This window comes from Rhodococcus sp. 06-1474-1B (genome assembly GCF_002258885.1).
GTDB lineage: Bacteria > Actinomycetota > Actinomycetes > Mycobacteriales > Mycobacteriaceae > Rhodococcoides > Rhodococcoides fascians.
Genome location: NZ_NOYR01000021.1, coordinates 1 through 230686, shown reverse-complemented (window position 1 = coordinate 230686; position 230686 = coordinate 1). Strand labels below are relative to the sequence as shown.

Annotated in this window: 215 protein-coding genes and 4 tRNA genes (1 of these 219 cut by a window edge); 138 read left to right on the top strand and 81 right to left on the bottom strand. The window is 64.9% G+C overall.

The features are described from left to right. A protein-coding gene (locus CH266_RS07995) for an inorganic phosphate transporter (protein ID WP_027498304.1) crosses the window boundary here: on the bottom strand, positions 1 to 967 show its 5' portion. Its footprint begins 206 nt before the window's first position; only the first 967 of its 1173 coding nucleotides appear in the window; it begins with the start codon at positions 965 to 967; the stop codon falls past the left edge of the window. Positions 968 to 1144: 177 nt separating this feature from the next. Between CH266_RS07995 and CH266_RS07990 the strand changes: the two genes are divergently transcribed. Together CH266_RS07990 and CH266_RS07985 are read left to right on the top strand one after the other, a co-directional pair. Further along, positions 1145 to 2473, top strand: a complete 1329-nt coding sequence (locus tag CH266_RS07990; RefSeq protein WP_255175867.1) for a hypothetical protein — start codon at positions 1145 to 1147, stop codon at positions 2471 to 2473. A 105-nt stretch (positions 2474 to 2578) separates the two neighbouring features. Then, complete coding sequence (locus CH266_RS07985) at positions 2579 to 3850, top strand: sensor domain-containing phosphodiesterase (protein ID WP_027498302.1); 1272 nt, start codon at positions 2579 to 2581, stop codon at positions 3848 to 3850. Here the strand turns inward: CH266_RS07985 and CH266_RS07980 are convergent. The 3 genes from CH266_RS07980 to CH266_RS07970 all read right to left on the bottom strand — a co-directional run bounded on the left by CH266_RS07980 (position 3847) and on the right by CH266_RS07970 (position 6350). Continuing rightward, positions 3847 to 4227 carry a VOC family protein gene (locus CH266_RS07980; RefSeq protein ID WP_094715061.1) on the bottom strand — a complete coding sequence of 127 codons (381 nt, stop codon included), beginning with the start codon at positions 4225 to 4227 and terminating at the stop codon, positions 3847 to 3849. The genes CH266_RS07985 and CH266_RS07980 overlap by 4 nt on opposite strands. Before the next feature lie 101 nt (positions 4228 to 4328). Further along, the gene (locus CH266_RS07975) at positions 4329 to 5450 is read right to left on the bottom strand and encodes a GGDEF domain-containing protein (protein ID WP_255175866.1); all 1122 of its coding nucleotides are present in this window, start codon (positions 5448 to 5450) and stop codon (positions 4329 to 4331) included. Between the two features lie 6 nt (positions 5451 to 5456). After that, a complete protein-coding gene (locus CH266_RS07970) occupies positions 5457 to 6350 on the bottom strand; it encodes a 1,4-dihydroxy-2-naphthoyl-CoA synthase (RefSeq protein WP_032390594.1) in 894 nt (297 codons plus the stop codon). A gap of 68 nt (positions 6351 to 6418) precedes the next feature. Here CH266_RS07970 and CH266_RS07965 point away from each other — a divergent pair, with 68 nt between their 5' ends. The 3 genes from CH266_RS07965 to CH266_RS07955 are packed head-to-tail and all read left to right on the top strand — an operon-like array spanning position 6419 to position 8527. Continuing rightward, positions 6419 to 7063, top strand: a complete 645-nt coding sequence (locus tag CH266_RS07965; RefSeq protein WP_027498298.1) for a PaaI family thioesterase — start codon at positions 6419 to 6421, stop codon at positions 7061 to 7063. After that, positions 7060 to 8031, top strand: coding sequence for an o-succinylbenzoate synthase (locus CH266_RS07960; RefSeq protein ID WP_032375579.1), 972 nt, complete (start codon positions 7060 to 7062; stop codon positions 8029 to 8031). The genes CH266_RS07965 and CH266_RS07960 overlap by 4 nt, the downstream gene beginning before the upstream one ends. 52 nt (positions 8032 to 8083) lie before the next feature. Next, entirely contained in the window at positions 8084 to 8527 is a 444-nt protein-coding gene (locus CH266_RS07955; protein ID WP_027498296.1) for a DUF6918 family protein, read from the top strand. 84 nt (positions 8528 to 8611) lie between these two features. Here the strand turns inward: CH266_RS07955 and CH266_RS07950 are convergent, their stop codons facing one another. From CH266_RS07950 to CH266_RS07935, 4 genes are read right to left on the bottom strand one after another with little or no spacing between them, the layout of a single operon-like run. Next, a complete protein-coding gene (locus CH266_RS07950) occupies positions 8612 to 10009 on the bottom strand; it encodes a DUF2252 domain-containing protein (protein WP_176457036.1) in 1398 nt (465 codons plus the stop codon). 22 nt (positions 10010 to 10031) lie between these two features. Beyond that, positions 10032 to 10880, bottom strand: a complete 849-nt coding sequence (locus CH266_RS07945; protein WP_094715060.1) for a siderophore-interacting protein — start codon at positions 10878 to 10880, stop codon at positions 10032 to 10034. Between the two features lie 48 nt (positions 10881 to 10928). Further along, positions 10929 to 11993, bottom strand: coding sequence for an AbrB family transcriptional regulator (locus tag CH266_RS07940; protein ID WP_032381386.1), 1065 nt, complete (start codon positions 11991 to 11993; stop codon positions 10929 to 10931). Continuing rightward, complete coding sequence (locus CH266_RS07935) at positions 11990 to 12577, bottom strand: flavin reductase family protein (protein WP_032365245.1); 588 nt, start codon at positions 12575 to 12577, stop codon at positions 11990 to 11992. The genes CH266_RS07940 and CH266_RS07935 overlap by 4 nt, the downstream gene beginning before the upstream one ends. 62 nt (positions 12578 to 12639) lie before the next feature. Between CH266_RS07935 and menD the strand changes: the two genes are divergently transcribed. Continuing rightward, positions 12640 to 14250, top strand: coding sequence for a 2-succinyl-5-enolpyruvyl-6-hydroxy-3-cyclohexene-1-carboxylic-acid synthase (gene menD, locus CH266_RS07930; RefSeq protein WP_094715059.1), 1611 nt, complete (start codon positions 12640 to 12642; stop codon positions 14248 to 14250). Here the strand turns inward: menD and CH266_RS07925 are convergent. After that, the gene (locus CH266_RS07925) at positions 14247 to 14750 is read right to left on the bottom strand and encodes a DUF2505 domain-containing protein (protein WP_027498290.1); all 504 of its coding nucleotides are present in this window, start codon (positions 14748 to 14750) and stop codon (positions 14247 to 14249) included. The two genes, menD and CH266_RS07925, sit on opposite strands and share 4 nt — an antisense overlap. A 55-nt stretch (positions 14751 to 14805) precedes the next feature. Between CH266_RS07925 and CH266_RS07920 the strand changes: the two genes are divergently transcribed. The 4 genes from CH266_RS07920 (at position 14806) to CH266_RS07905 (ending at position 17625) form a co-directional block, all read left to right on the top strand. Continuing rightward, on the top strand, positions 14806 to 15294 hold the full coding sequence (locus CH266_RS07920) for a hypothetical protein (RefSeq protein ID WP_052073687.1): 489 nt from the start codon (positions 14806 to 14808) through the stop codon (positions 15292 to 15294). Beyond that, on the top strand, positions 15287 to 15712 hold the full coding sequence (locus CH266_RS07915; RefSeq protein ID WP_094715058.1) for a glutaredoxin domain-containing protein: 426 nt from the start codon (positions 15287 to 15289) through the stop codon (positions 15710 to 15712). Before CH266_RS07920 ends, CH266_RS07915 begins: the two co-directional genes overlap by 8 nt. A gap of 63 nt (positions 15713 to 15775) precedes the next feature. Beyond that, on the top strand, positions 15776 to 16915 hold the full coding sequence (locus CH266_RS07910) for a glycosyltransferase family 4 protein (RefSeq protein WP_176457035.1): 1140 nt from the start codon (positions 15776 to 15778) through the stop codon (positions 16913 to 16915). Positions 16916 to 16929: 14 nt separating this feature from the next. Continuing rightward, positions 16930 to 17625, top strand: a complete 696-nt coding sequence (locus tag CH266_RS07905) for a demethylmenaquinone methyltransferase (RefSeq protein ID WP_027498286.1) — start codon at positions 16930 to 16932, stop codon at positions 17623 to 17625. A 12-nt stretch (positions 17626 to 17637) separates the two neighbouring features. On the opposite strand, the gene CH266_RS07900 is transcribed toward CH266_RS07905, so the two are convergent. Continuing rightward, positions 17638 to 18885, bottom strand: a complete 1248-nt coding sequence (locus CH266_RS07900; protein WP_094715056.1) for a geranylgeranyl reductase family protein — start codon at positions 18883 to 18885, stop codon at positions 17638 to 17640. A 294-nt stretch (positions 18886 to 19179) separates the two neighbouring features. Between CH266_RS07900 and CH266_RS07895 the strand changes: the two genes are divergently transcribed. Beyond that, positions 19180 to 20199, top strand: coding sequence for a polyprenyl synthetase family protein (locus CH266_RS07895; RefSeq protein WP_032365250.1), 1020 nt, complete (start codon positions 19180 to 19182; stop codon positions 20197 to 20199). Positions 20200 to 20286: 87 nt separating this feature from the next. Continuing rightward, a complete protein-coding gene (gene htpX / locus CH266_RS07890; RefSeq protein ID WP_027498283.1) occupies positions 20287 to 21156 on the top strand; it encodes a zinc metalloprotease HtpX in 870 nt (289 codons plus the stop codon). Between the two features lie 66 nt (positions 21157 to 21222). Here htpX and CH266_RS07885 read toward each other — a convergent pair whose 3' ends face one another. Next, positions 21223 to 21723 carry a YajQ family cyclic di-GMP-binding protein gene (locus CH266_RS07885; protein WP_027498282.1) on the bottom strand — a complete coding sequence of 167 codons (501 nt, stop codon included), beginning with the start codon at positions 21721 to 21723 and terminating at the stop codon, positions 21223 to 21225. A 175-nt stretch (positions 21724 to 21898) separates the two neighbouring features. Here CH266_RS07885 and CH266_RS07880 point away from each other — a divergent pair. The 11 genes from CH266_RS07880 (at position 21899) to rplA (ending at position 26596) form a co-directional block, all read left to right on the top strand. Then, positions 21899 to 21981 (top strand) — tRNA-Tyr (locus CH266_RS07880). Between the two features lie 183 nt (positions 21982 to 22164). After that, positions 22165 to 22237, top strand: a tRNA-Thr gene (locus CH266_RS07875). A gap of 63 nt (positions 22238 to 22300) precedes the next feature. After that, positions 22301 to 22373: transfer RNA gene (locus CH266_RS07870), tRNA-Met, on the top strand. An 81-nt stretch (positions 22374 to 22454) separates the two neighbouring features. Continuing rightward, positions 22455 to 22622 (top strand): 50S ribosomal protein L33, encoded by a 168-nt coding sequence (gene rpmG / locus CH266_RS07865; RefSeq protein ID WP_027498281.1) that lies wholly within the window; start codon positions 22455 to 22457, stop codon positions 22620 to 22622. Between the two features lie 91 nt (positions 22623 to 22713). After that, on the top strand, positions 22714 to 23226 hold the full coding sequence (gene hadA / locus CH266_RS07860; protein WP_048316186.1) for a (3R)-hydroxyacyl-ACP dehydratase subunit HadA: 513 nt from the start codon (positions 22714 to 22716) through the stop codon (positions 23224 to 23226). Next, positions 23213 to 23638, top strand: coding sequence for a (3R)-hydroxyacyl-ACP dehydratase subunit HadB (hadB, locus tag CH266_RS07855; protein ID WP_032365253.1), 426 nt, complete (start codon positions 23213 to 23215; stop codon positions 23636 to 23638). The genes hadA and hadB overlap by 14 nt, the downstream gene beginning before the upstream one ends. A 190-nt stretch (positions 23639 to 23828) precedes the next feature. Continuing rightward, positions 23829 to 23901 (top strand) — tRNA-Trp (locus tag CH266_RS07850). 30 nt (positions 23902 to 23931) lie between these two features. Next, on the top strand, positions 23932 to 24393 hold the full coding sequence (gene secE, locus CH266_RS07845) for a preprotein translocase subunit SecE (RefSeq protein WP_032369898.1): 462 nt from the start codon (positions 23932 to 23934) through the stop codon (positions 24391 to 24393). A 65-nt stretch (positions 24394 to 24458) separates the two neighbouring features. Then, the gene (gene nusG / locus CH266_RS07840) at positions 24459 to 25295 is read left to right on the top strand and encodes a transcription termination/antitermination protein NusG (RefSeq protein ID WP_032369737.1); all 837 of its coding nucleotides are present in this window, start codon (positions 24459 to 24461) and stop codon (positions 25293 to 25295) included. A 64-nt stretch (positions 25296 to 25359) separates the two neighbouring features. Further along, complete coding sequence (gene rplK / locus CH266_RS07835; RefSeq protein ID WP_008713829.1) at positions 25360 to 25794, top strand: 50S ribosomal protein L11; 435 nt, start codon at positions 25360 to 25362, stop codon at positions 25792 to 25794. An 82-nt stretch (positions 25795 to 25876) separates the two neighbouring features. After that, the gene (rplA, locus tag CH266_RS07830) at positions 25877 to 26596 is read left to right on the top strand and encodes a 50S ribosomal protein L1 (protein ID WP_027498276.1); all 720 of its coding nucleotides are present in this window, start codon (positions 25877 to 25879) and stop codon (positions 26594 to 26596) included. Positions 26597 to 26667: 71 nt separating this feature from the next. Here rplA and CH266_RS07825 read toward each other — a convergent pair whose 3' ends face one another. Both CH266_RS07825 and CH266_RS07820 read right to left on the bottom strand, forming a co-directional pair. Next, positions 26668 to 27579: an alpha/beta fold hydrolase gene (locus tag CH266_RS07825; RefSeq protein ID WP_032369736.1), complete on the bottom strand. Its 912-nt coding sequence runs from the start codon at positions 27577 to 27579 to the stop codon at positions 26668 to 26670. Positions 27580 to 27589: 10 nt separating this feature from the next. Continuing rightward, a complete protein-coding gene (locus CH266_RS07820; protein WP_032369735.1) occupies positions 27590 to 29536 on the bottom strand; it encodes a CocE/NonD family hydrolase in 1947 nt (648 codons plus the stop codon). A 236-nt stretch (positions 29537 to 29772) separates the two neighbouring features. Here CH266_RS07820 and CH266_RS07815 point away from each other — a divergent pair, with 236 nt between their 5' ends. Genes CH266_RS07815 through CH266_RS07795 form a run of 5 tightly spaced genes read left to right on the top strand, consistent with a single transcriptional unit; the run spans position 29773 to position 35401 of the window. Next, positions 29773 to 31008: an SDR family oxidoreductase gene (locus CH266_RS07815; protein ID WP_032369734.1), complete on the top strand. Its 1236-nt coding sequence runs from the start codon at positions 29773 to 29775 to the stop codon at positions 31006 to 31008. A 1-nt stretch (position 31009) separates the two neighbouring features. After that, positions 31010 to 31207, top strand: coding sequence for a hypothetical protein (locus CH266_RS07810; protein WP_032369733.1), 198 nt, complete (start codon positions 31010 to 31012; stop codon positions 31205 to 31207). Further along, positions 31207 to 31947 (top strand): phosphatidylserine decarboxylase, encoded by a 741-nt coding sequence (locus CH266_RS07805; protein WP_032369732.1) that lies wholly within the window; start codon positions 31207 to 31209, stop codon positions 31945 to 31947. Before CH266_RS07810 ends, CH266_RS07805 begins: the two co-directional genes overlap by 1 nt. After that, complete coding sequence (locus CH266_RS07800) at positions 31944 to 33110, top strand: hypothetical protein (RefSeq protein ID WP_032369731.1); 1167 nt, start codon at positions 31944 to 31946, stop codon at positions 33108 to 33110. The genes CH266_RS07805 and CH266_RS07800 overlap by 4 nt, the downstream gene beginning before the upstream one ends. Next, positions 33107 to 35401 carry an MMPL family transporter gene (locus tag CH266_RS07795; protein WP_032369730.1) on the top strand — a complete coding sequence of 765 codons (2295 nt, stop codon included), beginning with the start codon at positions 33107 to 33109 and terminating at the stop codon, positions 35399 to 35401. Before CH266_RS07800 ends, CH266_RS07795 begins: the two co-directional genes overlap by 4 nt. On the opposite strand, the gene CH266_RS07790 is transcribed toward CH266_RS07795, so the two are convergent. Together CH266_RS07790 and CH266_RS07785 are read right to left on the bottom strand one after the other, a co-directional pair. Then, positions 35383 to 36153, bottom strand: coding sequence for an anti-sigma factor domain-containing protein (locus CH266_RS07790; RefSeq protein WP_032369729.1), 771 nt, complete (start codon positions 36151 to 36153; stop codon positions 35383 to 35385). The genes CH266_RS07795 and CH266_RS07790 overlap by 19 nt on opposite strands. Further along, a complete protein-coding gene (locus CH266_RS07785) occupies positions 36150 to 36683 on the bottom strand; it encodes an RNA polymerase sigma factor (RefSeq protein ID WP_230073282.1) in 534 nt (177 codons plus the stop codon). The genes CH266_RS07790 and CH266_RS07785 overlap by 4 nt, the downstream gene beginning before the upstream one ends. 143 nt (positions 36684 to 36826) lie before the next feature. Here CH266_RS07785 and CH266_RS07780 point away from each other — a divergent pair, with 143 nt between their 5' ends. The 16 genes from CH266_RS07780 (at position 36827) to CH266_RS07705 (ending at position 54626) form a co-directional block, all read left to right on the top strand. After that, positions 36827 to 37594, top strand: coding sequence for a CHRD domain-containing protein (locus CH266_RS07780; RefSeq protein WP_032369727.1), 768 nt, complete (start codon positions 36827 to 36829; stop codon positions 37592 to 37594). 152 nt (positions 37595 to 37746) lie between these two features. Then, positions 37747 to 38232, top strand: coding sequence for a class F sortase (locus tag CH266_RS07775; protein WP_230592922.1), 486 nt, complete (start codon positions 37747 to 37749; stop codon positions 38230 to 38232). 332 nt (positions 38233 to 38564) lie between these two features. Further along, a complete protein-coding gene (gene rplJ, locus CH266_RS07770) occupies positions 38565 to 39146 on the top strand; it encodes a 50S ribosomal protein L10 (protein WP_032365266.1) in 582 nt (193 codons plus the stop codon). An 81-nt stretch (positions 39147 to 39227) separates the two neighbouring features. After that, positions 39228 to 39614 carry a 50S ribosomal protein L7/L12 gene (rplL, locus tag CH266_RS07765; RefSeq protein WP_032365267.1) on the top strand — a complete coding sequence of 129 codons (387 nt, stop codon included), beginning with the start codon at positions 39228 to 39230 and terminating at the stop codon, positions 39612 to 39614. Positions 39615 to 40103: 489 nt separating this feature from the next. Continuing rightward, a complete protein-coding gene (locus CH266_RS07760; RefSeq protein ID WP_094622920.1) occupies positions 40104 to 41273 on the top strand; it encodes an ATP-binding cassette domain-containing protein in 1170 nt (389 codons plus the stop codon). 5 nt (positions 41274 to 41278) lie between these two features. Next, positions 41279 to 42073, top strand: a complete 795-nt coding sequence (locus CH266_RS07755; RefSeq protein ID WP_032365269.1) for an MlaE family ABC transporter permease — start codon at positions 41279 to 41281, stop codon at positions 42071 to 42073. A 5-nt stretch (positions 42074 to 42078) separates the two neighbouring features. Next, the gene (locus tag CH266_RS07750) at positions 42079 to 42939 is read left to right on the top strand and encodes an MlaE family ABC transporter permease (protein ID WP_032365270.1); all 861 of its coding nucleotides are present in this window, start codon (positions 42079 to 42081) and stop codon (positions 42937 to 42939) included. Further along, entirely contained in the window at positions 42936 to 44291 is a 1356-nt protein-coding gene (locus tag CH266_RS07745; RefSeq protein ID WP_032369724.1) for an MCE family protein, read from the top strand. The genes CH266_RS07750 and CH266_RS07745 overlap by 4 nt, the downstream gene beginning before the upstream one ends. After that, positions 44288 to 45355, top strand: coding sequence for an MCE family protein (locus CH266_RS07740; protein WP_032369723.1), 1068 nt, complete (start codon positions 44288 to 44290; stop codon positions 45353 to 45355). Before CH266_RS07745 ends, CH266_RS07740 begins: the two co-directional genes overlap by 4 nt. After that, on the top strand, positions 45352 to 46350 hold the full coding sequence (locus CH266_RS07735) for an MCE family protein (RefSeq protein ID WP_032365273.1): 999 nt from the start codon (positions 45352 to 45354) through the stop codon (positions 46348 to 46350). The genes CH266_RS07740 and CH266_RS07735 overlap by 4 nt, the downstream gene beginning before the upstream one ends. Further along, complete coding sequence (locus CH266_RS07730; protein ID WP_032369722.1) at positions 46350 to 47630, top strand: MCE family protein; 1281 nt, start codon at positions 46350 to 46352, stop codon at positions 47628 to 47630. The genes CH266_RS07735 and CH266_RS07730 overlap by 1 nt, the downstream gene beginning before the upstream one ends. Before the next feature lie 29 nt (positions 47631 to 47659). After that, a complete protein-coding gene (locus CH266_RS07725) occupies positions 47660 to 48925 on the top strand; it encodes an MCE family protein (protein ID WP_094622919.1) in 1266 nt (421 codons plus the stop codon). Next, entirely contained in the window at positions 48922 to 50169 is a 1248-nt protein-coding gene (locus tag CH266_RS07720) for an MCE family protein (RefSeq protein ID WP_032365276.1), read from the top strand. The genes CH266_RS07725 and CH266_RS07720 overlap by 4 nt, the downstream gene beginning before the upstream one ends. 83 nt (positions 50170 to 50252) lie before the next feature. Beyond that, positions 50253 to 50930 carry a hypothetical protein gene (locus CH266_RS07715; RefSeq protein WP_032365277.1) on the top strand — a complete coding sequence of 226 codons (678 nt, stop codon included), beginning with the start codon at positions 50253 to 50255 and terminating at the stop codon, positions 50928 to 50930. A gap of 58 nt (positions 50931 to 50988) precedes the next feature. Next, complete coding sequence (locus tag CH266_RS07710) at positions 50989 to 51843, top strand: hypothetical protein (protein WP_032369721.1); 855 nt, start codon at positions 50989 to 50991, stop codon at positions 51841 to 51843. A 212-nt stretch (positions 51844 to 52055) separates the two neighbouring features. After that, positions 52056 to 54626, top strand: a complete 2571-nt coding sequence (locus tag CH266_RS07705) for an aminotransferase class III-fold pyridoxal phosphate-dependent enzyme (protein ID WP_032369897.1) — start codon at positions 52056 to 52058, stop codon at positions 54624 to 54626. Here CH266_RS07705 and CH266_RS07700 read toward each other — a convergent pair. The 4 genes from CH266_RS07700 to CH266_RS07685 are packed head-to-tail and all read right to left on the bottom strand — an operon-like array spanning position 54623 to position 65175. Then, positions 54623 to 55237: a hypothetical protein gene (locus CH266_RS07700; protein WP_032369720.1), complete on the bottom strand. Its 615-nt coding sequence runs from the start codon at positions 55235 to 55237 to the stop codon at positions 54623 to 54625. The genes CH266_RS07705 and CH266_RS07700 overlap by 4 nt on opposite strands. Continuing rightward, entirely contained in the window at positions 55227 to 57383 is a 2157-nt protein-coding gene (locus tag CH266_RS07695; RefSeq protein ID WP_080729146.1) for an MMPL family transporter, read from the bottom strand. Before CH266_RS07695 ends, CH266_RS07700 begins: the two co-directional genes overlap by 11 nt. Further along, a complete protein-coding gene (locus CH266_RS07690; RefSeq protein ID WP_032369719.1) occupies positions 57380 to 58756 on the bottom strand; it encodes an aminotransferase class I/II-fold pyridoxal phosphate-dependent enzyme in 1377 nt (458 codons plus the stop codon). Before CH266_RS07690 ends, CH266_RS07695 begins: the two co-directional genes overlap by 4 nt. Then, positions 58753 to 65175 carry a type I polyketide synthase gene (locus CH266_RS07685; protein ID WP_094715055.1) on the bottom strand — a complete coding sequence of 2141 codons (6423 nt, stop codon included), beginning with the start codon at positions 65173 to 65175 and terminating at the stop codon, positions 58753 to 58755. Before CH266_RS07685 ends, CH266_RS07690 begins: the two co-directional genes overlap by 4 nt. Positions 65176 to 66076: 901 nt before the next feature. On the opposite strand from CH266_RS07685, the gene rpoB reads away from it, so the two are divergent. From rpoB to CH266_RS07670, 3 genes are all read left to right on the top strand, one after another. Next, entirely contained in the window at positions 66077 to 69583 is a 3507-nt protein-coding gene (gene rpoB / locus CH266_RS07680) for a DNA-directed RNA polymerase subunit beta (protein ID WP_032365281.1), read from the top strand. Between the two features lie 95 nt (positions 69584 to 69678). Further along, complete coding sequence (locus tag CH266_RS07675; RefSeq protein ID WP_027498213.1) at positions 69679 to 73635, top strand: DNA-directed RNA polymerase subunit beta'; 3957 nt, start codon at positions 69679 to 69681, stop codon at positions 73633 to 73635. A 167-nt stretch (positions 73636 to 73802) separates the two neighbouring features. Beyond that, positions 73803 to 74192 carry a VOC family protein gene (locus tag CH266_RS07670; RefSeq protein WP_052067174.1) on the top strand — a complete coding sequence of 130 codons (390 nt, stop codon included), beginning with the start codon at positions 73803 to 73805 and terminating at the stop codon, positions 74190 to 74192. A 17-nt stretch (positions 74193 to 74209) separates the two neighbouring features. On the opposite strand, the gene CH266_RS07665 is transcribed toward CH266_RS07670, so the two are convergent. Next, on the bottom strand, positions 74210 to 75595 hold the full coding sequence (locus tag CH266_RS07665; RefSeq protein WP_032369718.1) for an MFS transporter: 1386 nt from the start codon (positions 75593 to 75595) through the stop codon (positions 74210 to 74212). 67 nt (positions 75596 to 75662) lie between these two features. On the opposite strand from CH266_RS07665, the gene soxR reads away from it, so the two are divergent. Next, positions 75663 to 76100: a redox-sensitive transcriptional activator SoxR gene (gene soxR, locus CH266_RS07660; protein ID WP_176457056.1), complete on the top strand. Its 438-nt coding sequence runs from the start codon at positions 75663 to 75665 to the stop codon at positions 76098 to 76100. A gap of 38 nt (positions 76101 to 76138) precedes the next feature. On the opposite strand, the gene CH266_RS07655 is transcribed toward soxR, so the two are convergent. Further along, positions 76139 to 76501: a nuclear transport factor 2 family protein gene (locus tag CH266_RS07655; protein WP_032369716.1), complete on the bottom strand. Its 363-nt coding sequence runs from the start codon at positions 76499 to 76501 to the stop codon at positions 76139 to 76141. Positions 76502 to 76577: 76 nt separating this feature from the next. Here CH266_RS07655 and CH266_RS07650 point away from each other — a divergent pair, with 76 nt between their 5' ends. After that, complete coding sequence (locus CH266_RS07650) at positions 76578 to 77072, top strand: MarR family winged helix-turn-helix transcriptional regulator (RefSeq protein ID WP_032369715.1); 495 nt, start codon at positions 76578 to 76580, stop codon at positions 77070 to 77072. A 31-nt stretch (positions 77073 to 77103) separates the two neighbouring features. On the opposite strand, the gene CH266_RS07645 is transcribed toward CH266_RS07650, so the two are convergent. Then, a complete protein-coding gene (locus CH266_RS07645) occupies positions 77104 to 77526 on the bottom strand; it encodes a VOC family protein (RefSeq protein WP_032369714.1) in 423 nt (140 codons plus the stop codon). Between the two features lie 120 nt (positions 77527 to 77646). Here CH266_RS07645 and CH266_RS07640 point away from each other — a divergent pair, with 120 nt between their 5' ends. Next, the gene (locus CH266_RS07640) at positions 77647 to 79266 is read left to right on the top strand and encodes an alkaline phosphatase D family protein (RefSeq protein WP_032369713.1); all 1620 of its coding nucleotides are present in this window, start codon (positions 77647 to 77649) and stop codon (positions 79264 to 79266) included. A gap of 17 nt (positions 79267 to 79283) precedes the next feature. Here the strand turns inward: CH266_RS07640 and CH266_RS07635 are convergent, their stop codons facing one another. Both CH266_RS07635 and CH266_RS07630 read right to left on the bottom strand, forming a co-directional pair. Further along, the gene (locus CH266_RS07635) at positions 79284 to 79850 is read right to left on the bottom strand and encodes a GNAT family N-acetyltransferase (protein ID WP_032369712.1); all 567 of its coding nucleotides are present in this window, start codon (positions 79848 to 79850) and stop codon (positions 79284 to 79286) included. A 23-nt stretch (positions 79851 to 79873) separates the two neighbouring features. After that, positions 79874 to 81514, bottom strand: coding sequence for a GMC oxidoreductase (locus CH266_RS07630; protein WP_032390371.1), 1641 nt, complete (start codon positions 81512 to 81514; stop codon positions 79874 to 79876). A 136-nt stretch (positions 81515 to 81650) separates the two neighbouring features. Here CH266_RS07630 and CH266_RS07625 point away from each other — a divergent pair, with 136 nt between their 5' ends. Continuing rightward, positions 81651 to 82586 (top strand): endonuclease/exonuclease/phosphatase family protein, encoded by a 936-nt coding sequence (locus CH266_RS07625; RefSeq protein WP_032390370.1) that lies wholly within the window; start codon positions 81651 to 81653, stop codon positions 82584 to 82586. Positions 82587 to 82612: 26 nt separating this feature from the next. Here the strand turns inward: CH266_RS07625 and CH266_RS07620 are convergent, their stop codons facing one another. Continuing rightward, positions 82613 to 82987, bottom strand: a complete 375-nt coding sequence (locus CH266_RS07620) for a VOC family protein (protein ID WP_027498203.1) — start codon at positions 82985 to 82987, stop codon at positions 82613 to 82615. Positions 82988 to 83051: 64 nt separating this feature from the next. On the opposite strand from CH266_RS07620, the gene CH266_RS07615 reads away from it, so the two are divergent. Continuing rightward, positions 83052 to 84050: an MsnO8 family LLM class oxidoreductase gene (locus tag CH266_RS07615; RefSeq protein ID WP_032369709.1), complete on the top strand. Its 999-nt coding sequence runs from the start codon at positions 83052 to 83054 to the stop codon at positions 84048 to 84050. Here CH266_RS07615 and CH266_RS07610 read toward each other — a convergent pair. After that, positions 84026 to 84961, bottom strand: a complete 936-nt coding sequence (locus tag CH266_RS07610) for a LysR substrate-binding domain-containing protein (RefSeq protein WP_032369893.1) — start codon at positions 84959 to 84961, stop codon at positions 84026 to 84028. The genes CH266_RS07615 and CH266_RS07610 overlap by 25 nt on opposite strands. A gap of 131 nt (positions 84962 to 85092) precedes the next feature. Between CH266_RS07610 and CH266_RS07605 the strand changes: the two genes are divergently transcribed. Next, positions 85093 to 86430: an NAD(P)/FAD-dependent oxidoreductase gene (locus tag CH266_RS07605; RefSeq protein ID WP_032369892.1), complete on the top strand. Its 1338-nt coding sequence runs from the start codon at positions 85093 to 85095 to the stop codon at positions 86428 to 86430. 13 nt (positions 86431 to 86443) lie between these two features. Here the strand turns inward: CH266_RS07605 and CH266_RS07600 are convergent, their stop codons facing one another. From CH266_RS07600 to CH266_RS07590, 3 genes are read right to left on the bottom strand one after another with little or no spacing between them, the layout of a single operon-like run. Further along, entirely contained in the window at positions 86444 to 87100 is a 657-nt protein-coding gene (locus tag CH266_RS07600) for a response regulator transcription factor (protein ID WP_027498200.1), read from the bottom strand. Continuing rightward, the gene (locus CH266_RS07595; RefSeq protein ID WP_080729144.1) at positions 87097 to 88383 is read right to left on the bottom strand and encodes a sensor histidine kinase; all 1287 of its coding nucleotides are present in this window, start codon (positions 88381 to 88383) and stop codon (positions 87097 to 87099) included. Before CH266_RS07595 ends, CH266_RS07600 begins: the two co-directional genes overlap by 4 nt. Beyond that, positions 88383 to 88982, bottom strand: coding sequence for a hypothetical protein (locus CH266_RS07590; RefSeq protein WP_052067173.1), 600 nt, complete (start codon positions 88980 to 88982; stop codon positions 88383 to 88385). The genes CH266_RS07595 and CH266_RS07590 overlap by 1 nt, the downstream gene beginning before the upstream one ends. A gap of 157 nt (positions 88983 to 89139) precedes the next feature. Between CH266_RS07590 and CH266_RS07585 the strand changes: the two genes are divergently transcribed. Beyond that, a complete protein-coding gene (locus CH266_RS07585; RefSeq protein WP_027498199.1) occupies positions 89140 to 89340 on the top strand; it encodes a membrane protein in 201 nt (66 codons plus the stop codon). A 6-nt stretch (positions 89341 to 89346) separates the two neighbouring features. Here the strand turns inward: CH266_RS07585 and CH266_RS07580 are convergent, their stop codons facing one another. Together CH266_RS07580 and CH266_RS07575 are read right to left on the bottom strand one after the other, a co-directional pair. After that, positions 89347 to 89880, bottom strand: a complete 534-nt coding sequence (locus CH266_RS07580) for a SixA phosphatase family protein (protein WP_027498198.1) — start codon at positions 89878 to 89880, stop codon at positions 89347 to 89349. After that, positions 89867 to 90409 (bottom strand): GtrA family protein, encoded by a 543-nt coding sequence (locus tag CH266_RS07575; RefSeq protein ID WP_027498197.1) that lies wholly within the window; start codon positions 90407 to 90409, stop codon positions 89867 to 89869. The genes CH266_RS07580 and CH266_RS07575 overlap by 14 nt, the downstream gene beginning before the upstream one ends. A 62-nt stretch (positions 90410 to 90471) precedes the next feature. Here CH266_RS07575 and CH266_RS07570 point away from each other — a divergent pair, with 62 nt between their 5' ends. Further along, entirely contained in the window at positions 90472 to 91677 is a 1206-nt protein-coding gene (locus CH266_RS07570; RefSeq protein ID WP_052067172.1) for an MFS transporter, read from the top strand. A 191-nt stretch (positions 91678 to 91868) separates the two neighbouring features. Beyond that, positions 91869 to 92816 (top strand): CPBP family intramembrane glutamic endopeptidase, encoded by a 948-nt coding sequence (locus CH266_RS07565; protein WP_052067171.1) that lies wholly within the window; start codon positions 91869 to 91871, stop codon positions 92814 to 92816. On the opposite strand, the gene CH266_RS07560 is transcribed toward CH266_RS07565, so the two are convergent. Then, entirely contained in the window at positions 92806 to 93318 is a 513-nt protein-coding gene (locus CH266_RS07560) for a GNAT family N-acetyltransferase (RefSeq protein ID WP_032369708.1), read from the bottom strand. The genes CH266_RS07565 and CH266_RS07560 overlap by 11 nt on opposite strands. A gap of 101 nt (positions 93319 to 93419) precedes the next feature. Between CH266_RS07560 and CH266_RS07555 the strand changes: the two genes are divergently transcribed. The 7 genes from CH266_RS07555 (at position 93420) to CH266_RS07525 (ending at position 101290) form a co-directional block, all read left to right on the top strand. Continuing rightward, a complete protein-coding gene (locus CH266_RS07555) occupies positions 93420 to 95561 on the top strand; it encodes an HNH endonuclease signature motif containing protein (RefSeq protein ID WP_094715054.1) in 2142 nt (713 codons plus the stop codon). A gap of 158 nt (positions 95562 to 95719) precedes the next feature. Continuing rightward, the gene (locus CH266_RS07550; RefSeq protein WP_371828893.1) at positions 95720 to 96271 is read left to right on the top strand and encodes a biotin transporter BioY; all 552 of its coding nucleotides are present in this window, start codon (positions 95720 to 95722) and stop codon (positions 96269 to 96271) included. Further along, positions 96268 to 97398: an AMP-binding protein gene (locus CH266_RS07545; protein WP_052067169.1), complete on the top strand. Its 1131-nt coding sequence runs from the start codon at positions 96268 to 96270 to the stop codon at positions 97396 to 97398. The genes CH266_RS07550 and CH266_RS07545 overlap by 4 nt, the downstream gene beginning before the upstream one ends. Continuing rightward, positions 97395 to 98516, top strand: coding sequence for a thiolase family protein (locus tag CH266_RS07540; RefSeq protein ID WP_094715053.1), 1122 nt, complete (start codon positions 97395 to 97397; stop codon positions 98514 to 98516). Before CH266_RS07545 ends, CH266_RS07540 begins: the two co-directional genes overlap by 4 nt. Further along, positions 98513 to 99193 (top strand): energy-coupling factor ABC transporter ATP-binding protein, encoded by a 681-nt coding sequence (locus CH266_RS07535; protein WP_027498187.1) that lies wholly within the window; start codon positions 98513 to 98515, stop codon positions 99191 to 99193. Before CH266_RS07540 ends, CH266_RS07535 begins: the two co-directional genes overlap by 4 nt. Continuing rightward, entirely contained in the window at positions 99190 to 99837 is a 648-nt protein-coding gene (locus CH266_RS07530) for an energy-coupling factor transporter transmembrane component T family protein (protein ID WP_094715052.1), read from the top strand. The genes CH266_RS07535 and CH266_RS07530 overlap by 4 nt, the downstream gene beginning before the upstream one ends. Then, complete coding sequence (locus CH266_RS07525; RefSeq protein ID WP_255175865.1) at positions 99728 to 101290, top strand: AMP-binding protein; 1563 nt, start codon at positions 99728 to 99730, stop codon at positions 101288 to 101290. The genes CH266_RS07530 and CH266_RS07525 overlap by 110 nt, the downstream gene beginning before the upstream one ends. Here CH266_RS07525 and CH266_RS07520 read toward each other — a convergent pair. From CH266_RS07520 to aroQ, 5 genes are all read right to left on the bottom strand, one after another. Next, positions 101194 to 101985, bottom strand: coding sequence for an acyl-[acyl-carrier-protein] thioesterase (locus tag CH266_RS07520; protein ID WP_255175864.1), 792 nt, complete (start codon positions 101983 to 101985; stop codon positions 101194 to 101196). The two genes, CH266_RS07525 and CH266_RS07520, sit on opposite strands and share 97 nt — an antisense overlap. Positions 101986 to 102022: 37 nt before the next feature. Beyond that, on the bottom strand, positions 102023 to 103516 hold the full coding sequence (locus CH266_RS07515) for a C40 family peptidase (RefSeq protein ID WP_094652092.1): 1494 nt from the start codon (positions 103514 to 103516) through the stop codon (positions 102023 to 102025). A 119-nt stretch (positions 103517 to 103635) separates the two neighbouring features. Then, complete coding sequence (locus tag CH266_RS07510) at positions 103636 to 104208, bottom strand: vitamin K epoxide reductase family protein (protein ID WP_094715051.1); 573 nt, start codon at positions 104206 to 104208, stop codon at positions 103636 to 103638. Between the two features lie 20 nt (positions 104209 to 104228). After that, positions 104229 to 104999 carry a DsbA family protein gene (locus CH266_RS07505; RefSeq protein WP_027498181.1) on the bottom strand — a complete coding sequence of 257 codons (771 nt, stop codon included), beginning with the start codon at positions 104997 to 104999 and terminating at the stop codon, positions 104229 to 104231. 79 nt (positions 105000 to 105078) lie between these two features. Then, positions 105079 to 105513: a type II 3-dehydroquinate dehydratase gene (gene aroQ / locus CH266_RS07500; RefSeq protein ID WP_032381310.1), complete on the bottom strand. Its 435-nt coding sequence runs from the start codon at positions 105511 to 105513 to the stop codon at positions 105079 to 105081. A gap of 73 nt (positions 105514 to 105586) precedes the next feature. Between aroQ and CH266_RS07495 the strand changes: the two genes are divergently transcribed. From CH266_RS07495 to CH266_RS07485, 3 genes are all read left to right on the top strand, one after another. Continuing rightward, on the top strand, positions 105587 to 106894 hold the full coding sequence (locus CH266_RS07495) for an MFS transporter (RefSeq protein WP_441347040.1): 1308 nt from the start codon (positions 105587 to 105589) through the stop codon (positions 106892 to 106894). Positions 106895 to 106986: 92 nt separating this feature from the next. After that, positions 106987 to 108699, top strand: coding sequence for an MDR family MFS transporter (locus CH266_RS07490; protein ID WP_094715050.1), 1713 nt, complete (start codon positions 106987 to 106989; stop codon positions 108697 to 108699). A 4-nt stretch (positions 108700 to 108703) separates the two neighbouring features. Then, the gene (locus CH266_RS07485) at positions 108704 to 109429 is read left to right on the top strand and encodes an alpha/beta fold hydrolase (RefSeq protein ID WP_094715049.1); all 726 of its coding nucleotides are present in this window, start codon (positions 108704 to 108706) and stop codon (positions 109427 to 109429) included. 7 nt (positions 109430 to 109436) lie between these two features. On the opposite strand, the gene CH266_RS07480 is transcribed toward CH266_RS07485, so the two are convergent. Next, positions 109437 to 110054, bottom strand: coding sequence for a TetR/AcrR family transcriptional regulator C-terminal domain-containing protein (locus CH266_RS07480; protein WP_230593364.1), 618 nt, complete (start codon positions 110052 to 110054; stop codon positions 109437 to 109439). A 466-nt stretch (positions 110055 to 110520) separates the two neighbouring features. On the opposite strand from CH266_RS07480, the gene CH266_RS26010 reads away from it, so the two are divergent. Next, on the top strand, positions 110521 to 111927 hold the full coding sequence (locus CH266_RS26010; RefSeq protein WP_094715048.1) for an ice-binding family protein: 1407 nt from the start codon (positions 110521 to 110523) through the stop codon (positions 111925 to 111927). Positions 111928 to 111934: 7 nt separating this feature from the next. Further along, positions 111935 to 112606, top strand: a complete 672-nt coding sequence (locus tag CH266_RS07470) for a class F sortase (protein WP_052053106.1) — start codon at positions 111935 to 111937, stop codon at positions 112604 to 112606. Positions 112607 to 112847: 241 nt separating this feature from the next. Here CH266_RS07470 and CH266_RS07465 read toward each other — a convergent pair whose 3' ends face one another. Further along, positions 112848 to 113246, bottom strand: a complete 399-nt coding sequence (locus tag CH266_RS07465) for an ASCH domain-containing protein (protein ID WP_094715047.1) — start codon at positions 113244 to 113246, stop codon at positions 112848 to 112850. Between the two features lie 7 nt (positions 113247 to 113253). Beyond that, positions 113254 to 114327, bottom strand: coding sequence for an endonuclease/exonuclease/phosphatase family protein (locus CH266_RS07460; RefSeq protein WP_094715046.1), 1074 nt, complete (start codon positions 114325 to 114327; stop codon positions 113254 to 113256). A 94-nt stretch (positions 114328 to 114421) separates the two neighbouring features. Here CH266_RS07460 and CH266_RS07455 point away from each other — a divergent pair, with 94 nt between their 5' ends. The 18 genes from CH266_RS07455 (at position 114422) to CH266_RS07370 (ending at position 135896) form a co-directional block, all read left to right on the top strand. Then, positions 114422 to 115234 carry a TIGR03084 family metal-binding protein gene (locus CH266_RS07455; RefSeq protein WP_094715045.1) on the top strand — a complete coding sequence of 271 codons (813 nt, stop codon included), beginning with the start codon at positions 114422 to 114424 and terminating at the stop codon, positions 115232 to 115234. After that, positions 115231 to 116958, top strand: a complete 1728-nt coding sequence (locus CH266_RS07450) for an acyclic terpene utilization AtuA family protein (RefSeq protein ID WP_094715044.1) — start codon at positions 115231 to 115233, stop codon at positions 116956 to 116958. The genes CH266_RS07455 and CH266_RS07450 overlap by 4 nt, the downstream gene beginning before the upstream one ends. Further along, positions 116955 to 118103, top strand: a complete 1149-nt coding sequence (locus CH266_RS07445; protein WP_032381318.1) for an acyl-CoA dehydrogenase family protein — start codon at positions 116955 to 116957, stop codon at positions 118101 to 118103. The genes CH266_RS07450 and CH266_RS07445 overlap by 4 nt, the downstream gene beginning before the upstream one ends. Then, positions 118100 to 119698, top strand: coding sequence for an acyl-CoA carboxylase subunit beta (locus tag CH266_RS07440; RefSeq protein ID WP_094715043.1), 1599 nt, complete (start codon positions 118100 to 118102; stop codon positions 119696 to 119698). Before CH266_RS07445 ends, CH266_RS07440 begins: the two co-directional genes overlap by 4 nt. A 7-nt stretch (positions 119699 to 119705) precedes the next feature. Then, positions 119706 to 121682: an acetyl/propionyl/methylcrotonyl-CoA carboxylase subunit alpha gene (locus tag CH266_RS07435; RefSeq protein WP_094715042.1), complete on the top strand. Its 1977-nt coding sequence runs from the start codon at positions 119706 to 119708 to the stop codon at positions 121680 to 121682. Beyond that, positions 121679 to 122839, top strand: a complete 1161-nt coding sequence (locus tag CH266_RS07430) for an acyl-CoA dehydrogenase family protein (protein ID WP_037191352.1) — start codon at positions 121679 to 121681, stop codon at positions 122837 to 122839. The genes CH266_RS07435 and CH266_RS07430 overlap by 4 nt, the downstream gene beginning before the upstream one ends. Further along, complete coding sequence (locus tag CH266_RS07425) at positions 122839 to 123591, top strand: enoyl-CoA hydratase family protein (protein ID WP_027498165.1); 753 nt, start codon at positions 122839 to 122841, stop codon at positions 123589 to 123591. The genes CH266_RS07430 and CH266_RS07425 overlap by 1 nt, the downstream gene beginning before the upstream one ends. A 25-nt stretch (positions 123592 to 123616) precedes the next feature. Continuing rightward, positions 123617 to 124240, top strand: a complete 624-nt coding sequence (locus CH266_RS07420; RefSeq protein ID WP_027498164.1) for a TetR/AcrR family transcriptional regulator — start codon at positions 123617 to 123619, stop codon at positions 124238 to 124240. Positions 124241 to 124286: 46 nt separating this feature from the next. Continuing rightward, positions 124287 to 125702, top strand: coding sequence for a guanine deaminase (locus CH266_RS07415; protein WP_032381323.1), 1416 nt, complete (start codon positions 124287 to 124289; stop codon positions 125700 to 125702). Positions 125703 to 125774: 72 nt separating this feature from the next. Next, entirely contained in the window at positions 125775 to 126293 is a 519-nt protein-coding gene (locus tag CH266_RS07410) for a DUF3558 domain-containing protein (protein WP_027498162.1), read from the top strand. After that, positions 126290 to 126832, top strand: coding sequence for a DUF3558 domain-containing protein (locus tag CH266_RS07405; RefSeq protein ID WP_027498161.1), 543 nt, complete (start codon positions 126290 to 126292; stop codon positions 126830 to 126832). Before CH266_RS07410 ends, CH266_RS07405 begins: the two co-directional genes overlap by 4 nt. A gap of 276 nt (positions 126833 to 127108) precedes the next feature. Next, positions 127109 to 127483 (top strand): 30S ribosomal protein S12, encoded by a 375-nt coding sequence (rpsL, locus tag CH266_RS07400; RefSeq protein ID WP_027498160.1) that lies wholly within the window; start codon positions 127109 to 127111, stop codon positions 127481 to 127483. A gap of 1 nt (position 127484) precedes the next feature. Further along, positions 127485 to 127955, top strand: a complete 471-nt coding sequence (rpsG, locus tag CH266_RS07395; protein ID WP_003941856.1) for a 30S ribosomal protein S7 — start codon at positions 127485 to 127487, stop codon at positions 127953 to 127955. A 95-nt stretch (positions 127956 to 128050) separates the two neighbouring features. Further along, positions 128051 to 130153: an elongation factor G gene (gene fusA, locus CH266_RS07390; protein WP_027498159.1), complete on the top strand. Its 2103-nt coding sequence runs from the start codon at positions 128051 to 128053 to the stop codon at positions 130151 to 130153. Positions 130154 to 130255: 102 nt separating this feature from the next. After that, positions 130256 to 131446: an elongation factor Tu gene (gene tuf, locus CH266_RS07385; RefSeq protein WP_008714056.1), complete on the top strand. Its 1191-nt coding sequence runs from the start codon at positions 130256 to 130258 to the stop codon at positions 131444 to 131446. Between the two features lie 295 nt (positions 131447 to 131741). Beyond that, the gene (locus CH266_RS07380; RefSeq protein WP_255175863.1) at positions 131742 to 133052 is read left to right on the top strand and encodes a 3' terminal RNA ribose 2'-O-methyltransferase Hen1; all 1311 of its coding nucleotides are present in this window, start codon (positions 131742 to 131744) and stop codon (positions 133050 to 133052) included. Next, entirely contained in the window at positions 133049 to 135574 is a 2526-nt protein-coding gene (locus CH266_RS07375) for a polynucleotide kinase-phosphatase (protein WP_094715040.1), read from the top strand. The genes CH266_RS07380 and CH266_RS07375 overlap by 4 nt, the downstream gene beginning before the upstream one ends. Before the next feature lie 25 nt (positions 135575 to 135599). After that, positions 135600 to 135896, top strand: a complete 297-nt coding sequence (locus CH266_RS07370) for a putative quinol monooxygenase (protein ID WP_094715039.1) — start codon at positions 135600 to 135602, stop codon at positions 135894 to 135896. Positions 135897 to 135996: 100 nt separating this feature from the next. Here CH266_RS07370 and CH266_RS07365 read toward each other — a convergent pair whose 3' ends face one another. The 3 genes from CH266_RS07365 to CH266_RS07355 are packed head-to-tail and all read right to left on the bottom strand — an operon-like array spanning position 135997 to position 137911. After that, positions 135997 to 136386 carry a hypothetical protein gene (locus CH266_RS07365; RefSeq protein ID WP_094715038.1) on the bottom strand — a complete coding sequence of 130 codons (390 nt, stop codon included), beginning with the start codon at positions 136384 to 136386 and terminating at the stop codon, positions 135997 to 135999. Between the two features lie 20 nt (positions 136387 to 136406). Then, the gene (locus CH266_RS07360; RefSeq protein ID WP_094715037.1) at positions 136407 to 136958 is read right to left on the bottom strand and encodes a hypothetical protein; all 552 of its coding nucleotides are present in this window, start codon (positions 136956 to 136958) and stop codon (positions 136407 to 136409) included. Continuing rightward, on the bottom strand, positions 136958 to 137911 hold the full coding sequence (locus tag CH266_RS07355) for a DUF6286 domain-containing Asp23/Gls24 family envelope stress response protein (protein ID WP_176457032.1): 954 nt from the start codon (positions 137909 to 137911) through the stop codon (positions 136958 to 136960). Before CH266_RS07355 ends, CH266_RS07360 begins: the two co-directional genes overlap by 1 nt. Before the next feature lie 136 nt (positions 137912 to 138047). Between CH266_RS07355 and ilvA the strand changes: the two genes are divergently transcribed. The 4 genes from ilvA to CH266_RS07335 all read left to right on the top strand — a co-directional run bounded on the left by ilvA (position 138048) and on the right by CH266_RS07335 (position 144232). Then, on the top strand, positions 138048 to 139211 hold the full coding sequence (ilvA, locus tag CH266_RS07350; protein ID WP_217900928.1) for a threonine ammonia-lyase: 1164 nt from the start codon (positions 138048 to 138050) through the stop codon (positions 139209 to 139211). A gap of 74 nt (positions 139212 to 139285) precedes the next feature. Next, on the top strand, positions 139286 to 142417 hold the full coding sequence (locus CH266_RS07345; RefSeq protein ID WP_094715035.1) for an arabinosyltransferase domain-containing protein: 3132 nt from the start codon (positions 139286 to 139288) through the stop codon (positions 142415 to 142417). Positions 142418 to 142472: 55 nt separating this feature from the next. Further along, the gene (locus tag CH266_RS07340) at positions 142473 to 143441 is read left to right on the top strand and encodes a daunorubicin resistance protein DrrA family ABC transporter ATP-binding protein (RefSeq protein WP_027498152.1); all 969 of its coding nucleotides are present in this window, start codon (positions 142473 to 142475) and stop codon (positions 143439 to 143441) included. Then, complete coding sequence (locus CH266_RS07335; protein ID WP_027498151.1) at positions 143438 to 144232, top strand: ABC transporter permease; 795 nt, start codon at positions 143438 to 143440, stop codon at positions 144230 to 144232. Before CH266_RS07340 ends, CH266_RS07335 begins: the two co-directional genes overlap by 4 nt. 68 nt (positions 144233 to 144300) lie before the next feature. Here CH266_RS07335 and greA read toward each other — a convergent pair whose 3' ends face one another. Further along, complete coding sequence (greA, locus tag CH266_RS07330; RefSeq protein ID WP_027498150.1) at positions 144301 to 144795, bottom strand: transcription elongation factor GreA; 495 nt, start codon at positions 144793 to 144795, stop codon at positions 144301 to 144303. A gap of 223 nt (positions 144796 to 145018) precedes the next feature. After that, positions 145019 to 145459 carry a DUF4307 domain-containing protein gene (locus CH266_RS07325; RefSeq protein ID WP_027498149.1) on the bottom strand — a complete coding sequence of 147 codons (441 nt, stop codon included), beginning with the start codon at positions 145457 to 145459 and terminating at the stop codon, positions 145019 to 145021. Positions 145460 to 145562: 103 nt separating this feature from the next. Here CH266_RS07325 and mca point away from each other — a divergent pair, with 103 nt between their 5' ends. From mca to CH266_RS07310, 3 genes are read left to right on the top strand one after another with little or no spacing between them, the layout of a single operon-like run. Continuing rightward, positions 145563 to 146438 carry a mycothiol conjugate amidase Mca gene (mca, locus tag CH266_RS07320; RefSeq protein ID WP_027498148.1) on the top strand — a complete coding sequence of 292 codons (876 nt, stop codon included), beginning with the start codon at positions 145563 to 145565 and terminating at the stop codon, positions 146436 to 146438. After that, positions 146435 to 146725, top strand: a complete 291-nt coding sequence (locus CH266_RS07315) for a hypothetical protein (protein ID WP_027498147.1) — start codon at positions 146435 to 146437, stop codon at positions 146723 to 146725. The genes mca and CH266_RS07315 overlap by 4 nt, the downstream gene beginning before the upstream one ends. Further along, entirely contained in the window at positions 146725 to 148734 is a 2010-nt protein-coding gene (locus tag CH266_RS07310) for a thioredoxin domain-containing protein (RefSeq protein WP_094715034.1), read from the top strand. Before CH266_RS07315 ends, CH266_RS07310 begins: the two co-directional genes overlap by 1 nt. Before the next feature lie 38 nt (positions 148735 to 148772). Here CH266_RS07310 and trhA read toward each other — a convergent pair whose 3' ends face one another. Then, positions 148773 to 149438: a PAQR family membrane homeostasis protein TrhA gene (trhA, locus tag CH266_RS07305; RefSeq protein WP_094715033.1), complete on the bottom strand. Its 666-nt coding sequence runs from the start codon at positions 149436 to 149438 to the stop codon at positions 148773 to 148775. Positions 149439 to 149571: 133 nt separating this feature from the next. Between trhA and CH266_RS07300 the strand changes: the two genes are divergently transcribed. Then, positions 149572 to 150354 carry an isoprenyl transferase gene (locus CH266_RS07300; RefSeq protein WP_027498144.1) on the top strand — a complete coding sequence of 261 codons (783 nt, stop codon included), beginning with the start codon at positions 149572 to 149574 and terminating at the stop codon, positions 150352 to 150354. Positions 150355 to 150437: 83 nt separating this feature from the next. Here CH266_RS07300 and coaA read toward each other — a convergent pair whose 3' ends face one another. Continuing rightward, positions 150438 to 151370 carry a type I pantothenate kinase gene (gene coaA / locus CH266_RS07295; protein WP_027498143.1) on the bottom strand — a complete coding sequence of 311 codons (933 nt, stop codon included), beginning with the start codon at positions 151368 to 151370 and terminating at the stop codon, positions 150438 to 150440. 126 nt (positions 151371 to 151496) lie between these two features. Between coaA and CH266_RS07290 the strand changes: the two genes are divergently transcribed. The 3 genes from CH266_RS07290 to CH266_RS07280 all read left to right on the top strand — a co-directional run bounded on the left by CH266_RS07290 (position 151497) and on the right by CH266_RS07280 (position 155795). Continuing rightward, a complete protein-coding gene (locus CH266_RS07290) occupies positions 151497 to 152693 on the top strand; it encodes a hypothetical protein (RefSeq protein ID WP_032381333.1) in 1197 nt (398 codons plus the stop codon). Between the two features lie 63 nt (positions 152694 to 152756). Further along, complete coding sequence (gene glyA, locus CH266_RS07285; RefSeq protein ID WP_027498141.1) at positions 152757 to 154040, top strand: serine hydroxymethyltransferase; 1284 nt, start codon at positions 152757 to 152759, stop codon at positions 154038 to 154040. A gap of 429 nt (positions 154041 to 154469) precedes the next feature. Next, the gene (locus tag CH266_RS07280) at positions 154470 to 155795 is read left to right on the top strand and encodes a PhoH family protein (protein WP_027498140.1); all 1326 of its coding nucleotides are present in this window, start codon (positions 154470 to 154472) and stop codon (positions 155793 to 155795) included. Positions 155796 to 155848: 53 nt separating this feature from the next. On the opposite strand, the gene CH266_RS07275 is transcribed toward CH266_RS07280, so the two are convergent. Together CH266_RS07275 and CH266_RS07270 are read right to left on the bottom strand one after the other, a co-directional pair. Further along, the gene (locus CH266_RS07275; protein WP_222088167.1) at positions 155849 to 156256 is read right to left on the bottom strand and encodes a limonene-1,2-epoxide hydrolase family protein; all 408 of its coding nucleotides are present in this window, start codon (positions 156254 to 156256) and stop codon (positions 155849 to 155851) included. After that, on the bottom strand, positions 156253 to 157845 hold the full coding sequence (locus tag CH266_RS07270) for a serine hydrolase (protein WP_094715218.1): 1593 nt from the start codon (positions 157843 to 157845) through the stop codon (positions 156253 to 156255). Before CH266_RS07270 ends, CH266_RS07275 begins: the two co-directional genes overlap by 4 nt. A gap of 129 nt (positions 157846 to 157974) precedes the next feature. Here CH266_RS07270 and CH266_RS07265 point away from each other — a divergent pair, with 129 nt between their 5' ends. Beyond that, positions 157975 to 158832, top strand: coding sequence for an acyl-ACP desaturase (locus tag CH266_RS07265; RefSeq protein ID WP_032365327.1), 858 nt, complete (start codon positions 157975 to 157977; stop codon positions 158830 to 158832). A gap of 153 nt (positions 158833 to 158985) precedes the next feature. Here the strand turns inward: CH266_RS07265 and CH266_RS07260 are convergent, their stop codons facing one another. Both CH266_RS07260 and glpX read right to left on the bottom strand, forming a co-directional pair. Then, entirely contained in the window at positions 158986 to 160389 is a 1404-nt protein-coding gene (locus tag CH266_RS07260) for a class II fumarate hydratase (protein WP_094715032.1), read from the bottom strand. A gap of 32 nt (positions 160390 to 160421) precedes the next feature. Further along, complete coding sequence (glpX, locus tag CH266_RS07255) at positions 160422 to 161462, bottom strand: class II fructose-bisphosphatase (RefSeq protein ID WP_027498135.1); 1041 nt, start codon at positions 161460 to 161462, stop codon at positions 160422 to 160424. 135 nt (positions 161463 to 161597) lie between these two features. On the opposite strand from glpX, the gene CH266_RS07250 reads away from it, so the two are divergent. Beyond that, a complete protein-coding gene (locus tag CH266_RS07250) occupies positions 161598 to 162167 on the top strand; it encodes a DUF4245 domain-containing protein (RefSeq protein ID WP_094715031.1) in 570 nt (189 codons plus the stop codon). On the opposite strand, the gene CH266_RS07245 is transcribed toward CH266_RS07250, so the two are convergent. Genes CH266_RS07245 through CH266_RS07235 form a run of 3 tightly spaced genes read right to left on the bottom strand, consistent with a single transcriptional unit; the run spans position 162164 to position 164279 of the window. Then, positions 162164 to 162388: an exodeoxyribonuclease VII small subunit gene (locus tag CH266_RS07245; RefSeq protein WP_027498133.1), complete on the bottom strand. Its 225-nt coding sequence runs from the start codon at positions 162386 to 162388 to the stop codon at positions 162164 to 162166. The two genes, CH266_RS07250 and CH266_RS07245, sit on opposite strands and share 4 nt — an antisense overlap. Before the next feature lie 14 nt (positions 162389 to 162402). Next, a complete protein-coding gene (gene xseA / locus CH266_RS07240; protein ID WP_052053104.1) occupies positions 162403 to 163665 on the bottom strand; it encodes an exodeoxyribonuclease VII large subunit in 1263 nt (420 codons plus the stop codon). Then, complete coding sequence (locus CH266_RS07235) at positions 163662 to 164279, bottom strand: lipid droplet-associated protein (RefSeq protein WP_094715030.1); 618 nt, start codon at positions 164277 to 164279, stop codon at positions 163662 to 163664. The genes xseA and CH266_RS07235 overlap by 4 nt, the downstream gene beginning before the upstream one ends. Positions 164280 to 164375: 96 nt before the next feature. Here CH266_RS07235 and CH266_RS07230 point away from each other — a divergent pair, with 96 nt between their 5' ends. Then, complete coding sequence (locus CH266_RS07230) at positions 164376 to 165383, top strand: 4-hydroxy-3-methylbut-2-enyl diphosphate reductase (protein WP_027498130.1); 1008 nt, start codon at positions 164376 to 164378, stop codon at positions 165381 to 165383. Between the two features lie 30 nt (positions 165384 to 165413). Here the strand turns inward: CH266_RS07230 and CH266_RS07225 are convergent, their stop codons facing one another. Both CH266_RS07225 and CH266_RS07220 read right to left on the bottom strand, forming a co-directional pair. Beyond that, the gene (locus CH266_RS07225; RefSeq protein WP_176457031.1) at positions 165414 to 166520 is read right to left on the bottom strand and encodes a DUF6542 domain-containing protein; all 1107 of its coding nucleotides are present in this window, start codon (positions 166518 to 166520) and stop codon (positions 165414 to 165416) included. 20 nt (positions 166521 to 166540) lie between these two features. Further along, positions 166541 to 167707 (bottom strand): DNA recombination protein RmuC, encoded by a 1167-nt coding sequence (locus tag CH266_RS07220; protein ID WP_032369877.1) that lies wholly within the window; start codon positions 167705 to 167707, stop codon positions 166541 to 166543. A gap of 123 nt (positions 167708 to 167830) precedes the next feature. Here CH266_RS07220 and CH266_RS07215 point away from each other — a divergent pair, with 123 nt between their 5' ends. Together CH266_RS07215 and CH266_RS07210 are read left to right on the top strand one after the other, a co-directional pair. Beyond that, entirely contained in the window at positions 167831 to 169021 is a 1191-nt protein-coding gene (locus CH266_RS07215) for an exonuclease SbcCD subunit D (protein WP_094715215.1), read from the top strand. Next, positions 169018 to 172038 (top strand): AAA family ATPase, encoded by a 3021-nt coding sequence (locus CH266_RS07210; protein WP_094715029.1) that lies wholly within the window; start codon positions 169018 to 169020, stop codon positions 172036 to 172038. Before CH266_RS07215 ends, CH266_RS07210 begins: the two co-directional genes overlap by 4 nt. 6 nt (positions 172039 to 172044) lie before the next feature. Here CH266_RS07210 and CH266_RS07205 read toward each other — a convergent pair whose 3' ends face one another. From CH266_RS07205 to CH266_RS07185, 5 genes are all read right to left on the bottom strand, one after another. After that, complete coding sequence (locus CH266_RS07205) at positions 172045 to 173271, bottom strand: AI-2E family transporter (protein ID WP_032386274.1); 1227 nt, start codon at positions 173269 to 173271, stop codon at positions 172045 to 172047. A gap of 70 nt (positions 173272 to 173341) precedes the next feature. Then, entirely contained in the window at positions 173342 to 173836 is a 495-nt protein-coding gene (locus CH266_RS07200; RefSeq protein WP_176457053.1) for a methylated-DNA--[protein]-cysteine S-methyltransferase, read from the bottom strand. Further along, positions 173836 to 175302: an AlkA N-terminal domain-containing protein gene (locus tag CH266_RS07195; RefSeq protein WP_057472813.1), complete on the bottom strand. Its 1467-nt coding sequence runs from the start codon at positions 175300 to 175302 to the stop codon at positions 173836 to 173838. The genes CH266_RS07200 and CH266_RS07195 overlap by 1 nt, the downstream gene beginning before the upstream one ends. A gap of 112 nt (positions 175303 to 175414) precedes the next feature. Continuing rightward, complete coding sequence (locus CH266_RS07190; RefSeq protein ID WP_072692145.1) at positions 175415 to 175585, bottom strand: YbdD/YjiX family protein; 171 nt, start codon at positions 175583 to 175585, stop codon at positions 175415 to 175417. Then, positions 175586 to 177859 (bottom strand): carbon starvation CstA family protein, encoded by a 2274-nt coding sequence (locus CH266_RS07185; protein ID WP_094715214.1) that lies wholly within the window; start codon positions 177857 to 177859, stop codon positions 175586 to 175588. It lies immediately after the preceding gene. Between the two features lie 194 nt (positions 177860 to 178053). Here CH266_RS07185 and CH266_RS07180 point away from each other — a divergent pair, with 194 nt between their 5' ends. Beyond that, the gene (locus tag CH266_RS07180; protein ID WP_158514267.1) at positions 178054 to 178356 is read left to right on the top strand and encodes a CD225/dispanin family protein; all 303 of its coding nucleotides are present in this window, start codon (positions 178054 to 178056) and stop codon (positions 178354 to 178356) included. Positions 178357 to 178378: 22 nt separating this feature from the next. Here CH266_RS07180 and CH266_RS07175 read toward each other — a convergent pair whose 3' ends face one another. Then, positions 178379 to 179149: an SDR family NAD(P)-dependent oxidoreductase gene (locus CH266_RS07175; protein WP_094715028.1), complete on the bottom strand. Its 771-nt coding sequence runs from the start codon at positions 179147 to 179149 to the stop codon at positions 178379 to 178381. Positions 179150 to 179251: 102 nt separating this feature from the next. Here CH266_RS07175 and CH266_RS07170 point away from each other — a divergent pair, with 102 nt between their 5' ends. The 3 genes from CH266_RS07170 to ychF are packed head-to-tail and all read left to right on the top strand — an operon-like array spanning position 179252 to position 182009. Next, positions 179252 to 180088, top strand: a complete 837-nt coding sequence (locus CH266_RS07170) for a helix-turn-helix domain-containing protein (protein WP_094715213.1) — start codon at positions 179252 to 179254, stop codon at positions 180086 to 180088. A gap of 34 nt (positions 180089 to 180122) precedes the next feature. Then, complete coding sequence (locus CH266_RS07165; protein ID WP_094715027.1) at positions 180123 to 180917, top strand: TIGR03620 family F420-dependent LLM class oxidoreductase; 795 nt, start codon at positions 180123 to 180125, stop codon at positions 180915 to 180917. Between the two features lie 12 nt (positions 180918 to 180929). Next, positions 180930 to 182009, top strand: coding sequence for a redox-regulated ATPase YchF (gene ychF / locus CH266_RS07160; RefSeq protein ID WP_032386277.1), 1080 nt, complete (start codon positions 180930 to 180932; stop codon positions 182007 to 182009). Positions 182010 to 182031: 22 nt separating this feature from the next. Here the strand turns inward: ychF and CH266_RS07155 are convergent, their stop codons facing one another. Further along, positions 182032 to 182496 (bottom strand): hypothetical protein, encoded by a 465-nt coding sequence (locus CH266_RS07155; RefSeq protein ID WP_141214508.1) that lies wholly within the window; start codon positions 182494 to 182496, stop codon positions 182032 to 182034. A 140-nt stretch (positions 182497 to 182636) separates the two neighbouring features. On the opposite strand from CH266_RS07155, the gene CH266_RS07150 reads away from it, so the two are divergent. Further along, positions 182637 to 183254: an O-methyltransferase gene (locus CH266_RS07150; RefSeq protein ID WP_094715025.1), complete on the top strand. Its 618-nt coding sequence runs from the start codon at positions 182637 to 182639 to the stop codon at positions 183252 to 183254. Positions 183255 to 183279: 25 nt separating this feature from the next. Here CH266_RS07150 and CH266_RS07145 read toward each other — a convergent pair whose 3' ends face one another. The 4 genes from CH266_RS07145 to CH266_RS07130 all read right to left on the bottom strand — a co-directional run bounded on the left by CH266_RS07145 (position 183280) and on the right by CH266_RS07130 (position 187265). Further along, the gene (locus CH266_RS07145; RefSeq protein ID WP_094715024.1) at positions 183280 to 184287 is read right to left on the bottom strand and encodes a polysaccharide pyruvyl transferase family protein; all 1008 of its coding nucleotides are present in this window, start codon (positions 184285 to 184287) and stop codon (positions 183280 to 183282) included. Then, entirely contained in the window at positions 184284 to 185186 is a 903-nt protein-coding gene (locus tag CH266_RS07140) for a glycosyltransferase family 2 protein (RefSeq protein WP_094715023.1), read from the bottom strand. Before CH266_RS07140 ends, CH266_RS07145 begins: the two co-directional genes overlap by 4 nt. 137 nt (positions 185187 to 185323) lie before the next feature. Next, positions 185324 to 186493, bottom strand: coding sequence for a winged helix DNA-binding domain-containing protein (locus tag CH266_RS07135; protein WP_094715022.1), 1170 nt, complete (start codon positions 186491 to 186493; stop codon positions 185324 to 185326). A gap of 4 nt (positions 186494 to 186497) precedes the next feature. Beyond that, positions 186498 to 187265, bottom strand: coding sequence for a metallophosphoesterase family protein (locus tag CH266_RS07130; protein ID WP_094715021.1), 768 nt, complete (start codon positions 187263 to 187265; stop codon positions 186498 to 186500). 170 nt (positions 187266 to 187435) lie between these two features. On the opposite strand from CH266_RS07130, the gene CH266_RS07125 reads away from it, so the two are divergent. Then, entirely contained in the window at positions 187436 to 188782 is a 1347-nt protein-coding gene (locus CH266_RS07125) for an MFS transporter (protein ID WP_032375437.1), read from the top strand. 50 nt (positions 188783 to 188832) lie between these two features. On the opposite strand, the gene CH266_RS07120 is transcribed toward CH266_RS07125, so the two are convergent. Both CH266_RS07120 and CH266_RS07115 read right to left on the bottom strand, forming a co-directional pair. Next, on the bottom strand, positions 188833 to 189393 hold the full coding sequence (locus CH266_RS07120; RefSeq protein ID WP_094715020.1) for a DUF2716 domain-containing protein: 561 nt from the start codon (positions 189391 to 189393) through the stop codon (positions 188833 to 188835). A gap of 35 nt (positions 189394 to 189428) precedes the next feature. Beyond that, positions 189429 to 190802, bottom strand: coding sequence for an FAD-binding oxidoreductase (locus CH266_RS07115; RefSeq protein ID WP_094715019.1), 1374 nt, complete (start codon positions 190800 to 190802; stop codon positions 189429 to 189431). Positions 190803 to 190873: 71 nt separating this feature from the next. Here CH266_RS07115 and CH266_RS07110 point away from each other — a divergent pair, with 71 nt between their 5' ends. Both CH266_RS07110 and CH266_RS07105 read left to right on the top strand, forming a co-directional pair. Continuing rightward, the gene (locus CH266_RS07110; protein WP_094715212.1) at positions 190874 to 192613 is read left to right on the top strand and encodes a helix-turn-helix domain-containing protein; all 1740 of its coding nucleotides are present in this window, start codon (positions 190874 to 190876) and stop codon (positions 192611 to 192613) included. 37 nt (positions 192614 to 192650) lie between these two features. Beyond that, positions 192651 to 193190: a hypothetical protein gene (locus tag CH266_RS07105; RefSeq protein WP_094715018.1), complete on the top strand. Its 540-nt coding sequence runs from the start codon at positions 192651 to 192653 to the stop codon at positions 193188 to 193190. A gap of 6 nt (positions 193191 to 193196) precedes the next feature. Here CH266_RS07105 and CH266_RS07100 read toward each other — a convergent pair whose 3' ends face one another. Next, positions 193197 to 194156: an SDR family NAD(P)-dependent oxidoreductase gene (locus CH266_RS07100; RefSeq protein ID WP_032390345.1), complete on the bottom strand. Its 960-nt coding sequence runs from the start codon at positions 194154 to 194156 to the stop codon at positions 193197 to 193199. Between the two features lie 71 nt (positions 194157 to 194227). On the opposite strand from CH266_RS07100, the gene CH266_RS07095 reads away from it, so the two are divergent. The 3 genes from CH266_RS07095 to CH266_RS07085 all read left to right on the top strand — a co-directional run bounded on the left by CH266_RS07095 (position 194228) and on the right by CH266_RS07085 (position 197584). Then, on the top strand, positions 194228 to 196141 hold the full coding sequence (locus tag CH266_RS07095; protein ID WP_094715017.1) for an alpha-amylase family protein: 1914 nt from the start codon (positions 194228 to 194230) through the stop codon (positions 196139 to 196141). A 75-nt stretch (positions 196142 to 196216) separates the two neighbouring features. Further along, positions 196217 to 197170 (top strand): alpha/beta hydrolase, encoded by a 954-nt coding sequence (locus CH266_RS07090; RefSeq protein WP_032369664.1) that lies wholly within the window; start codon positions 196217 to 196219, stop codon positions 197168 to 197170. Between the two features lie 54 nt (positions 197171 to 197224). Further along, positions 197225 to 197584 (top strand): VOC family protein, encoded by a 360-nt coding sequence (locus tag CH266_RS07085; protein ID WP_094715016.1) that lies wholly within the window; start codon positions 197225 to 197227, stop codon positions 197582 to 197584. 6 nt (positions 197585 to 197590) lie between these two features. Here the strand turns inward: CH266_RS07085 and CH266_RS07080 are convergent, their stop codons facing one another. After that, positions 197591 to 198463, bottom strand: a complete 873-nt coding sequence (locus CH266_RS07080; protein ID WP_057472826.1) for a PE-PPE domain-containing protein — start codon at positions 198461 to 198463, stop codon at positions 197591 to 197593. Between the two features lie 73 nt (positions 198464 to 198536). Continuing rightward, positions 198537 to 199916, bottom strand: coding sequence for a WS/DGAT domain-containing protein (locus CH266_RS07075; protein WP_094715015.1), 1380 nt, complete (start codon positions 199914 to 199916; stop codon positions 198537 to 198539). A gap of 193 nt (positions 199917 to 200109) precedes the next feature. Between CH266_RS07075 and CH266_RS07070 the strand changes: the two genes are divergently transcribed. Beyond that, complete coding sequence (locus tag CH266_RS07070) at positions 200110 to 201483, top strand: sialidase family protein (RefSeq protein WP_032390528.1); 1374 nt, start codon at positions 200110 to 200112, stop codon at positions 201481 to 201483. A 62-nt stretch (positions 201484 to 201545) separates the two neighbouring features. Here CH266_RS07070 and CH266_RS07065 read toward each other — a convergent pair whose 3' ends face one another. Next, a complete protein-coding gene (locus CH266_RS07065) occupies positions 201546 to 202367 on the bottom strand; it encodes a hypothetical protein (protein WP_094715014.1) in 822 nt (273 codons plus the stop codon). A gap of 123 nt (positions 202368 to 202490) precedes the next feature. Continuing rightward, the gene (locus CH266_RS07060) at positions 202491 to 203069 is read right to left on the bottom strand and encodes a TerD family protein (RefSeq protein ID WP_032390340.1); all 579 of its coding nucleotides are present in this window, start codon (positions 203067 to 203069) and stop codon (positions 202491 to 202493) included. Positions 203070 to 203295: 226 nt separating this feature from the next. Here CH266_RS07060 and CH266_RS07055 point away from each other — a divergent pair, with 226 nt between their 5' ends. Further along, a complete protein-coding gene (locus tag CH266_RS07055) occupies positions 203296 to 204045 on the top strand; it encodes a DUF1906 domain-containing protein (protein WP_048315989.1) in 750 nt (249 codons plus the stop codon). A gap of 105 nt (positions 204046 to 204150) precedes the next feature. Here the strand turns inward: CH266_RS07055 and CH266_RS07050 are convergent, their stop codons facing one another. Next, positions 204151 to 205011: an Rv1157c family protein gene (locus CH266_RS07050; RefSeq protein WP_176457052.1), complete on the bottom strand. Its 861-nt coding sequence runs from the start codon at positions 205009 to 205011 to the stop codon at positions 204151 to 204153. 301 nt (positions 205012 to 205312) lie between these two features. On the opposite strand from CH266_RS07050, the gene CH266_RS07045 reads away from it, so the two are divergent. Further along, positions 205313 to 206533 carry a mannosyltransferase gene (locus CH266_RS07045; protein WP_094715013.1) on the top strand — a complete coding sequence of 407 codons (1221 nt, stop codon included), beginning with the start codon at positions 205313 to 205315 and terminating at the stop codon, positions 206531 to 206533. Here CH266_RS07045 and CH266_RS07040 read toward each other — a convergent pair. Next, positions 206475 to 206759, bottom strand: coding sequence for a 4a-hydroxytetrahydrobiopterin dehydratase (locus CH266_RS07040; protein WP_094715012.1), 285 nt, complete (start codon positions 206757 to 206759; stop codon positions 206475 to 206477). The genes CH266_RS07045 and CH266_RS07040 overlap by 59 nt on opposite strands. Before the next feature lie 14 nt (positions 206760 to 206773). On the opposite strand from CH266_RS07040, the gene CH266_RS07035 reads away from it, so the two are divergent. The 7 genes from CH266_RS07035 (at position 206774) to CH266_RS07005 (ending at position 213744) form a co-directional block, all read left to right on the top strand. Continuing rightward, the gene (locus CH266_RS07035) at positions 206774 to 207199 is read left to right on the top strand and encodes a (deoxy)nucleoside triphosphate pyrophosphohydrolase (RefSeq protein WP_032381364.1); all 426 of its coding nucleotides are present in this window, start codon (positions 206774 to 206776) and stop codon (positions 207197 to 207199) included. A 317-nt stretch (positions 207200 to 207516) separates the two neighbouring features. Continuing rightward, positions 207517 to 209454 carry a translational GTPase TypA gene (gene typA, locus CH266_RS07025; RefSeq protein WP_032365354.1) on the top strand — a complete coding sequence of 646 codons (1938 nt, stop codon included), beginning with the start codon at positions 207517 to 207519 and terminating at the stop codon, positions 209452 to 209454. 103 nt (positions 209455 to 209557) lie between these two features. Further along, a complete protein-coding gene (locus CH266_RS07020) occupies positions 209558 to 211339 on the top strand; it encodes an ABC transporter family substrate-binding protein (RefSeq protein ID WP_094715011.1) in 1782 nt (593 codons plus the stop codon). Next, positions 211336 to 212019: a haloacid dehalogenase type II gene (locus CH266_RS07015; RefSeq protein WP_255175861.1), complete on the top strand. Its 684-nt coding sequence runs from the start codon at positions 211336 to 211338 to the stop codon at positions 212017 to 212019. Before CH266_RS07020 ends, CH266_RS07015 begins: the two co-directional genes overlap by 4 nt. 106 nt (positions 212020 to 212125) lie before the next feature. Beyond that, positions 212126 to 213019 carry an N-acetyl-1-D-myo-inositol-2-amino-2-deoxy-alpha-D-glucopyranoside deacetylase gene (gene mshB / locus CH266_RS07010; RefSeq protein ID WP_032400274.1) on the top strand — a complete coding sequence of 298 codons (894 nt, stop codon included), beginning with the start codon at positions 212126 to 212128 and terminating at the stop codon, positions 213017 to 213019. Between the two features lie 27 nt (positions 213020 to 213046). After that, a complete protein-coding gene (locus tag CH266_RS25345) occupies positions 213047 to 213205 on the top strand; it encodes a hypothetical protein (protein WP_008714214.1) in 159 nt (52 codons plus the stop codon). 86 nt (positions 213206 to 213291) lie between these two features. After that, the gene (locus CH266_RS07005) at positions 213292 to 213744 is read left to right on the top strand and encodes a hypothetical protein (protein WP_027498086.1); all 453 of its coding nucleotides are present in this window, start codon (positions 213292 to 213294) and stop codon (positions 213742 to 213744) included. Here CH266_RS07005 and CH266_RS07000 read toward each other — a convergent pair. Genes CH266_RS07000 through CH266_RS06990 form a run of 3 tightly spaced genes read right to left on the bottom strand, consistent with a single transcriptional unit; the run spans position 213671 to position 216407 of the window. Beyond that, positions 213671 to 214372 carry a uracil-DNA glycosylase gene (locus CH266_RS07000; RefSeq protein WP_027498085.1) on the bottom strand — a complete coding sequence of 234 codons (702 nt, stop codon included), beginning with the start codon at positions 214370 to 214372 and terminating at the stop codon, positions 213671 to 213673. The two genes, CH266_RS07005 and CH266_RS07000, sit on opposite strands and share 74 nt — an antisense overlap. 41 nt (positions 214373 to 214413) lie before the next feature. Then, complete coding sequence (locus CH266_RS06995) at positions 214414 to 215931, bottom strand: PH domain-containing protein (protein ID WP_027498084.1); 1518 nt, start codon at positions 215929 to 215931, stop codon at positions 214414 to 214416. Next, positions 215928 to 216407, bottom strand: coding sequence for a PH domain-containing protein (locus tag CH266_RS06990; RefSeq protein ID WP_032369653.1), 480 nt, complete (start codon positions 216405 to 216407; stop codon positions 215928 to 215930). Before CH266_RS06990 ends, CH266_RS06995 begins: the two co-directional genes overlap by 4 nt. Positions 216408 to 216541: 134 nt before the next feature. On the opposite strand from CH266_RS06990, the gene CH266_RS06985 reads away from it, so the two are divergent. The 5 genes from CH266_RS06985 to CH266_RS06965 all read left to right on the top strand — a co-directional run bounded on the left by CH266_RS06985 (position 216542) and on the right by CH266_RS06965 (position 222299). Continuing rightward, the gene (locus tag CH266_RS06985; protein ID WP_255175860.1) at positions 216542 to 219082 is read left to right on the top strand and encodes a bifunctional FO biosynthesis protein CofGH; all 2541 of its coding nucleotides are present in this window, start codon (positions 216542 to 216544) and stop codon (positions 219080 to 219082) included. Positions 219083 to 219118: 36 nt separating this feature from the next. Continuing rightward, on the top strand, positions 219119 to 219874 hold the full coding sequence (locus CH266_RS06980; protein WP_094715209.1) for a hypothetical protein: 756 nt from the start codon (positions 219119 to 219121) through the stop codon (positions 219872 to 219874). Positions 219875 to 219988: 114 nt separating this feature from the next. Then, positions 219989 to 220312, top strand: coding sequence for a ferredoxin (fdxA, locus tag CH266_RS06975; RefSeq protein ID WP_027498080.1), 324 nt, complete (start codon positions 219989 to 219991; stop codon positions 220310 to 220312). 4 nt (positions 220313 to 220316) lie between these two features. Further along, positions 220317 to 221420, top strand: coding sequence for a succinyldiaminopimelate transaminase (gene dapC / locus CH266_RS06970; protein ID WP_094715009.1), 1104 nt, complete (start codon positions 220317 to 220319; stop codon positions 221418 to 221420). A 261-nt stretch (positions 221421 to 221681) separates the two neighbouring features. Next, complete coding sequence (locus CH266_RS06965; RefSeq protein ID WP_027498078.1) at positions 221682 to 222299, top strand: LysE family translocator; 618 nt, start codon at positions 221682 to 221684, stop codon at positions 222297 to 222299. A gap of 13 nt (positions 222300 to 222312) precedes the next feature. Here the strand turns inward: CH266_RS06965 and CH266_RS06960 are convergent, their stop codons facing one another. After that, on the bottom strand, positions 222313 to 222735 hold the full coding sequence (locus CH266_RS06960) for a hypothetical protein (RefSeq protein WP_027498077.1): 423 nt from the start codon (positions 222733 to 222735) through the stop codon (positions 222313 to 222315). Positions 222736 to 222752: 17 nt separating this feature from the next. On the opposite strand from CH266_RS06960, the gene CH266_RS06955 reads away from it, so the two are divergent. The 5 genes from CH266_RS06955 (at position 222753) to CH266_RS06930 (ending at position 227348) form a co-directional block, all read left to right on the top strand. Beyond that, a complete protein-coding gene (locus CH266_RS06955; RefSeq protein WP_176457030.1) occupies positions 222753 to 224153 on the top strand; it encodes an acyl-CoA synthetase in 1401 nt (466 codons plus the stop codon). A 47-nt stretch (positions 224154 to 224200) separates the two neighbouring features. Then, positions 224201 to 224860: an SDR family NAD(P)-dependent oxidoreductase gene (locus tag CH266_RS06950; RefSeq protein ID WP_094715007.1), complete on the top strand. Its 660-nt coding sequence runs from the start codon at positions 224201 to 224203 to the stop codon at positions 224858 to 224860. Positions 224861 to 225050: 190 nt separating this feature from the next. Continuing rightward, entirely contained in the window at positions 225051 to 225563 is a 513-nt protein-coding gene (locus tag CH266_RS06940) for an OsmC family protein (protein WP_094715006.1), read from the top strand. A gap of 4 nt (positions 225564 to 225567) precedes the next feature. Then, positions 225568 to 226866, top strand: a complete 1299-nt coding sequence (locus CH266_RS06935) for an O-acetylhomoserine aminocarboxypropyltransferase/cysteine synthase family protein (protein ID WP_094715005.1) — start codon at positions 225568 to 225570, stop codon at positions 226864 to 226866. Further along, positions 226863 to 227348, top strand: coding sequence for a CoA-binding protein (locus CH266_RS06930; RefSeq protein WP_032383857.1), 486 nt, complete (start codon positions 226863 to 226865; stop codon positions 227346 to 227348). The genes CH266_RS06935 and CH266_RS06930 overlap by 4 nt, the downstream gene beginning before the upstream one ends. Before the next feature lie 3 nt (positions 227349 to 227351). On the opposite strand, the gene CH266_RS06925 is transcribed toward CH266_RS06930, so the two are convergent. Next, positions 227352 to 228113, bottom strand: a complete 762-nt coding sequence (locus CH266_RS06925; RefSeq protein ID WP_255175859.1) for an SDR family NAD(P)-dependent oxidoreductase — start codon at positions 228111 to 228113, stop codon at positions 227352 to 227354. A 61-nt stretch (positions 228114 to 228174) separates the two neighbouring features. On the opposite strand from CH266_RS06925, the gene CH266_RS06920 reads away from it, so the two are divergent. From CH266_RS06920 to CH266_RS06900, 5 genes are all read left to right on the top strand, one after another. After that, complete coding sequence (locus CH266_RS06920) at positions 228175 to 228759, top strand: TetR/AcrR family transcriptional regulator (protein WP_032369641.1); 585 nt, start codon at positions 228175 to 228177, stop codon at positions 228757 to 228759. A gap of 203 nt (positions 228760 to 228962) precedes the next feature. Next, positions 228963 to 229394: a DUF1810 domain-containing protein gene (locus tag CH266_RS06915; protein WP_027498069.1), complete on the top strand. Its 432-nt coding sequence runs from the start codon at positions 228963 to 228965 to the stop codon at positions 229392 to 229394. 10 nt (positions 229395 to 229404) lie between these two features. Then, positions 229405 to 229860, top strand: coding sequence for a 6,7-dimethyl-8-ribityllumazine synthase (locus CH266_RS06910; protein WP_094622649.1), 456 nt, complete (start codon positions 229405 to 229407; stop codon positions 229858 to 229860). Positions 229861 to 229888: 28 nt separating this feature from the next. Continuing rightward, positions 229889 to 230257 (top strand): nuclear transport factor 2 family protein, encoded by a 369-nt coding sequence (locus CH266_RS06905; RefSeq protein ID WP_255175858.1) that lies wholly within the window; start codon positions 229889 to 229891, stop codon positions 230255 to 230257. 117 nt (positions 230258 to 230374) lie between these two features. Further along, positions 230375 to 230686, top strand: a 312-nt coding sequence (locus tag CH266_RS06900; protein WP_141214507.1) for a DUF222 domain-containing protein, incomplete at its 3' end; no start/stop codon positions are given.

Sequence of the window (230686 nt, the reverse complement as noted above, 5' to 3'; positions counted from 1 at the left end):
CACCGGCGAGCGGCAAGGTGATGACCCAGGCGACGGCCATGCGTCCTGCGACGTTCCAGCGCACGGCGGCACCGGGCTTGCCGAGTCCCGATCCGAGGATCGAGCCGGTCGCGACCTGCGTGGTCGAGAGCGGGAGGCCGAGGTGGCTCGACGTCAGAATGATTGCCGCAGAAGAGGACTCGGCTGCCATGCCCTGCGGGGATGCGATCTCGACGAGGCCCTTACCGAGGGTGCGGATGACGCGCCAGCCGCCGAGGTAGGTGCCCAACGCGATGGCGAGGGCGCACGTGACCTTGACCCACAGGGGCATCTCGGCGTCCGGCGAGACGGTCCCGTAGGCGACGAGCGCCAGGAAGATCACGCCCATCGTCTTCTGGGCGTCGTTGGTGCCGTGGGCGAGCGAGACGAGTGAGGCCGAACCGATCTGGCCCCACCGGAATCCGCGCTCCTTGGACTTCTCGGGAACTGCGTTGGTGATGCGGTAGATGATCCAGGTGCCGACGGTGGCGACGAGGCCGGCGACGATGGGGGCCAGCACGGCGGGCAACACGATCTTGCTCCACACCCCGTCCCACACGACGCCGCTGGTTCCCAGGCCCGCCATGGTGGCACCGATGAGGCCGCCGAACAGTGCGTGCGAGCTGCTCGACGGGATGCCGAGCAGCCAGGTGGCGAGGTTCCACAGGATGCCGCCGACGAGGCCGGCGAAGATGATGGTCAGCAGGGCCTGGCCGCCGGTGTCGCCGAGATTGACGATCCCCTTCGCGACGGTGGCTGCGACCTCTACGGACAGGAAGGCGCCGACCAGGTTGAGGACGGCAGACAGGGTGACCGCGACCTTGGGCTTCAATGCCCCCGTTGCGATCGACGTCGCCATGGCGTTGGCGGTGTCGTGGAAACCGTTGGTGAAGTCGAAGGCCAGGGCCGTCACGACCACCACGAGAAGTACGAGAAATTCAGCGCTCACGGTGGAAAGTGTGGGACACGAACGGCCATTCGCGGAAATTTCTTGCGAAGTGTTCTTCTCGGGTGCCGCGAAGTCGTCTCCAGTTCACCTTCAGTTCACCTTTTTGCCTTATATGTCCACTTCGTCTGTGGCGTAGCGCACGGCGGTGGTCTCCTCCGGTCGAAGCATTGTGGAACAGTGGACGACGTGAAGGGATCGGGTATGGATGATGCGGTGTCGGCCGCCCTGTCGTACTTCGATTCCGTCGATCCGGCTCTTGCCGCCGACGCCCGGCTCGGGTGGGACGGACTGGCCGCGGTGTCGCCGCCTGCGGGACCGACACAGCATTCCGTACAGACGTTTCTGTGGATCTATCTGCGCCACGCGGCCGAGGGCCCCGATCGGGCCGTCGACATCGCCCGAGCGCTCGGGGATCTGCTCGAGCGGCTGGGACGCGTCGCGTATGCGGAGATCGCGCGCAGCGGCGTGACGGACGAGCTCGTACGTGCCACCGACGATGCGATCTGGCTGCAGCAGTACCGCGCCGCCACCGAGCAATCCGGTATCGGAGCAGTCGACACCGAGTTGGTGACGTGGCAGGACGCTCCGACCGGGGTCGAGCGGGCCATCGTCGAAAAGATCGGTGAGACACTCGAAGTGGCGACCATCGCCGGTGAGTTCGAGCCGTCGAAGCCCGGTGGCAGGCCGCTGGGAGTCACCGCACGGGCGACGCGTCGCCGCGGCGTGACCGACGCGGTGCTGACCTCGGATCTGGGCAAGAACGACACCGACGACGTTCTGCTCGAACAACTTCTCGACCACCGCATCGAATTGTGGAGCAGTTACAGCGCTCCACGCGCCGAGCTCTACCTGGGCTTGCGCGAGGCGCTGCACGAGGCGGTCGAGCCGGTGTACGGGTGCGTGCGCAGACTCGAGAGCTTCATCGGGTGCATCGGCGACGGCGTGGCGCTGACCGATGCCGGGTATCTGCCGGACGATCTGGTGGCGCGGATCGCTCGCACCGTCTTTCCGGTAGCCGAGCGGCCGCAGTTCGTCGGACGCGAACTCGATACCGACAAGGTTCTCGCTCTCCGGCGCCTGGTGATGCGACTTCGGTTGATGCGTCGATCCGCAGGCAGGCTGGTTCCGACGACGCGCACCCGGCAGCTGAGCTCGGACGGATTGTGGCGCGTGCTCACCGGGGGAATCGTCGGCAGCGACTACCACCCCGACTCGATCGCGGCGGAGGTTCTCCTGGCCCGGATGATCCTGGGCAACGACATCGCCGACGCGCAGGCGACGGCCGACGATTCGGCTCGACTGTTGCGTGCGGAGGGATGGACCCATGCGGGGGAGGAGCCGGAGTCGGAGCACGCCGAGACTCTGGCGGACACGTTGATCGCAGAACTCGACGCTCTCGGAGCGTTCCGCTCGGCCGACAACCGCGTCGCAACCGACGAAGGCGCACGGGTGGCTGCGGCTGTGTTGCGTCATCGGCTCCTGCACACACGCTTCCCGGCATTGTGACGAGCTCGAGATGGGGTTTGCCTGCGGTCTGCCGTTCGTGCACGGTTAAACTCGGTTCCACCCGGGTCGAGAGCGTGCCCGGATGTCGGCTGCGAGGAGATGCTGGTGGACGGTGAGGTGCACGACACCGCACGCTCCCAGTCCCGGCGGCAGAGCGACTCGGCTCGCCGCTACCTCGATCTGGAAGCAACCACACCCGCGTTGCGCTCCACTGTCGAATTCGCGGCACGCAGTGTCGGATTCGCTATCGCCCAGCTGAACGTGTTGGACGAGGACACCCAGTACACATTGGTCAACATCGGCGGTCCACCGATGTCCACCGTGGTGCGGGCCGACACCCTGTGCGACGACGTGGTGCGCACGGGAGTGCCTGCGGTCGTCGCCCACGGCCGGGTCGATGCCACCACCCGGCAACGCGCGCTGCTCGACGAGAACGGCATCGAGTCCTATGCCTCGGTTCCGCTTCGCGGACGAGAAGGTCTGGTGATCGGCACTCTGTGCTTGCTCGACCGCACCTCGAGGCCCCTCTCCAACGACCAGATGCAGGAGCTCGAACAGTTCGCGTCCGTCCTCGAAGAGCAGCTCGATCTGCATCGGCGGGTCGGCTCGGGATCCACCCGACTCGGCAGCGACAACGACATCGCCGACTCCCTCGCCGACGGTCACATCGTCCCGTGGTTCCAGTCGATCGTGGACCTACGGACAGAGGAGATAGTCGGCTTCGAGGCATTGGCGCGCTGGCACCATCCCACTCGGGGTCTGGTGGTGCCCGCGGACTTCGTGCCGTTCGCCGAGGCGAGTGAACTGATCATCGACGTGGATCTGAGCGTGCTCGCGCAGGCAGCCGCGGAGATGAAGAAGTGGCACGTACACCGACCGGACCTGCGGCTGACCGTCAACATTTCCGGACGTCATCTGGCGCATCCGGACGGCGTCGGCCAACTCGAACGCGCGATCGCGTCGACCGAGGTGTCCCCGAAATCCATTTCGCTCGAACTCACCGAGACCTCGTCGGTGACGCCAGGGCCGTTGCTGCGCAAGCACATCGACGACGTGCACCGGCTGGGTTTCCGCGTCCTGCTCGACGACTTCGGCTCCGGCTGGTCGTCTCTCGAACGCTTGGTGACGTTGCAACCGGACGGCATCAAGATCGACGGACATCTGACGCGGTTCATCGACACCGTGGCCGGTCGGGCGATGATCAAGTCGTTGGCCTCGGTCGCCAAGGATTTGGAGCTGACGATGATCGTCGAGGGGATCGAAAGTCGAGCTCAGGCCGACGCCGCTCTCGATCTCGGATGCACTCTGGCGCAGGGATATCTGTGGTCGAGGCCGCAATCGGCGTCGGCGGTACTGCGAACCGTCTCGGGTGGCTAGCGAGTATCCCGGCGGAGTGGGTGGTCCTGCGGAATCTGCACCAGCACGATGGGGATTCCGTCGGGATCCTCGATCCACATCTCGATGAGCCCCCAGGGTTCGGTGGTCGCCTCCCGCACGATCGCAATGCCGGCCTGCTCCAATTCCGCTGTGGCAGAATCGATGTCGCGAACCTGCAGCCACAGTGCCCCGGAGAACGATCCCGGCTCCTCGGTGCCGCCGTGCGCTGCGATCTCGATCAGTCCTTGGCCTGCGAACAGCACCGTGCCGCCGGGATATTCACGGCACACCCCAAGGGACAGGCCGTCTCGATAGAACTCGAGGGTCTTCCGGTAGTCGACCGGGCGCAGGATGGTACGTGCAGCGAGGATGTCCACCTCGCATGGATATCACGCAACCGACCATCACTGCTGCAGGATGGTCACAGCGAGAGTGGAGCCTGCGGAACGACCCGGATCAATGGCATCGATCAGTGGCATCACAGCACCGTCGTGACGATCCGGTTTCCGCCGGCTGCTTTGGCCTCGTACATCATCGAGTCCGCCACCAGCATCGCCCGCGTCACGAGGTCGAGGTTCTGCTCCCACAGGGGTGAACTCGCGTGCAGGATGGCTGCCCCCACACTGACCGTCACGGCGACGCCGTCGTCGGGATCGCGCATGGCTCGTCGAACACCGTGGATCAACGCATCGATGTGCAGGCGCGACGTCGAGACCACGGCGAGGTATTCCTCGCCGCCGGTGCGCGCGATCACGCCGTATCTACCCATGTGTACGCCCAGACGCTCGGCGACGCGAACGATGACGGCGTCTCCCTCCTCGTGCCCGTAGTCGTCGTTGACGGCTTTGAAGCGATCGATGTCCACCACCACGACGGCCGAGCAGCGATCCTCCTCGCGGCCGAGCAACCAGACATCGTGGATCACCGATTCGAGTCCGCGCCGATTCAGCAACCCGGTGAGCGGGTCGAGCAACGAACTACGGGCGTCGTCGGTCAACACGGTGACCAACAGATGCGAGGTGAGCGGCACCCCGGCGATCGCGAGCAACACCACGTCGGTCCGGAAGATCAGTGACGCGACGTCCACGTCGCCGGTGCGGTATGTCGCCGCCGCGGCAGCGACGGTGCACGCCACCGAGAAGATCAGGTGAGCCACCAGCCACCGTGGGCTGACGAAGAACGTGCAGAAGGTGCCGATGACGGCGAACAGCGCGCACGTCAGGATCGCGTCGGCGATCGGGTTGACGAGGATCGACGACGCGGTGCCCAGATCGGCGAACACCGCGAATGCCACCACCCCGAGGCGACCCGGGAACGGCTTGGCGATCCACGCGGCCGCGACCGCCACCGCCATGACGACCAGGAATGCCTTCCAGCCGATTGCCGCGGCGTTCCGCGTGGCACCGTCGGAGAAGAGGGCCACCACCGCCAGAGCGCCGTAGTTCAGCGTCAGGATCGCCATCACCCATCGGATGAGTTTTCCGGTGGGCCGCGAGTTCTGGAAGTCCGCCATCCAGCGGTAGTCGTACGGCTGCGTGAACCAGGCCCACAGAGCACCCGCGGCAGTACCGCGATCGCGGTGATGCGAGTTCGGGGTCACGAAGCGTCAGAAATATCGAGGAAACGGCGACCAGTCGGGCTCGCGCTTCTCCAGGAACGCATCGCGTCCCTCGACGGCCTCGTCGGTCATGTACGCCAGCCGGGTGGCTTCACCGGCGAACAACTGCTGGCCGACGAGACCGTCGTCCTGCAGGTTGAAGGCGTACTTGAGCATCCGCTGTGCCTGCGGCGACTTGGCGTTGATCTTCGCGGCCCACTCGATGGCGGTGTTCTCGAGTTCGGCGTGATCGACCACCTTGTTCACCGCGCCCATGCGGTGCATTTCCTCGGCCGAGTACGTCTCGCCGAGGAAGAAGATCTCTCGGGCGAATTTCTGCCCGACCATCTTGGCCAGGTACGCACTGCCGTAACCACCGTCGAAGCTGCCCACGTCGGCGTCGGTCTGCTTGAAGCGAGCGTGTTCGCGGCTCGCGAGCGTCAGATCGCACACCACGTGCAAGCTGTGCCCGCCACCCGCTGCCCACCCGTTGACGAGGCAGATGACGACCTTGGGCATGAAGCGAATCAGCCGCTGCACTTCGAGAATGTGCAGACGGCCCGCGCGCGCCTTGTCGACCGTCTCGGACGTTTCACCGTCCGCATACTGGTAGCCGCTTCGTCCGCGAATGCGCTGATCGCCGCCGGAACAGAACGCCCAGCCGCCGTCTTTGCTGCTCGGCCCGTTGCCGGTGAGCAGCACGGTTCCCACGTCCGAACTCACGCGTGCGTGTTCGAGCGCGCGGTAGAGCTCGTCGACGGTGTGCGGCCGAAAAGCGTTGCGAATCTCGGGACGATCGAACGCCACCCGCACGGTCGCGTCGGACACGTGGCGGTGATAGGTGATGTCAGTCAGATCTTCGAAGCCGGGAACGGGACGCCACAGTGCGGGAGTGAAGGTCACGTGGGCCAGCTTAACGGTGGCGAGGGCTGAATCCGCTGCGGCCGGGCGATGCAGCTAGCGTGCAGGTCATGACCGATCCGATGCAGCTCGACCGCAGTTCCGACCCCGATTACGACCACCACGGCGGCTTCCCGCGTTTCGTTCCGGCGAAGGTGGGGCCGGAATACGGACAGTTGCTCGAGGCATTGCGCACGGTCCAGGATCTCGCGGTGTCCACGTCGTTGCCCGCAGACGTCACCGAGGCAGCCGCGAGCAAGACTCGAGAATTGATCGAGTTGTTGGAGCCGCACGTGGTCGCCGAAGGCAAGCAGACCGCGGGGCGGGTACCTGCTCTGCCGGGCCGTGGTTCGCTGCTGCTGCCGCCGTGGATCATCGAGAAATTCGCAGCCGACGGCGTCCGTAGCCGTGGCATGTTCCGTCGCTTCCACCTCGGTGGCAACGCCGCCGCGCACGGCGGCACCCTTCCGCTGCTGTTCGACGACCTCTTCGGCCTGATCCAACATGCGTACGGTCGGCCCATCAGCCGGACCGCATATCTCCACATCAACTACCGCAAGGTGACCCCACTGAACACCGAGTTGGTCGTCGAGGGTGCCGTGGACAAGGTGGAGGGTCGTAAGACGTTCATCAGCGCGAGGCTGACGGATCTGGACGGCAACCTGCTCGCCGACTGCGAGGCATTGATGGTGCAGTTGCTCCCGGGGCAGCAATGATTCCCCCGATCGACGATCTGCTCGACGGTGCGCACGTGCTCTCGATGCCGATGCGGACGAAGTTCCGTGGGATCACCACCCGTGAGGTGATGTTGATTCGTGGTCCCGGTGGGTGGGGTGAATTCTCTCCGTTCCCCGAGTACGACGACGTCGAGTCCGCCCCGTGGTTGGCGTCGGCGATCGAGGCCGCGTGGGAGGGCCCACCGAATGCGGTGCGTCGACGCATCGCGGTCAACGCGACCGTGCCCGCGGTCGACGCCTCCGATGTGGCGGGCGTGCTGAGCCGCTCACCCGGGGCCGAAACGGCGAAGGTGAAAGTGGCCGAGAAGGGGCAGAGCCTGGCCGACGACGTGGCTCGCGTTCGTGCGGTGCGCGAGCTGGTGCCGCGAGTGCGGATCGACGCCAACGGGGGCTGGACCGTCGACGAGGCAGTCACTGCGTTGGCTGCTCTCACTGCGGACGGGCCACTCGAATACGCGGAGCAGCCGTGCGCCACGGTTGCCGAGCTCGTCGAGCTGCGCCGCCGGGCTCCGGGAGTACGGGTGGCCGCGGACGAGAGCATCCGTCGGGCCGAGGACCCGATGAAGGTCGTGCGGGCCGGCGGCGCGGACATCGCGGTACTCAAGGTCGCTCCGCTCGGCGGCATGCGCGCACTGCTCGAACTGGCCGGCGAACTGGGGGAGTACGGCGTGCCGGTGGTCGTGTCGAGTGCACTCGATTCGGCTGTGGGCATCGCCTCCGGGCTCGCCGCTGCCGCCGCGCTGCCGCATCTCGAATTCGCCTGCGGACTGGGGACGGGCAGCCTGTTCGTTCGCGACGTCGCACCGGCACCCGAGGTGGTCGACGGAACGTATCCGGTCCAGAGCGTCGAGCCGGATCCGCACGCGTTGATCGAACTCGGTGCCGACGCCGAGCGCACCCAGTGGTGGATCGAGCGAGTGCGACGCTGCCACGCACTGCTGCGGTAGTGTTGCGCCCGGTCCGCGTGGGGCCGCCGACACATCTGGGAGGAAGTTCGAAGTGGTTGCTGCACTGAAGGATTCGCTGCTCGACGAGTCGAAGGCCGACGCTCTGCGCGTCGACGTATTGGCATTGATCGACGCCGAGGTAGCCGACAAGAAGGGCGCGAGTGGCCTCGCGGTCAAGGGGGGCTACGGCGCAGTGAAGAAGGTCGGTCCGTCCTACATCGACAATGCGGTCTCGGCTCTGTGGCCCGATTTCGTCGACAAGCTCGATCCGTTCTGGCAGTCGTACAACGCTGCCCCGCAGGGCACGTTCGGTGAGTATCTCGCCGCCAACGGAGATGCCGCGTCCGACGCTCTGCTCTCGGTCACCGATGCGCGCATCGAGGAGACGGACAAGTCCGTCGTCAAGAAGTTCTACGGCAGCCTGCGTGGCTCGGCGAAGAAGAACGTCACCGAGGCACTGCCGCGCGTCGGCGATCTGGTCGCCAAGCACGCCTGAGCGGCTTCGCCGCATGTGAGTGGAAACTCGTAGCAGGCTACGAGGTGGGAGTGGAGCCCGCGGAACGACCCGAGGGCTCCACACTCACATGCGCGTAGCGCTCAAACGCTCCCAATCGGCCTCGGTTTGGTCGGCGTAGAGCCGCGCGAAGCGGCACAGTGCGACGTCGAGTTCATCGGAATCGCCCGTGTATCCCGAGATCATCGACGCGCCGCTGGTGCGAGCGTGTCCCTTCGCGAGCAGTCGCCCCACCACCCGCGCATAGTCCACCAGCGCGGGTGCATCGATCGACGAGAGATCGATCGTCCCCTTCATGTTGCGGAACTGCCGCACGTAGTACTGCCGTCCGGCGATCGTGCACCACCCCAGCAGTGGATCGCTGACCGTCTGCAGATCCTGCTGGTACTCCACCACGCGTTGTCCCTGATGGTCGTGCCAGGCCGATTCGCCGTGCACATACGGGGCGAGCACCGACCGTCTGGCCTGCTTGAGCTGCAGGAACACCACGTCGTCCGCGCTGGTGCCTTCGAGCAGTGCCACGTACGCCCGGAGCCCGACACTGCCGACTCCGACGACGCGATGCGCGACGTCGATCAACGTGTATCCCCCCAGTACCCGACGCCAATGCGGGGTGAGAGTGCCCAGGTATTCGTCCAGTCCGACGGCCAGCAACTCCTCGTCCTCGGCCGAGATTCGGGTGGTGATCGGCGGCTCCTCGACGATCCTGCGAGTGCCCTCGTGTTCCTCGGTGAATCGCGGCAGGACGCGGTCACTGGTGCGGCGACGCGCTTTCTTGGTGGCGCGTTTGATCTCCTTGCGCAACGATCCCGCGGTGGCGTCCCGTTGCAGTTTCTCGGCCGTCAGCCGTTGGAACGACCGCGACATCAGCGGTTCGTCGGCGAGGCGCGCGACCTCGATTCGATACGCGGACACGCAGGCGGCGACGGCATCGCGGCACCGATCCTCGCTGCGTCCGTTCTGTCGGCCGGCCACCCAGATGCTCGCGGCGAGGCGTCGTAGATCCCATTCCCAGGCACCCGGGTGCGCTTCGTCGAAGTCGTTGAGGTCGATGACGAGGTCGCGTTCGGGGGAGGCGTAGAACCCGAAGTTTCCGAGGTGGGCGTCGCCGCTGATCACCGGGTTGATGCCGGTGGACGGCAGCATCGCGACGTCACGGGCCATAACGATGGCCGTCCCGCGCAGGAAGCCGTACGGGGATTCGACCATGCGCTCGAGGCGCGTGGGTATGAGCCATTCGATCCGGCCCTGGTGCGAGTACTCGATCTGATGCACCGGGTCCGGGCGATCCGGCGGCGGTGTCCAGTCGCCCAGCGATGCGATCGGGACCTTGTCGCGCAGGCGTCGACCCAGCTCGTATCGTTCCGCTCGGGGGAGTGGCCGCGCACGCAACGATGCGTACGGCGCGCTGTCGACTGCAACCGAGTCGGTGACGACGGTATGACCTTTTCCGGAGCCGGGCATGTGAAGTCACACTAATCGAGGGCTACGGGGCTGCTTTACCGAACTTCCAGTATCCGGTGAAGCAGATCCGAGACTTGGGTACGGAACGCTCGTTCACCAGGTATCTACGTAGGCCCGTCGCCAGCCCCTGTTCCCCGGCCACGTAGACGAACGGATCGCCGTCCGGAAGCTCGGCTTTCTGCACCGCGGCCAACGCGGCCTCGCCCGGCTTGGCCAGGGTGTTGGGGCGCACGATCCATTCGATCTCGACGCCTGCGTGCACGTCCTGCTTCTGGATGTCGGCCTCGGTGGGCACTTCGACGAAGGCCTTGACCCGAACGTCGGCCGGCAACGACCGCAGAATGCCGAGAATCGCCGGGGCAGCACTCTCGTCGCCGACGAGCAACTGCCAGCTCGATTGTCCCTCGAACGTGTAGATGCGGCCTTCGTCGAAGATCGCGACGCGATCGCCTGGGACCGCCCTGGTAGCCCACGACGACGCCGGGCCACTGTGACCACCGGTTCCGCCGCCACCATCTACTTCGCCGTGCACCACGAAGTCCACATCCAGCTCCGGGCCGTCGCCGTACGTGCCCTCTCCCGCAGCGCGGTATCGGCTGACCGTGTAGTTGCGGACCGCCGGCTTGGTGTCTTTGGAGAACGTCAGATACTGGGCGTACCAGAGCATCGAGGTGGCGCTGGGGATGCGCGGCTCGTCCTGGCCCGGCTGCGGCAGGAACAGGCGAAACCAGTGGTCGTAGCCCATGTAGCGGAAGTTCGACAACGAATCGCCGCCGAGGGTCACCCGGATGAAGCTGGGGCTGATTCGGTCGCTCCCGAGCACGGTCAGGCGGTAGAACGCGGGGTTCTCCGGTTTGAGGTACTTACCCATGCCGCACAGGTTAGCCGACCCTAAGCTGCGATGGGGTGCGTCGCTCTCTCACTCGGGCCGACCGCGCCGGTAGCGCTGGACCACCTTGGCTCCGACGGGTACTGCGAACAGCATCATGAACACGCGGATCACCTGGGCGGCCACGACGAAGGTGACGTTCGCCCCGGTCGACGCGGCGATGGCCAGCACGGCGTACACCCCGCCGGGAGTGGTCGCGAGGTAGCCCTCGTAGCCGCTCGTCCCCGTCGCGGACGCCAGCCACAGGCCGAGCATCGCGCAGCAGACGGTGACGGCGATGATCAACATCAGCGATGCGGGCAGGACCCGCGAGATCGACTTCAAGCTGGCGACGGTGAACCGCAGTCCGGCCTGCCAGCCGATGACGATGTACGCCGCCCACAGCAGCAGCGTCGGGACGGACGCGTCGAACGAGACGCCGAGCACGTCGGCGAGCGTGGCGATCATCAGCGGGCCGAGCAGGGCGGGGGCGGGCAGCCGTATCGCCTTGGCCAGCATCACCCCGATGACGCCGCAGATCAGGACGAACGCAAGATCGATCCACAGCGCCTCGTGCACGTCGGCGGTGACCGACGATTGTCCGGGTTGGGCGTCGAACACCAGGGTTGCGACCAGCGGCAGCGTCGTGGTCACCAGCACGACGCGCAGGTATTGCACCACCGCGACCACGCGTTCGTCGCCGCCCAACTCCTGGGTGATCGCCACCAGTCCCGAGGCTCCGCCTGCGACCAGCGCCAAGGAGCCGGTCAGTGAATCGATGTCTTTACGAAGGCCCAACAGTGCGCCGGCCGCGATCGACAGCAACAGGGTGCCGATGCATGCCAGCAGTACCGGCAGCCAGGTATCGCCCAGCGAGCTCAGAGTGTCGCTCTGCACGAGCGTGCCGATCTCGACGCCGAGGATTGCCTGCGCCGCCATGCCGAGTCTGCGGGGGAGCGGCGCTCGCTCGGTTCCGGTCGTCGGAGCCCACCCGGCGAGCGCGAACACGATCGCCACCAACAGTGCAACGAACAACGCAGCCGACGGCACACCGAGTGCATCGGCCCCGACGGTCAGTGCGACCGTGACGAGAACCAGCAGCAGCCAGCGAATCAAGAAGGTCGCTCGATCTCGCGAACCTCGGGCGGCAGTCCCCACTCGGTACGGCCGAGTCGACTGAGCGGAGCGATGGTCTCGAACTCGGGCAGGCCGTCCTCGGCGAGAAATTCAGGTCGAACGGACACTGCGACGACGCTACCCATGACGACGAAGCAGTTTCCCACCTCGACGACGCGGTGCAGCGTGGCTTCGATGGCGATCGGGGCGGCAGCTACCCGCGGCGGCGTGACGATCGCACTGGGTTCGCTCTCGATGCCGACGGCCTCGAACTCGCTGACGCCGTGCTCGAAGCTCGCCGAGCTGCCGTTGACCTGATCGACCAACGGTGCCGTGGCCAGATTGACGACGAACTCGCCGGTGGCCTCGATGTTGCGCAGACTGTCTTTGCGGGTCACGGACGTGAACTGGACGACCGGCGGTTCCACGGACGAGACGGTGAAGAAGCTGTAGGGCGCGAGGTTCGCCACACCGTCGGCCGAGACCGTGGAGATCCAGGCGATGGGCCTGGGGACCACCGACGCGGTCAGTAGCTGGTAGAAGCGGCGGGAGGAGACCTCGTCGGGCCGGAAGACTGTACGCACGTCTCAATACTGTCAAAGCCCGGTTGCGGCGGCCGACCGGAGCATCTGACACTCTGGAAACTGTGAATCCGTCCACCGCTCAGGCCACTGCAGTCGTCGACGAACTGGCGCGCAGCGGGATCGAAGACGTCGTGCTCTGTCCCGGCTCGCGCAACGCCCCGTTGGCCTTCGCTCTGCAGGAAGCCGACGCGGCCGGCCGGTTACGACTGCACATGCGGATCGACGAGCGGACCGCCGGATTCCTGGCGATCGGACTGAGCCTGGGTAGCGGGCAACCGGTCCCGGTGGTGATGACGTCGGGAACGGCGGTGGCGAACCTCGGGCCCGCGGTGCTCGAAGCGAACTACGCCCGGATCCCGCTGATCGTCATCAGTGCCAACCGGCCGTACGAGATGCTCGGCACCGGTGCCAACCAGACCATCGAGCAGTTGGGCCTGTTCGGGTCGCAGGTCCGCGCGACGATCAGCCTCGGGCTCGCCGAGGAAGGACCCAAGCAGAACAGTCAGTGGCGCAGCGCGGTCTCGCGGGTCATCGCTGCTGCGCGGGGTGCGCGCTCGGGCAACGCCGGACCGGTGCACTTCGACATTCCACTGCGTGAACCGTTGGTGCCTGCGATCGGCGATCCGGGGGCCCGGCCCGAAGGACGTCCCGACGGGATGCCGTGGACCTCGACCACCCAGGCGACCCTCGACGTGCCGGTCGAACTCGATCTGTCGGTCGACACCGTCGTCGTGTCCGGGCACGGCGGAGCCGTTCGTCCTGAGCTCGCCGGGCTGCCGACCGTTGCCGAGCCGACAGCGCCACTGCACGGAATTGCGTTGCATCCCTTGGCTCTTGCGCAGTTGAAGCCGCGTCAAGCCGTCATCACCGGTCGTCCGACACTGCACCGTCAGGTGTCGGCGCTGCTCGCGGATCCGGCGGTGGACGTCATCGCGCTCACCACCGGCCCGCGTTGGCCCGACGTCTCGGGCAACGTACTGGCCACCGGCACGCGTGCCGTGACCACCGGCGCACCCGATCCCGCGTGGATCGCACGATGCGCTGCCGTATCGGAACGCGCCGAAAAGGCTGTGCACCAACAACTTCGAGAGCATCCCAAGCTGACGGGGCTGCACGTTGCCGACGCGGTGATGTCGGCATTGCAGCCCGGAGATCAGCTGGTGCTCGGAGCCTCCAACCCCGTGCGCGATGCGGCCCTGGTCTCCACTCCGATCCCGGGCGTGAAGGTTCTGTCCAATCGTGGCGTGGCCGGCATCGACGGCACCGTCTCGACGGCCATCGGTGCGGCGATGGCCGGAAAGCGCCGCACCGTGGCGCTTCTGGGAGATCTGACGTTCCTGCACGACGCGGCCGGTCTGCTCATCGGCACCGGCGAGCCGCGTCCGGACGATCTGACGATCGTCGTTGCCAACGACGACGGCGGCGGCATCTTCGAGCTTCTCGAACAGGGCGACCCGCAGTACGCGGGTGTGTTCGAGCGGGTGTTCGGAACACCGCACGGAATGGACCTGGGAGCGTTGTGCGGGGCCTACCGCGTGGAGCACCACCTGGTCGACTTGGCCGATCTGGCCACCGAACTCACCGGCCATGCCACGGGAATCAGGGTGCTGGAAGTGACCACGGAACGGTCCGGGCTGCGCGACCTACACGCAGCGATCCGGGCCCGTCTCTAATTCTGTTGCGCAGCAACCCATTCGAGTGTTTCGCCGGTTTCCTGATCGATCATGTCCTTGATCATCTTGTTGATCAGGTCTTCGATCTTGCCGCCGACGAGCGGAATCTTGACCGTCGACTCACCCTTGACGACCAGTTTCGCTCCGGTGCCGTCGGGGCGAAGCGAGAGGGTGCCGTTCACTTTCGCGGGTAGACCCGTGGTGCCGCCGACCAGCGTGCCCTCGGCGTGGTCGCCTTCGAGCGGACCCCAGTGGTCGGTACGCGAGACGATCAGCTTGCCCTTGATGACTTTCGTGACGAACCCGGGCAGTTCGGACGTGCCGACCTCCTCGGTGATGTCCACGGTCAAGCCGCCGTCGTCGTGCTTGGTCATCTCGTACCCGTCCGTCTTCTTCGCCTTGGCGAAGCGAGCGGCCCACTGGTCTTCACTGGTGAGTGCGGCGTGCACGTCAGCGGGCGGATTGGACGATTCGACGGTGAACTCGAAGCTGCGCGACATGAGCACAGAGGCTACCGGAGCGGAGGCGAACCGGCCGCGAAGTAACCTGAATGCTGTGACCGACACCGAGAGGGGCAGCCGAACTCTGCACAGAATCCGGCTGGTCGTGCTCGTGGTCGCGGTTGCCATCTCGGTTCTGTCGGTCCTTTTGGTGGTCGGTGCCTGGCGAAACGACGTCACCATCGACTCCGACAAGGGCGTCGCGACGGCCGAGGTGCTGTCGGCGGGCAAATTGCGTTCGGCGGTCAGTTTCATCACCCCCGACGGCGTGACCCACAATCCCAGACTCGGCGTGCTGTACCCCACCAATCTCGTCGTGGGTCAGCGCATCGAGGTCGAGTACTACAAGGCGGACTCCGACGACAACGACAGCGACAGCGACCTGCTGGTGCGGGTAGCCGGCCGTGACGCCACCGTGGCCATCGTCCCCGCTGGATCGGTCATCGTCGTCACCTGGCTGATCGCCCTGCCGGCCCTGTTCTGGTTACGTCGCAAGGAGACCCAGCGTATGGGGGCCCAGCGCACGGAGGTACAGAATGCGTAATGCCAGGCAGTGGGTCATCGCTGCTGTCGCCGCGGTGGCCGGGTTCGCGTTGGTGAACTTCGGCAACGTCGCGTCCTCGATCGTGATCATGGTGCTCGTGGTGGTGTTCCTGCTCGTCCTGACGACTCCGGTGCTGTATCCCCGTTCTCTGTCCGACGACGCGTCTCGAGTGGCTGCGACCGAAAAATCGGTGCCGCTGATCTACTGGCGTCCCGGTTGCATCTTCTGCCTTCGGCTGCGGGTTGCGCTGTTGCTCCGCGGAAAGAAGGCCGTGTGGACGAACATCCGCGCAGATGCTGCTGCCGCAGCGCGGGTTGGGTCGGTGAACGACGGGAACGAGACGGTTCCGACGGTGTTCGTGGGCACCGAACACCGCACCAACCCGAGTCCCTCGTGGGTCGCCCAGCAATTCGTGTGACGTTGGCCCACACGTAACGTCGTCCATGCCTGGGCGACTGCGTGGCCACCCACACTGAGGACCGTGCGAGTAGCCATCGTTGCGGAATCGTTCTTGCCCAACATGAACGGCGTCACCCACTCGGTGATCCGTGTCCTCGAACATCTCGAGAAGACCGGGCACGACGCCATCGTCGTCGCTCCCGACAACCCGTCGGGACCGCGAGCGGCGACCTGGCACAACGGCGTCCCGGTCCACCGAGTGCCGTCCGTGATGGTGCCGAAGGTCAGCTCCCTGCCCGTCGGTGTTCCTGGCCTCGGGATGGTCTCGGCCCTACGGACCTTCGCGCCCGACGTCGTGCATCTGGCGTCCCCGTTCCTGCTCGGAGCGGGCGGCCTGGCCGCCGCCAACCGCCTCGACGTGCCTGCCGTCGCCGTTTACCAGACCGATGTCGCAGGATTCGCCGCGAGCTACGGCCTCGGCTTGACCTCGAAGGCCGCGTGGCGTTGGACCAGGAGACTGCACCGCGGAGCGGCCCGCACTCTGGCACCGTCCACCTCGGCCGTCGACGCTCTCGAGCAGCACGGCATCCCGCGCGTACACCGGTGGGCCAGGGGAGTGGACGCGGTTCGGTTCGCGCCCTCGGCCGCGTCGGCCACCCTTCGCGGCCGATGGGGAGCCGGCGAAAAGCTGATCGTCGGGTTCGTCGGCAGGCTCGCGCCGGAGAAGCACGTCGAACGGCTCGCCGTGCTGGCCACGGATCCGTCGATCCAGCTGGTGATCGTCGGTGGCGGACCCGATATGGCAGCACTGCAGGCGTTGATGCCGAACGCGATCTTCACCGGGCAACTCGGCGGCGACGAACTCGCGCAGGCCTACGCCAGCTTCGACATCTTCGTCCACCCCGGCGAACACGAAACCTTCTGTCAGGCAGTCCAAGAAGCCCTCGCCAGCGGAGTCCCCGTCATCGGTCCCGACGCCGGCGGACCCCGCGATCTGGTCTCGCACTGCCGCAACGGCTACCTACTGCCGGTCGACAAGTTCACCGAGCTGCTGCCCAGTGCAGTCGGCGCCCTCGCCGAACCCACCACCCGTGCCCGCTTCGGCAACGCCGCCCGCCGATCGGTTCTGCACCGCACCTGGCCTGCCATCTGCGACGAGCTGATCTCCCACTACTACGACGTGCAAGGCATCACAGCGCCACGGGTGACCGAAGCAGCCTGAGTAAGCTGGAGTTCGTGGCCACGACATCGCGCGCAACCCTGGAAAAAGAGCCCCACGAGGTGGCGTCGATGTTCGACGGCGTCGCCCGCCGCTACGACATCACCAACACCGTTCTGTCGTTCGGCCAGGACCGCAGCTGGCGCAAGCTGACTCGCCGAGCCCTCGATCTGAAGCCCGGCGAGCGGGTCCTGGATCTCGCCGCCGGCACCGGCGTCTCCACGGTCGAACTCGGACGCAGCGGGGCCTGGTGCGTCGCCACCGACTTCTCCAAGGGCATGCTCCGAGCCGGACTCTCCCGCGGAGTGCCGATGGTCGCCGGTGACGCGATGGCGCTTCCGTACGCCGACGCCAGTTTCGACGCCGCCACCATCTCGTTCGGCCTTCGCAATGTCTCCGACTTCGATGCCGGTCTGCGCGAAATCGCTCGGGTCACCAAACCCGGTGGGCGTCTTGTGGTCTCGGAATTCTCCACCCCGGTCTTCGGCCCGTTCCGCACGGCATACATGGAGTACCTGATGAAGGCGCTCCCCAAAGTCGCTCGCGCAGTGAGCAGCAACCCCGACGCCTACGTCTATCTCGCCGAGTCCATTCGCGCGTGGCCCACCCAGGAGCAGTTGGCTCAGCGCATCGCCGACGCCGGCTGGACCGACGTGCAGTGGCGCAACCTCACCGGCGGAATCGTGGCACTACACAAGGCAATTCGGCCCTGAGCCCGCGCGCGGCTACGAAAACGGCGGCCGCGAATCGATTTTCAGTGACGTGGTTCCTGCGGTTCGCCACGTACGAGCGACGAGGTCGCTGTCGGCCTCGGTGACCAGGTTGCCCATGCACCGGACGGCAACTTTCATCAGTGCCCGCGAGCGCATGCCCACCGGACCCGCTGCGGGCAGGAACCTCGGCACGGTCAGCAGTCCGGCGAGGCGTCGAGCAATGGAGAAGGCTTGACCGTAGTGCTCACGCAGCAGGGTCGGCCAGGCGTCGGTCAGGTCCGCGTGATCGAGAAGGTCGACGACCATGCGGCCGCCTTCGAGTCCGTAGTCGATGCCCTCACCGTTGAGTGGGTTCACGCACGCTGCGGCGTCGCCGATGATCGCCCAGTTCACCCCCGCGACGCCGGAGACCGCCCCGCCCATCGGCAGCAGCGCCGACCCGACCGACCGCAGCTCGCCGGTCAATTCCCATTCCGACCGCCGCTGCTGGGTGTAGAGGTCCAGCAGGGGACGCAGGGCTCCCGGTGCGGGCCGGGTGGCGGTGGCCAGCGTGCCGACGCCGATGTTGATGTTGCCGTCGTTCAGGGGGAAGACCCATCCGTAGCCAGGCTGCAGCGTGCCTGCGCCGTCGCGCAGTTCGAGGTGTGAGCTGATCCATTCGTCGTCGCTGCGCGCAGACGTGATGTACGCGCGGGCGGCGACGCCGAACGCGGTGTCGCGGTGCCACTGGCGTCCGAGTTGCTTGCCCAGCGTGGACCGGACTCCGTCGGCGACGATCAGAGTGCGGCACGCGATGTCGTGGCTGCCTTCGCCGGTCTGCAGCGTCACCGTTCGGACCGCATTTCCGTCGCGGGTGACGGACACCGCTTTGGCACCCTCGGCCATCACAGCCCCGGCCTCGACGGCGACGCGGCGAATACGGTCGTCCAATTCGGTTCGCGGGACGGCGCTGCCCACCGCCGGGAAAGATCTGCTCGGCCATTCGAGCTCGAGTTCCTGGCCGAACCCACTCAGGCGCAACCCGCGATTGCGCGCGGTACCGCGAACCCATTCACCCAGGCCCAACCGATCGAGTTCGGCGACCGCGCGCGGAGTCAGCCCGTCGCCGCACGTCTTGTCCCGGGGAAAGACGGCCGCGTCGGCGAGTACGACGTCGCGGCCGGAACGCGCTGCCCACGCTGCCGCGGACGATCCTGCGGGGCCCGCGCCCACGACCAACACATCGGTCGAGGAGGGCAGGGCCGGGTTGGATGAGGTCACAGATCCCAGTATCCCGATTGCCGCGGTGCTGCGCCGTCAGGGCCTTCGGTCGACCGTTGTCGAGGCCCTGCTCATCGGGGGTGTTCACCGTCGGAGCGGTGACGTCGTTCACTCATCGGCCCTGCAGGCCGCGTCGGGAAGCGACTCGGGCTCGGTTCGGTGAGGGAATAGTCACCTGTGGTGGGCGGCACCGTCGTGCGAGTGTGCACACTAGGTTCACTACGGTAGTACCCGAGCAGCAGTTTCCGTCATCCATCGCCGCTCGACGCCGACGACAGGACAGGGATCAACATCGTGAGTACAGACGACGCGACCGCAGTAACGGTCGTTGCCGGAGTCGACCTGGGTGACCCGGAGCTCGCTCGATCCGTCGCCGACGGTCTCGCGCGCGTCGAAGAGCTGATGATCAGCGAACTGTCCGACGGCGAAGAGTTCCTCACCGAGGCTGCTCTGCATCTGGCGAAGGCCGGCGGTAAGCGATTCCGACCCCTGTTCACCGTGCTGACCGGCCAGCTGGGGCCGTCGCCGACAGATCCGGCGATCGTCACCGCCGCCACCGTGGTCGAGCTGGTGCACTTGGCGACGCTCTATCACGACGACGTCATGGACGAGGCGTCGATGCGCCGCGGAGCCGAGAGTGCGAACTCACGCTGGGGCAACAGTGTGGCCATTCTCGCGGGTGACTACCTCTTCGCACATGCGTCGCGTCTGGTGTCCACCCTCGGACCCGACGCCGTCCGCATCATCGCCGAGACCTTCGCCGAGTTGGTCACCGGGCAGATGCGCGAAACGATCGGGGCCAAGAGCACCGACGATCCCATCGCGCACTACCTGAAGGTCGTGTGGGAGAAGACCGGGTCGCTCATCGCCTCCTGTGGGCGCTTCGGCGGCACGTTCAGTGGCGGCGATGCCGAGCACGTGGGACGCCTCGAGCGTCTCGGTGACGCTGTCGGCACCGCGTTCCAGATCTCCGACGACATCATCGACATCTCCTCGGCCACCGAGCAGTCGGGTAAGACTCCCGGCACCGACCTGCGGGAAGGCGTGCACACCCTCCCGGTGCTGTTCGCGCTCCGCGAGGAAGGTGCCGACGGCGACCGCCTCCGCGAGATCCTGGCCGGCCCGGTCACCGAGGATGCGCTGGTCACCGAGGCCCTGGAGCTGTTGCAGCGGTCACCCGGCATGGTCGCGGCCAAGAAGACCCTCGGCGAGTACGCCGACCGCGCCCACGCCGAGCTCGCGCTGCTGCCGCAGGGACCGGCCAACGACGCCCTGGGCCGACTGGTGAACTACACCGTCGAACGCGTGGGGTAGTCGCCCACGCAGTGGTCGGGAACTGCGCGTCGGGGTGCCGTCGTTGAATCGGGTAGGAACACCCGGTACGAGGAGGCACCCGTCACGATGAACAGTTACGCCAACGGTGCGAAGACATTCGGCCTGCTGGTCGGGATGTCTGCGCTGATCGTCTTCATCGGGTCGTTGTTCGGTAACTCGATGATTCTGATCGGGTCGATCGTGCTGGCCGTCGGCGTCAACGGCTACGCGTACTTCAACAGCGCGAAGATGGCTCTGAAGTCGATGCACGCGGTGCCGGTGAGTGAGCTCGAACAGCCGGCGATGTACCGGATCGTGCGGGAACTGGCGACAACGGCGCATCAGCCGATGCCCGCGCTGTACGTGAGCCCGACCAACAATCCCAACGCGTTCGCCACCGGGCGGAACCCGCGCAACGCAGCCGTGTGCTGCACCGAGGGCATTCTTCGGATCCTCGACGAGCGGGAACTTCGAGCGGTGCTCGGACACGAACTCTCGCACGTCTACAACCGCGACATCCTGATCTCGTCGGTGGCCGGTGCCATGGCCTCGGTCATCTCCGGCCTGGCGAACCTGGCCTTTTTTGCGAATGTGTTCGGTGGACGCGGCAACGGGGGACCGAACCCGCTCGCGCTGCTGTTGGTGTCGATGCTGGGACCCATTGCGGCCAGCCTGGTTCGCCTCGCGGTCTCTCGTTCTCGGGAGTATCAGGCCGACCAGTCCGGTGCCGAGCTGACCGGCGACCCGTTGGCTCTGGCGTCGGCACTGCGCAAGCTCGAGCAGGGGGTGCAGCTGGCACCGCTGCCGCCCGAGCCGCGGCTGGCCGCGGAGTCGCATCTGATGATCGCCAATCCGTTCCGCATCGGCGACAAGGCGGGCGCGCTCTTCGCCACCCACCCGCCGATGGCCGACCGAATCGAACGGCTCGAGCGGATGGCCGGCCATCGGCCGTACTGAGCGGAGCCTGCGGCATGTGAGTGGAACTTCGTAGTCTGCTACGAGGTTCCACTCACATGCGGCGCTCTACCGGTAGTTGACGAACTGCAGGGCGATGCCGAAGTCCTCGTTCTTGAGCAACTGTTGGATTGCCTGCAGGTCGTCGCGCTTCTTGCTGCTCACGCGCAGCTCGTCGCCCTGGATCTGCGCTTTGACGCCCTTGGGGCCGTCGTCGCGGATCTTCTTGGAGATCTTCTTGGCGTTCTCGGTGCTGATGCCTTGCACGAGTTTGCCGGTGACCTTGTAGACCTTGCCGGACGCGGCCGGGTCGTTGGTCTCGAAAGCCTTGAGCGATACGTCGCGTCGGATCAATTTCTCCTTGAAGACGTCCAGAGCTGCCTTGACCTTCTCCTCGGATTCGGACGTGATGACGATGGTCTCGGACTCGCCACTGCCGGACCACTCGATGCTGGTGTCCGATCCTCGGAAGTCGAAGCGGGTCGCCAGCTCCTTCGCGGCCTGTCCGAGAGCGTTGTCCACTTCCTGCCGGTCGACTTTGCTCACTACGTCGAAGGACGAATCAGCCACTTCTCACACTCCCCAGTCGAATCGAAAATTTGTTTCTGCGGTGGTGTCGGTCCACATCCCGCTGGGACTTTATCGGCCCGCTACCGACCGTATCCACCCGGTTTGCGTTCCGGGGGGACGTTCGTTGTATTCTTCTCACCGCGCCGAAGACCAGCACGGACTTCGATCGCAGCACGGCAGATTGCCCGAGCGGCCAATGGGAGCGGACTGTAAATCCGTCGGCTTATGCCTACGTAGGTTCGAATCCTACATCTGCCACACCTGGAACCCCGGCGAGAAATTTTCTCGCTGGGGTTTCCATGTGAAGAGGACATATCAGGGCCGCTGACCTCGCAATTTGGCAGTCGGTGCTCGGAATGTGTAACCTCTTGAAGGCTTCAGCGCACGGCTTGTTCGTGTTCTGAGGTGGAGCCTGCGGAACGAGAGTTCCCGTAGTCACCCGCCCCCTTAGCTCAGTCGGTAGAGCGTTTCCATGGTAAGGAAAAGGTCAACGGTTCGATTCCGTTAGGGGGCTCGCTGGATTGGATGGCTCGACGTCGCGCTCCCGTTCGTGGGATGGTGGACGATGAGCACCTGAGGCGGTGTAGCTCAGTTGGTAGAGCAAACGACTCATAATCGTTGCGTCGCCGGTTCAAGTCCGGTCACCGCTACACAGTAGGCAAGCACGGCAAGTAGCACGCATGAACAGTCCTGATTGACCCAGATCAGATTTACCCGAAAGTAGGCGTCCAGTGGCCTCCTCCACCGATGTGCGGCCCAAGATCACCTTGGCCTGCGAGGTTTGCAAGCACCGCAACTACATCACCAAGAAGAACCGTCGGAACGATCCCGACCGCATCGAGCTGAAGAAGTTCTGCTCCAACTGCGGCACGCACCGGGCGCACCGCGAGTCTCGCTAGGTCCAACTGCCCTTCTGTAAGGGTAGAAAAGGTCGTTTCCACCGTGTCACAAGCACCACACGATGCTGCGGCATCAGCTGAAATTCCGGCCATGGATGTATCCGCTCACGCGGCGTCCATGGTCGGTTTTCATTACCGCGTCGACGACTTCTACGAGGTCGGCCGCGAAAAGGTCCGTGAGTACGCGCGTGCGGTCCAGGACTTCCATCCCGCGCATCACGACGAGGACGCAGCGAAGGGCCTCGGTTACGACGGTCTCCTCGCGCCCTTGACCTTCATTTCGCTGGTCGGCATCATCGCGCAGACGCGGATGTTCAAAGAGGTCATCACCGGGTACGACCCGAGCCAGATTCTGCAGACCGATCAGCGGCTGCAATTTCATCGCCCGATTCAGGTCGGCGATCGACTGGTGTGCGATGTCCACCTCGAGTCGTTCCGTCAGATGAGTGGCAGCGACATCATGACCACCAAGAACATCGTCACCGACCAGAACGGCGAGGTCGTGCAGACGACGTGGACGACCATCGTCGCGCGTACCGGCGGCGAGGTCGACGAGAACATCGCGCACGCGGTCAAGGAAGTGATCATGCATGGCGCTTCGTAGCTTCGACGACGTCTCCGTCGGATACGAGTTGCCGGAGCGAGTCGTCATGCTCACGCGCGGCGATCTGGTGAACTACGCGGGTGTGTCGGGAGATCCGAACCCGATTCACTGGAGCGACGAGGTCGTCCGCTTGGCCGGCCTGGACAATGTGATCGCGCACGGCATGCTGACGATGGGCCTCGGTGCCGGGTTCGTCACGTCGTGGCTGGGTGATCCCGGTGCGGTCACCGAATACAACGTTCGCTTCACCAGCTCGGTCTACGTGTCCGAGGACTCCGCGGCTGCGGTCGAGTTCTCCGGCAAGATCAAGTCGGTGGATGCGGACGAGAGAACTGCCGTCATCGCTATCGTGGCGAAGTTCGAGGGCAAGAAGATTTTCGGGCGAGCGACCGCTACGGTTCGCTTGGCCTGATGATGGGTCGATCCGGACGGCCACCGAGCTGCCGGAACGACGGGATTTATCTGTTCCGAAGGGTGTGCAGTACACTGAGATTTCTGGGGTAATCCAGCGCTGTGCGCTGCCCGCGTCCTCCTCGGAGGTTGTGTGGGTTCGCGTGAATGCGTCGGGTGGACACCAGAGCGGCCGAGAAGTTTTCGGCCGAAGGGGCGTAGCTCAATTGGTAGAGCAACGGTCTCCAAAACCGTAGGTTGCAGGTTCAAGTCCTGTCGCCCCTGCCCAAGGTGTCAGCAACTGAGAGGAACGACGTGAGCGAGGAGCGCGGTAAGCGCGACGGTCGATCGGAGGAGTTCGAGAACTCCTCGGCTCCAGACGACGTCGCACCTGGCTCCGAGGGCCGTCTCTCCGATGCTGACACAACCGCAGATGATGCCGCTGCAGGCGCAGTGGCTCCAACCGGCAAGCGTGCGTCCGGCAGGTCCCGTGGCAGCGCTGCCGGCGTGTCGATGACGAAGGCCGCGCCCGCGAAGGCGGCTTCGGGCAAGGCTCGGTCCGGCAAGGCCAAGCTCGACAAGCGACCGAATGTGTTTCTGCGTCTGTTGCAGTTCTTCCGCGAGGTCGTCGCCGAGCTTCGGAAGGTCATCTGGCCGAACAAGAAGCAGATGGTCACCTACACCACCGTGGTGCTCGTCTTCCTGGCGTTCATGGTCGCGTTCATCAGTGGCCTCGATCTGCTGTTCATCAAGGGCGTCGGCTGGCTGTTCGGTTGACCGAACGCAGTTGCCGTGACTTTTCGACGATCGAACCGAGCAGGAACTAGAGAAAGGGTGCTGACGTGAGCACGCCGCACAACGACGCCACCGAAGTGGCCGCATTCGACGCCGATGTCGAGGCGACCAAGCAGGGCCTCGAAGCGGAGCAGGCCGCTCAGGACCGCGAGACGGACGAAGCAATCAAGGCCGACGTCGCCGCTGCCGCCGGGGACGACGTTCCCGCCGAAGGTGACGAGACATCCGAGGTCGCCGCTGACGTCGACGTCACTGCAGAGCCCGAAGACCCCGTTGCCGAGATGAAGGCGGCTCTGCGCCGCGCTCCCGGTGACTGGTACGTCATTCACAGCTACGCCGGCTACGAGAACAAGGTCAAGGCAAACCTCGAGACCCGCGTGCAGAACCTCGACGTCGGCGACTACATCTTCCAGGTGGAAGTTCCCACCGAAGAGGTCACCGAGATCAAGAACGGCCAGCGCAAGCAGGTCAACCGCAAGGTTCTGCCCGGCTACATCTTGGTCCGCATGGAACTCAACGACGAGTCCTGGGGAGCGGTACGCAACACCCCCGGTGTCACCGGTTTCGTCGGCGCGACGTCGCGCCCGTCGCCGTTGACCATCAACGAGGTCGTCAAGTTCCTCATGCCGCAGGAAGGTGCCAAGAAGGACGCGAAAGCGACCGCCGGCACCAGCGACCAGAGCGGCGACACCACGTCGAAGCCGACCATCGAGGTCGACTTCGAGGTCGGCGAGTCGGTCACCGTCATGGACGGCCCGTTCGCGACTCTCCCCGCCAGCATCAGCGAGGTCAACGCCGAGCAGCAGAAGCTCAAGGTGTTGGTATCGATCTTCGGCCGTGAAACCCCGGTCGAGCTCGGCTTCACCCAGGTCTCCAAGATCTAGAAGCCGCGCGCACAGACTTGCAGTAGCAACCGCAAGAAACCCGAGCGAATACAAGGAAAAAGAAATGCCCCCGAAGAAGAAGAAGCTAGCCGGGATCATCAAGCTTCAGATCCAGGCCGGTGCCGCCAACCCGGCACCGCCCGTCGGCCCCGCACTGGGCCAGCACGGCGTCAACATCATGGAGTTCTGCAAGGCGTACAACGCCGCGACCGAGTCGCAGCGCGGCAACGTCGTGCCGGTCGAGATCTCGGTCTACGAAGACCGCACGTTCGACTTCAAGCTGAAGACTCCCCCCGCTGCCAAGCTGCTGCTCAAGGCCGCAGGCGTGGCGAAGGGCTCCGGCGAGCCACACAAGACCAAGGTCGCCAAGGTGACCATGGATCAGGTGCGCGAGATCGCCAAGACCAAGCAGGAAGACCTCAACGCCAACGACATCGATCAGGCCGCGAAGATCATCGCCGGCACTGCTCGCTCGATGGGCATCACGGTCGAAGGCTGATTTTCAGCCTCTCAAGCATCACACGTGGGAGAGCCGGCCAGGCTCGTCAACCACTCTGAACTCGAACGAAGGACAGTAAGACATGGCAAAGCGCAGTAAGGCCTACCTCGAGCAGGCCGCCAAGATCGACCAGGACAACCTCTACTCGCCTCTGGAAGCCGCCAAGCTGGCCAAGGAGACCGCGTCGAGCAAGTTCGACCCCACCGTCGAGGTCGCAGTGCGACTCGGCGTCGACCCCCGCAAGGCAGACCAGATGGTGCGCGGCACCGTCAACCTTCCCCACGGCACCGGCAAGACCGCTCGGGTTATTGTTTTCGCCGCTGGTGAGAAGGCTGCTGAAGCTGAGGCAGCAGGAGCCGACGTCGTCGGTGCAGAAGATCTGATCGAGCGCATCCAGGGCGGATTCCTGGACTTCGACGCCGCTATCGCGACCCCCGATCAGATGGCCAAGGTCGGCCGCATCGCCCGTGTCCTCGGACCGCGTGGCCTGATGCCGAACCCGAAGACGGGCACGGTCACCAACGATGTGACCAAGGCCGTCAACGACATCAAGGGCGGAAAGATCAACTTCCGCGTCGACAAGCAGGCCAACCTGCACTTCGTCATCGGCAAGGCCTCGTTCGACGAGACCAAGCTGGTCGAGAACTACGGTGCCGCACTGGACGAGATCCTGCGTGCGAAGCCGTCGTCGGCGAAGGGTCGCTACGTCAAGAAGGTCACCGTTTCGACCACCACCGGACCCGGCGTCCAGGTCGATCCCAACCGCACTCGCAACCTCCTCGAGGACGACGCGAACGCGTAATTTCTTCAGCTCTGAACGAAGGCCGGTCTCCCTGTGGGAGGCCGGCCTTCGTCGTTCTGACCTGCCGAGATCTAGGCTGCGTTCGCGCGAGCGAAGTTGGCCAGCACGAGGCCGCTGATCCGGTCGAGCAACGCGGCCGGCAGGTCGTGTGCCATGCCCTCGATGAGGGTCAGCTCCGCGCCGGGAACCGCCCGGGCGATGGCCTTGCCACAGGCCGGCCGCACCAGTCGGTCCGCGGTCCCGTGGATGACGGTCGTCGGTGCGTCGATCTTCTGTGCGTAGGGCTTGAGGCTGCCGGTACCGGTGATGGCCGCCATCTGCCGAATGACGCCGGACGGGTTGTAGTTGCGTTCGTACATCACCTGGGCGATTTCGAGCTGTTCCTCGAGCGGGGTCCGGAACCCGGGGGAGCCGATCGTGGACAGTGTCTTCGCCGAATGCGCGATGATCTCGTCCTTCGTGGCGTCCTTGCTGACGCCACCGATCAACGGCAGTAGTGCCCGGGGATCCGGCGGTGGCAGGAATGCCTCGTTGGTGCTCGAGAACAGAATGGACACGGACTTGGTTCGCTGCGGGTAGCTACCGGCGAACACCTGCGTGATCATGCCGCCCATCGACGCGCCCACGACGTGCGCGGAGTCGATGTCGAGGTGGTCGAGTACACCGACCGCATCGGCGGCCATGTCGACGATCGTGTACGGGACGTCCGACGACATTCCCAGTTCGTGCCGGAGGAGCCGAAGAATCTGCCAGCCGTGCACCTTCCTGCCCGTCATCTTCGTCGACAGCCCGATGTCGCGGTTGTCGATGCGGATCACCCGATATCCGGCGTCGACGAGACGCGTGCAGAAGTCCATGGGCCACAGCGTCAGCTGCGCGGACAGACCCATGATGAGCAGTACAGCGGGGTCGTCGACCGATCCCATGTCCTCGTACGCGATGTCGATGGAGTTCGACGGCGCGATGCCTTGTTCGATTCTCATGTTCTCGTTCCTACCAGTCGGGGTCGCCCAGCACCGGAGCCACCAGGTAGCTGGGATCGTGTGGGTCGATCGCGATGTCCTGCGGTTTCAGTCGAGTGCGAACGATGTCCGGCAGGATGGGGATGAACCGTGGTGCGTCGGTGGCGAATACGGCCACCCGGAGGCGATGACCCGTCGCGATCACAGCTTCGGTGCCGAGAATGTCGATGTCGAGTGTGATGGGCTGCCCCACGGGTACCGGCAGCGCAGCGGCCTTGGTGAGCGGGTGGTACGGCCGGGTGTAGTCGCCGTTCGGTGCGAACAGTGATCGCTCGTCGTCCACGGCTCGGCGAGACGCGAGCAACGCCCCGTTGCTCAATACGGTCGACTTACCGTCGGGGGCGACGTCGCAGATCATGATCGCCCACAATGCTTCTCGGGCACGGCAGATCACGCGCAGATGCAGGTTCATCGGCCCCGACAGCACGGCGTCCGCGCGGGCGGGTTCGGTGGTGAACGTAGCGGCGGCGCCTTCGGCGAATCGGTTGTCGTAGGTGAAGCCGCCGCCCAGTAGAGCCGTGACACCGGCGAGAACCTGTGTGGTGTCCCGGGATACGACGGCACGCAGGGACGGACGCACGGTCAGCACGCCGGACGACGTGGACGGCTCGTAGGCGAGGCTGCCGTCGCCGGCGGCGTGGGCGGCGGTGTTCGACGCTTCGGCCGACAGATACAGTCGGCGGGACTGTGCCTGGGGAGCCGGAAAGCGGCCGTGCGCAGTCCAATTGCCGCCCTGTTGTCGTAGGGTGACCGGCCCGTAGTTCTCGATTCCGTTGTCGATGTCGCACAGCCACCTGTCGAACCAGGCTCGCTCGAGTACGTCCAGTCGTGGTGGGAATCCCGGTTCACCGAAACCGATTCCGGGATTGACGTGGTAGCCGTCGCCGACGAGTAGTTGTTTGGAGCCGCGTTCGAGAGCGAGTCGGTTGTAGATGTCCGGGGCCGAGCTGCCGAAGATGTCGTGCCAGCAGCCGTAGAGGAAGGTCGGTGCGGTGATGTCCTCGATGACGGCGTCGATGGTGTCGTAGTACGGGTCGTCGTAGATTCGTGGATCATTCCCCGTCACAAAGCCTTTGGCCAGATCGAACAGGTCGGTCGCAGGTGATCGGACGCGATCGCGAAGCCAGGCGAGGGTATCGATTCCTCTCACGGCAGGTGCCCATTTGAGTCCGTTGACAGCAGCGAGCCACAGGGGAATGAACGCCGAGGTCGCGCCTCCGGTTGCGAAGATCTCGCGAACGATGTCCACCGAACCTTCGACGGCGAATATCGCGTCGAGCCCGTCGGGTCTTTTGGCTGCCGCCTGCAGTGCGTTGATCGCAGAGTACGAGATGCCCGCCATGCCGATTCTGCCGTTGCACCAGTATTGCCGGCGCGCCCACTCGATCACCTCGGTCGAGTCCTGCTGTTCTCGGGTGCCCAGCACGTCCCAGGTTCCGGTGGAGCTTCCGGTTCCTCGAACGTCGACGATCATCTGGACGTACCCGCTACGGACGAGGTGGCGGTTGACCGACAACAGATCCGCGGCTCCGCCCGCGACCACACGGGTGATTTCGGTGATGCCGTCGAACGCGGTACCGGTCAGGTCGAATGCGGACGAGAACTTCCTGATGGCTCGGCCGAGTATCGGTGTTTCGAGGATCGTATCGATGCCTTTGATCAGGAGCTTGTTGTAGGGCGTCAGGTTCAGGACCGTCGGGAACGTCCCCGGTACCGGCTGCCCGGACGCATCGGCGGGGCGGAAGACGTATGCGCGTAGGGCCGCTCCGTCGCTCATCGGAATGCGCACGTCGGCCGAGACGGACACTCGTGGGTACTGCGGAGCCTGCGCCGTGATCGCTGCCCAGGCCTGCGCGGCCTCGCCGCCGCTGGGGTCGCGCGGGGGTCTCAGGAGGGGGTGGGGCTCGACGGCGGTCATGGAGAACGATTAGACCTTCGAGCGACCCTCTTTGTCCTGTGGAACGCGAATCGGTCGTGGTGTGCTCCAACGAGACGGCCTCAGTTCTGTGTTTTGTTGGGAACATTCTCAACGCCGGTTGAGCGTTGCTGTGGGGCGTACCAGACTTTCGAAACCAGCGACTACGACGCGCGCTGCGTTGTTAACGTCTGCCAGTCCGAGTGATGTGGGACACCGACCGTTGCAGGGGAGTACGAATGCACGTAGAAGCACTGTTCGGAGACGGATCGCAACGGCCTATCTGGCCGCACGCGGACGCACTGATCACCAGCGAATGCCCGGGGCTACGCTTTGCCGGCAAGTACGCCGATGTCGTTGCTCTCAGCAACGGCGATCCCACCGCGCTGCGGCCGTTCATCGACGAGGAGACCCGTCGCCGCGTCGCGAGCATGGCACCACCGCGTACCGACACTGCGCTCGTGTTCGGAGCGAACGGATTTCTCGGCGCGCATCTGATCGGCCGTCTCACCCGGGACTCCGCCGTCGACGTCGTGTACGCCGTGGTTCGTCCCACCGAGGAAGAGTCGGCTCGAGGGCGACTCCAGCGCACGTTCGATCAGTACGAGATCGCGGTCGATGCAGACAAGATTCGGATCGTCGAAGGCACGCCGACCTCGTTCCGCTTCGGTCTGGACAAGGCCGGGTACTTCGAACTCGCCGCCGGTGTGGGCCAGATCTTCAACTGCGCCAGCTCGACCGACTACACCGAGAGCTACGCCGAGCTGCGGGACGACTGGTTCGTCAGCGTGCTGCGCATCCTTGAATTCAGCATCACCTCGGCCCGTAAGCATCTGACCTACGTCGGCAGCATCGGCGCGCATCTCTATCAGAAGCCCGAGGACTTCCGTCGTCCCGACTCGTGGTGGTACTCCGGGTACGCCCAGATGAAGTGGGTCAACGCCACCTTGCTCGGGTGGTTGTCGATGTCGGACACGTATTCCGTCACGCTGGCCGAGGCCCCCTACATCCTCGGCAGTACCGACCTGGGCCTCGATCCGGGCCGCGTCTACAGCTTCTGGCGCATCGTGGAGTTGGCGATCGCCGCCGGCGCGATCTGGGACGGGCCGGGAATGAACTACGTCCCGGTGGACGTGATGTGCGACGTCATGGCCGGCAACGCACTGCGGAGCCACCCGCTCACCCGATTGTTGCCCAGCAACCCGACCGGTTACGGACACGACCTGTACGCCGAGCTCCTCGGCCTCGACCTGGTGAGCTGGGACGAGTTCGTCGAACGCGTCAGCGTCCGTATCTCGCCTCGGTTCGCCGAGACCATGCTCGCCGACAACATCGACAAGCTCATGCGGCTGGTGCACAAGCCCGAGGCCATCCTGCCCGTCGACCACGACACCTCCTGGTGCGATCACCGCAGGCTCTTCGAGCTGTACTTCGAAAAGGCCCAGCTCAAGACGCTCACCCCTGTCGTCAACTGACGTGGCAGACGGATTCGAGCCGACCTCGGTGCGGTTGCGGGAACTCTCCCTCGGCCACGAGGTCACCAATGCCGTTCTCTCCGTTGGCTTCTACGTCGTGTGTGCAGCTATCGGGCTGCTGCCCGGTGCGCTACGTCACCGGGCAGCCGACGCGTTCGTGACCTGGTCGGAGAGCATCGACGAACAGCGACATCTGTGATGTCGCTCGGACGAGCACTCGTCGGTGTGGGTGTCGCCGTGGCGGCGCCGTTCGGGCTGTTCCTGTACTGGCGCACCCGGTTCTTCTTCCGAGACCCGCATCGCGTTCCGCCGGCCGATCCGCTGTCGGTGGTGGCACCCGCCGACGGGTTCGTCACGTACGTCAAACGCGTCGACGCGGGTTCGACGGCATTCGCCGTCAAGAAGGGCAGAACCATTCCGCTCGACGAGATCGCGGGTGTGGCAGCGACCGAGAGCGGATACCTCATCGGGATCTACATGTCCGAATACTCCGTGCACCGCAACAGGATTCCGATCTCGGGCACCATCGGTATGCGGCGTCATCGCTCCGCGGCACCGTTCAACAAGTCGATGGCGCGAGTGGGAGCGAACCTGTTGACGCGGCGCACCCCGTACGACGAGGGGTGCGACTACATACTGAGCAACGAGCGGCTCACCATCTCCATCGAACATTCGTCGGGGTCGGTGGTGACGGTGACACAGATAGCGGATCTGTGGGTCGACCGGATCGTCGCGCACGTCGCCGTCGGCGACACCGTCGAACGCGGCGAGCAGTACGGGATGATCCGCTTCGGGTCTCAATGCGACGTGTTCGTCCCCGACGCTCTCGCCGAAACCATCACCGTCCGACCGGGCCAGTACGTGTTCGCGGGGGAGAGCGTCGTCGCCCGCTCACCGATCCCGGTGGCAGACAACACTTCATGTGAGAAGGAACGATGATCACTGTGGACCGGGTCGAGTCCACCCAGGACTGGAACGAATTCAAGGCTGTCACCGATCTCGTCTACCAGGGTGATCCGTACCGATTGCCCGACGAACCCATGGATCTCGATCGGATCCTGATTTCGCCGCCGGTCGCCATCGCGTCGACCCGCGATATCGCGGCCTTCCTCGCACGCGAGAACGGGGTCGTCGTCGGACGAGTCGTGGCCATCCACGACACGAGCTTCACCCAGTACACCGGTGAATCCATCGGCTTCTTCGGGTTCTACGAGGCCGTCGACGATCACGAGGTCGCCACCGGCCTGCTCGACGCCGCGGCGGCGTGGCTTGCCGCGCGCGGGCTCGGCGCGATGTCCGGGCCTTTCGGCCCGTCGATGTTCTACAGCGCGGGCATCGTCGTCGACGACGAGCCTGCCCTTCCGTTGGTGGGCATGCCGCACAATCCTCTGTACTACGCAGCCCATTTCGAGAAGTGGGGGCTCGTGGGGATCAAGGACTTCTACAGCTACCTGTTCGACGACCCGTGCGTGATCTACAACCGCCCCGAATATGCGCGGCACATGCAGATCTTCGAGAAGATCAAGGCGCGTTCGGAAGTGACGTTCCGCTCGATGAAGTACCGAACGGTTCGCCGCGACGCGCGCATCGTGCGCGATCTCTACAACAAGACGTTCGTGAACTTCTGGGGCTTCTCACCACTGTCCTTCGTCGAACTGTTCGAGTTGCTGAAGATGATGCTGCCGGTCCTCGATCGACGGCTCACCCTGCTGGCCGAGTTGGACGGCAAGCCCGTCGGATTTCTGATGGGTATCCCGGACGTCAATCAGGCCGCGGCCAAGGCGGCGCACCTGAAGTCACGGTGGCTGCGAGACCTGGTGACGCTGTGGCACGTCAAGAAGCCGAGCCGGACGGACGTGATCGACGGGGTGCGGGTGGACATGCTGTTCGTCGATCCGGACTGCCCCGATCGCGCGGTGTCGTCGTTGCTGATCATGGAGTTGTCGGTGCGGATGCGCGATCTCGGCTACACCCGGGTGGAGGCAGCGCCGGTGCTCGACGACAGTCCCTGGATGAAGGGATCGGTGCTGACCCGCATGGAGCAGACTCCGCACCGGACGTACCGCATCTACAACTGCGATCTCGAGCTGCCTCGGCCATGATCGATCGGACGGTGGTGCTCGACCGTGCGCAGACCAGGCTCGGCATCGGTGACCGCTGGGGGCAAACGGTCGGCCGTCACAGGTGGCTCGTGCTGGCCGTCTGGCTGTTGCTCGCGGTGGGTTCTGCTGCGCTCTACCCGGCACTGCAGAACTCGTTGGTGGGAGCCAACTTCTCCGTCCCCGGTACCGAATCGAGTCGCGCCGACGCGCTCGTCGAACAGCACTTCTCCTCGTTCGGGTCCGAGCAGCTCGTCGTCACGTTCACGTCGGATCGGGTCCGCGTCGCAGATCCCGCTTTCCGCGAACGCGTCGGCGAGACCGTCTCTGCGCTGCGGCAATCCCCGGATGTGCTGCGGGTCATCGATCCCTACGAGACGGCCGGATTCGTGCCCCAGATCTCCGAGGACGGAACGTCGGCACTGGCTTTCGTCGGTGTCGGCGGCGACCCTCGCGACCGGATCGCGACAGCAGAACGGATGCAGAAGCTCATCGACGGGGCGTCCGCCGGCGGTATCGACGTGGCGGTCACCGGATACTCGCCGATGACCGTCGATCTGACGAAAGTCGAGTCCGACGACGCCGTGCGGGCCGAAAGTATCGGCCTACCACTGGCATTCGTGCTGTTGATCCTGGCTCTCGGATCCGTGGTCGCCGGCATCGTGCCGCTCGTCACCACGGGCATCGGAGTGTTGGCGGCGTTCGGGGTGTTCTCGCTGCTCTCGCACGTCATGACCTTCGACGTCCTCGTGACGACGGTGGCGTCGATGTTCGGTCTCGGTCTGGGCATCGATTACGCGCTCTTCATCGTCAGCCGGTTTCGAGAGGAAATGGACCGCACCACGCTGCCGGGGGGCACCACGGGCCAGGGGCGTACGAATGCGGCCGTCGGGGCCGCGATGGGAACGGCGGGCCACACGATCGTCATCTCCGGGCTGGTCGTGCTCATTTCGCTCGGGGCCCTGGCGATCGTTGATGTTCCTGCCGTGCAGAGTATTTCGTTCGTCGTAGCGCTGACGGTGGCGTGCGTCGTCGTGGTGGCCTGGACGCTGCTACCGGCAATTCTCGCGGTCCTCGGCCCGCAAATCTCGACACTGTCGCTACCGCAGAGGTTTCAGCCTCCGGCGGTCGGTGAGCACGATGCCGCGATACCCACGTGGTGGTCACGGTGGGCGCGACACGTCATCGAACGCCCGTGGCGCTACACGGCCGTCACCGCAGCCGTGCTGCTGGCCGCCCTGGTGCCGATCGGGACCATCCAGTACGGGGTGGACCTCGGAGCCGACGCCCTTGCCGCGGAGCCGAGCGGCCGGGCCAATACGGTCCTCACCGAGAAGTTCGCTCCTGGAACGATTTCGCCGATCACCGTCGTGTTCACCGGCAGTGATGACCGTCCCCTCGAACCGGCGCAGGCGGCCACCGTCGCGGCCTTCGCCGACGACATCCGAGCCGACGGTCGCGTCGATTACGCCCTGGCGCAACAGGACTCCGGTCGCACGCTGCTGATCGTGGTGCCCGCGGTGCCGATCGACTCGACCGAGGCCTCCGACCTGGTCGCGTCGATCCGGTCGCAGGCAGTTGTTGCCGCAGACCGCGACGGCACCACCGTATCGGTCGGCGGAACCACCGCCCTCGTCGTCGATGCCTCCCAGGAGATTTCGAGCAAATTCCTGTGGGTCGTGTTCGCAGTACTGGCATTCTCGCTGGTGTACCTGGGCATCGTCTTTCGGAGCGTGGTGATTCCGATCAAGGCGGTCGCCATGAATGTGCTCGTCACCGGCGCGGCGTTGGGTGCGACGGTGGCGGTGTTCCAGTGGGGATGGGGATCGGCGCTACTCGGGTTCGACAGTCCGGGCTACATCCAGGTGTATCTGCCCGTCACCGTGTTCGCCGTGGTCTTCGGTCTGTCGATGGATTACGAGGTGTTTCTCATCGGCCGGATGCGCGAGGTGTTCGTCTCGCATCGCAACCGACACAGCGTGACCAACACCAGTGCCAACGACACCAGTGCCAACGACACCAGCGCCAACGACACCGCGATCGTCGACGGCCTCGAGCACACCGCCAGGCCGATCACTGCTGCGGCCGCGATCATGATCGCCGTGTTCGCCAGCTTCCTCACTGCCGATGTTCTCGAACTCCAACAGTTCGGGTTCGCGCTCGCTGTCGCCGTTTTGTTCGACGCGGTTCTGGTGCGCATGATGATGGTGCCGGCGATGATGAAGCTGTTCGGCGAGCGAAATTGGTGGCCCGGATTGCGTTCCGAGACAAGCGTTCAGGCAGACGGCACCTGAGCCGACGCGAGTACGACTCCGTCTGAACCCCTGATCTCGATCTCGGCGACGTCGCCGCGCAGGACGGCGGCATTCATCCGGCACTCGATGGTGACGGTGCTGCCGAGGAACGTGCCGGACGGCCGGTCGACGCCCGATCGGTCGACGAGAACGACGTCGTACGGACCGCCCTCGGAGATGCCGTCCATTTCGAGGACGGTTTCCGTTCCCCACGTGTGGGCGACGAGACCGCCTTCGACGTCGACAGTCGGTCCGCTGGTGGTGAACGATATTTCCTCGTAGGCCCCGAGAGTTCCTGGTGGTCCGGTGACCACGACCTGGGGTTCACCGGGCTCGGAGCGGTATGCGTCGATGCCCAGTACTGCTGCACTGCCGACGACGACACCGACGAGCGCTGCGGCAGCGGCCAACCCGGCCGACCCGTTTCTGACACCGAACCGCGGCCTGGCGACCGGCTGCAATCCGGAGCTGTCCGAACGCTCAGGGGCAACCGTGTTCTCGGTGTTGTCGGCGTTCTGTGTGGCGGCCAGGATTCGCTCGCGGAGTCCGGGCGGCGGAGTCGAGTCGAGCCACGGCAGGTTCGGGCCCCGGCGTTCGAGCTGCTCCGTCGTCGCGCGCAGTGCAGCGATCTCGGTGTCGACCGTGGGGTCCGACGCGGCCAGCGCGCGAAGTTCGCCGGCTTCGGCATCGTCGAGATCGTCGCCGACTGCTGCAGCGATCAGCTCTGCTCGCCGATCGGGTGAGGCTGTCATCGGTCCTCCTTTCTGTCGAGGTTTCTGCGTAGTGCCTTCAGGGCGTAGAAGGCGCGGGTGCGGAGCGTGCGTACCGGCACTCCGGTCGATTCCGACAGTTCGGCGTAGCTGCTTCCGGATACGTGCACAGCCACGACGACCTCGCGGTGGTCGGGCGAGAGCTGTGCCAGTGCCGCGATGATGCGGAGCCGCTCGTCGGTGTCGGCGGTGGTGTCGCGCGTGACGGCGCTCGGTCCGCGTTCGTGCTCGTCGGGCCGGTCCGATGTCGTCGCAGGCACTCTCGCCTGGGACCGAACGAGATCGACGATGACGTTTCGCTCGATCGCGAAGAGCCACGTGCGAAGTGAACCTCGGCTCGGGTCGAAGCGCGCTCTGGCCCGCCAGGCCCGCAGGAACGTCTCCTGCACACAATCCTCGGCGAGGGCTCGATCGCGGAGGGCATTGACGGCGTAACCGAGCATCTCCGACGCGTGCTGGTCGTATGCGGCCGCGACATCGAAGTTCAGCTCGATCACGCTCCCGATGCTCATGACAGTGATTACGTCTGCGGCCCCGCAGGCGTTCATATCCAAGACTGGAATATTTCTTTACCGATATTTGAACATCTACGCGCCGACCGTCGTACACCGTGTACGGGCTCGCCTGCCCGATACTTTCATGGAAGGCACACGAGATGATCACACGTTCCACTACACGCCGGGCGGCGTCCGTTCGTAGATCCGCCACGGCACTCGTCGGCGGTACGGCCACCGCGGCGGCGCTGCTGCTGTTCTCGGCGGGCCCGGCCGCTGCCGACACCCCGGTCGCCGAACCGGACAGTTTCACCAGCGCATTCACCGCGATGGCCACGCCCGATCAGGTTCTGAACGGTGACGGCGTGGCCACTCCGGGTCAGCCGGGCGCGATGGGCACCTTCACGCTGCGGATCAATTCCGACCTCGACATCATCTGCTACGACATCTCGCTGAACGGTGTGACAGGTGACTACATGAGCCCGGCCAAGACGGCTACTCATATCCACCAGGCCGCAGCAGGTGCAGCGGGACCGCCGCGCCTCGCGTTCCCGAACCCGACCCCCGTCGGGGACGGCCCGCGCAACAGCAACGGCTGCATGCAGGGTCCGTTCACCACCGGTCTGACCCCGGCCGGTGCCGATGCAGACAGCGGTACCGGATTCACGTTGGACCGGATCGAAGCCGACCCAGCAGGCTTCGCGGCCGACACCCACACCGTCGACTTCTCGGCCGGAGCGGTCCGAGGACAGCTGACCCGGATTCCGGTCGGATCGGTAGCAACCGGAGGTGGCGGCGCGGCGCTCGCCGCGGCATCCGATTCGGCGACCGGTTCCGCAGCTCCCGTCGTCGGCGCGGTAGCCCTCGGCGCGATGGCTGTCGCGGGCGTGACGTTGGTGGCACGGCGCACCCGCGGGGTGCAGAGCTGAAGCTCCCCACGCGGGCTGCACTCGCGGCCGCGGTTCTGACGGCTGCGGTTCTGACGGCGGTGGTGACGGGATGTGGTGCGTCGCCACCGTCGCCACCGTCGCCACCGTCGTCACAACCTGAGCCGGCCCCGACGGTGTCCTCTTTGTCGCCCGTGCCCGTGCCCTCGCCCGAACTGTCCGGCGTAGTGGGGGATCGGCCGATCCCGATGCGCCTGAGCATTCCTGCCATCGCGCTCGACGAGGGGCTCGTCGGCCTGGGTATTGCCGACAGCGGCGAGATGGAGGTACCCACCGACTACGACGACGTCGGGTGGTTCACCGGCGGTGGCCGACCCGGTGGGATCGGCAGTCCGACGGTGTTCGCCGGGCATGTCGACTCGACTACCGGGCCTGCGGTGTTCGATCGGCTGTCGGATCTGAACCCGGGCGATATCGTCACGGTCGGCGACGAAGCAGGTGGCCGAGCGGACTATCGGATCGAGCGCATCGGCGACCACGGCAAGGCGGACTTCCCGACGGCGTCGGTGTTCGGCGCGGTGCCCGGCGACGAGATCCGGTTGATCACCTGTTCGGGCGATTTCGATGCGACCGTGGGCAGTTACGAACGCAACCTGGTCGTCTACGGGGTGCGGCAGTAGCCGATCGTTTTGGAGTTGACCCCCGAGGTGTTGTAGCCTGGTCGACGGTCCAGAAGGAATGTGCTCGCAGTGCGTGCATTTCTTTCGTTCCGCCCAATCAAGTTCTACCCAAGACCGTTGGTCACCGCCTTCTCGAGGGAAATTTCCTGACAGGTGTGCGGTTGAAGGTCCGAGATCGCTTCGGACGGCCCACGCAGGAGAACGCGGTAGGGAACCTGTCGTGCAGCTTCGGCTGCCACTTGTTCACGCCCCGTGTGCTTCCTGCACCGGGGCGTTCGTCGTTTTCCGGCCCTCTCGCGATCGACACAACTTCCCACGAGAGGAGGCGAAGTATGGCAAAGCCCGAAAAGGTCTCCGCAGTTTCGGAGATCACCGACCAGTTCAAGGGTTCGACGGCTGCCGTCGTCACGGAATACCGTGGCCTGTCGGTTTCCGGTCTGACTCAGCTCCGGCGTGCGCTCGGCGAAGGTGCCACGTACTCCGTCGCCAAGAACACCCTGGTCAAGCGCGCAGCTGCCGATGCCGGCATCACCGGCCTCGACGACTTGTTCGTCGGACCGACCGCCATTGCATTCATCAAGGGCGAGCCGGTCGACGCTGCGAAGGCCATCAAGGCCTTCGCGAAGGACAACAAGGCCTTGATCATCAAGGGCGGCTACATGGACGGCGCAACGCTGTCCGTGGACGAGATCAACAAGATCGCAGACCTCGAGTCTCGCGAGATCCTGTTGGCCAAGCTCGCCGGCGCCATGAAGGGCAACTTGTCGAAGGCTGCAGGCCTGTTCAACGCTCCCGCATCGCAGTTCGCCCGCTTGGCGTTCGCGTTGCAGGAGAAGAAGGCTGCCGGCGAACCTGCCGCAGCCGAGGCCCCTGCAGAAGCAGAAGCACCGGCGGAAGCTCCCGCCGAAAGCTGATCCGCTGGCATTAGCGAACAGCTCCACACCAACACCATGTCGCGGATCAGCGGCCAGGTACTTACAGGAAGGACCGCCACCATGGCGAAGCTCAGCACCGAAGAATTGCTCGACCAGTTCAAGGAGCTCACCCTCCTCGAGCTCAGCGAGTTCGTGAAGGCATTCGAGGAGACCTTCGAGGTCACCGCAGCTGCTCCCGTCGCAGTTGCAGCAGCAGGCGGAGCAGGCGCTCCGGCTGAGGCAGCCGAAGAGCAGGACGAGTTCGATGTCGTTCTCGAGTCGGCCGGCGACAAGAAGATCCAGGTCATCAAGGTCGTCCGTGAGGTCGTCTCCGGCCTCGGCCTGAAGGAAGCCAAGGACCTCGTCGAGAGCGCTCCGAAGGCAATCCTGGAGAAGGTCGCCAAGGATGCAGCCGAGGCTGCCAAGGAGAAGCTGGAAGCTGCCGGCGCAAAGATCTCCGTCAAGTAAGACCGCTTCACTGCAGTCGTACTTCGCGCTCTCCACATCGAGCGCACAGAAGGGGCCGTCCTCACTTCGGTGAGGGCGGCCCTTTTCTGTGTTCGGGGGAGGGCTGCTCCTGCGTTCGATGGAGCCTTCTCCTGTGTTCGATGCGGATCGCATCGCGCTGCGTTGTGACCGATCACGGAGTCTTCTCGATCCCGGGACATCGGCAACGCGTCACTGTTTACTCGTGAACGCCGAAGTCCGAAGCTTTCCGAATGGTCTCGGCCGGGTGCAGTTGTGTCTTGTCACAGAATCCGACGGCAGGGACTTGTCACAGTTCGGGCGACTTCCCGACCGGCTCGCGTGAGATGAGCCACACTGATGCAAGCTCTACAGCCTGACTCGGGGAAGTTCTTACTGGGCGGTAAGCTCCTGTGTCGGAGCGGACACGTGCATGGGATACAGTGACGCAACCCACATCCGGGTCGATGTGTATGAATTGTGGAGGTCAGCGTGGGAGTCGAGGTTTCGGTCGAAGGATTGACCAAGTCTTTCGGTGTACAGAAGATTTGGCAGGACGTGACGTTGACTCTGCCGAAGGGTGAAGTCAGTGCATTGCTCGGTCCTTCCGGTACCGGTAAGTCGGTCTTCCTCAAGTCGCTGATCGGTCTCCTTCGCCCCGAGCAGGGCAAGATTTTCATCGACGGAACCGACATCCTGCAGTGCTCCTCGCGTGAGCTCTACGAGATCCGCAAGCTGTTCGGAGTGCTCTTCCAGGACGGTGCCCTGTTCGGCTCGATGAACCTCTACGACAACGTCGCCTTCCCGCTTCGCGAGCACACCAAGAAGTCCGAGTCCGACATTCGCAAGATCGTCATGGAGAAGCTCGAACTGACGGGTCTGCTCGGTGCCGAGGACAAGCTGCCCGGTGAGATCTCCGGTGGTATGCGAAAGCGTGCCGGCCTCGCCCGCGCGCTGGTGCTGGACCCGGAGATCATTCTCGTCGACGAGCCGGACTCCGGCCTCGATCCTGTTCGTACGACGTACATTTCGCAGACATTGATCGACATCAACGCCAACATCGATGCCACGATCCTCATCGTCTCGCACAACATCAATCTGGCTCGAACGGTCCCCGACAACATCGGCATGCTGTTCCGTCGTCAGCTGGTCATGTTCGGCCCCCGTGAGGTGCTGCTCACCAGTGACGAGCCGGTGGTCAAGCAATTCCTGAACGGCACGATGATCGGGCCGATCGGAATGTCGGAAGAGAAGGACGAGGCGCAGATGGCGCAGGAGCAGGCCATGGTCGACGCCGGTCACCACGCCGGTGGCGTCGACGACGTCGAAGGCATCGTGCCGCAGATGAAGGCCACCCCGGGTACGCCGGTGCGCCAAGCCGTCGGACGCAGGCAGGAGCGGGTGCGCCAGATCATGCACACCCTGCCGCACAGCGCTCAGGTCGCGATCCAGGAGAGCCTCGACAGCACCGACTCGGGGCAGCGTTACCCGGCGTACGCAGACCAGCAGGGTTACGACCAGCAGGGCTACGACCAGCAGGGCTACGACCAACAGGGGTACGGCCAGCAGGGCTACGACCAACAGGGGTACAGCCAACAAGGCTACGACCAAGGACATGATCAGCAGGGCTACCAAGCTCCAACACAAGGTCGGGGTCAATAGCAGACATGGGGGGATCGAAGAAGTCCGCGTTCGCGCCCGCGAACGCCGCTCTGACACAAGCGGGCAATATCGTCGAACTGTTCGTCGAGGTGGTCCGAAACACCTTTCGTAGGCCGTTCCAGTTCCGCGAGTTCATCGAGCAGGCCTGGTTCATCGCCAGCGTGACGATTCTGCCGACGGCTCTGGTCGCCATTCCGTTCGGCGCGGTCGTATCGCTGCAGACCGGTTCGCTGATCAAGCAGCTCGGTGCCGAATCGTTCACCGGTGCTGCCAGCGTGCTCGCCGTCATCCAGCAGGGCAGTCCGATCGTGACCGCCCTCTTGGTGGCCGGTGCGGCCGGTTCTGCCGTCACCGCCGACCTCGGTTCTCGCACCATTCGCGAGGAGATCGACGCGATGCGGGTACTGGGAATCGATCCGGTTCACCGCCTCGTCGTTCCGCGAGTGCTGGCCATGATCCTCGTGGCGCTGCTGCTCAACGGACTCGTCTCGGTCGTCGGCATCGTCGGTGGCTACTTCTTCAACGTGATCCTGCAGGGTGGTACCCCCGGTGCCTACCTGGCGTCGTTCTCCGCGTTGGCTCAGCTGCCCGATCTGTATGTCGCAGAAGCGAAAGCGGCGATCTTCGGTCTCATCGCCGGCATCATCGCGTCGTACAAGGGCCTGAATCCCAACCCCGGCCCCAAGGGCGTCGGTGAAGCTGTGAACCAGACGGTTGTCATCACGTTCCTGTTGCTGTTCTTCGCCAACCTCATTCTCACCCTGGTCTACCTCCAGGTCGTACCAGCGAAGGGAGCGTAACCGCGATGACGATCGCCAGAGGTCGCGGTGACCGCACGCTGATGCGCGTCAAGCGCGTCGGCAATGCCCCGCTCAACGTGCTCGATCGCGCAGGCGAGCAGATGTCGTTCTACCTGCGGGCCATCGGGTGGATACCCAAGACCGCAGTCCATTACAAGAAGGAAGTTCTTCGCCTGCTGGCGGAGGTCACCTTCGGCAGCGGCGCGCTCGCCGTCATCGGCGGCACCATCGGTGTCATCGTGATGATGTCCGGCTTCACCGGCATCGTCGTCGGTCTGCAGGGTTACGCCGCCCTGGAACAGCTCGGCAGCTCGGTCTTGACCGGCTTTCTGTCGGCCTACGTCAATACCCGTGAAATTGCACCGATCGTGGCCGGGCTTGCACTGTCCGCCACCGTCGGTTGTGGTTTCACCGCCCAGCTCGGCGCGATGCGTATCTCGGAGGAGATCGACGCACTCGAAGTCATGGCAGTGCCCAGCGTGCCGTTCCTCGTCACCACCCGCATGATCGCCGGATTCGTCGCGGTGATCCCGCTCTACATCGTCGGTCTGCTTGCCTCGTACGTCGCTTCCCGCGGAATCAGCACGATCTTCAACGGGCAGTCGTCCGGCTCGTACGACCACTACTTCAACTTGTTCCTACCTCCAGAAGATGTGCTGTATTCCTTCCTCAAGGTGCTCATCTTCGCGTTCGTGCTGATCATGATCCACTGCTACTACGGCTACCACGCCTCCGGCGGACCGGCAGGCGTCGGCGTCGCGGTGGGTCGCGCAGTACGTACGGCGATCGTCACGATCGCGGTACTGGACTTCTTCCTGAGCCTCGCGATCTGGGGCACGACCACCACAGTGAGGGTTGCCGGATGATCGACTCGCCGTCGCGACTGAAGCGAGTACTGCTCGGACTTGCGTTCTTCTTGGTACTCATCCTGTTTCTCGGATGGAGCATCACCTCCTACAACAAGACGTTCAAATCGGTCGTCAACGTCAGCCTCGAAACCGACTCGGTCGGCAACGCTCTGCCGATGAACGCAGATGTGAAGGTGCGCGGCATGATCGTCGGCGAGGTGCGCTCGGCGTCGACCGTCGACGGCGTCGTCACCTCGCAGCTCGCCATCGATCCGGACAAGGCTCCGCTGATCCCGTCGAATGCCACTGCGCGGCTGCTGCCGAAGACCCTGTTCGGCGAGCGCTACGTCTCGCTGATCGTGCCCGAGAACGATTCGGCGTCGCCGATCTCCGACGGCACCGTTCTTCGACAGGACACCAGCGGCAACGCGATCGAGGTCGGGCAGCTGCTCGACGGGTTGCTGCCGTTGCTGCAAGCCATCCCGCCGCAGGACCTCGCCAATACCCTCGGGTCGCTGGCACAAGGCCTGAGCGGACGCGGCGAGCAGCTCGGACAGACCATCGACGACCTCACCGATGTCGTTTCCGGTCTCAACACCGAACTGCCGAACATCCAGCAGACGCTGGTGGGTCTCGCCGACTTCTCCCAGACCTACGCAGACGCGGCACCGGAGCTGATCTCGGCGCTGGACAACCTGCGTACGACGGGTAATACGGTCGTCGAGCGGCAGTCCAGCCTCGAGACGCTCTACGGCTCGCTGACGTCGGCATCGAACACGACCGCCGATTTCTTGCAGGTCAACTCCGAGAATCTGATCGGTCTCGCCTCGAACTCGCGAGAGGCTCTCGATTTGCTGGCCGAGTTCTCGCCGACGTTCGGCTGCACCTTCAGTCAGTTCGCCGAAGGTGCCAGGCGCGGCAAGATCGTCCTCGGTGAGGGCGACGAGTACCCCGGAATCAACGTGTCCGCATCGTTCGTCAACCCGAAGGGCCGTTACTTGCCGAACCAGGACGAGCCACGGCTGTTCGACGACCGCGGAGCCACCTGCTTCGAGCCGGCAGCACCGGGAGAGTTCTTCCCGCAGTACCCGGGAGGTTCGGTCAACGACGGGTCCTACCAGGTACCGACCCGTAATCCCGGCCCGCAGGAGATCCCCGGGCAGGGCCCACCGAAGTCGGCTCAGAGTTCCATCGTTCCCGCTGTCTCCGCGTCTGCGCAGCCCGCGAGCTACGAGGGCTCGGACTTCGAGCGTGACACTCTTGCCGTCATCTACGGACAAGCGAGTGGTGTTGCACCAGAGACTGTTCCGTCGTGGGCCGCCGCACTCGGCGCACCGGCATTGAGAGGAGTGGAGGTGACCGTGCCATGAGAGGCCTTCTCGCGCCGATCATCAAGTTGGTCGTGTTCGCCGTGATCACGATCATCGCCACGGCCACCCTGGCCTTCACCATCGCGAACTCGAGCGGTGGTGGCGGCACCAAGTTCTCGGCCTTGTTCACCGATGTCACCTCGCTCAACGAGGGTGACGAGATCCGAATCGCCGGCGTTCGCGTCGGGCAGGTCGACAAGATCGAGATCGCCAACGAACGAGAGGCGAAGGTCGACTTCACGCTGAGCAGTCGCGACTGGCTGCCGGCGAGTTCGACTGCCACCATTCGCTTCCGCAACCTGGTCGGTCAGCGCTACATCGCCATCGAGCAGGGTTCGGGCGATCAGGGCAAGAAGATCACCGGGGGAGCGACCATTCCTCTCGAGCGCACCAAGCCCGCGGTGAACCTGACGACTCTGTTCGACGGATTCCGCCCGCTGTTCACCACGCTCAGCGCAGATGACGTCAACAAGCTCTCGTACCAGATCATCCAGGTGTTCCAGGGGGAATCGGGCACCATCAACGAACTGGTCAAGAACACTGCGAGTCTGACCAACACCGTGGCCGACAAGGATCAGGTCATCGGTCAGGTCATCACCAACCTCAACAACGTGCTCGCCACGGTCAACCAGAACGACGGGCAGCTCGACAGCCTCATCGTCAACACTCAGCAGCTCGTGTCGGGCCTGTCGGCCGACCGCGACGTCGTCGGCTCGGCCGTGACCTCGCTGGCCGGACTGACCAACGCCACCGCGGACCTGCTCGAGCCGACACGGCCGTCGATCCAGGGTTCGGTCACAGCGCTGAACACGTTGTCGGAGACCATCAATCGACGCAGCGCCGACGTGGACGCGGTCCTCGGAAATCTGCCGGTCAAGCTCGACAAGCTGATTCGTACGGCTCAGCAGGGATCCTGGTTCACGTTCTACCTCTGCGGTATCGACATCGTCGCCGGACCGGGGTATTCGCCGAACCTGAATTTGCCGACCGGGCTTCCGACCGTCAATCAGCCCCTGTACACGAACTCGGCAGAGCGCTGCAAAGCTGGGGGGATCAAGCAATGACATCTCGACGTAGTCCGGCCACCATCGGGGCACTGGGAATCGCGATCATCCTGCTCGCCACGATGTCGGTCTTCTTCCTCGACCGTCTCCCGATCATCGGTGCAGGTTCGGTGTACACCGCGGAGTTCAGTGAAGCCGCAGGTCTGAAGCCGTCCAACGAAGTCCGTATCGCGGGGGTCAAGGTCGGCAAGGTCACCGACGTGCGGCTCGACGGCGACCGGGTGCTCGTGGACTTCACGGTGCAGGACGCCTGGGTCGGCAACGAGTCGCGAGCGGCCATCGCCATCAAGACTCTGCTGGGGCAGAAGTACCTGGCACTGGATCCGAGTGGCTCGGACACCCTGAGCCCGAAAGATCCGATTCCGTTGGCGCGCACCACCTCTCCGTACGACGTCATCGACGCGTTCTCGGCGGCGGCGTCGACGATCAACGACATCGACACCGACCAGCTCGCCACCAGCATGCGGACGCTGTCCGATGCGTTCTCCGAGACCCCGGCCAACATCAGAGCCTCGCTCGACGGCGTGACTCGGTTGTCGCAGACGGTGGCCAGCCGCGACGAGGAACTCAAGAAGTTGTTCGCAGCTACCGGCGAGACCTCCAAGGTGCTGGCCGACCGCAACGAGCAGTTCAACAAGCTCATCACCGATGCCGGTCCACTGCTCGAGGAGCTCAACAATCGTCAGCAGGCAATTTCGCAGCTGCTCACCGGAACTCAACGAGTGTCTCAGGAGCTGACGGGTCTGGTTCGTGACAACGAGGCAACCATCAACCCGATGTTGCAACAGCTCAACGGCGTCATCGACATCCTGCAACGCAACAACGACAATCTCGACCGGGCGCTGAAGCTGTACGAGCCGTTCATCCGGCTCTACACCAACGTGACCGGTAACGGCCGATGGCTCGACATCGTTCTGGCCAACCTCACCCCACCCGGAGTTCCGTTGATACCTGGTTACCGCCAGCCCGCGCTCGACACGTTGGCGGGGAACTGATGACAGAGACTCAGGCAGCACCGAGGAACAAGAACAAGCTCGCGCTGATCGCGGTCGTCGTGATCGTGGCGCTGGTTCTGGCCGTCGCCGGCTGGTGGCTGTTCACCAGGGCCGGTTCGACCAAGATCACCGCCTACTTCGACAAGTCGATCGGCATCTACTCGGGATCCGAGGTCAGAGTTCTCGGCGTCAAGGTGGGTACCGTCGAATCGGTCACGCCGTTGGGTGAGGACGTCGAGGTCGTCATGCGAGTCGATCGCGGCATCGACATTCCGGCCGACGCGAAGGCCGTCCAGGTCACCCCGTCGCTCGTCGCCGACCGTTACGTCCAGCTCTCGCCCGTCTACACCGGCGGCGACACCATGGCCAGCGGCACGACGATCGGCCGTGATCGCACTGCCACTCCCGTCGAGGTCGACGAGCTGTACAAGTCGATCAACGATCTGTCCACTGCTCTCGGTCCGGACGGCGCGAACAAGGACGGCGCTCTCACCGACCTCGTGAACACCGGTGCGGCGAACCTCGACGGCAACGGGGAAGCGTTGGGCAACAGCATCACTCAGCTCTCGGCTGCCGGCCGCACGTTGAGCGACTCGCGCTCCGATGTCTTCGACACGATCAAGAATCTGCAGACCTTCGTCAGTGCGCTGGCCGTCAACGATCAGCAGGTTCGCAACTTCAACAGTCAGCTCGCCGATCTGACGGGTTTCCTGTCGGGCCAGCGCGAGGACTTGGGAGCCGCCCTGCAACAGCTCTCGGTGTCCCTCGGTGACGTGGCGACGTTCGTGGCGGACAACCGGACCGAGCTGACCACCGCAGCGAACGGTCTGGTGGTCCCCACTCAGACCCTCGCCGACAACCGTGAGCAGCTCGTGCAAACTCTGACGCTGCTGCCGTTGGCCATCAGCAACCTGGTCAACGCCTACGACGCAGAATCCGGCACGCTGGCCACGCGTGCCAATCTGCAGAACGAGACCCAGGATCCGCTCGGAACCGTCTGCCGATTGCTCGACCTCGGCAAGCTGGTACCCGGTGACCCGCGTTTCGAGGCGCTCGGTGCGCAGATTCAGCCGATCATCGATCAGTGCGCCAACATCACCACCATGATCCAGGCTCCTCTTGCCGACCAGAATCGGCTTGTGTTGCCGTTCGGGGTTCTCACCAACGACATCGAGCAGAACGTGTCCGTGCCGGGCACCGTGCCGGGCAACGTCTCGCCGAGACTGGGGTCCACCACCATGCCAGGTCTCGAGCAGTCGCTCATCGGGGGAGGACAGTGATGACCTCTGTGAATCGGAATCGAGCTCGCGTGAAACGTTCGTTGACCCTCGGAGCCGGGTTGTGCGTGGTGGCGCTGTCTGCCGGCGCGTGCTCGTCGGCCGGCATCTATGCCATCCCGCTGCCCGGTGGTGCCGACGTCGGCGACAACCCGTTCAATCTGACGGTGCAGTTCGACGATGTGCTGGACCTGGTGCCGCAGTCGACCGTCAAGGTCGACGGTGTTCCCGTCGGTCGCGTCGACTCCATCTCGGTGCCGAACGACGGGTGGACCGCCGATGTCAACGTCATCCTGAACTCCGACGTGGATCTGCCGGCCAACGCGATCGCGTCGGTGCAGCAGACCAACCTGCTCGGTGAGAAGTTCGTGCAGCTCTCCGCACCTCCCGGTGACGAAGAGGCTGCACGTCTGCAGGACGGTGCCACGATCCCGCTCGATCGCACCCGCCATGCAACCGACATCGAGCAGGTACTCGGTGCCCTGTCGCTGCTGCTCAACGGCGGCGGCGTCGGGCAGCTCTCGCCGATCGTCAAAGAGCTGAGCACGGCGTTCGACGGTCGCGAAGGCAAGACCAAAGAGCTTCTGCAGCAGGCCAATACGTTGATCGACGGTCTCAATCAGCAGCGCGACGACATCACCCGCGCCATCGACGGTCTCGACACTCTCAGTGGTCGCGTCAACTCGCAGACCGACAAGATCGACGCAGTTCTCAAAGACCTGCCGATCGCGACGGAAGTTCTCGAGAAGCAACGCCCGCAGCTCACCGAGATGCTCGGGGCACTCGATCGACTCGGGGCCGTCGGCACCGATGTCATCGATCGCTCCAAGGACGACCTGATCGCAGATCTGCGTGCACTGCGTCCGACGCTGCAGGCCCTTGCCGATTCCGCGGACGACGTCGTCACCTCCCTCGCGGTGATCCCGACACTGCCGTTCGCGGACGGCACCGAGAAGATCATCGAGGGCAACTCGGCCAACCTGTTCCTCTCGCTGGATCTCTCGATCGGTACGGCGCTGCGGAACTTCGGTGTGGGAGAGGGCGATCCGGTCTACATCCAGCCGAAGTACGGCAACACGCTGCCGGTCGTGGATCCGTCGAATCCGTACTACAACGGAAACGGCCCGCGTCCGGGCTGGCCGACGATCTCGCTGCTGCCGTTGCCGCCCATCATTCCGTCGCCGGTTCCCGGACCGGGTGCGCCTGCGGGTGAGGCCGCCGGTGCTGCCGAGCCTGCACCGTTCGACCCGTTGGCTCCCGTGACCGATCTGCTCGAACGATTCGGAGTTGGACAGTGAGATCGAAGCTCGTTCGCTTTCAGTTGGTCGCGTTCGTCGTGGTCGCCCTGCTCGGGCTGATCTACGTCGGTGGCAAGTACGTCCGCCTGGACAACATGCTCGGGTTCGGGCAGTACGAGGTCGCACTGAACCTGGCCGACTCCGGCGGTATCTTCTCCAATGCCGAGGTGACGTACCGCGGTGTGCCGGTCGGAACCGTCGGCGATCTGCAGTTGACGTCGGACGGTGTCCGGGTGGCGCTCAAACTCGACAACGGTGGACCCGACATCCCGGCCGACACCAAGGCCGTCGTTGCGAACCGTTCCGCGATCGGCGAGCAGTTCGTCGACCTGCAGCCGCAGTCCGATCAGGGTCCGTTCCTGGTGGACGGTTCGGAAATCGCACAGGCCGACACCGCCACGCCGGTTCCGGTGGAGGACGTGCTCGCGAACACGAACACCTTGGTCAGGTCGGTGCCGCTGGACACGTTGACCAATGTGGTCAACGAGCTCGGTGTCGCGTTCGACGGCAAGGGCAACGACCTGCAGTCTCTGGTCGATTCGCTCGGGAACATCTCCGAGTCGGCCAACGAGGCTCTGCCGCAGACTCTGTCGCTGGTTCGTGACGCGGTGCCGGTGCTCGACACTCAATCCGAGCAGTCGGATCTGATTCGCGAATTCAGCACGAGCCTGGATCAGGTGACGGCTCAGCTGAAGTCGAGCGATCCCGATATCCGTCGTCTCATCGATACCGGAACTGCTGCCGGAGACCAGGTCGGTGGTCTCATCACCGATGCAGGCCCGGCGTTGACGACCGATATCAACAATCTGGCCCTGGTCGCGGCCCAGGCCGAGCCGCGTACGGTCGCGCTCCGTCCGTTCCTGACGTTCCTGCCTGCACTCGGTGCCGGTATCTCGACCATCGTCCCGAACGACGGCACTATCCATCAGGGTCTGTTGCTCGAAACCAACAACCCGCCGCCGTGCACCGTCGGCTACGAGGGCAGCCAGGCCATCCTGGACGAGGAGAAGCGGAAGAATCCGAACTTCGACGAGACTCGGGAGAACTACCCACTGAACCTCGACGCGAACTGCGCGACGCCGCAGGGCAGCGTCACCGGTGTCCGTAGCGCGAACCGAATCGTGTTCGCCGATCCGGACGTGCCGCAGCCGTGGGACCTCAAGCCCAAGGTCGATCCCGAGAAGCTCAACCTCAACCCCATCGCCACCCAGTTGGCACCGCTCCTCGGCGTCACGCCGAAGTAGCGGGACCGAAGGAACTGCTGCTCAGCACTACTATCGGGCCGAGAGCGGTTCGGCCGGATATTACCGAGTAGTAGGGTGACAGTGTGAACTCGAGCACCGAAACCCTGGAGTCGCCCGCGACTCCAGGGTCAAGCAAGACAGCAAAGATTCTGTTGGCCGTCGTCACGGTGATTGCCGTGGCGGCGCTCGCAGCGGCCGTGTTCTTCGGATACGGCTGGGGCACGGCGCTGTTGAGTGAGAAGCCCACCGCCGACACCCGCGATGCGGCGCTCACCGGCGCTCAGCAGGCTGCGGTCAACCTGAACACTGTGGATGCAGCCAACATCGACCAGTCGTTCGACAACATGAAGTCCTCGATCACCGGTGATCTGATGCTCAACGATCTGGAGCAGACCCGTTCGGGAATCACCGATCAGGTTCGTCAGTCCGGTGCCAAGAGCGAGGCCGAGGTGCTGCACGGCACCCTCACCGAGCTGAGCACCGACGAGAACACCGCAACGGCGCTCGTCGTCATCGCCACGACCACCACCTGGCCCGACCGGGTGGAGCGCAGCAAGCTGACCATGCGGATGGCCATGGAAGACGTAGACGGGGTGTGGAAGACCAACAAGGTCGATCCCATCGGTTCGCGGATCTCTCTCGACAACCCGAACACCAATCCCGTCATTCCGACGGAACCGGGTGGTCCCACCGACCCCAACGCGGTCGACCCCAGTACGGAAGCGACGCCGGCCCCCCAGCCGAACACCGGCGGCAACTGAGTTTGCCGGCAGCGCCGTCGTCCATCTGTACAGAAGTAAGCCTCGAAGGAGTTCTGCAGTGCCTCCCCAGCGTCGCAAGATCGTTCCCCCCACGACCACCAGCAAGGTACGGCGAAAGGTAGCCGGCACCGCCAAGCCCACGTCGGCCGAGACCGACGCACCGGCACCCGAGACAACGGCACCCGACACAACGGCTGCCGAGACAGCCGTCGGCACCACACCCGCGTCGGAGAAGCCCAGACTGGACAAGACAGATCCGGTCGAGACGGATACGGCCACGACAGCTCCGGCCACGACACAGCCAGCCGAGACGCAGCCCGTAGACACGCAGCAGGGATCGCGCCCGTCCAGGGCCGGGCTGAAGAAACCGGTCGCGCCCACCTCGACCTCGACCGAGACGACCGAATCGCCGAAATCGGCGTCGGGTATCGGGTTCAAGCACGTGATCGTGGTCGCGGTCATCGCCGTGGTTCTCGGTGCTTTCGCAGCCGTCGCTGCATTCAAGCCGTTCGCGACGATCGACAACAAGGCGTGGGTGGATTCTTCGGCGACGCAAGAGGTGACGTCGGCAGCTACCGACGCTCTGCAGACCCTGTACACGTACAAGGCCGAGACGATCGATGCAGATTTCGATGCGGCGCGGGCGGTGCTCAATCAGTCGATGCTCGACGAGTTCAACTCCACCGCCGACACCACCAAATCTGCTGTGGTGCAAACCGATACCGGCACCGAGGCAATGGTCACCGATATCGGCGTCTCGCGACTCGAGGACGACAAGGCCGAACTGATCGCGAACGTCAACATCAGCGCGACTCAGAACGGCGTTGCCTCCGGCAGTGCGGAAGGCCCTCTGACGGTCAACATGGAGAAGATCGACGGCACCTGGAAGTTGTCGGCGATCGACGACCAGTAGACCCTGGCTGGTCGATACTTCGGCCCCGTCCGATGCAGCGTCAGCGCTGCTCGGACGGGGCTTTTCGTTGTTTTCACGGTCACCGTCGGTGTCCCTGGCCAGGTCTACCATCGCGTTTGCGTCCTGGCTTGGGGCGAGCCCTGGTTGTTCGGGACAACCATTCGATGCTCGACGGCCAGGGATGGATCCGATGAAAACGGAGCATGCTGGTCATGACTGACACGACAATCGATGTATCTGTAGTACCCGAGCGGTCGGGTCGCTCGGGATTTGCGGGCAGCGTCAATCCCGAGTTGTACCGACTGCTGACTGCACTGAATCTCGATCGCGAGTACGTCCGCGGCGACGGCACCGTGCTGTTCGATTCTGCGGGCCGTCGGTATCTGGACTTCGCGGGTGCCTACGGGGCGCTGCCGTTCGGGCACGGGCCGACGCCGATCTGGCAGGCGATCAACGATGTTCGGTGCAGCGGCGAGCCCATCTTCGTGCAGCCCTCGGTGCTCACCGCCGCAGGTGAACTGGCCGATCGTCTGGGGAGAATCGCACCCGAGGGATTGACGCGTACGACGTTCGTCAACAGTGGCACCGAAGCGACCGAGGTGGCGCTGAAGATCGCGCGGGCCCATACCGGCCGCCTCGGGGTGCTGACGACCGGGAACAGTTTTCACGGCAAGACGTTGGGGGCGCTGTCGGCGACGGGAAATATCAAGTATCAGAGTGGATTCGGGGCCCCGGTATCGGGATTCGACCACATCGCGTTCGGCGATGCAGAGGCACTCGAGGCAGCTCTGGCGGCTGCGCCGGATCACTATGCGGTGTTCCTCGTCGAGCCGATTCAGGGTGAGGGCGGCGTGGTGTGCCCGCCCGACGGCTACTTGCGGCAGGTCCAGGAGATCTGCAACCGCCACGGTGTGTTGCTCGCGCTCGACGAGGTGCAGACGGGACTGGGCCGGACCGGCCGGATGTTCGCGGCGGAGCACGAGGGCGTGATTCCCGACATTCTGACTCTCGCGAAGGCGCTCGGCGGCGGGATCGTGCCGGTGGGCGCGGTGCTGTGCCGCCCGGAGTTGGTGGGGGAGAGTTTCGCTCTTCGCCACACGTCGACGTTCGCGGGCAACGCCTTGGCCGCACGGGTCGGTCTGGCCGTCCTCGAGGAGTTGACCCGAGACGACTGCGCGGTGGTCACCGGAGCTGCCGCGCTCGGACGACAGTTGAAGAACGATCTGGCCGGCCTGGCCGAGAAGTATCCCTCGGTGGTCACCGAGGTACGTGGTCGCGGATTACTGCTGGGAATCGAACTCACCGCGGATGTGAACTTCGTCGGACGGCAGTCTCTGCTCGGTTCGATCGCGGATCAGCACAACCTGTCCGCGGTGATCTGCTCGTATCTGCTCAACGTCGAGGGCATTCGCGTGGCTCCGACTCTGTTCGGCAACAGGGTGATTCGTATCGAACCACCGTTGACGGTTTCCTCGTCGGCATGCTCGCGTCTGGTCGCGGCCCTCGATCGCGCGCTCGGCTACGCGGCCGAAGGGGACATGGACGGATTGTTCGGGCATCTGCTCGGGCGTCCGACTGTCGCCACTCCCGCGGCGCTCACGGCATTGCGTCCGGGCCGTACTCCCGACATTGCGGTACGGCCGGGCGATCGACGCTTCGCCTTCATCGCCCATCCTCTCGATCTCGGCTTCTTCGCTGCGTTCGATCCTGCGCTCGAGGTGTTCGACAATGCCGAGAGACAGGACTTGCTGGAGCGATTCGCCGCGTCGACGTCCGAGCTCGATCCGGCCTCGTTCGTCATCGGCAGCGGGCGGGTGTCCGGATTCGGAGACGCAACTGCGCACGGCGACCTGATCGGGCTGCCGTACACCTCCCAGCAGCTGCTGCAGCTGCCGACCGAGCGTGCGCTGGCAGTGGTGGGCGGAGCCGTCGAACTCGCGATCTCGCGCGGGGCAACCGTGGTCGGACTCGGCGGGTACTCGTCGGTGATCACCGGAAACGGGCTGGGTCTCGGTGCGACATCTCGGCCGATCACGACGGGCAACACCTTCACCGCGGCCGCGAGTCTGCGGGCCGTCCGACGTGTGTGCCAGGAACGGGGCATCGATGTCGCTCGCGCTCGGGTGACGATTCTCGGTGCGGGTGGGGCGATCGGACGGACCATCGGCAAGCAATTGGCCGGTGAGGTCGGCAGTATCGCGTTGGTGGGCAGGCGCGGCGAGAACTCGGTGATCGCGCCGAAGTTGTGGGCTGCGGCGCAGGAGATGGTGGCGAGTGCCGGTTCGGGTTCGGGTGACCTGGCGGTGGCTGCCGCCGAGGTCGCCGGCGACCTCGACGATCTGATCCGTTCGCGTCACATCGAATTCTTCACCGATCCTGTTGCTGCTGTGCGGGATTCGTTGATCGTCATCGCGGCGACGTCGGCTCCGCAGTCGTTGATCGATCCGACGGACCTGATGCAGGGGGCCATCGTCTGCGACGTGGCGCAGCCGCCGAACATCGGCCGGGACGTCCGCGGTGAACGGCCGGACGTGACGGTGTTCGACGGCGGAATCGTGCGGGTGCCGTCGGGCTCGGATTTCGGTTTGACGTACGGGTTGGCTCCGGGGTTGACGTACGCGTGCATGGCCGAGACGATGCTGATCGCATTGTCGGGCGAATTCGCGCTGCGCAGCATCGGGACCACTCTGGACGGTGAGAATGTCGAACGGTTGGGTGCGCTGGCCGACGTTCACGGCTTCACGCTCGCCGAGGCCACCCGGTGGCGTCAGGACGCTCACTAGGTGACCGGGGCCGGAGGTCGCGAGAGCAGGTGGACCTCCGGTCCCGCCGCGCCGATGCGGGCGGTTCCCCATGGCACAAAGCCCATCGCCGTCCAGAATCCGAGGTTGCCCTCCTTGCAGATTCCGTACAGAGGTCGGCCCTCGCGATCGGTGCGCGCCTGCACGTGGGCCGACAGCGCAGCACCGACACCGGATCGGTGTGTGGACGGTTCGACGCCGAGGTAGACCCACAGCACAGCGTCGGGGGCGGGGGAGTTCTCGGTCAGGAGCCGATCCATCTCGATGCCGGCCCGGGTGCCGGAACCCATGGCCCACAACAGATGTGGACCGGACACCAGCTGCCGCCACCACGGTGGCGCGGGGGCGTCGTGTGGATGCCACAGTGACACTCCGACGATGCGGCCGTTCTCGACGGCGAGGTCGGCCCCACCTGCGGGAATGTAGCGGTGGCGGATCAGTGCGGCCATCATGCGCCGCTGTTTGCTCGGGCGGCTGGACGCGTCCGGGAAGAAGTATTCACTGACCGGGTCGTCGTCCTGGAAGGCGCGTGCCATCATCGCGGACATCTCCGTGATGTCTGCTGTGGTGGCCGTTCGGATCTCAATGGGCACGGCTGGTCTCCTCTGCGGGCGAGTGCGGACGTGGTGTGGCCTGCGGTCGCTCAGGGGTGGGGCGCAGCCACCAGTTGGCGTTGCCCATCGACGCGACGAGCGCGGGCACCAGCATCATGCGCACGATGGTGGCGTCGATGACGAGACCGACGATGATGCCGATACCCACGAGCCGCATCATGGCGAGTTCGGACAGCGAGAAGAATGCGGTGACGGTGATGAGCAGTAGCGCGGCGGCCGTGACGACGCGTCCGGTGTGGGCGGCACCGATGCGGACGGCGTCCCGGGTGGTGGCTCCTGAATCGTGTGCTTCGACGATGCGGGAGAGCAGGAAGATCTCGTAGTCGGTCGACAGGCCGAACACCACGGCCATGATGAGGATGCTCATCGTCGACTGCAACGGCCCTGGGGTGACGCCGATCCACTCGGCACCGTGGCCGTCGACGAAGATCCAGGTGAGCACTCCGAAGGTGGCACCGAGGCTGATCGATGCCATCGCAATTGCCTTGACGCTGAGCACGATCGAGCGGAACGCCACCGTCGTCATCACGAACGTGGCGAGAACCATGATGGTCAGCATCCACGGAAGCGTCGCGTAGATGGCGTCCATGCCGTCCTGGCTCTGCGCGGTGCGGCCGCCCACGCGCAGTGTCGTCCCGGTCGGGGCCGGGATCGACCGGATGGAGTCCAGTGTCTCCAGGGCACCTGCCGTGCGATCGGGTGAGCTCATGATGGCATCGACGACGGTCAGGTTGTCTACGGTTCGGCCGGGGACTGCTGCAACGACACCGAGTGACGCGTCGACCGCTCTGGTCACTTCGGCGACCGCTGCGGGACTCGGTGGGGAGTCGGTGTCGGATTCGACGAGGACGGTGACACCGGTGTTCGCGAGCGGGAATTCGGTGAACAGCTTCTCGGTGGCGATTTTCGCGGACGCGTCGGAAGGGAGGCCCGTGTGGTCGAGATCGCCCAACCGGGCACCGAGAATCGGCGCACTGAGCAGTGCAAGTATCGCGAAAATGGATACGACGACAAGCACCGGCCTGCGCATGACGCGGTCTGCGACCGTGCCCCAGAACCGTTGGGCGCGGGCGTCGCCTCGGTCGATAGCGCCTGTGCGCCAACTCCACGAGTCGATACGGTGTCCGAGGATCGCGAGCGCTGCGGGCAGTGCGGTCAGTGAGATGACGGCAGCAACGGCCACCGCGGCCATGCCGCCGAAGCCGAGAGACCGAATCATCGACTGCGGGAAGATCAGCATGCCCACGAACCCACATACGAGCAACAGGGCCGAGAACGCCACGGTGCGGCCTGCGGTGAACATCGTGCGGCGCACCGCATCTGCCGGGTCTCGGCCGTCACGTAGTTCCTCGCGGAAACGCGTGATGACGAACAGGCTGTAGTCGACGGCCATCCCGAGTCCGACGAGCGAGGCGATATTGGTGGCGAACACCGATACTTCGGTGACCTCGTTCAGTGCTCGCAGTACGGCGAGCGATGCCACGACGCTCATGCCGCCGATGACCAACGGCGTTGCGGCAGCGACGAGTCCGCCGAAGATCAGCAGCAACAGGACGAGCAGAATCGGGAACGTGATGGTCTCGGCCCGCACCAGATCCGCTCGCGCCTGCTCGTTGTAGGCGTCGGCGATGGCCGAGAAGCCGCCGAACTGCACGGTCGCGCCGTCGATCGTCAAATCCGCGCGCAGGTCCCGGTAGGTCTTGACGCGTCGGTCCTCGTCGCCGGTCAGTGTCAGGACCGCGAGTGCGGACCGGCCGTCGAACGATCGCAGACCCGACGCGAACGCGTCCGGCACGGTCCAGTAGGTGATGGGAGTGCGGGCGAGCAGTCCGTCGTCGATGTCGTCGAGGCGACCGAGAACGGTGTCGCCGATGTCGTCGATCGAGCGTCCGTCCGTCGGGGTGTAGACCACCGCGACGTCGGGAACCTTTCGGCCGAAACGCGATTCGACCAACGCGTCCACTTCGGCCGATTCACTGGCCGGGTCGGTGTACCCGCCCAGGCTCAGTTCGTCGACGACACCGATGCCCCACGCACCCGCGGCCAACACGAGCGCGACCACGGTGACCAGTACCCACCGCGCACGTTCGACGACGAAGTCGACCGGTCCGGTGCCGGTGGTCACGACGCACCCGGGGCGCCGACGCCGTCGACGAAGGACGCCAGTGCGGTCAACGCGGCGTCGATCTGTGCGTGCGTGTGTTCGCTCGAGAGGAAGAACCGAAGCCGTTCCTGGCCCACCGGTACCGAGGGATAGGTGATGGCGTTGACGTTGATGCCCTGGTGCAACAGTGCGACGCAGGCCAGTACGGTTCCTTGGGTGTCGCCGATGACGATCGGCAGAATGGACGTGCCCTCGGCGGTCCCGGTGTCGAACCCGTGAGAGCGTGCGCGGGTGAACGCATAGCGGCCGTTCTCGCGCAGGCGTTCGACACGGTCCGGTTCGGCGGTGAGCACGTTCAGCGCCATGTTCGCCGCTGCCACTGCGGACGGCGCGGGTCCGGCCGTGAACATGCTCAATCCCGGTGCGGAGTACTTGAATCCGCGGATCAGCTCGCGGGAGCCGGCCAGGAACCCGCCGACGCTGCCGAGGGCCTTGGACATGGTTCCCATCCACAGGTCGACGGCGTCGCCGGGCAGGTCGTAGAGTTCGCGGATGCCGAGGCCGCGCTGACCCAGTACGCCGAACGCGTGTGCTTCGTCGACCATCACGGCGCAGTCGTAACGCCGGGCCACGGCGATCAACTCGGGGAGTACGGCGACGTCGCCGTCCATGCTGTAGTGGCTTTCGAGGATCACCATCGCGCGTGCGAAACTACCGCGCGACATCTTCAGTATCGCCTCGAGTGCATCGGGGTCGTTGTGACGGAACAACACTCGTCGACACCCTGCCCATTCGGTCCCCGAGACGATGCTGCTGTGGACCAGGGTGTCGCACACTGCCAGGTCACCTTTGCCCAGCAGGTAGCCGACCGCGGCGGCGTTGGTGAGGTACCCGCTTGCGGTGATCACCGTGTCGTCGACGTCGTAGATGCGGGCGAGCGCCGACTCGAACTCCTCGTAGAGCGGAATCTGGCCGCTCACGATGCGGCTGCCGGACACCGAGGTTCCGTAACGATCGATCGCGTCCTTGGCTGCGTCCATCACGCGCCGGTCCGAGCTCAGGCCCAGGTAGTTGAAGCTGCCGAAATTGATCATGTCGCGGTCGAGCTGTCGGATGGTCGCTCCGGCCGTGCCGTCGTGCGGCAGGTACAGCGGGTTGGGCACACCGAGTTCCGCGAACATCCGGTCGACTCCGTCGAATTGCGCGGTGGTCGCCGCGACGTCGGGATGATCGGCCAGAGACCCGCTTCGCTGCCCCTTACCGTGCCCGGCGGCGGCAGGTTCGGCGGCAGTGGGTCCACGGCCGATCGACTCGGGGCCGGTGTCCACGTTCACCGTGGAGTACCCGCCGCGGGCGAGCAGCCTGCGAGCGATCTCTCGTGAATCGACGCTCATGGTGCGACCGCTTCCAGAGGGGCGGACGGGGGCACGGTGGATGCGGCGTTACCCGCGGCGGCATTCCTGGTGATGCTCGCAGCGAGTTTCGCTCCGATCGCGGCAAGGCCCTGACCACGCCCGAACTCGAGCACCGACATTTCGAGACCCACGGATTTGCCGACCCGAGCGGCGAATTCGACTGCCATCAGTGAGTCGAGGCCCAGTTCCGGTAACGGTGTCGAGGTGTCGACTGCATCCGGATCGATGCCCATGACGGCTGCGAGCTGCTCGGCCAGAACGAACGTCAACACGTCCGCGCGTTGGTCCTCGGGCAGCGCGAGTATTTCGGCGTGCAGTGCGGTGACGCCCGACCCTCCGGTACTCGCTGCGGCGATGTGCGCTGCGAAGCGTGGGATGTGCGCGGACGCGGGGTTGGCGATACCCCATTGTTCCCAGTCGATTCCGACGACGGCCACGTGCGGAAGGTCCAGCGTCAGGCATTCGCCCAGATAGCGGGCTGCTGCGTCCATGTCGACATTGCGGAAGCCGAGCATGTCGAGGTATCGCACCACCTCCTCCGCAGTTTCCGCCATGCCCCCTCCGCTCAGCGCGCCCCAACTGACCGTCAATGCCGACTTGCCGTGGGCACGCCGGGACCAGGCGAGTGCGTCGAGCACGGAGTTCGCGGCGGAATAGGACACCTGCGGGGTGCCACCGCTGAGGCTGCTCATCGAGGAGAACAGGACGAAGATCGCAGGATCGATTCCGGCGACGTCGAGTGCGCGATCGAGATTCAGTGCGCCGGTTACTTTGGGCGCGAACACTTCTCGAACGGACTGTTCGGTGATGTTCGCGACCGGCAGGTTGTCCACCACCCCTGCGGTGTGGAACACTCCGCCGAGCGGGGCGTCGGCGACGGTGTGTCCGATCAGTTCGGCCACTGCGTCGTAGTGCGAGATGTCCACGCGTTCGGCGACCACTCGTACTCCGGCTGCCTCGAATGCGGCGACTCCCGCGATGGCGGTCTCTGTGGTTGCTCCGCTGCGCCCGACGAGTACGAGGTGTCGTGCGCCCTCTGCGACGAGCCAGCGCGCGATCGCCATTCCGAACGCGCCGAATCCGCCGGTGACGATGTAGGCGGCCGTGGGATCGATGCGTACGGTCGGGACCTCGGGGCGGACCGAGGGCATGTCGTCGTCGAAGGACAGTACGACGCGGCCGGTGTGAGTGGAGCGCACGACAGCGTCGAACGCGTCGGCGACGCGAGCGAGCGGGTACGTCGTGTACGGCAGCGGTGTGTACGTGCGGTCCACCAACCCCGCGATGACGGCCTCGGTGACCTGCCGCGCCAGAGCCGGCTTGAACTCGAACATTCGGTCCATGTCGACGGCGAAGAAGGTGAGATTGCGATCGAACGGGGCGAGGTCCAGCACGCCGCCGAAGTAGATGTCGGCTTTCCCCAGCTCGACGATGCGGCCGAATTCCGCTGCCACATGCAGGTTCTGGGCCATGATCTCACCCGGCGAGGAGTTGTAGACGACGTCGACGCCTCGTCCGTCGGTCAGCACACGAATGTCGTCGGCGAAGTTCAGTGATCTGGACGCGAGCACGTGGTGAGCACCGGCCTCGGTTGCGACTGCCCGCCGCTCCTCGGTTCCTGCGGTCGCGATCACCACTGCTCCGAGCCCGCGGGCGACCTGGATTGCGGCCAATCCCAGTCCGCCCGCGGCACCGTGGATCAGGACGGTCTCGCCGGGTCGAACTCGGGCGAGATCGAGTCGGCCGAATCGCGCGCACATCAGCGGCAGGATCGACGAGCACCACCCGAACTCCCAGTCGGACGGTACCTTCGCCGAGCCCCCTTCGTCGGCGTCCAGGGTGACGAAGCGCGCCATGATGTTTCGTGAGCACAAGCCGATGTGATCGCCCGGTGCGATGCCGTCCACATCCGGTCCGACGCGCGTCACGACACCGAGTCCGCCGAGTCCGAGTGTCGTGCCGAAGTAGGTGCCCGCGAGTTCGCGCTCGGTCAGCACTCCCATGACCTTGAGCGGGTCCTTGTAGTTGATGTCGATTGCGCGGACCTGAACCTCGATCTGGCCGGGGCCGGGCTCCATGCGCGCTGTCGCGCGAAAGGCGATATCGGACAACATCTTCGATGCCGGAGCCTCGATCGCGAAGGACGCCTCCCGGTCCAGTAGCGGGGCGGGTGTATCGCGTAGCGCCAGGTGGTCACGCAAATTGCTGCGCAGCCTCACCGCCCATCGAGAACCCTGGCGCAGAGCCACCTCGTCGGCATCGTCGCCTGCGTAGGGCCCGAACGCGATCGTCTCGGTCACCACCTGCTCGACGTCGGTGTCGGCTTCGGTGTCCACCAGGCGCCACGCCGCGGGGGATTGTTCGTTGCGCAGTGACCGTCGGGCACCGACGAGGCCGGAGTGGGTCAGGTGCGCGCCGGCGGGATCGCCCGGCATGCAGAAGGCCTTCTCGGTCACGATCACCGCGGTGACGGACCCCGGCTCGGAGGCCGGCCCGTTCGAGTCGCCGTACAGCGCGTTCTGCACGGTGCGTGCGATGGTGGTCAGGGCGTGCACGGCCGACGCCGGGTCTGCGAACTCGCCGGCGACGGCGACGACGGTGGCGCGGTCGACACCGTCGGCCTCGAGGCCGGTACGCAGGATTCTGGTCAGGTCGGTGGCGTCGAAGGTGTTCTGCGCCAACACCACCGACGTTCGGCGGGCGCGGGCGATGGCCTCGGCGCGCGTGTGTGCTCGGCTGTCGGCTGCGGCGTCGCCCAGCACGACGACCAGAGCGAAGTCGCGATCGGTGTCTGCTGCGGGCATCGGAGCATCGCGGTTGTCCCGCAATTCCCACACCGGTTCGTAGAACAACCGGTCCAGTTCGGTGTGCAGCGACTGCGGCGGCGCAATCGGTTTGAACTCGACGCCGCCCAACGCGACCGCGGCCCGGCCCTCGTCGTCGGTCACCGTGATGTCGGCTCGCATCGGGTCGGATCCCGTCCGCCGCACCACGACGACGGCATGGTCGGGAATCGGTCCGTACCTGCGGACGGACGCGATGGTGGCCGGAACCACTGCGCCGCTGCGGTCCCCGGCGGCAGCCGACGAACCCAGCGCTGTTCCAGCCAGTGCAGCAGTTCCGGCCAGTGCAGCGACGCATTGCAGCGCGGTGTCCAGTACCGCGGGATGCACCAGGTGACGGGAGCCGGAGTGACGGCCGGCGTCGATGACAGCGACGACTGTGTCGGTGTCGATTCGGGCGGAGACGATGCCCTGGAAGGCCGGTCCGTAGTGCAACCCGGCCGCGGCGAGCAGCGGATACAGCGCGTCTCCGGTGATCTCGACGGCGGCATCGGAGATCTCAGCGGCGACGAACGGGGCGTCGAATCGCCCCTCCACGAGGCGGCCCGTGGCGTTGACGGTCCATTGGGTGTCGGCCGCCGGCCGCGAGCGCAGCACGAATCTTCTCGTCGAGTCCTCCACCGAGATCTGCAGAACGGGAACGTCGTCGGCGTCGATCACCAACGGGGCGACGAACTCCACGTTCTCGGCTGCGACCTCTGGATGTCCGGTCCGCGCGGCCGCGGCGCTCAGTGCGGCGTCGAGGTATGCGGTACCGGGTAGCAGCACGAGACCGTCGACGACGTGGTCGTGCAGCCACGGCAGTTGGGCAACGGCCAGTTCGACGCTCCAGTGGGAACCGGCCTCGTCGGAACGTTCGCCGAGCAGGGGGTAGGTGTCGGGGGCACCGAACCTGTCGAGAATCGAGGATTCGGGCTCGGACCAGCAGCGTGTGCGTTGCCACGGGTATGCGGGCAGCTCTGTGTGCGGCGATACGGCTGCCGGTCCGTCGAAGGAACCGCTCGCGTAGAGACCCTGGATTGCGGACGTCAGGCTCGATCGGTCGTCCGCCCCACGGACCAGCGTTCCGATCGATGTTCCGGTCTCGCCGGCTCGGATCAGGATTTCCCTGATGTTGCCCGAGAGCACCGGATGGGGGCCGACTTCGAGGAAGACGCGGTGGCCGTCGGCGATGAGAGCGGCCATCGTGTCGGCGAAACGCACCGGGCGTCGAACGTTGTCGCACCAGTAGCTCGAGTTCCATTCTGCGCCGGTGACTCGCTCTGCCGTGACCGTCGAGTACAGCGCGAGACCAGGGACCTGTGCATCTATGGTGTGCAGGGCCGAATCGATCTGCGCCAGAATGGGATCCATGAGGTGGCTGTGGTACGGCACCTCGACGTGCAGCATCTTGGCAAAAACGCCGCTGCCGGTGAGTGTCTCGGCGAATGCTGCCAAGGTTGCCGTGTCGCCTGCCAACGTGACCGCGGTCGGGCTGTTGATCGCGGCCACCGAGATCTCCGCGGACACGCCGTGCTCCTGGATCCGGGCCATGGCATCGTTCTCGGACAATCCGACGGCCAGCATGCCGCCGGAGCCTGCGGTGGTGGCCTGCAATCGGGCGCGGTGGTAGCTGACGAGCAGGGCGTCGTGCAGGCTCAGTGCTCCGCTGATGTAGGCGGCGCTGACCTCGCCGACGCTGTGTCCGACGACCGTGGTCGGTGCTATCCCGAGGGAACCGAGCTCGGCGACGAGAGCGACCTGGACGAGGAAGTTCGCCGGTTGCGCGATCGAGGTATCGGTGACCCGGGATACGTCCTCGTCCCGGGTCAGTTCCTCGATGATCGACCAACCGGCGATGTCGACGAACGCAGCATCGACGAGCCGTGCGACACGGGCGAATTCGCCGTCCGCGAGCAGCAGTTCGCGGGCCATGGCCCACCACTGCGGGCCCATGCCGCTGAAGACGAACACCGGCGCCGCGCTGTGGCCGACGACGGTGTGGGCGGTCGACCCACTGCCGCCCGCGAACGAGACCAGGGCGCCGAGCAAGTCGTCTGCATCGGTGTAGGGGAGTGCGGCCCGGACAGGGTGGTGGGCTCGACGCGACCACGCGGCCGAGGTGAGCGCAGGTAGTTCGTCCGCGCGGCCGGAATCGATCAGATCCTGCACCGTGGTTCCGAATGCCGCGGCGGACGCACGTGCGGCCGTGTCGGTCCGTCCGGAGACGGGGAACAGCCGAAGTTCGACGGTGTCGTTCGCAGGTCCGGTGGCCGGCGCGTCGGGCTGGGCCGGTGCCGCAGACATCACGACGTGCGCGTTGGTACCGCCGTATCCGAAGCCGTTGATGGCCACGTACGGGTCTGCATCGGCGAAGGGTTCCACGGCCACCGGAATGCGAATGTTCAGCTCGTCGAACGGGATTGCCGGATTGAGCGTGTGCAGCCACGCCTGCGGCACGATGGTCCGATGGTGCAGCGTCAATGCCGATTTGATGAGGCCGGCGATGCCCGCGGCCGCTTCCGTATGCCCGATCGCGGCTTTGATGGAACCGACCACCAGCGGGCTCTCGCGTCCGTCGACCACGCCGTAGGCTCCGCCGAGCGCCTCGAGTTCGAGTGGGTCTCCTACTGCGGTTCCCGTGCCGTGCGCTTCGACGTAGCCGACCCGTCCGGGTTCGATTCCTGCTTCCGCGCACACTCGGGTGGCGAGTGCGTGTTGCGAGACGGGATTGGGGACGGGAATGGCGATGGTGCGCCCGTCCTGGTTCACGCCGGAACCTCGAATCACCGAATAGATCCGGTCCCCGTCCGCGATCGCATCCGCCAGGGGGCGGAGCAGCACCATGCCCGCGCCTTCGCCGCGGCCGTATCCGTCGGCGGCGGCGTCGAAGGACTTCGATCGGCCGTCGAACGAGAGAAACCTGCCCTTGCACATCGAGACGAACGTCTCGGGGCGGAACATCGCATTGGCTCCGCCGACCAGGGCCATGGTGCATTCGCCGCGCTCGAGTGCTCGGACGGCCTGGTGGACGGCGACGAGGGACGACGAGCATGCGGTGTCGATCGTCATGGACGGTCCGACGAGATCGAGCGCGAACGAGATGCGGTTGGAGAGCAACGTATGCGAGGAACTGGTGGCGCTGTGCGAATTGATCTGGGCGCGTGCGGAACTGGATGCGCGCAGCCCGGCCGAGTCGTTGGTGAATCCGCCGACGAACACTCCGATCGGTTGCCCGCTGACCCGGCCTGCGTGCCCGGCGTCGTCGAGCGCTTCCCAGGCGACTTCGAGTAGGAGACGTTGCTGAGGGTCGGTCACCGAGGCCTCGCGAGGCGACATTCCGAAGAATTCGGGGTCGAAGTCCCACAGCGACTGGGTCAGGAATCCGCCGCGTCGGGTGTAGGCGCGTCCCGGCGCGTCGGGATTGGGGTCGTAGAAGCGATCCGCGTTCCACCGATCCGCAGGTATGTCGACGATGCCGTCGCCCTTGTCGAGCATGAACTTCCAGAAGCTGGGGCCATCGTGTACCCCGCCTGGGAATCTGCATCCGATTCCGACCATTGCCACCGCGACCATGCTGTCCCCCCGAGAGACAAAGAGTTGTGTTGTGCGAATGCGTTTGTTGCGCAAAAGAAAAGACGCGCGTCGACGAATCGAACCCCCCTCGTCGACGACCCCCGTTGCGACAAAGTGAATACAATCAGACCGCGGGCCGGATTTCCATAGCAACCGAGGGGTTGCGTCGATCGGGTCGGTCTGCATGGTCGATCACGACTCGACCGTTGTCGTTGCAAATGAAATGCGTGTTCCACCAATATCTTTCGTGATTGCCGCGAAAGATCTGGAAGCTCACGCGGAATCGCGGTCCGCAACTCGGCTCGGGTCGCAGTCGCCGGAGCCCCGATCCGACGAATGTCGATCAGCAGATCCCTCGGTAGCGATTCGTCCGGGTCGCCGCGATCGGCGGGATGAACGGCAGAGGCGAACAGCTCGAGTGAACTGCAGGGGTGATCAGCTTCCGTGTCGGTCGGGGAGGACCGACAGAATCGCGTCTGTGCCAGTCGTCACATCGGTCGCCTCGGGCGGGGTCGATGCGCCGGTTTCCCGCGGACCTCTTGACGAAGGGAGGCGCAAGGTTCACTCTTGTCGTCAGGAGCACCCCCTTGCGGTATCGGGCGCACACCTGTTCGAGACGGCGTGGCGACACGCTTTCCTCGACTCGGTGCGAGAACGGACCTCGGGTGTTACTTTTGATGCCCCCGTTGCGCCTTGCGCACATTTGGGGTACCTTTGGACGTTGCGCTGGCTGCCTCCTGTCCACCTCTCGATCGCTGTTTCCCGAAAGCACGTTTTCGGGCCGCTGTGATGGGGATTCGGTCTGGTTGCGACCAGCCGAAATTCGCCCCACATATAGCAAACAGATACAGCGGCGGTCGCCATGTCGTTTCGGTTGACAGAACGGCGCGACCCGCGTGAGGTGCTGGAAGGACGCATCTTGGCAGTCTCTAGCCAGACCAAGGCAGTTGTCGGAACACCGGGAGCCCCGAGGAGGGTTTCGTTCGCGAACATTCGCGAGCCGTTGGAGGTACCCGGTCTCCTCGATGTACAGACGGACTCGTTCGAGTGGCTGGTAGGTGCGCAGAGTTGGCGCGACCGTGCCGCCGCCCGTGGAGACAGTGGTGTCTCCGGCGGACTCGAGGACATCCTGACCGAGCTCTCTCCGATCGAGGACTTCTCGGGCTCGATGTCGCTCTCCTTCTCCGACCCACGATTCGACGAGGTCAAGGCCTCGACCGATGAGTGCAAGGACAAGGACATGACGTACGCGGCTCCGCTGTTCGTCACCGCCGAGTTCATCAACAACAACACCGGCGAGATCAAGAGCCAGACGGTCTTCATGGGTGATTTCCCGATGATGACCGACAAGGGCACCTTCATCATCAACGGCACCGAGCGCGTCGTCGTCTCGCAGCTGGTGCGTTCTCCGGGCGTCTACTTCGATCACTCGATCGACAAGACCACCGAGAAGGACCTGCACAGCGTCAAGGTCATCCCCGGCCGCGGTGCTTGGCTCGAGTTCGACGTCGACAAGCGCGACACCGTCGGTGTCCGCATCGACCGCAAGCGTCGTCAGCCCGTCACGGTGCTGCTGAAGGCTCTCGGCTGGTCCACCGAGCAGATCACGGAGCGCTTCGGCTTCTCCGAGATCCTCATGGCCACGCTGGAGAAGGACAACACCGCCGGTACCGACGAGGCTCTCCTCGACATCTACCGCAAGCTGCGTCCGGGCGAGCCGCCGACCAAGGAGTCGGCGCAGACCCTGCTGGAGAACCTGTTCTTCAAGGACAAGCGCTACGACCTCGCTCGCGTGGGTCGCTACAAGATCAACAAGAAGCTCGGCCTCAACTCGGGTCAGCCCATCGTGGCGTCGACCCTCACCGAGGAAGACATCGTCGCGACCATCGAGTACCTCGTGCGTCTGCACGCAGGTGAGACCTCGATGACCGCACCCGACGGCGTCGAGGTTCCGGTCGAGGTCGACGACATCGACCACTTCGGCAACCGTCGTCTGCGCACCGTGGGCGAACTCATCCAGAACCAGATCCGCGTGGGCCTGTCCCGCATGGAGCGCGTCGTGCGCGAACGTATGACGACTCAGGACGTCGAGGCGATCACGCCGCAGACCCTGATCAACATCCGTCCCGTCGTCGCTGCGATCAAGGAGTTCTTCGGAACCTCCCAGCTCTCGCAGTTCATGGACCAGAACAACCCGCTGTCGGGTCTGACGCACAAGCGTCGCCTGTCGGCACTGGGACCCGGCGGTCTCTCTCGTGAGCGCGCCGGCCTCGAGGTCCGCGACGTGCACCCCTCGCACTACGGCCGCATGTGCCCCATCGAGACCCCGGAAGGCCCGAACATCGGCCTGATCGGTTCGCTCTCGGTGTACGCACGCGTCAACCCGTTCGGCTTCATCGAGACCCCGTACCGCAAGGTCGTCGACGGCAAGGTCACCGACGAGGTCGATTACCTGACCGCCGACGAGGAGGATCGCCACACGCTCGCGCAGGCGAACTCCCCGGTCGACGATTCGGGTCACTTCATCGAGGACAAGATTCTCGTTCGTCGTAAGGGTGGAGAGGTCGAGTTCGTCTCGTCCGACGACATCGATTACATGGACGTCTCGCCTCGTCAGATGGTGTCCGTCGCCACCGCGATGATTCCGTTCCTCGAGCACGACGATGCCAACCGTGCCCTGATGGGCGCGAACATGCAGCGTCAGGCTGTCCCGCTGGTCCGCAGCGAGGCTCCGATCGTCGGTACCGGCATGGAGCTGCGTGCCGCTGTCGACGCCGGTGACGTCGTCATCACCGAGAAGACCGGTGTCGTCGAAGAGGTCTCTGCCGACTACGTCACGGTCATGGCCGACGACGGATCGCGCAAGACCTACCGGATGCGCAAGTTCGCGCGTTCCAACCAGGGCACCTGCGCCAACCAGCGTCCGATCGTGGACGAGGGACAGCGCGTCGAGTCCGGCCAGGTCCTCGCCGACGGCCCCTGCACCGAGAACGGTGAGATGGCTCTCGGCAAGAACTTGCTGCTGGCGATCATGCCGTGGGAGGGCCACAACTACGAGGACGCGATCATCCTGTCGCAGCGCCTCGTGGAAGAGGACGTTCTCACCTCGATCCACATCGAGGAGCACGAGATCGATGCTCGCGACACCAAGCTCGGTGCCGAAGAGATCACTCGCGACATCCCGAACGTCTCCGACGAGGTCCTCGCGGACCTCGACGAGCGCGGCATCATCCGTATCGGTGCCGAGGTTCGTGACGGCGACGTGCTGGTCGGAAAGGTCACGCCGAAGGGCGAGACCGAGCTGACCCCCGAAGAGCGCCTGCTGCGCGCCATCTTCGGTGAGAAGGCTCGCGAAGTTCGCGACACCTCGCTCAAGGTTCCGCACGGCGAGAACGGAAAGGTCATCGGTATCCGCGTCTTCTCGCGCGACGACGACGACGATCTGCCTCCCGGCGTCAACGAGTTGGTCCGCGTCTACGTGGCTCAGAAGCGCAAGATCCAGGACGGCGACAAGCTCGCCGGCCGTCACGGCAACAAGGGCGTCATCGGCAAGATCCTCCCGCAGGAGGACATGCCGTTCCTGCCCGACGGCACCCCGATCGACATCATCCTCAACACCCACGGTGTTCCGCGTCGTATGAACATCGGTCAGGTCCTCGAAACCCACCTGGGTTGGATCGGCAAGACCGGTTGGAACGTGCAGATCGCCGCGGACGGCAGCAAGCCCGATTGGGCCGAACGTCTGCCCGAGGAGATGCTGGCGGCTCCGGCCGACAGCAACATCGCCACCCCGGTGTTCGACGGTGCCAAGGAGAATCAGCTCGCCGGCCTGCTGGAGAGCACGATTCCCAACCGCGACGGCGAGCAGATGGTCGGATCCGACGGAAAGGCCACGTTGTTCGACGGCCGCTCCGGCGAGCCGTTCCCGTACCCGGTGTCGGTGGGCTACATGTACATCATCAAGCTGCACCACTTGGTCGACGACAAGATCCACGCTCGTTCGACCGGGCCGTACTCGATGATCACTCAGCAGCCCCTCGGTGGTAAGGCTCAGTTCGGTGGACAGCGCTTCGGTGAGATGGAGTGCTGGGCCATGCAGGCCTACGGTGCCGCGTACACGCTGCAGGAGCTTCTCACCATCAAGTCGGACGACGTTGTCGGCCGCGTGAAGGTGTACGAGGCGATCGTCAAGGGCGAGAACATTCCCGAGCCCGGTATCCCCGAGTCCTTCAAGGTGCTCCTCAAGGAGCTCCAGTCGCTGTGCCTCAACGTGGAGGTGCTGTCCTCGGACGGCGCTGCCATCACGATGGCCGACGGTGACGACGAAGACCTCGAGCGTGCCGCAGCCAACCTGGGAATCAACCTCTCCCGCAACGAAGCTGCCACGGTCGACGACCTCGCTCAGTAGTTCTGTGGTCTCCGGGCCTGCGTCACTGCAGGCCCGGAGGCGTTTCTCTCATTTGCTCTTCCAGCACAACACCCATAACGGGGAAAGGAAGTTACGTGCTCGACGTCAACTTCTTCGATGAACTTCGCATTGGCCTTGCCACTGCGGACGACATCCGTCAGTGGTCCTACGGCGAGGTCAAGAAGCCGGAGACCATCAACTACCGCACGCTCAAGCCCGAGAAGGACGGCCTCTTCTGCGAGAAGATCTTCGGCCCCACCCGGGACTGGGAGTGCTACTGCGGCAAGTACAAGCGCGTCCGCTTCAAGGGCATCATCTGTGAGCGTTGTGGCGTCGAGGTCACTCGCGCCAAGGTGCGTCGTGAGCGCATGGGCCACATCGAACTGGCCGCTCCGGTCACGCACATCTGGTACTTCAAGGGTGTGCCGTCGCGTCTGGGCTACCTGCTCGACCTGGCTCCGAAGGATCTCGAGAAGATCATCTACTTCGCTGCCTACGTCATCACCACGGTCGACGACGAGCTCCGTCACAACGAGCTCTCGACGCTCGAGGCCGAGATGGAGGTCGAGAAGAAGGCTGTCGCAGATCAGCGCGACGCCGATCTCGAGGCTCGTGCGCAGAAGCTCGAAGCCGACATCGCCGAGCTCGAAGCCGAGGGTGCCAAGTCCGACGTGCGTCGCAAGGTCAAGGACGGCGGCGAGCGCGAGATGCGTCAGCTCCGTGACCGCGCGCAGCGTGAGCTCGATCGTCTCGAAGAGATCTGGACCACGTTCACCAAGCTTGCTCCCAAGCAGCTCATCGTCGACGAGCTCATCTACCGCGAGCTCATCGACCGGTACGGCGAGTACTTCACCGGTGCCATGGGTGCCGAGTCGATCCAGAAGCTCATGCAGACCTTCGACATCGATGCCGAGGCGGAATCTCTTCGCGAGACCATCCGCAGTGGCAAGGGTCAGAAGAAGCTGCGCGCGCTCAAGCGTCTGAAGGTCGTCGCTGCGTTCCAGGCCGGCCGTAACTCGCCGATGGGCATGGTTCTCGACGCTGTCCCGGTCATCCCGCCGGAGCTTCGTCCGATGGTGCAGCTCGACGGTGGCCGTTTCGCGACGTCCGACCTCAACGACCTGTACCGCCGCGTCATCAACCGCAACAACCGCCTCAAGCGTCTGATCGATCTCGGTGCTCCCGAGATCATCGTCAACAACGAGAAGCGGATGCTGCAGGAGTCGGTCGACGCCCTGTTCGACAACGGCCGTCGTGGACGTCCGGTCACCGGACCGGGTAACCGTCCGCTGAAGTCGCTCTCCGACTTGCTCAAGGGCAAGCAGGGACGATTCCGTCAGAACCTCCTCGGCAAGCGCGTCGACTACTCGGGCCGTTCGGTCATCGTCGTCGGCCCGCAGCTCAAGCTGCACCAGTGTGGTCTGCCGAAGCTGATGGCACTCGAGCTGTTCAAGCCGTTCGTGATGAAGCGTCTGGTGGATCTGAACCACGCGCAGAACATCAAGTCGGCCAAGCGCATGGTCGAGCGTCAGCGTCCGCAGGTGTGGGACGTTCTCGAAGAGGTCATCGCCGAGCACCCCGTGCTGCTGAACCGTGCACCCACCCTGCACCGGTTGGGCATCCAGGCGTTCGAGCCGCAGCTCGTCGAAGGCAAGGCCATCCAGCTGCACCCGCTCGTGTGTGAGGCGTTCAACGCCGACTTCGACGGTGACCAGATGGCTGTCCACCTCCCGCTGTCCGCCGAGGCTCAGGCCGAGGCACGCGTGCTGATGCTGTCGTCGAACAACATCCTCTCGCCGGCATCGGGCCGTCCGCTCGCCATGCCGCGTCTGGACATGGTGACGGGTCTGTACCACCTGACACGTCTCGATGCCGGTGCTGTCGGCGAGCGCGTCGACGCATCGACCGATCAGGCCGAGTTCGGGGCGTACTCCTCCCCGGCCGAGGCTCAGATGGCCGTCGATCGTGGATCGCTGACCGTGCAGTCGCAGATTCGGGTTCGTCTCACCACGCAGCGCCCGCCGCGTGACATCGAGAACGAGTTGTTCCCCGAGGGCTGGAACCGCGGCGATGCATGGACCGCGGAGACCACTCTGGGACGCGTGCTCTTCAACGAGCTGCTTCCGGCGGACTACCCGTTCGTCAACGAGCAGATGCCGAAGAAGCGTCAGTCGACCATCATCAACGATCTCGCCGAGCGTTACCCGATGATCGTCGTCGCGCAGACCGTCGACAAACTCAAGGACGCAGGCTTCTACTGGGCCACGCGTTCGGGTGTCACCATCTCGATCTCCGACGTCCTCGTGCCGCCGGAGAAGCCGCAGATCATGGAGACCTTCGAGGCTCAGGCCGATCAGATCGAGAAGAAGTACCAGCGTGGCGCACTCGACAAGGTCGAGCGCAACTCCGCACTGGTCAAGATCTGGCAGGACGCGACCGAGCAGGTCGGTAAGGCCATGGAGGCCCACTTCCCCGACGACAACCCGATCCCGATGATCGTGAAGTCCGGCGCAGCCGGAAACATGACTCAGGTTCGCTCGCTCGCCGGCATGAAGGGCTTGGTGACGAACCCGAAGGGTGAGTTCATCCCGCGTCCGATCAAGTCTTCCTTCAAGGAAGGCCTGACGGTCCTCGAGTACTTCATCAACACGCACGGTGCTCGTAAGGGTCTGGCCGATACGGCGCTTCGTACCGCCGACTCGGGCTACCTGACGCGTCGTCTGGTCGACGTCTCGCAGGATGTCATCGTTCGGGAAACCGACTGTGGCACCGAGCGCGGCATCGTCACGACGATCGCCGAGAAGACCGCCGACGGCAAGATGATCCGCGACGCTCACGTCGAGACCAGCACGTACGCCCGCACCTTGGCGAACGACGCTGTCGACGAGAACGGCACGGTCATCGTCGCTCGTGGACACGATCTCGGTGACCCGGCCATCGACGCGCTGCTCGCTGCGGGCATCACGTCGGTCAAGGTTCGCTCGGTGCTGACCTGCACCACGGGAACCGGCGTCTGCGCCACCTGCTACGGCCGTTCGATGGCCACCGGCAAGCTGGTCGACATCGGTGAGGCCGTCGGTATCGTTGCCGCACAGTCCATCGGTGAGCCCGGAACCCAGCTGACCATGCGTACCTTCCACCAGGGTGGTGTCGCCGGAGATGACATCACCGGTGGTCTGCCTCGCGTGCAGGAGCTGTTCGAGGCACGTGTGCCGAAGGGCAAGGCTCCGATCGCGGACGTGTCGGGACGCATCCAGCTCGAGGACGGCGATCGTTTCTACAAGATCACCATCGTCCCGGACGACGGCGGCGAAGAGGTTGTCTACGACAAGCTCTCCAAGCGTCAGCGTCTGCGCGTCTTCAAGCACGACGACGGCACCGAGCGCCTTCTGGCGGACGGTGACCACGTCGAGGTCGGCCAGCAGCTCATGGAAGGTGCTGCCGATCCGCACGAGGTCCTGCGCGTGATGGGTCCCCGTCAGGTGCAGATCCACCTCGTCAACGAGGTCCAGGAGGTGTACCGGTCGCAGGGTGTGTCGATTCACGACAAGCACATCGAGACCATCGTGCGCCAGATGCTCCGTCGCGTGACGATCATCGACAGCGGCTCCACCGAATTCCTGCCCGGTTCACTCACCGAGCGCAGCGAATTTGAGTCGAGCAACCGTCGCGTCGTCTCCGAGGGTGGCGAGCCCGCAGCCGGACGTCCGGTCCTGATGGGTATCACCAAGGCGTCGCTGGCCACCGACTCGTGGCTGTCGGCTGCGTCCTTCCAGGAGACCACTCGTGTGCTCACCGATGCGGCGATCAACTGCCGTAGCGACAAGCTCATAGGTCTCAAGGAGAACGTCATCATCGGTAAGCTCATCCCGGCTGGTACCGGCATCAACCGGTACCGGAACATCACGGTGCAGCCGACCGAAGAGGCACGTGCCGCGGCATACGCGGTGCCGTCGTACGACGATCAGTACTACAGCCCGGACGGCTTCGGCCAGGGAACCGGTGCTGCAGTGCCGCTCGACGACTACGGTTTCTCCAACGAATACCGCTAGAGCGACTCCGTCGCATGTGACTGGAACTTCGTAGCCCACTACGAGTTTCCACTCACGACGACAGGGCGTGACCAACAAAGCCCCGCATCGACTTCGGTCGGTGCGGGGCTTTGTTCTACGTGGAGGGGGCGCGGTGAGTTTCCCGCGGCACTCGAGTCGGTACCGGTATGACCGAACAAACACCCGGCACCATCGTGAACATCAGCGTGGCCATGTTCACCGTCGCCGATCAGGACGCAGCCCTCGATTTCTACTCCCGCGTTCTCGGGTTCGAGATTCGCGGTGATCTGCGCTTCGGTCCCGAGAGCGAATACCGGTGGTTGGAAGTGGCCCCGCCGGGTTCGACGGCGCGGCTCGCCCTCAACCCGCCGATGGGAGGTACGCCCGGTGGCGGGTCCATCGGTGTCGAGACAGCTGACGTCGCGGCCGAGCACAAGCGGCTCACTGCTCTCGGCGGCGTCGATCTCGACGACTTCATGGAAGAGGTGGACGGCGTGCCGCCGATGTTCGCCTTGCGAGACCCCGACGGCAATTCGATCTGGGTCGTCCAGACCTGATCAGGTCAGCCGACGACCTACGCGCGCTGCGATCGCGCCGCCGCTGCAACACCGATGAATGCCAGCGCCGCAAAGGTGAACAGCAGCAACTGCGCCGATCGCAGCGTCGACGGTTCTCCGAGGTTCACCAGGACGCCCGCCAGAGCTGCTCCGAAGGCGTTGGCGATCAGCTGAACAGTGTTGATGGCGGCCGAGGCTCGTGCGCCTTCGCCCGGTTCGGCGACCGATGTCATGGCACCGACGGCCAAGTGTGGCCACGCGATTCCGATGCCGACGCCCGCGACGAGCAGACCCACTACCCACGTAATGATCGAACCGGGACCTGCCTGGTCGGTGAGAAACGCTGCCACGATGCACAATCCGGCGGCGACGAGGATCGGGCCGGCGATGACGATGCGTCGCACGACGCGTGGAGCGGTGGCCGACGCGCTCGGTATCTCGCCGAGGGTCCACCCGAGCGCCAGTGCGGCTCCGAGGAATCCGGCGGCCAGCGGTGCCAATCCGGCGAGACGTTGGCCGAACAGTGGGATGAAGGTCTCCACCGTGGACGCGACGGCAAGGACGACGATGGTCAGGTATATCCATTTCAGCGCGGACGCGCCGAAGGTCGACGGGGGGAGTACGCCGTGCGCTGCGCGACGGTCGGCGGCCACGAAGGCGATCAGCAGCAGTACTCCTCCCAGGACCATTGCCGCGGTGATCGCGAGGTTGGAGACCACGCCGGCGATGCTCACCAGCAAGGCAGCCGTGGTGAGCAGGGTCAGCGACAGTGTCGGTACCGGGCTGGGTTCGGTGGCCTCAGCGGTGTGGGCGGGCAGTGCTCGCGGGACGAGGGCAGCCATGGCCAGAGCTGCGAGAACGAGCACACCGAAGGCCATTCGCCAGGCTCCGAATTGCGCGAAGATGCCGCCGACGGCCGGTCCGGCGAACGTTCCCACACCCCACATGGCCGAGACCAGAGCCGCACCTCGCGTCCAGAGATGTTGCGGCAGTGCGGCATTGATGACGGCGTAGCCGAGTCCGGCCAGTAGGCCACCTCCTGCGCCCTGAATTGTGCGCCCCACCAGTAAGAGTTCCATCGTGGGGCTGACGGCACACACGACGGTGCCGAGAGCGAAGACCGTCAGGCCGATCAGGTAGGCACCGCGAGGTCCGCGGGCGGCCAGAACTTTGCTGACCAGCATCGACGAGATGACGGACGCAACTAGGAAAACCGTTGCAGTCCAGGCGTAGTAGCGCTGGCCGCCGATCTCGTCGATGGCCGTGGGGAGCAGGCTGGTCGTCAGGTAGACGTTCGTGGCGTACAGCGCGACGCCGCCGGCGAGAACGGTAGCGGTGCCGAGGTAGCGAGCGCCGAGCAGCTGTCGCCAGGTTCCGGTCGTGGATTGGGTGGGGGAGTGCATGGTGTTTAAGGCTAGGATCTCGAGTGCACTTAAGATCAACTCGTCGTGTCGGTTGGGAGGCAGTATGATCCGTATCAGTGGCGAACTGTTGTCCATCGGGGAGGTCGCGGCCAGAACCGGTGCCGCAGTGTCCGCGGTCCGGTATTACGAGACTCTCGGGCTCGTGCCCGCCGAGCGGACGGCGGGCAACGTCCGAAAGTTTCCCCGTCACGCGATTCGGCGGATCTCGCTGATTCAGGTGGCGGTGCGGTTCGGAATACCGCTTGCCGAGGTGGCCGAGGTCTTTGCGTCCTTACCGTCGGGGCGCACCCCGAACAAGCGCGACTGGGCCAAGATTTCGGTTGCATGGAACCAGCGGTTGGAGGATCGGAAGCAGTCGATTGCGCGGATGCAGGAGCAACTCACCGGCTGCATCGGCTGCGGATGTCTCTCCCTCAACAAATGCAGTCTGCTCAATCCAGGCGACGAGCTGGGCAAGGCGGGCCCCGGGGCGCGGCTCATCTGACGCGTACGTCGGCGGTGTCGAGTCTTGTGGGTGGCCGGCTATGGCTGGTCGATGAACGTGTACAGCTCGGTGATCAGGTTGTCCTTCACGACGACGAAGTCCTGGCCCGAGACTACGGCGGGGGCGTCGGGCGGCGACAGTGCCCAGGAGATTCGGGCGACGTTGCCCAGGGCCGTGGGCTCGGCGGTGACGGCGAATGTCAGACCCTCGGAGGGCCCGACCAGCGCTCGAATCGCCTCGATGACCGACTCTCTGCCGTTGGCGGTGTTCTCGGCGTCGTAGAACACCGCGTCCGGGTGATACATGGACTCGATGAGTTCGCGTCGTTTCGCGTCGTCGTTCGTGTTGAATACTTCGACGACGTTGCGGCGTGCCAGCTCTGCAGGAGTGCTGCGATCCATGGTGTGCCCCTAGGGTTGGTGGTCGGGGTTCGGTGCGCCGGTGCCCCCGGACCCAGCATCGCGGAAAGTACGTGACATGTCACCCAGTAACCCCGAAAGCGCTCCGTGGCTGACGCCCATCGAGGAATCGGCGTGGCGCGCCTACATGGGTTTGTCGCTGCAGATGACGTTCGAGATGAACCGGCAGCTGACCGAGGAGCACGGTCTTTCCCTCGCCGACTATTCGGTGCTGGTCGCACTGGCGGACAGTCCCGACGGTCGTCGCCGGGTGACCGAACTGGCCGCCGAAATCGGCTGGGAGCGCAGCAGGGCCTCCCATCACCTCGCGCGGATGTCCGCGCGAGGGCTCACCGATCGCGCTGTCTCGACTACCGACGGACGGGCCACGGATGCAGTGCTCACCGATGCAGGGAGGGCTGCTCTGAACGCATCGGCGGCGGGGCACGTCGACGTCGTGCGTCGCCTGTTCTTCGACGCGCTCGCACCCGAGGACGTCGCCACTCTCGAACCGCTTCTCACTCGTCTGCGAGTCCACGTGCGAGCCAACGGGACACTGCCGCGGCCGCAGTGAGACACCTCCACCTCGGATGACGGCCGGGCGTTCATCCGTGGTGACACACGGCCTCGAGGTCGATGCCGTTGAGGTCCCGCACGAAGGATCCGTAGTAGGTCGCGTGGTATTCCGGCTGTAGTCCTGGAGGCCGGAGTTCGGTCGCGCCCGCCGACAGTGCTGCCGCGTGGAATGCGTCGACTGTGGTGCGGTCCGGTGCGCTGAACGCGAGATGGGTGTGGGGGCCGATCGCCGACCCCGGCGCGTCGACGATCCAGAAGAAGGGCTTCACCTGCGCCCAGCCGAATGCGACCATGGCGAGCTGGTTCGCTTCGGGTGTGTGCGGCACGCGCATGATCTCGGTGATGCCGAGCGGTGCCAGAGCGGCACCGTAGAACTCGGCACTGGCGGCGAGATCGGCGACGCCGATATTGAGGTGGTCGATCTGGGATCCTGTGCGGTCGATGTTCGTCATGCCCTGACGATTCCCGAGATCGCGGACGGTTACGGTCCTGAATCGAATGGATCTACCGTGTTCATTTCTGCGTCGAATCGATGACGGATGTAGTTTGCCCGGGCACGAGAGTCTCGGGCAATGGTGAACCGAGGTAGCGACGTCAGGATCGGTCGCGACATTTCTCTGCGGGCCGGGGCCACACGTCGACAGTTTCTGACGTGGAGTGCGTTGGTGGGGGCGCTGGCCTTCACGCCCGAGCTCGCGGGGACATCCGCGACTGCAGGTGCGCAGTCGGTGATCACCCCCGACTATCCCTTCCGTCTCGGTGTTGCCTCCGGCGATCCGTTGCCCGATTCGGTGGTGCTGTGGAGCAGACTCGCCACCGATCCGTTCGCCCCGCTGGGCGGCATGACGCCCGGCGTGGTGCCGGTCCAGTGGCAGATCGCTGCCGATGAAAAGTTCGGGTGTATCGCAGCGCAGGGGGTCGAGCTGGCAACCGAATTCGACGGTTGGTCCGTTCACGTCGATGTGCGCGGGCTCGAGCCGGCGCGCGAGTATTTCTACCGTTTCCTGGTCGGCCCACATGCGAGTCCCGTCGGTCGCACCAAAACTGCACCCGCACTTGGGCAGCCGCTGAGCACGCTCGATTTCGCCTGGGCTTCGTGCCAGAAGTGGGAGGACGGGTTTTTCGGCGCGTACCAGGACCTGGCGGCCTCGAATCTCGATGTGGTGTTCTTTCTGGGCGACTACATCTACGAGTACGCGATCAAGAACGAGGGTGCGCGGGCGGGCGAGCCGCGCACCGAGTCGGCGGCCCGAGAAACCATGGTGCTGGCCGATTATCGCGATAGGTACGCCCTGTACAAGGCAGACGAGAATCTGGCTGCGGCACATGCGTCGGCACCGTTCGTCTCGACGTTCGACGACCACGAGGTGGACAACAACTGGGCCTCGCAGATCAGCCAGGACAACGACGATCCACGAGAGTTCCTGCTACGCAGGGCCGATGCGTTCAAGGCGTGGTGGGAGAACACTCCGGTGCGCGCGAACCTGAAGCCCGTCGGCCCGGACATGAAGGTCTATCGCCGGTTCTCGTTCGGTGATCTGGTGGATTTCTCGGTGCTCGACACCCGGCAGTACCGCAGCGATCAGGCTCATGGAGACGGTGAGCACGCGCAGGACGCCGAGACGGCGGATCCGGCGCGCACCATTACCGGTGCGGCACAGGAACAATGGATCCTCGACGGATTCGCGGCGCCGTCGAGGTGGAACTTCCTGGCGCATCAGACCGTCATGTCCGATCTCGCGCAGGGGCAGGGCAACGACCGCAAGGTCGGCATGGATCCGTGGAGCGGCTACGAAGCGTCCCGGCATCGAATTCTCGACGGAGCCAGGCATCGTGGCACGAAGAACGTGGCGTCGATCGTCGGCGACATCCACCGGACGATCGTCTCGGAGTTGCGACGCGACTACCAGGATCAGGTCTCGCCGTTACAGGGAGTCGAGATCGCCACCACGTCCATCGCGTCGGGCAAGGACGGTGCCGACATCGACAAGACCGGTGCTGCGATCGCCGACGGTTCACCCCACGTCAAGTACGGAAATGCCCGTCGCGGCTACCTGCGCAGCACCCTGACACCCACCGAATGGCGTTCGGAGGTAAGGGTTCTCGATGCCGTGTCGACGCCGGGTAAGCCGGTTCGCACGGCCATGACGGTCACCGTTCCCGAGGGGCGGCCGGAGATTCAGCTGGGGTAGCGCCTGGTGCCGCAGGCTCATCCCGTGCCGAATGTTCGGATCATGGACCACACCTCGGGCCCCTCACTCGGTGTGGCGTGGCTCGAAACACGGAACCCGGCCCGCTCGTACAGGCGAACGTTGCGCAGATCCGATGTGTCCAAGGCCAACCCGGAGGCACCACGTTGCTGAGCTTCCTCGACGGCCTTCTCGAGCAGTAGTCCGCCGATCCCGTGCCCTTGCCGATGCGGTTGCACGCCGAGCGTTTCCAGTGTCCATGACCCCGGTGCCGCGTCGCCGGAGGACAGTCGGTCGATCCGATCTCCGTGTAGCTCGATGATCCGCGCGATGGATTCGTCATCGGGCGGAGGGGCATCTGCGGGCAGTAGTGCAGCGACCCCGGCGTAGTCGGCGGTGAGCAATACGATTCCGTGTCGATGCGCATGTTGTAGGTACAGCTGCTGGAGTTCCTGCAGCGTGGCCAGGTAGTCCTCGGCCGGGATCACCCATCGCGTCCATGGGTAGTCGGCAAATGCGTCGCGCAGTGTGTCGGCCGCTGTTGTCAGATCGTGGTTTTCGGCGAGTCGGGTGGCGGGATGGTGCATGAGTAAACCTCTGGAAAGACGGCTCAGCGCCCGTCGGCGATGATCTGTGCGACGTTGCGTTCGGCGAGTGCGGTGATGGTCAGTGATGGGTTGGCGGCACCGGTGCTGCCCGGGATCAGGGCACCGTCGACGACGTAGAGCCCGGGGTGGCCCTTGACGCGACCGTAATCGTCGGTGGCGTCGCCGAGTACTGCGCCGCCCAGGGGGTGCGCGGTGAAGGTGTCGTCGACATCGCGGGTGAACGGTTCGGCGGCGACGATGGTGCCGCCGGCCTGCGCCATTCGATTCTGCACGGCGCGTAGGGCTTCGACGGTGTCGCGGCTGCCACCCTTGGGCCAGTTGAGGGTCAATCTGTTTGCGGCGGAATCGAATCCGAAGTTTCCGCGCAACGGGTCGATGGTCATACCGAGTGAGCCGAGGAAGCCCATGTTCACGGGAACGCCTGGGGTGTACCAGTTCTCGACGGTCAGGGGCAGTCCGGAGTCGTCGACGATGCGGGATGCGCAGGGTGCAGCCTGAGGGCCGGCAGACATCGGTCCGAGGGATCTCGTCATCGAGGCGTCGCCGTTGGTGCCCCAGCCGGTGCCGACGAATTCGTTGAGGTTCGACAATGCGCCGGTGGTGCGTGCACGCATCAACAGTTCGGTGGTACCGATGGATCCGGCCCCGAGGACGAGGGTGTTGCACGTGAGTGTCCGGGTCTCGACGATGTTGCCGAACGGGTCGAGGCGTTCGATGTCGACGCGATAGCGGCCGCCGGATTCGCTGCCGATCGCTGCGACGCGGTGGCTGTGGCACACCGTTGCGTTACCGGTGGCTTCGGCTTGGGGGATGTAGTTCTGGGTCAGGTCGTGCTTGGCGCCGTTGGAGTTACCGAAGGTACTTTCCCCGACGGTCGCGGACGGTCGGGAGCGGCCGGCGATCTCGTCGCGCACGACGTTCCAGTTCCAGTTGCCGTCGACTGCTTCGGGGCGAAAGCCTGCGCGGCGGGCGTGATCGTCCCAGGTTCGTGAGTGAGAAAAGTTGGGGCTGTTGTAGACGTCCTCGGGCATCGCCGACGGCCGGAGCATGGAACGGGCCTTGGGATACCAGGTCGCTGCCATCTCGTCGTAGTTCAGGCGTCCGCCGAACGAGAGGTCGAAGAATTTCTTGTTCGGTGCGATGGTGACGCCGGTGTACACCACGGATCCGCCGCCGACGGCCGCGCCGCGCCAGACCGAGAGGTTCTCGTAGCGGGTGGTGTCGAGGACGCCGCCGAAGAGGTCGACCGGTCCGACAGGGAGACCGGTGATGTTGGTGAACGAGGTCTGCTGCCACAGTCCGCGGCCGTCGGCCGTCATGTCCGCCGTGAAGATTTCGCGCCAGGGGTCGCGCGGCCAGCGCAGTCCGCGCTCGAGAACGGTCACCGCAGTGCCGGCCTGGGCCATGCGTAGGGCGGCGGCGCTGGCTCCGAAGCCGGAACCGATGACGATGACGGGCGAGTGGTCCGGTGGCCGGGGAGGGTCGGCGAACAGTTCGGGTACCAACGACCGGATACGGTCTGCTCCGATCGGCAGAGCGCCGGCGACGGAGGATCCGGGCAGTCCGGTCGAACTCAGGACCGGGGCTGCAGCGGCGCCGAGCATTCCGGCAGCGGCCAACCGCAACAGTTGCCTTCTATTCACGGCAGTACTTCCCCCTCGGACACCTCGCGGACAGCGCTCCCGATTCTGTCGTGTTTGCGACAAGAAAGCCAACGGTCCGGTCGTATTTCGGGACGGCTCCCAGCTCGGCCTCAGGTTTGCCTGCCAGACTCCGCTCATGGTGTCGGCATCGGTGGCTGTATTACTGCTCGTCGTAGCGGTCACGGGGGTCGTCGCGCACCTGTTCGACGGACGTGGGCAGCCGTTGGCGGTCGCTGCGGCTTTGGCACATGTCCTCATGCTCGCGGCTGTGCCCGGAACCGTGTTGGCAGGTGTGGCCTTCGGTGGGTGGGGGCTGGCGGCAGGATCGGCGGTCTCTGCCGCAGCGGTCGCGACCCAGTTCCGGCTCCGCTACCGCCGCGTCGCCCGGAGGCCGAGCGAGTCGGACCTGACGGTGTTGCACGCCAACATCTGGCTGGGCCAGGCCGATCCGGATGCGTTGATCGCGCTCGTCGAACACCATCGGCCGGACGTGCTCACTCTCGTCGAGCTGACGCCCGAGGCAGATGCGAGTCTGCGACCCAGGCTGTCCGAGCTGTTACCGCACGCCCACGTCAGCGCTGGACCCGGAGGGAACGGAACCGGCATCTACAGCCGATTCCCACTCGCCGACGAGCAGCGGCACGACGGCTTCGTGACGGAACTGCTGTCGGCTCGGGTACAGATGCCGGGCCGGCCGCTGGTGTTCGCGGTGCATCCTGTTCCGCCGTGGCCGCGGGAGCCGTCCGAATGGGTACGTGAGCTCGGGCTGCTTCGGCAGCTGCTGGCCAAGATCCCCGCCGACGACGGACCCGTCGTGGTGGCCGGGGACTTCAACGCCACGCAGGACCACCGGCGCTACCGCGACCTGCAGGACGGCCGATTCGTCGACGCCGCGGTGGCCACGGGAGCAGGCATGCTCAGGACGTATCCGGCGCACACCTGGCACCCGCCGGTCATTGCCATCGACCATGTTCTGGTGGCAGACATGGGGGTTCGTTCGGTCGAGGCCGTGACCGTCCCCGGCTCCGACCACCGCGGCATCCTGTCGCGATTGGCTTTCTTACCGAACTAGGGCTTTCCGAACTAGGGCTTTCCGAACTAGGGCTGGGCCGGCAACTGCTGCAGCGACCACTTGTTGCCGTCGGGGTCCGCGAAATACACGAATGTTCCCCAGCCCTCGTCCTTTGGCTCCTCGACGGTCAGGCCCACCGCGGTGAGGTGGTCGTAGGCCTCCTGGGCACTGTCGACAACCATCAGAATGCCTGCGCCGGCACCGGGTTCGGCGTCGGTGATGCCCTCGCCGATGGCGATGGAGCACGCCGATCCCGGGGGAGTGAGTTGGACGTACCGAATGCCTTCCCATGGGCGTGCGTCGTGGTCGGCATCGAACCCGATCGAGGTGTAGAACTCCTTGGCGCGGTCGACGTCGGTGACAGGGACGGTGATGAGTTCGATCTTCATGGTGAGAGTCATGAAGCAATGATGAGCCCCATTGCGGACACATTCAGTCCGCGATGAGCAGGTCGTTCCGAGAAATATGCCCGACGCCCCGCCGGTTGCAGCAGATGTGTTCTTCTCACTGCTCGACCGATCCCGCACGAGGGCAGGCGTCGACGACGCCGCAGCGCTCCGTCACACCGTCGAACGCGGCGTGCACGCCGAAAAGCTCGGGCTGCACCGGTTCTGGGTGGCCGAGCATCATGCGGTACCCGGCATCGCTTCGGGTGCGCCTGCTGTTCTCGCAGCGGCGGTGGCGTCGCAGACCTCGCGCATTCGCGTCGGATCCGGCGGGGTGATGCTGCCCAACCATCAACCGCTGATCGTGGCCGAGCAGTTTCTGATGCTGGAGTCGCTGTTTCCGGGTCGGGTAGACCTGGGCGTCGGGCGGTCGCTCGGGTTCACCGAGCCGGTGCGCGCTGCCCTGCGTCGAGACCGCGACGCTCCCGATACTTTCGAGGCCGACGTCGCCGAAGTGCGTTCGTATCTCGACGGGTCTGGTCCTGTGACCGCGCGGCCGGCAACCGCGCCGCCGCCGATGTTCGTGCTCGCGACCGGTGCCGGTCTCGAGGTCGCCGCCCGCGCCGGGCTACCGGTGGTCATCGGTGGTCCGGTACTGCGCGGGGACGACCCACTGGCGCTGTATCGCAAGCACTTTCGGCCGAGTTCGCAACTGTCGGATCCGTACGTGATCGTCTCGCTCGATGTGACGATCGCCGCGGACGCGGCAGACGCGCGCCGTCTCGCACTCCCGGAGGCATGGGCGATGGCGCGATCGCGGCGCGAGGGCGAATTTCCGGCGCTCGAACCCGCCTCGTCGATCGACGAAACGCGGTGGACGCCGCGCACCCGAGATCGGATCGAATCCTCGTTGGACGCAACCATCCTCGGCACGGCCGAGCAGGTTCGGCCCCGGCTCGACGAGCTGATCGAGCGCACCGGCGCGGACGAGGTCATGGCCTCCACGTCGACGTTCGACCGGGCCGAACTGTTTGCGGCGGACGCCGCTTTCGCTCAGCTCTCCTCCACTGTTTCTTGAACCGGAGCTGTGGGCTGAACCGGAGCTGTGGGCTGGGCGGGTGCCGTATCGGCCAGCGCGGCAACCAGATCGCGTTGAATGTCGGTGGCCGGCACTGTCGCGTCGACCACTGCCGATACCGGTAGTCGCAGCCGACGGTCGGCCTCGGTACGAAACACCAGGCCGGTTTTGGGTGTGCTCTCGGCCGTGCTGGCGTAGAGGATCGACCAACACTGCGGGTGGTTGAGCAGTTCGGCGCTCGCGGTGTGATCGGACGCCACCGGCGGTCCGAAGGTCAGTGGAAGTCCACTGCGTTTCATCTCGCGTTCGATGACGCGGTGCAACAGGATCTGCTCGCTTCGTTTGGGCAGCAGCAGTGGGTATTCGGCGAGTTGGCTCAGGCTCGGGTTGGGTTCCCCGGCCAGGGGATGGCCCTCTGCGAGGACGACGACGAGGTCCTCGGTCCACAGTTCGGTGACGTGCAGACCGGAGCGTTCGACGCTGCCGCGGATCAGTGCCACCTGGCAGTCGCCCGATGTCACCGCTTCGATCTGTTCTGCGAATCGTTTGAGAACGAAGTCGATCTCGGCGTCGGGATGGCGTTCGCGTACCGCGACGATTGCGGAGATGGCATTCGCGGCGAACGTCATGTTTCCGGTGAGGCGGAGTTGGTTTCGACGCCTGGTCGTGAGCGCCAACGCTGCCTGTTCGAGCTCCACCATGTGGCGGGCGATGGACACCAATTGTGCTCCGACGACGGTCAATCGGACTGTGCGTGAGGTGCGCTCGAACAGCGGCTCACCGATCTCGCGTTCGAGCTTGGAGATCTGCAGACTGATCGCCGATTGCGAGACGTAGCACCGCTCGGCGGCACGGGAGAAGTTGAGTTCTTCCCCGACCGCGAGGAAGTACTTCAGTTGCCGCAGCTCCACGCCGACCTCCATTCATGAGTTCTGCTCATGGATGCTATTTCAACTTTCGCGTTGATAGCGCAGGAACGGCGGAGTTTCATGGAGGTAGTTCTTCGATCTACAAGAAATGTGTGCTCGGAAAGGGAAGTGCTGTGAAAACGTACGACGTCGTCATCGTGGGTTCGGGATTCGGAGCGTTGGCCGCGGCCAAGGCTCTGGGCAAGGCCGGTGTGACGTTCTCTCTGATCTCCAGCACCACCGAGCACCTGTTCCAGCCGCTGCTCTACCAGGCAGCCACCGGGATGATCTCGACAGGCGAGATCGCCCCGCCGATCCGGCGCATTCTGGCGCAGTACGACTCAGCCGATGTGCGTCTGGGCCGAGTGGTCGACGTCGACCCCGAGAGCCATCAGGTCACCTACGTCGGTGGCGGCGAACGCCACACCATCGGTTTCGGTCGCCTGATCGTCGCAACCGGAGCCACTCAGGCCTACTTCGGCCGCGACGAGTTCAAGGACCGCACCTTTGCGCTCAAGACCGTCGACGACGCAATCGCCCTGCGTGAGCAGATTCTGAGCTGCTACGAAAAGGCGCACCAGACCACCGATCTCGACGTACGCAAGGAGCTGCTCAGCTTCGTGGTCGTCGGTGCAGGCGCGACCGGCGTCGAACTGGCCGGCCAGATCCGGGATCTCGCGCACCGCTACTTCGCAGGCTCGTTCCCCGATATCGGACCCGACGACGTCACGGTCACCCTCGTCGACGGTGTGAAAGAAGTACTCCCCGCTTTCGGCGGCAAGCTCAGTGCCTATGCCCGCACCAAGCTGGAGAAGTCGGGCGTCGACGTCGTCACCGGTGCCATGGTGACCGATATCGCCGACGACGTCGTGACCGTGCAGGACGTCGACACGAAGACCTCGCGCACCTACCCGGCCAAGACCGTGATCTGGTCGGCCGGCGTTCAGGCCAGTGAGCTGGCGGCGACGATCGCCGAGCGCACCGGGTGCGAGACCGATCGGGCCGGCCGGTTGCTCGTGCACGACGACCTCACCGTCGGTACCGCGAAGGACATCTACGCGATCGGCGACGTGACCTCGCTGCACAAGCTGCCGGGACAGTCGCCGGTCGCGATGCAGCAGGGTCGCCACGTAGCCAAGACGATCATCGGAAAGGTCGACGCGGGAACGCCGTTCAAGTATGTCGACAAGGGCAGCATGTCGATCGTGGGCCGATTCAGTGCGGTGGCTCGACTGTTCGGCAAGGTCGACATGTCCGGACCGATCGCTTGGTTGATGTGGCTCGCGGTGCACCTGATGTACCTGGTGGGCTTCCGCAATCGTTACGTTGCAGTGGTGTCGTGGATGACGTCGTACATCGGCGACAAGCGACCGCACTTCCAGTACACCGACAAATCCGGGTCGATGCTGGAACTTGCCGACGAGACATCGGACAGCGAGACATCTGACGACGAGGAACGTTCGGCGGCTTAGGATTCGGATAGAGCTAGCTGCTCACCAGACCGTTGCGGTAGGCCCAGATCACCACGTGCACTCGGGTGCTGACCTCGAGCTTGCGGCAGATGTTGCCGATGTGGGTCTTGACCGTACTCTGCTCGAGTCGCAGTGATCGGGCGATCTCGCTGTTGCCCAGCCCTGTCGCGAGCAATTGCACCACCTCCATCTCCCGGAGACTCAGGTCGTGTTGTGGGGCAGTGCTTCTCGCCGATCGCTGTGGTGCCCCGCGTCGCGCGAACTCCGCCATCAACCGCGGAGTGACGCGCGGCGACAGGGCCGCTCCGCCGGCGGCGACGGTCGTCACGGCGTCGGCGAGCTCGTCCGGATCGGCATCCTTGAGCAGGAATCCGGATGCACCGCTGTCGAGTGCGGCGAACACGTACTCGTCGAGATCGAAGGTGGTGACGACGATGATGCGAACATCGTCGAATCGCGCCAGGATTTCCCGTGTCGCGGTGAGTCCGTCGCCGTTCGGCATCCGAATGTCCATCAGTACGACGTCGGGCTGCAGCGTCGAGACCTGTTGAACGGCATGACGTCCCGACGAGGCGTGTCCGACGACCTCGATGGCGGAGTTGCCGGCCAGGAACAGCTCGAATCCCTGCCGAACCACGGGTTGATCATCGACGATCAGTACTCTGATCATGCCGATACCCCGTCGGGACGCGAGATTTTGCCGTCGACCGGTAGTTGCGCGCGCACCACCCAGCCTCTGCCGTCGGCGAGCTCATTCGGCCCGGCTTCCAGCGTCCCGCCGAACAGGGCTGCTCGCTCCCGCATGCCGGGAATGCCGAATCCCTGACCCGAGGAATCGTCATGACCGGAGGTGGGGGAGGCAATCGTGTTGGAAACGGTCACCTCGATATTCGAGGCTCCAGTGCTGACCTGGACCAGCGCGGCGCAACCGGGCGCGTGGCGTCGAGCATTGGACAGTGACTCCTGCACGATGCGAAAGCACGTCAACTGCACCGCGCTGTCCATGCGGGCTGCGTCGCCGGTGACCTCGAAGTCGATGGAGGCGAACGACATTCGAGACTGTTCGACGAGGTCGGTGATATCGGAGATCATGGGCTGTGGTGCGCCGCCGTCATTGTCGGTCGGGCGCAGGATGCCGACAATTTGGCGGAGACTGTCGAGGGTGCGTTGACCGTGTCCGATTGCGCCGGTGAGTAGTTCGCGTGCCTGCTCGGGGTCGCTCGTGATGAGAGTCTTCGAAGCCTTGGCCTGGATGAGCATGCCGGTGAGGTGATGGGCTGCGACGTCGTGCAATTCGCGTGCCATGGTGCGCCGCTCGTTGTCCAGAGCTGTCTCCAGGCGTTCCCGGTGCGCCGATTCGGCCCGCCCCAGTGCCGCCTCGCTCTCCAGTTCCTGGGCCCGGCCACGTGCGATGTATTTACCCAGCGCGATGAGCACCGTGTAGTTGATGGCCAGGTTGGCGATCTGTTCGGCCACCACTCCGACGCTGCCGCCAGGTCCGGCTGCGGCGTCGGGAAAGGACAGGCGTGTATCGACGCTGACCAGGATCTCCAGTATCAATCCTGCGCCGAGGGGAACGAAGAGTCGCGGGCCGCTCACGCGAATTGCCAACGCGGCGATGGCGAACCAGTACAGGGGAGTGAAACCCAAAGTGCGCTCGGGTAATACGAGGATGAGTGCCACGCTGATCGCGACCACAGCCGAGTACGAGAAGACAGGGTAGGTCCGGCGGACGCAGGTCGCCGCTGTCATCGCCAGTACTGCGACGACACTTACCGTGATCAGGGCCGGGCTCTCGACGAGTTCGTCTCTGGTGTCGCCGACCATGCCCGTCGAGAGTTGGAATGCGGCGTAGACGACGGTGGCCAGCAGCATCTCGACGGGCAGGACCACCGGATTACGCGGCCGCCAGGAAGGGCGGAACGTGTTCGGTATCCGGGACCTGCCCATCATCAGCGTCGACTCCGTTCTCCTGCAGTGTCTTTCGAGACTACTGCAGTATCTTTCGAGCGCCCATGGCTCTTGGTTCCCACCACCCACAGCGGTCCGGTGACGAACCAGAAGAACGTGATGACGCCGAGCGGTTGCACCACTGTTTTCAACGCTGCTGCCTGCTCCGAGTCTGCCACGGTGGCTGCCAGCACGTAGGTGATAGCCAGTGCTATCGCGGCAGCGCACAGCCATTTCGCGAATCCTCGGATCTCGTTGCGGTAGGCCTGCGGTCCGGTCTTGGGTGGCGTGGACGGTGCCGGTCCACCCGCAAACCTGTGGGCGAAGCGCACGTCCAGCCAGGCCACAGTGGAGTGTGCGAACACGAGGGTCCAACCGAGGTAGATACCGGCGAGACGGTGAGCGAACTCGACCTCCCCACCGCGATGCAAGTCGACGGCGACGGCAGCGACGAGGACGAGGTCGAGGACCGGAAGCAGAGCCAGCACGACGGTGCTGGCTCGCCGCATCCTAGCCAGGTAGCGCAAGCACAGGCCGCCGAGGACCAGTACCCAGAAACCGACTTCGCAGACGGCGATGGTGAGCAGAATTGGATTGTCCATGGGCCGATCTCACGCGAGTCGACTCTGATGCGGTATCCCGCCGAGGCGTCGTAGCTGGTGATTCCTACCGACGTACGATGCGGCAGTCCACCGAAAGTCGTAGTAGGCCGCGCTACTGTGGAAATTACGCATACGGGACACGAAAAGGGAGTCGACGATGGCAGGCAAGAAGATCGACAGAGTCCATGCACAGTCCGCGCTGGAAACGGTTCGCGAGAATCCCGGTATTGCATTGATTGCCGCCGCACCTGCATTGGTGGTGCTCGCGGTGGTGTGGTGGCTTCTCGGATTTCCCGCCGCGCTGATTCTGCTGATCGCCGCAGGCGGTGCCGGCTACCTGTATCTCCGGAACCGTTAGTCGGGTCTACGCGCCGTCGGAATCGGCGCGGGGGATGCAGAATTCGGTGATCGTGGCGGTACTCGCTGCCAGCTCGGCCCAGCTGCATTCGGTGGTCAGCACAGCGATCGCCGAGGTGGGGAAGCGGTGTCGCACTTCGCGGGCCACGTCGGTGTCGTCGTCGACGGCCAGTTCGAGTGCCGTCCACGGAATTCCGGGCTCGTGCCCGACGACCAACAGTGTCGAGACGGTCACGTCGTCGAAGTAGGTGTCCGCCAGTTTGATTTCGTCGATGATTTCGTCGGCCGAACCACCGTAGATGTCTCGCTCGAAGCGGGTGGGTGCATCGCCGAGGCCGGTGGCGGCCAAGGTCTCGCGAGTCCGCAGAGCCGTCGAGCACAACACGGCGTCTACGACGCCGACGTGCTCGGTGATCCAGGCTCCCGCCAGTCCTGCTTCCCGTTGGCCGCGTGGAGCCAGTGGCCGCTCGTGGTCGGGCACGCCGTCGGGGTAGCCGGATTTTCCGTGCCGCATCAGCACGAGGGTCCTAGTGGTCGCCATGCCGTCCACCGTAAACGGTCAGGGCAACCTCGTCGGGAACGACGTTCACCGGCTCGGGGAAAACGAACTTGCGCATTGCCCACCACCGGAACGCGGTTGCGAGCAGGGTGCCGACGATGGATCCACTGACGAAGTCCGCGATGTTCTCGGTGATGAAAGACACGTTGGGAGCGCGCAGATCCAGCACGTAACTCGACACCCAGAGCGGCAATTGGTTGATGGCCAGACCGGTCCCGGCGACGGCGAAGAACAGCGCTGCTTCGTGATGGCGACGTCGTCCGCCGCGGGCAGTGAACGACCATTCCCGGTTGAGAACGTACGACACGATCGTCGCGATCAGCACGGCCAGAACATTGGCTGTCACCGGCTTGTCCTGCAGGATCGTCCACTTCAAGCCGAAGAACAGCACGACGGTGACGACGAAGGTGATTGCTCCGACGATGAGGAACTTCAGAGCCTCGGCGTGCTTGACGAGGGGCGCGAGCCAACGTTCGGGAACGTGGTCGGTGAGGCGGTCGGACACATGCATCCCATCGACGTTACCTCGAGTAACGGGTTGGGTAGTCCCATCAACGATAGGCTCGCGGCACTATGGGCCGCCCGAAAACCAGTGCTCGCTTGTCCGTTCTGATCGTCTTCTTCGTCAACGGCGCGGTGTTCGCCAACTGGGCACCCCGCATTCCCGAGATCCAGAACTCGTTGTCCATCGATGTAGCCACGCTGGGTCTCGCTCTCGCCGGGGTCGGTGTCGGCGGGCTTGCCGCAGCACCCGTTGCCGCCGTGCTGGTACACCGGTTCGGCAGTCGGTGGGCTGTTCTCGGGTCGGGACTCTTGTTGTGCGGTGCGTTCGTGCTCCCCGCTGTGGCGGTGTCGTGGTGGACGCTGCTGGCAGCTCTGGTCCTGCTCGGCGGGGCCGACGCGGTGATGGACATTTCCATGAACGCCCAGGGAGTTCTCGTCGAGGAGCGGGCCGGTCGGTCTCTGCTCAGTGGCTTTCATGCCGCGTGGAGCGTCGGGGCGGTGGTGGGCGGAGTGACGGGTTCTGCGGCCGCGGGTGCTCGCCTTCCGGTCGTGGTGCACTTCGCCTTCGTGGCAGTGGTGCTGGTTCTTGCGCTCGCGGCGGTCGGCCGGGGTCTGCTGGGTCCGGACACAAGGCCGGACGAGTCCGCCGACGGCCCAACTCCTCAGCCGGCCGTCGGCCGGCCGATTGCGGCGCTGGCCATGCTCGGCGCGGTGGTTCTGCTGGCCGGCCTGATGGAGGATTTCCCGCAGTCCTGGAGCGCGGTGTACATGACGGCCGAGCAGGGTGCCGGTCCTGGCGCTGCCGGTCTGGCGTTCGTCGCGTTCTCGGTGGCCATGTTGGTGGGACGCCTGGTGGGTGACCGGATCGTCGATCGGTTCGGACCGTCGTCGGTACTGACGGGTGGCGCAGCGCTGGTAGCGGTCGCGTTTGCGGGCATCGCGGGGCTGTCGGTGCTCGCCGTCGACGTGCCTGTTCTGGTCATTGCCGCGTTCGCGGTCGCCGGCCTGGGGTCGAGTCCGCTGTTTCCCATCGTGTTCAGCCTGGCCGGACGGCTTCCCGGTGTGTCGTCGGCTGCGGCGATCTCGACCGTCTCGCTGATCTCGCGTGCCGGATTTCTGCTGGCACCGTTGGTGGTCGGGCGGGTCGTCGAGGCATCGGGCTTCGGGTCGGTATTGGCCGCGATCGCTGCCGCGGGTGCCGTCGTCGCGATGATCGGGTGGCTCTACGGCCGCAAATGTCCCGTGGACTCGGCTCAGGACTGCGGCTCCAGATAAGTGCGCAACAACCGACGTACCTCTTCGGCCGTGAGTTGCTCGGGATACGTCACCGTGAGTGCGCGGTACTGAATTCTGGCCTCGTGCGTGATAGACAAGTCCGGAGTTTACGGTCTCGGTGGTGTGAGAGGCCCGTTGGCAATAGCGAGACGCAGGGCAGTATGCGGCGATGAGTGAATGGTGGTGACTTGATGGCGACCGATGCCGACTCGGGTCTCCGTGACGAATCACGCAGGCGGGCGCTGTCTGTCACCGGTACGGCTGCTCTGGCGCTCGCTCTGGTGGTCGGGTGGGTCGTCGTGTATTTCATCGGCTTGGTGGGTGCGCTGTGGCGTTTTCGTGAGCCGCATGCGCCGGCACCGATCCTCACGATGCACGATCAGTGGACCGATCTCGCGGTCGGCGCACTGCAGGTCGTTGTGGGGGCGATCGCGATCGGCGCGGTGCATCTCGCGCGGCGACGGACTTTGCCGGCGGTGCTGCCTCTGCGGCATGGCTCCGCGCGCGAGGCTGCGTTGACTTGGTGTGCTGCGATCGGCGCGGCGTCGGCGATAGTGCTCGTATTGTCGCGACTGAATATCGTCCGGTTTGGGTTCTCTATCCCTGCCTCTGTCGAATCGGATTGGCTTGCAGTCGTTTCCGCGCTCGCTGTCGGTCTGAGGGAGGAGCCGATTCTGGTGGCTCTGCCGGTTCTGCTGTTGGTGGGCAGGATGCCGATCTGGGCGATCATGGGGTTGTCGGCAACGTTGCGGGGCTTCCTGTACCTGTATTTCGGCGGCGGCGGATTCCTGTGGGCAGCCATATGGGGCGCGGCGGCGGTGTGGGTGTATTACCGATATCGGCGATTGTGGGTGCTGATCCTCATTCATGGATTCGTGATGAACATCCAGGTCTTCGACCGGGTGATTCCGTCCGACAATTCGGCGACGGTGCTGCAGTGGATCAACATTTTGATCCTGTTCGCGGCCCTGCTGTGGTGGATCACGCCCCGCGCCCTCGATGCGTTCCTGCCGAACACGGTGGCTGTCCGTTCCAACGATCGGGCTGTCGACACGACGCCTGTGGTGACCGACGTCGTGCTGAATCCCGAGAACGTGAACCCCGACCGATCCAGAAACGAACCACCCGTCAAACCCTGACCATGCGCGCCTCGTGGCATTCCCACGTCGGGTCGAAGCGGGCTTCGCCGTCCAGCTCGAACCCGTTCTTGCGATAGAAGGCGATCGCGCGCTCGTTGGCCGCGGCCACCCACAGATACGCAGCGGGAGTGTCCTCACCTAGTGCGTTGTTCATCAACGCCAGTGCAATGCCGGTGCCGTGGTGTTCGGGCAGAACGTTCAACGACCACAATTCCCTGTGTGCAGGCGGATTTTCGTCGCGCGGGGGTCCTCCGGTCGCGAAGCCGACAATGCGTGAGTCGCCAACGTCGACTGCACATCGGGTGCGAACTCCACGCGCCGACGACTCGTCGCGATGGGCGATGATCTGCTGCCACCGTTCGATGCGGTGCGCGGGCCTCATCGCATCCAACTTCGCACCGTTGATCATTCCCGCATACGTTGCCTTCCAGATCGCAACGTGTGCTGTACCGATTTGCTGCTCGTCGCCGGGCCGGATGTCACGAATCGAGTAGCTGCGCATGGTGCCGTTATACCGGCCCGAACTCGGTGACCGAATCGAATTTTCTTGTCGGACCCCTCTCGTACTATCGAATACATGTTCGATATCGGGGGTGGGGAGCGGTGGAGACGCCGTCGGTCGATGACTGTATTGCGGGGTTTCTCGATGTCATCGCGCTCAGCCGTGTCCAGGAGAATCTTGCCCGGGCGGGGACCGTCCTGGCGTACTGCGACGTGCTCGAAATGCGGTTGGAGGCTGCCGAATCCGACGGTGGGGACCCTGGCGAGACCGTTCGCGGCGCTTTGTGCGACTTGGCCGTGACGATGACCGGCACGCGTCGCGATGCGTCGGTGACGCACGATGTCGCCGAGCGTTTACATCGAATGCCGTTGACGGCCTTGCGTTTCGTGACCGGCAGCTTCGACTGGTCGACGGTGGTCACCATCACCTCGGTGTTGCATCGCGCCAGTGACGAGACCATCTCGACAATCGAATACGAGGTCTGCGCCGCAGGGGGCCGAATGCGTCCGCAGGCCTTGCGGAACCGAATCTGGCGGTTGTGGATGAGGGCCGATCCGGACGGCGCTGCGCAGGCTCGCGAGACCGCGAAGTCGGAGGAAGTCGGAGTGCGGATCGACCGCACCGGTCCCGGCGGTATTTCGTCGCTCATCGCAAAAATCACGCATCTCGAGGCGGCCGAAGCGGATGCGCTCATCGTCGAGATTGTGGGGACTGTCTGCAAGGACGATCCGCGGTCGACGGGGATGCTGCGGGCGGCGGGACTGATGGCGTTGCTACACGGCGAACATTCGCTGGCCTGTCAGTGCGATCTGGGCGACGACTGCCCGGTTGCGGGTGGCACCGATGATCTCCCTCCTCGGCGCGGGCATCTCCTTCAGATCGTGGTGGCGGTGGAGACGCTGCTGGGACTGTCCTCGGATCCCGCGTCCTTGGCGGACGGGACGCCCATCGATCCGGAGGTGGCGCGCATCGTCGCCACCGACGCGAAATGGCAGGCCATGCTGACCGAGTTGGTCGACATGCTCAAACCCGAGGGAAACAGTTCCGACGACGACGATGACGACGGCGACGACGGCGAGGGCGGCGAGGGCGACGACGGCCCTGAGGGCGGTGAGTGCGGCGACGACGACGAGGGCGACGACGGCCCTGAGGGCGGTAACCCGAAAGGTGGCGGACCGTCTGGCAGAGGGCCGGATGGCGGTGACCCGAACGACGTGAATCCTGATGGCAAGTCCGGCCCTGACGGCGATTCCGGTCCCGACGGCCATGGCGGTTCCGAGGGCGATTCCGGTCCCGACGGCGACGCGGGTCCAGGCGCCGGCGACCAGGACGACCGTCGCGGAAGAGGCCCGGACGGCGTTGGAGGCTCGCAGCGCGGTGAGTGCAGCGGTCGAGACCCGGGCAGCAGTAAGCACCCGGGTAGCGGTCAGGACCCAGGCTTGCGGTTGTCGACCGGTTTGTTGCTACGTCGAGTGGTGGGCATCGGGCGCGTGCGCGCTGCCGGCGAGCTTCCGTCGATACGCGGGTCAGGTGACTGCGCGAATTCACCCGCCGTCCCTGTGCTGGGGGAGGAGTCTGTCCGCGATGGGCTGGTCGCGCGGTGGCTCGCATGGATTGCCGAGAAGCCCGAGCGTGCTCGGGGCATCTTTCCCGACGGCCACGGCGGGGAGCGCAGTCCATCTCAGGCTGCGGTGACCTATCGACCCAGTGCCCGCGTCGCTGCTGTCGTTCGGGCCGCGTATCGCACGTGCACGTTCCCCCGTTGCGACGTGCCGTCGGCGCGGTGCCAGATCGATCATCTGGTGCCGTTCGACAAAGACGATCCGCGGCGGGGAGGTTGGACCATCGTGACCAATCTTCAACAGGTGTGCGTGTTCCATCATCAGGCGAAGACCTCGAAAACGTGGTCGGCGGCGATGGTGGCCGGAGGGGTGATTCTGTGGTCGAACTCGCTCGGGCTGCGCTCGATCACGTTGCCGAACTTCTCGATCGGATCGCACGCGGGTCGCAGCCGACGTCGGAAGCGGTCTTCAGGGAAGGAGACGTCCCTGTCCGAACCCACCCGATGGGAACTCGATTACAGCGGGTCCGCAGCCCCAACGCTCGCGGATTTCCGTGCTGCCTCGACGGACATGGCGAGGAAGCGGCTCGCCGAGAAGAGGCGGGCCTATCTCGAACATTGCCGCGTTGTACACGCACGCATACGACAGGACTGGAGTCGATACGATCCCGCGCCCTTCTGACGCCGGGACTGCCGGTGCCCGATAGGTGGTCAGGGCCACGCACCTGCTACCTTGAACGCCGTTCAAGTATCTGGGGCAGGTGACCGCCCCTTCCTCGAGGAGCCACCGTGTCAGGTATCGACAGCAGTACTCGCCCGCCGAGCCGTAAGGTCGGTCGAATGAACGTCTCCGCCCGCGACATGGCGCAGATCGCGGTGTTCGCGGCGCTCATCGCCGCGCTCGGACTACCGGGATCGATCACGGTGGGCTTCTCCGGAGTCCCGATCACCCTGCAGACCCTCGGCATCATCCTGGCCGGCGCAGTTCTGGGACCACGCAAGGGCACGGCCGCAGTACTCGTGTTCCTCGCCCTGACAATGATCGGCCTACCGCTGTTGGCGGGCGGACGCACCGGCCTCGCGGCGATGGCCGGCCCCACCGTCGGATACCTGATCGGCTGGATTCCGGCAGCGCTGATCATCGGTTGGCTCACCGCCCGCATCCTGCCGAAGTACTCGATCGTGCTCGGACTGCTGATCAACGCCGTCGGCGGAATCCTCGTCATCTATATCTTCGGCACCGTCGGATTGCTGCTCCGCACCGACGTCGGGCTCTGGGCCGCGATCACCACGAACGGACCGTTCCTGCCCGGCGACATCGCGAAGGTCGTCGTCGCCACGGTCGTCGCCAAGAGCGTGCACCGCGCTTACCCGGGACTGATCAAGAGGTGACTTTTTCGCTGGGAGGTCGAGACCAGGATACCGCCATCGTCTGGCGCGGTCGCAGTCTCACCTACGCCGAACTCGACGCCGCCGTCGAGCAGTGGCCTCACCTCCCGGCACACGCCCAATCTCACGACGCCCAATCACACGACGCATCAGCACTGGATCTGCCGGACGCGTTGGTCTGTGTTGTCGCGGCGGCTAGGCAGGGGTGCGCGGTGCGAGTCGAGGACCCGGCCGCCAGGCCCGAACGCAGCGGCGACCCCGACCCCGACGCCTTCCTTCTGATTGCGACCTCCGGTTCCACCGGCAGGCCCAAGCCGCTCGCGCGGACCGCGGCGTCGTGGGTCGACAGCTTCGCCGAGTTCACCGACATCACCGGCATTCGTCCCACGGATTCGGTAGCGATCACCGGACCCCTGCACGCCACGATGCATCTGTTCGCGGCGCTTCATGCGCTGTGGCTCGGTGCCTGTGTCACCGACCACCGTGCGCGAGCCACGGTGGTACATGCGGTCCCCGCTGTGTTGCGGGACGTCGCCCCGCAGATGCCGCACCTTCGGATCGCGGTCGTTGCTGGAACGATGCTGGACTCCGTTGCAGCTCGGTCTGTTCCGGACAGTGTGAGACTGGTCGAATATTATGGGGCCGCCGAGTTGTCCTTGATCGCAGCGAGGGTGGTGGGTGAGCAGCCGTCACTGGCGCTGCTTCGCGACGTCGAGGTGCGCACCGACGACGGTTACCTGTTCGTGCGGTCCCCCTACGCAGCCTCGAGTGCACGTGATTGGTTCGCCGTCGGCGACCTGGCCGACGTGCGTGGCCGGGAACTCGTCGTCCACGGGCGCGGAGATGCGGCGATCAACGTCGGCGGCACCACCGTGATCGCCGAGGACGTCGAGCGAATACTGGTCTCGATCGACGGCGTCCTCGCCGCCGCGGCAATCGGGACCCCGCACTCCGTTCTCGGCGAAACCGTCTCTGCCGTCCTCGAACTCGACGGTTCACGCGATCTGGACGTGGTGCGCGCCGATGCCCGAGCGATCATGACCAAAGAGGCACTACCGAGGCGGTGGACGGTGGTACAGCAGTTGCCCCGCACCGCCAGCGGAAAAATCGCACGAGGAGCACTGGCGTGACGCCCACACCCGTTGTTGTCGTGGGTAAACGGACCGCCATCGGTATCGCAGGGCATGGGTTCGCCGATGTCACGGCACCTCACTTGGCGGTACCGGTTCTGGAAGCTGTTGCTGCAGAGATCGATCCGCTCGGTGTTCCGATCGACGACGTGATTCTCGGCAACTGCCTCGGCCCAGGCGGTGACGTCGCCCGAGTGGCGGCGTTGGGTGCCGGGCTCGGGTTCGCTGTCCCCGGGGTCACCGTCGATCGCCAGTGTGGATCCGGGTTGGACGCGTTGGCCCAGGCCGCGTCGCGCATCCGGAGCGGCGAGGAGACAATGATTCTGGCCGGGGGAGTCGAATCTGCGAGTACCAGCCCGTGGCGGTTCTGGCCGCCCGTCGGCGACGCGGAGCCGGTCCGCTACACTCGAGCGCCGTTCGCGCCCGACGGGTTCGACGACCCGGACATGGGTGTAGCGGCGGATGATCTCGCGCGGCGTCGTGGGATCGGTCGCGAACGCCAGGATGCCTATGCCGCACGGTCTTTCGCCCGAGCGGCAGCGTACGACTTCTCCGCGGAAATCGTGGCTGTGAACAACATGGCTACCGACGAGCGCATTCGGCCCAACATGACGGCGCAGCGCCTGAGCAGGTTGCGCCCCACGTTCAGCACGGACGGGACCGTGACCGCCGGTAATTCGTGTGGAATCTCCGACGGCGCAGCCGTTCTGGCGGTCACCAGCCTCGAGCGAGCCGCAGGCATGCCGGCGCTGCGCATTCTCGGCAGCGCTGTTGCCGGGTCCGATCCTGCCCTTCCCGGGCTCGGACCGGTACCCGCGATCGACAAACTGCTCGCCCGCACCGGGGTGGCGCTGAGCGACATCGAAACAGTCGAGATCACCGAGGCCTTCGCGTCGGTCGTGCTTGCCGTCGCAGACGAGCTCGGCATCGACGAGGACCGCATCTGCCCGGACGGTGGTGCCATCGCAATGGGGCATCCGTGGGGAGCGTCGGGCGCAATATTGTTGGTGCGGTTGCTCTCTCGTATGCTGCAGCCCGGAGGCCCTGCGCTGGGGCTGGCGGCCTGCGCTATCGGCGGCGGGCAGGGAATAGCAATGCTGGTGGAGAGAGTGTCATGAGTACGGTCGCCTTCGAGAACATCTCTCACGCATTCGGCGAGCGGCAGGTGTTGCGCGGCATCGATCTCGAATTCGACGAACGCCGCATCGGCATCATCGGGTCCAATGGATCGGGAAAATCCACGCTTGCCCGCATGATCAACGGATTGATCAAGCCCGATACCGGCCGGGTCACGGTCGACGGAATCGACGCGGCCAAGAAGGGCGCGCAGGTACGCAAGAAGGTCGGCTTCGTGTTCACCGATCCCGACTCTCAGATCGTCATGCCCACCGTCGCAGAGGATCTCGCGTTCTCGCTGCGGAGGTCCGGGCTCAGTAAGACCGAGGTGGCCGAGCGTGTCGACGAGATGCTCGTCCGGTTTCGACTCGATCGGCACCGCGACCACCCTGCTCATCTGCTGTCCGGTGGACAGAAGCAGTTGCTCGCCATCGGGGCCGTCCTCATCCGGCGGCCGGAGGTGATCGTCGCGGACGAGCCGACGACGTTGCTCGATCTGCGTAACGGCCGCGTCGTCGCAGACGCCTTGAATTCGATGGACCAGCAGGTCATCGTCGTGACTCATCAGCTGGCATTGCTGGACGGTTTCGAGCGCGTCATCGTCATCGACGACGGGCGAATTGCATTCGACGGCACCCCGGCTGCCGCGGTCCCGGCCTACCGCGAGTTGATCGGATGATCGGTCTTTACCGCCCCGGTGATTCGTTGCTGCATCGGATGAGTCCGGGATCGAAACTGCTGGCGCTGATCGTTGCCATTCTGGCGACGGTGATTCTCGCACGCACACCGCTCGAGGTCGGCGTGGTTGCCGTGATGGTCGCAGTACTGTTCGCGGTCGCCCGCATCCCTGCGAAAGTAGCGCTGGCGCAACTACGTCCGGTGCTGTGGATGCTGCTGATCATCGGGGTGTTCCAGGTGATCATCACCACCTGGCAACGCGCAGTGGTGGTCTGCGGAGTGCTGATCGTCTCCGTCGCGTTGGCCGCATTGGTCACGCTGACCACCCGGATCACCGACATGCTCGATACCGTCACCCGAGCACTCGGTCCCGTCCGCCGTTTCGGCGTCGACCCGGATCGAATCGGTTTGCTTCTCGCCCTTGCCATTCGCTGCATACCGTTGTTGGCGTCGATCGTGCAGGAAGTGTCGCAGGCCCGGAAGGCCCGCGGCCTGCAGTGGTCGATGACGGCCCTGGCCACACCGGTGTTGGTGCGTGCGCTCCGTACCGCCGATGCGATGGGCGACGCTCTGGTGGCGCGCGGTGTGGACGACGACGGTGTGGACGACGACGGTGTGGATGACGACGGTGCAGATGACGAGTGATCTTCTCACCGCGCGGATAGCGCAGCATTGCGACCGGGCAGACATCGCGATCGTCGACGCGACCGGTCGGATCACGTACCGGGATCTGTGGCGTCGGGTGGAACGTGCGGCCGGGTCGATGGCCGGGATGCGTCGCATCGCGGTGTTGCCGACGTCGGACATCGACTCGCTGGTCGTCGTCGCGGCCGCGATGCATGCCGGCGTGAGTGTCGTTCTGCTGCATCGGCATCTGCTACCCGGCGAATTCGTCGACGCGATGTCGGTCACTGCACCGTCGCTCATCGTGGCGCATCCGCGTCAGCACGCACGATTGCACAGGTGGGGTGCCGACGCGGTGCTGGCACCCGAGCAGCTCGCCGGCGACCGTGTTGCGCGCGTCGATCCGCCGGCAGGCAGCGCCGAACTGCTCGTGGGCATCACCTCCGGAACCACCGGCCCACCGAAATTGTTCGTTCGTGATCAGGCGTCCTGGGCGGCCACGCTCGACCGTTCCGATTCTCTGTTCGATCTCGGTCCGGGCGACAGAGTGTCTGCATCGGGAACTCTCGATCACACGCACTTTCTCTACGGTGCGTTGCACGGGCTTACTCGCGGCGCGACGGTGGACCTGCGCTCGGCGGCTGCTGCTCTCGAAGATGCTCCGACACATCTATATTCGGTACCGACTATCGCCTGGGACATCGCGCGGTCGCACGTGCAGTACCCCAGCGTCCGCGAGGTGCTGTCGTCTGCGGCGCGATGGCCGCAGTCGGGTCGGGCGGCACTTGCCACGGTGCTACCGAACGCGACCATGACCCACTTCTACGGCGCGTCGGAATTGAGCTTCGTCTCCTACGACCGTCGAACGTCCGAGGGCGCAGGGATCGAGGGGGTGGAGATCGAGGGAGCGTTGTTCGACGGCGTCGAGGTGGAGACCAGGGGAGAACTGCTGCACGTGCGCAGCGACATGCTGTTCGACGGCTATCTGAGTCGGGTGGGTGAGCACACCACCCTGACGGACGGACCGGTCGACGGGTGGATGACGGTCGGTGATCGCGGCAGCGTCGACCAGGGCCAGCTGACCTTGCTCGGCCGCGGCAGCGAGACGATCGTTCGAGCCGGCCTCACGGTCGAGTTGCCCCCGATCGAGGCGGCGCTGTTGTCGGTCCCCGGTGTTCTCGATGCCGGAGTTCTGGCCCTGCCCGATGACCGAGCAGGAGAGATACCGGTCGCCGGAGTGGTTGTAGCACAGACTGATTCACCGACGGTGGCGCAGATACGGCGGCACCTGCGTTCGTTGCTCCCCGACCCGAGTCTGCCCGTCGTCATCGCGATCGTCGACGGTTTGCCGCGTACCCCGCGCGGCAAGCTCGATCGTCAGGCCTTGGGTGCAACCTTGGCGACGGTCCGGACCGTCGGTTCGCCCGAGGCTCCGGTGACGACGAACCAGACGGTCAGCGCTCCACCCTCGTAGCGGTGACGCAGCGTCACGCGTTCGTTCGCCAGTACCGGCGTGAGGTATTCGATGACGGCGCGGTGGGGCGCTGCGGCCAGGTGCGGCAAGTCCACGAGCAGTTCTTCGACCGCGTGCCAGTACGCCGCGTTGTTGAGGTGATTGAAGGGGTCGATATCGGTTGCGCGCAGGGGGAATTCGATATCGTTCTGGGATTGCGACGGTACCGGTTCGGTCAGCCACGCCTTCCAGCGCAAGCGGTGCTGATCGGTGGTCTTGGCCAGCATCTCCAGTGCCCCGTCGCTGATGCGCGTCGGCATGCCGGTGTCCTTGCTGATGTTGATCCAGAAGCCCTCGGTCTCGATGCGACCGCCCTTGGGGGTCGTCACCGCCACCCGCATGTTGGACCAGCGCGTCGACATCGAGGAACACCAGCGCCGCAGGCGCACGCGGTCGGGAAAGTGGATGGGCTCGAAGACGTCGATGACGGTGCGTCGCACGATCCACATCGGGTCGGTCTTACCCAGAGGGGTGGCGTCGAGATTGTCGGTGCCGATGTCCTGGAGGTAGCGCGCGACACCGTCGAACCGCAGTCGGTTGTTGGGGTCGATGTCGCCGGTACGTACTGGCCAGCTCGTCTCGAAGCCTTCACCGGGCGGCGGCTCGGGTGCCAGTTCGTCGTCGAAGCCGGCCGGTTCCACGCGTGCATTGGTCACGTCCGCACTGTACGCGGGTGGACCCACGTGATACCCGTCAGAGGATGTGGCGGGCTCGCATCCCGTCGAACACCGGTGCCACCCGCACCACGTCACCGGTGGTGGGCGCATGCACCATCTGCCCGTTGCCCATGTAGATCGCCACGTGTCCCGGGCCCGCCGCGCCCCAGTTGCCGAACAGTAGATCGCCGGGCTGGGCGAGGGCCATCGGCACCTCGGTGCCCACGTTCCACTGCGTCTCCGACGTACGCGGCAGGGTGACCTTTCCGCCCGAGGCCTTGAACAGTGCGTAGGACGTCAGGCCCGAGCAGTCGAATCCGCCGCCGGACGGTCCGTTGATGTTTCCGCCGCCCCACACGTACGGCAGGCCTAGGTAATCCATCGCCAATTGCACTGCCCGCCCGCCCATTCCGGTGAGGTCGAGCCCGGCGAACGGAGTGAGGATGGCCGCGAACTGGGCCTCGGTGGCCCGGATGCGCGCTACGTAGGGCTTGGTCTGAGTCTCGTAATCAACTGACCCCGAGGGCATTCCGCCCGAGCGCAACACTGCACCCGCTCCGGCGTTGTATCCGGCGAGGGTCAGGTCCGTTGTGTCGCCCGAGACCTTGCCGTCGCGCTTCCAGCCGTCGACCTGTCCGTAGATGTCGCACAGCATCGTTCCCGACGCCATGACCGAGTCGCCGATGCTGTTGACGTCGACCACGCCGTTGCCGTCGTAGTCCTTGCCGTAGGTTGCCCAGGTTCCCGGCATGAACTGGCCGGGTCCCTGTGCGCCGGTGCTCGATACCGGAGCTGTCGGACCGTATCGAAATCCGTTCTCTGCGGCATAGAGCGCGGCAATCGTTGTGGCTTTGACGCCGCCGCAGATGTTGCCTGCCTTCTGCAACCACGGAACGAACGCGGTGATCGCTCCCACCGCGCCCAAACCGATAGGACCGACATTGATGCCGGTGAACGTGATGGGTAGACCGGGGAACAGTGCTCGCCGAATAGCTTCGGCCGACGCCATGAACGCCGTCTGGGTCGCGATGTCGGCGGCGGTGTACGTCCGGCCGGCGAATTGCAGGGCACCGGTGGCGAGCCCGGCGACGGCGCTGGATGCCGCATTCGACGAAAAAACACTGAAGGGTAGCGGGGCGCTCGGCGTGATCGCCGCCGGTGTGAGACCCGCAGCCATTCCCACTGCGGGCGAGGCTGCTGTGGGCGTCACTGCTGTGGGCGCTTCCGGCGTCTCGATCTCGGCAACCGTGGGCATGTCCGGAAGCATCGGTTCGACGGCGGTGTGCAGTCCCTCGGCGGCGTCGTTCAGGGTCCGGTCTGCGACGTCAGCGGCGGGTTCGGGCATGGTGCCCATCAGGTCTGCCCATTGGTCGGACATCGTTTTGCCCTGGTCCTCGGCAGCGGCAGCGACCGCGGCTGCCTGATCCTTCACCGCCTGATTCTGCAGTGGAGCTGGGGCGTCCGTTCCGGCGACTGCGCCTGCGGCAGACACGATGACGGCAACGATGACTGCGAAGGGATCGCCTGCCATGCTTCGACTCCTGTTACTCGATCGTTCTTCCCCGAGCCAGGAGCTGTGATCAGACTCACCCGGGTGCTGCAACCATCATGCACGGTGCAGCCGATCGACTCATGAGTTTTGCGAAACTGTCAGAGCAACGAGGCCCAGTAGTCCGAGAACCGGATTCCGATGAGCGCGACGACGATTGCGTACCACACGGCAAGTAGCGTCCACCGCCACTCCAGAAGAAGACGGCCGATCGTTCCGGTGGTGTTCGAGCCGGTACTGATCAGTCGGCTCAGAGCCAGTACGAACAGTGGCATCGTCACCGCCCACACCACCATGCAGTACGGGCACAGGGCACCGATCTCGTAGAGGCTCTCGAAGATCAGCCAGTGCACGAACACTTCGCCGAGCAGCAGACCGGCACTGAGTCCGAGCCAGAACCAGTGCGGGAGTTCGACGCGGCCGAGCCACAGGATACCGGCGACGAGGGCGACGGAGAACGCCACGATTCCGAGTATTGGATTGGGAAATCCGAACAGCGCGGCTTGCTTCGTGACCATCACCGACCCGCACGAGAGGACCGGATTCAGGCTGCACGACGGAACATAGGACGCGTCTTCGAGGAGCTTGAATCGTTCGATCGTCAGGGTCAGTGCGGCGAGGAGCCCCAGTGCGCTGAAGAGTGTGAAGACTGCAGCGCCGGCGCGAGTTCTCATGTTCGGTTACCGGTTGCTGCTCAGTTTCCGGCTGCCGCGGCGGCAGCGAGGATGTTCTCGGGTGTCGGGGTGGCGACGTCGGTGCCGTTGACACGGACGCTCGGCGTTCCGTTGATGCCCTCGCCGATGACGGTCTGCGTCTGGGTGGTGACCCAGTCCGTGTAACTGCCGTCGGTGATGCACGACGCGGTGGCGGGGGAGTCGGCACCGGCTGCGGCAGCGATCTCGACGAGCTTGTCGTCGGGCAGACCGTTGCCGTTCTCGGCGGGCTGCTCGGCGAACATCGAGTTGTGCCAGTTCATCCAACTGTCCCGATCGTTCTCGGCGACGCAGATCGACGCACTCGCAGCACGGGTGGAGTACATCGTGCCGTTCGAGAAGCGATCGAGAATGGAGATGGGACGGTAATCGACGGCGACGTTGCCTGCGTCGGCCAGCTGCTGCAGAGTCGATCCGCTGACCGACTCGAATGCCTTGCAGGCCGGGCACTGGAAGTCCTCGACGACGCTGACGACAGTGGTGGCATCGGGGTTGCCGAAACGAATGGCACCGTTCGCGGTGAGCGACGTGGGCGTCAGCTGCGGGCCCGATGTGGAACTGGCGTCGGGAGATGCCTCACCCGACGTCGAATCCTTGTTGACGATGAACAGAGCAATGGCTGCCACGAGCGCGATGAGAACGACTGCGACGACGATCTGGATCAACGTTCGACGATTCTTGTCGCCGTTCTGCATTGCCCGGATGTCCTTGGACGCTCTGCCGTCTCTCGATGCCTTGTTGCTGGTGTTCACGGCGACCAGTTTATGCAGGACAACCTGAGTGTCAGATGAGAGCTGTGTCGAAGAAGTGCAGTATCAGATAAGAGCAGTATCAAATAAGAGCAGCGAGTCGTTCGATTGCGAATCGGTATCCGTCGATGCCGAGTCCGGCGATGACTCCGCTGGCGATCGGAGAGACGTAGGAGTGGTGCCGGAACTCCTCGCGGGCGTGCACGTTGGAGATGTGCACCTCGATGATCGGGACCTCGGGGATGACGAGTGCGTCACGCAGTGCCACCGACGTGTGGGTCAGTCCGCCGGGGTTGATGACGATGCCCGACGCCACCCCGCGTGCCTCGTGGATCCAGTCGATCAACTGTCCCTCGTGGTTGGACTGCTCTGCTTTCACGTCGAGTCCGTGTGTGGCAGCGGTTTTCTCGCACAGGGCGACGACGTCGACGAGGGTGGCGCTGCCGTACACCTCGGGCTGGCGGGTGCCGAGCATGTTCAGGTTCGGACCGTTGAGCACCAGCACTTGCTTGGCCATGACGTCACTCGCTTTCCTGCTCTACGAACTACCGGGTCCGATCATTCCACAGCGTGGTTGACACAATTGCCCCGTGAGCATTGGGAAGACGGTGAGTACGGGGAGAACCGTATGGGTGGTGTGGGGCATCGGCGTCTTCGCGTATGTCATCGGGGTGCTGCATCGGACGGCCTTCGGGGTCGCAGGGCTGAGCGCTGCGGACCGGTTCTCGATCTCCCCGTCTCTGCTGTCCTCGTTCGTGGTGCTGCAGGTGGTCGTGTACGCGGCGATGCAGATTCCGGCCGGAGTGCTGCTGGATCGGATCGGTTCGCGCAAGATGATTGCTGCCGGTGCGCTGGTCATGGCGTCGGCGCAGATCACGTTGGCGCTCACCGAATCGCTGCCGGTCGCGGTGGCGGCACGTGCATTCGTGGGCATCGGCGACGCGCTGACGTTCATCTCGGTCCTGCGTCTGGTGCCGCGTTGGTTCTCGCCGCGGCGGGTGCCGATCGTGTCCCAGTTGACCGGGCTGCTGGGTCAGCTCGGGCAGGTGCTCTCGGCCGTGCCGTTTCTGATTCTGTTGAACGGGCCGGGGTGGACGTTCGCTTTCGGTAGCGCGGCGGCACTGGGTTTGCTCGCACTCGTCCTCTCACTCGCTCTGATTCGAGATCGTCCCGACGACAGCACTGCTCCGGAACCGGAGCCGACGTCGTTGCGGCAGACGCTGGACTCCATCGGCGAGGTGTGGCGACGACCGGGGACCCGGCTCGGATTCTTCTCGCACATGGGGACCCAGTTCTCGATCACCACGTTTGCCCTGTTGTGGGGTGTGCCGTACATGACCACCGCTCAGGGATTGTCGGCGTCGACGGCCGGAGCGCTGCTGACGTTGTCGGTGCTGTCGGCGGTGGCGTCGGGCATCGTGCTCGGTTTGCTCACCGGGCGCTACCCGATGCGTCGGTCCTGGCTGGTGCTGGCGATCATGGTCAGCAACGCCACGATGTGGGCCATCGTGCTGTCGCTGCCCGGACCTGCGCCGCTGTGGCTGCTCGTTCTGCTCGTCGTGGTGATTTCCGTGGGTGGGCCCGGGTCGGTGATCGGATTCGACCTCGCCCGCACGTTCAATCCGAGTGCCAATCTGGGGACGGCTCAGGGGATGGTCAACATCGGCGGCTTCCTGGCATCGCTGTTGGTCATCGCGGCGATCGGGTGGATTCTCGACGCCATGGGCGGTTACGACTTCGACAGTTTCCGGGTCGCGATGCTGGTGCAGTTTCCCGTGTGGATCATCGCGATCATCGGGGTGCTGGCGACGCGGCGCAAGACGCGCAAGGTGCTCGCGGCCGACGGCATCCACCCGCACACGATGCGTGAGGTCCGAGACCGGATGCGCCGCAAATAAACCTTTGCTTAGTCGGCTTTCTACGAGCATGCTGGTGGTCCGAATATTGTTGTAGGACACAAGCAAACGTTACGTAAAGGTGCAACAAAGAGATGGTAAGCGAGCCTGAAGTGACCGCCGAGCGTGAAGTGACTCCCGTGAGTGGCGAGTACTCGCACCGCGAGATCATGACCATTCTGTCGGGTCTGATGATGGGTATGTTCCTGGCGGCTCTCGACCAGACGATCGTGTCCACGTCGGTACGTACCATCGCCGACGACCTGAACGGGTTCTCCGTTCTCGCCTGGGTGACAACGGCATATCTGATCACGTCCACTGTCTCGACTCCGTTGTACGGCAAACTCTCCGATCTCTACGGGCGCAAGCCGTTCTTCATGACGGCCATCTCGATCTTCGTCGTCGGGTCCATGCTGTGCGGCATCGCGACATCGATGTACGAGCTTGCAGCTTTCCGGGCCGTCCAGGGGTTGGGTGCAGGTGGCTTGATGTCGATGGCGTTGGCGATCATCGGCGACATCGTGCCCCCGCGTGAGCGCGCCAAGTATCAGGGTTACTTCCTGGCGGTGTTCGGTACGTCCAGTGTGCTCGGGCCGGTCATCGGCGGTCTGCTGGCCGGGCAGTCGTCCATTCTCGGCATCACCGGCTGGCGCTGGGTCTTCTACATCAACGTTCCGCTGGGCATCATCGCGCTCGTCGTCGTCTGGCGGGTGCTGAACCTGCCGGTCTACCGCCGCGAGGCCCGCGTCGACTGGTGGGGCGCAGTGCTTCTCAGCGTCGGGCTCGTGCCGCTGCTGATCATCGCCGAGCAGGGCCGCGTCTGGGGATGGAGTTCGCCGCGGGCACTGCTGTGCTTCGGGATCGGCATCGTGGGCGTCATCGCATTCGTTCTCGCCGAGATCAAGATGGGCGACGACGCCTTGATCCCCATGCGGTTCTTCCGAAACCCGTTGTTCTCGTTGTGTATTGCCGTCAGTGTCATCGCAGGCGCAGCCATGTTCGGCGGCATCTCGTTGCTGCCGCAGTACCTGCAGGTGGTCAAGGGTTCCTCGCCGACTCTCGCCGGTTATCAGACCTTGCCGCTCGTCGGCGCTTTGATGATCGCGTCCATCGTGTCGGGTTCGATCATCTCGAAGACGGGGCGATACAAGATCTTTCCGATCGTCGGCACTGCGCTGATGGCGATCGCCATGTTCACGTTCCACTACGTGCACGCCGACACTCCGTTGTGGCAGACGATGGTCGTGATGGGTGTGTTCGGTCTCGGTCTCGGTTCGATGATGCAGCCGCTCACGTTGGCCATCCAGAATGCGATGCCGCCCAAGGACATGGGCGTCTCCACCTCGGCGGCAACCTTTTTCCGTCAGATCGGTGCGACAGTCGGCGTGGCGGTGTTCCTGTCGATGCTGTTCACGCAGCTGACGCCCAAGACCGGCGATGCGTTGGTCGCCGCGAGTTCGACGCCCGCGTTCCAGCAGGCCGTGCAGAGCGCGGCCACCAGTGCCGATCCGTTGGAGTCGGGGTTCGCGAAGGCCATCGCCTCGGGTGATGCATCCGTTGCCGGTAGTGCCTTGCAGGACAGTTCGTTCATCCAGAAGCTCGATCCCGCGCTCGCCGAGCCGTTCCGCATCGGCTTCTCCGACGCGATGGACTACGTGTTCCTGGCCGTGTCGATCCTGATGCTCCTCGGATTCGTCCTGGTGCTCTTCCTCGAGGAGGTGCCGCTGCGCACGATGTCGGGTCTGGCGGCAGCTCAGCAGGAGCGCGACGAAGAGCGAGCGAACGACGTGGGCACGGGTCTACATTGATGGCGTGAATTCGGAGAACTGGGTTCGGCTCGGCTCGGTGGACACCTGGTACGCCGAGGTGGGCGACGGGGAACCGCTGGCCCTTCTCCATCCTGGGGGCGCTGATGCGCGAGCGCTGGATGTCACTGTCGCCGGGCTGTCCTCGGCGTTTCGGGTGCTCACCCCCGAACGTCGAGGGCATGGCCGCACCCCGGATGTTTCCGGGCCTGGTCTCTCCTCCGAGTTGACGTTCTCGGACATGGTCGACGACACCATTGCGTTCATCGAGCAGGTCGTCGGGCGACGGACGCGGTTGGCCGGGTGCAGCGACGGCGGTGTCGTAGCGCTACTGGTCGCACTGCAACGCCCGGATCTGGTGGATCGTCTCGCCTGCGTCGCGAGTGTCTTTCATCGCGATGGTTGGGGCGGCGGGCAGTCCGGACTCGGCGACGCCGACCGTAGCGATTTCGTACGCCGGCTCGACGATATGCACAGTGCAGATCCCACACTTACTGCGAGCGATCTCGCCGCGTTGTCGGTGCGCACTCTGGTGATGATCGGTGACGACGACGAGGTGAGCATCGAGCATGCTGCCGAGTTCTACCGAGGTATGCCGGTCGCCGAGCTGGCAATTGTCCCGGGTACCTCGCATGGTGTGTTGGTCGAGAAGCCCGCGTTGTCCAATGCGATATTGCTGGACTTTTTCACCCGGGATGCAGTGCAGACGTTCGCGCCCATTCGCCGAGCCTGATCCGTGGTCACGGTGTGTGACGCAGGCCGTCGAACAGGGCCTTCAATCCGCGATCGAGCTCGCGGGCACCGTCGTATGCGGTGATGAGTGGCGGCAGTACGGACATGATCGGGAAGTCCTCGATCGGGAGTCTGCGCAACGCGAGGCTGAGTCTGTCGACGGTCTCGTCCGGGTTGTCCGTCGTCTCCTGCGTTTCACTGAGCACGTGACCGCGGAGCATCGACATCAGCAACCGGTAGGCCGAGAGCGCCTCGGGGACAGTAAATCCCGCGGTGGCAAACAGGCTCAATATGCCTTCGAGTGACATCAGGGACCTGGTGGTGCCCAGGCCCAGCGGAGTGGACCGGGGCCGAGTCGCCAGCAAAACGGCCGCGCGCGGGTGTGCCAAGGCGAGTTCGCGATAGTGCCGGCCGAAGATCGTCAGCTGACGTCGCCAATCGGTGTCCGATCCGTCCACCGACACGAGGTCTCCGAGAATCGAATCGGCAACGGCGTCGAGTAGTGCTTCCTTGGTGGCGACGTACCGGTACACGGTCATGGGGTCGCGATCGATCGAGACAGCCAGGCTGCGGATGGTCAGGCTGTCGAGTCCGGTGTCGTCGATGATGGCGAGGGCGGCCGACACGACGAATTCGTGGTCGATTCTGTCCCTAGAGTTGTGGCTACTGCGATCCGAGGGGGTCATCACATTGCTCCGCCGATGTCGGTATTCGAGTAAGCGGCACGCCGATCGGCTTTCGGTCGACAAACAATCTTATTGTTCACCAACGCTTTTCGCTTGACCCCAGACCTTACACATGGTGTGCTGTAGTTCTACACCGTAGAGATACGGGGAAACTCGCTGTTGCGGAGTGGGCCACGAGCCTCCGCGCCCCCTCTACTCATGTCGCGCAGTTGAACAGCCAGCCGGCGACGCCACCGATCTACGGATTCCGCGAGACCTCGACGCCCCTGGTGAATTCCAGTGACCATCGTCGACCGTCGCGTGACATCTTAAATTCTGTCGAATCTCGTCGGGGGAATCGATATTCATAACGCGTTGTGCGGCAACAAGCCTCGCACGCATCTCCTCGAGCAGATCGGTACACACCATGTACTCTCCGCAACACCGTCCTGCGCCGTCCACATCCCGACGCAAGGGCTCGGCGTTGATTCCCCTCGTCGGTACCGTCGCACTGGCAACCAGCGCGCTCATGCTGGTCAACGCCTCTTCGGCCGACGCTCAATCACCTGCTGTCGTCGTCCCCACCGTCGGTCTCGGTGCCGCAGATCCGTACGCAATTCTTGCCGGCTCCACCGTGACCGATGCGGGTGGATCTGTGATCAACGGCTCCGTGGGTGTGAGCCCTGGTGACGGGAATCCTTCGAGCGTCAGCGGACTGCTGCAGGGCCAAATTACCAACGGCGTGATCGATGACAAGAACGAACGAGCATTGAATGCGAAAGCTGCTCTGCAGGTTGCATACACCGACGCTGCCAACAGGTCGGGTCCTGAATTGGTCCCCGTCGAGCTGGGCGGCACCACTCGGTATGCCGGTCTGTACAAGGGCGACACACTCGGACTGACCGGATCTCTGCCTCTGACGCTCGATGCGCAAGGCAATTCCGCTGCGGTCTTCATCTTCCAAGCCGGATCCACTCTCATCACGGGCTCGAACAGCAGTGTCTCACTGATCAACGGGGCCAGCCCGTGCAACGTGTTCTGGCAGGTGGGAAGCTCGGCCACTCTCGGCACCGGCACCGATTTCGTCGGCACGGTCATGGCGCAGGCGTCGATCACCGCGACGACGGATGCCGATGTGCGGGGACGACTCCTGGCTTTGACCGGCGCAGTCACCCTCGACTCGAACACGATCAGCAACGCAGAGTGTGGGATCACCGAACCGCCGGTCACAACCACGAACCCTCCGGTCACGACCACGACGCCTCCGGTCACGACGACCACACCGCCGGCGCCTACGACAACGACACCGGCACCCACGACAACGACGACCGCCCCGGGTGGCGGCGGCGGTACGCCGGGTGATGGTGGCGGAACGCCAGGTACACCGGGTGACGGCGGTGGTGGCGGTACGCCGCCGATCGTCATCGAAGTACCCCCGATCCCGGGTCTGCCGCCGATCCCCGGCATCACGCTTCCGCCGATTCCGGGTATCCCGAACGTGCCGGACAACCCGAACACGCCGGATCAGCCGAACACTCCGGACCAGCCGCGCACTCCCGATCAGCCGAACACCCCGGACCAGCCTCGGACTCCGGACCAGCCCAACACCCCGGACCAGCCGCGCACTCCGGATCAGCCGCGCACTCCCGATCAGCCGGGTACATACAACCCCGGTGGCCAGATCACACAGATTCCCAACGGTGGAGTCGAAACGGGCGATGGCAGCACCAGCGTGCGGCCGAGCGCGGCGTCGATGACGTCGATGTGGGCTGTGCTGTTGGTACTCGCTGCAGGCGGGGTCTCCGCCTTGGCGCTCAGCCGTCGTCGACGCTGAGTAACACGTGACCACTGAGATCGATACTGCTGCAGAAGTTTCCCGCACTGTGACCCGTCACCGGGTTGCAGTGCGGGCTGCGGCAGCAGCCTGCCTGATGGTGGTGGCCCTCGTGTCGGGGTGTGCGACACCCGTCGATGAACCCGCTCCGACTCGAACGTCAGCGGCGACATCGGCTGACGTTGTTGCTCAACCCAATTCGATCCCTGCCCAGGGCGGTGGTTCGGCCGAGGATGTTGCGTCTCCGCCCGAACGTATCGAGATCGACGCGATCGGTGTCGATTCCGATGTGATGGACCTCGGGTTGAATCCCGATGGAGCAATGGAAGTCCCGCCGGGCGGTTTTCCCGCAGGCTGGTACACCGGATCGCCGGTCCCCGGTCAGCTGGGACCGTCCATCGTTGCCGGCCACGTGGATTGGGCCGGTAGTCCAGGTGTCTTCTACCGACTCCGCGAACTGGAGCAGGGAGACGATGTGTCCGTCACTGCCGAGGATGGAAGTACGGTCCGGTTCGTCGTCAGCGCTGTGGAGCAGTATCCGAAGGATGCTTTCCCCACCCAGAAGGTGTACGGCGATCTCGACCACCCAGGGTTGCGTCTGATCACATGCGGTGGCCAATTCGATTCGGATGTCGCCAGTTACGAGGACAACATCGTCGTCTACGCGGATCGGGTCTGACGCGCTACCTTCCTAGCCCGGCTCGAGTTCGAGGTCGATGAATCTACCTGCTGTTCCGCGCCTTGGGGTCTGCGGTAGACGGTCGGTAGGTGGCCGCAATCGGCGAGCTGCGTTGTTGCAGGCACGGTGACGGCAGTGGTGCCGGCATTGGAGACCCAGAATTCGACGCCATCAGCAAGGATGACCGGAGTCCACAGGCCCGCGGTCTTCAGGCTGTGGTGACAGCGGCACAGGCAGACCTTCATGCCCGCTCGAATCGCTCCAGCACCACCTGAGTGTCGTCGTTCACCGTGAAATTCGGATTGCCCAGCTCCTCGCGGACTTCGACGGACTGCCAGAATCGTTCGTGTCCGGCACGCCACTGCGCCACATCGGTGTAACCCTCACCCTCGTCGAGCGCATGCTGCAGCGGAACATCGCTCAGCGCAACGACATCGACGGCCGTGGTCTCGATGACCCCGACCACGGCACCCGTCGAATTCACCACCGCACCGCGTTCACCGACCCTCGGCAGCTCCTCGTCGGTGTACTGAGCCAACAGGCTTGCCGTGCTGGTCTTCGCTCCGGACAGCACGGCCGCAACCAGCGTGTCCCGTAGTGGGCCCGGGTAGGCGAACTCGACAATCGGCAGATCGGTCACTCACGCATCATATTTCGAGGTCTACCCACACCAGTCTGTGGTCCGACGGGTGCTCGGCCTGATCGGGCCAATACACCTGCGAGTCGCGCACGGTCAGATCGTCCGACGGCAGCACGTAGTCCACCCGAAGGTCACCCGGCGTCGGATCAGCGAAATCGGCTGTGTCCGTTCCATGTCCATCGGACGTGGGTGCCGGATCTCGAACCCGCGGAAGATCCAGAACCTGTGCGATGGCACCGGCCACGGAGTCGCCGTCGACCGGATCGCTGTTCTGGTCGCCCATCATCACGAACGACGCTCCCTCGTCGAGTCCGCCTCGCACGCCGTTGTCGTCGTAGAGGTAGTCGGCACCGGAAATGTAATCGGCGCTCAACCGGATCTCGTCGTGATTGCGCTTACCGTTACGGTCCTCGGGTCCGTCGAAGGACGGGGGAGTGGGATGCGAGGCCAACACGTGCAGCGTCTTCCCGTTCACGTCGACGGGCACGTCCCAATGAGACTTGCTGGACAGTCGAAGCGCGTCCGCGTTCTCTCCGTAATAGTCGCGCGGTAACAGCGAGTCCGGCATGTCCTTCCACAGAAAGTTCTGGAACGTGCGTACCGAACCGGTGTCGATCGGGAACTTCGAGTACACCACCATGCCGTACTGGCCGGGAAACTGTCCGAATCCCCAGGCGTCACCGGGGCCACCGAGTGCGCCGTCCCCGTCCAGGTCGAGTCCCGAGTCGACGCCGGTGTTCACCGGAGCAGTGAAGAAGAACGGGTACTGCCCGTCGAGGTAGTTCTCGTTGAAGAGGGTCGGGCCATCGGACCCCGAATAGTCGAACTCGTTGACCAGCAACACATCCGGAGAGTTCGCGGAGATCACGTCGGCCACTGCGCGAGCCTGGGCGTTCTCTGCGCTCAGGTCGGTGACCAACTGTCCGGCCGCGGACCGATTGAGACTGGCGTTGAACGTCGCCACCCGGATGCTCGACGGTTCGTCGGGGGTCGGGTCTGCAGCAGACGGGTCCGTGGTGGAGCAGCCGACAGCCATGACGGCGAGGGTAACGGCGACGGCCACAAGTCTCGACGTTTTCACGTTTTTGACCGTAGAGACGGTAAGCGAACGTAAGGTTACGAATTAACAAGCAAGCGTGCTTGCTTTTTTCTCGTGCCTTTGTGAAGCTGGTCCCATGGCAGACCTCGACTCACTCGTCGGCGATCTCCGTGCCGAGGGTAACGACCTCGACGCGCTGGTGGCCGAGCTGGCACCCGAACGCTGGGCGGCACCTACTCCGGCGGCGGGCTGGACGATCGCACATCAGATCGCGCACCTGTCGTGGACGGATCACGTCGCGGAGCGAACCACATCCGCAGCGTCCGGTGATACCGCGGCCGAGGAGGAGTTCGCCCGCACGCTGAAAAAGGCCTGGGAGAACCCCACTGGATTCGTCGACGACGCCGCCGAGGAGGAAGCCGGCAATCCGGAACTGTTGAGCGCCTGGCGAACCCGCCGCCACGCCATGACGGACGCGCTGAAGCAGGTCCCGTCGGGCGTCAAGATCCAGTGGTTCGGGCCGCCCATGAGTGCCGCGTCCATGGCCACCGCCCGTCTCATGGAGACGTGGGCCCACGGACAGGATGTCGCCGATGCGCTGGGCGTGACCCGCGTGCCGACCGACCGAATCCGCGGAGTCGCACACATCGGCGTGCGGACACGGGATTTCGCTTACGCCGTCAACGAGCAGACTCCGCCGGCGGAACCGTTCGGAGTCGAGCTCACCGCACCCTCGGGCGAAGTGTGGACGTGGGGTCCCGACGACGCAGAACAGCGTGTCACCGGATCTGCACTCGACTTCTGCCTTCTCGTCACTCAGCGCGCACACCGCGACGATCTGGACGTTCGAGCCGACGGGGCCGACGCCGCACACTGGCTCACCATCGCCCAAGCCTTCGCAGGCCCTCCCGGACAGGGACGAGACAAGGCAGGACGCGAGAAAGCATGACCGTACGTATAGGCAACTGTTCCGGTTTCTACGGAGATCGACTGTCCGCGATGCGAGAGATGCTCGAGGGAGGAGACCTCGATTACCTCACCGGTGACTACCTCGCCGAGCTGACCATGCTCATCCTCGGACGCGACCGAATGAAGGACGCGACCCGTGGCTACGCCAAAACCTTTCTGCGGCAGGCCGAGGACTGCCTCGGACTGGCACTCGACAAGGGCGTGAAGATCGTCGCCAATGCCGGCGGACTCAATCCGCGCGGACTGGTCGAGGCGTTGGAGAAGCTCGATTCCGGCGCAAAGATCGCCTACGTGGACGGCGACGACCTCCTCGGCAGGGCAGGCGAACTCGGCCTCGGGAGCCCGCTGACGGCAAACGCCTACCTCGGTGCGTGGGGAATCGTGGAATGCCTGAACTCCGGTGCCGACGTCGTCGTGACCGGTCGCGTCACCGACGCCAGTGTCATCGTCGGCCCCGCCGCCGCTCACTTCGGTTGGTCGACAACCGATTACGATGCATTGGCCGGCGCGGTCATCGCGGGCCACGTCATCGAGTGCGGTACTCAAGCGACCGGCGGTAACTACTCGTTCTTCACCGAGATCGCCGACATGTCCCGTCCGGGGTTCCCCATCGCCGAGATCGAAGCCGACGGATCCTCCGTCATCACCAAGCACGAGGGCACCGGCGGTGCCGTCAGCGTCGGTACCGTCACCGCGCAACTGCTGTACGAGATCACCGGTGGCCGATACGCGAACCCCGACGTCACCGCGCGCATCGACACGGCGGTCCTGGCGCAGGAGTCCAGCAACCGAGTATCGATCAGCGGGGTCACCGGAGAAGCGCCGCCGCCCACCTACAAGGTCTCGCTCAACGCGCTCGGCGGCTTCCGCAACGAGTTCACGATGGTGTTGACCGGCCTGGACATCGAGGCCAAAGCCGAACTGGCGCAACGGCAGTTCGAGTCGTGGTTGCCCGCCCGGCCGACCGAGTTGGACTGGACTCTGGTGCGTACCGACAAGCCCGACGCCGAGACCGAGGAAACCGCAAGCGCGTTGCTGCGCTGCGTCGCCCGCGACAGTAACCCCGACGCGGTGGGACGCCAGTTCTCGGCTGTGGCGGTCGAACTCGCACTTGCCAGCTACCCGGGCTTCTCGGTCACCGCACCGCCCGGAAACGGAGCCCCGTACGGGGTGTTCACCGCAGGTTTCGTCGACGCACACGACGTACCGCATACGGCCCACCTGGCCGACGGCACCGAACGCAGCATTGCACCCTCAGCACAGACGCGAGTCCTGGAATCGCTGGTCGAACCGAAGCTGCCGGCACCGCGAGCCGCCGAGGACACCATCCGACTACCACTCGGCACCATCGCCGCCGCCCGTAGCGGAGACAAAGGTGGGAGCGCGAACGTCGGAGTGTGGGTGCGCACCGACGACGAATTCGCCTGGCTTGTCCACGCATTGACCGTCGACACCCTGAAAACGATGCTGCCCGAGGCCGAGCACCTCACGGTCACGCGCCACGTGTTGCCCAATCTGCGGGCCATCAACTTCGTCATCGACGGCATCCTCGGCCAAGGTGTGGCCTCGCAGGCCAGATTCGATCCACAGGCCAAGGGACTCGGTGAATGGCTGCGGTCGCGGCACATCGACATCCCCGAAACACTCGTGTTCACAGGAGTGGAGCCTGCGGAACGACCCGACAAGAAAGCAGCACTCATATGAGCATCTGGACGACGCCGGAGCGTCAGCAGCTGCGCAAGACCGTTCGCAGTTTCGTCGAGCAGGACATTGCGCCGCACATGAATCAGTGGGAGACCGAGGGTGAGATCCCGCGCGAGCTGCACAAGAAAGCGGCCGCTCTCGGTTTGCTCGGCGCAGGGTTTCCCGAGGACGTGGGCGGCGACGGCGGTGATCTCGCGGACGCGGTGCTGATCTGCGAGGAGATGCACCAGGCCGGCGCGTCGGGCGGACTGTTCGCTTCTCTGTTCACCTGTGGAATTGCGTTGCCGCACTTGGTTGCCGCGAGAGATCCTGAGCAGATCGACAAGTGGGTGCGGCCGACGCTCGCGGGGGAGAAGATCGGCTCGCTCGCGATCACCGAGCCGGGCGGCGGCTCCGACGTGGGTCATCTGCGGACCAAGGCGGTCAGAGACGGCGACCATTACGTCGTCAACGGGTCGAAGACCTACATCACCTCGGGGTGCCGTGCGGACTTCGTCGTCACCGCGGTCCGGACGGGAGGCGAGGGGGCAGCCGGAGTGTCGCTCCTCGTCGTCGAGAGGGGCACACCGGGATTCGAGGTCACCAGCAAGCTCGACAAGATGGGGTGGCGCGCCTCCGATACTGCCGAACTCTCCTTCGTCGACGCACGGGTTCCGGTGGCCAACCTGGTCGGTGCCGAGAACAGTGGCTTCGTCCAGATCGCGCAGGCATTTCTCACCGAGCGTATCGCTCTCGCCGCTCAGGCCTACGCCAGCGCGCAGCGGTGCCTCGATCTGACGCTGCAGTGGGTCCGTGATCGCGAGACCTTCGGAAAGCCGCTCATCGCACGGCAATCCGTACAGAACACCGTCACCGAGATGGCGCGCAAGATCGACATCGCTCGCGTGTACACGCGCTCCCTCGTCGAGCGGTCCATGCAGGAGGACGGTGACTTCATCGCCGAGGTCTGCTTCGCCAAGAACACCGCCGTCGAGTCCGGAGAGTGGGTGGCCAATCAAGCCGTCCAACTCTTCGGCGGACTCGGGTACATGCGCGAGAGCGAGGTCGAACGGCAATACCGCGACATGCGCATCCTCGGTATCGGCGGCGGAACCACCGAGATTCTCACCGGCCTTGCCGCAAAACGATTGGGGTACCAGGCATGAGCGTGCTGAAGTCCACTCTCGACACCGCATCGGAGCAGTACACCGGTGCCACCGAGGCCATGCACACCAAACTGGCCGAGATCGACGCCGAACACGACAAGGCGTTGCTCGGTGGCGGTCAGAAGTACGTCGATCGCCACAAGAAGCGTGGCAAGCTGCTCGCCCGTGAGCGCATCGAATTGTTGATCGACGAGGATTCCGCGTTTCTCGAACTGTGCCCACTTGCGGCGTGGGGCAGCGACTTTCCTGTCGGTGCCAGCACCGTCATGGGTATCGGTGTCGTGTGCGGTGTCGAATGTCTCATCGTGGCCAACGATCCCACGGTCCGCGGCGGGTCCAGCAACCCGTGGACCCTGAAGAAGGGGTTCCGCGGCAACGACATAGCCACCCAGAACCGACTGCCGGTGATCTCTCTCGTCGAGTCGGGCGGTGCCGACCTGCCCACGCAGAAAGAGGTGTTCATCCCCGGCGGGCGCATGTTCCGCGATCTGACGCAGCTCTCGGCGGCCGGTATTCCGACCATCGCCCTGGTGTTCGGCAACTCGACTGCGGGCGGTGCCTACGTTCCCGGCATGTCCGATCACGTCGTCATGATCAAGGAACGATCCAAGGTGTTCTTGGCCGGGCCGCCCCTGGTGAAGATGGCCACCGGTGAGGATTCGGACGACGAGTCGCTCGGTGGAGCCGAGATGCACGCCCGGAAGTCCGGTCTCGCAGACTACTTCGCCGTCGACGAGCAGGACGCCATCCGTATCGGACGCAGCATCGTCTCCCGGTTGAATTGGAAGAAGAAGGGGCCCGAGCCACGGGCCGAGGTCATCGAGCCACTCGCCGATCCCGAGGATCTGCTGGGCATCGTCCCCACCGACCTGAAGATCCCGTTCGATCCCCGTGAGGTCATCGCCCGCATCGTCGACGGTTCCGACTTCGACGAGTTCAAGCCGATGTACGGCGGCTCGCTCGTCACCGGTTGGGCAGAGCTGCACGGCTACCCGATCGGCATCCTCGCCAACGCACGCGGCGTGCTGTTCAGCGAGGAATCGCAGAAGGCGACGCAGTTCATCCAGCTCGCCAACCGGTCGAACACGCCACTGTTGTTCCTGCACAACACCACCGGCTACATGGTCGGCAAGGAATACGAGGAAGGCGGCATGATCAAGCACGGATCGATGATGATCAACGCCGTCTCCAACTCGAAGGTGCCGCACATCTCGATCCTGCTCGGGGCGTCCTACGGAGCCGGCCATTACGGCATGTGCGGCCGTGCTTTCGATCCGCGCTTCCTCTTCGCCTGGCCGTCCAGCAAATCCGCCGTCATGGGTGGCGCACAGCTGGCCGGCGTCATCTCCATCGTCGGACGCGCCGCCGCAGAAGCTCGCGGTCAAGCGTTCGACGCGGAGGCAGATGCCGGACTGCGCGCGATGATCGAGAATCAGATCGAGGCCGAATCGTTGCCGATGTTCCTGTCCGGACGCCTCTACGACGACGGCGTCATCGATCCCCGTGACACCCGCACGGTAGTGGGAATGTGCCTGTCGGCCATCGCCTCTGCCCCGATCGAAGGCACCGCGAACTTCGGTGTCTTCCGGATGTGATGCCCGCATGCTGAACAAAGTCCTCGTGGCCAATCGCGGCGAAATCGCCCGACGCGTCTTCACCACCTGCCGCGCGGAGGGCATCGATACCGTCGCGGTCTTCTCCGACGCCGACGCGGCATCTCCCCATGTGCGTGAGGCGGACTCCGCTGTGTGTCTGCCTGGGCAGAGCCCGTCCGAGACCTACTTGCGCGGAGAATTGATCATCGCCGCCGCGGTGCAGGCCGGAGCCGACGCGGTGCATCCGGGATACGGATTCCTCTCCGAGAACGCCGAATTCGCCCGGCAGGTACTCGACGCCGGGTTGACCTGGATCGGACCGCCCGTCAAGGCCATCGAATCGATGGGCTCGAAGGTCGAGTCCAAGAAGATGATGGCCGACGCCGGAGTGCCGGTGTTGACTCGACTCGATCCCGAGTCGGTCACCGAGAACGAGCTACCGGTACTGATCAAGGCCTCCGCGGGCGGCGGCGGTCGGGGGATGCGCATCGTCCGCAGTCTCGATGCACTGCAGTCGGAGCTCGAGGCAGCCGGACGAGAAGCCCTGTCGGCCTTCGGCGATGGAACGGTGTTCATCGAGCGGTACATCGAAACCGGACGGCACATCGAAGTTCAGGTCATGGCCGATCGATTCGGCACGGTGTGGACGGTGGGCGAGCGTGAATGCTCGATCCAACGCAGGCACCAGAAGGTCGTCGAGGAAGCTCCGTCGCCGCTCGTCGAACGCATCGACGGCATGCGCGAGAAGCTTTTCGAGGCAGCCACACTGGCATCCGAGGCCATCGGCTACGAGGGTGCAGGGACCGTCGAATTCCTCGCCGACGAAAAGGGTAGCTTCTTCTTCCTCGAGATGAACACCCGCCTGCAGGTGGAGCATCCGGTCACCGAATGCACGACGGGTCTGGATCTCGTTGCGCTGCAGATCCAGGTTGCGGCGGGGGAGCGGCTACCGGCCGAACAGCCCACGACACGGGGACACTCGATCGAGGTTCGGCTGTACGCCGAGGATCCGGCTCAGGACTGGCAGCCGCAGAGCGGTGCCGTGCACCGATTCGAGATCCCCGGTGCGCAGTTCGAGGTGTCGGACAAAGCTGGATACATCAGAGTCGATTCCGGCGTCGAGACGGGCAGCGTGGTGGGAACGCAGTACGACCCCATGCTCGCCAAGGTGATCTCCTTCGCCCCGACGCGGGACCGAGCGGCGACTCTGTTGGCGAAAGCGCTGCAGAACGCCACCATTCACGGCCTGAAGACCAATCGCGATCTGCTGGTGAACATTCTGCGCCATCCGGCGTTCCTGGCGGGCGACACCGATACTGCCTTCTTCGACACGCACGGCCTCGATGTCCTGGCTCAGCCGTTTGCGCAGGGCCGGGCCGAGGAACTGTCGGCGCTCGCGGCTGCCTTGGCCGACGCGGCGAGCAACGTCTCGCGAGCTCGGGTGAACCGGGGTCTACCCGGCGGCTGGCGCAATCTCCGGTCGCAACCGCAGCGCAAGACGTACAACGACATCACCGTCGAATACTCGATCGGACGCAGCGGACTCACCTCCTCGGTGGAGGGTGTCGAACTGGTGGAGCACACACCGACCTCGGTGACGCTCGACGACAACGGGATTCGTCGTATTTTCGCAGTGAGCACCTACGGGTCCGACGTGTTCGTGGATTCTTCCCTGGGCCCCGTTCGATTGGCTCGGGCACCGAGGTTCACCGACCCCACCGACGAGGTGGCGGCCGGATCACTGCTTGCGCCGATGCCGGGCAGCGTCATCAGAATTGCTGCTGCGCAGGGAGATACCGTCACCGCGGGCCAGCCCATTCTGTGGCTGGAGGCGATGAAGATGGAGCACACCGTGACTGCACCCGCCGATGGTGTGCTCACCGAACTGAACGTGCAGCAGGGTCAGCAAGTCGAGGTAGGACAGGTCTTGGCAGTAGTCACCGACACGCCAGTCGTCACCGATAACGGAGTGGAGCAACCATGAGTTTCATCGAAACCGAAGAGCAGAAGGGTCTGCGCAACGCAGTCTCGTCACTGGGCAAGCGCTACAACTACATCGATTACGTGCTGCCCAAGGCGCGTAAAGGTGAGCCACTGACCGAACTGTGGAACGAGGCGGGAAAGCTCGGCTTCCTCGGCGTCAATCTGCCCGAGGAATACGGCGGCGGAGGCGCAGGCATCTACGAACTCGCGCTCGTGCAGGAGGAGTTGGCCGCGCACGGTGCCGGTCTGCTGCTCGTCGTCGTCAGCCCGGCCATCTGCGGCACCATCATCGGCAAGTACGGCACACCGGATCAGAAGCAGGAGTGGCTCACCGCCCTCGCCGACGGTTCCAAGATCATGGTCTTCGGCATCACCGAGCCCGACGCCGGATCGAACTCGCACCAGATCACCACCACGGCGCGTCGCGACGGTGACGAATGGATCTTGAAGGGCAACAAGATCTATATCTCGGGCGTGGATCAGGCCGACGCCGTGTTGATCGTTGCGCGGACCGAGGATTCCAAGACCGGCAAGCTCAAGCCGGCGCTGTTCATCGTGCCTACCGACGCTCCGGGACTGCAGAAGACGCAGATGGAGATGGACATCGTCGAGCCCGATCACCAGTTCGTGCTGTTCCTCGACGACGTCAGGCTCCCCGCCGAGGCCCTCGTCGGTGAGGCCGACGCCGCCCTGATGCAGCTGTTTGCCGGCTTGAACCCCGAGCGCATTCTCGGTGCCGCAATGGCTGTCGGTATGGGCCGGTACGCCATCGACGCGGCGGTGAAGTACGCCAAGGAGCGCACCGTCTGGAAGACGCCGATCGGTGCGCACCAGGGCCTGTCTCATCCGCTGGCGCAGTGCAAGATCGAGCTCGAATTGGCGAAGCTGATGATGCAGAAGGCTGCGGTGCTCTACGACTCCGGCGACGATTTCGGAGCGGCAGAAGCCGCGAACATGGCCAAATACGCTGCGGCCGAGGCCAGCATCAAGGCACTCGATCAGGCGATCCAAACCCACGGCGGTGCCGGGTTGAGCAGTGAATACGGATTGGCTGCAATGCTCGGAGCCGCCCGTATCGCCCGCGTCGCTCCCGTGAGCCGGGAGATGATCCTGAACTTCGTGAGCCAGCACTCGCTCGGCCTGCCGAGAAGCTACTGATGGCCGTTCTCGTCGAGTCGGGCAAAGACACAGCGTATTTGACGTTGGATTCGCCGCAGAACCGAAACGCGCTTTCGTCGGTGTTGGTCGAGGAGCTGACAGCGGGCCTCATTGCTGCGGCGCACGACGACGACATCAGGACGATCGTGCTCGGTCACACCGGCACGACGTTCTGCGCCGGTGCCGACCTCAGAGAGGCCGGGGCGTCCCCGGAGCTTCGGACTCGGCAGATGCTGGATCTGATGCGGCTGATCATCGACACCCCGAAACCCGTCGTCGTACAGATCGACGGTCATGTGCGGGCAGGCGGGATGGGGCTCGTGGCGGCGTGCGACGTCGCCATCGCCGGACCGGAAAGCTCGTTCGCGCTGACCGAGGTTCGCCTCGGACTGGCGGCGTCGGTCATCTCCGTCGCCGTGCTGCCGCGATTGACCTCCCGGGCCGCGAGTCGATACTTCCTCACCGGGGAAACGTTCGACGGTGCCACGGCCCAGGAGATCGGGCTGGTCACCGTGGCCGACGCCGTTCCCGCGGCCGCGGTGGCCGACTACATGATCATGTTCAGGAAGTGCTCGCCGCAGGGCTTGGCCGAGTCCAAACAGCTCACCACCGCTGCGATCCGGCGCGAGATCGACGAGCGCGGAACGGCCGTCGCCGAGCAATCGGCCAGGTTGTTTGCATCGGAGGAAGCCCGAGAGGGGATGATGTCCTTTCTGGAGAAGAGGCCGCCGTCCTGGGCTGCCGAAAAGTAGGTCGAGAAGGAGCAGGGAGATGGTGATGGCGCGCGAACCCAAGCAGGATCGCAGCAGGGTGACGCGTCAGCGACTCCTCGAGGCGACGATCGACTCGCTCGCCGAGCAGGGCTGGAGCGCAACGACGGTCGGGGTCGTCGCCGAGCGCGCCGGCGTCTCTCGCGGTGCCACCCAACACCATTTCCCGACGCGTGAGGACCTCATCACCGGGGCACTCGAGTACATGTTCGACACTCGGATGGACCATGCTCGCCGCGAGGCACAGGAGATTCCGCCCGGACCCGGCCGAACGAAACTGGTGGTGGAACGGCTCGTCGAGTACTACACCGGACCGATGTTCAAAGCGGCACTGCAGGTCTGGACAGCCGCGTCGGCCGACCCCGAGCTACGCGATCGGATCGTTCCTCTCGAAGAGCGATTCGGTCGTCGAGCACACACGATGGCTGTCGAGAACCTCGGAGTCGACGACAACGATCCCGTCACCCACCGTCTGGTCCAGGCGACGCTCGACCTGGCGCGTGGGCTCGGTCTCGCGGACGTCCTGACCGACGACGCGCGTCGCCGCGTCGAAATCGTGCGAGCCTGGGCCGATGTGCTCGATGCCTCGCTGAACGCGCGGCTGTCCGCCGTAGGAGCGGTAGCGCACTAGACGCGCACGATCTGCAGTTCCGATCCACCTGTGCTTGAGTCTGCTCGTGACTTCCGATTCCGCACGCGTCCACCGTGGCCATATCTTTCACATCGCGGGCTCGCCCACGGTGCTCGAGGCCGCAACCGCGTTGGTGTCCATTCCCGACGGTGCCCTCGTGGTCGGCGGCGACGGCAGGATCGAGTACTGCGGCGAGTTCGATTCTCTATCAACGCACTACGCCCATTCGGATGTGTTCGATCATCGGCCCGGCTTCCTACTGCCTGGATTCGTCGACACGCACATCCACTTCCCACAGACCTATGCCGGCGATTCCTACGGCGGCGGGCAATTGCTCGAATGGCTGAACACGTGCATCTTTCCGTCCGAAGCACGCTTCGCCGATCCGGAATTCGCGGCGGGGGCCGCGCGCGACTTCTGCGCAGCACGCATTCGCGCCGGGACGACGCAGGCCATGGTGTTCGGGTCGGCATTCCCGCACGCACAGGATTCTTTGTTCTCCGAGACGCTCGAGCACGGACTGCGCATCGTCAGTGGCCGCGGGATCCAGACCACCGGCCCCGCCTCGGCGCACGCACTGATCACCGGTGAGGACGAGGCGATCCGCCTGGTGTCCGAGGAGATAGAGAAGTGGCACGCCGCCGATACCGGCGACGTCGACACGGCGATGCTGCACGTCGCCGTCGTACCGCGTTTTTCTCTGTCGGTGACGACGGAAACGCTGAGGAACCTCGGCGAGCTCTACGACTCCGTACGCGGCAGAGGCGTCTACTTCCACACGCACCTCAACGAGAACAACCGACCGGGCACCGGCGAGATCGACGCCACCAAGGGTGCGTACCAGGTCGAGAACTACCTCGATACCTACGACGGCAAGTTCCTGCCGGGCTCGAAAGTAGGGGGCAAGAGCCTGCTGGGTCGACGGTCGATCCTTGCGCACGCGGTGCACTGCGAGGACGCGGAACTGACGAGGTTGGCCGAGACGGGTACGTCCATCGCGCACTGTCCCACCTCGCAGCAGTTCCTGGGCTCGGGCACGATGCCGTGGAAGAGAACCGTCGCCGCCGGGGTCACCATCGCCATCGGGTCCGATTTCGGTGGCGGTGACGAGTGGCTACTACCGCAGGTACTGGCCGACGCGTTCAAGGTGCACATCTCCGAACCGGGAGACGCAGGCCTGTCGTTGCATCCGGCCGAACTGTTGTTCACCGGAACGCTCGCCGGGGCACGTGCTCTCGACATGGAGGAGCGCATCGGCAACTTCGACGTGGGGAAAGAGGCGGACTTCGTCGTCGTCGATCCCGACGCGTGGCCGCAGCTGGCTGCGGCCGTCGACCACGGCGTGCGCGCCGAGGACCCCGAGCTGGCCCGCGACCAGACCCTGTTCGCCCTGCTGATGGCCATGCGTGAGCCGGCCATCGTGGGTGTGTACGTCCAAGGACGCGCTGTGCACGGCACATGACCGCTGCCCTGTTCGGTTGGTAGGTTCGGTGCGACGCGAACTGCAGCATCGGACCAGCACGCGAAGGACGGCATGAAGCGAGTGACACTGGTGATCACCGCGGTCGCCGCGCTGATCGCAGGTTGCGGTGGCTCGGATACCGACGCCGCCGATACCGCGCCCGAGCCGTCGACGAGCAAGGCCGCGTACGAGCCCGGCCCGTTCTTCGGCGAATGCGGATCGATCAGCGACGCCGAGGTGCAGGCCGCGTTCGGTGCCGGACCGTTTGCCCAAGTCACCCGCAACTCCGTCGGCTGTCAGTGGGAAACCGTGGCCATCAGCGGACCGAGTGTCAGCTTCTCCTGGTATCGCGGCAGTCCGATCGGCCGCGAACGCGCCGGGTCCGAACTGATCGGCCGTCCGGCCAAGGACATCGCCATCGACGGCAACCCCGGATTCGAAGCCGAGCAGGGCCCGTTGTGCGAGATCGGTGTGCAATTCGGCGACGACTTCTTCCATTGGTCGGTCACCTACTCCGAACAGATCCCGGCGCGCCCGCCGTGCGACGTCGGGAACGAACTGGCGAAGCTGACCGTGGAGCGTAAGCAATGAAATCTCGAGCAAGTACTTCGAGACGGGTTTTCGCCGCCGCCGCGACCCTGCTGCTCGCGGCCGGTTGCTCTCAGTCGGTCGAGGGCACGCCGCGGCCGGCGAGCTTCGCCGGCTCGGGCAACCAAGAATTCACCAAGTTGTTGACCGAGTGCGATGCCGTCTCCGACGACCAGATTGCCGATGCCACCGGAGCCGACGAGATCGCTCGCGGCTTCTTCGGAGCGATCTGCCGATGGGATCTGATCGGTTCCGCGGGCATCGTGAAGGTGACGTTCAACTGGTTCGAGTCCGGCACCCTGGCCGCCGAGCGGGCAGCCGACGAGAAGATGACGTACACCGTCAGCGACACAACGGTGCAGGGACGCAAGGCAATACAGGCCCAACGGCCCAACGACCCGGACTCGTGCGGAGTGTCGGCCGGAGCGGACCAGGCGGGCATCTTCGGGTGGTGGGTGCAGTACCGTCCGGGCGTCGCACACCCCGATCCCTGCCAGGCGGCAGCGAAGCTGGCAGACCTCACACTCAACCTGAGCAGATAGGTTGCGTATCAGAGCGAAGGGTGTTTTGACCCGAGGCCGCGCCGCCGGGTATCGTTATGGGTCGTGTCCGGCCTGGCCGGACCGTTTGTGTGCCTATGCGAGGTACAGCCGTGCGCACGTTCGTCTCGAGAGCGCGCAACCGGCTGGACGTGTGGGGGTATGCGACACACCCGACCGCGGGGTGCAAGAGACCCGCGGAGACGTCATGGGTGAGGAGCAGTGTTCTCTTGCTCCAACTGCTAGATCCCTGTTTATCGACACGAAGAAAGCCGGTTTATGCCAACGATCAACCAGCTGGTCCGTAAGGGTCGCACCGACAAGGTCGCGAAACTGAAGACCGCTGCCCTCAAGGGCAGTCCCCAGCGCCGTGGTGTGTGCACTCGCGTGTACACCACCACCCCCAAGAAGCCGAACTCCGCTCTCCGTAAGGTCGCGCGCGTTCGCCTGACCACCTCGGTAGAGGTCACCGCGTACATCCCCGGTGAGGGCCACAACCTGCAGGAGCACTCGATGGTGCTCGTTCGCGGCGGTCGTGTGAAGGACCTCCCGGGTGTGCGTTACAAGATCATCCGCGGCTCGCTCGACACCCAGGGTGTCAAGAACCGCAAGCAGGCTCGCAGCCGCTACGGAGCCAAGAAGGAGAAGAGCTGATATGCCACGCAAGGGCCCAGCACCCAAGCGGCCGCTGATCAACGACCCGGTCTACGGATCGCCGTTGGTCACGCAGCTCGTCAACAAGATCCTTCTCGACGGCAAGAAGTCGACCGCAGAGCGCATCGTCTACCAGGCGCTCGAGCAGGCTCGCGAGAAGACCGGCACCGACCCCGTCGTCACGCTCAAGCGTGCACTCGACAACGTCAAGCCGGCCCTCGAGGTTCGCAGCCGACGCGTCGGCGGTGCCACCTACCAGGTGCCCGTCGAGGTTCGTCCCGGCCGCTCCACCACGCTGGCACTGCGCTGGCTGGTCACGTTCTCGCGCGCTCGTCGTGAGAAGACCATGGTCGAGCGTCTGGCGAACGAGTTGCTCGACGCCAGCAACGGCCTCGGTGCCGCTGTGAAGCGCCGCGAAGACACTCACAAGATGGCCGAAGCCAACAAGGCGTTCGCCCACTACCGCTGGTGATCTCCTCGCTCGGGCGGTATTCGGAACTATCCGATACCGCCGGAGCGTTGATCAGCTCAGGCAATACCTCTTCCAACACCAAGGCGGGTTAACTCGTGGCACAGGACGTGCTGACCGACCTCAACAAGGTCCGCAACATCGGCATCATGGCCCACATCGATGCCGGCAAGACCACCACTACCGAACGCATCCTCTTCTACACCGGTATCTCCTACAAGATCGGTGAAGTTCACGATGGCGCAGCCACCATGGACTGGATGGAGCAGGAGCAGGAGCGTGGCATCACGATCACCTCTGCTGCCACGACGTGCTTCTGGAACGACAACCAGATCAACATCATCGACACCCCCGGTCACGTCGACTTCACCGTCGAGGTGGAGCGCTCGCTCCGCGTCCTCGACGGCGCTGTCGCAGTGTTCGACGGCAAAGAAGGTGTCGAGCCGCAGTCCGAGCAGGTGTGGCGTCAGGCCGACAAGTACGACGTGCCGCGTATCTGCTTCGTCAACAAGATGGACAAGCTCGGCGCGGACTTCTACTACACCGTGCAGACCATCATCGATCGTCTCGGTGCCAAGCCGCTGGTCATCCAGCTGCCCATCGGTGCAGAGAACGAGTTCGAGGGCGTCATCGACCTCGTGCAGATGAAGGCTCTCGTGTGGAGTGGCGAGACCAAGCTCGGCGAGAAGTACGAGATCCAGGAGATCCCGGAAAACCTCAAGGAGCGCGCAGACGAGTACCGCACGCAGCTGCTCGAGACCGTGGCCGAGTCCGACGAAGCGCTTCTGGAGAAGCACTTCGGCGGCGAAGAGCTCACGATCGACGAGATCAAGGGCGCCATCCGCAAGATGACGGTCAACAGCGAGCTGTACCCGATCCTGTGTGGATCCGCGTTCAAGAACAAGGGCGTTCAGCCCATGCTCGACGCGGTCATCGACTACCTCCCGTCTCCCCTCGACGTTGCCGAGACCATCGGACACGCCGTCGGCGACGAGGAGAAGGAGATCACTCGCAAGCCGTCCGCAGACGAGCCGTTCGCAGCTCTCGCGTTCAAGATCGCGACGCACCCCTTCTTCGGCAAGCTGACCTACGTCCGGGTGTACTCGGGCAAGGTCGACTCCGGCGCTCAGGTCATCAACTCGACCAAGGGCAAGAAGGAGCGTCTGGGCAAGCTCTTCCAGATGCACTCCAACAAGGAGAACGCGATCGCGACCGCGTCTGCCGGTCACATCTACGCCGTCATCGGCCTCAAGGACACCACGACGGGTGACACGCTCTGCGATCCGCAGAACCAGATCATCCTCGAGTCCATGAGCTTCCCGGACCCGGTCATCCAGGTCTCGATCGAGCCCAAGACCAAGTCCGACCAGGAGAAGCTGGGAACAGCCATCCAGAAGCTCGCCGAAGAGGACCCCACGTTCTCGGTGAAGCTGGACGAGGACACCGGCCAGACCGTCATCGGCGGCATGGGCGAGCTCCACCTCGACATCCTCGTCGACCGTATGCGTCGCGAGTTCAAGGTCGAGGCCAACGTCGGCAAGCCGCAGGTTGCGTACCGCGAGACCATCCGCAAGACGGTCGAGAAGCACGACTACACGCACAAGAAGCAGACCGGTGGCTCCGGCCAGTTCGCGAAGGTCATCATCAAGCTCGAGCCTTTCGAGGGCGAAGATGGCGCGACCTACGAATTCGAGAACAAGGTCTCCGGTGGTCGTGTGCCCAGGGAGTACATCCCCTCGGTCGACGCGGGTGCACAGGACGCCATGCAGTACGGTGTTCTCGCCGGATACCCCCTGGTCAACGTCAAGGTCACACTGCTCGACGGTGCGTACCACGACGTCGACTCGTCGGAAATGGCCTTCAAGGTCGCCGGCTCACAAGCGTTCAAGGAAGCCGCCCGCAAGGCCAGCCCCGTCATCCTCGAACCCGTCATGGCCGTCGAGGTCATCACGCCCGAGGATTACATGGGTGAGGTCATCGGCGACCTGAACTCCCGCCGTGGTCAGATCCAGGCCATGGAGGAACGCAGCGGTGCCCGTATCGTCAAGGCACTGGTTCCGCTGTCGGAGATGTTCGGCTACATCGGAGACCTTCGGTCGAAGACGCAGGGCCGCGCTAACTACTCCATGGTCTTCGATTCGTACGCAGAAGTTCCCGCGAACGTAGCGAAGGAAATCATCGCGAAGGTCAACGGAGAGTAATTCTCTTCGTTTGCTGGACCACGCTCGACCTGTAATAAGTAACAACACATACGCGTGCTTGCCCCGCAGGGGCGGGCACAGATCAGTCCAGGAGGACACACAGTGGCGAAGGCGAAGTTCGATCGGACGAAGCCGCACGTCAACATCGGCACCATCGGTCACGTTGACCACGGTAAGACGACGCTGACGGCTGCAATCACCAAGGTTCTGCACGACAAGTTCCCGGACCTGAACGAGGCCTCGGCTTTCGATCAGATCGACAAGGCTCCGGAGGAGAAGGCTCGTGGTATCACGATCAACATCTCCCACGTCGAGTACCAGACCGAGAAGCGCCACTACGCGCACGTCGATGCACCGGGTCACGCCGACTACATCAAGAACATGATCACCGGCGCGGCTCAGATGGACGGCGCAATCCTGGTCGTGGCAGCAACCGACGGCCCGATGCCGCAGACCCGCGAGCACGTGCTGCTCGCTCGCCAGGTCGGCGTGCCGTACATCCTGGTCGCACTGAACAAGGCCGACATGGTCGACGACGACGAGATCATCGAGCTCGTCGAGATGGAGGTCCGCGAGCTCCTCGCTTCGCAGGAGTTCGACGAGGACGCACCGGTCATCAAGGTCTCCGCACTCAAGGCACTCGAGGGTGACGAGAAGTGGGGCGAGTCGGTTCTGGAGCTCATGCAGGCCGTCGACGACTCGGTTCCGGACCCCGTCCGTGAGACCGACAAGCCGTTCCTCATGCCCGTCGAGGACGTCTTCACCATCACCGGCCGTGGCACCGTGGTCACCGGACGTATCGAGCGCGGCTCGGTCAACGTCAACGAAGAGGTCGAGATCGTCGGCATCCGCCCCGGCTCGACCAAGACCACCGTCACCGGAATCGAAATGTTCCGCAAGCTGCTCGACTCGGGCCAGGCAGGCGACAACGTCGGCCTCCTCGTTCGTGGCATCAAGCGCGAAGACGTCGAGCGTGGACAGGTCATCATCAAGCCCGGCACCACGACTCCCCACACGGAGTTCGAGGGCAACGCCTACATCCTCTCGAAGGACGAGGGCGGCCGCCACACGCCGTTCTTCAACAACTACCGCCCGCAGTTCTACTTCCGTACCACGGACGTTACGGGCGTTGTGACCCTTCCCGAGGGCACCGAGATGGTCATGCCCGGTGACAACACCGAGATGTCCGTCACGCTGATCCAGCCGGTCGCCATGGACGTCGGCCTGCGTTTCGCAATCCGTGAGGGCGGTCGTACCGTCGGAGCCGGTCGCGTCACGAAGATCATCAAGTGATCTAGCTTCACCCAGTTCTACGACAGCGGCACCCACCTTCTGGTGGGTGCCGCTTTTGCGTGTGCACGCGACCTCCTCAATGTGCGGCCTCCCTTGTGTGGCCCCCCCCGTTGGACGGCCCTCCCGTCGGACGGCCCTCCCGTTGGACGGCCCTCCCGTCGGGATCAATGTGGGTTTCAGTCGCTCAGACTGCAACAAAGTCGCATTGATCCGGCGGGTAGAGGGGAGTACACGACCGAAAAATGGGACGCATCGGACGCGGCTGTCCCGTAACGTCGCTGCGGTGCTACTGACCGTGACTGCAAATGCCACAACCGATTTCCCGGGCGCCTCCGATATCGGGTATTTGTTGCACAAGCACCCCGATCGCGTCCAGACCCGCAACCTGCCGATGGGTGAGACCACGGTGTTGTATCCCGAGGTCTCGGCGGAGCGGACAACCCTCGCAGTACTGCTCCACGCCACAGACGGCAAGAGTCCGGCCGCGTCAGGGCTTGCTGTGGCGTTGTCTCGCCTGTTCAAGCAGACGCTGGCAGGCGTCTGTACCACAAGGACCGAATTGGTCTCTGCGGCAATCGATTTGATCGTCACGATGCCGGCCGCGCCGTCGCGCGGTGCGACTGATCTTGCGCCTCGGCTGTTCGGACCCCTCGGATGGAATGTAGAGACCACCCCGATCCCACTGGATTCGACGCAGCCGAACTGGGGCGACTCCGAATACGTGGATCTGGTACTCACCGGCACCTTCACTCTGTCGGCTGCGCTGCGGCACCTGTACGTACTGCTGCCAGTGCTCGACGACACCAAGCACTACTGGGTCGGTGAGGACGAGGCGGACAAACTCGTTCGGGCAGCAGGGGATTGGCTCGGTGATCATCCGGAGTCGGCGCTGATCGCCTCCCGATATCTGGCGCACCGTCGGGAGCTCGTCGAGTCCGCACTGGATCGTCTGGTCCCGGTTGCCCCCGAAGAGGTTGTCATCCCACGGGATCCGACGTTGGCCGAGCAGCGAGTACATGCGGTGCTGGCTGCACTCGGTGATGCCGGTGTGAAGTCGGTCGTCGACATGGGGTGCGGCGAGGGTCGCCTGTTGCGTGAGTTGCTTGCGCACAACACAATCGAGCGGATACTCGGTGCCGACGTGAGTGATCGTGCGCTGGCGAAGGCGCAGCGCAGGCTCCGGCTCGACGAGATGTCGGATCGGCAGCGTGGACGCATCGAACTGGTCCAGTCGTCGGCGACCTATCGCGACGTGCGGTTGCAGGGATTCGACGCGATGGTGCTCATGGAGGTCATCGAGCACATCGACCTCGAACGCCTTCCGGCGTTGGTGCGCTCGGTCTTTCGAGAGGCCCGTCCGAGGACGGTGCTCGTCACCACGCCGAACTCGGAATACAACGTGCTGTACCCGGGCCTCGACGCCGGGGCCTTTCGGCACGTCGATCACCGATTCGAGTTCACCCGTGCCCAATTCGAGCAGTGGGCAACGTCGGTGGCGGACGCACACGCCTACACCGTTCGCTTCGACCGCATCGGACCCGTCGACGACGTGCTCGGCAGCCCTACCCAGATCGCGCTATTCACCAGAGAGGAGCAGTCCCAGTGAGTACCTACGAGATTCCGGACCTGTCCCTCGTCGTCCTCGTCGGCATCAGTGGATCGGGGAAGTCCTCCTTCGCTGCAGACCGGTTCGGCCCGTACGAAACCGTGTCGAGTGATGCCTGTCGAGGGATGGTCAGCAACGACCCCAACCTGCAGAGCGCCACGAAGGACGCGTTCGCGCTCCTGGAATTTCTCGTCGCAACCAGGCTGCGGGCCGGTCTGCTCACCGTCGTCGACGCCACCAACGTGCAACCGGCGGCTCGCAAGGCCCTGATCGCCTTGGCTCGTGAGCACGATGTCCTGCCGGTTGCCGTGGTGCTCGACGTGCCGGAACCGGTCTGCGCACAGCGCAACGCGGACCGCAGCGACAGGACGTTCGGCCGAGACGTGCTGCGCCGCCAGCAGTCCCAGTTGCAGCGCTCGATGCGAGGGCTGTCCAAAGAAGGCTTTCGCTCGGTTCATGTCCTCGACGGTGTCGACGCGGTGGCGTCGGCGACGTTCGTTCGTACCCCGCTGCGTAGCGACCGCCGGGAGCTTTCCGGGCCTTTCGATGTGATCGGCGACATTCACGGATGTCTGTCGGAGCTCGAAAGCCTGCTCACGACTTTGGGTTACACGCTCGAGCGCGACGCAGACGGTAGGGCAGTCGGTGCAACGCCGCCGGAGGGTCGAACGGCGGTGTTCGTCGGGGACTACGTCGACCGTGGGCCGGATTCGGTCGGTGTGCTGCGGCTCGTGATGGGGATGGTGGCAAACGGCGCAGCACTGGCAGTTCCGGGCAATCACGAGAACAAGCTCGTCAAGGCGCTGCGAGGTCGGAAAGTCACTGCCTCACACGGTTTGGCCGAGACACTCGAGCAGCTCGACGGCGATACCGACGAGTTCCGCCGCGAGGTGCTCGAATTCTGTGATGGTCTCGTCGCACACCTAGTGCTCGACGGCGGAAGACTCGTCGTTTCGCACGCGGGGTTGATCGAGAAGTACCACAACCGCGCGTCGGGCCGAGTGCGCAGCTTCGCCCTGTACGGCGACACCACCGGCGAGACCGACGAATTCGGGCTGCCGGTGAGGTATCCGTGGGCTCAGGACTATCGCGGGTCGGCGACTGTGCTGTACGGACACACTCCCGTGCCGGAGGTGCAGTGGGAGAACAACACTGCGTGTCTGGACACGGGGTGTGTCTTCGGCGGCAAGTTGACGGCGCTGCGGTATCCGGAGCGTGAGGTCGTCTCGGTGCCGGCGGAGCAGGTCTGGTACGAGCCGACCCGGCCGCTGGGCGGGTTCGTTCGGGAGTCGTCGTCGCTGGATCTGTCGGACGTCATCGGACCGACCGGAGTGGAGACTGCGCTGCGTGGGCGTGTGTCGATTCGGCCGGAGAATGCCGCGGGCGCATTGGAAGTGATGAGCCGGTTCGCCTTGGCTCCGCAGTGGCTGCACTACCTTCCGCCGACGATGGCACCGAGTCGTACCTCGGAACGAGAGGGTTATCTCGAGTACCCGACGGAGGCATTCGACGCGTATCGGGCGCTCGGTGCGTCGACGGTGATCTGCGAGGAGAAGCACATGGGCTCGCGGGTGGTCGTCGTGGTGTGTCGCGATGCCGACACCGTTCGGGCGAAGTTCGACGCTCCCGACGGTGTCCTCGGCACCGCGTACACGCGGACCGGTCGGCCGGTGTTCGACGAGACCGTGACCGGGGTGCTGATCGCTGGGGTGGCCGACGCTCTGGAGGGGGCCGGCGTGTGGGACGAATTGTCCTCGCACTGGCTGGTTCTCGACTGCGAACTGATGCCGTGGTCCGCCAAGGCGGAGGGCCTGATCAAGTCCGAGTATGCGGCACCTGCGGCCGTGTCCCGGGCGAATCTCGAGGCCGAGGAGTCGGTGCTCGCTCGGGCGGCCTCGCGCGGCCTGGCCGTGTCCGAACTGCAGGAACGGAACGTGATTCGGCAGCGCAACCTCGCCGAGTTCACTGCTGCGTATCGGCGGTACAGCTGGCCGACGGATGGACTGGCAGGCGTCAGTCTCGCCCCGTTCCAGCTGTTGGCCTCCGACGCCGGCACGTATGCGGACCGCCCGCACGAATGGCACCTTGCACTGGCCGATCGACTGGTGGCCACTGCGCCGAAGCTGTTCACGACGACGCGTCGGATCGAGGTCGATCTGTCGTCGTCGGATTCGGTTGCGGCAGGGGTGACATGGTGGGAGGAGTTGACGGCACAGGGCGGTGAGGGCATGGTCGTCAAACCGGCGGCCAACATGCCGCGCGGAAAGATGCAGCCCGGCATGAAGGTTCGTGGCCGGGAGTACCTGCGACTGATCTACGGTGCGGACTACACGGACCCGAATCGACTCACTGCACTGCGTAACCGAAACGTGGGACACAAGCAGTCGATGGCGCTGCGCGAATATGCGTTGGGAATGGAGGCACTGGACAGATCAATTCGCGGTGAGCCGCTGTTTTCCATCCACCAAGCCGTGTTCGCGGTACTCGCACTGGAATCGGAGCCGGTGGACCCGCGGTTGTAGGTGCCTCAGGCGTTAGTATGCGGCGATGACCATCAGACTCGTTGTATCCCTGGAGACGAAGACCGGTCTCGGCGAACGCCAGGTTCAGGCGTTCGCCGAGTTGGCACCACTGGTTCGAGTGGAATCGGGTTGTCTCCAGTACGACCTGCACCGAGTCGTCGGCACCGAGGATGAATTTGTGATCCTCGAACACTGGGAGTCAGCGGAGGCCTTAGCAGGCCACGACGATGCGTGGCACATGGTCGAGGCGGATGCCGCGAACAAACAGTTTCGGGCGGGTCCTGCTCGAGTGCTGATCATCGAAGGCGCGGCAGTCCGTTAGACCGCGAGTGCTGCGCCCGCCGCGGCTGGGATCAATGTAGATTTCAGTCACTCAGAATGCAACAAAGGCGCATTGATCCGAACGGGGGAGGGCTACGGCACTAGTTTCGGGGCGATGAAAACGGAGTGATTCCGGCACCGATGGGTGCGGCAATTGCCGCGGTCACCGCTATGGATGCCCAGAAGGTGGTCGAGTCCAGCATCACGCCTCCGGCAAGTCCGCAGACCGCGACCACGATGCCGCATCCGGTCAGCAGTGCTGATCCGACAGCGGCGTGGAGCAGGCCGGTTCGATCGGGGGTACGACGGGCGTTGAGCCAGATCATCGTCCCAGTCGTCGCGAACACCAGAGGGACGTAGAAGTAGAGGGAACTGTCACCGAGTTTCGATGCGAACGCGACGATCACCAGTACCGCTCCGAATGCCACCGGGACAGAGAGGGGCATTCCGCCGGACCATCGCTCGAATCTGCTGCGCGTCGATGCCGTCATGGATCCACCGTAACGTGACGTCAGGTCCGTTTGTCGATGTGCAGTTGGACGCGTGTCGCCACGTCCGCGCCGCCCAGCGACCGTGCCACGAACGCGGCGCGGGACTCAGTTTCGGCGGTGAAGCCGACGACGTCGAAATCGGCTGCAGCATAGACTGATACGGTGATGGTGGGCATACCTCGGTCGTCGATGGCAGTTCCCCTGGCCCGTCTGACGCCAGGGAACTGCGCCAACTCCGCGGCCACGCCCGACGCGATCGCACTCAGGTCCACATGCGCCGAGAAGTGTGGCTCCTCGATAACGCTCGCCGTTCCGGTCGTGCGTGGTGAGAAGTTGCCGATCAACAACACCAGCGCCGCGACGACGGTCACCGCGACGACGATTGCCAGAGTCGGTACCCACCAACCCTGCTGCGGCAGTTCGGCAATACGAGCACGCTCGAAGCGAGAGAGCGTCTCCCGTGCCCACGGAACGTCGTAGTGCCACGCAAGTGCGAAGCCGCCACCGGCGAGGAGAGTGGCTCCCGCGATGACGGCAACGAGTCGATCCACCCCTGCGACAAAGGTTTTCACTACGACACCCGTGTCGGTTGCGACACCGAGTGCTGCACCGTCAGACGCCGCCCACCCGCGGCGACGGACAGTAACGGACCGAGGGCAGCGCGCACGGCAGCGTCGGCACTGTCCGGAGAAACAGCTCGATCTCGCTGCACCCGGACCTCGATCTTCCTGCGTGTGACGACGGTATGCGCGTCCACGACTCCGCGGGTGGACTGCGCTGCAGCACTGCACAATCGAGCGATGTCGGTCGGTGTGGCCCAGACGGTGGGTGTCGGGCCGCCCAATTCCGAATGAGTTCTCGTCCGAGGTTTGACGCCCGCAAAGACGAAGAGCGCACCGACGACGATCGATCCGACGGCGGGCGCGATCATCCACCCCTGCCAGTGCAGTTGCGAAACCCAGTGCACGGCATCGGCGACCCATGGACTGCCGTCCAGGTGTCCCTGAGCGATGAAGAATTCGCGACCGGCCACGAACGCCACGGCGAGGAGGGCGAACCCGAACACCAGCGCCACGGGCATGGCCGCAGGACCGGCCGTGGGTGGTCGAGGTGAAACCACCGCAGCAGCAACATCATCGGCAGCAACATCATCGGCAGTAACATCATCAGCAGAACCGCGCGCCGAACGGTCCAGCGCGGTATCCGACACCAGCACGTTCACCCGATGCACGTGCACGCCGGTCATCGTCGCCAGTGCGGCCTCGACGGTGCGGTGAACCGACTCGGTCACGTCGGTGATCTGCGAGGGCCAGCGCACTCCGATGTAGAGGTTGACCGAGACGGTGTCCTCTCCGAGGGTGACGTCGGCTCGGGGAAGTTCGCGGCCGGTCAAACGCGACATTCCGCCGGTGGTGCGGGTGACCCGGGGGTCCTTCGATGCCGCCGCGATGGCCGTTCTCGAAAGCGCACGGTGTTTGATCTCCAGACTTCCGCGCGACTCGTCGTGGGCACTGTGGTGTTGCACTCCACAACTGTAGTGACGCGGTGCACCTCGGCCGGATCGGCGGCGCAATTCTTCCTGGCATACTGCGGTTGTGTCGGAAATCGTTCGGGTGACCACGTCGGATATTGCCTCGGCCGAGGCGTTGCTGGAGCCGGTCATGCGCCGGACGCCGGTGGTTGCGTCACGGATTCTGTCCGACCTGACCGGTCACGAGGTGCGCCTCAAATGCGAGAACCTGCAGCGCACCGGATCGTTCAAGCCGCGCGGGGCGTACAACCGGATCGCCCGACTCGACGCCGACCAGCGCGCCCGAGGCGTGGTGGCGGCCAGCGCAGGCAACCACGCTCAAGGTGTCGCGTGGGCCGCGTCGCAGGTGGGGATCACCTCGACGGTGTTCATGCCGGTCGGAGTGTCGCTGCCCAAACTCGTCGCCACCAAGGCGTACGGCGCGACGGTTCATCTGGTGGGCAATACCGTCGACGAGGCTCTGACGTCGGCACGGGAATTCGCCGACCGTACCGGTGCCACGCTCATCCACCCATTCGATCATCTCGATATCGTGGCCGGGCAGGCGACGCTCGGAACCGAACTGCTGCAGCAGATGCCGGACGTCGGCACCATCGTGATTCCCACCGGCGGCGGGGGACTGTTGGCGGGTGTCGCCGCTGCGGTGAAGCTGACGAGACCGGACGTCAGGGTTATCGGCGTGCAGGCCGAGGGCGCGGCCGCGTGGCCGGCGTCGTTGAAGGCGGGCCACCCGATCGCGCTGACGTCGATGTCGACGATGGCCGACGGCATCGCCGTCGGTCTCCCCGGGTCGGTGCCGTTCGATCATGTGCAGGGCTGGGTCGACGACGTCGTGACCGTCAGTGAGGACGCGCTGTCGCGCGCCTTGGTGCTGTGCATCGAGCGAGCGAAGCTCATCGTCGAACCGGCGGGTGCCGCTGCGGTGGCAGCGCTGATGACGCACTCGGCCGAGGAATTGGGTCTGACTGGGTCGGTGTGCGCGGTGCTGTCGGGCGGAAACATCGATCCGCTGCTGCTCACTCATGTCATCACCCACGGGCTTCGGGCCGGTGGACGTTATCTGGCCGTGCGGGTGACGATTTCGGACAAGCCCGGCGGACTCACCGGTGTCCTGGGCGTCGTGCGCGACGCCGGTGCGAGTGTCGTCGACGTCGTGCATTCCCGCACCGGGGGACGTCTGGGTCTCGAGGAAGTCGACGTCATGTTGACCGTCGAGACACGCGGACCCGATCACCGCGGCACGGTTCTCGACGCCCTGGGTGCAGCGGGATATGCGGTGCAGGTCGAGAACTGACGGCCGGGTTCACACAGGTCGCACTGGTACCTTGATCAGCGACCTGGACCAGGACATCGGTGGGAGAAGTTTGCATGGCACGGCTCGTCGCGATCGTTTCCGCACTGGTGGGAATCCTGCTGACGATCTCGATACCGCTGTTGCCGATCGAACAACAACAGTCGTCGTTGACCTGGCCGCAGAGCGAGACCGTCGGCAATGTCGAGGCTCCGCTCGTCGGCTACACCCCGATCAGCGTGGACGCGACCGTTCCGTGTGCTGCCGCGGCTGATCTTTCCGACGGCGGCCTGTTGCTGTCCACGTCGCCCAAGGGATCGCCCGACGCCTATCGCTACGGTCTCGTCGCCGAGGTGACCGGCGGCGAGGCGTCGCAACTGAAGGTGACGTTGCGCGATTCGGTCCTGCTCGAGAAGCCGGTCGCGGAACTGAGCCCATCGACTGCGGGCGACTGCTCGTTGACGATCACCTCGAACGGCACCGCGACAACGGTCGGATTGACCGGTGACGACACCGTCTCCCGCGAGGGCGACGTGCGGCCCCAGCTGGTCGGAGTGTTCAGCGATCTGCAGGGCAACGTTCCCGGTCTGCAGCTGCAGGCCGAGCTGGACAGTAGGTTCTCGTCCACGCCGAGTGCGCTCAAGTGGTTCGCGATGATCGTCGGAGTGCTCGCCACGGGAATCTCGCTGGTGGCTTTGCACCGCCTCGATCTGTCCGACGGTCGTCGCGCCCGACGATTCCTGCCGCGGCGCTGGTGGAGCTTCGGGCCGGCCGACGCGGTGGTGATCGGGACGCTGCTGGTGTGGCACGTCATCGGCGCGAACACCTCCGACGACGGCTATCAACTGGGCATGGCACGCACGGCCGACCACGCCGGATACATGGCCAACTACTTCCGTTACTTCGGGGTGCCCGAAACACCGTTCGGCACACCGTTGTACGACATGTTCACCCTCCTCTCGCACGTGTCGACGGCCAGTGTGTGGATGCGGATTCCGACGTTGATCTGCGGCGTCGTCGTCTGGCTCGTCCTCAGTCGTGAGGTGATCCCGCGGTTCGGTGCCGCTGCCCGCGCGTCGAAAACTGCGCTGTGGACCGGCGGGCTGGTGATGCTGGCGTTCTGGTTGCCGTACAACAACGGTCTGCGCCCGGAGCCGTTCGTGGCTCTGGGCGTGTTGCTGACGTGGTGTTCGGTGGAGCGGTCCATCGCGACACGGCGGCTGCTGCCTGCGGCAGCGGCGATTCTGATCGCTGCGTTGACGGTCACGTGCGCACCGTCGGGCTTCATCTGTTTCGCGCCACTGATTGCCGGTGCCCGACCTGTGATTCAGATCGTCGTCGCCCGCGCCCGCGCGTTCGGCACCACAGCATGGGGTGCACTGACACTGCTCGCGCCGTTGATCGCGTCGGGCACCGTGGTACTCGTCTTCGCGTTCGGGAATCAGACCGTGGCCGGGATGCTCGAGATGCAGCGGGTGCACACTGCGGCCGGGCCGAGCCAGGCATGGTTCGAGGAGTACCTGCGCTACCAGTGGCTGATGAACATGGACATCGACGGCTCGCTGGCGCGCCGCTTCGGGGTGTTCGTCATGGTCGTCTCGCTGATCGCGGTGGTGATCGCGATGCTGCGCAAGGGCGGCAAGATTCCCGGCACCGCCACCGGCCCCGCTCGACGCATCGTCGGCATCACCGTCGGGGCCATGGCATTGATGATGATCACCCCCACCAAGTGGACGCATCACTTCGGCGTGTTCGCCGGGCTCGCGGCCTCGGTTGCGGTGCTCGCGGCCGTGGCAACCGGCGCAGCGGTGCTCCGTTCGCGGCGCAACCGGTTGCTGTTTGCGGCGGCCGTGTCGTTCCTGACGGCGGTCGCCTTCACCGGAACCAACGGCTACTGGTACGTCTCGGCGTGGGGAGTTCCGTTCTGGGACAAGCCGATTCTGGTGGCCGGTCTCGGCATCTCGACGATGTTCCTCGGCCTGACGGTACTGCTGTTGCTCGCCGCTGTGTGGTTCCATCTGCGTGCGCCGTACGTCCGCGCCGACAAGCCGATGGCGCGATGGTGGTCGGTGCCGCCGATCGCCGTGGCCGCAGGGCTGATGGTGCTGCTGGCCGTGGCATCGATGGCCAAGGGTGCGGTGGCTCAGTGGCCGTCGTACTCGGTCGCGAAATCGAACCTGTCGGCGCTGGCCGGCAACACGTGTGGACTCGCGAACGACGTGCTGCTCGAGACGAACCCCAATGCCGATGTGCTGCAACCGGTCAGCGGCGACGCCGTCGCCGCTCTGGGGGCCGAGAACGACGGGTTCACCCCGGACGGGGTTGCGCGGGACCTCACCGCAGACAAGGAATCCTCGGCGTCGGGCACCTCGAACACCGTCGACACCGAGGATCAGCAACAGCCGACGTCGACCAACGGAGCCGGAACCGGGGGCAGTGCACTGCCGTACGGCCTCGACCCTGCAACCGTGCCGGTACTGGGATCGTTCGGATCGGACACTCCCGCCACCCTGACCACCGGCTGGTACGCGCTGCCCGCCGATCCCGGTCAGCTCGTCTCCATTGCCGCGGCCGGACGCATCCGCTCGGTGAACTCCGACGGCATCGTCACCTACGGCCAGAACCTCGAACTCGAGTACGGAGTGGACGGCCGGGCGCAGGGGCGGGTGACGCCCATCGACATCGGCCCGACGCCGTCGTGGCGCAACCTGCGGGTGCCGATGGACCTGATTCCCGCCGGCAGCAACATGATTCGTTTGGTATTGAGTGACACCGACCGCGACCCGGACCAGTGGCTCGCGGTCACCCCGCCGCGGGTGCCGCGTACCCAGACGTTGAACGAGGTGGTCGGGCGCGAGAATCCGGTGCTGTTGGACTGGGAGGTGGGCTTCAACTTTCCGTGTCAGCATCCGTTCGATCACCGACTCGGGGTTGCCGAAGTTCCGCAGTACCGGGTGTTGCCGGACCGCAGCGGTGCCGTCATCACCAACGCATGGCAGGACCATTTCGGCGGCGGCCCGCTCGGATGGATCGATGTCGTTGCCTCGGCCCGCACCATCCCGTCGTACCTGGACGGGGACTGGGATCGCGACTGGGGATCGATCGAGCAGTACACACCGTACGACCGATCGGCTGAGCCGGCGAAGATCACAGCAACCGAGGTCCAGCGTTCCGGCCTGTGGACGCCCGGTCCCATCAAAACCGGTTAATCTCTACGCGTTCGGAAGTCCTTATACCGACAGTGGAAGAAACGGGGAGAGGGCCATGGCGAACGCTATAGAAGTAGAGAACCTGGTACTTCGGTACGGGAAGAACGTCGCGCTCGACGGGATCGATTTCACGGTGCCCGAGGGCACGGTGCTCGGTGTGCTCGGCCCCAACGGTGCGGGCAAGACGACGGCGGTGCGGATCCTGGCCACTCTACTGCAGGCAACGTCCGGTTCGGCGCGGGTGTTCGGGCTCGATGTAGCGAAGCAAGCCAACGAGGTTCGGGGGACGATCGGCCTGACGGGCCAGTTCGCGGCTGTCGACGAGTATCTGACGGGGTACGAGAATCTGGAGATGGTCGGCAGACTGTTCGGGCTGCGCAAGGCCGAAGCCAGGAAGCGCGCCGACGAGCTGCTGAGCAGGTTCGACCTCGAATATGCACGCGACCGCACCGCCAAGCAGTACTCCGGAGGTATGCGTCGTCGACTCGACATCGCTGCCAGTCTGATCGGCAGGCCACGGGTGGTGTTCCTGGACGAACCCACCACCGGTCTCGACCCACGCAGCCGAATCACGATGTGGGAGTTCATCGCAGATCTCGTCCGTGACGGAACGACGATTCTGTTGACGACGCAGTACCTCGAGGAGGCGGACCGGCTCGCCGATTCGATCATCGTGCTCAACAAGGGCAAGATCATCGCGCGCGGCACCGCCGACGAGCTGAAGGCCCAAACGGGCGGCGAGCGAATCGAATTCGTACTCACGGACCGATCTCAAGCCGATCGCGCCAAGGAGATCCTGACCCCGATCGGCGTCGAGCCGCCCACCCTGGACGAACAGGTTGGACGGATCGTCATGCCGGTCAACGGTGGATCGAAGGATCTGTCCACGGCGTTGAGTCGTCTGGAAGCTGCGGGAATCGGGGTGGTCGACGTCGGTCTGCGACGGCCGAACCTCGACGATGTGTTCCTGTCTCTGACCGGTCAGACCACCGGCGAGCCCGAGGCTGCGGAGGAAGAGAAATGAGCAACGTTCTCCTGGATTCGGCGATCATCACCAAGCGAAACCTGATCAAGCTCAAGCGAGTTCCCGATCTGCTGTTCTTCGCAACGCTGTCACCGATCATGTTCGTGCTGTTGTTCGCCTATGTCTTCGGCAGTGCCATCGACGTACCCGGCATCGACTACAAGAGCTTCCTGATGGGTGGCATCTTCGTTCAGACGATGATCTTCGGTGCGTCCATCACCGGATCCTCACTGGCCGAGGATCTGCAGAAGGGCGTCATGGATCGCTTCCGGTCCCTGCCGATGGCGCGATCTGCCGTCGTCATCGGGCGGACGGCCGCCGACGTCGGCAACAACGTCGTCACCATCACGATCATGTCCATCACCGGACTCATCGTGGGCTGGCGCATCACGTCGTCGTTCTTCGACGCTCTGCTCGGTTACGTGCTGTTGCTTCTGTTCGCGTACTCGATTTCGTGGGTGATGGCTCTGGTGGGACTGATCGTGCGCTCCCCGGAGATCTTCAACAACGCGTCGTTCATCGTGATCTTCCCGCTCACGTTCATCGCGAACACCTTCGTGCCGATCGACAACTTCCCGAGCGTGCTCAAGACAATCGCGGAATGGAACCCCATCTCGTCGGTGACCCTGGCCGTGCGTGAGCAGTTCGGCAATACCAATCCGATGGCCCCACCGCCCGAGGTGTGGCCGTTGCAGAACCCGGTCCTGTACACGTTGATCTGGGTCGTGGTGATGCTCGTGGTGTTCGTGCCGCTGTCGGTCCGCAAGTACCAGAAGACGATGACTGCCTGAGATCGTCCGAAACGACAACACCCCCGGCCGCTGAGCGACCGGGGGTGTTGTTCGAGAAAAGGCTCGAATCAGGTGTGGTACGGCTCTGCGCTGACCAGCGTGACCTTCATGGTCTTGCCGTTGGGCAGGGTGTACTCGCGGGTGTCGCCGACCTTCGCGTCGATGAGCGATCCACCCAGCGGGGACGCGGGGGAGTACACCTCGAGCTTGCTGTCGCGGGCACCCTCTTCGCGGGTGGCGATCAGGAAGGTCTCGGTGTCGGACTCGTCGCCGTCGTAGTAGACCTTGACGACGGATCCGGGCAGAGCCACGCCCGACTGGGTGGGCGCCTCGCCGACCTTCGCGTTGTTGAGCAGTTCCTGCAACTGACGAATGCGTGCTTCCTGCTGGCCCTGCTCCTCGCGCGCAGCGTGGTAGCCGCCGTTCTCCTTCAGATCGCCCTCTTCGCGACGCTCGTTGATCTCGGCGGCGATGACGGGGCGATTGGAAATGAGCTGGTCGAGTTCGCTCTTGAGCCTGTCGTGTGATTCCTGGGTAAGCCAGGTCACCTGGGTCTCGGTCATCTCGATCACTCCCTCGTAGTCGGAATCTCGAGTTCGATTCCGGTTTCTAGGCGGTAGGGCACGCAACGAAGAGGGGACTCCAATGGATGGATCCCCTTGGTCGGCCCGCATCCTGGAGCCGTCGACATCGTTGACGCAGGTAACCCTGCCCGCAATGCAGCAATACACGGCACCTGTGCGGCAGCCGTGTACGACCCGAGCTTACCACGAACAGGCTCTTCGCCTATCGGGCTCGTAAATACTCGGGAACATCGAGGCTGCAGCCGTACACGTCTCCGACGGCGGGTGGGGAGGACGTCGTCACGTCGGTGGTGAGCTCCACCGTGGTCGAGGAGGACTCCGGTGGGATGTACACCTCGCGCCGTCCGGTCTCGGAACCGTCGCGAGATCGAGCGCGGACGATGCACACCGCCGGTTGCTCCGGGTTCTCCCGGGTGACGCTGAATCGGATCGACATCGTGCTTTCGTCGACGATGTCGAACGAAAGCTGGCTGCCTTCGACGGGCTTGACCGAGAATTTCGTGTACGCGTAGTAGGCCACGCCGAGCCCGACCAGCAGGACCAGTGCCACCAGTGCGATCTTCGTCGCACGTTTCGGAGCTCGCCGAATGCCGCTCGGACCGGAACCCGACGGGTATCTACCTGCGGGAAGTGCGTTGGTCATGTCAGCTCTCGGAGTGGAATCGGGGGTGCCGCTGGGGGCATGTCGGCGTCAGGTGGAACTATAGGGCAGGCAAGAACAAGGCGAATCCGAGGTGAGGAAGAACGTGTCCGGACTGCGGCTCATGGCAGTGCATGCCCATCCCGACGACGAGTCCAGCAAAGGTGCTGCGACCACGGCCCGCTATGCGGCCGAAGGGCACGACGTTCTGGTCGTCACGCTCACCGGCGGCGAGCGAGGGGACATCCTCAATCCGGCGATGGACATTCCGGGCGTCCACCAACGGATCCGGGAGGTTCGACGCGAGGAGATGGCCGAGGCGGCGCGCATCCTCGGGGTACAGCAGACGTGGCTCGGATTCGAGGACTCGGGACTCCCCGAGGGCGATCCGCTGCCGCCGCTGCCCGAGGGCTGCTTCGCGCTGGTGCCGTTGGAGGTGTCCACCGAGGCGTTGGTGAAGGTGGTTCGAGACTTCAAGCCCCACGTCATCACCACGTACGACGAACGCGGCGGCTACCCGCATCCCGATCACATCCGCTGCCACGAGGTCTCGATGGCCGCGTGGGAAGCCGCGGGCGATCCCGAGCGTTTCCCCGATGCGGGTGAGCCGTGGACTCCGCTCAAGCTCTACTACTCGCACGGTTTCCTGCGTAAGCGCATGCAGCTCTTCCACGACTGGTTCATCGATCGCGGCGAGGAAAGCCCGTTCGTCGACTGGCTGAAGCGGTGGGACGGTCAGCGCGACGAGATCATGGAGCGCATCACCACGCAGGTCGACGTGGGCACCTGGTTCGAGCAGCGCGACGACGCACTGCGAGCCCATGCGACGCAGATCGATCCCAACGGAGCGTTCTTCGCGGTGCCGGTGGACGTCCAACGCAAGTTGTGGCCCACCGAGGAGTTCGAGCTCGCCCGCACCCGCGTGACCACGTCACTGCCCGAGACCGACCTGTTCGCGGGAATAGAAGAGACCGAACAATGATCGTGTCGATCCTCGCCCAGCAGCCCACGGGGCCCGAGTTCGGCAAGTCGTCGCCGATCGGTCTGGTGATCCTCGTGGCGTTGCTGGTCGGAACGGCGCTGCTGATCTGGTCCATGAACAAGAAGATCAAGCGTCTGCCCGCGACGTTCGAGAAAGAAGATCCCACGCTGGATCAGGCGCTCGACGAGGGCACCGATCGTGGGGGCATCACGCCGAGCCCACAACCGGACACCAGCCGTCCGAAACCCGCTGTCTCCGACAAACCCGCTGTCTCCGACGAACCCTGATGCTCGACGCGAACACGCTGGGCGAGTCGACCAGTCCGTATCTGCGTCAGCACGCGGACAATCCGGTGCACTGGCAGCAGTGGGGACCGCAGGCACTGCAGTCCGCGCGTGATCGCGATGTCCCGATCCTGTTGTCCATCGGGTACTCGGCGTGCCACTGGTGTCATGTCATGGCACACGAATCGTTCGAGGACGAGGCCATCGCGGCCCTGATGAACGAGCACTTCGTGTGCATCAAGGTCGATCGGGAAGAACGCCCCGACCTCGATGCGGTGTACATGAACGCCACTGTCGCGATGACCGGTCAGGGCGGTTGGCCGATGACCTGTTTCCTCACACCCGAGACCGAACCTTTCTACTGCGGGACGTACTACCCACCGGCCCCGCGCCAGGGGATGCCCTCCTTCGAACAATTACTGACCGCAATCGCCGATACCTGGTCCACCCGGCGACAGGAGGTGTTCGACGCGTCCGCGGCCATCGTCACCGAACTGCGCAAACAGAGTTCCGGTATTCCGGCCGGCGGACGACCGATGGACGCCGATTTTCTGGCCGCGTCCGTCGCGGCGGTCTGCGCCGACGAGGACACCACGTACGGCGGCTTCGGCCGGGCACCGAAGTTTCCACCGGGTGCACTGCTGGAGGGTCTGCTCCGGCACTACGAGCGCACCGGCAACGGTGAGGTGCTCGACGTGGTTCGACGTACCGCGTCGGCGATGGCGCGCGGAGGCATGTACGACCAACTTGCCGGCGGCTTCGCGCGGTATTCGGTCGACGCCGAATGGATCGTTCCGCACTTCGAGAAGATGCTCTACGACAATGCGCTGCTGCTGCGGTTCTACGCGCACGCCGCCCGGGTGGACGACGATCGGCTGGTGCGTCGGGTGGCGTCCGATACCGCACGATTCATGCTCGGTGAATTGCGCACGGCCAACGGCTGTTTCGCGTCGGCGCTCGATGCCGACACCGAAGGAGTCGAGGGTCTGACCTACGTGTGGACGCCGGAGCAGCTGGTCGACACCCTCGGTTTCGAAGACGGTGTATGGGCTGCGGGTCTGTTCGCGGTGAATTCCGCCGGCACGTTCGAGGCCGGTATGTCGGTGCTGCAACTGCCCGCCGAGCCCGAGGACTACGACCGGTTCGCCCGCATCCGGAACGCGTTGTCGGCGGCTCGAGCGTCGCGGCCGCAACCCGGTCGAGACGACAAGGTGGTCACCGCGTGGAACGCACTGGCCATCACCGCGTTGGCAGAGGCCGGAACCGGCGCGAACGAACCGACCTGGGTCGACGCGGCCGTCGAATGCGGCGAGCAACTGTTCGCCACTCACGTCGAATCGGGACGTGTCCGGCGGGCGTCCCTCGGTAGCGCAGTGGGTGAGGCCACCGGAGTGCTCGAGGACTACGCCTGCCTCGCCGTGGCCGCGGCCACGCTGTTCCAGGCCACCGGCGACGCGGTCTGGACCCGGCGGATGACGACGATCCTCGACGCTGCGATCGAGCACTTCGCCGATCCCGACGACGCCGGCAGCTGGTTCGACACCGCCGACGATGCCGAGACCCTGGTGACCCGGCCGCGGGATCCGATCGACGGTGCGACTCCGTCGGGAGCGTCGACGATGGCCGAGGCGCTGCTCACCGCGGCCGCCCTCGTCGATCACGAATCGTCCGCACGGTACGCCGAATTGGCCGCTGCTTCGCTCGCACGAGCGGCGGCCATCCTCGAACGCGCCCCGAGGTCGGGTGGTCACTGGCTGGCCGTGGCCGAGGCGTCGGTGCGCGGCCCGATTCAGATCGCCGTGTCGCTCGCACCGGGCGGTGAGTTGCTCGCCGCCGCGCGGTCGCTGGCACCCGGAGGTTCCGTGGTGGTCGCAGGATCGGCCGACTCGTCTGCGCTGCTGACGGGCCGACCGCCCGTCGACGGGCAGGAAACGGCGTACGTGTGTCGCGGATTCGTCTGCGACCGGCCTGTGACGTCGGTCGAGGATCTGGCGGCCGCACTGCGGAAGTGACGTCGCCGACGCGGTGTTCCGAGCCTCCCGACGCGTCGTCAGAACAGGACGAGCCACACTGCCACGAGGTGGCAGATTGCCGCCAACACCGTTGCTGCGTGGAAGAACTCGTGATGGCCGAATGTCGTGGGCCACGGATTCGGCCACTTGGTGGCGTAGAGGATCGCCCCGCCGCTGTAGAAGATGCCGCCGACCAACAGCAGCAGGAACGGTGCGAAGCCGACGTGCTCGATCAGGGTGGGAGCGACCGGCACGATGGCCCAGCCGAGCACGAGATACAGCGGTACCCCGACCCAGCGGGGAGCGGTGGGCCACAGCATCTTCAGAGCCACCCCGCAGATCGCTCCGATCCACACGACGATCAACAGAGTTCGTCCCGTCGCGGCCGGCAGACCCAGTACGGCGAACGGGGTGTAGCTACCGGCGATGAACAGAAAGATCATCGAGTGGTCGGCGCGTTTCATCCAGATCTGCGACGCGGTGGTCTTCCAGTGCACGCGGTGATAGGTGGCGCTGACGCCGAACACCCCGCACACGGTGATCGAATAGATGCCCGTCGCGAGGCCTGCACTGACCGACACCAGGCTGAACGCCATCGTGACGAGGGTGATCGCGCACACCACCGCGACGCCGAAGGCGTACAGGTGAATCCAGCCACGCATGCGTGGCTTGACGGGTATCTCGTCCAGTCCGAACATCGTCATGAAAGATGACCTCCCGTTCCGCCGTAGTGAACCTACGCAACCGTAGGTTCGGACGCTACTGTACCGGCCGCCCGCTCGAAGACGTCGGCGTAAGGTGATCCTCCGTGGTGATGAGAGCAGCGGTGACGAAGTAGTGGTGATCATTCCGCAGAAGGTGCGCGGCGTTCTCTACAACGTGTACGAGCGGCGTTTGTTGAGTCAGCTCGAGGGTGTGCAGCACCCGCGGCACGTCGCGGTGATGTGTGACGGCAACCGGCGGTGGGCACGGGAGAACGGGTTCACCGACGTCGCGCACGGCCACCGCATGGGGGCGCTCAAGATCGCCGAGATGCTCGGCTGGTGCGACGCTGCCGGAATCGAGATGGCCACCATCTATCTGCTCTCGACCGAGAACCTCCGACGGGATGCCGACGAACTCGATTCGCTGCTCGACATCATCACCGACGTCGTCGAGGAGATCTGCGGACCCGAGATGAACTGGGGTGTCAAACTCGTCGGCACTCTCGATCTGCTGCCTGCATCGACCTCACGCCGGCTCAAAGAGGCGGCTGCGCGCACCGAGGGCCGAACCGGAACGCACGTCAACGTCGCCGTCGGATACGGCGGCCGTCAGGAAATCGCCGACGCCGTGCAGTCGCTGGTCACCGAGAAAATCGCCGAGGGCATCACCGGGGACGAGTTGGTGGCCTCCATCAACGTCGACGGTATCGACAGTCACCTATACACCTCGGGTCAACCCGATCCCGATCTCGTCATCCGCACCTCGGGAGAGCAACGCCTGTCCGGTTTCCTGCTGTGGCAGAGCGCATATTCGGAGATCTGGTTCACCGAGGCCTATTGGCCCGAATTCCGTCGCGTCGACTTCTTGCGGGCACTCCGCGACTTCGCCGCACGACACCGTCGGTTCGGTATCTGACGTGCACGGCTGGACCGTGTGGTCATTCCGCAGGCTCCACTCCAGCTCGTAGCCTGCTACGAACTTCCACTCACGACCTGGACCTACAACTTTCGCAGGCGCAGCCGGTTGATCGCATGGTCGTTGTCCTTGCGTAGCACCATCGTTGCTCGCGGACGAGTCGGAAGAATGTTCTCCACCAGGTTCGGCAGGTTGATCGAATGCCAGAGATCCTCGGCCGCGATCTGCGCGTGATCGTCGGACAGTCCTGCATAGTGATGGAAATGCGAGGACGGGTCGGTGAACGAGGTCTTGCGTAGCGCCAGGAATCGTTTGACGTACCAGCTCTCGATGTCCTCGATCCGAGCGTCGACGTAGATCGAGAAGTCGAACAGATCCGAGACCATCAGCCGAGGTCCGGTCTGGAGTACGTTGAGCCCCTCCACGATCAGGATGTCGGGCTGGCGAACCATGTGGTACTGGCCTTTGACGATGTCGTACGACACGTGCGAATAGACCGGCGCGCCCACCTCTTCGGTTCCGGACTTGACCTCGGTGACGAACCTGAGCAGCTTGCGTCGGTCGTAACTTTCGGGAAAGCCCTTGCGGTGCAAGATTCCTCGGCGCATGAGCTCGGCCGTCGGATACAGGAAACCGTCGGTGGTGACGAGGTCCACGCGGGGATGGTGATCCCACCGGGCCAGGAGTGCTTGCAGCACACGGGCAGTGGTGGATTTACCGACCGCGACGCTGCCCGCTACGCCGATGACGAACGGAACCTGTCGATCGGGATGTTTCTCACCGAGGAACGTGGCCGTTGCCGCGAACAACCGCTGGCGCGCGGCCACCTGGAGATGAATCAGCCGGGCCAGCGGCAGATAGACCTCGGCCACCTCGTCCAGATCGATCTGCTCACCGAGACCGCGCAGGCCGACCAGTTCTTCCTCGGTGAGTACCAGCGGTGTGGATTGACGCAGCGTGCGCCACTGCACACGGTCGAACTCGACGTACGGACTGGACTCGCTCACGCACGCCACCTGAGCATCGGAGCTGCTGAGGATTCGGCGGTGCTCCTGTCGGGCGCGAGTCGCATGGTTCCAGATTGTGCTCGGTGCCTGTCCACCGCGCACGGGCGGGGTCGTTCGCCGTACTAGGGTTCGGATATGGATGCTGCTTCCCTGGTTCGCGAATACCTGTTGCTGGGCCTGAGTTTCGACCGACTCGAAGACGGTTTCGTCGACGCGTACACCGGTGATCCCGAACTGCGTCGAATCACCGAGAACGCCCCGGCGCCGGAGCCGCGTGAGCTCGTCCGTCGAGCGCAGACACTGCGCGCCGAGCTCGGCAACGTCGAGCTGACAGCGGAACGCCGGACGTTTCTCGACGTCCACCTGCGGGCGTTGGAATGCTCCGCGCGCAAGTTCGCAGGCGAGAACATCGGCTTCGTCGACGAGGTCCACGCCTACTTCGACGTTCGAATCGCACCGGGGGATCAGGACCAGTACCTGCAGGCGCATCGCAAGATGGACGAGGTGCTCCCCGGACCCGGCTCATTGAGCGAACGGTTGATCGCCCACCGCCGCGCCGACGTCATTCCAGCGGATCGACTGCAGGACTGCGTCGAGGCGTTCTCGTCCGCATTGCGCGACCGCGTCCGCGCCGAATACTCGTTGCCCGAGAACGAGAAGGTGACGTACGAGGTAGTCGGCGACAAGCCGTGGTCCGGCTTCAACTACTACCTCGGTAACTTCCAGTCCACCGTCGCGATCAACTCCGACATCGAACAGCAGATGGCCAACCTGCCCCACCTGATCGCGCACGAGTCTTACCCCGGCCACCACACCGAGCACTGCCGCAAGGAGACGGGGCTCGTCGGCGCAGGACAGCTCGAGCAGACGTTGTTCGTGGTCAACACTCCGCAGTGCCTGATGGCCGAGGGGCTCGCCGACCACGCTCTCGGGGCGATCGTCGGCGAAGGCTGGGGCGCATGGGCGCAGGAAATCTACGCCGACCTCGGACTGCGATTCGACGGCGACAAAGCCGAGCGACTCTCGGCGGCGTCGAGCCAACTGCTGGGAGTTCGCCAGGACGCCGCGCTGTTGCTGCACGATCAGCACAAGAGCGAGGACGATGTGGCCGCCTACCTGGAGCGATGGTCACTTGCCTCGCCGCAGCGCGCACGGCACAGTCTGCGCTTTCTGTCCTCGCCGCTGTGGCGGGCGTACATCAGCACCTACGTCGAGGGCTACAAGCTTCTCGCCGGCTGGTTGGACCAGGGTGAGACCGCCGGCGAGCGGGCACAGCTGTTCGGCAGACTGCTCGACGAGCCACTGACACCGGGCGCAGTACGCGTCTCGTAAACTGGCCCAGGTCCGTTGTTTATTGATGCCCCCTTACTCTGCTGTCCCTTGGAGACTCCTGTTATGACTGACGTCAACAACCTGTCACTGGCCGAGCTCGATCCCGAGGTCGCCGCGGCGATGGCAGGTGAACTGGGACGTCAGCGCGACACCCTCGAGATGATTGCCTCGGAAAACTTCGTGCCCCGCGCGGTTCTGCAGGCCCAGGGCAGCGTCCTGACCAACAAGTACGCCGAGGGATACCCCGGACGCCGCTACTACGGCGGCTGCGAGCACGTCGACATCGTCGAGGACCTCGCCCGTAATCGCGCCAAGGAACTCTTCGGTGCCGAGTTCGCCAACGTGCAGCCGCACGCCGGTGCGCAGGCCAACGCCGCGGTACTGATGGCACTGATCAACCCGGGCGACAAGATCATGGGCCTCGACCTGGCCCACGGCGGCCACCTCACCCACGGCATGAAGCTCAACTTCTCGGGCAAGCTCTACGAGGTCGAGTCCTACGGGGTGTCGAAAGAAGATCACCGCATCGACATGGACGAGGTGCGCAAGCAGGCCATCGCCGCCAAGCCCCAGGTGCTGATCGCCGGCTGGTCGGCCTACCCGCGCCACCAGGACTTCGCTGCGTTCCGTTCCATCGCCGACGAAGTGGGCGCACTGCTCTGGGTCGACATGGCGCACTTCGCCGGACTCGTCGCCGCAGGCGTACACCCCTCACCCGTGCCCTACGCAGACGTCGTGTCCTCCACGGTGCACAAGACCCTCGGCGGACCGCGCTCCGGCATCATCCTCGCCAAGAAGGAATGGGCCAAGAAGCTCAACTCCGCCGTGTTCCCCGGCCAGCAGGGTGGGCCGCTGATGCACGCCATCGCCGCGAAGGCCGTCGCCTTCAAGATCGCTGCGACGCCGGAGTTCAAGGAACGTCAGGAACGCACCCTCCTCGGCGCGTCGCTGCTCGCCGAGCGTCTCACCGGTGCCGACGTCGCCGACAAGGGCGTCTCCGTCCTCACCGGCGGCACCGACGTGCACCTCGTCCTCGTCGACCTCCGCAACTCCGAGCTCGACGGCCAGCAGGCAGAAGACCTCCTGCACGAGGTCGGCATCACCGTCAACCGCAACGCTGTGCCCTTCGACCCACGCCCGCCCATGGTCACCTCCGGCCTGCGCATCGGCACCGGCGCACTCGCCACCCGAGGATTCGGCGAAGCCGAGTTCACCGAGGTCGCCGACATCATCGCAACCGCCCTGGCCACCGGGCAGGCCACCGACGCCCTCAAAGAACGCGTCGTGAAACTGGCACAGAGCAAGCCGCTGTACGAGGGCCTCGAAGACTGGGGATTGCTGGGCTGACCCTGGCTTTCCTGCCCACCCCGGTCGCGTCAATGGACCATTGCAGCGTTCGGACGTCTGCAGTGGTTCATTCACGCTGGTCCCCGGTAGGATCAATGTGGCTATCAGTCGATCTGAGTGCAACAAAGCCACATTGATCCGACGGGGGAGGGCGGTCTCGGCACCGAACGTCCCGCCGACCTGGGGCGAATCGGCCGTAACGCGTTGTTCACCGACACGCCAGACTTCCAGCGAGCCGATACCGGATTTCGGCGGTACCGTCGGCAGTAACAGGCAGCGGGGAAGCTGCCTGTGCGGGAGGTTCTGATACGTGACTGCGCTAGTGAGCGCGAGAGGGCCGGTACCCGGTCCTCGTGTCACCTGACACATCGGACCCGACCGGCCGAGCGACAGAGTTTGCGCGGTGCCGCGCAAACGTAGGAGCCCCACGTGACCACTTCACGCTCCGTTTCCGCCCCTCTTCGGACATTCGTGCTCGATACCTCGGTCCTGCTGTCGGATCCGTGGGCAGTCATCCGGTTCGCCGAGCACAATGTGGTACTTCCGTTGATCGTGATCAGCGAGTTGGAGGGCAAACGCCACCATCACGAACTGGGATGGTTCGCGCGGGAATCCTTGCGCATGCTCGACGACCTTCGCGTAGAATTCGGCCGACTCGATCAGCCGGTCCCCATCGGAACGTCCGGCGGCACACTGCAAGTCGAGCTCAATCACACCGATCCGTCGGTGCTTCCCGTCGGATTCCGTACCGACTCCAACGATTCTCGAATCCTCGCCTGTGCCCTGAATTTGGCGGCTGAGGGCAAAGATGTGGTGCTGGTCAGCAAGGATATCCCGCTGCGCGTCAAGGCCGGTGCTGTCGGGCTCCCCGCCGACGAGTACCACGCTCACGACGTCGTGCCGTCCGGATGGACCGGTATGACGGAGCTCGAGGTGCCCTCCGACGCCGTGGACACCCTGTTCAACGACGGTGTCATCGATCTCGTCGAGGCCCGAGACTTGCCGTGTCACACCGGAGTTCGACTGCTTGCCGGACGGCAGAGTGCGCTGGGGCGCGTCACGCCCGACAAGCAGCTTCAGCTCGTGCGCGGCGAGCGTGAGGCGTTCGGCCTGCACGGTCGTTCGGCGGAACAACGTGTGGCGCTCGATCTTCTGCTCGACGAGAGCATCGGCATCGTCTCGCTCGGCGGCAAGGCCGGCACCGGTAAGTCCGCACTGGCTCTCACTGCCGGACTCGAGGCCGTCCTCGAACGTCGCTCGCATCGGAAAGTTGTTGTCTTCCGGCCTCTTTACGCCGTCGGTGGTCAGGAACTCGGCTACCTCCCCGGCAGTGAGAGTGAAAAGATGGGCCCGTGGGGCCAGGCTGTCTTCGACACCCTCGAAGGGCTGGCCAGCCCGGAGGTCATGGAGGAGGTCATCGCCCGCGGCATGCTGGAAGTGTTGCCGCTGACGCACATTCGCGGTCGCTCGCTCCACGATTCGTTCGTGATCGTCGACGAGGCGCAGTCACTCGAGCGCAATGTGCTGCTCACGGTCCTGTCACGACTGGGGTCGGGCTCACGCGTCGTGCTCACCCACGACGTCGCGCAACGAGACAACCTGCGGGTCGGACGACACGACGGCGTCGCTGCCGTCATCGAAAAGCTCAAGGGGCACCCGCTTTTCGCGCACATCACCCTCACTCGCAGTGAGCGTTCACCGATCGCTGCACTGGTGACCGAAATGCTCGAGGAATTCGGTCCGTCAGGGGCCTGACGCCCCTCGTGAGTGGAACTTCGTAGCCTGCTACGAAGTCCCACTCACATGGGTCACCGGCCCACCGCAGCCCGTAGTACTCCTCGCACAACGCCTTGGAGGAAATCGACGTTGTCGAAATAGTCGCGCCACACAGCTACTTTGCCGTCGCGCAGCTCGAATGTTCCGCACACCCAGAACTCGACACGAAGCCGACGCCAGATCAGGACGTCGGTGCGCTCGGTGAGCACGACATCTCCGTCGGCCGCGATGTTGTGCACGACGACGTCGAAGCCGTAACCCGGCTTGGCCAGCAGCGTCAGAAATCTGCCTACGTTCGAGATTCCGCGCACCTTGGGAAGCCCGACGTTGTGCCACACGATCTTCTCGTCGAGAAGCGCCAGCGCGCGATCGGTCTCGCGAAGCCTCAACGCGTCGAACAGGTTTTGCACGCTGTCGGTTGCTTGTCGGGTGTCAGTCACTTGGTGAACCGTCCTAATCCATCGCCGTCGAAGAACTCGAGTGTGACCGTGTTCCCCTCGAATGTCGCCTGAGAAATCGTTCCGTCCGGTGCGTTCTCACCGGTCGGCTCGAACGCGAACGTATCACCGTCCCAGTGCGACAACTCGTAGGAAGTCGAGTTCGGTCCGAGGGTCAACACCAGCCTCCCGTCGACCTCCGCGACGGTCGCCGGCCCCCAGTAGGCGTTCTGGTACACCCCGGTGTACGACGTGAGCGGTTGTGGCGCAGCGGCATTCGTCGGAGCGGTCTTTCCCGCGAGCTCGCCCTCCGGCTCGCTCATACCGGCGAAGGCATTCTTGTACAGCGTTCGCCAGTCCTCGCGTACCTCGCCGAACTGCACGAGGTCGGCGAACTCGGCCGTGACCGTTTCTGCGATGCCGAGTGGCGCGGCGTTGGTCAGTACGACGATGGCGACGTCGAGCGACGGGATCCAGAGAAAGTTCGTGCCCGCCCCGAGCGCGAACGCTCCGGAATGGCTGACGGTCGTGCGGCCGGCTGCACTGGTGGAGACGTTGAATCCGTACCCGTAGAAGCCCGCGCGCGAATCCGCCGTCGTCGACGGGCTCGAGACGATCTGCGCGCTGATGGCAGGAAGGAGGGCCTCGGGATCGACGATCTGTTTTCCGTCGTGGGTGCCGTCGGCGATGAGCATTGTCAGCCACCTGGCGAGATCGTTCACCGAGGAGCTGACGCCACCGGCCGGCGTCTGCGGATCGGGTTCGCGTTGGTATCGGGCCTGATACTCGCCGTCCACGAGGACGTGAGGTACCGCTCGGTCGGCGCGGTCGATGTAGTCGGAGAACGACGAGCTGGTCGAGGTCATGCCGAGTGGACCGTAGATCGTGTCCTGGCTGAGGGTGTCCCAATCCTTGCCCGAGGCGGCAGCAACGGCCTCGGCCGCGGCTGTGATCCCGAAGTTGGTGTAGTGATACGTGGATCGGAACGGATCGAGGGGCACCTCCCGAAGGCGCTCGAGGATCTGTCTGCGGTCGTAGCCGAGGTCTTCGAGCAGATCGCCTTCGTGCTCTGGGAGTCCGCTTCGATGCGCGTAGAAGTCGCCGACCGTGATGTTCTGGGTCACCCATGGATCGTCCAGCGCAAACCACGGCAGCTCGGAGACCACCGGCGTCGACCAGTCGATGACACCCGCTCCCACCTGTGAGGCGACGACCGTCGCACCTACCGACTTGGACAGCGAGGCCAGCTGGAACACGGTGTCGCCGTCGATCGGGTCGTCCTTCCCCATTTCGCGAACGCCGAAGCCTTTCGAGTAGACGACGTCCGAACCGTGCACGACGGCAATGGCCATACCCGGAATGGTCGACGACGCCATCAGCTCGTCGGCGATACCGTCGAGCTTGCCGACCGCATCGTCGACGCGACCGGCCGGAACGTCGACGCCGGCAACCTGGCCGGGCGACAGATCCTCGGTCGGCACCGGCTCGGACGCCGGTGGACTGTCTGCGGTGGGTGCGTCTTCGGAGCACCCTGCCAACAGAACCAGAGAGCACACAACAGCAAGACACAGAAAAGTTCGACCCGACCGCATCATGAGGAGTCCTCACATCGATGACTGGATGCACCTGAGGATAGACCCGCAACGACCTGGCGTTAGGAGAATTCACAGAGGTCAGGGGCGCGACGTCGGACGCTCGGCGGCAGGCGCTACGGTTACCGCATGTCTACGAACCTGTCCGACGGTGATCTGCTGGTCCGTTTGGAGCCCGCGGTCGAAGAGAATCTACGACGCCATATCGAGGCAGCGAGTGATTGGCACCCCCATGAGCTCGCGCCGTTCGACGACGGCAAGAACTTCGCGTTCCTCGGCGGCGAGGATTGGTCGCCCGAGCAGTCGCACCTGAGCGACGTCGAAATTCTGTCCGCCACGGTGGGCGTGTTGGTGGCCGACAACCTCCCCGCCTACCACCGGGAACTGGCCCACGCCCTCACCGGCCTCGGTGCCTGGTGGAAGTGGACGGGCCGCTGGACGTCGGAAGAGAACCGACAGTCGATCGTGCTGCGCAACTTCCTGGTGCTCACCCGCGCTGTCGATCCGGTCGCCCTCGAGCGAGTGCGGATGGAACACATGACCCTCGGATTCGACGCGCCCAGCCAGCGGCTGCTCGACATCCTGGCGCACTTCGCCATCGAAGAAGCTGCCGCCGCCTTGCGTAACCGCAACACCATCGCCCTCGGCAAGGATCCGGTACTGGCCACCATCCTCGGCAAAATTGCCGACGACGACGAGCTGCAGTCGGCATTCTTCGCCAGCATCCTCGACGAGGCATTCGCTGTCGTACCCGATCAGGCTGCGCGCGCAGTGGCCGACCGTATCAACGGCTTCAAGATCCCCGAGATCGAGCTTCCGGACCGCGGCAGCAGCATCGCCGCCCTCGCCGAAGCCGGCATCTACGACGCCGACCAGGAACGCGACAAGGTGTTCAAGCCGTTGCTCGCAGGCTGGAAGATCTTCGACCGCACCGATCTGGGTGAGGACGGCCTGAAGGCACGCGAAGAACTCGCGCACCTGGCCTGAGGTTTCGGCCCCTTTCGAAAGCGCCCCGCCCCCGGTCGGATCAATGCGACTTTGTTGCAGTCTGAGTGACTGAAACCCACATTGATCCAACCGGGGGCGGGCGCGTTCAAGGGTGCAGCGGGTCCTGCGGGTCCGGCGGGTAGAGCAGCGAAACTAGTCCTTGACCTTCGCCATGGCCAGGACGTCGAGGCGCTTGTCCAGTTCGGCTTCGCTGAGCTTGTCGCCGATCAGTCCGCGGTCGATGACGGTCTGGCGGATTGTCTTCTTTTCCTTGAGGGCCTGCTTGGCGACTGCGGCCGCTTCCTCGTAGCCGATTGCGGAGTTCAGCGGCGTCACGATGGACGGCGAGGACTCGGCGAGGGTCTTGAGGTGCTCGACATTGGCTTCGAGGCCGACGACGCACTTGTCGGCGAACAGCACCGAGACGTTGGCGAGCAACTTGAAGGATTCGAGAACGTTGCGGGCCATCATCGGGATGTAGACGTTGAGCTCGAAGGCACCCGATGCGCCGCCGAAGGCCACTGCCGCGTCGTTACCGATGACCTGTGCGGCGACCTGCGTAACAGCCTCGGGGAGAACGGGATTGACCTTGCCGGGCATGATCGAGCTGCCGGGCTGCAGGTCGGGGAGTGCGATCTCGCCGAGTCCGGTGAGCGGCCCCGATCCCATCCAGCGAATGTCGTTGGCGATCTTGGTCAGTGACACTGCGATGGTGCGCAGTGCGCCGGATGCCTCGACCAGTCCGTCACGAGCGGCCTGCGCCTCGAACGAATCCTTGGCGGCGGTGAGGGCGTCGATGCCCGTCGACTTCGCCAGAGCAGCAACAACTTTCGGGCCGAAGCCGTCGGGTGCGTTGAGGCCGGTGCCGACGGCGGTGCCGCCGATGGGCAGTTCACCCAGACGCGGCAGGGTGGCTTCGACGCGCTCGATGCCGGCCTCGATCTGCCGGGCGTAGCCGCCGAATTCCTGACCGAGAGTGACGGGGACGGCATCCATCAGGTGGGTGCGTCCGGACTTCACGACGTGCTTCCACTCGGTGGCCTTGGTCACCAGAGCCTCGTGCAGGTGCCGCAGCGCGGGCACCAGGGAGGTGACGGCTGCTTCGGTAGCGGCGACGTGCGTGGCCGTCGGGAACGTGTCGTTGGAGGACTGCGACATGTTCACGTGGTCGTTGGGGTGCACCTCGACGCCGTTGGCCTTGGCGATCGACGCGATGACCTCGTTGGCGTTCATGTTGGAGCTGGTGCCCGAGCCGGTCTGGAAGACGTCGATCGGGAACTGATCGTCGTGCTTGCCCTCGGCGATTTCGTTGGCGGCCGCGATGATCGCGTCGGCCAATGCGCCGTCGAGCAGACCGAGATCCTTGTTGACCTGCGCGCAGGCTGCCTTGAGCAGGCCCATCGCGCGGATCTGGGTGCGCTCGAGCGGGCGGCCCGAGATGGGGAAGTTCTCCACCGCACGCTGCGTCTGGGCGCGCCAGAGCGCGTCGATGGGGACGCGAACCTCTCCCATGGTGTCGTGTTCGATCCGGAACTGCTGTTCGTCTGTCTGCGTCATGAGCCTTACTTTGCCAGTCGTGGTTTCGGGGATCAGAAGGACGGTGCCTGGCCGGATTCGTCGGCGTCGAAGTCCACCGAGGAGTACTCGCGCAGCTTCTCGAGGCGGTGGTAGGCGTCGATCATGCGCACGGTGCCGGACTTGGAGCGCATGACGATGGACTGGGTGTGGGCTCCGCCGCCCGCGTAGCGGACGCCGCGCAGCAGGTCGCCGTCGGTGACGCCGGTGGCGGTGAAGAAGACGTTCTCGCCCGAGACGAGGTCCTTGGTGTCGAGGACGCGATCGAGGTCGTGCCCGGCGTCGATGGCCTTCTGCTTCTCGGTGTCGTCCGTGGGTGCCAGACGGCCCAGGATCGCGCCGTCCATGCAGCGCATCGCGGCGGCCGCGATGATGCCCTCGGGCGTTCCGCCGGTGCCGATGAGCATGTCGGTGCCGGAGTCGGGACGAGCGGCGGCGATGGCACCGGCGACGTCACCGTCGGAGATCAACCGGATGCGTGATCCGGCGTCGCGCACCTGCTGGATCAGTTCGGCATGCCTGGGGCGGTCGAGGATGCACACCGTCACGTCGGAGGCGGAACCCTTCTTGATCTTGGCGATGCGGGCGATGTTCTCGGCGACGGGGACGGTGATGTCGATGACGTCGGCGTAATCGGGTCCGACGGCGATCTTCTCCATGTAGAACACGGCCGAGGGGTCGAACATCGCGCCGCGTTCGGCAACGGCGAGTACCGAGATGGCGTTGGGCATGCCCTTGGCCATCAGGGTGGTTCCGTCGACGGGGTCGACGGCGAAGTCCACCTCGGGTCCGTTTCCGTTGCCGACCTGCTCGCCGTTGTAGAGCATCGGCGCTTCGTCCTTCTCGCCTTCGCCGATGACGACGACGCCGCGCATGGAGACCGAGCTGACCAACTGACGCATCGCGTCGACGGCTGCTCCGTCGCCACCTTCCTTGTCGCCCCGACCGACCCAGCGACCCGAGGCGAGCGCACCGGCCTCGGTGACGCGGACGAGTTCGAGTGCGAGGTTGCGATCTGGCGCCATGGCGCGAGTGGACTCGGTGCTGGCCGTCATCGGTTTGTAGCCTCCTGGTTGGTGGGGTGTTACCCAGGCAGGATTATCTCACTTCTGTGATGCCCGCGGTGGGGTCGGGTCGACTGTGAGGTACGCGCCGACCGAGCACTGCCGCACAGAGGGGATACTGGAGATGTGGCAAACAGCAAACCTCGGATTCTCAACAACAACCGCGACATGGTCTGGTCGCTGATTCCGCTGGTCATTGCGTGTTTGTTGATCGCAGGCGTGGCCAGTCAGTGCTCGTTGAGCCCGGGTGGACCCAAGCAGGGACCCATTCCCAACTTCGACGTGAACTCGGCACTGCAGTACGACGCGGCCGAAATAGGGTTCCCGGTGCGCAATCCGGTCGTTCCCGAGGAATGGACGCCCAATTCGGGCAGCCGCGCGACCATTTCCGGTGACAGCGGTGGAGCGGCGTCGACTGTCGGATACATCACCGGATCGGGTGCGTACCTGCAGTTGACTCAGACGGCCGCGTCCGAGGAACTGGTGGTGCCGTTCGTGGCCGGGGAGACGGTGTACGTGTCGGGCGCGCAGAACGTCTCGGGTCGAGACTGGGTCGTGTACGGCGAGGAAGGCTCGCGCACCTACTGGGTCTCGGACTTCGGTGACGTGCGAATCCTGTTGGGCGGCACGGCGAACACCGAGGAATTCACCACTCTCGCGGCTGCGGTCGAGGCCACCGAACCGCTCGCGCCCTAGCTGTCGTTCTCGGTGCTCGCCAGCGCGGTCTCGATGCGCTTGCGGGCGCCCGCCAGTTGTTCTTCGCAGCGCGTCGCCAATTGTTCGCCGCGCTCCCACAGGGCCAGGGAAGCGTCGAGGTCGAGCCCGCCCTGCTCGAGGATCTTCACCACGCCGACCAGCTCGTCGCGGGCTTCCTCGTAGCCCAGTTCGGACACCGGCTTGTCTTCGTTCTCGCTCATCGAATCTCCCTCTGTCATTTCACTCGGCCCATTACTGCGGCGGTGACGGCACCGTCGGCCACCCGCACCCTGATCTGTGTACCCGGCGGCGCGTCCTCGACCGAACGCAGTACCTCGGGATCTGCACCCGGCACCACCCGCTGTACGACGGCATAGCCCCGGGCAAGTGTGGCAGCAGGCCCCAGCGTCGACAGTCTCGCCCGCAGATGTTCGACGAGCGTGTCCTGGGTGGTCAGCTCGCGTTGCACGTCGCGTCGAGCTGCATCGGCGAGTCGCCGAACTTCCTCGCGACGCTGTTCGAGGGCCGCCAACGGATCGGCCAACACGGGTCGATGCCGCAGCATCTCCAGCCCGCGCGCCTCCCGTTCCACCCAATTGCGGAGCGCTGCAGCGCTTCTGGCCTTAAGCTCCGCGACCAACGCTTGTTCGGCGACGGCGTCGGGCACCACGAGCTTGGCGGCATCGGTGGGGGTGGCGGCGCGCAGGTCGGCGACGTGATCGCTGAGGGGACTGTCGGGTTCGTGTCCGATGGCGCTGACGATCGGCGTCGTCGCCCGTGAGATGGCTCGGCACAGTGCCTCGTCGGAGAACGGCAACAGATCCTCGACGCTACCGCCGCCGCGGGCGAGAACGATGACGTCGACGCGCGGGTCGTCGTTCAGATCCTTCAACGCGTCCAGGATTGCCGGCACCGATTGTGGACCCTGAACCGGAGTGTTCCGTACCTCGAACCGCACTGCAGGCCAACGCCTCTGCGCGACGGTGAGGACGTCCTTCTCGGCTGCGCTGGCGCGAGCGGTGATGAGCCCGATGGTGCCGGGCAGGAACGGCAGCGGACGCTTGAGTCGCGGGTCGAACAGTCCTTCGGCCGCCAGCAGAGCCCGGAGCCGTTCGATGCGGGCCAGTAGTTCGCCGACACCCACAGCGCGAATATCGGTGGCGCGCAGCGAAATGGTGCCACGGCCGGTGAAGAACGACAGCTTGCCGTAGAGGATGACGCGCGCGCCCTCGGTCAGTGGAACGGGCGAACGATCCAGCAGCTGCGGCGAGCAGGTCACCGACAACGACATGTCCGCCGACGGATCACGCAGAGTCAGAAATGCCGTGCGCGTGCCGGGGCGGGCGTTGATCTGCGTCAGCTGACCCTCGACCCAGATGCTGCCGAGTTTGTCGATCCACCCGGCGACCTTCATCGCGACGGTGCGCACCGGCCATGGTTGTTCGGCGGTGCTCGCACCGGATGGGGCGGGGCCGGACTGAGTGGGGGGAGTGCTCACTTCGCCTTGGCGGTGGTGATTCGGTTGGCGAGCATGGTCTGGAACGGTGCGCGAGCCGACGTCGCGTTCTCGTACTCGAGCAGGGTTTCCAGATCCTCGATGGACAGCGTGCGCAGCCGTGCGCGCAACTGAGCCAGGGCAAGAGTGTCGAAGTCGATCATCTCGACGATCTCGGGCTTCGTCGCAGATGCTGCGGGCTTCGCCGACGTGTCCTGCACCGGTTCGTCCAGCGGAGGCGTCGAGTACAGAGCAAATCGTCCGTTCGCGGCGATGGGCTCGGCCACCGGTGCGTCGGGAACATCGACGTCATCGGTGACTGCTGCGGAGTCGAACCTCGACGTGGCCGGGAACGCGTCGTCCTCGTCCTCGTCGAAACTCGCCCACGACGGCTGCTCCTCGCGCGGAGTTCCGATCACCGGCAGAGCCGAAATGACCAGATCGCCCTTGATGGCGAGGGCTGTCACCTGCTGCTGAAGCCGCATGCCGCGCGCCAACGCCTCGCTGACGACGGTCATCGGCAACATCAACGCGGAACCGGGAAGCTTGCGGGCCTCTTCCACGACGGTCACGGCGACGCCTGCAGCCACCCGCGCCGCAAAGGGGAGTCGAGTCATGCACACCAGACTGCCCGAAGTCGTCGTCTTTGGGTAGCCGACAGGCCAGGGCCTGCGGAATGACCCGGTTGCTGCGATACACGTATCCTGGGAGGTATGTCTTCGGCCGTTCCTTTGAATCTTGGTATCGCACACTCCGCCGGCTCGCACACGACCGCGCATGCCGGGGGTAAGCGAGTGCTTCTCGCCGAGCCGCGCGGCTACTGCGCGGGCGTGGATCGCGCCGTCGAGACCGTCGAGAAGGCTCTCGAACAGCACGGTGCGCCGGTGTACGTGCGCAAGGAGATCGTGCACAACAAGCACGTGGTCGAGACGCTGTCCGATCGCGGTGCGGTGTTCGTCGAGGAAACCGACGAGGTGCCCGAGGGTTCGCTGCTGGTGTTCTCGGCGCACGGTGTCTCGCCTGCGGTCCACACTTCTGCCGCCGAGCGGAACCTGCGGACGATCGACGCGACCTGCCCGCTGGTGACCAAGGTGCACCAGGAAGCCAAGCGGTTCGCCCGAGACGACTACGACATTCTGCTCATCGGCCACGAGGGCCACGAGGAGGTCGAGGGCACCGCAGGTGAGGCACCCGAGCACATCCAGCTCGTGGACGGCCCGGAATCGGTGGACAGCGTCACGGTGCGCGACGAGAACAAGGTCATCTGGCTTTCGCAGACCACGCTGAGCGTCGACGAGACCATGATGACGGTCGCGAAGCTGCGTGAGCGGTTCCCGACCTTGCAGGATCCGCCGAGCGACGACATCTGCTACGCCACGCAGAACCGTCAGGTCGCGGTGAAGGCGATGGCACCGGAGTGCGATCTGGTGATCGTCGTCGGCTCGAAGAACTCGTCGAACTCGGTGCGCCTGGTCGAGGTCGCCCTCGGTGCCGGCGCACGGGCCAGCTACCTGGTGGATTACGCGAAAGAGATCGACCTGGCGTGGCTCGACGGCGTCGAGACCATAGGCATCACGTCGGGAGCGTCCGTGCCGGAGATCCTGGTTCAGGGCGTCATCGACCTGTTCGCCGAGCACGGATACGCGGACGTGCAGCCCGTCACCACCGCGAACGAGACCCTGGTCTTCTCCTTGCCCCGCGAGCTGCGCCCCGCACGCTGACCGGTCCATGACCCACCGGTATCGGTGGGGTCAGTCGTCGGCGTGGCGGTCGCGGTACCGAACCTGCGGCACCGGATGCGGAGGAATGTCGTCACGGCGCACGTTCGGCGGCGCGTCGTTCACAACCGGTTCGACTGTGTGCCGAGCGCTGCTGGAGTACGGATCGACGGCGTCCCGCGGCGGCTGAACCCGAGGTGAACGCTCCCGGCGAGGTTCCGTCGAATACGGTGCCTCGGACGGCTGGGGCCGCGACGGGCGCGCTACGCCGGGTGGGGGCGTGCGATCCTGCGGGTACTGGGCGCGTGATCGGGAGGGCCGCTGGTACTCGGGCTGCGGACTCGCCTGACGTGCGTATCCGGGCGTCGCCCCGGGGGTTGTTGCCGACCTTCGTGGCGCGGCACCGGAGTCGGTTGCGGCGCGAGAAGTTCCTCGGCGGCCCACGTACGGCTCGGGCACGATGTCGGTGGCCTCGACCGCGGACACGTCGTCACGGTCTGCCGCAGCTCGACGGCTACGAGCGCGCGACGGACGGTCTTCCTGCGCTCGCCGCTGTGCCCGGGTGAGTGTGTCGTCCTCGGAGGTCGGGCTCCGGCGAGCGGAGTCTCCGGCCTTGGTGCTTCGACGAGGGGCGTCTTCCGATTTCGTGCGACGCCGAGGTGTGTCGGCGGTCTTCGTGCTGCGTCGAACTGCGGGCGCGTGCGTGTTCTGCCGCTTCAGCACGATGCGTACGGCACCGAGGCCGACGGCCACGAGGGTGCCGAGCAGCATCAATGGAAATCGGTTGACCAGCGGAATCGCCACGTTCAGGATGATGTCCTTGAGGCTGGTGCCCGCGTTGTCGGTGAAGTACTGGTACGACAGCGGCACTGCCACGAACAGAATCAACGGGGCTTGGACCATCGCGGTGAACAGTCCGCGGTAGCGGACCAGCAATACCGCCGCGATGCAGCCGAGGATGTAGAGGAACGCGAACGCACCGGTCAGCTCGGTTCCACGCGCGGCGTCGATGAGAAATCCGAGAAAGGTCAGCCCTGCGGCGATCGCAACGGCACCCCACGCTGGTACGCCGGGCAGGGTCGCGAGGATGGATCGGTGATCCAGCGGTACCCCGGATCGGGCACGTTGGGAGGTAGACACCCCTCGAGGTTAGCCGTAGTTCAGCCCGCTGCATCGCTGACATGACCGAAGTCGTGCCGGTAGCGGGACGAATCGGACAGCTTGGGACGCTCGTCCACGCGTGCGATCTCCACCGGTTCGGCGTCGAACAGCTCGAGCTCGTGCAGCTTGCGGGCGGTGACACCCACCCTGCTGTCGACCGACCCGACGGTGGAGTTGAAGGACTCCACGGCCTTGCCGAGGTGGGCTCCGAGCTTGTCGAGATGTGTCGAGACGATTCCGATGCGGCCGTACAGTTCGCGGCCCAGCTGGTGGATCCGCGCCGCGTCCTCGGCGATCGACTCCTGCTTCCAGGTGTACGCGACGGTGCGCAGCAGAGCGACCAGAGTGGTCGGGGTGGCAAGAATCACGTTCCGGCCGAAGGCGTACTCCAGCAGGCTCGTATCCGACGTCAACGCGGCGTCGAGAAACGGGTCGCCGGGAACGAACAGGACGACGAACTCCGGCGTCGGCTCGAACGCCTCCCAGTAGGCCTTGTCGGCCAGTTGATCGATGTGGGTGCGCAATTGCTTGGCGTGGCGGCGCAGATGCTTGTCGCGAGCACCCGGTTCTTCGTCCTGCGCGGCGTCGAGGTAGGCAGCGAACGGCACCTTGGCGTCGACGACGATCTGCCGATCGCCGGCGAGGCGAACGATCATGTCGGGTCGAAAGCCGTCCTTGCTCACCTGAGTGTCGAAGTCGCAGTGCTTGACCATTCCGGCGAGTTCGACGACCCGTTCGAGCTGGATCTCGCCCCACCGACCTCGGATCTGCGGTGCGCGCAGTGCGGTGACCAGTTGTCCGGTCTGCATGGAGAGCTGCATCGACGCGCGATGCATTCCGGTGACCTGTTCCGACAGGCCCGCGTACGCCCTGATGCGGTGGTGCTCGACTTCTCGAACGTGCTCGGCCAGAGCATCGACGGCGTCGTGCAGTGGCTCCACCAGATGGGACACCTGCTGGCCGATGACCGTCGAATTGCGCCGCGCGGAATCCTCGTTCACCGCGCTCAGCGACTGGCGAAGCAGCGCCTCGTTCTGGCGTAGAGCCGCCAGCTGGGCCTCCGCTCGTACGGCCCGATCACCCACCCGAGAGGCATGCAACAGCCACCCCACCACGCCGCCGATGGCGAGGGCGACGAGCAGGCCGAGCGCGGTGAGAATGTTCATGGTGCCGATGATGCAGCACGCCACCGACAAGTTCGGGCGAGACGAGCTGTGGGTCGATGCTCACGCCCGACAGGCCGACGAGCCTCGAATAGTTTGTCGGTGGTTGCCGATAGCGTCGTGGACATGAGAATCCTGCACACCTCGGACTGGCACATAGGTCGCACCTTTCACGGTGTCGACCTGTTGGCCGATCAGGGCGCAGTGCTCGAGTCCATCGCGGAACTGGTTGCCGCACAGTCGATCGACGTGGTCGTCGTCCCGGGTGACATCTACGACCGCGCCGTGCCGAGCGCGGATGCCGTAGTGGTGTGCAATCGCGGACTCGAAGCGATCAGAGCCGCCGGAGCCGTCATCGTCGCGACGTCGGGTAACCACGATTCACCCGCTCGGTTGGGTGCCGGAGCTGCGTTCGCCTCGGCCGGTGGACTGCATCTGATGACCACGGTCGGCAGCGTCGCGACCCCGGTGGTCGTCGACGACGAGCACGGATCGGTTGCGTTCTACGGCATTCCGTACCTCGAGCCCGAGACCACCCGAGTCGAACTCGACGTTCCGGCGGCACGGACGCACGCCGAGGTGCTCGATGCTGCCATGGACCTGGTGCGCGCCGACCTCGCGGCGAGAGACGAAGCAGGGCAACATGTTCGGTCCGTCGTCCTCGCGCATGCGTTCATTGTCGGCGGCGAAGCGACCGGTTCGGAGCGATCGATTTCGTCCGGGGGAATCGAAACCGCACCGGCATCGGCATTCGACGGCGTCGACTACGTGGCCCTGGGTCATCTGCATTCTCCGCAGACACTCACCGAGCGGGTCCGGTACTCCGGCTCCCCGTTGCCGTACTCGTTCGGCGAACGCTCGCACCGTAAGGCCGTGTGGATTCTCGAACTCGACGCCGACGGGCTCGGCAGCGTCGATCGAGTGGACTTGCCGGTGGTTCGCGGTCTCGCCCGCATCGAGGGCACGGTCGAGGAATTGACCACTCACGCAGCCTTTTCCGAATACGAGGACCACTACGTCTCGGTGGTGCTGACCGACGAGGTACGTCCCATCGATGCAATGCGGTTGCTGCAACAGCGTTTTCGGCACGCGATCCATCTCGAGTGGCGTCGACCCGAAGACGACGGGGGGCTTCGGTATCGCGATCGTGTCCGCGGCCGCAGCGACCTCGAGATTGCGACGTCGTTCCTGACGGACATGCGTAGCGCGCCCACCGCAGCCGAGTCCGCACTCTTCGAGCGCGCACTTGCTTCCGTGCAGCGCGAGGCCGAATCCACGCGCACACCGGCGAGCACCGTCGACCGCGGCGCTGCATGAGGCTGCACTCACTCGAGATCACCGCCTTCGGCCCCTTCGCGGGAACGGAGACGGTCGATTTCGACGCGCTGGGAGCCGACGGGTTGTTTCTGTTGCACGGCCAGACCGGAGCCGGGAAGACGACAGTGCTCGACGCCGTTGCCTTTGCGCTCTACGGCACCGTTCCCGGAGCGCGGCGGGAGGGCAAGAGGCTGCTGTCCGACCACGCCGCGACAGGTGCCGTCCCGCAGGTGACCCTCGAAGCAACGCTCGGTGGGCGACGAATCAGGATCGTGCGCAGTCCGGAGTTTCTGCGCCCCAAGCTCAGGACTGCAGGCACCACCAAGCAGCATGCCAAGGCGAGTCTCACGTGGCTCGATGGGCGTGGGCAGAACCTGACGCGGCTCAACGAGATCGGCGACGCGGTCAACGGGTTGCTCGGAATGAGTGCCGATCAGTTCTTTCAAGTGGTGTTGTTGCCGCAGGGCGAGTTCGCGAAGTTTCTGCGAGCAGACAGCGACGAGCGAGGAAACCTACTCGAAAGACTTTTCGACACAGGCAGATTCGGCGACGTGGAGGAATGGTTCGCTGAGCGGCGTCGAGAATTGGCCGCCGGTCTTGCCGACGCCGACCAGGCCATCGACATCATGCTGGGCAGAGTGTCCCAGGCCGCGGGCGTACCCGAGCCGTCCACCGACGACGCCGCGCCCGGTGAGCAGGCCCAGGATCCGCTCGAATGGGCGGCACGAGTTCTGGACGGTGCACGGCAGAACAGAACTCTCGCTCAGGGTCGTGCGGTGCTGGTCGACGCGGCGGCCGGGCGTGCGTCCGCCGCGCTGGCCGAGGCCACCAGCGCCCTGGACCTGCAGCGCCGACGCGCCATCGCCGAAGAGCAACTCGCGCAGTACCGGGACGGCGAAGCCGCCCGAGCAGCGCGACGCTCGGAACTGGCCGACTCTGCTGCTGCGGGTCCCATCGCCGACGCTGTCGCCGATCTTCGCCTTGCCGCCACCACCGCAGATGCGGCCACCACAGCGCTGACCGCCGCGGAACAGGCACTGCCGACGTCCGCAGAGGGCAGGCGCTTCCACGACGCACTGCAGTGGCCGCCGCTCCGAACCGATCCGGCCGACGAGCGAGCAGTGGTTGCCGAGTTCGTGCGAGCATGGACCACCGATGTCGCACGGCTGCAGTCGCTGCTCGGAACAGCCCGTGAGGCCGACCGGCTGGACGCCGAGCTCGCAGAACAGCGCGCACAGCGTGCCGAGACCGTTGCTGCCATCGAACGCACGGCGACGAAACAGGCGACACTTCCCGAGACCCTCGCCGCTGTGGAAGCGCGGGTGGCGCGCGCAGCTGCGGCCGCTGCCGAGCTTCCGGGACTGGACGAGCGGTGCGCCCGCGCTCAGGCGGCCGCCGAGTCGGCCCTCGAATTGGTGCGGACCCGAGCTGTTCTCGTCGAGGCAGAACGCGTCAGGGACCGTGCTGCAACCGCGCGCAACAGCGCCTGGGAGCATTTGCTCGAGCTGCGCGAACGCCGCATCGACGGCATGGCCGCAGAGCTGGCTGCTCGCCTCGAGCCCGGTGCGCCGTGTGTCGTCTGCGGGTCGGCCGAGCATCCGAATCCGGCAGCTGCCGCCACGTCGACGGTCACGAAAGCGCAGGAGGACAAGGCCGCTGCCGCGGAGCGAAAATGCGCTGCCGAGCTGGAACGGTCGATCGCGGCCGTCGCCGACGCCAGTCGTGCGGTCGATCTGCTGCACGACCGGACGGGCGGAGCCTCCGCCGCGGAGCTTGCTCACACCCTCGATGCGGCGACGACTGCCGTCCGAGACGCCCGAGCGAGGGCCGCCGACCTCGACCCGGCGACGACCGAGCTGCGTCGGCTGCGCGCCGAGTCGGATGCGCTGGCGGTCACGCTGCAGGATCTTGTCGCCAGGCGCAGCGCGCTCGACGAACGCATCGCAGCCACCGAGCGATCGGTGGCGCAGATGCGAGCGTCGGTAGCCGAGGAAATTGCCGAAGGCACATCGTTGACCGAGCGAATTGCCGAGTGCGAGAAGCTGATCGACGGTGCCCGCCGACTGCAGGAAGCGCGAATCGCCTGGCTCGATGCCAGCGAGCAGCACGCCGCGCTGCGCGGCGAACTGGATCGACGGGTATCGGCATCGAACTTCGATTCCGCCGATGCAGCAGCAGATGCCGTTCTCACCGAAGACCGCGTCGAGCAGATCGAGACCGAGCTTCGTCTGGCAGAGGAGCGTCGGGCACACGCCGAACACGTGCTGCTCGAACCCGGCATCGTCGCCCAGAGCGGGCAACCGCCGATCGACCTGGATCCGCTGCGTGCCCGGTTCGCCGAATTGGACGGCGAGGCGAAGGTCGCCGCGGGGGAGGTGGCCGAGTGTCGCCGACGCGCGGACGATCTCGAGCGGTTGGTCGCCGAACTGTTCGTCGCGGCTGCGGCCATCGCGCCGCAACGCGCCGAGTTCGACGAGCTCGCCAACCTGGCGGATGTGGTCGCCGGGCGTGGGCAGAATGCACGCAAGATGTCGCTGCGGTCCTACGTGCTTGCGTCCCGTCTCGAGGACGTCGCCGAGTCGGCATCGGCACGCTTGCGTCGGATGTCCTCCGGTCGTTACGAATTCGTGCACTCCGACGAGGCCGGCGTTCGCGGAAAGCGGGGTGGACTCGGTCTCGACATCCGCGACGACTACACCGGTGTGGTGCGGTCGGCCAAGACGTTGTCGGGCGGCGAGGCGTTTCTGGCGTCGCTCTCGCTCGCGCTGGGTCTCGCCGATGTCGTGGCCGCCGAATCCGGCGGGGTCGTTCTCGACACCATGTTCATCGACGAGGGGTTCGGCACGCTGGATGCGGACACGCTGGAATCGGTGATGGCCGTGCTCGACGAATTACGTGCGGGCGGCCGCGTCGTCGGAGTCGTCAGTCACGTCGACGAAATGCGTCAGCGCATTCCGAGCCGCCTCTACGTCAAGCGTGGACGCGCGGGCTCGACACTGCAGGTCGTCGCGTCCTGATCGGAGCTACTTCTTCTCCGTCGTAGCCTTCTCGTCCTCGTCCTCATCTTCGAGGCCGGCCTGTTCGTCGGTCAGTCCCTCGGGTGCGGGGATCTGATCCTCGAGCTCGTCCTGATCGGGCTCGTTCGATCGCTCGTCGATCTGTTCGGAGACGTAGCGAATCAGCACAGCAGCCACCGCCGCGGCGGGCACTGCGAGGAACGCGCCGATGATCCCGAACAGCGAGCTACCTCCGGTGACGGCGAGCAGCACGATCGCTGGATGCAGATTCATGCTGCGGCTCTGCAGGATCGGCTGCAGCACGTTGCCTTCGAGCTGCTGCACCGCGAGGATGATCGCGAGCACGATCAACGCGGTCGTCAGACCGTTGGCTACCAATGCGACGAGCACAGCGAGAGCGCCCGCGACGAACGCACCGACGATGGGGATGAAGCCACCGAGGAACGTCAGGGTGGCGAGCACCAATGCCAGCGGGACACCGAGGATCACCAATCCGAGCCCGATGAAGAACGCGTCGATGAAGCTGACGATGGCCTGGGTCCGGATGAAACCGCCCAGCGTCACCCACATGCGGGAGAGGACTTCGCCGAGATGGCGTCCCGCGCGGCCGCCGGAGAATCCGTGCAGCCACGGCAGGAACTTCGGGCCGTCCTTGACGAAGAAGAACGACAGCACGAGCACCAGGGCAAGGGTCACGAGGATGGAACCGGCTGCCGAGACGCCGCTGAACACGCCGGTCGCGATGACGTCGCCGCTGTCTTGCAGCCGCGAGACGATTGCCGATACCGCATTGTCGATCTGGTCGTCGCCGATGTTGAGCGGAGGTCCCTTGAGCCAGTCCTGCACCTGACCGATGCCACCCGACGCCTGATCGACCAACTCGGGAGCCTGCTCGGCCACCGACGGAATGATCAGAGTGATGACCCCGCCGATCACGACGAAGAACACCACGAGCGACACGGACGATGCCAACGCAGGCGGAAAACCAAGGCGCATCATCAATTTCGCAGGTGGCCACAGAACCGTGGCCACGATCACCGCGAGTAGAACCGGTAGCAGAATCACCCAGAGATGACCGATCAGCCAACCGAACACCCACGCGCCGGCCGCGATGGAGATCAGGATGAGCGACCATTTCGCCAGCCAGAGGCCACCGGTTCCGATGAGGTCCCCGCGATCTCGTCCGGACTTCGCGGGCTTCGCAGTACTGCCGGGAACTGCCGATTCGGTCACGGTGGGTCCTCACATTCGGCGGGTGGCGGTTCGTGAAGAACCTTAACGTCCCACTCCGACGCGGTGTCGGTCAGAGCGCCTCGTGGGCCAACAGCCACTTCTTCGTCGGCAGTCCCCAACGAAATCCACCGAGCGCACCGCCGATCCGAACCACTCGGTGGCACGGTACGAACAGGGCGGCGGCATTGCGCGCGCACGCCGATGCGGCACCGCGAATCGCCGTCGGCCGTCCGGACAATTCCGCGAACGCGGAGTACGTCACCGGCGCTCCAGGTTCGACAGTGCGCAGCACGTCCCAGGCGTGCATCAGGAATTCGCCCGATCGTTGTGCGACGTCGATGTCGTCGATGCGGTCGACGTCGCCGCGGTGGTAGGAGTCGACAGCTGCGGTGACGGCACCGAGGTCGGCCGCCGAGCGGACATCGGTAGGTCGCAACGTCGGATGGATCAACACTCGGAGTTCCTCGACGTCGGCGGTCCAGCCCGACGCCAGCACACGCTGATCGGCGTCGACGATGGTGGTGAACGGACCGATAGGGGTGTCCTGCGTTGCGGAGGTGGCCATCATGCCTGCCTTCTTTCCAGTGCGGTGATCCACAGGTGCATCGAGACGTACGAACGCCACGGTGCCCAGCGTTGGGAGTTCTTCAACGAAATGTCCAGCGCCTGTGCGCCTTGCCGGACGACGAGATCGGTGTCGAGCAGAACGTCGGGGTCACCCAGCAGTCGCATGACGACATAGCGGGCTGTCCACGGTCCGATTCCCTTGAGCGCGAGCAGTTCTCGTTCCAGATCGGGACCCTCCCGCGCGGGGTGCAATGTCACCGTTCCCGACGCGATGGCGTCGGCGACGCGGATGACGGTCTGGACCCGAGCCGCCGGGCCGGTGAGGACCTCGTGGCCGCGTTCGGCGATGACGGCAGCGTCGGGGAACAGCCGTCCGACGCGTCCGTCGCCGAAATCCAGTGGTGCCCCGAGCGCGTCGACGAGCCTGGCGGTGTGGGTGGCCGCTGCCTTCAGCGAGATCTGTTGCCCGATGACGGTGCGCAGCAACATCTCCGCCCCGTCGACGACCCCGAGGGCCCTGATGCCCGGATGGGCCTCGACGCTCGGCGCGAGCTGGGGGTCGGCGCGTAGGGCTTCGTCGACGGCAAGCGGATCGGCGTCGAGATCGAGCAGGTGTCGAATCCTGGCCACGGCCGGAGCGAGATCGCGCATGTCCTGCAGAGTCAGTGCGGCGCTGACGAATCCGTCCAGGATGCGCAGTGCCACCAGTCCGGCAGCGTGCGGTAACTGCAGTGAACGCACGTATTCGCCGTCGTCGGAAAACGATTCGATGCCCTCGACCACATGGCCTCGCAGGAACCACTCGACCCAGCCGCGGTCCAGCGGCGGGCGGTAGGGCAGTCGCAACGTGACGGTGCCACCCGCAGTAGGTACGGCCGAGCGGTGCGCTTCTCGCCGCAGGGTCGTCGGATCGACGGCGAAGACCTCTTTGACGGTGTCGTTGAACTGGCGGACGCTCGAGAAGCCGGCGGCGAAGGCAATGTCGGCCATCGACATGTCGGTGGTCTGGATCAACGTGCGGGCGGTATGCGCGCGATGGGCGCGAGCCAACGCGAGCGGCCCGGCACCCACTTCTGCCGTCAGAACGCGAGTCAGTTGGCGGCTCGAGTAGCCGAGGGTGCTGGCGAGGCCGTCGACGCCCCCGCGCTCGACGGCTCCGTCGGAGATCAGCCGCATCGCACGAGAACTGAGATCCGAGTGGATGTTCCATCGTGGGGAACCGGGGGTGGCGTCGGGCTGGCAACGGCGGCAGGCGCGGTAGCCGGATTGTTGGGCCGCTGCTGCCGTGGCCAAAAACGAGACGTTGCCGGGCTTGGGGGTGCGCGCCGGGCAGGAGGGTCGACAGTAGATGCCGGTGGTGGAGACGGCGGTGAAGAACTGGCCGTCGAACCGTGCGTCACGCGAGGAGACCGCGCGATAACACCGATCGAAGTCCAGTTCTTGCACCTGCCGTTCGCTGCTCATGCTCCTACTGTGTCAGCGCGATCCCGCCAGTGCTAGCGGAAATCGGACGCGGCTGCGGTCGTGCGCGTTTTGCGTACCTGGAGGGGCGCAAAACGCGCACGACGGCGAAGCCCTAACAGCAGCGAGCTCCCGGATTTCGGTCCGCCTCCGCGTGCCGGTCTTTCCAGTACTGCCGCACGGTCGGTGGCTCCTGGCCCGGGTGGTGCCGGGCCAGATGCGCGACGTAGCGGTCGTAATCGTGATCACCCATCACCGAGGTAATCCACCACCACAGCCCGCGCATCTAGTGCGCCGACCCGGGGCGTCGAACGGTGCCCGCATCGATCAGTTCGTCCCACTCGGCCTGAATCTGCTTCTCGGCGGGGGTGAGGACGAATCCGGCGGGACCGAAGATCTTCGACGGCACCTCCGGCTCCTCGTTGTCCGGCAGATCAGCACCGCGAACGGCTCTGACGCACACGATGACTCCGGCGATGACGACGACCAGGACGAGTATCGCGAAGATGATCGACAGCGTGCCCTGGATGAACGTATTGCGAATGACCGCGTCGATGGCCTCGGGGGTCTTCGCGCTGCCGAAGCTGCTCAGGCCCTGCTCCTTCGCGTCACGGAACTGAGAATGCTGCGTCCAGTAACCGATGGCCGGGGTGGAGGAGAAGATCTTCTGGTACGAGGCCGTCATCGTGACGATGAGGTCCCAGGCAAGTGGAATGCCAGGGATCCAGGCCCACTTGTAGAGGCCTCGTTTGACGACGATCACCATGACCACCGTCAGGGCGATGGCGGCGAGCAACTGATTGGCGATACCGAACAGCGGGAACAGGGTGTTGATGCCGCCGAGCGGGTCGGTGACTCCCATGAGAAGGATTGCGCCCCAGGCTGCGACGACGATCAGCGAGCAGATCCATGCTCCGGGACGCCACGACGGGTCCTTGAACTTCTTGGCCGAGGCTCCGGGCAGGTTGCCGATGCTGTCGGAGAGCATGAAGCGTGCGACGCGGGTGCCGGCATCGACCGTGGTGAGGATGAACAGTGCCTCGAACATGATCGCGAAGTGGTACCAGAACGACTTGAGCGATTCGCCGCCGAACACCTGATGCAGAACCTCGGACATGCCGAACGCGAGGGTCGGTGCGCCGCCGGTGCGAGAGATGATCGATTCCTCGCCCACATCGGTTGCCGCCTGACTCAATTCGGCCGCCGAGATGTCTCCGCCGCTCAATCCCAACCCGTTGACGTACGTCGCCGCAGTCTCCGGGGTGCCGCCGGTCAGAGTGGCCGGAGCGTTGAGTGCAAAGTAGATGTGCTGATCGAGAACGCAGGCGGTGATGAGCGCCATGATGGCGACGAACGACTCGGTGAGCATGCCGCCGTAGCCGATCATGCGCATCTGCTTTTCCTTCTCCAGCAGCTTCGGCGTGGTGCCGGAGGAGATCAGAGCGTGGAAACCGGAGAGGGCGCCGCAGGCGATGGTGATGAACAGGAACGGGAACAGCGATCCTGCGAATGCCGGTCCGTTGCCCTCGGTGGCGAAGGTGGTCATCGCGGGCATCTGAATCTCTGGACGGGCGATGAGAATGCCGACGGCCAGCAGCGCGATGGTGCCGACCTTCATGAATGTCGACAGGTAGTCGCGCGGGGCGAGCAGCAGCCACACCGGCAGGATGCAGGCGAGCAGACCGTAGCCGATGAGCAGCCAGGCGACCGTCACCTTGGAGAGGGTGAACCAGTCTGTGCCCCATTCGGTTTCGGCGACCCAGCCGCCGGCGACGATGGCGAGCAGAAGTAGGACGACACCGATGAGCGAGACCTCGGTGACGTTGCCCGGCCGCAGGTAGCGCAGGTACACACCCATGAACAGGGCGATGGGGATGGTCAGCGCGATGGAGAACACGCCCCACGGACTTTCGGCGAGCGCGTTGACGACGACGAGAGCAAGAACCGCGATCAGGATGATCATGATGACGAACACCGCGATCAGCGCGGCCGTTCCGCCGACTACTCCGAGTTCGTCACGGGCCATCTGGCCGAGGCTGCGGCCGTTGCGACGCGTCGAGATCCACAGCACCAGGAAGTCCTGGACGGCCCCGGCGAACACGACGCCGATGATGATCCACATGGTGCCGGGCAGGTAGCCCATCTGGGCAGCCAGAACCGGTCCGACGAGGGGGCCCGCTCCCGCGATTGCTGCGAAGTGATGGCCGAACAGCACCCGACGGTCCGTCGGCATGTAGTCCTTGCCGTTCTCCAAGATCTCGGCGGGCGTGGCTCGGTCGTCGCGAGGAAAGACGATCTTGCGTTCGATCAGTCTGGCGTAGAAGCGAAACGCGAAGATGTAGGTACACACCGCGGCGATGACGAACCAGACTGCGTTGGGATTCTCGCCGCGGACGATGGCGATGATCGTCCAGGCGACGCCGCCGAGCAGGCCGATAACGACGAGCATCAGACGCTTGATCGGCGTCATGGGATGGGAATCGACGACTCCGACAGGTGGTAGGTCGGGGTCTGTCTTCAGCAATTCGACGTGTGGATCGTCGGCCGCTTTCAGTGACATGTGTGGGGTCTCCATGGTCGCAGGTGTGACTGCGATCACCCTATGCGTGACGCACTTGCACGTCCTCGAATCGACACTTCGCGATGCGCCCGGCGGTCACTCGTGTGCGCTGAGTGGCGGCGGCCTGGAACCGGATGGTGCTGGGCTGCGTCGTACCGGGTGTCATCACTTCATTCATTCGGGGGGAACACCACATGTCGGGACCATACGAGCAAACTCATCAGCAGAACTTTCCCGCGGCGCAGCCCTTCGCGCCGGTGCTGCCGGCGTCGAACGCAGGTTGGGCAGTGGTGGCAGTCATCTTCTTCTGGCCACTGGCCATCCCCGCGTTCAATCATGCGTTGAAAGTCCATCCACTGTGGTCGATGGGCGATGTCCAAGGCGCGCAGTACTCGTCGCAGCGCGCGGCGTTCTTCGGAAAGCTGTCCCTCATCATCTTCGGCGTCTTCATCGTTCTCTACCTGGCGTTCATCGGCTTGGTCGTCTCGAACATGTGATGCGTCGACGGCGGTGTGCTGATCACCCGCGGGTGACCGAAATACCGCCGTCGACGTAGAGCGTGGTTCCGTGCACCATCGCGGCATCGTCCGAGACCAGGAACAGCACACCGTCGGCAATGTTCTGCGGCGACAGCACTGTGCCTGCCGGGGTTCCGGCCGTCATGGCGTCGAGTACCTGGCGTGCATCCTCGTTGCCCGGAGTCAGAGTGGCTCCGGGCGCGAGGGCGTTCACTCGCACACCGCGTGGACCGAACTCGGCGGCCCAGCTGCGAGCGAGCTGCTCGTCGGCGGCTTTGGTGGCGGAATACATCGCAGCGAACGGACTGCCCATCGTGGCCATCCACGACCCGATGTTCACGATGGCACCGCTGCCGCGCTCGGCCATGCCCGGTGCGAGCTCACCGACGAGCACGTGCGGTGCTCGGACGTTGACGGCGAGCATGGCGTCGAGCTGGTCGTCGGGAAGATCGGCTGTCGCGGTGGCCGGATAGATACCGGCGTTGTTGACGAGAATGTCGACGCGCCCGCCGAGGGCGTCGGTAGTGCGGGCGGCGAACTCACGAAGTTCGTTGTAGCTGCCCGACAGATCGACGTCGACGAATGTCGCTGTGCCGCCGGTTTCCGAGATGCGGGCCGCCAGGGCTTTGCCGCGCTCGGCGTCGCGGCCGCTGACGACCACCTTCGCCCCGTGGGCGGCGAGGGTGAGCGCGATGGCCGCACCGATCCCACTGGTCGATCCGGTGACGACGGCGGTGCGTCCATGGAGTTGTGTGGAACTGGGAGATGTCATGACGCCATGTCTACGGTCGCCGAATCGAGCGGACCAGGCGTCGTTCGACCTAGGTCTGTCATGACCAGGTTGGCGATCGCTTGCGTGACTACTGTGGATTTCGTGAACAACGACAGGTCGGCGCTGAGTGCGTTTCTGCGTGATCGACGCGACCGCATCACTCCCGCCGAGGCGGGAGTACCGACCTATCCCGGTGCGCGACGGGTACCGGGCCTGCGGCGCGAAGAGCTCGCAGCGCTGGCCGGAGTGAGTCCGGATTACTACAGCAAGCTCGAACAGGGTCGCCAGGCCAATGTCTCATCCGAGGTGCTGCGAGCAATTGCTCGGGCGTTGAAACTCGACCGGGTGGAGTCCGCGCACCTGCTCGATCTCGCATCTCCAGCTGTGCCGGTCGACAGCGCCCCGGAGCGACCGGATCCGGGATTGCTGCAGGTCATGCGGGCGCTCGATCACGTGCCGGTGCTACTGCTCGGGCGCTCGGGAACCATCTTGGCCAGCAATGCGCTGGTTCGTGCGGTGTTGAGTCTGCAGTCGTCCGCCGGGGATTCGCTGTTCCACTATCTGTTTCGCAATCCCATCGCGCGGGAGCGAATCGTCAACTGGTCGCAGTTCGCGGCTGCCTCGGTTGCCGCGCTGCGCCGCGATCTTGCTCGTCGACCGGGCGATCCGACCCTGACCGCGCTGATCGACGAATTGCGTTCGTCCGAGCCTTGTTTCGAGCAATGGTGGAGCGATCACGAGGTCGCCGAATTCGCAGGTGCAACCAAGATCATCCAGCACCCGGCGGCGGGCACCCTGCAATTCGGAATCGAGTTTCTGACCTCGCCGAGCGCGCAGGATCAAAGTCTGATCGTCTATACCGTCGAGGAAGAATCGAGCACCGCGAAAGTCATGCCAATCCTGGCGAGCTGGGACGCAAATTCGGCGATCACCTCTTGACCTGAACAACGCTTCAGGTTTTAGCGTCGCAGCCATGGACACACTGGGGCTCGGCGCAATCGGCATTTCCATCGACGTGGCACCGTCCTACCTCGACGACGCGCGGGAGTTGGAATCACTCGGATTCACCTCGTTCTGGCTGCCGGGCGGGCAGATCGATCGGCTCGGCAGGTTGGCCGATCTGGTCCACGCGACCGAGACCGCCACCGTCGTTCCGGGGATCGTGCCGATCGATGTGTACTCACCTGCACAGACCGGAACACTGTTCGACGAGCTTTCGGACACCGGTCGATTCGTCCTCGGTCTCGGTGGGCCGCAGAGTGCTCGACCTCTCGCTAAGTTGCATAGATACCTCGACGAACTCGCCGTACCAGCGGATCAGACGCTGCTCGCGGCGCTCGGGCCGAAGAAGTTGGAGATGGCTCGCGACCGCGCGGCCGGCGCGATCGGGTTGCTCGTGGCGCCCGAGTGGACGTCGCAGGCGCGCGGTGCGCTCGGTGGGGCGACGTTGGTGGTCGACCAGTTCGTCGTGGTCGAGTCCGATCCGGATCGAGCACGCGCTGCAGCTCGGGAGCCGCTGAGCTTCCTCGCAACCGTTCCCGGCTATCGGCAGAACTTCCTCCGCATGGGGTTCACCGACGCGGATGTCGAGGATCTCAGCGACCGTCTGGTCGACGACCTGGTGGTGTGGGGGAGTGTCGACGACATCGCCGAGCGGGTGGCCGCTCACCACGCTGCCGGCGCGGATCACGTAGTTCTGGCACCACTCGGTGCATCGAGTATCGACGCTGGCCGGGCACTGTCCGAGCTGGCCGTGTCGTCAAAGTAGACTCCATAGACCGTGAGCCTCACCCTCGGAATCGTCGGACTGCCCAACGTCGGCAAGTCCACCCTCTTCAATGCACTGACCAACAACGATGTGCTGGCCGCGAACTATCCGTTCGCGACCATCGAGCCCAACGTCGGCGTGGTCGCGCTGCCGGATCCCCGGCTCGAGAAGCTGGCCGAGGTGTTCGGTTCGGAGAAGCTCGTGCCCGCACTGGTGTCGTTCGTCGACATCGCCGGCATCGTCAAGGGTGCGTCCGAGGGCGCAGGCCTGGGCAACAAGTTCCTCGCCAACATCCGTGAGGCCGACGCCATCTGCCAGGTCGTTCGCGTCTTCGCCGACGACGACGTGGTCCACGTCGATGGTCGCGTCGACCCGACCGCGGATATCGAGGTCATCGAGACCGAACTCGCGATCGCTGATCTGCAGACCCTCGAGAAGGCGATCCCGCGCCTCGAGAAAGAGGTGCGGATCAAGAAGGATCGCAAGCCGGCGCTCGATGCGGCTCTGGCCGCGCAGGCTGTGCTGAACGACGGCAAGACGCTGTTCTCGGCGAAGGCCAAGCTCGACTTCGAGCTGCTTGGTGAATTCCAGCTGCTCACCACCAAGCCGTTCCTGTACGTGTTCAACGCCGACGAGTCGGTGCTGACCGACGACGCGAAGATCGGCGAACTGGCTCGACTGGTCGCACCCGCCGATGCGGTGTTCCTGGATGCGAAGATCGAGTCGGAGTTGCTCGAACTCGACAAGGAATCGGCAGCCGAGTTGCTCGAATCCGTCGGTCAGACCGAGCCCGGTCTCGACGCGTTGGCGCGCGCCGGCTTCCACACCCTGGGCTTGCAGACCTACCTCACCGCAGGCCCGAAAGAGGCCCGTGCGTGGACAATTCACCGGGGTGACACCGCACCCCAGGCCGCGGGCGTCATTCACACCGACTTCGAGCGCGGCTTCATCAAGGCCGAAATCGTGTCCTTCGACGACCTCGTCGCCGCAGGTTCGATGGCCTCGGCCAAGGCTGCTGGCAAGGTGCGCATCGAGGGCAAGGACTACGTCATGTCCGACGGCGACGTGGTGGAGTTCCGCTTCAACGTCTGACGGCCGTCGATCCGCAGATCGCCTACGGTCCGGGTGACCAGTAGCCGCCACCGTTCGCGCCGTCGGAGACGCAGAACATGTCGAATCCGTCCGGCGACACCGCAATCCCTCTCGCTGCGGGGTCGCATTCCGACCCTGGCTCCGCATTGCCGTCGATGATCGGTGCCGACTGCACCCAATGCGCGCGAGTCGACCCTGCATAGGTGCACTTCAGGAACGTGCCATCGGCGGAGGTTCCGTGATTGTCGACGCCCGGATCGCATGGTCCGTCCACCTCGGGCAGTGGGGCCGAGGGGGCCTCGGTCGCGTCGACGGTGGTCTCGACCGGAGTCGGTGGTTCCGTAGCAGCAGGAACTGTGAAGAGTGCGGTAGCCGGTAAGGAGTACGGAACAAGTGTTTCGACGGATGCCGACGTTCTCGGCGTGAGAGAACCGAAACCGTAGACGACAGTTGCGACCACGAGCAGTTCGATCACTCCGATTGCCAAGCCCGCGATGGCAATTCCACGAACGGAAAGTCATTTGGTGCGAACGCTACAGACATCGGTGTCGGCCAGGTGGCAGTTGTCGTCTGCGCGCACGATCGACCGTCGGCTACGCTCCGAAGCAGTCGAACAGGAGGACATGGATGGGCCTGGAATACCTCGAGTCGTTGGTGCATCGAACCGCCACAGCGGGGGAGCCTTTCGAGCGTGGAGCCGACGAATCGGAACTCGGATACCTATCGGCACTGGCCGCGAGGCCCGGCACGAAGTCGATCTGCGAGGTCGGGTTCAATGCCGGCTTCTCGAGCTGGGCGTTTCTCGAAGCCTCCCCCGACGTGACCGTCGTATCCTTCGATCTGGCCGCGTATGCCTACAGCGACGCCGCGAAAGCCCATGTCGACAAACACTTCCCGGGCCGACACACTTTGATCCAGGGAGATTCCCACACGACCATCAAGGCTTATGCCGAGCAACACCCGGACGCGCGCTTCGATGTCATCTTCATCGACGGTGACCATTCTGTGGAAGGTGCCCGCGCAGACCTCGACGATCTTCGTGCGCTCGCCACCCCGGAATCGGTTGTCATCATGGACGACATCACGCCGTGGCTCTGGTTCGGCGAAGGTCCGACGCAGGCCTGGCAAGAGGCAGTCGACGCGGGTCGGATCCTGCACACCAACTACTTTCGCGACGGCGAACCCGTCGACGCGGTGACTCCTCCCGCCGCGCGTGCCTGGGCCGAGGGCCGTTACCCCTTCTGAAAACGGACGGGGTGTCGACCAGCGTTCATCGTCGACTGTCGGACACGGCCTGCCGAACCATGTCGGCGGCGGCGTCGGGTGTCGCTGCGAACTGAACGTTGTCGAACCGGTGCAGGTAGGCGTCGTAGATGCCGGATACCTTCCTGTTCGCGTTGTCCATCGCCACGACGCGCTTGCCCATCATCGCGGCCAATACGGCCGCATGCAGCCTATCGGTGAGCACGACGGGCGCCAGATTCAGAATGCGCTGCGCCACACGGAGGTTGAGCTTCGCTGTCTGCTCGTACGAGCGAACGAGAGCGGGGTACAGCAGGCGATTCGCTTTGGGGAAGTTGTATGCGATTCGGGTCGGCAGCGTCACCACCGTCGAGGTCGCCAGATCCCTTCCGTGCAGACCCCAGTCGTACTGGACGGACGACGCGTCGACGTTCACCGAAGCATGACCGAGGCTTTCGGAATCGTCGCGCACGAGTTTCACGACGTCCACTGCAGAGCCTTCGGCGCTGTGTGCGATCTCGGCACCGAAAGCCATGTCCGGACAGTATTCGACGCGGTTGTTCGGGAAATGGGCGAGCGCCAGCTCGTACGAACGCTGTTCACGCAGCATGAGGGTGAGGTCCGGGTGCTGTGCGTAGAGGGCCGCGGTCCTGTGCATGGCGTCGGCGTCGGAGTAGTCGATGCTTTGGGGCAGGCACACGATCTTGTTGCGAGGAAACCGCGCAACGATTGCTTCACGAAATTTCTGGTCCATCGGCCAGCGGTCACCGAAATTTCCTCCGCCCTGCAGAAACAGGGTCCCATCACCGACTCGTTGTTCGAGCAGATCGTGGTTGTGGGTGAACGGATCGGACACGTAGTCGACGTGCACGTCCAACCGCTTCAGGTACTCGACCTCACCGGCGTAGATGAGCGAGTCACCGGCATTGAAGTGATTCGGAAAGTCCAAGTGAGCCAACCGATCTCCGGGTTTGGCATGCTGCCGCAGGACGGCCATGGTCTCTTCGCGTATCGCGTCGACTATCTCGTATGTCATCGGGGACTCCGTCGCAGGCCGCGGCCGAGCGCGGCCACCCGAATTCGGAGTGCGCCGTAGTGGATTCCGATGTAGTGGGCCCACAGACCGCTGGGCATCGGTCGTAGTACCTTCGGCAACCACGGATTGCGAATTGTCGCGAGATACAAGATCGCCGCAGTGTGCGCGGGAATCCGGGCAAGTGACGACGGATGAGGGCAGCCCGCAGCACGGTGCTTGGTCGACAGTTGGTACGACGTGCGTCCGTACGCGCGGCCTTGCAAGAACGATCGACGAACCGTAGTTCTGATGCGGTAGGCGACCGACGCATCCGCGGCATGTCCGAGAGTGAATCCTGCTTGCTGAAGCCTCCACGAGTAGTCGACGTCTTCGGCACCGCCCACGAGGTCTTCGTCGAAGCCTCCGACCTCGTCGAAGACGCGCCTCCTGAGCGCGAAATTGCTTCCCGGGGCATACGGCAGGTAGGCGGTGGGAAACAGGGTGCCGTTCGGCGGGTTGTCTCGCCACGCCGTCACCTCGGGCGGATTGAGGGAATCGTGTTCGATTGCGCCGCCCACGGCGTCGTAGCTGTCGAGTGCGCGCACCATGGAAGTCAGCCACGTCGGAGAAGCGACGTCGTCGTGGTCGACGAAGGCGATGATGTCGCCCCGCGCGGCTTCCACGCCAAGGTTGCGGGCGTAGGAGACGCCACGCTTGGCGGAGGCGTCGACGATGCGCATCGTCAGAGGTAGAGACAGTTCTTCGAGATGTGAGCGGAGGCCGTCGGTCGAGCCGTTGTCGCTGACGATGAGCTCGACATCGCCTGTGTAGTCCTGCGCAGCAAGCGCGTGGAGCTGCTCGTTCAGTTCGGGCAAACCGTTGTACACGGGGAGGACGATGGAAACCAGACTGATAGGCACGTTGTGACCCTACAACGAAATCCGGGTGCTGTTTGGTTAGGCATCCCAACCGTAGGAGTGGGGATCACATAGCTCGAAGGGTTGTGTGGCACCGCCATTTACACACACAGTTCGACTGTCACCTCGGACCGATATGGCTACGACTTTCCGCGCAGTCTCTTCTCCAACGGCGTCGGAAACGACGGGACCACCGCGGTACCGTCGAGCAGGGCGGTGATCCGGTCAGCCTCTGCTGCAACCTCTTTCGACGCCGCAGGCCCGACGTCCTCGAGTACTTCCGTGACCACCGAACCATTGGAATCCACGGCCCATCCGCCGACGATGCGCCCCTCCCACCAGATGGTCGGACCGATATTTCCGAAGGTATCGAACAGCGGGGCCTTGTGTTCGCCGAGATACCAGTGTCGGTGCTTCCACCCCATCGGCGTGGGGTCCAGGGCGGGAAGCAGCATCGCCCGAGGCGGGGGATCCTGGAACACTGTGTCGGTCAACATGATTCCGTCACCATCGGCCAGTTCGACGGCCACGGTGTCGAGTTCGGCGACCGCTCCATGGGTCTGCGTCTTGTTCCATCCCGTCCACCATTGCAGGTCGTCCAAGGTCGCCGGTCCGAACACGTCGAGCCAGCGCCGGGCCACATCGGCTCGGGCGGAGGGCTCGTCCAACTCGGGAATCCCGTTGGGCCACCACTGATCGATCGGTGCCCAGGCATGTCGGCGCGACGTCCACGCGCCGCGCGGCTCGACCCGCACCAGCTTTCCCTCCGCGGCCATCATTACCAACACTTCGGAGGTGACATAGCGTTTGACGTCGTACACCTTGTCCGTGGTCGGCAGTAGAGCGGTTTTCAGTCCAGGGACTGCTGCGGACAGTTCCGCCCCGGTCGCCGTGCCCATCGAGCGCAAAACGGCATCGGTCTCGGCTTCGGTTGCCGCCAGCCAGGATTCGACGTCGTCGATCACCGGTTCGGTCGGCAGCGTCGACACCTGTTTGACCAACCGGGTTCGCATCGTGCGGGCAACTCCGAGGCTGGCGGCAGCGTGGATCATCGGAACGTCGTCGTGCGCGACCACGAACATCGTGCGACGCATCGCCATCAGGCGAACCAAGCTACGGCGCTCGTACATCGCGTCACGAACGTCCGACAATCCCAGCGAGCGGGCGCGTGCCAGCACGGAAAGATACACCGTAGCCGGATCGGTGGCATGCAGTGCGAGCAACGACGACACCACGGATTCCGCACTCGGGGCGTCGGACAAGTGCTGCGCGACGAGCCGCTGTCGCCGCTGGACGTCGGTGATCTTCACGGGCTCAGTGTGACTGCTCGAGGGGAGCGGGACCGACGAAACCGGTGAGAAGCGCGTCGGCGATATCGGTCATTCCGTGCGCGCGGGCATCGTCGGCGGCACCGATGTGGTCGTACTCGACGCGCTCGAACGACACCGTCCAGCTGCCCGTGCTGTGATCGTCCAGCACTGCGTATCGGGCGTGTGGAGACCCCGATTCCATGACGTGGGGGTAGGGCTGATCGTCGTCGTACGCGGGCGCGCCGACGCTGCCCGGATTCACGACGAGCGTGCCGCTGGGGAGAGTCCACTGGCGCTGCAGATGGGTGTGGCCGCAGGCGATGACAGATCGGTCCGTGAAACCTGCTGCCCTTTCGATGATTTCGACCTCGGTTGCCTCGCGAGAGCCGTGAGGGTCCACCGAGTGCAGGAAGTACTGCTGATCATCGGTGGGTGTTCCGTGTACTGCGAGGATTCCGTTACCCAGCTCGAGCGAGAACGGGAGCGAACCCAGCCACCGTCGATGCTCGTCGTCGAGTTGATCGTGGGCATGCCGATCCCAACTGCCCATGGAATCGGGCTCCTGCTCGAGGAGGTAGCGATCGTGATTGCCGGCGATGGTTGGGAAACCCAGTGCCATCAATCGATCCGCAGTTCGGCGCGGATGCAGTCCGCCGGAGAGCAGATCGCCGAGGTTCACCACGGAGTCGACGCATTGCCGTTCGATGTCTTCGAGGACGGCTTCGAGCGCCGCGATGTTGCCGTGAATATCGGCAATGAGAGCTACTCGCACAAGCACAGGATCGCAGCGTGGGCATTCGACTGCAACACGGCAACCCTCGTCGAGCGTTGGAGACTTCGCCCTCGGATCTCCGTCTTCGATGGGTGATTTCTCCACAGACCCTTGCCTGATGGGTCCCTACTGTGGTCCAAGTCACTTCCGTTCGATGGAAAGCCGAGCCCATGCCTGCAGTCACGACGAAGCCCGAGATCGAAACCAGGGTGGTCAAGAAGGTCGCTCGACGCATCATTCCGTTCCTCGGGGTGGCCTACTTCGTCAACTATCTCGATCGCACCAACATCGGTCTCGCCAAGCTCACGATGAGCGACGAGCTGGGGCTTACCGAGACGATGTTCGGGTTGGCGTCCGGGCTGTTCTTCATCGGCTATTTGCTGTTCGAGGTGCCGAGCAACCTGGCCCTGCACAAGTTCGGCGCACGCCGCTGGATTGCACGCATCATGGTCTCGTGGGGAATCGTGGCCGCCGCCATGGCATTCGTACCGACTGCGGGCTGGCTGTACGGGCTCCGCATCGTTCTCGGCATCGCCGAAGCGGGCTTCTTCCCCGGTGTCCTGCTGTATATGACGATGTGGTTCCCGCGGGCCTATCGAGTTCGGCTGATGGGCCTGTTCATGTTGGCTCTGCCGGTCTCCTCGGCGCTGGGTGCGCCTCTGTCGAGTGCCATCATTCAGTACTGGGACGGACTGTTCGGACTCTCCGGTTGGCGCGTGATGTTCTTGTTCGAGGGCCTCCCGGCAATCGTTCTCGGTGTGATCACCTGGTTCTACCTGACCGATCGGCCGTCGCAGGCCACATGGCTGGACGACGACGAGAAGAGTTGGTTGACAGCGGAATTGGAGTCCGAGGGGTCGTCGAAGAGCGCGCACATCACCGGCTCGGTCAAGCGGGCTCTCACCGACGCACGAGTGTGGATGCTCGGGCTGGTGTACTTCGGGATCACCTACGGCCTGTACTCGCTGAGCTTCTTCCTACCCAGCATCGTCGCCGGTTTCAAGAAGACGTTCGATACCGACTTCTCCCTCGTGACAACCGGGCTGATCGTCGCGGTTCCGTTCGCCGTGGGTGCTCTCGCCATGGTGTTGTGGAGCAGACATTCGGATCGGACCGGTGAGCGCACCTGGCATGTCGCGATCCCCACGTTGATCGGCGCGGTCTCCATCCCCGTTGCGCTGTATATGGATTCGCCGTTCACCACGATGATCGCGGTGACGGTCAACGCAGTCGGAGTGTTCTGCGCGCTGCCGGTGTTCTGGTACCTGCCCAGTGCATTCCTCACCGGCGCAGGCGCGGCCGCGGGCATCGCGATCATCAATTCGGTGGGCAACCTGTCCGGCTTCGGCGCGCCGTACGTGACGGGCTGGCTACTCGACGCCACCGGGAACGCGAAGGCGGGTTTGTGGGTCGTCGGCGGCGTCATGATGGTGGCTGTCGGGCTGGTGCTGGCGCTGCACCGTCGCACGGTGGGAAACAGCACGAGCAGTGATGTGGGGGCACCGGTCTCGCACTGACGACCGAGGGGATCCGGTTCGGCAACTCGTCTCGACGCCGAGCGAATCGGCTATCGATTCGCGACCCGTCGGCCGTCGACCCGGATCGTGGGGAGCCACGTCGCCAAGGTGCGCCCGAGCGTGGCGACCATGCGCGGTCCGAAGACACACAAGGTGCGTTCCCACGGGTGACCGAAGGTCCCTTCGGTGAATCCGTCGCGGGCGAAGATGTAGTAGTCGCCGTCCGGATAGACGGGTACCCGCCACTCGGCGTTCTCGGCCGCATCGGCGTGCGCTTGGGCATCGAAGCTGTAGCAGGGGTGTTGCCAGTCCAGGACCACAAACGTGGGGTCATCCGCAAATTCGGTGACGAAGCAGCGCAGGGCTTCCGCATTGACTGCGTCGACTCTCGCAGACCATGAGGCCATCGTGCGTACGGTGTCTGCGTCGAGGTCGAATGTCATCGACGGGGCAGGCTCGGCAATGGCCGGCCACGACTCAGGTGTGGTCCCGGGCCGAAACCCGAACTTGTTGTCGAACAGCGACCAATGCTCCGATGCCACGCTTCGGTCGAGTTCGGTCCACCCGATGGGCAACGCAGAACCGAAGTCCATGGTCAGCTTGCTAGCCATAGGTCCATCGTCCCAGGGCTTGGGAGGCTGAGATTTCAGGACGCGAAGACCTTGCCCGGGTTCAGGATTCCATGCGGATCGAGTGCTTTTTTCACTGCGTGGTGCATGTCCAGCACAACTGGGTCCAGCTCCTGCGCCAGTCCGTCCATCTTGAGCAACCCCACGCCGTGTTCGCCGGTGACAGTGCCTCCGAGTTCCAATGCAGCGTCGATGATCTCGGCGAAGGCGGCCTGAGCACGCTTGCGCGCCGGGATGTCGTCGTGCGGGGTGATGAGCAACGGATGCAGGTTTCCGTCGCCCGCATGGGCGATGTTGGCGATCGTCGTCTCGTAGCGCAGGCCGATCTGTTCGATACGCGACAGCATTTCGGGCACATGTTTCTTGGGCACACAGACGTCCTCGGTCAACACCGGTCCTAGTCGCTCCATCGCGGGATACGCCAACCGCCGAGCAGAGAACAGGGCGTCGGCCTCCTCCTGATCGGTCGATACCGCAGACCACGTGGCTCCGGCCTCGTCGAAGCACGTCAGCATCTTCTCGGCCTGCTGGTCTCCGATGAGCCCGGGATCGTCGATTCGCCCGAGCAACACCACATTTGCCTCGACCGACAGGCCCATGTTCTTCCAGGCGTCGACGGCGATGAGGCACTGCTTGTCGATCAGCTCGAGCGCGGACGGCGTCAATCCGGCGGCGGCCACTGCGGCCACGGCACGTCCGGCATCGACGATGCTGTCGAAGTAGCCGGCGACGGTGCGTTGTGGATCCTGCAGCGGGCGCAACTTGACGGTGATCTCGGTGATGATTCCGAGTGTTCCTTCGGATCCGACCATCAGACCCGCAAGATCGTATCCGGCAACGCCTTTCGCGGTCTTACGCCCGAGTCGTACCAATTCTCCGGTACCGGTGACGATCTGCATCCCCATGACGTAATCGCGGGTGACGCCGTACTTGACGCAGCACAGTCCACCGGCGTTGGTGGCCACGTTGCCGCCGATCGTCGACCACGGCGCACTGGCTGGATCCGGCGGATACCACAGACCCTGCTCTGCGACCGCTGCTCTGAGGTGATCGTTGACGACTCCGGGTTCGACGACGGCATAACGCTCGAGTGCGTCGATCTCCTTGATGGTGTGCATTCCGTCGAGTGCGAGCACGACGCAGCCTTCGGTGGCGTTGGCTCCGCCGGACAAACCGGTGCCCGCCCCGCGAGTGACGATCGGCGTTCCGTGGGCGAGACAGGCTCGAACGACGGTCTGCACTTCCTCGGCGGTCCGGGGCCGCACGACGGCAACAGGCAGCGAATACGGGGCCCACTCCGCCTCGTCGTGCTGGTAGGAGGCGATGACGTCCGGGTCGACCACTATGCGATCGGTGGGCAAGGCCTCGGACAGTTGTTTGACGAGCGTCATGTTATCGACTCTAGCTGTGAGCTGGGTCTCGGCCAATGTAGGTTCTCTCTATGTCCGCGGAGAAGTCATGGATGGAACTTCTGCTCGACGACGCGTCGATCGATCGTCTCGAGGAGCACCGGAAGGCATTTCCAGGTGCCGAAGCGCACGCAGCTCTCCGGCTACGCGCCCTGCTGGATCAGCGACGTCAACGCAGCACGGAGTTGGCGGCACTCAACGACATCGCGGTGCGACTGACGACGGTGCGCGACAACCGTGCTCTTCTCCAAGAGGTCGTCGATCAGGCACGCAGGCTTCTCGGTGTCGACCTCGCCTACATGGGGTCCGTACAGGGAGACGAGTTCGTCATCGACGTCACCAGCGGAGCCCTGACTCCTAGGCTCGTCGGTCTTCGGCTCGAACAGGATGCAGGGCTCGTCGGACTCATCGTGCGCAGTGCGTCGCCGTCGTGGACCCCCGACTACCAGAGCGAGCCGGCGTTCCAGCACATTACCGGTGCGGACAGCGCGGCCCGCTCGGAGAACATGCGCGGTCTGCTCGGCGTGCCGTTGCGGGTGGGCGATCGAGTGATCGGCGCACTGTTTGCATGCAAGCGCCAGGAACGCGACTTCGCAGACAGTGAGATCGCCCTGCTCTCGGCGCTGGCCGCGCACGCGGCCATCGCCATCGAGAACGTTCGGACCATCGACCGGCTCGAGACGCTGAATGCCGAATTATCCGAACGCACAGCCGAACTCGAACAGACACTGCAGTGGGACCGAACGTTGACCCAGGTGGTCCTGCGCGGCGGCGGCGTACGAACACTGGTGCGCGAGATTGCCGTATTGACCGAGCGTCCGGCGTACTTCGTTCCGGATGCCGCTGCGATTCCCGTGGCACTGGCCGTCCACTCGGCGGAGGTCGACGAACTGCTACGCGTGTGTGGCGACGGCAAGGACACCGTGTCGACGCCGTCGATGACGGCTCATCGGGTGGCCGCAGCCGGTCAATTCCTCGGTGCGCTGATCTCGATCGGACCGGACGATGCCAGGACACGTCTGCTGCTCGACCGAGCCGCGCCTGCAGTGGCCCTGTCACTTGCCGAGGAGCGAGCCGCCGCCGATTCCGCGCGGCGCGCCCAGGATGCGTTCCTGGTGGACCTGCTCTCGCACCCGGCGTCCACTCCGGATGCCGAACGGCGACAACTCCATTTGGCCGGACTTGCCCCCGACACGTCCTACTGTGTAGCCGTCGCGCAGGGTGCGTCGAGAACCAAGCTCGGCCAATTCCCGACAGGATCTGTTGTCGCGGAGCAAGGTTCGAGCCTGATGGTGGTGGTGCCCGCGCGCGATTCGGCGACGGTCACACCGATGTTCCTCGCCGGCGCCACCGTAGGAATCTCCGAGCCGAGCACCGGACCCGAGGCGCTGGCAAAGGGCTATCGGGAAGCTCGGCAGACCGTCGACGTGTTGGTCACCCTCGGCCGCGAGGGGGAAGCATGTTCGGCGCGGGGGCTGGGAATCTATCGAATTCTGCTCAGCCACTTGGCGCGTGAACATCTCGACGAACTCACGCAGGAAAAGTTGGGTCCGCTGTTGGCCGAGCAGAACAAGCGCGGGGTTCCGCTGATGGAGACACTCTCGACCTATCTGGCGCGTGGACGCCATCATTCGGCAACCGCGTCGGCTCTCGGGGTGCATGTCAACACGCTCTATCAACGACTCGACGCGATCGACCGTCTGATCGGAACGCACTGGCGCGACCCGGACAATGCTCTCGATCTTCAGGTCCTGATGCGGCTGCGCAGATCGGCCGACCTGCTGGGTCTGTGATGCGAACGAATCGGTGCTCGTCGGATAGCGTCGGCGGATGGCGGTCGACTTTTCGTGGTCTCAGTTTCTGTGGATAGTCTTCGTTTTCGTCGGCGTGCCGTCGACCTTCTGGGCGCTCCTTCTGTGGGCTCTGTTCTCGAGACTGCGAGAGGGGCCGGGGAAGGGATCTATGGGGCTGTGGGCCACCGGATCGATTGCTGTCGCAGCGGGTTTCGTCGCGTGTGCAGGGTGGCTGAGCTGGTCTGCCGACTACCGGGGCGAGTTCCGTGGACCGGGTCTCCCGGCCCCGAACGCGTTCCCGTCCTGGCAAGTGGCCGCGTGCGGGGCGACGGTTGTGTTGCTGTGCCTGCTGGCCGCGCATCTGTCGCGATGGGCGAATACCGGCGGACACGTCGCTGCGCTGGGTACGACCGCTGGGTTCTCGACGGCGTTCTGCGTCTCAGCAAGCACCGATGTCACCGGGCAATCGGGCGTGGGTGTCATCCTGTGCATGATGGGCTGGGGTACCAGCTTGACACTGCTGATACTCGTTCGGAACGTGGTCGGTGGGCGAAAGCGGCCGGCAGTCGAGCCGTAACTGACGTCAGATCTCGATTCCCGTTGCCTCGACCACATTCGCCCACAATGCATCTCGCACCCGCGCGGAATCTCCGCGCCAGGAGGGATAGTGCGTCGGCCGCGGCGCTCGGTCGTGCCAGAATGTGCCGGTGCTGGTCAACGCGGGATCGGCGGCCACGAGCCAGACGATGGTGTCGGCACCGTCGTCGGCGCTGCGCAGAATGGGTTTCATCACCGAATCGAACAGTGGCATAGACCCGGTGACGCCCGGCGTGGACGCCCAGCCCGGATGCATGCTGTGTACCACCGGATCGTCCTCGAGCGAAAAGCGTTCGGCCAGTTGCTCGGCCACCACCACCTGCATTCGTTTCGTTCGGGCGTACGCCGTCATGCCGGAGTACTTGCCGTTCTCGTACTCGAAGTCCGGGTTCTGCAGCGGCACCGCATACATGCCTCCGCTCGATACGAACACCACCCGCGATCCGGCGTCGAACAATTCTCTCAGTCCCACCGTCAGTGCGACCGGTCCGAGAACATGGGTGGCGAAAGCGGATTCGTGTCCCTGTGCCGACAACCGCCGCTCGTCCGGCATCACCCCGGCGCAATGTACGAGCGCGTGCACCGCTGTCAGTTCGGACGCCAATGCCGCGATCAGGGCCGCCACCGAATCGAGATCGCTGATATCGCACTCACGCACCACGAGCGAGGCGTCGGTCACTTCGGTTCGGATGGCAGCAGCGGCGGCGTCGAGTCGCTCGGCCGATCGTCCGACCAGGTGCACCCGCGCTCCGAGGCGGGCGAGCTGCTTCGCGGTAGCTGCTCCCAACCCCGAGGATGCGCCGGTGACCACCATGTCGATGGGGGAGGCGAACGGTAACGGATCGGCGGCCCAGAATCGCCGACGCACCGTGGCACCGATTCGGGAGTAGCCGGGAACGACGGCTCTGTCGAGAATCGTGTCCACCGTGCGGCTCAGCAATGACATGCTGCGCCAGTACCCCGGGGATTCGGGATGTATGCGCGTCGGCAGCGACTGCTCGATGCCATGATGAGTCCATGGCGCACACCACGGTCTCAGACGTCACCCGCGACATCCTCGCCGATCTGCCCGCCCATCGACGCGAGACGTTCGAGCTCCGCCTCGAACAGTGGTTTCCCGATCTGCACGACGCCGTCACGGCTGTCTACCCCGACCCTGATGCAGTGGCTGCCACGCTCGTGGAGATCGCCGCCCGTGCGTACGCGGAACGGTCCGAGGATCTGCACAGACTCGATCAGCGTCGACTGCTCGAACCCGATTGGTTTCAGCAGCCGGACATGTTCGGCTACGCCTGCTATGTGGACCGTTACGGCGAGACGCTGCGCGGAGTCGGTGAACGACTGGATCACCTGACCGATCTGGGTGTCACCTACCTGCATCTGATGCCGTTGCTTCGACCGCGGCCGGGCGACAACGACGGCGGCTACGCAGTGATGGACTATCGCGCGGTGCGAGAAGATCTGGGCACCAACGAGGATCTGCGTACTCTCGCCGAGACTCTGCGCGGACGTGGTATCAGCATGGTGGTCGACCTGGTTCTCAATCACGTTGCTCGCGAACATGAATGGGCCGTCGAGGCGCGAGCCGGCGATCCGAAGTACCGCGACTATTTCTTGATCTACCCCGATCGGACGACCCCGGATTCCTACGAGCGCACCCTCCCCGAGGTATTTCCGGACTTCGCGCCGGGCAGCTTCACGTTCGACGACGAACTCGGCGAGTGGGTGTGGACCACGTTCAACGAGTGGCAGTGGGATCTGAACTGGGCCAATCCGGCTGTGCTGCAAGAGTTCGCGAGCATCGTGCTGCACCTGGCCAATCTCGGGGTGGAAGTGCTCCGCCTCGATGCGATCGCATTTCTGTGGAAGCGGCTCGGCACCAACTGCCAGAACCAGCCCGAAGTGCATGCGATCACCCAGGCTCTCCGAGCGACCGCTCGCCTTGCCGCTCCGGCAACGCTCTTCAAGGCCGAAGCAATCGTCGGCCCACGCGATCTGTTGCCGTATCTGGGGCAGGGCAGACACACCGGGCGAGTATCGGACATCGCCTACCACAACTCGCTGATGGTGCAGGTCTGGTCGATGTTGGCCACGGGCAGTACGGCTTTGGCGCGTCATGCCCTGGCGTCGTTACCGCCCACGCCACCGAGTGGCACCTGGGTGACCTACGTGCGATGCCACGACGACATCGGCTGGGCCATCGACGACGGTGACGCGGCGTCGCTCGGACTGTCGGGTGCAGGCCATCGGCATTTTCTGGCCGACTGGTACTCCGGCGAGTTCGACGGTTCCTGGGCCGAAGGGCTTGTGTTCCAGTACAACCCGGACACCGGGGATCGCCGGATCAGTGGAACCGCAGCCGCGCTCACCGGTCTGGGCCCGGCCCGGCTGGATCCCGACGGCGCGTTCGGGCGAATCTTTCTGTCGCACGCCATCATTGCCGGATGGGGCGGCATTCCCGTCGTGTGGAGCGGTGACGAGCTCGGCTCCCCGGGAGACCCGAACTGGGCAGACGAACCGGCTCATGCCGAGGACAACAGATGGGTGCATCGACCCCGCGTCACCGACGCCGACCGCGCCGGCCGATTTCAGCAGGGGAGCGACGCCCAACGAGTGTTCGACGGCATCGCTCGCATCGCGAAGGTGCGCTCCGGTCTACCGATGTTGCACGCCGAGGCGCCGGTCGACCTCCAGACCGAATCCGACGACGGCCTGCTCGTGGTGCGCAGACGTCATCCCAGCGGCACCCTGGTGGGGCTCTACAACGTCACTTCTGAGCACCGCCCGTTCCCCCATGCGCAGTTGATCGAGCTCGGCATCCCGGCCCCCACCGAGGTGCTCTCGCAGCACGACCTGGCGGTCGACGACAACGGATCGGTATGGCTGCCGCCGTACGCGGCCTGGTGGATCGTCGACAGCCCGTCGCGCTAGAGGACGCATTACCGTGACCGAGCTGTTACCCTCCCCGGGACGGTGGGGCTGGATACGAACAAGGGGACAATCTCGATGCGCGGTCGGTTACGAAGTACGGTGCTCGCTCTGGTAGCGGTCATGGTCGCCACGATGGCAACGGTGCTGATGGGGACCGGTGTGGCGAAAGCCGACTCTGAGCTGGTCTACGTCTACTCGCCGTCGATGGACAAGAACATCCCGATCAAGGTGCTCCGAGCTGCCGGTGGCGGCCCTGCACCCACGCTGTATCTGCTCGACGGGCTGCGTGCGCCCGAGGACAACAGCGGTTGGCTCATCGAAACCGACGTCGAGAGCTTCTTCGCCGACAAGCACGTCAACGTGGTCATTCCGTTCGGCGGCGGCGGAACCTTCTACTCGGACTGGCAGCGCGACGACCCCAAGCTCGGACGGGTGAAGTGGGAAACGTTCCTCACCCAGGAATTGCCGCCCTTCATGGCCGATCGTTTCGGTAGCGACAACGTCAACAACGCCGTGGCCGGCCTGTCGATGAGCGGCACCTCGGCACTGAACCTGGCGGCTCACCGGCCGGACTTCTACAAGGCGGTGGCGTCGTTCAGTGGCTACCCGACGGCCAGCAGCCCCGGATTCGCTCAGGGCATCTCGGTCGCCGTCGGCGAGATGGGCGGCAACGCGCGCAACATGTGGGGCACCTGGCCGTCGGCAGACTGGATCCGCAACGATCCGTCGCTCAATGTCGGCGCGTTGCGCAACACGGCAGTCTTCGTTTCCTCGGGTAGCGGCTCACCGGCGACGGACCCGGTGTTCAACCCGGCCAGCAGCCGCTTCGACCCCGTCAAGTTCGCGCAGATGGTGCCGCTCGAAACCGCCGCAGGCATGAGCAGTCGGGCATTCGTTCCGTTGTTGCAGGCTGCAGGCGGTCGACCCAACGTCAAGATCACCGGCACCGGCGTGCACTGGTGGAACCACTGGCAGCAGCATCTGCACGAGGCGTGGTTCGAGACCATTGCCCCGGCAGTCGGCGGTTGATCGGCAGAGATTAATCGATAGTCCGACCCGGGTGATTCTCGCTACGATTCCGACATGAACGCACCCGTCATCGCCGTGGACTACACGGTTCTCGACTGTCCCGATCCGGCAGCGCTCGCCCGGTTCTACAGCACGATCCTCGGCTGGGAACCGGTGCGCGACGACGGAGATTGGGTGGTCGTCCACGGTCCGGGCGAACTGCGGTTGGCCTTCCAGAAGGCCCCCGACTTCACTCCGGTCGACTGGCCGAACGACGGCATCAAGATTCACCTCGATTTCGTCGTCGACGAGATGGAACAGGCCCGCGACTTCGTCGTCGAGGCCGGAGCGACGTTGATCGACGACGCGCACGAGTCGTTCTGGGTGTACCGAGACCCGGTCGGCCACATCTTCTGTCTCTGCAAGCGAGACTGATCTGCGTTACGCGACCTGCGCGGCGGGAAGAGCTCGGCCGAGCCGCTGATCCTCTTGCTCGCCGAGCCAGCGGGCGAGAACCTGGCATCCGGTGAGGCCGTCTGCGTACGGCTCCGACGCGTAGGCGATGTGCCGACCGCCACCCGAGTTGGTCCACACCCATCGTCTCCAGCCGAGCGACGTGGGTAGGTACCCGGACACCTCGGTGGCCGCGGTGCGGAGGCGTCGAACATCCTTCGCCCACTGGGCCGGTCGTAGGCGAGTGCGAGTCGCGTTCTGAAAGCTGTTGCTGCGCACGAGTAGCCAGAGCTCGCGCAACCAGGTCTTGGGCGTGCGGAACGACATCCAGCGCGTCAGGTCGGCGATGTCGCGAACGAGGCTGTCGTCGCTGGCGTTGCAGATCATGTCCGACGCGAGAGCTATCCAATGGGTGGGAATCGACTCCGGCAGAGCCGGCCCGGTTCCGGCAACCCCGCGACCGGTGCAGCCGGGCACCGCACCGGTCGGCTGCTGTGGATCCGAGACCAGACCGGCCGCGACGATGCGGCTGCCGTCGACGATTCCGTCGTGAACGAGGCCCAGTACTTCGCGAACGACCGTGGCTCCCTGCGAATATCCAATCAGAGCGAGAGGCCCAGTGGTGTTCTCGATCGCGCGACGCAGGCGACGAACTCCGAGTTCGGTGCTGTGCCGGTAGCTCAGTCCCCCGAACGCAACGGGCCCGTACGACGCCGGGTAGCCCACCCAGCGGCCGACGAAACGGTCGTCGAGTGCGCCGACGACACACGACAGGAGACCGGTGACGCGGGTCCGATGGTCGGCCGGACGCGATTCGCCGGTGCCGCCGACCGCGAGTACGGTTACCTGCTCCTGGTTCATGGTTACCGAGTGTGGCCGACGAACCTGAGCCGAACGCCCGACAAATGCTGAGAACTGTCTGGCATTGACGCGTTCAACTCAGCGCGGCACGTACGTCGTCGAGGCCATCGCGCAGAAGTATCTCGTAGCGATCCGGATCCGGTACGGCCGCTCGGTTGGACGTCACGCTGATCGCGACGGTGTCGCCGATACCGTGCACGCCGTGCGTGAGGCTCATGGCAGGGGAGAGGGCAGGGAACCCTGCCGTGAATCGAACGGGCCCGCCGCCGAGCGTGAGGTCCGCTGCACCGCGCGAAACACTGGAGACAACAGTGTTGCCCGTGACGGTCGGCGGCACCGCAGTCGGATCGAACTGTGCGACTCCCCACGCCGCCAGGAATGCCGGGACGTGGCGTTCTGTCTCGTTCTGAGATGCGCGGGCTGTCAACGACACCGGGTGACCTGCTCGCGCTCTGCGCTCGGCCAGGTCTGCGGCCACGAGTCGGCTGCGAGTCCGCAGGTCCGGTTCAGCCGAAAACAAGCCGACGCCGACGTTGCCGAAGTTGTTGCGTGCGCCCACTGCAGCCGTCCGTGCGACGGTGACCTCGGCTGCGAGATCGGCCGAAGCATCGTCCGAATCGCCGAGGAACCGTTGGAGTGCAACGGAAATGGCGGTCAGAGCAGTGACGGTGATCGAGGTGTCGGCGAACTGGAGAGCCGACTTGGGCAGCACGATCGTTCGCAGATCCGTCCGGTCCGTAGGCGCAACGTCGAGAGTCGTCAACGCGCGAGAACGTGCAGGAGGAGGGACCGAACCGGACGCGGTGTGTTCCTCCAATCGCAGTGCGTCGCGTCGCGCCCGAATGCCGGCGCGAGCCATGCGCACTACTCGCACAGGCAGAGTCAGGGCGGCAACGGCGGCGGTCAGGGGTGCGGGTGGCGCAGTCGGTGTAACGGGCCGAGAGGGCACGGGTTGTGTACCGAACAGCTCGCGAGCAGTTCGGGCGGCCAGTGTTCCGTCCGCGGCTGCGTGCGACAGTTGCAGAACAGCAACAAGACTCGGCCCGTCACACGCAGGAGCACCCGATACGTTCGGATACAGGTGCAGATGCCAGACCGTGTGTCGCGGGTCGACCTGACGCTCGAACGACGACGCGACGGCGTCGAGACATTCCTGCCACGTGCGGGGTTCGGGGTGAACGCTGATCGTGTCCGTGCCGGGGTCCATGGCAGTCCAGTGCGGACGCTCGAGACCGAACGGAACCTCTGTAATTCGAAGACCGAGCACCTCGATACCCGCGCTGCGAATGCGCAGCCGTCGCACCGTGGACTCCAGTGGTTCGCGCGCTCCCTCGAAGCAATACAGCAGAAACTGGTCACTGGGGACCTTCGACGCCATCCAGTACGCCTGCACATCGACCGGATGAAGGCGCGCAGAGCCCGACAACAGAGGTTCGGCGAACGCACAGGGCACACCAGAAGCTTAAGGCGTGCATCGGCGATCGACGGTCTCGAAACAGACCGGTTTCGTTCTGTGAGCTGTCACGACGTTCGGCCCAGGACTTCTGCATCGGCCTCGGCGTTTTAGGCGTGAATCGACGCTAGCCTGATCCAATGCACCACCGCGTCCCGATTTCACGACGCCCGCGCCGCCGCGGGCGGGTGTCGTGACACCGCGGGTCGCGTCGGGATATCGAGCAGGGCTTCGCTTTTCGACCAACGCGGCAGCATCGGCCGACTACGCCACCGATATCTCCTACACCGAATACGGGTCGTCCGCGTGCACCCTCGGAACAGCCGCGGACAACACCGTCTTTCTCGCCCCGGCATACACCGTCGACGGCGTCGGAGTTCTGCAGTCCTCCGATTTCGGACAATCCTGGCGAGCATCGGTGCCGGACGGCACGGTGAACACCGGCCGCCGAGCACACATGTACTTCGACGATGCCGACGACCGGCTGTTTCTCACCGCCGGTCGCGTCGACTCGACACCGACGCGCATGTTTCGATCGGGCTTCGACCTCGGAATCAGCGACGACCGAGGTCGAACGTGGCGCTTCCGGAGGGTGGCATCCAAGGCGAGGACAGGTGCCAAGGTATTCGCCGGACCTCGGGTGTCCGCACCGGACGCGTCGTCTCCGTCATCTGCTCGCGTGACGTACCTGTCCGCTCCCACACCGTTCGCCCTCCGCGTGCGACCTCTGATCAACGCCACCCGCCAGGTGATCTGGCGTTCGTACGACGGCGGGACCAAATGGGAGGTAGCCGGCGGGTTCGACATCGACCCGAAAAACATTCCGGGACTTCCCAGTACGGACTACGTCGCATTCGGCACCGGTGTCGTCGGCCCGGACGGCACGGTCTACATCGGCGGCCGATACGGCCGTCGTTTCGCGGTCGCGGTCAGCCGCGACGAGGGTTTGACCTGGGATGTCCGCATAGTCCCCGGATCGGCGCTCGCCAAATATCACAACCCGTTGCACCTTCTGCTGCTCGCTTCCCGATACCTACTGCCGGAGTCGGTCGCTGTCGACTGCGACGGCACCCTGTACGCCCTGTGGCCGGACCGGGACGGATTGCTGCACGCTTCGTGGTCTTCCGACGGCGCGAACAGCTGGTCGAGACCCGTCGTGGTGTCCGCTCCTGGAGTGCGAGGTGCGCGGTTCGGTGCGATCACCGCCACCGGATCGGGGCGCGTCGGAATTTCGTACTACGGGCGTGAGGCCGGCCGCGCGTTCCACGGCTTCATCGCGCAGAGTCGCGACTTCCGCACTGCAGGACCGGTTTTCGTCGGTGGAAAGTACAACGAACCCGATGCTCCGCTGTTTCCGTACGGGTTCCGTCGAGGTTTCCCCGGCTCCGTTTTCAGGCGATCTCTCGACGAGATGGTGCGGGTCCGGTTCGCGCCCAACGGAGATCTCGTGACCGGAGCGGTCATGCAGATGCGCGGGCGGAACCGCTTGCGTCCCTGGGCCGCACGCGCGCGGCGCACCGAAATGCAGGCGGTTCTGGGTCGGCTCGGCCGCATCGATCGCTCCTGATGCAGCGAAAAGCCGTGCAGCGCAGAGCTACACGGCTTTTCGATCGTTCGATTGAACCTGAATCAGGCGACGTTCACCAGGCCGACCGTCGGGAAGAAGAAGCAACTCTTGTCCGAGCCGTCGATTGCCTTGTGGTTCACGGTGCCGAACACCGCGGCCAGAACGGCTCCCGATCCGGTTTGCACGGGGACAGCGCGTGCACCGGCAGCGGGCAACGCATTGAGTGCGTTGACCACGAGGGGCCGGGCCAAGTCCTTGAACTCCGCCGGAATTCCGGAGTTGTCGAGGATCGACTGGGCCATGGTGGTGACCAGGCCGCCGAAGTCTGCGAAGCCGCCCTGCAGGGTGTTGACGTTGAACCACGCCACCTGCATGCCGGACTTGTCGGCCGAGTCGTTGACGATGCCGGCCGGAACGAATGCGAACATCGTCTCGCCCTTGTCGACGGCATTGAGATCGGGAATCTGCAAGGACGGCACACCTGGGATTGTGGGGATGGCGGGTGCCTTCAGTTGTGGCCACGGTCCGCCGGCACCACCGGCGACGCCCGGCACGATTCCGAGCGGCGCGCCCGGTGTGGCGGCGCAGTTGATCGCAGCGGTCGGGTAGAAGAACGGCGTGATGCCGAAGTCGGTGAGAGCCTTGTTGGCCGCGTCGAGGGCCGCGAAGGGGTCTGCGGAGGTGTTCTCGGCGACCGGGGTGCGCGAGTCGGCGATGGCATTCGCTGCGGCGAGCGAAGCACCGTCTTGCCCCTGCAATGCGGCGATCGCCCGGGCGAGCGGATCAGCGGGAGCCGGGTCCGCTGCCGCAGTGGCAGGAACGGCGAGCAATGCCGCGCAGGAGAGCGCGAGCGCGCCCGCCAGACGGCTGAGGCGACGAGACATGTGTGACTCCTGTGACTTATGTGGCTGATGTTGCGTGTGCGCTGATATCACCACACATCATCTTGGCGTCACAAGCTCAGCTGTAGACCGTTGTGCAATCGAGACGGACTCGCGCACCCTGCGTCAGCCGACGTCGATGCCGAAATCGCGCACGATGCCCTCCAGGCCGGACGCGTAGCCCTGACCGATTGCGCGAAACTTCCATTCGGCACCGCGGCGGTACAACTCGCCGAAGACCATCGCAGTCTCGGTCGACGCGTCCTCGCTCAGATCGAAGCGCGCGAGTTCGCGGCCGTCGGACTTGTCGACCACACGAATGAAGGCGTTGACGACCTGACCGAAGTTCTGCCCCAGCGCGTCCGCGTTGTGAATCGACACCGGGAATGCAATGGAATCCACCTCGGGTGTCAGCGCTGCAAGGTCCACATCGATGCTCTCGTCGTCGCCTTCGCCCTCGCCGGTGCGGTTGTCTCCGGTGTGCTCGATCGCGCCGTCGGGGGAGCGCAGGTTGTTGTAGAAGACGAAGTAGTTGTCACTGAGCGCCTTCTTGTCGGTACCGAGGCCGATCGCGCTCGCGTCGAGGTCGAAGTCTCCGCCGGTGGTGGAGCGAACGTCCCAGCCCAGACCGACGGTGACCGCGGTCAAGTTCGGTGCTTCCTTCGTCAGTGAGACATTTCCGCCCTTGGCGAGAGTTACGCCCATGTCCAACCACTCCTTCACGCTGTCGTTCGTGCTTCGTCCTCCCCACCCTATTCATGACTGCGGGCGCGGTGCTCGAGTTGCATGTGTGAACGACGAGCCACGCGGGTGGGGTGTGAGCAGTGGGGCTGGCGGTGCACATGTGTTTGTGATGGGATACGACAAAACATCGAAAAGTAGCAGTGACGGCGCGTTTCGTTACGTAGGCGCGCCGTAGCAATCGAACGGCATGGGAGATTTTGTGCAGGTTTCGCGACGTGAACTGTTCAAGTACGCCGCGGCCGGCTCCGCAGCCGCCGTCGGCCTGGCCGCGTGGGGTTCGGCTACCGCTCACGCAGACGCGGGGCTGGGAACGCTCGTCGACTACGCGGGAGGGGTGCCGTCGGCGTCGGCCATCAAGAGCGCGGGCCATCTCGGAGCTGTCCGCTACGTGTCGGATCGGCGTCCCGACGCGACCTGGATGGTCGGCAAGCCGATGACCGCGTCGGAGGCGCAGTCCCTCACCGAGGCCGGCCTGGAGGTGGTCTCCAACTACCAGTTCGGTAAGGGTGCCACCGCGGATTGGCGAGGCGGGTACGTTGCGGGCGTCAAGCATGCGAAACGTGGACTCGAGCTCCATCTGGCGGCCGGTGGCCCGTCCGATCGGCCGATCTACGCATCGATCGACGACAACCCGACAGCCGTCGAGTTCGCCACCCTCATCGCGCCGTACATCCTGGGCTGGCAGTCGGTGATCGGAGCGGAGAACACCGGTATCTACGCAAATGCTCCGACCATCGAATTGGCGTCCGTCGCAGGACTGGGCCAGTGGTATTGGCAGCACAATTGGGGGACCCCGAAGGGGTTCGTACATCCCGAAGCGCACATTCACCAGATTCGTATCGACAAGGACACGGTGGGTGGAGTGAAAGTGGATATCAACAATGTCTTGAAGTCCGATTACGGCCAGTGGTCGAAATCCGGTGCCGACATCGTCTGAATACCATCCGTGTAATTCGGTGGTCTTTTCCCCGGCCGATGAGCACGAAAACAATTCGCCCCCGGCTTCGAGGAAGCCGGGGGCGAATTGCTGTGGTCTCGTGAGCTACGGAACGTAGACCGTGCCGATCGTCGGCAGGAAGTTGCAGCTGCGCGGCGGCGCTTCGGCGTCTTCCTTGGACTGAGTGGTGATCGATCCGGACACCACGGACAGCACGCGACCGGGACCGGTGTCAGCGATGGCCGACAACGTCGCGGGGCCGTCGGCGTTGATCTTGGCTGCGCCGGTCAGGTCCTGGGTTCCCGATCGGCGGTTGTCGATGTTGAGCCACGTCACGGTGAGCGGAGCGGACTGCTGCGCGGCGAGAGGCGCGGTACCGAGGGCGGTGAACACGAAACCGGCCTGGCCTGCAGCCGGTCCGGGGGGCGGCAACGTGGCCGGTCCGGGAACGGCCAAGGCGGTTCCGACGGAATCTGCGGTGTCGGAGATGCAGCCCTTGCCCAGGGTCGGGTACAGGAACTGTGCGATGACGGGGCCGTCGGAGGGCAGCTCGGGCCCGCCGCCGCCGGATCCGTCCAGGAAGGTGATGACCGATTCCAGCAGCGACTTGACCTGGTCCGGAAGCTGCGCGGATTCGAGAAGGGCGCGAGCCTGGCCGAGGAGATCTGCTGCGGGAGCGGCACCCACATCGGCCGGTCCTGCAGCTGCACCGACGATGGCAGGCGCGAAGGACGCGAGTGCCTCGACGTCGGAGAGGTTGGGCAGGGGTTCACCGGGAGCGGGCAGGAACTGGGCGATCAGCGCTGCGGGATCGGCCGGAGCAGCCGGCAGATCTGCCGGAGCCATGGGCACCAGAGGCTGAGCGGATGCGCTGGTCGGCACAACGAGTGCGGCGGCTGCGGCCACAGCCAGAGCTGTGACGACGCGACGCGTTCCGCGAGTACGAAGCACGGTGATATTCCCCATTCTGATCATGACGCAGGTCCACGGCGACAGCCGGTGCCCGAGGGGTCACTCTATGTAGAGCGATCCCGGATGTACAGCCGTAGTAGGTCCAGTCCTCCCCGGCTGAACTCTATCGAGGATTCTATGGGCCACGCGCTGCGAATTCTCCGCAGAATCGAACAATAGCGTGTTACACGAGTGACCAGTGTGAAAGGTGATGTAAATGTTACGAGCCGATCGGCACGGTTAGGGTGGGTATCGATCGCCCTATAAGCTCGGCTGTCGATAAACGGCATCGATACCGAACGGAACCACACGCACCGTGAACCGACTTGTTCGGCTGGCCCCCGTTCTGCTGGCAGTTTCGGTGATCAGCCGATTCGTGTGGGCGTTCGTCACCCCGAACGGTATGAACCTCGTCGACCTGCACGTCTACGTCGAAGGCTCCGCTGCGCTGCTCGGCGACAACCTGTACGACTACACGTACTCGGTGCAGACCCCGGACTTCCCGCTGCCGTTCACGTATCCACCGTTCGCCGCCCTGGTGTTCTTCCCGCTGCACTATCTGCCGTTCACGGTGGTCGGCATCGTCTGGCAGGCCGCGACGATGATCGCGCTGTTCGCAGTGGTCCGGCTGGCCCTGTCGATGGTTCTCGGCGACGACCGGGCCGCCGACTCCCGCTGGGTGAGAATCGCCATGCTGTGGACCGCGCTGGGGCTGTGGTCCGAGCCCGTGCGCACCACCCTCGATTACGGCCAGGTCAACGTGTTCCTGGTGCTGCTGGCGCTACTCGCGGTACGCAGCTCGCGCTGGTGGGTGGCGGGCGGACTCGTGGGGTTCGCCGCAGGCATCAAGCTGACCCCGGCCATCACGGGCCTGTACTTCCTCGCCACTCGGCGGTGGAAAGCCGCAGCGTTCTCTGCGGTGGCATTCGCGCTCAGCGTCGCGGTCAGCTACGCGGTGCTGGGGCGTCAGGCGGCCACGTACTTCACCACGTTGCTCGGCGATGCCGACCGCATCGGACCCGTCGGCTCGGTCTGGAATCAGTCTCTGCGTGGAGCTCTGAGCCGGATCGTGGGCGAGGACGTCGGCCAGGGACCGCTGTGGATCGCCGCCGCAGTGATCGCCGTGGTTCTCGCTGTGCTGGCATGGCGAGCGCTCGATCGCCGCGACTACCTGGGAACCCTGGTCATCGTCCAACTCCTGGGCCTGTTGGTGTCGCCTATCTCGTGGTCGCATCACTGGATCTGGGTGATTCCGATGGTGATCTGGCTGCTGCACGGGCCGTTGCGCGATATCGCCGGAGCCAAGATCGTTGCCGGCTACTGGCTGGTGACGGTCACGGTGGGGGTGCCCTGGTTGCTGAGCTTCTTCCAGGAATCGATCTGGACCATCCCCCGTCCCGGCCTCGAGGCCTGGGCCGGAGCCGTCGACGTGATCGGATCGGCTCTGTTCCTCGGCTGGGTCGTCTACGCAGGACGTGTCAGGAAGGCGCGATCAGTGCATCGATCCGACGCGCCAGATCCACGTCCTTCTGCGTGAGACCGCCGGCGCTGTGCGTGGACAGCGCGAACGTGAGCGTCCGCCATCGGATGTCGATGTCTGGGTGATGGTCCGCCTCCTCCGCGGCGTCGGCCACGCGGTTCACCACCTCGATCGCGGCGGGAAACGACGTCAGCTCGACGGTGCGAGTCAGAGATTTCTCCGCCACCGTCCAGTGGGTGAGCTGTGCGTCCTCGATATCGCGGTCGTTCAGCAATTCGGTCATAGAAAGATGGTGGCATGTCCGGTACCCCTACCGCTGTGGTTGTCGCGGCCGCGTTGATCGACGACGGTCGTCTGCTGCTCGCGCAACGAACTCGTCCGCCGGAGTTGGCCGGTCGGTGGGAGCTGCCCGGCGGCAAGGTGGAGCCGGGGGAGTCCGAGGACGCCGCACTGGCTCGCGAACTGCGCGAGGAACTGGGGGTCGAGTGTTCGATCGGTGCCGCGCTCAGTGGAGACGTCGAGCTTTCCGGTGGCATGGTGTTGCGGGCCTACCGAGCCTCGATCGTCTCGGGAACCCCTGCGCCGCTGGAGCATTCGGCTCTACGGTGGGTCGATGCCGCGACGCTGCCGACGGTGGATCTGGTCGATGCGGACCGACTCTGGCTGCCGGACCTACAGGAAATTCTGCTCACTTCGCCCGAGCGGTCTTCAGACCTTTCTTGAGGTCTTTCTTGGTCGCGCCCGCAGATTCCAACTTCTTCATTCGCATGATCACGACGGGGCATTTGATGCAACGAACTTTCTTGCGGCAGCATTTTTTCTTGGGCTTCATCCCCGAGACATCTGCGGCCTTTATCTTGCCCATGGGCACCAAGACTAATGGGTGGCGCAGGTCACAGACCTGAGGGTGGCGCGGGGCACTGCCGGACTACGGGTAAACTCGATCAGTCGCGAGAACCTCGCGGTGCAGCGCGCTTCTCTAGCGACATAAGCCCGCTAGCGAACAAGAGCCCGCATTCGACTCCAGGAGAATTTTTCGCGTGAGCGCCCCAAGCAGTGCAGACAACATCGACAGCACCACTACTTTTCGCAACGTCGCCATCGTTGCACACGTCGACCATGGCAAGACCACCCTGGTCGACGCCATGCTTCGGCAGTCCGGCGCGTTCGAGGAACGTGCCGAAGCGATCGACCGCGTCATGGACTCGGGTGACCTCGAAAAAGAAAAAGGCATCACGATCCTGGCCAAGAACACGGCCGTTCACAAGCGCAATGCCGACGGCACCATCACCGTCATCAACGTGATCGACACCCCCGGCCACGCCGACTTCGGCGGAGAGGTCGAGCGCGGCCTGTCCATGGTCGACGGCGTCGTCCTCCTCGTCGACGCTTCCGAGGGCCCGCTGCCGCAGACCCGTTTCGTGCTGCGCAAGGCGCTCGCCGCGTCGTTGCCGGTGATCCTGGTCGTCAACAAGACCGACCGTCCCGACGCGCGTATCGAAGAGGTCGTCTCGGAGAGCCACGATCTGCTGCTCGACCTCGCGTCCGATCTCGACGACGAAGCGTCCGAGGCAGCCGAGCTCGCCCTCGACCTCCCCGTGCTCTACGCCTCCGGCCGTGAGGGCAAGGCCTCGAAGGTCCAGCCCCAGAACGGACACGCTCCCGACGCCGAGAACCTCGACGAGCTGTTCGAGGTTCTGCTCAGCTACGTCCCCGCGCCCAAGGGCAACGTCGACGCGCCGCTGCAGGCACACGTCACCAACCTCGACGCGTCGGCCTTCCTCGGCCGCCTCGCCCTGGTTCGTATCCACAACGGCCAGCTCTCCAAGGGCCAGACCGTCAGCTGGATGCGTGAGGTCGACGGCGAGCCCGTCGTCCAGAAGGCCAAGATCACCGAGCTGCTCAACACCATCGGCGTCGAGCGCGTTCCCGGCGAGAAGGGTGTCGCAGGAGACATCGTCGCCGTCGCGGGCTTCCCGGACATCATGATCGGCGACACCCTCGCCGATCTGGAGAACCCGGTCGCTCTGCCTCGCATCACCGTCGACCAGCCGGCCATCTCGGTCACCATCGGCACCAACACGAGCCCGCTCGTCGGACGCGTCAGCGGCCACAAGCTCACCTCGCGCATGGTCAAGAGCCGCCTCGACCAGGAGCTCATCGGTAACGTCTCGCTCAAGGTCCTCGACATCGGTCGCCCCGATGCCTGGGAGGTCCAGGGTCGTGGAGAGCTCGCGCTCGCCATCCTCGTCGAGCAGATGCGTCGTGAAGGCTTCGAGCTCACCGTCGGCAAGCCCCAGGTGGTCACCCAGCAGGTCGACGGCAAGCTGCACGAGCCCTTCGAAGAGCTGATGGTCGACACACCGGAGGAATACCTCGGTGCAGTGACGCAGCTGCTCGCCGCACGCAAGGGCAAGATGGTCCAGATGACGAACCACGGCGCAGGCTGGGTTCGCATGGAATTCATCGTTCCCTCGCGTGGCCTGATCGGTTTCCGCACCGAGTTCCTCACGGACACTCGCGGCACCGGCATCGCCAACGCCGTCTTCCACGGTTACGCGCCGTGGGCCGGCGAGATCCGCGCCCGCCACACCGGCTCGCTCGTCTCGGACCGTCACGGCACCGTGACCCCGTTCGCGATGATCCAGCTGGCCGACCGCGGCACGTTCTTCGTCGAGCCGGGCGCAGACACGTACGAGGGCATGGTCGTGGGCATCAACCCGCGTCAGGAAGACCTCGACATCAACGTCACTCGCGAGAAGAAGCTGACCAACATGCGTCAGTCCTCCGCCGACGTCATGGAGACCCTGGCCAAGCCGAAGAAGCTGGACCTGGAAATGGCCATGGAGTTCTGTGCAGGCGACGAGTGCGTCGAGGTGACCCCCGAGGTCGTCCGCGTCCGCAAGGTGCACCTCGATTCCAACGAGCGCGCCCGTGAGCGTTCGCGCAGCAAGACGCGCGACAAGGCTGCTCTGTAAGACAGATCCTGTACGGCAGAAGCGACGTGTCACCATCGTGGGACGTCGCTTCTGCCGTACCTGTAGCCGATCACGAAGGAGATCCTCGTTGCGTAACGTACTGATGCCGGTGGTGCTGGCCTCCGCCACTGCCCTGGTACTCACCGCATGCACCGCGGATCCACCGCCACCGATCGAGAGCGTCGAAACTCCGGTCACCACGACGACCGTGCCGTCGAAGACCGGCGACCCCGTAGTCGTGGCGATCGACGACGTGGGCATCGGGTTCAACCCACACCTGCTGGCCGACCAGTCGCCCGCCACCGCCGCGGTCAGTTCGCTCGTGCTGCCCAGTCCGTTCCGTCCCACCCTGAACCCCGACACCGACGTGACCACGTGGGAGCCGGACCTGTCGCTGTTGATCTCCGCCGAAGTGACCTCTCAGTCTCCGTTCACCATCCGGTACCAGCTACGCAACGAGGCCCAGTGGTCCGACAGCGCACCGATTGCGGCCGAGGACTTCCGGTACCTCTGGCAGCAGATGATCACGCAGCCGGGCGTCGTCGATCCGGCCGGCTACGCACTGATCAGCGATGTTGCCTCTTCGGGAGGCGGCAAGACCGTCGACGTCACCCTCGAGTCGCCGTATCCGGCGTGGCAGCGATTGTTCGCCGACCTCGTGCCCTCCCACCTGCTCAAGGATTCGCCCGGCGGCTTCGAGGGTGGCCTCACCGACAATGTGCCGGTCTCCGGTTCGCGGTTCAACATCAAGACCGTCGACCAGGGCCGGGACGAGATTCTGCTGGAACGCAACGATCGCTTCTGGGACCAACCCGCCTCGCCCGACCAGATCCTCATTCGGCGCGGAGGCACCCCCGCACAGTTGGCTGATTCGTTGCGGTCGAGTGATGCGCAGATCGCACAGGTTCGGGGTGGGTCTGCGACGCGCGCGCAACTCTCGGCAATTCCCGGGGTCCGCACCGACACGATCCATCAATCGCGAGTGTTGTCGATGACCGTGAACGGCCGGGCACCGAATATGTCGGAGTCGCTTGTGCGGCAGGGGATCATGGGTCTGCTGGACCCGAACCTGCTGGCCACGGTCGGGGCCGGCGGAGGGGCGACGGATCGCCGAGCAGCAGCGCAGTTGTCGTCGCCGTCGGACCCCGGTTACACCGCGACCGCACCCGCCCCGATCGGCAGAACCGCGGCCCTCGACCTGCTTCGCCGCGCCGGCTTCGTTCCGACACCCGACGCGATCGTGACCTCGACGCCGAGCGCGGGCGCATCCACGACCTCTGCTGCGCCGCCGACCACCAGCGCGCCGACCACGAGCGCGCCGGCTCCCGGAGTACCCCGACTCGCAGACGCCGGCGGTACCGCGCTGCGATTCGTCATCGGTGCCGTCGAGAACGACGACATCGCACTGGCCGTGGCCGGCACCGCCGCGGACGAGCTCGTCAGTGCGGGTATCGACGCGACCGTCACTCCGCTGCCCGCGGACGAGTTGTACTCGACGGCGCTGACCGACGGCGGCGTCGACGCCGTGGTCGGGTGGACCAGTGCGGGCGTGGACCCGGCAACGGCCCTGGCCTCGCGCTTCGGCTGTGTTGTCGAGCCGGCTCCGGGGAGCAGCGGCAGCGTGGACGCCCCGCGCAATCTGTCCGGTCTGTGTGTTCCGGAATTGCAGCCGACGATCGACCGCGCCCTGGTAACCGGCGTCGATGCGACGATCGTTGCCGAGGAGATCGAGCCCAAGCTGTGGTCTCTGGCGTCGACGCTGCCGATCATGCAGGACCAGTCCGTGGTGGCTGCGGTGCCGGGTATCACCGGCGTCTCGCTGACCGGGCCGGTGGAGGTCGGCATCTTCGCCGATGCCGCGAAGTGGATCCGGACGGTCCGGTGAACACCGTGCGCTTGCCTCGGGTGATCATCTTCGACGTGAACGAGACCCTGTCCGATATGGCTCCCATGGCGGCGCGATTCGCCGACGTCGGAGCGCCGGAACACCTGTTCCCGACGTGGTTCGCAGGAGTGCTGCGGGACGGGTTCGCGCTCGCGGTCGCAGCTACCGCTCGGCCGTTCGCCGAGGTCGGTTCCGGTGTGCTCGAGGCGTTGCTGTCCGATGCCGCGATCGATCGCCGGTTGGACGATGCTGTGGACCACATCATGGCCGGTTTCGCCGAGCTCGAGGTACATCCCGATGTGGTCGACGGAGTGAATGCTCTTGCAGCGCAAGGCATTCGGATGATCACCCTCAGTAACGGGTCCGCGTCGCTCGCGCAGTCTCTGCTCGAACGAGCCGGCGTGCGGAGTGCTTTCGAGTTGCTGCTCTCGGTCGAGGACGCCGGACGGTGGAAGCCGCACGCCGATGCCTACTGCTACGCGTTGGAGCAGTGCGGTATCGAACCCGGCGACGCGATGCTGGTGGCCGTGCACCCCTGGGATATCGACGGTGCGCACCGGGCAGGCCTGTCGACGGCGTGGCTCGATCGCGAGAACCGTCCTTATCCCGACCATTTCGTGCCTGCCGATGTGACAGCGCAGTCGTTACCGGATGTGGCGCGAATGCTCGGCGAGCGATGAACGGCTGCCCGACCCAGAGACCGAAACAAACGATGACACAGCGAGTAGCGAGCGACGAGGCATGACGGAACAGGTTGTGACAGAGCAGGTTGTGACAGAACAAGCGATGACGCAGCCGCAGCGGTTGCTGCTGGTCCATGCGCACCCGGACGACGAGAGCATCACCACCGGCGGGACCATCGCCCATTACGTGCGCGCGGGCGTCGACGTCACCGTGCTGACGTGCTCGCTCGGTGAAGAGGGTGAGGTGATCGGCGATACGTGGGCCGATCTCGTGGTCGACCGAGCCGATCAGCTCGGTGGCTACCGAATTCTGGAACTGCATCGCGCACTCGCGGCGTTGGGCTGCAACCCTCCCCGCTTTCTCGGTGGTGCCGGCCGCTGGCGAGATTCTGGAATGGCCGGAACCCCGGCTGCTCTCAAACCGCGCGCATTCGTCAACGCAGACCGGCAGGAGGCTCTCGGGGCGCTCGTGTCGGTCATGCGCGAACTCAGGCCTCAGGTCGTCGTCGGCTACGACCCGGAGGGTGGCTACGGCCACCCCGATCATCAGCAGGTCCACTCCCTGGTGACCGAGGCGGTCGAGGTCTGTGGAACCGACGCCCATCCCGCGGCCGGAGCTCCGTGGGAGGTGGCGAAGTTCTACTGGACCGTCACCGGCCGCGATCAACTGGACGCGGGACTCCGGGCGATCGCCGATATCCCCGAGGGGTGGCGCATGCCCCTCGACGGCGAGTTGCCGAGTGTGGCCGAGGACATGATCACCACCAGCATCGATGTCCGCGGTGTGCTCGACGCGAAGACCGACGCGTTGCGTGCGCACGCAACTCAGGTGACGGTTGCGCCCTCGGGTGCCGAGTACGCACTCTCCAACGACATCGTTCAGCCGATCCTGCTCGACGAGCAGTACGTACTCGTGCGGGGCGTGCTCGGCTCCGACGGGGCGGGCAGGGAGAACGACTTGTTCGCGGGCGTACTAGGCTGTGTTCCGAATCACTGATCTCATGACAACAGGGGCGGAACACACATGTACAACTGGGTAGTGCAGGACGCAATCGTCGCGTTCGTCGATTCTCTCAAGCCGCAGTTCGGCGCACAGGCAGATCTGTACCAGTACGTTCTGGGTCAGATCGCCATGGGTGCGAGCAACTTGCTCACCTCGCTGGGCTATCCGCCGGTTTCCTGAGTGCCGGTGCCCGGTTTTTCGAATGCGATGCCCGGTTTTCGAATGCGGTGCACTGAAACGACCCGGGCCAAGGCAGTATTGGGCGCATGATCTCGAAGGCCGCATCCAATACTGTCGCCCTGGTGTCGTGGGCGACGGTCGCAGTACTGGTGTTCGACGGCTTCCTGTCCGGAATCCTGTCGGTCTTCTTTCTCCCGACCTACGTGGGGTCGGTGCAGTTTCCCATCAGCGCGTTGCTCGGGGGCATCGCGAACGTCGCTCTGGTTCTGGCCGCGCGTAAGGTCGCCGAACGGCCGATCTGGGTGGCGTCGCCGCTGCTCGGATGGTTCGTCGCAGTAGTGCTGTGCATGTTCGGCGGCCCCGGCAACGATGTTCTGCTGCTGGCCGACTGGCGCACGATGCTGCTCATCGTGGCCGGTGCCGGGCCGGCGGGTGTGCTGCTGTTCATGTTCAGAATGAAAGCCATCACAGCAAGCGTGCGTGCCGACCCGCATTCCGGAGCACGTCCTCGATCATCGTCGGAGTCAGCAGTCCGGTGAATGTGTTTCGCTGACTGACGTGGTAGCTGGCGAACACGGTGATCGAGCCCAGATCGAGCTGCACGCCGTGACCGAATTTCGGTGCAGGCCTGGGTATTTCCCACCCGTTCGCGGCGAGAATCGGTAGCAGCGACTGCCAACCGAACGCCCCGAGCACGAGAATCGACTTCAGTCGCGGACGCAGCAAGCGCAATTCGTCGTCGAGCCAGGGGCGACACCGATCGCGCTCGGCGGGAGTCGGCTTGTTCTGCGGCGGAGCGCAGTGCACGGGGGCTGCAATACGAACTCCGTTGAGCGTCAGCCCGTCGCCGATGTGCGTCGCGGTCGGTTGGCTGGCGAGCCCGACGGCATGCATGGCTCGGTAGAGCACGTCTCCGCTGCGGTCCCCGGTGAACATCCGACCGGTGCGATTGCCGCCGTGGGCGGCCGGGGCGAGTCCGACGATCAACATCGACGCATCGGCCGGGCCGAAACTGGGAACGGCTCGCCCCCAATACGTTTCGTTGGCAAACGCGGCGCGCTTCTCGGCAGCGACCTGTTCGCGCCACTGCACCAGCCGTGGACAGGCGCGACACTGGGACACCGCCAGGTCGAGCTGCGCAATGGTCTGCGGGCGCTCCTTCTTCATCGGCTCCTTCTTTACCGGCTGCGTCTTCACGTGCTGCGTCTTTACGTGCTGCGTCGAAGCCAGACGTCCCCGGCACCCGGTGTGACGGCGTCGATCATGGCCCACGCGTTCTCGATGGGTATGTCGACCACCTCGTAGCGTCCGACGCCCGCCGGTGTCGCTGCCACGACGGTGCCCACGCCGGCGCGACGTTGGAAGAACGTCTGCCGCACCGTCCAACCGATGATGCCGCCGGCTTCGAGGCTGTGCCGGGTGCGGTCGAGCGATCCGTGCTGGGTGATCAGCCAGCCGGGCAGGACGGCGTGCCCGAGGCCGCGGTAGCGGTCGTGAGCGAGTCCGACGGCGGCCACGAACAGCACGGCCACGGCGATCCAGGCGAGGATCGGGATCGGTGCGCCGAGAGACTGCGCAATTCCCAGTCCGGCCGCGACGACGAGCAGCGGTAGAACCGCCCGGGTGTAGCGGCGTCGCCGCGCGGCAGGTCCGTGCTGCAGAAGCGGGCGGTCGGCATTGCCGTGCATGCCTGCATCGCCGAGCACCGTGGTCATCATGCGCAGCGCCTCGGCCCGCGGAGCCTGGGGAAGCAGTAGCGACGATTCCTTCTTCTCGGCGCTCACTCCGGTCATGATGGCGTCGAGTCGGGCCCCGCCGACCGACCTCAGTAGTAGAGGCAGCGACAGAGAAGTGCCGCGCAGTCTCTTGCGGTCGAGGGTCGACTGACGGGTGCGGAGCAGCCCGTGGCTGACGTGCAACGTGCGGCCCTGGTCGGTGACGGTCAGGTTGCCGTAGGTGATCAGGTATCGAACGCAGGCGAAGATGCTGGACACCACGAGGAGCACAATCAGTGCGAGGACGACGAACAGGGCGATGCCGAACCGTTGCGCCGATTCGACGCTGTTCGAGACCACCGACGTCTCCGCCAACGTTTGTCCGATGCCGTACTGGAACAGCACGCCCACTGCCGCGGCGATGGTGACGATGCCGGTGATGGAGAACGGCGCGAACCGCACCCACGAGAATTGCCAGTGTGCAATCTCGACCCCGGGATCGGCTGCGGCAACGGGCATTCCGTCGCTCGGCGTTGTTCGGCCCGACACTCGCTGCAGCAGTTCGCCGCGAAGCTCCGGCACCAGTGACGTGTCGAGGGCGTTGAGCTCGAAAGCCTCGCCTTTGCCCGCCTGCTGTCCGGTCCCGATGCGGAGAATGGACAGGCCGAGCACCCGGTGCAGTACATTCGCTTCCACGTCGACCGACCGAATCCTGTTGCGCGGAATGGACAGTACTTTCTTCTGCAGTACGCCGGTGCGCAGTTGTACGTGCACCGGCCCGATCCGGTAGCTGGTGGTGAACCAGCGCGCAATCGCGAACACGACGACGACCGCGAGGATGCCCAGACTCCAGTAGTGATTACCGCTCTGACTGCCGACGAAGAACGAGATCAGCAGTACCGGCAGGATCTTGATGCCCTCGTTCACCGGATGCACCAACAACATTCGCTTGTCCAGGCGCAACCACGGCTGCTCCTCTTCGACTGCCAGCAACTCCGCCTGATCGGTCATGTGGCATCTCCGACGGTGCGGCCGGCGATATCGGTCAGTCGCGTGACGGTCTCGTCCGCAACGGCCTGATCGAGTGCGGTGATCTTCACCGCGCCCGCCGACGATGCCGTCGTCACAGTGACCGTCGCCAACCCGAGCAGGCGATCGAGTGGTCCGCGCTCGGTGTCGACGGTCTGCACCCGCGAGATGGGGGCGATGCGTCGTTCTTGGCTGAGCCAACCGGTGCGGGTGTACACGGCGGTGTCGCTGATCTCCCAGCGGTGCACCCGGTAACGCCACTGCGGCACGATCGCGAGGTGCAGTGCGGTCAGCACGACCGATACGACGAGGACGGTGACATGAAGCCAGGACGTCCGGTTCGAGTCGACGAAAAACCAGACGATCTGAGCGATGAACACCGGTAGCCACAGCAGTCCGGCGCTCAGTGTCCAGAGCAGACGCGCACGGGGAGAAGGCTGCCACTGTGGGTCTGTCATCGTTGTCACGGTACAAACCTAGCGCTGCCCCGTCGTGCGCGTTGTGTGCCCTTCCGGGTACGCAAAACGCGCACAAGGGCCGCAGGCCCACCCGCGGGTGGCACGTGCGTACCAAGAAGGCGCATGATCGACGGGTGACTTCGCAGCCTGATACCGCTCCAGCCGCCTCCGCCATGCGCCGCGTCCTGCGTCGCGCCCGCGACGGGGTGTCGCTGAACGTCGACGAGGCAACCGTCTTGCTGCACGCTCGCGGTGACGACCTCGTGGATCTGATGGCGTCGGCGTCCCGGGTTCGCGATGCCGGGTTGGAGTCGGCGGGCCGGCCGAAGACCGTGTCGTATTCGCGCAAGGTGTTCGTGCCCATCACTCGGTTGTGCCGCGACAAGTGCCACTACTGCACGTTCGTCACGGTGCCGGGCAAGCTCAATGCGGCCGGGCACGGGATGTTCATGGATCCCGACGAAATAATCGACGTCGCCCGCAAGGGTGCCGAGTTGGGCTGCAAGGAGGCGCTGTTCACGCTCGGCGACAGGCCGGAGGAGCGGTGGCCCGAGGCCAAGGCGTGGCTCGATTCACGCGGCTACGACTCGACTCTGGACTACGTGCGCGCGATGTCGATCAGGGTGCTCGAGGAGACCGGCCTGCTGCCGCACCTCAATCCCGGAGTGATGTCTTGGCAGGAACTCTCGCGCCTCAAGCCGGTGGCCCCCTCGATGGGCATGATGCTCGAGACCACCTCGCGTCGGCTGTTCGAGGAGAAGGGGCAGGCGCATTACGGCAGTCCCGACAAGGATCCCGAGGTTCGGCTGCGCACGCTGACCGACGCGGGCCGGCTCAACATTCCCTTCACGACGGGCATCCTCGTCGGTATCGGTGAGACGTTGCGGGACAGGGCCGAGTCCATCATGGCAATTCGTAAGGTGCACAAGTCTTTCGGTCATGTGCAAGAGATCATCGTGCAGAACTTCCTGGCCAAGTCCGATACCGCGATGCGGTCGGTGCCCGACGCCGGTCTCGAAGAATTCCTGGCGACCATCGCGGTGACGCGCATGGTGGTCGGTCCGTCGATGCGAATTCAGGCCCCGCCGAACCTCGTCGCAGCGGAGGAGACCGCCGCGTTGCTCGGCGCAGGCGTCGACGATTGGGGCGGTGTCTCGCCGCTGACTCCCGACCACGTCAATCCCGAGCGGCCCTGGCCGAACCTCGACACTCTCGCCGAGTTGTCGGCGGCCGCCGGTTACACGCTCGTGGAACGTACTGCCGCGCAGCCGCAGTACGTGTTGGCCGGTGCACCGTGGATCGACCCGCGAATCTCGGCACACGTGCGGGCAGTGGCCGACCCGGAGACCGGGATGGCACGCGAGGGCGTCAACCCGACCGGTCTGCCGTGGCAGGAGCCCGACGAGGAATGGGAGTCCTCGGGACGGGTGGATCTGAACACCGAGATCGACACCGAGGGCCGCAACACCGAGACGCGCTCGGATCTGGCGAACGCGTTCGGCGACTGGGATTCCATTCGTGAGCAGGTGCGCGATCTGGCCGGTCTCGAACGAGTCGACCGCGACCTGGTGTCGGCATTGACAGCAGCGGAGAAGGACCCGGCCGGTCTGTCGGAGGAGCAGTACCTGGCACTGGCGACGGCCGAAGGCCCCGGCATGGACGCCGTTGCCGCGCTCGCCGACGATCTGCGTAAGCAGGTCAACGGGGACACCGTCACCTACGTGGTGAACCGGAACATCAACTTCACCAACATCTGCTACACCGGATGCCGTTTCTGCGCGTTCGCGCAGCGCAAGGGCGACGCCGACGCGTTCACGCTGTCCACCACCGAAGTCGCCGACCGTGCGTGGGAAGCGCACGTCGTCGGGGCCACCGAGGTGTGCATGCAGGGCGGCATCGACCCCGAACTGCCGGTGACGGGATACGCCGATCTGGTCCGTGCGGTCAAGGCGAAAGTGCCGTCGATGCACGTGCACGCGTTCTCGCCGATGGAGATCGTCAACGGGTCCTCCCGCGGCGGCCAGTCGATCCGCGAGTGGCTCACCGAGCTGCGGGCCGCCGGCCTGGACTCGATTCCGGGTACCGCCGCAGAGATTCTCGACGACGAGGTGCGGTGGGTGCTCACCAAGGGCAAGCTGCCCGCCGCCGAGTGGATCGAAGTGATCACCACCGCGCACGAGGTGGGCCTGCGATCGAGCTCGACGATGATGTACGGCCACGTCGACAATCCGTCGCACTGGGTCGGGCACCTGAACGTTCTCAAGAAGATCCAGGACAAGACCGGTGGATTCACCGAGTTCGTGCCGCTGCCGTTCGTGCACCAGTCGTCGCCGCTGTATCTGGCGGGTGCCTCGCGTCCCGGCCCGACCAATCGGGACAACCGTGCGGTGCATGCTCTGGCCAGGATCATGCTGCACGGCCGTATCGACAACATTCAGACGTCATGGGTGAAATTGGGAATCACGGGTACACAGGCGATGCTGAACGGAGGCGCGAACGATCTGGGCGGGACCCTGATGGAAGAGACGATCTCGCGCATGGCGGGTTCGCAGAACGGTTCGGAGAAGACCGTCGCGGAACTGCACGAGATCGCCGACGGCATCGGACGACCGGTTCGTCAGCGCACCACCACGTACGGCCCGGCACCGGCGGTGTCGGTCGCCGGCCTGATCTGACCTACAGGTCTTTACCCGAAACGGAGTATGCCCGACATGGACGACCGTCGAGTCGCCGCGGTACTGAGCAGTGCCGTCGCCATCATTCATCCCGTGCTCGACATCCTGGCCACGCGTGACCCGATCGGACTGAAAGGACGGACGTTCCGCGAGTCCTCCGCGGACGATTCGACCCTCGACAACGTCATCGACTTCCTGGCCAAGGCGTTCGACACCACCGACTTCCCGGGCACCGCCGGCTGGGAGAAGCTCGACAGTGATGCTCGTTCGCAGTGGTGGGTCAATCGCATCGGAGCTCTCAACACCGTCGCCGTCGCCTTCCCCGGCGTCTTCGGCATCCTGGTCAACCGTCTGCCGATCCAGGATCTGCTCGGGTTCGCCAACCAGGCGATGGTGCTCGTCGCCGTGGCTCGCGAATCCGGAGTGACCGACCGCGAGACGCATGTGGCGCTGCTCGGGTCGGTGCTGTGCAAGCGTGACCTGACGTCCTTGGCTGACAGCGCTTCTGCGAAGAAGGAAGAATCGCCGAAATCCGGCCCGTTCGCACTGCTGCGCGGAATGTGGCAGATCGCCAACGTGCTGCGTGACGTGGCAGGCGAGTTGGAGAAGCGCCCGCATCCACGCGGGTTCTATCGGGTACTCGGAGCCATCCCGCTCGTCGGTGGCGTCGCCGGATATCTCGGTGAGCGGGGCGCGCTGTCGCGCGCTGCCAAGCAGGGACGCAAGTGGCTCGCCGCCCACAAGACGGCGTCGGCATCGGTGACCCAGCCCGCGAAGCAGCTCCGGCGATAGCAGGCCGGAGCAGGTGAGGTCACCCTGGTCGGATTGTCCCAGGTTCGGACCGCGATACTAGGATGCTGAGGGCGCGAGAGCGCCCACGATCTATACAAGGAGGGGAGAGCAGCAGTGACCTACTCGATTGCAGAACCGTGCGTAGATGTACTGGACAAAGCGTGCATCGAAGAGTGCCCGGTGGATTGCATCTACGAGGGTAACCGAATGCTGTACATCCACCCCGACGAATGCGTCGACTGCGGAGCCTGCGAACCCGTGTGCCCCGTCGAGGCCATCTTCTACGAAGACGACGTGCCCGAGCAGTGGAGTGCATACGTCAGCGCCAACGTCGATTTCTTCGACGATCTCGGATCTCCGGGTGGCGCAGCGAAACTCGGCAAGACCGACTACGACCCGCCGTTCATCAAGGCTCTGCCTCCCATGGGCGAGAACTGACGCCTTGGCACGCAGAGCGGTGGCAGCGACGCTGCCCGACTTTCCGTGGGACTCGCTGACCGCTGCCAAGGAGAAGGCGTCGGCGCACCCGGACGGCATCGTGAATCTGTCCGTCGGCACGCCCGTCGACCCGGTCGCCGAGGTAATTCGGGTTGCGTTGAACTCGGTGGCCGACGAGCCCGGTTACCCGACGACCGTCGGTACCGCCGCGCTGCGGGAGGCCGCGGTAGCGTCGCTCGAACGTCGCTACTCGATCACCGGTATCTCGACCGACGCGGTGCTTCCTGCCATCGGCACCAAAGAAATGATCGCCTGGTTGCCGAGTCTGCTGGGTCTGGGTGCCGATGATCTGGTCGTCATCCCCGAACTGGCGTATCCCACATACGAAGTGGGTGCGCTGCTCGCCGGTGCACGAATTCTTCGTGCAGACGGACTGAATCGTCTCGGCCCCGAACGCGCCTCGCTGATCTTCGTCAACTCGCCGTCCAATCCGACCGGCAAGGTGCTCGGTATCGACCACCTTCGCAAGGTCGTGGATTGGGCACGAGAGCGCGACGCCATCGTCGTATCCGACGAGTGCTACCTGGGGCTGACCTGGGAAGCCGAAGCGGTCTCGGTGCTAGACCCGCGCGTCTGCGACGGCGATCACACCAATCTCCTTGCAGTGCATTCACTTTCGAAGACCTCGAATCTGGCCAGCTACCGCGCCGGTTTCGTCACCGGCGACGCTTCCCTGATCGCCGAATTGCTCGAGGTTCGCAAGCACGCAGGGATGATGGTGCCGCTCCCTATTCAGGCGGCCATGACCGCGGCCCTGGCCGACGACGAGCACGAGAACATCCAGCGAGAGCGATACCGCGCCCGTCGAACGACTTTGAAGTCTGCCGTCGAGGCAGCCGGATTCCGCGTCGACCACTCGGAGGCCGGGTTGTACCTGTGGGCCACCCGCGACGAGCCATGCCGCGACACCGTCGACTGGCTCGCCGAACGCGGGATCCTCGCCGCACCGGGAGAGTTCTACGGACCGAACGGTGGCAAACACGTCCGCATCGCACTCACGGCCACGGACGAACGTATCGAGGCTGCGGCGGCCCGCCTGCGCGGTTAGCCGAGCTTCCTGGTGCGCTGAGTGTTGTAGTGCGCTGAGTGTCCACTATTGAGCCTGGCGATCGGGATCCCGTCGCTCGACTCGAATTGTGGACACTCACCTCAGTTGGCTTCGGCCCCGCTGACGCCGCTGAAGCGTGTGAGCTCGAGGTGCGCTGAGTGTCCACTATTCGGCCCGATCGACGGGATCCCGGTTCTCGATACGAATAGTGGACACTGAGCTCAGTTGGCCCCTGGTCGGATCGGGTGTTCTCATGTACCCATGACCCTCAGCCTGCTGCTCAGCTTCGCCGGTGTGTGCTTTCTGCTGGCGATTCTGCCCGGGCCGGATTCGTTTCTGGTGCTCCGCTACAGCATCGGCGGCCTCAAGCCAGGCGTCGCTGCGGCGATGGGTGTCGCGATCGGCGGACTGTTCTGGGCCGTGCTGGTCGCCGTCGGGTTGGCGGCGATCGTCGAGCAATCCGCGACGGCATACCGCGTCGTCAAAGTTCTGGGTGGGTTGTACCTGCTGTATCTGGGCGTGAAGGCTTTTCGAGCCCGCCGGAAGAACAAGGTGGCAGGCGAGCCGTTGGTCCCGGTGGCGGCATCCGCATGGTCGGCGTTCGGTGCCGGAGTTCTCTCGTGCGCGCTCAACCCGAAGGTCGGACTGTTCTACCTAGCGGTGGTGCCGCAGTTCCTCACTGTGGTCACGTTCACCGGTGCCATGACGCTCGGGCTGGTCGAGGTGGTTGTCGCTGCCGTGGTGATGGGAGTGTTCTCCGTTCTCGCCTCACGCGCTGTGACGCTGCTGCGTAAACCGGCCGTGACCGACTGGCTGGACCGCATCAGCGCTGGATTCCTCGTCGCCCTCGGAATCGGAACGGTGGCGTCTTCGGCCTAGTTGCGGTGGACCGTCAGTCGAGGTCCGGCTCGCCGACGTCCCATCCGCCGCGCCTGATGCGCAGGATGTAGACCAATTCGTTGCTGCCGAAGGCTTCGACGGTGGTGAACCGCTTCGGTTCGGCGTTGACCTCGGGGTTGCGCGCGTGCGCCTCCTCGTAGAGCTGAGTAGCTCGGAGGTCGGCCAACTCCACTCGCGTCCAGAAATCGTCGGACTGCACCGAGTAGACCAGTCGCGGCGCTCCGTCACTGACGTGCGCGAGGTCGATGTCCTCGTCGTCGGAGTCCTCGTCCTCGAGATCCAGGTCGAGGTCGTCTTCGGAATCGACGTCCTGTTCGGCGTCGGTTCCGATCAGATAGACACCCGCCTGCAGGTCACCGGCGGCGACCGTCATGTACTCGGCGTAGTCGCCGGTGTCGATTCCGTCCACGTCCATGTCTGTACGGTAGCCATGTGCTGCTTCGTTCACTGAACCCACTCGCCGTTGCGCGGGGAGACGATATTCCCGACGCCGTCACCATCGACGGCATCTCGCTCTCTCGTGCCGACATCCTGGGAGCGGCGACTTCCGTAGCCGAGCGCATCGGCCGGGCAGATCGGCTCGCCATCCACGCGACGCCGTCGGTGAAAACGGTGCTCGCCGTCATCGGTGCGTTGATTGCCGGCGTCACCGTTGTTCCCGTCCCACCGGATGCAGGCTCGGCCGAACGTGAGCACATCCTCCGTGATTCGGGTGCGCAGGCGTGGCTCGGCGAAGCGCCGCCGGACACCGCGGGTCTGACGGTTCTGCCGGTGCGTCAGCACGCACGGTCGTGGCACAGCTACCCCGAGCCGCAGCCGTCGTCGATCGCGTTCGTGCTCTACACCTCCGGCACCACAGGCCCACCGAAAGGTGTGCTGATTTCTCGCAGCGCCATCGCGGCCGGGCTCGACGCGTTGGCGCAGGCCTGGAACTGGACGTGGAAAGACACTCTGGTGCACGGTCTCCCGCTGTTTCACGTGCACGGACTGATTCTCGGGTTGCTCGGCCCACTGCGAGTCGGCAGCCCGCTGATCCACACCGGCAAACCGACTCCCGAGCTCTATGCGGCAGCGCGGGGTTCTCTGTATTTCGGGGTGCCGACCGTATGGTCGCGCGTCGCCGCGGATGAGACGTCCGCCCGCGCCCTGGCCCACGCCCGACTATTGGTGTCCGGCAGTGCGCCGCTCCCGGTTCCGGTGTTCGAGAAGCTGCGTGAGTTCACCGGTCAGGCTCCGATCGAGCGGTACGGCATGAGCGAAACCCTCATCACCATCAGCACCCGCGCCGACGGTGAACGTCGACCGGGATCGGTGGGACTGCCCGTCGCAGGCGTCGAAACCCGACTGCTGGGCGAGAAGGGCGACATCCTGCCGCACGACGGCGAATCCATCGGCGCATTGCAGATCCGCTGCCCCATGCTGTTCGACGGCTACCTGAACAACCCCGAGGCGACGGCGAAGACCTACACCGAGGACGGGTGGTTCGACACCGGAGACGTCGCGCTCATCGAGCCCGACGGGTTCCACCGCATCGTCGGGCGAGCCTCGACCGACCTGATCAAGTCCGGCGGCTATCGCGTCGGCGCGGGGGAGATCGAGACCGTGCTGCTGGGGCACCCGAGCGTGGACGAGGTGGCCGTCGTCGGCCTGCCGGACGACGATCTGGGTCAACGCATCGTGGCGTTCGTCGTCGGTACCGAGGTCGAGGACCGAGTGCTCATCGACCTGGTGGCCACCGAATTGTCGATCCACAAGCGGCCCCGGGAGATTCGCGTCGTCGACTCGCTGCCGCGCAATGCGATGGGCAAGGTGCAGAAGAAGCTCCTCGGCTGACTCCGCGTTGTGAGCGCGGGTCGGGAGAAACGCGCTAGCTTCGAGTCATGAACCTCGACGGCGCACGCATTCTCGTATTCGGTGCCAGTGGCGGACTCGGCGGCCCGATCGTCGAGCAACTCGCCCAGGCCGGCGCGCGGCTGACCGTCAGCGGACGCAGCCTCGAGTCCTCGGAGCAGCACGCGGTCAATGCCGATCTGACGCTGCCGGATTCGGCTCGATCGGTAGTCGCGGAGGCCGTCGAACACCACGGCGGTCTCGACGGGATCGTGATCGCGGCCGGTGTGGTGGCGTTCGGTCCGGTCACCGAGGTCGACGACGACACCGTCGACGAGCTGCTGCTGCTCAACTACCTGGCACCGCTGCGCATCATGCGTGAAGCGCTGACCACTCTGGATCAGGGTGGATTCGTGCTCAACATCAGTGCGGTGGTCGCAGACAAGCCGATGCCCAACATGGGTGCCTACTCGGCGAGCAAGGCCGCGGCGAGTGCGCTGCTGAAAAGTGTTCGCACAGAGGCACGGAAGTCGAAGATCCGTATCGTCGACGTGCGCCCTCCGCACACCGAGACGGGGCTGGCGACGCGGCCGATCGCCGGGCAGGCACCGAAACTACCGCAGGGCCTGACGCCGGAGTCAGTGGCAGCACGGATCGTCGCCGCGATCACCGACGACGAAACCGACGTCGGCGCAGACCAGTTCTCTTAGGCTATTGTCGGCACCGTGACCGAGACACATGTGACCGACGCGGGCAGAAGGCTCGTACGTCGTCGCACCATCGATCTGTGCCTGGTCTGCACTTCTTCCTGTTCGTAACTGTCGATCGAACCCAGCCCCGACGAGCTCCACACGCTCCTCGGGTCGTTCCGGCAACCTTTTTCGACGAACAGGATCACTCATGACCACATCTGTCTCCCATCTCGGTGGCGTCATCGCTGCCACCGACGACGCAGTACGCGCGGACGCGAAGAACGCTCACGCTGTATTCCGTGCCTCCGTCACCGCGCACGATGCCGTCGCCAGCACCGTCACACTCGGCAAGTTCAGCGTCGAGGTCGACGAGCCGCCGGCCCTCGGCGGAGAGAACACGGCCGCCAATCCCGTGGAGTACTACCTCGCGTCGCTGCTGTCCTGCCAGGTGGTCACCTACCGCGTCTGGGCCGAGAAGCTCGGTATCGTCGTCGACGACATCAAGGCGAAGGCCGAGGGCGACCTCGACGTACGTGGCTTCTTCGGTTTCGACGACGACGTGCGGCCGGGATTCGGTGAGGTGCGCGTCGTCGTGACGGTCGCCGGGCCCGAGACCCGTGAGCGGTACGAGGAATTGCAGCAGGCCGTGGACGATCACTGCCCGGTACTGGATCTCACGCGTAACCCCACGCCGATCCACACCGTCCTCGAAACGGCCTGACGTCATGAGCGAGCGAACATTCGGCCTGCGTACCAGAGCAATTCACGCCGGCGCGCGGCCCGACTCGGCAACCGGTTCGCGTGCGGTGCCGATCTATCAAACGGCGAGCTACGTGTTCGAGGATTCTGCTGACGCAGGGGATCTGTTCGCTCTGCAGAAGTACGGCAACGTCTACAGCCGCATCGGTAACCCGACGGTCGCCGCCTTCGAGGAGCGCATCGCGAGCCTCGAAGGCGGCATCGGGGCGGTCGCGTTCGCCAGCGGGCTCGCGGCCGAGTTCGCGGTGTTCGCCGCGCTGGCCGGCACCGGTGATCACATCGTCGCGGCAGCCGGACTCTACGGCGGAACCGTGACGCAACTCGACGTGACACTGCGGCGCTTCGGCGTCGAGACCACCTTCGTTCCCGGCACGGACCCGGCCGATTATGCGGCGGCGGTAACAGATTCGACCAAGTTGATCTACGCGGAGGTCATCGGAAACCCCTCCGGTGAGATCGCCGATCTCGAGGGTCTCGCCGCGGTCGCGCACGATCATGGGATCCCGCTGGTGGTCGACGCGACGATGGCAACACCGTGGCTGAGCCGGCCGATCGAGTTCGGAGTCGACATCGTCATCCACTCGGCAACGAAGTTCCTCGGCGGTCACGGCTCCACGCTCGGCGGCGTCGTGGTGGAATCCGGTCGATTCGATTGGGGCCGAGGCAAGTTCCCGCAGATGACCGAGCCGGTGGCCTCGTACGGCGGCCTGTCGTGGTGGGGCAACTTCGGGGAGTACGGATTTCTCACCAAACTGCGCAGTGAGCAACTGCGCGACATCGGTGCAGCACTGGCTCCGCACTCTGCCTTCACGCTGATCCAGGGCGTCGAGACGTTGCCGCAGCGCATGGACGCGCACCTGGCCAATGCGCGCGTCGTCGCCGAGTGGCTCGAGGCGGACCCACGCATCGAGTACGTGAGATGGGCTGGACTGCAGAGTCATTCGCACCACGATCGCGCCGCGAAATATCTGCCCTCGGGTCCGGGCGCGGTGTTCGCATTCGGCATCGAAGGTGGTCGGGACGCCGGCCGTACGTTTGTCGAGAGCGTCCAGGTGGCCAGCCACGTCGCGAACATCGGCGACGTACGTACCCTGGTCATCCATCCGGCCAGCACCACCCACCGACAGCTCAGCGATGATCAACTGGCCGGCGCGGGGGTGGGGCCCGAACTCATTCGGATCAGTGTCGGCCTCGAAGACGGTGAGGACCTGCTGTGGGATCTCGATCAGGCCTTGACGCTGGCAACCGGGAAGGCGCGGTCATGAGCGAACGAACCTGGCAGGGACCCTCCGCTCAGGACCGTCAGCGGATCATGCGTGAGACGAAAACCGTCGCGATCGTCGGTGCGTCCAAGAACCCTTCGCGAGCAAGCTATTTCGTCAATCGGTATCTGTCCTCGACAAGCAACTACGAAATATTTCTCGTCAATCCGACGGTCTCGGACATCGAAGGAACGACCGTCTATCCGACTCTCGCGGATCTACCGAAGAGTCCGGACCTGGTCGACGTCTTTCGCAAGTACGACGATCTCCCGGAGGTGTTGAGCGAAACCATTGCCGCGCAGGCGAAGACGATCTGGTTGCAGCTCGGGTTGTGGCACGAGCAGGTGGCCCACGACGCCGAGGCGGCGGGACTGAACGTCGTCATGGACCGGTGCCTCAAGATCGAACACGCCCGCTTCCACGGCGGACTGCATTTGGCCGGATTCGACACGGGGGTAATCGATTCGCGTCGAACGCGGGGTTAGAGGTCAGGCCTTCAGTAGGCGACCGCTGATCAATGCGGCCAACGAGCGTGGCGCGAGACGCACACTGCCGGCGCTGATCTTGTTGGACAGACCGGACACGACGCTGGCAGGGGTACGGCGAGAGTCCAAGGCGCGCATGGCCGTCGAGACCACCTGCTCGGAGGTCTGGAAGTTGCCCACTGCGGCATCCTCGGATCCGACGACGTCGAAGAACTCGGTGCGCGTCGGGCCGGGGGAGAGAGCGAGGATCTTCAGCGGTGACGTGCGGTACTCGTAGGCGAGCGCCTCGGTGAAGTTCAGTACGAACGCCTTCGTCGCCCCGTATACCGCCATGTTCGGAGTGGGCTGATACGCAGCGGTACTCGCGATGTTGATCAACGCGCCGGTCAGATTCGGCAGAAACGCATGTGTCAGATCCACCAGCGCGCTGACGTTCAATGCGATTTCCGACGCCACCCGCGCCGGATCCTCGTCGCGAAAGCGCCCGTGGGTCCCGAATCCTGCATTGTTGACCAGCGTGGTGGGTGTTACCCCTTTGTCGGCCAACGCCTTTCGTAGTGACTCGCCGATGCCCGGCACGCCCAGGTCCATGGCGACGGCGGTCGCGGTGACGCCATGGTCTGCTTCGATGCGGCGGGCAAGTGTCTCGAGTCGGTCCGCCCGTCGTGCCACGAGGACGACGTTCTCGCCGCGTGCGGCAAAGCGATGTGCGAATTCCTCGCCGAGGCCGGAGCTCGCCCCGGTGATGAGTGCTGTGGATGTCATGCGAGCAAATGTAGGCACTGTCATCATTGTTGTCAACGCCAACATCGCCTAGGGTGAGTCCATGGCAACGGAGCGCTACCACCACGGTGATCTGCGCGCGGTGCTCCTGGAGGAGGCCGAGCAGAGCATCGCCCGCGACGGCGTGGATGCGCTGTCGCTGCGGCAGTTGGCCCGAGACGTGGGTGTCAGTCACGCAGCCCCCGCGCGCCACTTCCGCGACAAGCAAGCACTGCTGGATGCGTTGGCGCTGCACGGCTTTCAGGAAATGAATCGGCGAATGGTCGACGCGGCCACCGGTCCGGGAGAGCTGCTGGCCAAGTTTCGTGGTGTCGCCCGCGCCTACCTGGGTTTTGCCGTCGAACACCCGCAGCTCTTGGACGTCATGTACAGCACCAAGCATCACCCCGAGGCCAGCGAACAACTCAAAGACGTTGCGCACGAAAGCATGGCGGCGACGGAATCCTTGCTGCACGCTGCGATGGACGCGGGAGTCATCACCGAAGCATCGCCTGCCGTCCTCGCCCGCGTCGCGTTCGCGAGCGTCCACGGACTCGCCGTGCTCGCCGCCGGCGACCTCCTCGACGGCATGCCTGCCGATGACCTGCTCGACGCCACGGTCGACACCCTGCTCCGCGGATTCACCTGACCGGGTCGTTCCGCAGGCTCCACTCTTGCCATCGGGTCGTTCCGCAGGCTCCACTCCCACCCGTCCGAGTCGTTCCGCAGGCTCCACTCCTGCCATCGGGGCATTCCGCGGGCTCCACTCCTGCCATCGGGTCATTCCGCGGGCTCCACTCCTGCCATCGGGTCATTCCGCGGGCTCCACTCCTGTGTCGCTAAGTTGTCGGTATGACCGAATACGACCTGCAACGCTTCGTCGACGCCCAGGATCCCGTCTGGAACGTCGTGGTCAAGGAGTTGAAGGCAGGCCGGAAGCAGACGCACTGGATGTGGTTCGTGTTTCCGCAGTTGGCCGGCCTGGGCCGCAGTGCCACCGCTCAGCACTTCGGCATCGCAGACCTGACCGAGGCCGAGCTGTACCTGTCCCACGAAGTTCTCGGGCCACGCCTGAAGAAAGCCGCGCAGCTCACTCTTGCGATCGAGGGCAGTACGGTCGACGAGATCTTCGGTTACCCGGACAATCTGAAGCTGCACTCGTCCATGACGCTTTTCGCCGAAGCTACCAAGGGACAGTCCGTTTTCGTCGAAGTGTTGCAGAAGTATTTCTCCGGCGAATTCGATGGCGCAACACTCGACTTGCTCGACGAGCGATACCGCTAGCATCGCATCCATGACCACTCCACTCGCCGGATCCATTGCCTTCGTCCATGCCGCCTGGCACCTGGACATCGTCGATCGTGCGCGGGTGGGTTTCTCCGCCGAACTCGAGCAGTTGGGCCATGCCGACACCGCGGTCGACGTCTTCGAGGTGCCCGGAGCATTCGAGATCCCGCTGCACGCGCAGCGGCTCGCCAGAACCGGAAAGTATGCGGCGATCGTCGCCGCAGCGCTCGTCGTGGACGGCGGAATCTACCGACACGACTTCGTCGAAACGGCGGTGATCGACGGGCTGATGCGGGTGCAGCTCGACACCGACGTCCCCGTGTTCTCGGTGGTTCTGACTCCTCATCACTTCCACGAACACGCCGATCACAACGCCTTCTTCACCGCGCACCTCGAAACCAAGGGTGCCGAGGCCGCGCGCGCCGTGGTCAAGACACTGGCTTCGCTCGGAACCATCGGCTGACGCTGCCGCAGGCAGACCGGTGGTCGACGTGCGATCCGTGCTCGCAGAGCTCGAACGGCGTGAACCCATATTTCACCGCCGTGAGTACGGCATCACGCGTGACGACTTCGATCGTCTGACCGATGTCGATTTCTGGGGGGTCGGCGCGTCCGGTACCCGATACGACCGTGACGAGGTGTGGGCCGTTCTCGAGAAGCGCTATCGGGAGGACCCGTTCGGCGACCGCGATATCGACTGGGAAGCCAGTGAATTCGAGGTCCGTGAGATCGCCTCGGACACGTACCTGTTGACGTACTCGCTGCTGCAGATGGACAGACGCACCCGGCGAGCGACACTCTGGCAGCGACGGGCAGGGGAGTGGACGATTCTGTATCACCAGGGGTCCCTCGTGCAGTAGGTCATCCCTCTTAGCATGTACCACCGACAGGTTCCGGCTCGCGAATCCTTATGCACAGCAATAGTTTTCGATTACACTATGGTTGCCAGTCGAACACTTGTTCGATATACTTGGTCCATGACGACGGAGATCTGGCAACTGAGCGAGGCAGAACTCCTCGCCGACGCTGCTGATGTCTCCCACAAGATCCAACTGTTGGAGGCCCGGCGGATCGCCCTCGTCGCCGACATCGACACCCGCGTCAGCCGGGAGAAGCTCGGCTTCCCCGGCCCCGCAGGGTGGCTGACCTCCACCACCCTCCTCACCCCGAGCAAAGCGAACAAGATCGTCGCCCTCGCTCGCGGGTTGAAGAACTTCCCCGACATCGCCGACGCCGTGAACACCGGCGTCATGTCCGTCGACCACGCCGCCCTGATCCTCACCTTCGCC

Bases quoted from the DNA above. Each gene is read 5' to 3' on its own strand.
- CH266_RS07640 (WP_032369713.1), top strand. From the start codon at position 77,647: ATGGTGAACCGAGGTAGCGACGTCAGGATCGGTCGCGACATTTCTCTG.
- CH266_RS07585 (WP_027498199.1), top strand. From the start codon at position 89,140: ATGGCAGGCAAGAAGATCGACAGAGTCCATGCACAGTCCGCGCTGGAA.
- CH266_RS07165 (WP_094715027.1), top strand. From the start codon at position 180,123: ATGGACACACTGGGGCTCGGCGCAATCGGCATTTCCATCGACGTGGCA.
- CH266_RS07515 (WP_094652092.1), bottom strand. From the start codon at position 103,516: ATGGCAGGCGATCCCTTCGCAGTCATCGTTGCCGTCATCGTGTCTGCC.
- CH266_RS07290 (WP_032381333.1), top strand. From the start codon at position 151,497: ATGGATGCTGCTTCCCTGGTTCGCGAATACCTGTTGCTGGGCCTGAGT.
- CH266_RS07800 (WP_032369731.1), top strand. From the start codon at position 31,944: ATGATCACTGTGGACCGGGTCGAGTCCACCCAGGACTGGAACGAATTC.
- CH266_RS07145 (WP_094715024.1), bottom strand. From the start codon at position 184,287: ATGACATACGAGATAGTCGACGCGATACGCGAAGAGACCATGGCCGTC.
- CH266_RS07005 (WP_027498086.1), top strand. From the start codon at position 213,292: ATGATCTCGAAGGCCGCATCCAATACTGTCGCCCTGGTGTCGTGGGCG.
- hadB (WP_032365253.1), top strand. From the start codon at position 23,213: ATGGCGCTTCGTAGCTTCGACGACGTCTCCGTCGGATACGAGTTGCCG.
- CH266_RS06990 (WP_032369653.1), bottom strand. From the start codon at position 216,407: ATGACAGACCCACAGTGGCAGCCTTCTCCCCGTGCGCGTCTGCTCTGG.
- CH266_RS07620 (WP_027498203.1), bottom strand. From the start codon at position 82,987: ATGACTCTCACCATGAAGATCGAACTCATCACCGTCCCTGTCACCGAC.
- CH266_RS07965 (WP_027498298.1), top strand. From the start codon at position 6,419: ATGACCGATCCGATGCAGCTCGACCGCAGTTCCGACCCCGATTACGAC.
- CH266_RS07535 (WP_027498187.1), top strand. From the start codon at position 98,513: ATGAGTACGGTCGCCTTCGAGAACATCTCTCACGCATTCGGCGAGCGG.
- CH266_RS07560 (WP_032369708.1), bottom strand. From the start codon at position 93,318: ATGCGCAGCTACTCGATTCGTGACATCCGGCCCGGCGACGAGCAGCAA.
- CH266_RS07815 (WP_032369734.1), top strand. From the start codon at position 29,773: ATGCACGTAGAAGCACTGTTCGGAGACGGATCGCAACGGCCTATCTGG.
- CH266_RS07745 (WP_032369724.1), top strand. From the start codon at position 42,936: ATGATCGACTCGCCGTCGCGACTGAAGCGAGTACTGCTCGGACTTGCG.
- rplJ (WP_032365266.1), top strand. From the start codon at position 38,565: ATGGCAAAGCCCGAAAAGGTCTCCGCAGTTTCGGAGATCACCGACCAG.
- glpX (WP_027498135.1), bottom strand. From the start codon at position 161,462: ATGACGGCCAGCACCGAGTCCACTCGCGCCATGGCGCCAGATCGCAAC.
- CH266_RS06920 (WP_032369641.1), top strand. From the start codon at position 228,175: ATGGCAACGGAGCGCTACCACCACGGTGATCTGCGCGCGGTGCTCCTG.
- CH266_RS07405 (WP_027498161.1), top strand. From the start codon at position 126,290: ATGAAATCTCGAGCAAGTACTTCGAGACGGGTTTTCGCCGCCGCCGCG.
- CH266_RS07825 (WP_032369736.1), bottom strand. From the start codon at position 27,579: ATGAGAATCGAACAAGGCATCGCGCCGTCGAACTCCATCGACATCGCG.
- CH266_RS07685 (WP_094715055.1), bottom strand. From the start codon at position 65,175: ATGGTCGCGGTGGCAATGGTCGGAATCGGATGCAGATTCCCAGGCGGG.
- CH266_RS07315 (WP_027498147.1), top strand. From the start codon at position 146,435: ATGATCGTGTCGATCCTCGCCCAGCAGCCCACGGGGCCCGAGTTCGGC.
- CH266_RS07570 (WP_052067172.1), top strand. From the start codon at position 90,472: ATGGGCCGCCCGAAAACCAGTGCTCGCTTGTCCGTTCTGATCGTCTTC.
- CH266_RS06980 (WP_094715209.1), top strand. From the start codon at position 219,119: ATGGACGACCGTCGAGTCGCCGCGGTACTGAGCAGTGCCGTCGCCATC.
- glyA (WP_027498141.1), top strand. From the start codon at position 152,757: ATGACTGACGTCAACAACCTGTCACTGGCCGAGCTCGATCCCGAGGTC.
- CH266_RS07575 (WP_027498197.1), bottom strand. From the start codon at position 90,409: ATGCATGTGTCCGACCGCCTCACCGACCACGTTCCCGAACGTTGGCTC.
- CH266_RS07120 (WP_094715020.1), bottom strand. From the start codon at position 189,393: ATGGCTAGCAAGCTGACCATGGACTTCGGTTCTGCGTTGCCCATCGGG.
- CH266_RS07190 (WP_072692145.1), bottom strand. From the start codon at position 175,585: ATGCGCGGGCTGTGGTGGTGGATTACCTCGGTGATGGGTGATCACGAT.
- CH266_RS07665 (WP_032369718.1), bottom strand. From the start codon at position 75,595: ATGCACTCCCCCACCCAATCCACGACCGGAACCTGGCGACAGCTGCTC.
- CH266_RS07230 (WP_027498130.1), top strand. From the start codon at position 164,376: ATGTCTTCGGCCGTTCCTTTGAATCTTGGTATCGCACACTCCGCCGGC.
- CH266_RS07370 (WP_094715039.1), top strand. From the start codon at position 135,600: ATGACCATCAGACTCGTTGTATCCCTGGAGACGAAGACCGGTCTCGGC.
- CH266_RS07040 (WP_094715012.1), bottom strand. From the start codon at position 206,759: ATGACCGAATTGCTGAACGACCGCGATATCGAGGACGCACAGCTCACC.
- CH266_RS07085 (WP_094715016.1), top strand. From the start codon at position 197,225: ATGAACGCACCCGTCATCGCCGTGGACTACACGGTTCTCGACTGTCCC.
- CH266_RS07565 (WP_052067171.1), top strand. From the start codon at position 91,869: ATGGCGACCGATGCCGACTCGGGTCTCCGTGACGAATCACGCAGGCGG.
- CH266_RS07805 (WP_032369732.1), top strand. From the start codon at position 31,207: ATGTCGCTCGGACGAGCACTCGTCGGTGTGGGTGTCGCCGTGGCGGCG.
- CH266_RS07235 (WP_094715030.1), bottom strand. From the start codon at position 164,279: ATGACTCGACTCCCCTTTGCGGCGCGGGTGGCTGCAGGCGTCGCCGTG.
- CH266_RS07510 (WP_094715051.1), bottom strand. From the start codon at position 104,208: ATGAGAACTCGCGCCGGCGCTGCAGTCTTCACACTCTTCAGCGCACTG.
- CH266_RS06965 (WP_027498078.1), top strand. From the start codon at position 221,682: ATGACCCTCAGCCTGCTGCTCAGCTTCGCCGGTGTGTGCTTTCTGCTG.
- CH266_RS07580 (WP_027498198.1), bottom strand. From the start codon at position 89,880: ATGGCGACCACTAGGACCCTCGTGCTGATGCGGCACGGAAAATCCGGC.
- CH266_RS07425 (WP_027498165.1), top strand. From the start codon at position 122,839: ATGGCCGTTCTCGTCGAGTCGGGCAAAGACACAGCGTATTTGACGTTG.
- rpsL (WP_027498160.1), top strand. From the start codon at position 127,109: ATGCCAACGATCAACCAGCTGGTCCGTAAGGGTCGCACCGACAAGGTC.
- CH266_RS07945 (WP_094715060.1), bottom strand. From the start codon at position 10,880: ATGGGTAAGTACCTCAAACCGGAGAACCCCGCGTTCTACCGCCTGACC.
- CH266_RS07260 (WP_094715032.1), bottom strand. From the start codon at position 160,389: ATGACGCAGACAGACGAACAGCAGTTCCGGATCGAACACGACACCATG.
- CH266_RS07175 (WP_094715028.1), bottom strand. From the start codon at position 179,149: ATGACATCTCCCAGTTCCACACAACTCCATGGACGCACCGCCGTCGTC.
- CH266_RS07430 (WP_037191352.1), top strand. From the start codon at position 121,679: ATGAGTTTCATCGAAACCGAAGAGCAGAAGGGTCTGCGCAACGCAGTC.
- CH266_RS07345 (WP_094715035.1), top strand. From the start codon at position 139,286: ATGGCACGGCTCGTCGCGATCGTTTCCGCACTGGTGGGAATCCTGCTG.
- CH266_RS07340 (WP_027498152.1), top strand. From the start codon at position 142,473: ATGGCGAACGCTATAGAAGTAGAGAACCTGGTACTTCGGTACGGGAAG.
- CH266_RS07035 (WP_032381364.1), top strand. From the start codon at position 206,774: ATGTCCGGTACCCCTACCGCTGTGGTTGTCGCGGCCGCGTTGATCGAC.
- CH266_RS07410 (WP_027498162.1), top strand. From the start codon at position 125,775: ATGAAGCGAGTGACACTGGTGATCACCGCGGTCGCCGCGCTGATCGCA.
- CH266_RS07670 (WP_052067174.1), top strand. From the start codon at position 73,803: ATGACCGAACAAACACCCGGCACCATCGTGAACATCAGCGTGGCCATG.
- CH266_RS07150 (WP_094715025.1), top strand. From the start codon at position 182,637: ATGGGCCTGGAATACCTCGAGTCGTTGGTGCATCGAACCGCCACAGCG.
- CH266_RS07100 (WP_032390345.1), bottom strand. From the start codon at position 194,156: ATGTCATTGCTGAGCCGCACGGTGGACACGATTCTCGACAGAGCCGTC.
- CH266_RS07730 (WP_032369722.1), top strand. From the start codon at position 46,350: ATGACAGAGACTCAGGCAGCACCGAGGAACAAGAACAAGCTCGCGCTG.
- CH266_RS07960 (WP_032375579.1), top strand. From the start codon at position 7,060: ATGATTCCCCCGATCGACGATCTGCTCGACGGTGCGCACGTGCTCTCG.
- CH266_RS07625 (WP_032390370.1), top strand. From the start codon at position 81,651: ATGGTGTCGGCATCGGTGGCTGTATTACTGCTCGTCGTAGCGGTCACG.
- trhA (WP_094715033.1), bottom strand. From the start codon at position 149,438: ATGACGATGTTCGGACTGGACGAGATACCCGTCAAGCCACGCATGCGT.
- CH266_RS07420 (WP_027498164.1), top strand. From the start codon at position 123,617: ATGGCGCGCGAACCCAAGCAGGATCGCAGCAGGGTGACGCGTCAGCGA.
- CH266_RS07790 (WP_032369729.1), bottom strand. From the start codon at position 36,153: ATGACAGCCTCACCCGATCGGCGAGCAGAGCTGATCGCTGCAGCAGTC.
- CH266_RS07270 (WP_094715218.1), bottom strand. From the start codon at position 157,845: ATGCGGTCGGGTCGAACTTTTCTGTGTCTTGCTGTTGTGTGCTCTCTG.
- CH266_RS07915 (WP_094715058.1), top strand. From the start codon at position 15,287: ATGCGTAATGCCAGGCAGTGGGTCATCGCTGCTGTCGCCGCGGTGGCC.
- CH266_RS07245 (WP_027498133.1), bottom strand. From the start codon at position 162,388: ATGAGCGAGAACGAAGACAAGCCGGTGTCCGAACTGGGCTACGAGGAA.
- CH266_RS07210 (WP_094715029.1), top strand. From the start codon at position 169,018: ATGAGGCTGCACTCACTCGAGATCACCGCCTTCGGCCCCTTCGCGGGA.
- CH266_RS07445 (WP_032381318.1), top strand. From the start codon at position 116,955: ATGAGCATCTGGACGACGCCGGAGCGTCAGCAGCTGCGCAAGACCGTT.
- CH266_RS07325 (WP_027498149.1), bottom strand. From the start codon at position 145,459: ATGACCAACGCACTTCCCGCAGGTAGATACCCGTCGGGTTCCGGTCCG.
- CH266_RS06960 (WP_027498077.1), bottom strand. From the start codon at position 222,735: ATGGACGTGGACGGAATCGACACCGGCGACTACGCCGAGTACATGACG.
- CH266_RS07795 (WP_032369730.1), top strand. From the start codon at position 33,107: ATGATCGATCGGACGGTGGTGCTCGACCGTGCGCAGACCAGGCTCGGC.
- CH266_RS07080 (WP_057472826.1), bottom strand. From the start codon at position 198,463: ATGAACCAGGAGCAGGTAACCGTACTCGCGGTCGGCGGCACCGGCGAA.
- aroQ (WP_032381310.1), bottom strand. From the start codon at position 105,513: ATGGCCAAGCAAGTGCTGGTGCTCAACGGTCCGAACCTGAACATGCTC.
- CH266_RS07650 (WP_032369715.1), top strand. From the start codon at position 76,578: ATGTCACCCAGTAACCCCGAAAGCGCTCCGTGGCTGACGCCCATCGAG.
- CH266_RS07530 (WP_094715052.1), top strand. From the start codon at position 99,190: ATGATCGGTCTTTACCGCCCCGGTGATTCGTTGCTGCATCGGATGAGT.
- ilvA (WP_217900928.1), top strand. From the start codon at position 138,048: ATGCGCCGGACGCCGGTGGTTGCGTCACGGATTCTGTCCGACCTGACC.
- htpX (WP_027498283.1), top strand. From the start codon at position 20,287: ATGAACAGTTACGCCAACGGTGCGAAGACATTCGGCCTGCTGGTCGGG.
- CH266_RS07595 (WP_080729144.1), bottom strand. From the start codon at position 88,383: ATGATGGGCAGGTCCCGGATACCGAACACGTTCCGCCCTTCCTGGCGG.
- CH266_RS07125 (WP_032375437.1), top strand. From the start codon at position 187,436: ATGCCTGCAGTCACGACGAAGCCCGAGATCGAAACCAGGGTGGTCAAG.
- CH266_RS07055 (WP_048315989.1), top strand. From the start codon at position 203,296: ATGGGAGATTTTGTGCAGGTTTCGCGACGTGAACTGTTCAAGTACGCC.
- CH266_RS07065 (WP_094715014.1), bottom strand. From the start codon at position 202,367: ATGTCTCGTCGCCTCAGCCGTCTGGCGGGCGCGCTCGCGCTCTCCTGC.
- CH266_RS06930 (WP_032383857.1), top strand. From the start codon at position 226,863: ATGAGCGAACGAACCTGGCAGGGACCCTCCGCTCAGGACCGTCAGCGG.
- CH266_RS07435 (WP_094715042.1), top strand. From the start codon at position 119,706: ATGCTGAACAAAGTCCTCGTGGCCAATCGCGGCGAAATCGCCCGACGC.
- CH266_RS07645 (WP_032369714.1), bottom strand. From the start codon at position 77,526: ATGACGAACATCGACCGCACAGGATCCCAGATCGACCACCTCAATATC.
- CH266_RS07780 (WP_032369727.1), top strand. From the start codon at position 36,827: ATGATCACACGTTCCACTACACGCCGGGCGGCGTCCGTTCGTAGATCC.
- CH266_RS07755 (WP_032365269.1), top strand. From the start codon at position 41,279: ATGGGGGGATCGAAGAAGTCCGCGTTCGCGCCCGCGAACGCCGCTCTG.
- CH266_RS07105 (WP_094715018.1), top strand. From the start codon at position 192,651: ATGGCGGTCGACTTTTCGTGGTCTCAGTTTCTGTGGATAGTCTTCGTT.
- rplL (WP_032365267.1), top strand. From the start codon at position 39,228: ATGGCGAAGCTCAGCACCGAAGAATTGCTCGACCAGTTCAAGGAGCTC.
- CH266_RS07050 (WP_176457052.1), bottom strand. From the start codon at position 205,011: ATGGGGAATATCACCGTGCTTCGTACTCGCGGAACGCGTCGCGTCGTC.
- CH266_RS07185 (WP_094715214.1), bottom strand. From the start codon at position 177,859: ATGTCACTGAAAGCGGCCGACGATCCACACGTCGAATTGCTGAAGACA.
- CH266_RS07750 (WP_032365270.1), top strand. From the start codon at position 42,079: ATGACGATCGCCAGAGGTCGCGGTGACCGCACGCTGATGCGCGTCAAG.
- CH266_RS07655 (WP_032369716.1), bottom strand. From the start codon at position 76,501: ATGGATCGCAGCACTCCTGCAGAGCTGGCACGCCGCAACGTCGTCGAA.
- CH266_RS26010 (WP_094715048.1), top strand. From the start codon at position 110,521: ATGTACTCTCCGCAACACCGTCCTGCGCCGTCCACATCCCGACGCAAG.
- CH266_RS07060 (WP_032390340.1), bottom strand. From the start codon at position 203,069: ATGGGCGTAACTCTCGCCAAGGGCGGAAATGTCTCACTGACGAAGGAA.
- CH266_RS06935 (WP_094715005.1), top strand. From the start codon at position 225,568: ATGAGCGAGCGAACATTCGGCCTGCGTACCAGAGCAATTCACGCCGGC.
- CH266_RS07450 (WP_094715044.1), top strand. From the start codon at position 115,231: ATGACCGTACGTATAGGCAACTGTTCCGGTTTCTACGGAGATCGACTG.
- CH266_RS07115 (WP_094715019.1), bottom strand. From the start codon at position 190,802: ATGACGCTCGTCAAACAACTGTCCGAGGCCTTGCCCACCGATCGCATA.
- CH266_RS07090 (WP_032369664.1), top strand. From the start codon at position 196,217: ATGCGCGGTCGGTTACGAAGTACGGTGCTCGCTCTGGTAGCGGTCATG.
- hadA (WP_048316186.1), top strand. From the start codon at position 22,714: ATGGATGTATCCGCTCACGCGGCGTCCATGGTCGGTTTTCATTACCGC.
- CH266_RS07020 (WP_094715011.1), top strand. From the start codon at position 209,558: ATGCCGGTGGTGCTGGCCTCCGCCACTGCCCTGGTACTCACCGCATGC.
- CH266_RS07925 (WP_027498290.1), bottom strand. From the start codon at position 14,750: ATGTCGCGCAGCTTCGAGTTCACCGTCGAATCGTCCAATCCGCCCGCT.
- greA (WP_027498150.1), bottom strand. From the start codon at position 144,795: ATGACCGAGACCCAGGTGACCTGGCTTACCCAGGAATCACACGACAGG.
- CH266_RS07820 (WP_032369735.1), bottom strand. From the start codon at position 29,536: ATGACCGCCGTCGAGCCCCACCCCCTCCTGAGACCCCCGCGCGACCCC.
- CH266_RS07635 (WP_032369712.1), bottom strand. From the start codon at position 79,850: ATGCACCATCCCGCCACCCGACTCGCCGAAAACCACGATCTGACAACA.
- CH266_RS07000 (WP_027498085.1), bottom strand. From the start codon at position 214,372: ATGAAGAAGGAGCGCCCGCAGACCATTGCGCAGCTCGACCTGGCGGTG.
- CH266_RS06910 (WP_094622649.1), top strand. From the start codon at position 229,405: ATGACCACTCCACTCGCCGGATCCATTGCCTTCGTCCATGCCGCCTGG.
- CH266_RS07180 (WP_158514267.1), top strand. From the start codon at position 178,054: ATGTCGGGACCATACGAGCAAACTCATCAGCAGAACTTTCCCGCGGCG.
- rplA (WP_027498276.1), top strand. From the start codon at position 25,877: ATGGCAAAGCGCAGTAAGGCCTACCTCGAGCAGGCCGCCAAGATCGAC.
- CH266_RS07110 (WP_094715212.1), top strand. From the start codon at position 190,874: ATGGAACTTCTGCTCGACGACGCGTCGATCGATCGTCTCGAGGAGCAC.
- CH266_RS07265 (WP_032365327.1), top strand. From the start codon at position 157,975: ATGTCTACGAACCTGTCCGACGGTGATCTGCTGGTCCGTTTGGAGCCC.
- CH266_RS06940 (WP_094715006.1), top strand. From the start codon at position 225,051: ATGACCACATCTGTCTCCCATCTCGGTGGCGTCATCGCTGCCACCGAC.
- rplK (WP_008713829.1), top strand. From the start codon at position 25,360: ATGCCCCCGAAGAAGAAGAAGCTAGCCGGGATCATCAAGCTTCAGATC.
- CH266_RS07215 (WP_094715215.1), top strand. From the start codon at position 167,831: ATGAGAATCCTGCACACCTCGGACTGGCACATAGGTCGCACCTTTCAC.
- mshB (WP_032400274.1), top strand. From the start codon at position 212,126: ATGACGCAGCCGCAGCGGTTGCTGCTGGTCCATGCGCACCCGGACGAC.
- CH266_RS07550 (WP_371828893.1), top strand. From the start codon at position 95,720: ATGAACGTCTCCGCCCGCGACATGGCGCAGATCGCGGTGTTCGCGGCG.
- CH266_RS07095 (WP_094715017.1), top strand. From the start codon at position 194,228: ATGGCGCACACCACGGTCTCAGACGTCACCCGCGACATCCTCGCCGAT.
- CH266_RS06950 (WP_094715007.1), top strand. From the start codon at position 224,201: ATGAACCTCGACGGCGCACGCATTCTCGTATTCGGTGCCAGTGGCGGA.
- CH266_RS07600 (WP_027498200.1), bottom strand. From the start codon at position 87,100: ATGATCAGAGTACTGATCGTCGATGATCAACCCGTGGTTCGGCAGGGA.
- CH266_RS07220 (WP_032369877.1), bottom strand. From the start codon at position 167,707: ATGAACATTCTCACCGCGCTCGGCCTGCTCGTCGCCCTCGCCATCGGC.
- CH266_RS07785 (WP_230073282.1), bottom strand. From the start codon at position 36,683: ATGAGCATCGGGAGCGTGATCGAGCTGAACTTCGATGTCGCGGCCGCA.
- CH266_RS07310 (WP_094715034.1), top strand. From the start codon at position 146,725: ATGCTCGACGCGAACACGCTGGGCGAGTCGACCAGTCCGTATCTGCGT.
- CH266_RS07365 (WP_094715038.1), bottom strand. From the start codon at position 136,386: ATGACGGCATCGACGCGCAGCAGATTCGAGCGATGGTCCGGCGGAATG.
- CH266_RS07195 (WP_057472813.1), bottom strand. From the start codon at position 175,302: ATGAGCAGCGAACGGCAGGTGCAAGAACTGGACTTCGATCGGTGTTAT.
- CH266_RS07490 (WP_094715050.1), top strand. From the start codon at position 106,987: ATGGTAAGCGAGCCTGAAGTGACCGCCGAGCGTGAAGTGACTCCCGTG.
- CH266_RS07590 (WP_052067173.1), bottom strand. From the start codon at position 88,982: ATGGACAATCCAATTCTGCTCACCATCGCCGTCTGCGAAGTCGGTTTC.
- CH266_RS07335 (WP_027498151.1), top strand. From the start codon at position 143,438: ATGAGCAACGTTCTCCTGGATTCGGCGATCATCACCAAGCGAAACCTG.
- rpsG (WP_003941856.1), top strand. From the start codon at position 127,485: ATGCCACGCAAGGGCCCAGCACCCAAGCGGCCGCTGATCAACGACCCG.
- CH266_RS06925 (WP_255175859.1), bottom strand. From the start codon at position 228,113: ATGACATCCACAGCACTCATCACCGGGGCGAGCTCCGGCCTCGGCGAG.
- CH266_RS07735 (WP_032365273.1), top strand. From the start codon at position 45,352: ATGACATCTCGACGTAGTCCGGCCACCATCGGGGCACTGGGAATCGCG.
- CH266_RS07440 (WP_094715043.1), top strand. From the start codon at position 118,100: ATGAGCGTGCTGAAGTCCACTCTCGACACCGCATCGGAGCAGTACACC.
- CH266_RS06995 (WP_027498084.1), bottom strand. From the start codon at position 215,931: ATGACCGATCAGGCGGAGTTGCTGGCAGTCGAAGAGGAGCAGCCGTGG.
- CH266_RS07615 (WP_032369709.1), top strand. From the start codon at position 83,052: ATGCCCGACGCCCCGCCGGTTGCAGCAGATGTGTTCTTCTCACTGCTC.
- CH266_RS25345 (WP_008714214.1), top strand. From the start codon at position 213,047: ATGTACAACTGGGTAGTGCAGGACGCAATCGTCGCGTTCGTCGATTCT.
- CH266_RS07690 (WP_032369719.1), bottom strand. From the start codon at position 58,756: ATGAGCGTCGATTCACGAGAGATCGCTCGCAGGCTGCTCGCCCGCGGC.
- CH266_RS07740 (WP_032369723.1), top strand. From the start codon at position 44,288: ATGAGAGGCCTTCTCGCGCCGATCATCAAGTTGGTCGTGTTCGCCGTG.
- CH266_RS07705 (WP_032369897.1), top strand. From the start codon at position 52,056: ATGACTGACACGACAATCGATGTATCTGTAGTACCCGAGCGGTCGGGT.
- CH266_RS07200 (WP_176457053.1), bottom strand. From the start codon at position 173,836: ATGGCCACCTCCGCAACGCAGGACACCCCTATCGGTCCGTTCACCACC.
- CH266_RS07950 (WP_176457036.1), bottom strand. From the start codon at position 10,009: ATGCCCGGCTCCGGAAAAGGTCATACCGTCGTCACCGACTCGGTTGCA.
- CH266_RS07455 (WP_094715045.1), top strand. From the start codon at position 114,422: ATGGCAGACCTCGACTCACTCGTCGGCGATCTCCGTGCCGAGGGTAAC.
- CH266_RS06915 (WP_027498069.1), top strand. From the start codon at position 228,963: ATGACCGAATACGACCTGCAACGCTTCGTCGACGCCCAGGATCCCGTC.